The following is a 223,783-nucleotide window of genomic DNA, read 5'->3' on the forward strand; positions in this document are numbered from 1 at the left end:
CCGGCACCACGGCGGCCGCGCCGACCGCCGTCAACCCGACAGCCGACGGCGGCCCGGGCGGTCCGAGGACCAGGGCCGCGGTCGCCGCGAGGAGCAACCCGGCCGCGGCGACCCGGCTACCGGTCGCGCCCAACCGGTGCGGCAGGCCGCGCACCCCGGTGCGGGCGTCGTCGGCCAGGTCGGGCAGAACGTTGGCGAAATGCGCCCCGGCGCCCAGGCAGGCGGCCGCCGCCAGCAGCCAGGCCGGCGGGGTCGGCTCGCCGGGCAGCCCCAGCACCACGAACGCGGGGAGCGCGCCGAAGGAGACCGCGTACGGCAGGACCGAGAACGCGGTGGCCTTGAGCGGCCAGTCGTAGAGCAGTGCGGAGACCAGGGCGACGGTGAGCCAGAACGCCGCCCTGGGGTTCGTGGTGAGCGCCAGCAGCGGGCAGGCCACCGCGGCCGCCGCTGCGGCCCAGGCCGTGGTGCGACGGCCGACCGCGCCGGCGACGACAGGCTTGTCGGTACGCCCCACCGTGGCGTCCCGCTCGGCGTCCAGCGCGTCGTTGGTCCAGCCCACGGCGAGCTGGCTGGCCAGCACCGCGAGCACCACCGAGGCGACTCCGGCCGGCCGGTGCCCCACTCCCCAGGCCAGTAGACCCGCCACTGTGGTCACCGCCGCGGCCGGTTCCGGATGGCTCGCCCTGACCAGCCCTAACACCCTCGACGACATAAGGGAAGTCTGGTCGTTACCGAGCAGTCGTGCCACGCTCGGAGCCATGCGAGACGTGGCTGCGGCCGCGGCGTCCACCGGCCCCCGGGTGCTGCCGCGCAACGATCCGCGCCAGTACGACGATCTGGCCGGTGAGTGGTGGCGGCCGGATGGCGCGTTCGCGATGCTGCACTGGCTGGCCGAGGCCCGCGCGGCACTTGTGCCACCGGCTGCCCGCCCCGACGCGCTCCTGGTCGACCTGGGCTGCGGTGCCGGGCTGCTCGCGCCGCACCTGGCCGGCAAGGGATACCGGCACGTCGGGGTCGACCTGACCCGCTCGGCGCTGGTCCAGGCAGCCGGGCACGGGGTGCGTGTGATCCAGGCTGATGTCACCGCGGTCCCGCTCGCCGATGGCTGCGCCGACGTGGTCTCCGCCGGTGAGCTGCTCGAACACGTCCCGGCCTGGCCGCTCGCGGTGGCGGAGGCGTGCCGGCTGCTGCGCCCGGGCGGGCTGCTGGTGCTGGACACCCTGAACGACACCGCACTGGCCCGACTGGTCGCGGTGCGCATCGCCGAGCGACTGCCGACCGTGCCGCGCGGGATCCACGATCCACGGTTGTTCGTGGACGCACGGGCGCTGGTGGCCGAGTGCGCCCGGCACGGCGTCGAGTTGCGGCTGCGTGGCATCCGACCGCAGGTCGGTGGCCTGGTCACCTGGCTGTTGCGCCGGACACGCGCGGCCCGGGGGCTGGGCGCGGCACCCACCGGCCGTGCTCCGCGCATCGTGCCGACCCGGTCCACCGCTGTGCTGTACCAGGGCCGGGGGGTCCGCAACGGATAGTCGGGCCGTGGCGGGGGTAAGGGACGCCGAGAAGGGGGCAATATGACGGTGCACGCGCTGGAGGCGGCCCGCCGGTTGGCGCCGCGGTTCGCCGCGCGGGCGGCGGAGCACGACCGGGAGGGCTCCTTTCCGGTCGAGGACTTCCGTGACCTGCGGGAGGCCGGCCTGTTCGGGTTGATGGTGCCCCGGTCGTTGGGTGGCCTGGGCGCCAGCTTCGCCGAGTACGCCGAGGTGGCGACCGAACTTGCCCGAGGCAACGGTGCGACCGCCCTGGTGTTCAACATGCACGCCTCGGTGACCGGCGCGTTGGGCGCGGTCACCGAGGAGCTGGCCGAGGCGCTGGGCGTGCCGGACGCGGCGCTGGCCGCCCGGGATCGGCTGCTCACCGCCGCGGCGCAGGGCTCCTGGTACGCGGTGGCGATGAGCGAGCGCGGCGCCGGTGCCCGGCTCTCCCAGCTGAGCACGGTCTACGAGGCGACCGACGCGGGCTGGCACCTCAAGGGCAGCAAGACCTTCTGCTCCGGCGCCGGGCACGCCGACGGCTACCTGGTGGCCGCGCGCAGCACAGCGGACCAGTCGGTGGTCTCCCAGTTCCTGGTGCCGGCCGGTGACGGGTTGACCGTCGAGCCGACCTGGGACGCGCTCGGCATGCGCGCCACCTCGTCGCACGATCTGCACCTGGACGTCACGGTGCCGGCCGACCGGCTGCTCGGCGGAGTGGAGGGGCTTGCCCTGGTGGTCGCCCAGCTGATGCCGCACTGGTTGGTGGCCAGCTACGCGGCGGTCTACGTGGGGGTGGCCCGGGCGGCGATCGACGCGGCGGCCGAGCACCTCAACGCCCGCAACCTGGCCGGCCTGTCGGCGGTGCGCGCGCGGTTGGGGCGGGCGGACGCGGCGACGGCGGCGGCCCAGCTGGTGGTGGCCGAGGCGGCCCGCCGGGTGGACGAGACGCCGGGTGACGCGGAGACCAACCGCTGGGTGTGGCGCGCGAAGCTGCTCGCCGGCACCACGGCCGCCGAGGTGGCGGCGTCGATGCTGGAGGCGGCGGGCACCTCGGCGACGCGACGCGGCCACCCGTTGGAGCGGCTCTACCGGGACGCCCGCTGTGGCTCGTTGCATCCGGCCACGTCGGACGTCTGCGCCGACTGGCTCGGCATCGCCGCCTTGGGCGGGGACCCGGACCGTGACGGATCGGCCCCGCGTTGGTGAGCCGGTGCGGCTGGACCGGCGCGGGGGATCGGCCGGCCGTGGTGGCCGGGGGGAGGAACCGGGGGAGCGCAAGGTCGGACGAGAGGTGGGGATCGTGGCCGTACCAGTGATCGCGGGGCTCGGGACGGCACAGCCGCCGTCCGCTTTACAGGACGAGTTGTGGGAGGGCTTCTTCTCCCGGCACTTCTCCGGCACCACCCGGTCGTTGGCCCAGCGGATCTTCGCGAACTCGGGGGTGACGCGCCGGCAGGCCGCGGTCAATCCCCTGTTGGAGGACGTCTCGGACTGGCCGACCGAACGCCGGATGCGCCGCTACCAGGTGGAGGCGCTGCCACTGGGCAAGGAGGCGGTCGGCCGTGCGCTGACCGCGGCCGGGCTGGGCGCCGGCGACATCGGGCTGTTCATCGTCTGTTCCTGCACCGGGTACGCCACCCCGGGGCTCGACATCCTGCTCGCCCGGGATCTCGGCATGGCTCCGGACACCCAGCGGATGTTCGTCGGCCACATGGGCTGTTACGCGGCGCTGCCGGGGCTGGGCGCGGCGAGCGACTTCGTCACCGCCCGGGGCCGTCCGGCGCTGCTGCTCTGCGCGGAGCTGACCAGCCTGCACATCCAGCCGTCCAGCGCCCGGGTGGACACCCAGCAGATCGTCTCGCACGCGCTCTTCTCGGACGCCGCGGTCGCCGCCGTGGTGATGCCGGGTGGCCCGGGGTACGTCATGCGTGAGGTCACCTCGATCACCGACACGTCCACCGCCGACCACATGACGTGGGACGTCACCGACGCGGGCTTCCGGATGGGGTTGTCGCCGAAGGTGCCGCAGGTGCTCTCCCGGCACGTCCGTGGGCTGGTCGACGACCTGCTGGCCCGGCACGGCACGACCGTCTCCGAGGTGGACGGCTGGGCCGTGCACCCGGGCGGGCCGCGAATCCTCAACGTGGTCGAGCGGGAGCTGGCCCTTCCGCCGCAGGCGTTGGCGGCGTCCCGGGCGACGCTCGACGAGCACGGCAACTGCTCCTCGCCCACTGTGCTGCTGATCCTCGATCGGCTGAGTCGCGCGACGGCGGCGCCCCGGCGGATCGTCATGCTGGCGTTCGGTCCCGGCCTCACCCTGTACGCCGTGCTGCTCGATCGACAGGGCTGATCGCCCCGGGGTCCCGGCCGGTACGATCGCCGCATGGATGCTGCGGCGGACGACCGGCTGCGGTCGGCGGCGCTGGTCGGCGTGGCCCTGGCCGCCCTGGCCGTCGGCGGCTGGTGGTGGCGGGCCGCCGCGCCCGTCTCGACGGCCGGGTCGGCTGGCCCTTCGGCGGCGACGCCGACCGTCGGGCCGACCGTCAGCACAGCGTTGGAACGTGCCATGGTCGCCGCGCCGCCCGATGCCCGGGTGACGGTGCGGTTGGATTCCGAGACGGGCGAGGTCATCGAGAGACAGAGCAGCAGCGGAGTGTCGATCGATCCTGCGACGGGCATGGTCGGCACCGTGGACGGAGTGCCGGGCGAGCTGTTTTCTCAACCGGACCCGTCGGGTGGGCTGCCCCTGTTCAAGGAGACGATCTGGCGGGAGGAGAGGGAACTCACCCCGGGCCAGGGGGTGACCCGCCAGTCGACCGATGACGGCTCCCGCTACCTGCTCCAGTACCGGTGCACCCGGCCCGGCACGATGGTGGTGACGAGCACCGGGGCCGCGATCGCCGGCCGGCCGCGGATCGACTGCGACGGCACGATGGCCTCCGCCGAGGTGCTGACCGGTGGCGGGCGGTTCCGGGTCTCCCTGTCCGCCGTCGGCGACGGGCCGATCGACGTCCAGGTGCAGCTCGTCGCGCTGCCCCGTTAGGCCGCCGGCCGCCCCGGTCAGGCGGTGAGGGCGCTCAGGTCCTCCCGGTACGCGTCGACCGGCCCCAGCTCGGGCAGCACCCGGGTCACCACGCCAGCACGGTCGACCAGCAGCGCGGTCGCGGTGCCGTTTCGGGCGGGCTGGCCCAGGAACGAGCGCAGCCCGCCTGCTGGGTCGGCCAGGGCGCGGACGTTCCGCTCGACCGGCGGTGGGGCGGTGACCGCCCGCCCTCCGCTGACGGTGACCACGGCCACTCCGGCGGGCGCCGCCGCCACGGCCTCGGCCACCCGGTCCGCGCACAGGCAGCCGTCCACCAGGATGATCATGGCGGGCAGCAGGCCGCGCAGGGGTACCGGTGACTGCCCGGCGTCGACCAGGTCCAGGGCGGGCAGCGCCCGCCCGGCGAGGGCCGCGGGCGGCGCGTAGGGAGCCGGGGTCGGGCGGTCGGTGCCGCGGTTGGCGCGCGGCCAGGTGACCGCCAGCAGGCCGGCCAGCGTGGTGAGCACCGCCACGAGCACGATCAGCAGCGGCACGGCCAGGGCCCGGTGCGGACCCGGCCGGCCGGCGGCCCGGCGCAGCTCATGGCGGATCTGGGCGGCCTCGGTGGCGAGTGCGGAAGCGTCGTCGGGGACGACCACACGACCCCACTCGGGCGGCAGGTCGGGCAGCCCGTGGCCCTCTGCGTCCGGCTTGCCCATCGGACCCCCTGGCAGCGTCTCGAGAGCGGAGTGCGGTGCTGCCTCCAGCGTCCCGCACCAGGGGCACCTCCCGCTACACCTGGGCGCGGTCCCGCCCGGCGGGATACCATGAGGTGAGCGCATAGCCCTTGATCTCGACGTTCTGTTCACCCGTACCGGGAAGTCATCCGTGCGTTACGGAGCGTGTTCGAACCATCGGTTTGACCGCCTGTCAAGCTGAAGAAAGACCTCTCACAGGGCCCCTGAGCTGCGCCAACGGTCAGGACATCGGTGAGACATCGGTGCCTGACCGTGTTACCCTAGACACAGCGAAAGGGGTTTCGAACCTATGGTTTTCAGTGTCGGCGAGACCGTTGTTTACCCCCACCACGGGGCCGCACTCATCGAGGCAATCGAGACTCGGGTCATCAAGGGCGAGCCTAAGCAGTACCTCGTCCTGAGGGTCGCGCAGGGTGACCTGACGGTCCGGGTGCCGGCCGAGAACGCCGAGATCGTGGGCGTGCGTGAGGTGGTCGGCGAAGAGGGCCTCGGCAAGGTCTTCGACGTTCTTCGGGCTCCGCACACCGAGGAGCCGACCAACTGGTCGCGGCGTTACAAGGCCAACCTGGAAAAGCTGGCCTCCGGCAACCCGCTGAAGGTCGCCGAGGTCGTGCGTGACCTGTGGCGTCGGGAGCGGGAGCGGGGCCTTTCCGCGGGTGAGAAGCGCATGCTCGCCAAGGCCCGTGACATTCTCGTCGGCGAGGTCGCGCTGGCGGAGAAGAGCACCAAGGACGAGGCGGAGACGCTGCTCGACAAGGTGCTCACCGAGGCCTAGTCCGCACAGCATCGTCGTACCCACTTCGTAGCGAAGAAACCACCGAGGACCGCGACGTGACCGCGCAGCTGAATCCGCGCGGTGACGTCGCGGTCCTCGTGCCTGCGGCGGGTGCCGGTGTACGGCTCGGCCCGGGCCGACCCAAGGCGCTGCGCCTGCTCGCCGGGGAGCCGCTGCTGGTGCACGCCGTGCGCCGGTTGGCCGCCGCACCCTCTGTGCACACGATCGTGGTGGCCGCCCCGGCCGCCGAGGTGACGGCCGTCCGCGAGCTGCTCGCCCAGGTCGCCCCGGTGACCGTGGTGCCGGGCGGCGCGGAGCGGCAGGCGTCGGTGGCCGCCGCGCTGGCCGCGGTTCCCGCCGGTCCGGCGATCATCCTCGTGCACGACGCCGCCCGTGCGCTCACGCCGCCCGACCTGGTGGAGTCCGTCGCGGCGGCGGTCCGGGACGGGCGCGACGCGGTCATCCCGGTGCTGCCGGTCGTCGACACGATCAAGGAGGTCGGCGCCGGCGAGGTGGTGCTCGGCACCGTGGACCGATCCGCCCTGCGGGCGGTGCAGACGCCACAGGGCTTCCGCCGGTCCGTGCTCACCGCCGCGCACGCCGCGGCCGGCGACTCGCTCACCGACGACGCCGGGTTGGTCGAGAAGCAGGGCGTCACGGTGAGCTGTGTGCCCGGCTCGGAGTACGCGCTGAAGATCACCCGCCCGTTCGACCTCGCGCTGGCCGAGCACCTGCTCGCGACCGCCGGTTGACGCGTACCCTCGGGTCATGATCGTTCCCCGGGTGGCCGTCGGCACCGACGTGCACGCGTTCGAGCCCGGCCGGCCCTGCTGGGTGGCCGGCCTGCTCTGGCCCGACCAGGACGGCCTCGCCGGGCACTCGGACGCCGACGTGGCCGCGCACGCCGCCTGCAACGCGCTGCTCTCCGCCGCCGGTCTGGGTGATCTCGGATCCGCCTTCGGGGTGGGCGAGCCGGAGTGGGCGGGCGCGTCCGGGGTGGCCCTGCTGACCGAGACGGCACGCCGGGTACGGGCCGCCGGCCTGGAGATCGGCAACGTCTCCGTGCAGGTCGTCGGCAACCGGCCCAAGATCGGCCGGCGTCGCGCGGAGGCCCAGCAGGTTCTCTCCGCTGCCATCGGTGCCCCGGTCACCGTCTCCGCCGCCACCACCGACGGGCTCGGCTTCACCGGCCGCGAGGAAGGGCTCGCGGGCATCGCGGTGGCCCTGGTGTACGACGCGCCGGCCACCTAGGCTCGCCGCGATGTCCAGCGACCCCGCCTCCGACCGTTCCGCCGCCGACGGCTACCTCGAGCGCGCCCAACTCCTCGCCGAGCTCGGCCGCCACGACGAGGCGGCCGGGGAGCTGACCTATGGGCTCGCGCTGGCGCCCGATGACCGGGAAGCGCTCACCATGCTGGCCCGCGTACACCTGGCCGCCGGTCGGCCGGTCGATGCGCTCACCGCCGCCGACGCGGCCGTGGCCGCCGCACCGGAGGCACTCCCGCCGCTTGTCGTCCGGGGCATGGCGCTGGCCGACCTGGAGCACTACGCCGAGTCGGCCGCCACCGCCGACCAACTCCTCGCACTCGGCCCGGCGGACGCGTACGCCCAGCGCAGCGCGGCGGCCCTCCTGGCCGATTCGCGCAACGGCCAGCCGGCGCTGAACGCGGCCTGGCGCGGGGTCGAGCTGGCCCCCGACGAACCGCAGGCGCACCTGGTGCTCGGCCTGGTCGCGGCCCGACTGGAGCTGTTCGACCTGGCCGAGCGGGCCTACCGCGAGGCGCTGCGGCTCGACCCGCGCCTCGCCGACGCCCGGCACGACGTGGGTGTCATCCGGCTGGAGCAGCGCCGCTGGTCGGAGGCGTTGGAACACCTCGCCGAGGCGGCCACCATCAGCCCGCGTCGGATGGACTCCGGGCGCACCATCGCGTACGGCCTGCATCGTCTGGTGCTCTACGGCGCGGGCTGGTCGCTGGTGGCCGCGGTGGTGGTGGCGTTCGCCGCCTCGGCGAACGACGGGTTCTCCCGCGTCCTGGCGGTGCTCGCCGCGCTCACCGGCGCCATCGTGGTCTGGCAGCTGGCGGCACGGTTGCCGGGGCTGACCCGGACCGTTCTGCCCGGCCTACTGCACTCGGACCGGGTCCTGGCCCTGGCGATCTACGCGGTGGCCGCCGCGCCGGTCCTGCTCCTGGTGTACGCGGTGGTCGGCTCGCCGTGGCCGCTGGTGCTGGCCATCGCCGCCACCGCGGTCGCCGAATTCGCCATCTTCACCCGCACCGCCATCCGCTGACCCCGGGACCGCTAGACCCGACGCGCCCAGGTCCAGGCGTAGCCGTCGTCCTCGCAGGTGCGGGCCGCGTCGCAGAGGTCCAGCGGGCGGAAGGTGTCGACCATGACGGCCAGTTCGTCGAAGTAGTCCGCCCCGATGGAGCGCTCGGCGGCACCCGGCTGAGGGCCGTGGGTGAAGCCGGACGGGTGCAGTGAGATCGAGCCCTGCTCGATGCCGGAGCCGCGCCGGGCCTCGTAGTTGCCGCCGGTGTAGAAGAGCATTTCGTCGGAGTCGACGTTGTGGTGGTTGTACGGCACCGGGATCGACTCCGGGTGGTAGTCGACCTTGCGGGGCACGAACGAGCAGATGACGAAGTTGGGGCCCTGGAAGGTCTGGTGCACCGGCGGGGGCTGGTGGATCCGGCCGGTGATCGGCTCGAAGTCGTGGATCGAGAACGCCCACGGGTAGAGGTGCCCGTCCCAGCCGACCACGTCGAACGGGTGGTGGGCGTAGACGTAGCGGGTCCAGCCACGCCTGTGGCGGACCAGCACCTCCGCCTCCTCGCCGTCGACGAGCAGCGGGGCGTCCGGGCCGCGGACGTCGCGCTCGCAGTAGGGCGAGTGCTCCAGGAACTGGCCGCGTACCGACAGGTAGCGCTTGGGCGGGCCGATGTGCCCGGCCGCCTCGATGGTGAGCAGACGGACGGGTTCCGCACCGGTCGGCACCAGCCGGTGGATGGTCGAGGTGGGGATGATGACGTAATCGCCGGCCACGGCCTCCAGCACGCCGAACGGGGACTCGACCCGCAGCGTCCCGGACTCGACGTAGAGGCAGTGGTCGCCGGTGGCGTCGCGGAACAGCGGCGAGGGGCTGTCGGCGAGCACGTACCCGATCCGCACGTCGTCGTTGGCGAGCAGGTACTGCCGGCCGAGGACCGGGTCGGCACCGCCGGCGTCGAGCTTGTGGGTTTGCAGGTGGCGAGGCTTGAGCGGCAGGTTCGGCGTCCGGGTGAACCCCGGCGGGGTGAACTCGTCGGCGGCCAGGATCGCGGTGGGCGCGTGCCGGTGGTAGAGCAGGGACGAGTCGGAGGAGAAGCCCTCCTGGCCCATCAGCTCCTCGGCGTAGAGGCTGCCGTCGGGCTGACGGAACTGGGTGTGGCGCTTGCGCGGCACCTCGCCGACGCTGCGGTAGTACGGCATCTCGCCTCCCGATATGTCCCGTTCACCGGCCGGTGGCGTCCGATAATCGGACGCTGTTGTCCGTTCCTCGTAGCGTCCCGTACATTCTTGTTCCGTGTCAACGCAGGTGCCCGCACTCCTCGACGGCCTGGTGGATGACGCCGCCGTCTTCCCTCCGGGCAGCGCCACGCTGCCCGACGCCCTGGTCGCCCACCGTCGGCACCGCGCCGCCTGGTACGCCGGCCTGGTCGGCCCGCTGCTGGTCCCGGCCTCGACCGTCGCCGCAGGCGAGCTGAGTGGTCTCGTCGACCCCGCCGAGGGCCTGGTCATCGGCGTGATCGGTGACACCGGGATCGGGAACCTGCCCTTCGCGCTGTCGTTCCTGGCGCCGGACGGCGTCACCGCACGACAGGTCGAGGTGGCGGTCGCCCGGCGGGGCGAGGACCCGTTGCCCGGCATCGCCGACCTGCTGCGGGTGGCCGATTCCCTGCCCGACGTCGAGGCCGTCTACGCCGAGCTGCCGCTGACCTTCGGGCTGATGGGCGCGCTGGACGCGCTCGCCGCCGCCCGCGCCGACGGGGTGCCGGTCGCGGCCAAGTTCCGCACCGGTGGGCTCGCCGCCGAGCTCTTTCCCACGCCGGCCGAGCTGGCCGCGGTGATCTGCGCCTGCCGGGACCGGGACCTGCCGTTCAAACTGACCGCGGGGCTGCACCAGGCGGTGCGGCACCTCGACCCGGAAACCGGGTTCACCCACCACGGCTACGCCAACGTGCTGGCCGCGACGTTGGCGGCCGCCGAGGGCGACGGCGTAGGCCCCGTCGCCGAGCTGCTCACCGTCGCCGACCCGCGCCCGCTGCTGGAGCGCACGACCGGCCGGCAGGACGCGCACCGCCCGCTCTGGGTCGGCTTCGGCTCGTGCAGCATCCTGGAACCACTTACCGATCTGATCCGGCTGGGGCTGGTGAACGGGGGCTACGACGCATGACCTGGGTGACCGGTGTCGACGGTTCGCCGTACGGGGTGACGAACCTGCCGTACGGGGTGTTTCGGTCCGGCGGGGGTCAGCCGCGGATCGGCGTGCGGATCGGTTCGTGGGTGCTCGACCTGGCGGCGGCGGAGGCCGCTGAGCTGGTGCTGGCCGCCGGGACGCTGTGCCGGCCCACCCTCAACGACTTCATGGCCCTGGGCCGCCCGCAGTGGACGACGGTGCGGCAGCGGATCACCGAACTGCTGACCGACCCGGCACACCGGGCCGCTGTGGAACCGCTCCTGGTGCCGCTGGACGAGGTGGAGCTGCTGCTGCCGGTCGACGTGGCCGACTACGTCGACTTCTACTCGTCCGAGCACCACGCGTCGAACGTCGGGCAGATCTTCCGTCCGGGCCAGCCGCCGTTGCTGCCCAACTGGAAGCACCTGCCGATCGGCTACCACGGGCGGTCCGGCACGGTGGTGGTGTCCGGGACGCCGGTGATCCGCCCGACCGGCCAGCGCGCCTCCGCCGAGGGCCCGGTCACCGGCCCGTCCGTACGCCTCGACATCGAGGCCGAGGTCGGCTTCGTGGTCGGCGTGCCCAGCCCGCTGGGCGCCCGGGTGTCCGTCGACGACTTCGCCGACCACGTCTTCGGCGTGGTGCTGGTCAACGACTGGTCGGCGCGGGACATCCAGGCCTGGGAGTACCAGCCGCTCGGGCCGTTCCTGGGCAAGTCCTTCGCCACCTCGATCTCGGCCTGGGTGACGCCACTCGACGCGCTCGCCGACGCCTTCGTGCCGGCGCCGGATCAGGACCCGCCGGTCGTCGACTACCTGCGGGACGTGCCACACCTGGGGCTGGACCTCCGGCTGGCCGTCGAGTGGAACGGCGAGCGGGTCAGCGAGCCACCGTTCGCCACCATGTACTGGACGCCGGCCCAGCAGTTGGCGCACCTCACCGTCAACGGCGCGTCCCTGCGCACCGGCGACCTGTACGCCTCGGGCACCGTCTCCGGCCCGGACCGTGGGCAGGTCGGCTCGTTCCTGGAGCTGACCTGGGGCGGGGCCGAGCCGGTGAAGCTCGGCGACGAGAGCCGCACCTTCCTCGCCGACGGCGACACGGTGACCATCACCGCCACCGCTCCGGGCCCGGACGGCACCACCGTCGCCCTCGGCGAGGTCACCGGGACGGTCCGTCCGGCCCGCTGATCCGCGCCTTCCGCACAGGGCGACCGGACCGGGCCGGGCGGTCGTGTTGGGCCCGCTGTGGGCCCGTCCGGCGGACCGTCTCGTCGATGGGACTTGTGATCGCACCGGCTGTGCGATCACCGATCCGGGTTACCCCGTTGATCGTCGCGGATTCCATCGCCCCGCCGTCCGGTACGGGCCGGGCCGCGCCCGGCTGCCAGCGGTGGGGCACCCCATCGCACACGGAGGTAGGACGATGCACGATTTCGCGGGCGCGGTTTGGCGTACCAGCAGCCGCTCCAACGACCAGGGGCTCTGCGTGGAGGTGGCGGACAACCTGGTCGACGTCGTCGGTCTGGTAGCGGTCCGCGACTCCAAGGACCAGGCCGGTCCCACACTCGCCGTCAGCCCGCCGGGATGGACGGCGTTCATCGGCGCGATCCGGGCCGGTCGCTTCGATCACTGACCGTCGAGCCGGTCGCTGACCAGTGCCGAGTGGCCGGGCGAAACGGACAACGAGGCCTCCGGGCGGTGGAAATTCCGTCCCGGAGGCCCCGTCCGGCCCTCACCCCGCGTACCGTCGAGGACACGGGAGGGTGGCATGTCGACGGTGGCGGTTACCGGGTTCATCGAGGCGCACGCCGTCGACGTCTGGCGTCTACTGACCGACCTCCCCGGCCGCGCGGCCCGGTTGAGCGCCGCCGGCCCGGTCGAGTTGCTCACCCCGGGTCCGTTCGGGCCGGGCACCGCGTGGCGTGAGGCGCGCACCCAACCCGGCGGCGGCACCGTGACCGAGGAGTTCCTGGTGGTGGAGGCACGCGCGCCACACCTGCTGGTGCTCTGTTCCTCCGGTGCCGGAGTGGACTACCGGATCACCTGGAACCTGCGGTCGGTCCGGCGTCGGCGTCGTGGCTGCACGGCGGTCACAGTCACCCAGGAGGCGGTGCCGAACGGCCCGTACGGCCGGGTGGTGGCGCTGCTGCTCGGCGGGCTCGCCGCACGGGCGGTCGAGGTGGCGCTCCGGCGTGATCTCGCCGACCTGGCCCTCGCGGCCGGCGCCACCGGCTCCGTCGAAGCAGCCTGACCTTCACCCGTCCGGCTCCACCACCGACGTCCCGCCGGGCGGCGCGACCTGACCGGGATCTGACGGGTTCCGCTGGGTAGGGTGCCGGGCGGAGGTGCGGCATGGGGTTCCCGAAGGGTCGACGACGGCTCGTGACGGCGGTCGTGGCGCTGCTCGCCACCGCGGCGGTCGCCGTCATCGTCCACCGGGTGCTCGCGCCGGCCGAGGTGAGCACTGTGGCACGGGCGACGTACCCGGCCGCGGCTCAACCGGCCGTCGGCGTGGTCGGCCGGCTGCCGGTCGCCCCGTTGATCGTGGACGCGCGGCTGCGGGTGTACGCCGCGCACCGCCAGGTCTATGCCGACCGGCCGGTGGACGGGCGGCACCGGACCAGCCCGTACTGGTCGTACCGGCGCTGGCCGGCCGAACTGACAGGAGTGGTGGCCAGCGGCAGGACCGTGGTCAGCCGGTGGTCCGACGGGCGTCTGGTCGCGCTCGACGCGTCGACCGGGCGGGTGCGCTGGCGAGCCGACGGCCCGGTGCCCGTCCGGGGTGGGCCGGTGGTCCGGCGTACCGGGGCGGCCACGGTCTGGGATCCGCGCGGCCTCTACCTCGCCGACCTCACCGACGGCCGGACGGTGCTGGTGGTCACCGGAGACACCCAGGCACGCGGGGTGGAGCTGGCTGGCGGCCGGGAGCTGTGGCGGCTCGACCTGCCGGGTGGCTGCCGCAGCGACGTCGGCACCACCTCCTCCGGCCAGCTGATCGGCGTGGACAGCTGCGCCGGGCCGGCCACTGTCGAGTTCCGGGACGCGGCGACCGGCGTGGTGCGCGAGCGCTGGCGGCCGCCCAACGGCCCGGACGGGCTGGTGGCGACCCCGCTCGGTTGCCGTACCGGCCGGTCGGACTGCCCGGGGCTGCGGACCGCCGGACCGGGTGACGCGGGTGGCCGGGGTTGGCTGCTGGGTGCCGGCGAGCCGACCGCCGCCCCCGCGCTGGACTCTTCCGGCACCATCCTGGCCGGCGAGCAGGCGATCACCGTGCTCGACGGTGTGGCAGTTGGTCGGTCGGCCCGCTCCCGGGCGGAGCTGTGGCGGGTCGACGGGCTGGGACCGGCTCGGGTGCTCGCCGTCCAACCCGGCCGGGTGCACCTGCTGACCGACGCGAACGACCTGGTGACGCTCGATCCGGTGACCGGTCGGCAGCTCTCTCGCTTCTCGCTCAACGTCGGCAGGGACGGGACCGGCTGGGCGCCCGGGGCGGTGGCGGCGGCGGACGGCTACCTCGCTGTGGAACGGCTCCGCGAGCCGGTCGACCCGGCCGGGGACGACCAGCGGTACTACCTGACCGCCGAGGCGGTGATCCTGGCCGCCACCTGATCGGGTCGCATCAGCCGCCCATACTCCGAACCGTGGGCCTGCTGCTGATCGGTTGGCTGGTGGCCCGCCGCCGGCGACCGGAGTGAGCCGGTCGACCAGCGGCGTCCTCAGTCCCGGACCGGCACGGGTCAGACCAGTGCCGCCTCCGCGGCGGCCAGGAACGCGTCGTTCTCGGCCGGAGTGCCGATGGTGACGCGGACCCCGTCCCCGGCGAACGGGCGGACGATGACCCCGCGCGCCTCGCACGACTTGCCGAACGCCACCGCCCGGTCGCCCAGCGGCAGCCAGACGAAGTTGGCCTGGCTGGTCGGGACGTCGGGCACGAACTTGCGCACCGCCTCGGTGACCCGGTCCCGCTCGGCGACGACCAGGGCGCAACGGCGCTCCATCTCCGGAGCCTGGGCCAGTGCGGCAAGCGCCCCTGCCTGGGCGGCCGTGCTGGTGGAGAACGGGGTCACCACCTTGCGGATCGCCGCGGCCACCACCGGCTGGGCGACCAGCCAGCCCACCCGCAGGCCGGCCAGACCCCACGCCTTGGACAGCGTGCGCAGCACCGCCACGTTCGGCCGGTCCAGGTAGTCGAGCCCGTCCGGCACCTCCGGGTCGGTGACGAACTCCCGGTACGCCTCGTCGATGACCACCAGCACGTCGTCCGGCACCGCGTCGAGGAACCGGTCCAGCTCCGCCCGGCGTACCGCCGTGCCCGTGGGGTTGTTCGGGTTGCAGACCAGGATCATCCGGGTCCGGTCGGTCACCGCCGCCGCCAGCGCCGCCAGGTCGTGCCCGTGCCCGGCGTCATTGGGCACCCGCACGCTGGTCGCGCCGCTGGTCGCCGCGATGATCGGGTACGCCTCGAACGACCGCCACGAGTAGAGCAGCTCGTCGCCGGGCAGGCAGGTGGCCCGCACCAGGTGCTCGGCGAGCGCAACCGACCCGCAGCCGGTGGCGATCCGGTCGGCGTCCACCCCGTACCGCTGGGCCAGCGCGTCACGCAGCGCGACCACGCCCATGTCCGGGTAACGGTGCGAGCCGGCGAGCGCCTCGGTGACCGCCTCCACCACACCGGGCAGCGGCCCGTACGGCACCTCGTTGCTGGCCAGCTTGATCGCCTCCGGCAGACCCAGCTCGCGCGCCAGGTCGGCGGGGCTGCGCCCCGGTACGTAGTTGGGCAGCGAGTCAAGGTCGGCGCGGGTCAGCCGTAGCGCCGGCTGGTGGCGTCCGGAGTCGGTCATGGGGTTTCTCCCGAGGGCTGGTTGCTGTCGTTCTGGGTGGCGGCACCGGTGGTGCGGGGGACCTGGACGACCACCGTCTGCGCGCGTTTGTCGTGCAGCGCCTGACGGAGCTGGTGGTCGAAGAGCGGGGAGAGGGCGTCGACCAGCTGCAGCAACAGACCGAGCCCCGCGCAGTACCAGAGCAGGGTGGGCATGCCGAGCGTGGTCCACCGGCTCAGCGCCCGGCCGAAGCCCAGCGGCTGGTCGGCGGCGAGCGGCACGGCACGGATCCGCATCACCCGCTTGCCGACGGTCTGCCCGCCAGCGGCCATGGCGGGCACCTCGTACGCCAGCCAGAGCGCGGTGGCGATCACCAGAATCACCACCAGGAGCAGCCCGGCCTGTTCGCTGGGCACCGGCATGCCCTCGGTGGAGGTGTCGCCCCGCGCCGCACGCCGGAGGAGCTCCCGCCAGTACGGCGCCCACTCCTGGACCCACCGCCAGACGAACCAGCCGTTGACCAGTGCGTTCAGCGCGAAGACAAGGCCGAAGTCGATCAGCCGGGCCGCGAACCGCTGGCCGTAGCCGGCCAAGGCCTGGCCGTGCGGCCGGGGCTCGGGCGGCCGTCCGGGCCAGCCGGGAGGACCGCCGTGCGGTGCCCAGCCGGGCGGAACACCGTACGGTGGCCAGCCGGGGGGACCCGCCTGCGGTCCCCAGCCCGGGCCCGGCTGCGGGCCCTGCCCTGGTTGTGGGCCGTGCCCTGGCTGTGGACCCGGTGCGGGGTGTGGCGACCAGCCGGGCGCGGCGGGGCCGGGGGCGGCCGGCGCGGCCGGCGCGGCCGGGGTGACCGGGGTGACCGGGGTGACCGGGACGGGCGGCGGCTCCACCGGGGGTGGCCCGTCCGGCGGCGTCGCGTCGACGGGGATCGGCGCGCCGAGCCAGCCCTCGCCGTCCCAGTAGCGCCGGGTCTCGGGGTCGGCGGGGTCGACGTACCAGCCAGGTTGCACGCTCACGGAGCTACCTTAACGACGACCGTCTCGGCGAACTTGTCGTGGAGGCACTGCTGCCAGGGCTTGTCCCAGAGCTGCCAGAACCCGTCGAGGTAGCTGATGCCGGGAACCAGCGAGGCCGCCAGGTACTGCACCAGCCACCTCCGGCCGGCCATCCGCCGGTCCAGCGCGCGGGTCGGGTCGAGCGGCACCACGCGCAGCTTCATCACCTTCTTGCCGACCGTCTGACCGCCGCGCTTGAGGTACTCCACGTGGTAGAGCCAGTAGAGACCGAGCATCAGGACGAGCAGCGCGAGCTCGAGCAGCAGGATCGGAATGAAGAAGGTGACGAACAGGGTGCCCGGGTCGGGCTCGACGAGGGTTCCGTCCGGGTTGGTCCGGTTCATCTCGGTGATCATCCGCAGACAGAGGACGACGAAGACCGGCATGAACAGCACAAGCGAGACGGCGCTGGCCAACACCGTGTCGATCAGCCAGGCCAGTAGCCGGTCGCCGAAGCTGGCCAGCGGCTGACCGCCCGGGCTCAGCGTCGGGGGCAGCGGACGGGGTGGTCCGGCGTACCCCGGTGGGGCCCAGCCTGGTGGGGCGTACTGCGGCGGCACCGCGTACCCCTGGGGGTGTGGTCCGGGCGGCGGCGCGACGCCGCCGGTGGCGGGCGGAGGCCCACCTACCGGCGGCGTCGGGTACGACGGAGGCTGCGTCACGCTCGCAAGTGTTACAGGTTGCCGCGGGCTTCCTGCTCCCGCTCGATGGCCTGGAAGAGCGCCTTGAAGTTGCCCTTGCCGAAGCCGAGCGAGCCGTGCCGCTCGATCAACTCGAAGAAGACTGTCGGGCGGTCCTGCACGGGCTTGGTGAAGATCTGGAGCAGGTACCCGTCCTCGTCCCGGTCGACCAGGATCCTGCGGGCCTTCAGCTCCTCGATCGGCACCCGCACATTGCCGATCCGGGCGCGCAGCTCCGGGTCCTCGTAGTACGAGTCCGGGGTGTCCAGGAACTCCACGCCGGCGGCCCGCATCGCGTCGACGCTGGCCAGGATGTCGTTGGTGGCGACGGCGATGTGCTGGGCGCCCGGGCCCTGGTAGAACTCGAGGTACTCGTCGATCTGCGACTTCTTGCGGGCGATCGCCGGCTCGTTGAGCGGGAACTTCACCTTGCGGGTGCCGTTCGCCACGACCTTGCTCATCAGCGCCGAGTAGTCGGTGGCGATGTCGTCGCCGATGAACTCCGCCATGTTGGAGAAGCCCATCACCCGCTTGTAGAACTCGACCCACTCGTCCATCCGGCCCAGCTCCACGTTGCCGACCACGTGGTCGACGGCCTGGAAGAAGCGCTTCGGCTGGATGCCGGCGTCGATCATCGGCTGCCGGTCCACGATCGGGCCACGGGCCACGAAGCCGGGCAGGAACGGGCCGGTGTAGCGGGACCGGTCGACAAGCGTGTGCCGGGTGTCGCCGTACGCGGCGATGGCCGCCATCCGGACCGTGCCGTGCTCGTCGCTCACCTCGTGCGGCTCCACGACGCTGGTGGCGCCCTGCGCGATGGCGTGCGCGTACGCGGTGTCCACGTCCGGCACCTCGAGCGCGATGTCGCTCACCCCGTCGCTGTGCCGGGCCACGTGCTCGGCGCCGTCGGCGTCCGGGCGCACCGCGCCGGTCAGCACGAACCGGGCGGAGCCGCTGGTCAGCACGTACTGGGCGTGGTCCCGGTAGCCCTGCTCGGGGCCGCGGTACGCCACGCAGGTCATGCCGAACGCGGTGGAGTAGTAGTGCGCGGCCTGCTTGGCGTTGCCGACCAGGAAGTGCACGTGGTCGAGGCCCTTGACCGGGAAGGGGTCGTGGCTGATGTCGTGGTCGACGGCGCCGACGAGCCGGTCGACGTCGACGTCCTCGGTCGACTGGGGTCGGTCGATCGCCTGGGTCATGGTGGCCTCCCTCGCGTACCGGCCGGCCTCGTGGGCCGCCGTGGTCTGGTTCCTGTGGCGAGGATCGCTGGGCCGGCCCCGACTGGGCAACTGTCGGAGTAAATGCTGGTCAGGTTGCACATTCGGTATGGTCTGAACCCATGAATGGTGAGCAGGCTGTACAGCTCGACACGCTCGACGTGCGCTTGATCGAACTGCTCGCCGAGGAGCCGCGGATCGGCGTGCTGGAGTGCTCCCGGCGGCTCGGGGTGGCCCGGGGCACAGTGCAGGCCCGGCTGGACAAGCTGGTCGACCGGGGTGTCATCGGCGGGTTCGGCCCGGAGATCTCACCGGCCGCGATCGGGTTCGGGGTGACCAGCTTCGTCACCCTGGAGATCAGTCAGCGGCACGGCCACGACCCGGTCACCGCCCACCTGGCGGCCATTCCCGAGGTGCTGGAGGCGCACACCATCACCGGTTCCAGTGACCTGCTCTGCCGGATCGTGGCCCGCTCCAACACGGACCTGCAGCGGGTCATCGACCAGATCGTTTCCTCCGCCGGTATCACGCGGGCTTCGACGATCATCGCGCTGGCCGAGCAGATTCCCTACCGCACGCTGCCTCTGGTGCGCAGCGCCGTACGGACCGAAGGAAGGGCACCTTCTTAACGCCTCCGGTAGAGCAAGGGCCCCCTGTTAACACCTCCGGCCCCAGAAAGCGCGGCGACACGGCGGCGCGGGCGTACGGAAGATCCGTGATCGTGGCTACCGTGTGCGGTGTGGCGAAGGGGAGCGTGCGCGGCGGGTTGCTGCTCGGCCTCGCCGTGGTGGTCGCCCTCGCCGCGACCGGCGTGTGGAACCCTTTTCCGGGCCTGTGGGACTGGGTGGACCGCAGTGAACCCATCTCCGAGCCGGACGTGGTCTGGCAGGTACGGGTGGGCGGCACCCCGCGCAGCGTGACCATCGCCGGCGACACGGTGGTGGTCGAGCAGCGCACCCGGGTCGAAGCCCGCAGCCTCGCCACCGGTGCCCAGCTCTGGGAGCGCAAGGCGGACTGGTCCGCGGTGGCCGGTGGCGACCGGGACCCGGTGGTCGCCGTCGGAAAGCTCCTGGTCAAGGGGTACGAGCTGCTCGACCCCACCACGGGGGTGACCCGGCGACGTGACGACGACGCGGTGGCCGTCTGGACGTACCGCAACCTGCTGCTGGACGCCCACTGCACAGATGCCACCGACTGCACCCTGAGCGCCTGGGATCCGCGCGGCACCGCACCACTGTGGACGGCCTTCCTGCCCGGGGTGAGCAGTGGGCTGCTCGCCGACAACCCGGGTCTGCGCGGCACCCGCCGGCTCACCGCCACCCGGATCGACGACCGGGTGGCCGGACCGGAGTCGGTGCCACCACTGCTCGGGTTCCCGGTCGACGGTCGTGTGCACGTGGTCGACACCGCGACCGGCCGGGTGCTGCAGAACGTCGAGCCGGACCGGGACGAGCGGCTCTCCGTGGTGGGCGGTCGGATGCTGCGGATCGCCGCCCGCTCCCAGGACGGCAACTGCTACTTCGCCATCTCCGCCCGTGACCCGGCGACCGGGCAGGAGGCCTGGACGCGGGCCGGGGTCAACCTGCGGACCGCCGACAGCGCCGGCTGCGTGCAGCGGGAGGACCCGCAGGGCGCGCGGAACGTCCTGATCGGGGTTGGCCCGGACGGTCGCGAAGCGGTCATCGACGGGTACGACGGGCGGTTGCTCTGGGTCGGCGAACCGGGTACCCGGCTGATCGCGGTCGACGACCGGTACGCCCTGTTCCGGGCCGCCGACAAGCGCTCGGTGGTGGCCCGCGAACTCGGCACCGACCGGGTCCTGTGGACCCGGCCGGCCAGCGGCAAGGCCGGCGCCGCGCTCACTCCGTACGCGGCGGTGGTCGCCGACGAGAAGCCGTCCCGGTTGGTCGCCGTGGACCCGCGCAGCGGCCGGGAACTTGCCGTCCTGCGGACCCCCGCGAACGCCCTAGCGGTCGGGCCACAGGGCATGATCGTCGGCGAGGGGCGGGAGATCGGGTACGTCCGCTTCGGCGCGATCGGCGCCGCTCCCGGCGTACCGCCCGGCAGCGGCGGCATCCCCGGCCCCGGTGGCACCGGCCCCGCCCCCGAAGGCGACGACAACTGCGGGCCCAAGCGGGAACTCTGCGACGACCCGGCCGGCGGCAAGGACGGCTGAGCGGCGGTGCCGGCACGGCCAGCCTCGGTCGGGCGCGACGCTGACCAGGACGAGCCGGGAGCGCGGCGGGTCCGGCGAATGAGAGCGGCATCCCAGGACCAGCCCGGCGGGTGGGAATGATCGACCGGTCTGCCCTAGGCTTGCCGCTCATGAGCAGTGCCGCCGCATTCTCGTACGCCCCTTTGCTGCCGACCGGCCCCGACCAGACCGACTACCGCCTGGTCACCGACGAGGGCGTGGACGTCGTACACGGCCCGGGAGGCCGCCGGTTCCTCACCGTGGAGCCGGCCGCGCTCACCGCCCTGACCGCCGAGGCGATGCACGACATCGCGCACTTCCTGCGCCCTGCGCACCTGGCTCAGCTCCGGGCGATCATCGACGACCCGGCCGCCTCGCCGAACGACCGGTTCGTTGCGCTGGACCTGCTGCGCAACGCCAACATCGCCGCCGGTGGGGTGCTGCCGATGTGCCAGGACACCGGCACCGCCATCGTGATGGGCAAGCGGGGCCGGCACGTCCTGACCGACGGGGCCGACGCCGAGGCCATCTCCCGGGGTGTCTACCAGGCGTACACCAAGCTGAACCTGCGCTACTCCCAGCTGGCCCCGCTGACCATGTGGGACGAGCGGAACACCGGCAGCAACCTGCCGGCCCAGGTCGAGCTGTACGCCGAGGACCCGGACGGGCACCCCGACGCGTACAAGTTCCTGTTCATGGCCAAGGGCGGCGGCTCGGCCAACAAGTCGTACCTCTACCAGGAGACGAAGGCGCTGCTCAACCCGACGCGGATGATGCAGTTCCTGGAGGAGAAGCTGCGGCTGATCGGCACCGCCGCCTGCCCGCCGTACCACCTGGCCATCGTCATCGGCGGCACCTCCGCCGAGTACGCCCTGAAGACCGCGAAGTACGCCAGCGCCAAGTACCTGGACGCGCTGCCCACCGCCGGCTCGATGAGCGCCCACGGCTTCCGCGACCTGGAGCTGGAGGCGGAGGTGCTGGAGCTGACCCGCAACTTCGGCATCGGCGCGCAGTTCGGCGGCAGGTACTTCTGCCACGACGTGCGGGTGGTCCGGCTGCCGCGGCACGGCGCCTCCTGCCCGGTGGCGATCGCGGTCTCCTGCTCGGCGGACCGGCAGGCGGTCGCCAAGATCACCCCGTCGGGTGTCTGGCTGGAGCGGCTGGAGACCGACCCGGCGCGCTTCCTGCCCGACGTCACCGACGACTCACTCGACGCCGAGGTGGTCGTCCGGGTCGACCTGAACCGACCGATGGACGAGATCCGCGCCGAGCTGTCCAAGTACCCGGTGAAGACCCGGCTGTCGCTGTCCGGCCCCCTGGTGGTGGCCCGGGACATCGCGCACGCCAAGATCGCCGAGCGGCTGGACGCCGGCGAGCCGATGCCGCAGTACCTCCGCGACCACGCCGTCTACTACGCCGGCCCGGCCAAGACCCCCGAGGGGTACGCCTCCGGCTCGTTCGGGCCGACCACCGCCGGCCGGATGGACGCCTATGTGGAGAAGTTCCAGGCTGCCGGCGGATCGCAGGTGATGCTGGCCAAGGGCAACCGGTCGGGTCAGGTGACCCGCTCCTGCCAGCAGCACGGCGGTTTCTACCTCGGCTCGATCGGCGGCCCCGCCGCACGCCTCGCCCAGGACTGCATCAAGCACGTCGAGGTCCTGGAGTATCCGGAGCTTGGCATGGAGGCGGTCTGGAAGATCGAGGTGGAGGACTTCCCCGCCTTCATCGTGGTCGACGACAAGGGCAACGACTTCTTCGCCGAGGTCACCAAGCCGGTGCTCACCGTCGGCCGTCGCTGACCCGCGTACGCGAAGGGGGCACCGGGCGATCAGCCCGATGCCCCCTTCTGTCATCCGTGCTTCACCGACATCGGTGCGCCCGACCCTGCTGGGATGGGAACGGGCGCACCGCCCCCGTCGGATGCCGTCACCGACAACCCGGAGCGAGTCTCCGGCGCGTCGCTGTCGATCCGCTCTCAGATCACTATCGCCGGATCGAGGCGATCCGTGACCGTAGGGCTACCCTGCTGGAAGTTGCACAATCGACGCGGGGGGAGCAGATGCGGTTCGGGATCCTGGGGCCTCTGCGGGTCGGCGGTGGCGAGTCCACCGTCACCGCCGGTCGCGACCGGATCGTGCTTGCCATGCTGCTGCTTCGGTCCGGCCGGCTGGTGCCGGTCGAGGAGTTGGTCGACGCCGTGTGGGAGGAACGCCCGCCGGCCACCGCCCGCGCACAGTTGCAGACCTGCGTGTCGCGGTTGCGGCGTCGGTTCGCCGAGCTCGGGCTGGCGCCGGAGACCATCGTCACCGACCCGGCGGGGTACGGCGTGCGTACCGCGCCGGCTGACCTGGACGCCGAGGTCTTCGCCCGCAGTGTGGAGACTGCCCGGGCCGCTGTCTCGGCCGGCCGGTTGGTCGACGCGCGGGAATGGTTCCGCGCGGCCCTGGTGCTCTGGCGCGGGCCGGCCCTCGGAGGCATCACCAGCCGCAGCGTCCGCCGCCGCGCCCAGGCGCTCGACGAGCAGCGCCTCACCGCGCTGGAGGAGTGCGTCGACGTCGAGTTGCGCCTCGGCCAGGCCGCCGAGCTGCTGGAGGAGCTGACCGAGAGCGTCGACCAGCACCCGCTGCGGGAACGCCTGCGCGGCCAACTGATGCTCGCCCTCTCCTCGGTCGGCCGGCAGGCCGACGCGCTAGCGGTCTACCGGGAGGGCCGGCGGATCTACGCCGACGAGCTGGGCATCGAACCGGGCGCCGAGTTGCAGGAACTGCACCAGCGGGTGCTCGCCGGCGACCTGGCCCTGGCCGGCCGGGAGACCAGGCTGGTCACCCCGGTTCGGGCGCTACCCCGGGCGATCGGTGACTTCACCGGCCGGCAGGAGACGATGGCCCGCCTGGTCAAGGAGATCGAGGAGGACGGCAGCCGGATCCAGCTCATCGACGGGATGGCCGGCAGCGGCAAGACCACCCTCGCCGTGCACGTGGCCACCGCGCTCGCCGACCGCTACCCGGATGCCCAGCTCTTCGTCGACCTGCACGGGCACAGCGAGCGCAGCCCGCTGACGCCGGCCACGGCCATGGCCGCCCTGCTGCGCCAGCTTGGCGTGCCGGCGGAGCGGATGCCGGTGGACCCGGACGACCGGCTGGCGCTGTGGCGGACCGAACTGGCCGGCCGGCGGGCCGTGGTGGTGCTGGACAACGCGGCCAGCGTCGACCAGGTGGCACCGCTGCTGCCCAACGGCTCACACTGCCTGGTCCTGATCACCAGCCGCCGCCGGCTGCTCGGCGTGGACGAGGGACGACCGTCGTCACTGCCGGTGCTCGACGCCGACGAGGCCGTAGAGCTGCTCGGTCGGGTGGCCGGCGCGGAACGTGTCGCCGCCGAACCGGAGGCGGCCGCCGAGGTGGCGCGTCGCTGCGGCCACCTGCCACTCGCCATCCGGTTGGCCGGTGCCCGCCTGGCGCACCGACCGCACTGGCGCGTCGCCGACCTCGCCGAGCGCCTGGTCACCGGGGCGGGCCCGCTGACCGAGCTGGCCGCCGGGCAGCGCTCGGTCGGGCAGGCGTTCGCACTGTCGTACGCGCAGGTCTCTCCGCCGGCGCAACGGCTGTTCCGGCTGCTCGGTCTCCACCCCGGCGGACGGCTGGACAGCGAAGTGGCCGCCGCGCTGGCGGAGCTGCCCCGGACCGAAACGCAGAGGCTGCTGGACGAGTTGGTCGACGCGCACCTGGCGGAGGAGGTGCAGCCGGGCCGGTACCGGTTGCACGATCTGCTCCGGGAGTACGCCCGGTTGCTGCTCGACGCCGGGGAGCGGCGGAACGAACGTCGGGCCGCCCTGGAGCGGTTGCTGGACCATCACCTGTCCGTCGCGGTGGCGATCGCCCGGTCGATCGAGGCGGCGGGCAGTCGCCGCACCATTCCGGTCGGCACGCCCAGCCGGCCCGATCTGGTGGCCGCCCCGGCATCCCAGGGGCCGGTGTGGTTCGAGGAGAACCTGGCAGCGCTCACCGCCCTGGTCCGGGTGGCCGAGGAGGAGGACTTTCCGACCCAGTGCTGGCAGCTGGCCCGGGCCTGCTGGCGGTTCAACTTCGACGGCGGGCACCTCGGCGAGCTGATCGAGACCCACACGATCGGGCTCCGGGTCGCCGAGCGGCTCGGAGACGAGGCGGCAGTCGCCGTGATGCTCAACTACCTCTCCTCGGCGTACTTCCGGCTGGCCCGTTTCCCGGAGGCGATCACGTCGATGGAGGTGGCGCTCGACCTGCGCCGCCGGCTCGGGCTGCGGGGCGATGTGCTCAGCACGCTGTGGAACCTCGGAATCTCGTACGCCTCGAACGGTGACTTCCGGCAGGGCAAGGCGAGGTTCGACGAGGCTCTGAGCATGGTCACCGGGCTGGGTGACGCACACGAACTGACCAACCTGCAGAACAACCTGTGCTTCGCGCTGATCGGCTGGGGCCGGTACGACGAGGCGCTGCGCACTGCCCGGCAGCACCTGATGCTGGCTCGTCAGACGAAGGACATGCGGCAGACCGCGAACGCGCTCGGGCACCTCGGCATGATCCGGCACCGGCTGGGTGATCTGGGCCCGGCCCGTCGGATCCTGCGGGTGGCGTTGCACCTCAAGCGCCAATTGGGTAACCGATTCGGCGAGGGCGAGGTGCTCAACGAGATCGGTGTGATGGAGCGCGTCGCCGGGCGGCCGGAACGCGCCACCGCCCTGCACCGGGACGCGCTGGTGGCGATGATGGAGGTGGGCGATCGGGTGGGGCAGTGCGCCTCGCGCAACCTGATGGCCCGGGCGATCCAGGACCAGGGGGACGTCGCCAGCGCGCTCGACCTGCACCGTCGGGTCCTCGCCGACGCGACCCGGTTGGGCGTCCGGTACGAGCAGGCCCGCGCGTTGGAGGGCATCGCCCGCTGCCTGCGGGACACCGACCCGGCAGCGGCCCGCGCACATCTGATCCGGGCCCTGCCCCTGTTCCGACAGATTGAGTCACCGGACCAGCACCGGGTGGAGCGGCTGCTGGCCGAGTTGGGCTGAGGGTTCATCTGCGAGTCGGCGACGGGCGCGGCAGGATGGTACGCGTGACGACTCCAGAGGCGACGGGTTACCGGATCGAACGCGACTCGATGGGCGAGGTGGAGGTGCCCGCCGAAGCGTTGTGGCGGGCCCAGACGCAGCGTGCGGTGCAGAACTTCCCGATCTCCGGCCGGGGCATCGAGCCGGCCCAGATCAAGGCGCTGGCCCAGATCAAGGGTGCGGCCGCCGCGGTCAACGGTGAGCTGGGGGTGATCGACGCGAACGTGGCCGCGGCGATCGGCGCCGCCGCCGCGCACGTGGCCGCCGGCGGGTACGACGACCAGTTCCCGGTGGACGTGTTCCAGACCGGCTCCGGCACGTCGTCGAACATGAACACCAACGAGGTGATCGCCACCCTGGCCAGCCGGGAGCTGGGGTCGCCGGTGCACCCGAACGACCACGTCAACGCCTCCCAGTCGAGCAACGACGTATTCCCGTCCTCGATCCACCTGGCTGCCACCCAGTTCATCGTCGAGGATCTGCTGCCGTCGCTGGCCCACCTGGCCTCGGCGTTGGAGGCCAAGGCCGCCGAGTTCGAGACGGTGGTCAAGGCCGGGCGTACGCACCTGATGGACGCCACCCCGGTCACGCTGGGCCAGGAGTTCGGCGGGTACGCCGCGCAGGTCCGCTACGGCATCGAGCGATTGGAGGGCTCGCTGCCCCGACTGGCCGAGCTGCCGTTGGGTGGCACCGCCGTCGGCACCGGGATCAACACCCCGCTCGGCTTCGCCGCCGCGGTGATCGACAAGCTGCGCGAGTCGACCGGGTTGCCGTTGTCCGAGGCCCGCAACCACTTCGAGGCGCAGGGCGCGCGGGACGCGCTGGTGGAGACCTCGGGGCAGCTGCGTACCGTGGCCATCGGCCTCTACAAGATCGCCAACGACATCCGCTGGATGGGCTCTGGCCCCCGTGCCGGCCTCCGCGAGCTGCGCATCCCCGACCTCCAGCCCGGCTCGTCGATCATGCCGGGCAAGGTCAACCCGGTGGTGGCCGAGGCCATGCGGCAGGTCTGCGCCCAGGTCGTCGGCAACGACGCGACGGTCGGATTCGCCGGCTCGCAGGGCGACTTCGAGCTGAACGTGATGCTCCCGGTGATGGGCCGCAACCTGCTGGAGTCGATCCGGCTGCTGGCCGCGGCGAGCCGACTGTTCGCCGACCGCCTGGTGGCCGGCCTGGTCGCGGACGCCGAGGTCTGCCTGGCGTACGCCGAGGGCTCGCCGTCGATCGTCACCCCGCTCAACCGCTACCTCGGGTACGACGAGGCCGCGTCGATCGCCAAGGAGGCGCTGGCCAGGCAGACCTCGATCCGCGAGGTGGTGATCTCCCGGGGGCACGTGGACTCCGGCAAGCTCACTGAGACCCAGCTCGACGAGGTGCTCGACCTGCTCCGGATGACCCACCCCTGACATCCGGCCTTCCCGACTCAGCAAGCCGCGCGATCGGGCAGGGCCAGGGCGCGGCGCAGACCCGGCACAGCCAGAGCGGGCGCAACGGCAGATCGCGCTCGATCCTGGATGTAGTGGCTTCCGCACGTCAGGACCCCACTGTTTCCACGATCGAGCATGATCTTGCGCGGTCGGTCGAGGTGGCCGGCATGGACGGGGTCTGGGTCGTGGACGGGGAGCGGACGGTCCCGTGCGGCGCCGGACGCGGCGGGGCTGAAGTCAGGACGAGTTGGCCAAGGCCGTCAACTACTCGGCGTCGATGGTCAGCGCCGTCGAGCTGGGCCAGCAAGCGCCCACCGCAGCAGCCGCAGCAACCAGGACGCCAACTCGTGGTCGGGGTGCGAGACAGCAAGGACTTGGACGGGCCCGTGCTGGTTGTCGACGCGTACTCCTGGCGGCTCTTCGTGGTCGCTCGCCCGCGCTGACGCGACCGCCTTGCCCGCTGCGGTGGTCGCGGGCGTTGTCGCCCGCAACTTCGCGGAAGTTGCTGCCTCGTCGCGCCCTGACACAGCAACTTCCCCGAGGTTGCGCGGATCTTGCGTGCCGGCGGCGCCTGTAAACGGCTCGACGGTGGTGTGAAGCGGCGGGACGATCCCGTTATGAGTGACCTGCCCTACACCGAGCGGTTGCGGTTTCGGCGGTTGACCATGGCTGACGTGGACGCGCTGGTTGAGCTGGACAGCGATCCCGAGGTGATGCGGTTCCTCAGCGGTGGCGTGGCCACGCCGCTGGCCACGGCCCGCGACGAGCAGTTGCCGAGGCTGCTGGCCCAGTACGAGCGGCATCCCGGGTTGGGCCGTTGGGCGGCGCTCGACCGGGAGACCGGCGGGTTCCTGGGCTGGTTCGCGCTCGATCCGTCGGCGGACGGCACCGAGGCCGAGCTGGGCTACCGGTTGCGTCGCTCGGCATGGGGGCGCGGCCTGGCCACCGAGGGCTCCCGGGCGCTGGTCCGGTATGCCTTCGACACCGTCGGCGTGCGGCGGGTCTGGGCCGAGACGATGGCGGTCAACGACCGGTCCCGGCGGGTGATGGCGAAGGCCGGGTTGCGCTACCTACGCACCTTCCACCTGCGGTGGGACGACCCGATTCCCGGCGCCGAGCACGGCGAGGTGGAGTACGAGCTGCGGGCCGGGGAGTGGGCCGACACCGTTCAGGAGCGGCCGGCGGCGCGGCGGGCGCGGTAGGCGGTCACCGCGGCGCGGTTGCCGCAGCCGGCCTCACAGAACCGCCGCGACCGGTTGCGGGACAGGTCCACGACGACGTTGTCGCAGTCGGGGTACTCGCAGATCCGCAGCCGACCCAACTCACCGGCGCGGACCAGGTCGGCGATCGCCATCGCCGCCTCCACCGCGATCCGGGTGGCCAGCGGCGCGTCGCGGGGCACGGCGTGCAGGTGGTACGGCTCGTCGTCGTGCTCGATCAGCTGCGGCAGTGCCCGGTGCTCCAGCAGCAGGCCGTTGACCACGGCGACGATCTCGGCCGGTTCGGCGTGCCAGATGCGGCGCAGTTGGGGTCGCAACTGCCGGACGGCGCGTAGCTCCGCGTCGGTGTGCTCGTGCCGTCCGCTGTAGGAGTACCGGGCGAAGAAGGCGTCCAGCGCGGCGATGTCGGGCAGGAGCTCGCCGTCTCGGCCCGCCGTGTTGACCAGCGCGGCGGTGGCGATCAGGGAACACTCGGTGTCATGAGCGAACAGCAACTTGACTCCTGTCACAGGGGCCGCCTAGCGTCATGGGCACAAGGATAGTTTGCTCATGACAGCACCGCTGATCCGAGGAGCGCAGGATGCAGCCACGACCCGCCGTCGGCGCCGCGTTGGCGCTGCTCTCCGCGGTCACCTTCGCCACCTCGGGCACCTTCGCGCGGTCGCTCATCGAGGCCGGCTGGTCGGCCGAGGCAGCGGTGATCGCCCGGGTCGGCGTGGCCGCCCTGGTGCTGGCGATCCCGGCGCTGCTGTCGCTGCGGGGCAGGTGGGACGTGTTGCGCCGGAACGTCACAGCGATCGGGATGTTCGGGCTGCTCGGCGTGGCGTTGGCACAGGTCTGCTTCTTCAACGCCGTGCGCTACCTGCCGGTCGGCGTCGCGCTGCTGCTGGAGTACCTGGGCATCATCCTCGTCGTGGGCTGGATGTGGCTGCGGCACGGGCAGCAGCCGCGCCGGCTCACCGTGGCCGGGTCGGTGGCCGCCCTGGCCGGGCTGGCGTTCGTGCTGGACCTCGCCGGCACCGCCAACTTCCACCCGGTGGGCGTGCTCTGGGGGCTGGGCGCCGCGTTCGGCCTCGCCGGCTACTTCGTGCTCGCCGGTCGGGTCGATTCCCGGCTGCCCTCGGTCGCCATGGCCAGCGGTGGCATGGCGGTCGGCGCCGCCGCGCTGCTCCTTGTCGGGCTGACCGGTCTGCTACCGCTGCGTGCCACGTTCGGCGAGGTCACCTTCGCCGGGCAGCGCACCAGCTGGCTGCTGCCCATCGCGGGGCTCTCCCTGGTGGCCGCCGTGATCGCGTACCTGGCCGGGATCGCCGGCACCCGCATCCTCGGCCCCCGGCTCTCGTCGTTCGTCGGGCTGACCGAGGTGCTCTTCGCGGTGCTTATCGCCTGGCTCCTCCTGGACGAGCTGCCCACCGCCTGGCAGCTGTTCGGTGGCGGGCTGATCGTCGCCGGGGTGGCCCTGGTGCGGCTCGACGAGCTGCGCGGGCCGGCAGCGGAACCCGCGCCTGTCCCGCCCGAGCCCGTGCTTGCGGTCGACCGTCGGTAGACGGTGGGCCCGGCGCTGACCACAGTGGGGTTCGACGCCGACGAGACCCTGCTCGACCTGCGGTCGGCGGTGACGCCGGAGTGTCCACTATGGCCTACCTGCCCAGGGCGCGTCCCGACCTGGGTGGGTCACGCGTCGACCCGGGTGGATGAAGGAGAGATTCACCGCTATAAGGGGCGCTCGTCTGGCGCAAACCCGGTGTGTGTTGTGTGATGGCTGCCACGTCCCTCAACGAGAGGATCTGATGTGGTGAGCAAGCGCTTAACCGCTGGTGCCGTCGCGACCGCGGCGGTGCTGGCACTCACGGCTTCGGGGATGGCGGTGCCGGCCAGCGCCGCACCGACCAGCTCCCGAACCTTCACAGTCGTCGCCGAGGACGGTGTCGCCGCCGACACCGCGGTCGCCGCCATCCGAGCGGCCGGTGGCACTGTGGTGTCCCGGTCCGACGAGGTCGGCATGTTCCAGGTGACCAGCGACCGGGCCGACTTCGCGGCACGGGCGACCGCTGCCCCGACGCTGATCGGTGCCGCCGAGCAGAAGGCCATCGGCCGCAAGCCGAAGCTGGACCGGGTCGAGCAGGAGAACCGCCTGGCGGCCGCCTCCGCCGCCGGTGCCGCTGCCAAGAAGGGCGCCAAGCTGGACCCGCTCGACGAGAAGCTCTGGGGCCTGGAGATGATCCGGGCCGACAAGGCGCGCAAGATCGAGCCAGGTGACCGTCGGGTGACCGTCGGCGTGCTGGACACCGGCGTCGACGCCAGCAACCCGGACATCGCGCCGAACTTCAACTGGGCACTGTCGCGCAACTTCGCGCCGGACATGACCGACGTGGACGGCGCCTGCGAGGTGCCGAGCTGCCTCGACCCGGTCGGCACCGACGACGGCGGGCACGGCACCCACGTCGCCGGCACCATCGGCGCCGCGGCGAACGGCTTCGGCGTCTCCGGCGTCGCCCCGAACGTCTCGCTGGTCGAGTTGAAGGGTGGCCAGGACTCCGGCTACTTCTTCCTCAACCCGGTGGTCAACGCCCTGGTCTACGCCGGCCGGTCGGGGATCGACGTGGTCAACATGTCGTTCTACGTCGACCCGTGGCTCTACAACTGCACCGCCAACCCCGCCGACTCGCCAGAAGACCAGGCTGAGCAGCGGGCCATCATCAAGGCGATGAAGCGGGCGCTGGTGTTCGCGCACAACAAGGGCGTCACCCTCGTCGGCGCGCTCGGGAACAACAACGAGGACCTCGGCGCCCCGCGCACCGACGTCACCAGCCCGGACTACGGCGCCGACCCGTACCCGCGCCCGATCGACAACGAGAGCTGCTGGGATCTGCCCACCGAGGGCCCGCACGTGATCGGCGTGTCGTCGGTCGGTCCGTCCGGCAAGAAGTCGGACTTCTCCAACTACGGCACCGAGCAGATCTCGGTCGCCGCGCCCGGTGGCTGGGCCCGGGACGGCTTCGGAACCCCGACGTACAACAGCCCGGGTAACCGGATCCTCTCCACCTACCCGCTGAAGGTGCTCCAGGAGGAGCCGATCTCCGCCACCATCCCGGACCCGATGGTGGACGCCAACGGCAACATCGACCCGCGCGTGGCCACGCTCGTCTTCAAGCAGTGCAAGGCCAACGGTGAGTGCGGCTACTACACCTACCTCCAGGGCACCTCGATGGCGTCCCCGCACGCCGCCGGCGTCGCCGCGCTGATCGTCAGCCGGTACGGCAAGCCGGAGCGCCGGGGTGGCTTCGGCATGTCGCCGGACCTGGTCGAGCAGCACCTCTACCGGACGGCGGCCGAGCACGCCTGCCCGGAGCCGCGGCTGCAGCAGTACCGCAACGAGGGCCGTGACGAGACCTACGACGCCTACTGCGCCGGTGGGGTCAACTTCAACGGCTTCTACGGGTACGGGATCGTCGACGCCTACGCGGCGGTGAAGACCCCGCTCAAGCCGAACGCCCGACCGTAGGGCAACACGTCGGGGCCCGGTCGACCCTGGTCGGCCGGGCCCCGACGTCATTCCCAGGACTTGATCGACTTCAGGTCGCCGAAATGGCGGTATCGGGCTCGCCTGATGCCCCCATGTCGGCGATCTGAGATCGATCAGCTCCGAGATGATCCGCGGCGCCAGCCGCGGGAAATCAAAGCCGCCCGAACCTCGTTGAGCACGGCCGGGAAATCGTTCTGCAGCCGTCGGCTGGTCACGTGCAGCACCAGCCAGCCCGCACCGACGAGCAGATTGAGCCGTTGGCGGTCGCGGTGCAGTTGTTCGGGGTCCGCGTGCCACCGGCCGTCGTACTCCACGGCCACCCGGAACTCAGGCCAGGCCAGATCGCTGTGGAGCACGAGCCCGCCGGGCAGTGGGATCGGGTGCTGAGCCACCGGCCGGGGCAACCCGCCCAGCACCAGACGTACCCGTAGCTGCGACTCGGGCGGTGACTGCGCGCCCGGATCGGCCAGACCGAACACCCAGGTCGCACGCCGACCACCCGGTCGCTCTGCGTTGGCGTTGGCGACGGCGGCCAGCGCGGTCCGGCTGGTCATGCCACTCGCGAGCAGTGAATCGACGATGGCGACCGCTCGCAGCGGCTCCAACCAGGCAGCCGCCTCCCAGGCGGCGGAGGCGGGGCCTGTCCGGCGGAGTGTGGAGTCCCTCCTTCTGGGGGAAGGGTCACTTGTCGGGGTGGTGGGCGGAGGAGGACCAGCCAGCAACCGAGGCTCAGTCAGGCCCGGGGACGCGGGTGCGCTGGCGCCAACCAGGTGCACGCGGATGCCACGTTGCGAGTCGACCCGGGCGCTCCTCGGCACAAGGACGTGCACGTCATCGTCAAAGCCGGCGGCGTGTTCGATGCCGTGCAGGTAGGCCGAGGACGGACCGGCGATCATCGCCTCCGGTGGCAGCCGCAACGCCGCGGCTCGGCAGGCCAACCTGTGATCCCGATCGAGCCGGGCGTCCGCGTACACGTCGTGCCGGAGCCGGACCCAGGATGCGCCGCGTAGCTGATGTCTGGTCACCAGGCCCTGCCGGATCACGTCGGAGCCGCGGAAGACCTGCCAGGCGAGGGCGGGGGGCCGGTGGGGGTGAGGTGGCATGCCCTCAGCTTCGGATCCCAGGCTGGGCACCCGACACCCCTGTGGACAGCGGTCGGTGCTCTCGTGCTACGCCCCTGTGGACGAACATCCGGCACCAGTTTGACGTGGTATAACACGAGATCATCACCGTGCCGGCGATGTGGGGGTGTCGGCCGAAGGGGATACCGCAATATCGCCGATCCCGAGTTGGTCAGGCCGTGCGGGGCGGGGTAATCAGCGGAGGGCGGTGGCGACGGCCTGGGCGGCGGCGAGGACCTGGGTGCCGACCGTGTCGACGTCCAGCGGGGCGAGCGCCACCACGCCGACACTCGCCTCCAGTCCGGGTACGCCGAGCACCGGCGCGGCCACCCCGTACGCCCCGGACTGCAACTCGCCGCTGCTGCTCACCGGTCCCGCCGCCCCGGCCCGCCCGGCCAGGATGGCCCGGCCCGCCGCCCCCAGGTCCAGCGGATGTCGCGCCCCGGTCCGGTACGCGACGTGGAACGACGTCCAGCTCGGCTCGACCACGGCCAGGGCGACGCCCTCGCCACCCTCGACCACTGTCAGGTGCGCCGTGGCGCCGGCCTGCTCGGCGAGCCGGCGCAGGGCGGGCAGCGCTCCCTCGGCCAGCAACGGTTGGGCGCGCCGGGCCAGGTGCAGCACTCCCGCGCCGAGGCGGAGGCGGCCGTCGCCGGCGCGGCGCAGCATCCCGTGCCCGGTCAACGGGCCGAGCAGCCGGTAGACGGCCGCTCGCCCGATGCCGAGCTGGTTCGCCACCTCGGTGACTGTCAGCCCGCCCGGCGCCTCGGCGACCAGGTGCAGCAGCCGTAACCCCCGGTCCAGGGTCTGTGCCGTCTCCCCGGTCCGGCCGACGACCGCGTCGGCGCGGCCGGCGGGGGCGCTGGGGCTGGCCGGCGGCTCACCGGGGCGTGCGGTCGCATCCACGCCTGGCAGCGTACGACCCGGCACCGCCGGACCCGGACAGGCGGGGACGGCTACCCTTGTACGGTGACGCTACGCCTGTATGACACCGCCACCCGATCGGTGCGGGACTTCGTCCCGCGGGAAGCCGGCAAGGTGGGGGTCTACCTGTGTGGTCTCACCCTTCAGTCACCCCCGCACATCGGTCACCTTCGCTCCGGCGTCAACTACGACGTGCTGCGCCGCTGGCTGCTGGCCGCCGGTTACCAGGTCACCTTCATCCGCAACCTGACCGACATCGACGACAAGATCCTGGTCAAGGCGGGGGAGCAGGGCCGGCCGTTCTGGTCCATCGCGTACGCCAACGAGCTGATCCTCGCCGAGTCGTACCGGGCGTTGAACGTGTTGGCGCCCACCTATGAGCCGCGCGCCACCGGGCACATCCCCGAGATGCACGAGCTGATCACCAAGTTGATCGCCGACGGGCACGCCTACCCGGCCACGGACGGCTCCGGCGACGTCTACTTCGATGTGGCCTCCTGGCCGGCGTACGGGTCGCTGTCGGGTCAGTCCCCGGACGCGATGCAGTCGGCCGGTGACGCGCCCGACCGGGGCAAGCGCGACCCGCGCGACTTCGCGCTCTGGAAGGGCGCCAAGCCCGACGAGCCGGCGGACGCCTACTGGCCGTCGCCGTGGGGGCTGGGTCGCCCGGGCTGGCACATCGAGTGCTCGGCGATGTGCTGGCGTTACCTGGGCCCGGAGTTCGACATCCACGGCGGCGGGCTCGACCTCACCTTCCCGCACCACGAGAACGAGCTCGCCCAGTCCCAGGCGGCCGGGCTGCCGTTCGCCCGCCACTGGGTGCACCACGGGCTGCTCAGCATCGGCGGCGCCAAGATGGGCAAGTCCGCCGGCAACGCGCTCGGCTTGGCGTACGTGGAGTCGCTCGGGGTGCGCCCGGTCGAGCTGCGCTACTACTACGCCGCCGCGCACTACCGCTCGGTGATCGACTACTCGGAGGACGCGCTGCGCGACGCGGCCACCGCGTACCGCCGGATCGAGGGTTTCGTGCAGCGGGCCGCCGAGCGGGTCGGCGCCGGGCAGTTCGGCGAGCTGCCGAGCGGCTTCGTCGCGGCGATGGACGACGACCTCAACACCTCCGCCGCGCTGGCCGTGCTGCAACAGCAGATCCGGGACGGAAACACCGCGCTGAGCACCGGCGACGATGTGACCGTCCGCACCACCCTGGCCGCGGTGCGGGCAATGCTGGATATCCTCGGGATCGACCCCCTCGACCCGGCCTGGACCGGTGACGGCCGCTCGGATGACCTGCGTGCCGTGGTGGACTCCCTGATCGCGTTGGCCCTGGAGCAGCGCGCACAGGCCCGGGGCCGCAAGGACTGGACTGCCGCCGACGCGGTACGCGACCAGCTCAAGCTGGCCGGCGTGGTGGTCGAGGACACCCCCCAGGGCCCCCGTTGGACTATTGGAGAGCAGGACTGATGGCCGGCAACTCGCAGCGCCGTGGCCGGCGACTGACGCCGAAGGCGGGCGCCCCCAAGGGCACCGGCGGCAAGAACAAGGACTCCCTGGCCGGGCGGGGGCGCACCCTCCCCGCCGACGAGCGGCCGTGGCACAAGGGCTACTCGGGCACCGAGAAGCTGCCCCAGCGCACGGCCTGGAAGCAGGACAAGGAGCGCCGCACGGCGGCCGAGGAGGGGCGTGCCCCCAAGATCGGTCAGCCTGGCACCAAGGACACCACCTGGGGCAAGGGTGGCGGCCGGGGCGTTCCGGTCAACCGGGGCGGCACCGGCGGCCGGGGCGGCAAGCCCGGCGGTCGATCCGGCCCCCGGGTCACGCCGGGTCGCAAGTCCAACCCGGCCAAGGACAGCCCGGAGCTGCTGGTCGGGCGCAACCCGGTGCTGGAGGCGCTGCGCGCCCAGGTGCCGGCGACGGCGCTCTACACCGCGCAGGGCATCGACATGGACGACCGGATCAACGAGATCATCCGGACCGCCGCCGACCGGGGCATCGCCAACCTGGAGATCAGCCGGGCCGAGCTGGACCGGATGACCGGCGGGGTGCTGCACCAGGGCGTCGGCTTGCAGGTGCCGCCGTTCGCGTACCAGCCGTTCGAGGACATGGTCGCCGCGGCGCTGGAGCAACAGGCCCCGCTGCTTGTCGCGCTGGACGGTGTCACCGACCCGCGCAACCTGGGCGCGGTGATCCGCTCGGCCGCCGCGTTCGGCGCACAGGGTGTCTTCGTACCCGAGCGGCGTGCCGCCGGGATCACGGCGACCGCCTGGCGGACCAGTGCCGGCGCGGCCGCGCGGGTGCCGGTGGCACAGGTCACCAACCTGACCCGATCGTTGAAGGCGTGCCGCGACGCCGGCTTCATGGTCATCGGCCTGGACGCCGACGGTGACACCGAGCTCTACGACCTGGAGGCCGCCGTCGGCCCGCTGGTGGTCGTGGTCGGCTCCGAGGGGCGCGGGCTGTCCCGGCTGGTCGGGGAGACCTGCGACCTGACCGTCAGCATCCCGATGATCTCCGAGGTCGAGTCGCTCAACGCCAGCGTGGCCGCCGCGGTCACCCTGGCCGAGGTCGCCCGCCGGCGCGCCGCCGAGCAGTAGACGAGCGTCATCGAGGCCCCGTTCCCCGCATCTGCCGGGGACGGGGCCTCGTCGTGTCCGGCCTCGGGATCGGCTGGGTCCGGACATGCGACAGGGGCGGCCCGCCGAAGCGGACCGCCCCTGTCGGTACGGCGTTACGTCAGATCCGGGTGCCGGTGGCGGCGTGGAAGACGTGGCTGCGGCCGGTGCGCGGCTTGACGAACACGGTGTCACCCATGTTCGGCATGGTGCGCCGGTCGGTGCGGACGACGAAGCGCTCCGAGTTGCCACCCAGCGCGGCGTGGCCGTAGACGTTGGCGTCCGAGCCGAGGTCCTCGACGAGCTCGACGACGACCGGCATGCCGCCTTCGGTCGGGCTGACCAGGTCGCAGTCCTCCGGGCGGAAGCCCACGGTGACCTTGCCGTCGCCGCCCTCGGCGCGGGCCGCCTCGACCTGCTCGCGGGTCAGCGGGATCTGCAGCTCGGCGAACTCGGCACCGTTCTCGTTCAGCGGCACGGTCTTGATGTTCATGGCGGGGGAGCCCATGAAGCCGGCGACGAAGACGTTGGACGGGGTGTCGTAGAGCGCCCGCGGGGTGTCCACCTGCTGGAGTACGCCATCGAGCAGCACCGCGACCCGGTGACCCATGGTCATGGCCTCGACCTGGTCGTGCGTGACGTAGACCGTGGTGACGCCCAGCTTGGCCTGCAGCGACGCGATCTGGGTACGGGTCTGCACGCGCAGCTTGGCGTCGAGGTTCGACAGCGGCTCGTCCATCAGGAAGACCTGCGGCTCGCGGACGATCGCCCGGCCCATCGCGACGCGCTGACGCTGACCACCGGAGAGCGCCTTCGGCTTGCGGCTGAGGTACTCCTCCAGCTGGAGCAGCCCGGCCGCCTCCTTCACCCGCCGGTCGATCTCCGACTTGGAGGTCTTGCGCAGCTTGAGGGCGAACGCCATGTTCTCGTACACCGTCATGTGCGGGTAGAGGGCGTAGTTCTGGAAGACCATCGCGATGTCGCGGGCCTTGGGGGGGAGGTGGGTGACGTCACGCTGGTCGATGTAGATCGAGCCGGCGTCGACGTCCTCCAGCCCGGCGAGCATCCGCAGGCTGGTGGACTTGCCACAACCGGAGGGGCCGACCAGGACGAGGAACTCGCCGTCGCCGATCTCGAGGTCCAGCTCGTTGACGGCGGGACGCTCGGTGCCCGGGTAGATCCGGGACGCCTTGGAATAGGTGACCGTAGCCATGGTGAAGCGTTTCCTTTCACCGGCAGGAACGTGCCGGACGATCCGAGTGAAGGAGCGACCGGCACGTGTCCGTGCCGGTCAACGGACGGCGGGCCGATCGCGGGGCGGCCGGCCTGTCGTCCGTGTCACTGCACCGTAAACGGGTTTCCCCGCGCTGCCAAGGCAGGGGTGCGCCGGAAGTGGCACACGGCCTACGCATTCCGGTCAGTCGGGCACGGCCATGCATCAATCGACGCACCGCGCGTCCCGGGGAGGCCGTGGTGGCGTCGGGTTGTTGACGTTTCCCGTGCTCGGGAGCCCTCGCGAGCGGGATATGCAGATGTCAGTCGGTATGCTGACTCCGACGCACGCGCCCCTGTAGCTCAGCTGGCCAGAGCACTCGCCTTGTAAGCGAGATGTCGCCGGTTCGATCCCGGCCGGGGGCTCCAATTCCACCAGGCTTCTCCAACGGGCACCGCTGTGAGTCGACGGCACTCACGAGAGCCTCCCGTCGAGCTTGTCGAGCGCCCGCCGCATCGCGCGAGGTTGGCGTGCGCGTGGTGACGGCAAGTGACGGTCCGTGGATGGTTGCGGAGGGAGCATCCCACTGGGCATCGACCCGGGGCGGGCCAAAGCAGACCGCCGCCGGGCGGCGGCGGCCCGTTTCCCAGGAGGGCGGGTCGATGGCATATGGGGGTGGCCAGGTGGCTCCGTCATGGAATGCGCCGGCCGATTAGCGGGACCTTGGCCACCGCATGGTGTCGGTAGGCTATCGGGATGGGTAAAGTCACTGAGCTCGCCGAGTACTCCGATGACCGGGGCAACAGCATCGCCTTCGATGGGACACTCGGCGGGAAGATTTCCATCACTTTCAAGGGCCGAAACAACCGGATTATCGCCCCTAAAGGCGCGCGCATTGAGTACCTGAACGTGAACTTCGACTGCGACAACGGGACGCTGATCCTGGGCGCCAACACGGAGGTCGGCGGGATCAAGGCGGCCATCCGCATCGGACAGGACGCCACCGTGAAGTTCGGTGACAACGTAAACATGACCGGCCATTGCATGATCACAGCCGTGGAGGGGTGCACCGTCTCCTTCGGTGACGACGTGATGATGGCACAGGAAAATCAGTTCCGCACCGACGACGCCCACCCCATCTTCGACGTTACGACGGGGAAGCGGATCAACACGGCACGCGATGTGACGATCGGAAACCATGTCTGGTTCGCCAATGGAGCGGTCGCACTGGCCGGGGCGCGAGTCGGTGACGGCTCCGTGATCGGATTCCGCAGCCTGGTTACCGGGAAGATCTCCAACAACTGCATCGCGGTTGGCTCGCCGGCCAGGGTGACCCGGCGCAACATCGCGTGGGAGCGGCCGCACCTGTCACTTGTTCCGCCCTTCTACAAGCCCGACGTCTCGACCGTTGAGAAGTCCGCCTATTGGGCGCTCACCGAGGGCGATGAACCAGTTGTGAGAAGACGGACCCTGGTGCGACGACTGCGGGACGCATCCGTGGCGTTCACGCGCTAACTCCACATGAAGTCCTGGAGAGCATCCCATTCGGGGGGTGCCCTCAAGCCTCCACCAACCCCGCGCCCCAGGGGGGAACCACCATGCACGAGCTGCTCGTCGGACGAGGGTGATTTCGTGGAGGTCGTCGTCAAGCGAACAATGCTATGGCGCAACCGATGACAACGAGTGCTCCATAGAACGGAGCAACCGACCATGAGAGCCAGACCGTGGCGCCGGGAAACCAGCGGCCGAGCCGCAATCGGATTCTTTGCCCGCGGGTTGCCGCGAAAGGAATTGGATCGTCGGCGTCGGAGGGGTCGAGCGAGAACAACGGCACCTTTCGCGTCCCGCGCGCCACTGCGTCATAGAGTCGCCGGTAGGCCTTCTCCTGTCGCAGATAGTTCGCGTCGAGGAAACCGAACAGGAGTACGGCCGCGACCCCCAGCATGGCAACCAGGCGGGCGTCCTTCGTCAACGCATACCCGTACGTCGCGGTGGCCACTGGGAGCAGCCAACCCTTGGCCGCTGAGGAGGCTGAGGACATCCGTGTCACGACGGCCTGGATGTAGTCCAGGTGCTTCCGCCGGTCGTCGGGATCAACGACCAACACGTCGGCCGGCTGCATCACTTCCCACCAACTTTCCGACATTCGCTCCGGAGTCGCTGCCAGACGTCATCCTTCTGCGCCTCCGGGTAGCTGGTTTTTGAAGGCCAAATGGGTCCCATCCCATCGCCGGACCAGCGTGGGACAAGGTGAACATGCAAGTGTGGAACGGTCTGGGTGGCAACCACGCCGTTTGACTGGATGATGTTCAGTCCTTCCGGCTCGGTCGCAGATTTGACAGCGTGCGAGAGCCTCAGGGTGATGTGCGCCAGCCGGGTGGCGGCTTCCTCATCCAGCGACCAGACATCTGGGATGTGATCACGCGGCACCACGAGCGTGTGACCCAGAGTCGCCGGCTCCACGGGAAAGAACGCGACCACGTGTTCGTCGCGGTAGACCTCTCGGGTGTCCGGGGTCTCGCGCCGAACGATTTCGCAGAATGGGCAGTCGGCTTCGACGGTCATCGGGATCGGATCCCGCCCTGCCACTCCCAATGGGCTGAACTGGCCAAGGTAGCTCCTTCTCTCCTCGACGAGCGTGATCCGGACGCTCCGCCACAGGGTAGGACAGTTGACGACCGATCGATATCGTCCGCGACGTGAACCGCGCCGGCTGCCAGCCGACGGCGCGCGAACGGTGGCCGCCGGCACCGGTCGTATGCTGGGCGTCAGCACGAGCGCGGGCGGCAGACCCGCGACGATGTCGTCCAACCAGGGGGTGCACGCCAGCCGATGAGTCGCGCGGTGGAGGAGTCGAACCGGGCGATGCTGCGTGCCCGGGACGCGATGGACCGGGCGTACGCCCAGCCGCTGGACATCCCCGCGCTGGCCCGGATCGCGCACGTCTCCGAGGCGCACTTCATCCGGACCTTCCGGGCCACCTTCGGTGAGACCCCGCACCGCTACCTGCAACGCCGGCGGGTCGAGCGGGCGATGGCGCTGCTGGTGGAGACCGGCCGCGACGTCACCGACATCTGCTACGCCGTCGGCTTCGGCAGCCTGGGCACGTTCAGCCGGACGTTCCGGCAGATCGTCGGGGAGTCGCCCTCGGAGTTCCGCCGTCGTCGCTCGGCGCCGAGCAACGTGCCGTCGTGCTTCGCCAAGGCCTGGACCCGACCCAGCAGTTTTGGATAAGCACCAGGTCAGGCACTGCGTCTAGCGTGATTCCCATGACGATGAACGCGATCAGCCGCTCCCAGATCTACGTCCTCGACCAGGACGAGGCGCTCGACTTCTACGTGAACAAGCTCGGCATGGAGCTCAACACCGACCAGGACCTCGGCTTCATGCGCTGGCTGACGGTCAACCTGCCCGGGGACCCGGAGCGCGAGATCCTGCTGGAGAAGCCGGGTCCGCCGGCGATGGACCCGGCCACCGCCGCGCAGGTCCGGGAACTGCTCACCAAGGGGGCGCTGGGTGGCGCGCTCTTCATGACCACCGACGACGCCCACAAGACGCACGAGGAGCTGGTGGCCAAGGGGGTCGAGATCACCGACGAGCCGACCGAGCGCCCGTACGGGATCGACTTCGGCATCCGCGACCCGTTCGGCAACAAGATCCGCGTCGGCCAGATGTTCCCCCGGGCCTGAGGGCGGACCGATGAGCCAGGCAGTTCCGCTTTCCGGGGTCCGATCGGCCGTCGCCGGCCGGGACCGTGCGCTGCTGGTCGGCGGCGTCGTCGCCGGCCCGATCTTCGCCGGCTCGGCGCTGCTCCAGGCGCTCACCCGGGACGGCTTCGACCTCCGGCGGCACCCGGTCAGCGTCTTGAGCACCGGCGAGCTGGGCTGGATCCAGATCGCCACGTTCCTGGCCACCGGAGTGCTCTGCGTGGCGGCCGCCGGGGCGCTGCGGCGTACCACCGGCGGCGGGTCGGTCTGGCCACCCCAGCTGCTCGCCCTGTACGGGTTGGGCCTGGTCGGCGCGGCGATCTTCAGCGCCGACCCGGCCGACGGGTTTCCCGCCGGCACGCCCCGGGGCGCCGGTCAGATCAGTTGGCACGGCGGCCTGCACTTCCTGGTGGCGGCGGTCGCCTTCGTGTCGCTGATCGCGGCGACGGTGGTGGTCGGCCGGCGGGCCGCGCGGCGCGGGGCGCGGGGCCGGGCCGGTTCCAGCCTGGCGACCGGCGCCTTCTTCGCGGTGGCCTGGGTGGCGCTGATCGTCCGGCCGGGCCCGGCCGTGATGGTGGCCTTCGGCCTGGCGGTGACGGCCGGCTGGCTCTGGGTGTCGGTCACGTTCGCGCGGGCGGCGTCCGGCCGGGTGGACTGAGCCGGCTGTTGTCAGACCGGGGGGCGCGGGGTGGCACCCGTGCCCCCCGGTGTGCTGAGGTGTGGGCCATGATCACCCGGCTGCTGTACCTCGCCCGGCACGGCGAGCAGGAGGACGCGGCGACCGAGTCGCCGGAGGCCGGCCTGTCCGAGCGGGGCCGGCGGCAGGCCAGTCTGCTCGGCGAGCGGCTGCGGGGCCGCCCGTTCGCCGCCGTGCACCACGGGCCGCTACGCCGGGCCGCGGAGACCGCCGAGCTGGTCACCGCGTCGCTGCCCGGGGTCCCGGTGTACGCGAGCGAGCTGGCCGGCGACCACCTCCCGCACGACACGGACTCCACCGACCTGCCGCCCGCGTACGCCAAGTTCCTGGGCCAGTTCTCGGCCGCCGAACGGGTCGACGGACCGCGGGTGACGGCGGCGGCGGTACGGCGGTTCACCGGCCCCGTCGACAGCGCCGAGGGAGCCGGCCGCACCGAGGGGCCGGGTGGCGCTGAGCCGGTCCGTGAGCTGGTCGTGACGCACAGCTTTCTGATCGGCTGGCTGGTCCGGCACGCCCTGGACGCGCCGGAGCGGCGGTGGCTGGGTTTGAATCCCCACAACGCGGGACTGACCGTCATCCGGTACGGCCCGGCCGGACCGCCGAACCTGATCACCTTCAACGATGTGGCGCACCTGCCGCCGGAGTTGCGCGGCACGGGCCTGCCGCCGGACTACCAGGTCTGAGCGCCGGAGTCCGGCCGGGCGTTCAGCCGGTGGCCCGCAGGAGCAGTTCGACCAGGGCCCGGGTGGCCGGGGGAGGGGCGGGGTCGGCGGGGCAGTCGACGTACCCGGTCTCGATCGTGCCGACGGTCAGCCGGTAGCTGAACGCGTCCGCGCAGCTGGTAGGGGTGGTCGGGCGGCGGGCCTCGGCGGCGATTCGGGGGTCGGCGGCGAGCCCGCGCAGCCGGCCGAGGTCGGCGGGGTCGAGTCGGCCGGCACGCCGTCCGCCGGAACGGTCCACCAGTGTCCATCGGCCGTCGGATTCGACGGTCACGGCGTCGCCGCGCCCAGCGAAGCCGCCGGAGCGGAACAGCATCACCCGGGTGGCCGCGCTGTCGGGGGCCTCGGGGCCTGTCGGTACGCCCGGAGTGGTGAGGACAGCGGTCGACGGCGGGATGGCGGTGGCCGGACCGGTCGGGCCCGGGCCGATGGTGGCGGGGGGCTGGTCCGGGGCGGTGCCGGCTCGGTCAGCGCTTGTGCATCCGGCCAGGAGAGCGACCAGTAGCGCGACGGTGACACCGGTCGTCGAGGCGGGTCTCATGCCGCTCGGACGTACGGCCGCGGTCGACGGTTCCCTCGTCGCCCCACTCATCCGAACGGTCACTGTCGATGTCTGGGAGCGGTCCAGCCCTTCTCTTTTCCTCAACACATCGTTATATCTACATGCGTGACTACCCCCGTCACAATCTTCCCCCCTTCAGGAGGGCACGTGAAACGACCCCTCGCCGCCGTCAGCGCAGTGCTGCTCACCAGCGGCCTGTTGACCTGCGTCGCCACCGCGGCGCACGCGGCTCCGCCCACCGCCCCCGCTCCGGACGCCTCGGCTCCGGCAGCGACAGTCCTTCGGACGAACCCCGGTGCAGTCCAGGGTTCGAGCGCCGAGTCCTACCAGGTGCACAGCACCAAGGTGGACGCCACCGGTGCTACGCACACCCGCTACACCCGGAACTATCAGGGGCTGCGCGTCTACGGCGGTGACTTCGTCATCCACGCCGCGCCGAACGGCAGCTACGCCGGCAGCTCGGTCGGTCTGGCCGCGCCGCTGACCATCGGCACCACCGCCAAGGTCACCGCTGCGGCGGCGAAGAAGGCGGCCCGTGCCGGGTTCACCGGCAAGGCCGAAGCCGTCGGCACCCCTGAGCTGTTCGTCGACGCCAGCTCCGGTCGGGGCAGGCTGGCGTGGGAGACCGTGGTGAGCGGCTGGCAGCCGGACGGGCAGACCCCCTCCCGGCTGCACGTCATCACCGACGCCACCACCGGCGGGGCCATCGGGGCGTACGACGAGATCGAGGCGGTGGCCGGCACCGGCAACAGCCTCTACTCGGGCACGGTCAGCATCGACACGACGCTCTCCGGCAGCACGTACCGAATGACCGACCCGTCGCACGGCAACGGCTCGACCTGCGACATGAACAACGGCACGTCGAGCTGCACCACCTTCACCGACGCGGACAACACCTGGGGCACCGGGGCGAACTCCAACCGGCAGTCCGCCGCGGTGGACGCGCACTTCGGCGCCGCCAAGACGTTCGACTACTACAAGAACGTGCACGCCCGCAACGGCATCTTCGGCAACGGCACAGGCGTGCCGAGCCGGGTGCACTACGGCAGCAGCTACGTCAACGCCTTCTGGGACGGCTCCCGGATGACCTACGGCGACGGCTCGGGCAACTCCCGCCCGCTGGTCTCACTCGACGTTGCCGCGCACGAGATGAGCCACGGCGTGACCGAGAACGTGGTCCCCGGTGGGCTGACCTACTCCGGTGAGTCCGGCGGCCTCAACGAGGCCACCAGCGACATCTTCGGCAACATGGTCGAGTTCTTCGCCAACACCTCGGCCGACCCCGGCGACTACCAGGTCGGGGAGAAGATCAACATCAACGGCAACGGCACGCCGCTGCGCTACATGTACAACCCGTCGCTGGACGGCTCGTCCGACAGTTGCTGGTCCACCAGCACCAAGAACAAGGACGTGCACTACTCCTCCGGGGTCGCCAACCACTTCTACTTCAACCTCGCCGAGGGCACCGGCGCCACCGCGTACGGCACCTCGCCGGTGTGCGGCTCCGCTCCCGCGGTGACCGGCATCGGCCGGGCGAAGGCCGAGAAGATCTGGTTCCGGGCGTTGGACGTCTACTTCACCTCCAACACGGCGTACGTCAGCACCAGCAACCCGGCGAACACCGCCCGGGCCTACAGCCTGCGGGCGGCCACCGACCTGTACGGCAGCTGCTCGGCCGAGTACAAGGCCGTGCAGGCCGCCTGGACCGCGGTGAACGTGGCCGGCAACGACGCGCCCTGCTCGACCGGCAACGACTTCTCCGTGTCGCTCTCGCCGACCGCCGGCTCGGTGAACCCGGGCGGCTCGGCCTCCACCACGGTGGCCACCGCGACCACCAGCGGCTCGGCGCAGACCGTGACGTTCTCCGCGTCCGGCCTGCCGAGCGGGGCGAGCGCCGCGTTCAGCCCCTCCTCGGTGACCTCGGGCGGCTCGTCCACCCTCACCATCAGCACCTCGGCGGGCACCCCGCCCGGCACCTACTCGGTCACCGTGAACGGCGCGGGCTCGGTCACCCGGAGCGCGACGTACACGCTGACCGTGAACGGCACCGGCGGCGGCTGCACGGCGCCGGGCCAGAAGCTGGCCAACCCGGGCTTCGAGTCCGGCGGGACCGGCTGGACGGCCACCTCCGGCGTGATCACCAACTCCAGCGGCCAGCCTGCCCGCACCGGGTCGTACAAGGCGTGGCTGGACGGGTACGGCAGCAGCCACACCGACACGCTCGCCCAGTCGGTGAGCCTGCCCTCGGGCTGCTCGTCGTACACGCTCAGCTTCTGGCTGCACATCGACTCGGCCGAGACCACCAGCAGCGTCGCGTACGACACGCTGCGCGTGCAGGTGCTGAACTCGGGTGGGACCGTGCTGGCCACGCTGGCGACCTACTCCAACCTGAACAAGGCCGCCGGCTACACCCAGCGCTCCTTCTCGCTGGCCTCGTACGCCGGCCAGACCGTCAGCCTGAAGTTCACCGGCACCGAGGACGCCTCGCTGCAGACGTCCTTCGTGGTCGACGACAGCGCGGTCACCGTCTCCTGACCTGACCGACGCGAGGGCCCGGCGGCCACCCCTCAACGGTGGTCGCCGGGTCCGCGCCGTTATGGTCGCCGCACGGCGCCCGTCGCCGGAGTGCTGGATCGGCGGCGTCGTACGACGGTGCGGGAAGGGGCGAACGTGTCGGACGCGGAGTTGACAGTCGAGGTGACCGGACCGGTCGCGACCGTGGTGATCCACAATCCGGCCCGCCGCAACGCGATGACCGCCGCCATGTGGCGACAACTCCCCGAACTGCTGGACCGGCTGGAACCCGACCCCGGCGTACGGGCGCTCGTGCTCACCGGCGCGGGCGACGCCTTCTGCGCCGGCGCCGACCTCGGCGACCTCGCCGAGCTGCTGGACGCCGGTGACGCCAGCATCGCGGTGGCCGCCGAGGAGCGGCTGGCCAGCTTCGCCAAGCCCACAGTGGCGGCTGTCCGCGGCGCCTGCGTGGGGGGTGGCTGCCAACTCGCGGTCGCCTGCGACCTGCGGATCGCCGCCGACGACGCCCGGTTCGGCGTACCGCCGGCCCGGCTGGGACTTGTCTACCCGGCGCCGACCACCCGCCGGCTTACCCGGCTGGTGGGCCCGTCCGCCGCCAAGCACCTGCTGTTCACCGCCGAGCTGATCGACGCCGAGCGCGCCCTGCGGGTCGGCCTGGCCGACGAGGTGCTGCCAGCTGGTCGGCTCGCCGCGCGGGTGGACGACCTCACCGCGGCGATCGCCCAGCGCTCGGCGTTGAGCGTCGCCGCCGCGAAGGAGATCGTGGACGAGCGGGCCGGGCCGGCGCGGATCGCCTGGTGGCACCGGAAGGTGGCGACCAGCGGAGAGGCCCGGGAGGGGGTGGCGGCGGTCGCCGAGCGCCGGGCGTCCCGCTTCGCCTGGCGTCCACCGGACGGGGACTGACCTGTCGTCCCGGTCGGCGTAAGCCCCGGCTCCGCCACGACGCGGTGCAGGCTGGCCGGCTCCCGCCATTCGACGATCTCGATCCCGGCTGGCGCGCCTGAGGGGCGGTACGGCAGGCTGTCCGTCGTGCAGCGTGATCAGTTGCTTGCGGGCCGCTACCGGCTCCTGGAGCGCCTCGGCAGTGGCGGCATGTCCGCGGTGCACCGGGCGTACGACGAGGTGCTCGAACGGGACGTGGCGGTGAAGGTGCTCGTCGCCTCGGACGTCAACGCCCGGCGGCGGATCCGGGCGGAGGCCAAGGCGGCTGCCAGGCTGTCGCACCCGCACGTCACCAGCGTCTACGACTACGGCGAGTCGAGGCTCGACGGTGCCCACGTCCCGTTCGTGGTGATGGAGTTGCTCGGCGGCCACACCCTCGAACAGCGGTTGGACGCCGGGCCGCTGCCACCCCGCGCCGGCCTGCGGGTCTGCGCGGAGGTGGCCGCCGCGCTCGCGGCCGCGCACGCCCAGGAGTTGGTGCACCGCGACATCAAGCCGGGCAACGTGATGCTCACGCCCACCGGCGCGAAGGTGCTCGACTTCGGCATCGCGGCGGCCGTCGGTGATCCGGAATTCGACTTCGAGGGCCGGCTGCTGGGCACACCGGCCTACCTCGCACCGGAACGGCTGGAGGGCGGCGAGGTTCTGCCGGCCTGCGACGTGTACGCCCTCGGCCTGCTCGTGCACCGCGTGCTGACCGGCCGGCCGCCCGACGCACCACGCGTGCCGGCGCATGTCGAGCCCGACCCGTTGCCCGAGATCGTCGGAGTGCCGGCCGAGATCCACCGGCTGTACCGCTGGTGCCTGGCCCGCGATCCCGCCGACCGGCCGCCGGCCGCCGAGGCGGCCCGCATCCTGTACGCGGCCGGCGAGCGGACCGCCGTCCGGTCCGAATCTGCCGCCGGCTCGGAGGCGGGCGGCGAACCTGCGGCCAACGAAAGGACGGCCACCGCCGTCGCGGGCCGGCCGGATTCGGACGCGCGACCTCCCGCGGTGGCCGCGCTGTCCACCAGGCCGGCCGAGCCGGTTCCCGGTGCGGCAGCCGGGACGACCGGTGCCGCTCGGCGCCGGTCCTGGCGGTGGCGGCGGGCGGTGCTGGCTGTCGGCGGCGCGGTGGTCGCCACCTTGGCGATGGGCGGGTCACTCGGCGATCCCGGCACGCGGCGACAGGAGGCGGACGCGCCGCGGACCGGCATCGGGCCGGGAGGCGCCACCACCGTGGCGATGCCCAGGACCGCCGAGCCACCCGGCCCGGCAGATCCCCGCCCACCCGCCGCCCCGCCGGCCAGCGCCACCTCATCCGGCGCCCCGACCAGCACCCCGACCGGTCCGGGCGGCACCCGCATCCCGAGCCCAACCGCACCGCCCGCCGGCCCGACTCCGACCACCGCCGCACCCACGCCCGCTCCCCCACCGGGGATGCCGGTGGACGCCCAGGGCGGGACGGTCACCGTCCGCTGCCTGGGGGCGTCGGCCGAGGTGCTCGCGGTGGCGCCCGCGCCCGGCTACCGGGCGGAGGCGTACGACCCGGGCCCGGCGAAGCGGATCGAGGTCGAGCTGACCTCCGGCGAGCACCGCAGCGAGATCCGTGTGCACTGCGCCAACGGCCGCCCGAAGCCGAACGTCAAGGAGCGTGCGGAGGACCGGGGGCCGCGCCCGCGGCAGGATGTGGTCGATGGCCACCGGCGTCAGGTAGCCGCGCCTCTGCCGGACAACAGGCCCCGGGGCCGTACCGAGCACACCGGCTCGGCCGCGCCGCCCTCCGCCCGCAGGATGTGGTTCGCGGCGATGATCCCGGTCGACGCTGAGCGTTCCATCAGCGCACTCGGGAAGTCCGTGACGATCCCGTCTCCGGCCAGGTAGAGGCCTGTCGCGTCGGTGCGTACCCCCGGTCGCCAGGCGTGGCTGCCCGGACTGAACGCCGGTGCCTGCGCCTCCACCCGGGCGCGCAGCTCGCGGACCCGCAGGCCGGCGGCCTCCGGCCAGAGCGCCACCAGCTCACGGCGCATCCGCTCGGCCAGCTCCTCGGCCGGTACGCCCGGCTCGCAGGCGTACGCGTGCAGCTCGATGACCGACCCGCCGGTCCGCCGCGCCCAGCGCCGCGACTCGTTCTCCAGCCGGTGGTAGAGCGTCACCGAGTCCAACGTGGGCTGCCGGGACACCCCGCTGAACACCGCCCGACCGGCGGCCACGTCCCCGTCGCACCAGTACCGGGCCACCGCGTACGGCGGGCCGGGCGTGCCGAACGCGGGCATCCGCTCCACCAGCTCCGGCGCCTGTTCGGCCAGGTCGGGTGAGGCCGTGACCAGCGCGGCCAGCGCCGGCGGGTCGAGGGCGAGCACCACGTGGCCCGCCCGGTGGCCGCCGCCTTCGGCGGTCGTCACCCGCCAACCGTCGGCGTCGCGGTGCACCCCGGTCGCCGCGGACCGGGTGCGCACCCGGCCGCCGTGCTTCTCCACGTGCCGGGTCAGCGGCTGCCAGATCGCGGTGGCGTAGTCCTCGTCCGGGCAGTCGAAGGCCAGCCCTTCGGGGTTGCCGAGCAGGTAGAAGTGGAACTGGGCGACCATCTCGGCGGCGGACATCTCCGCCTCGTGGTTGAAGAAGGAATGTGAGAAGACCTCGAACAGCATCGCCCGAGCCCGGTCCGGCAGCCGCAGCGAGGCCAGCAGCTGATCGGCGGTGGTGTCGTCCAGCTCGGCGTAGGTGCGTACCGGGTCGTAGCTGAGCAGCGGCAGCGCGGCGTCCCGGTCCATCAGCCGCAGGTCGGCCAGGCGCAGGCTGGGGCTGCGCAGCAGTAGTGCGAGGAGGTTCGCCGGCGGTGCGGGCGGCAGCTTGCCGAACTCCTCCGTCGGCCACCGGGCACTCAGGATCGGATAGCCCGGGATCGGCTTCAGGAAACCCAGGTGAGGGTCGACGCGGCGCAGGATGGACCGCCAGTTGTAGTACTGCCGGAAGAACGCGTGGAAGCCGTGCTCGTTCTGCTGGCTGCCGTCGGCGAGCGCCTCCGGCCAGGCGCCCAGCCGTCCGCCGAGGGTGGGTGCCGCCTCCAGCACCGTCACCGCCACGCCACGCTCGGCCAGCACCACGGCCGCCGACATGCCGGCGATGCCGCCACCAACCACCACCGCCGCGACCGCTCCCGGTACGCGGTCGGCGCCACCGCCTCCCGGGTCCACCTGGTGCTGGCGTACGCCGATGAGCCGACCCACCACTTGCGACAGCGCCATGCCCGCCTCCCCGCCCCAGTCTGCCCGTTCCTACGGCAGGCAGCGACGGCTGCGGTCGGAGGCGGGCCACACGTACTCCAGATCCTCCGGGACGTCGTCCCCGAAGATCGGGCGGTAGTGCGTGGGATCCTTGCGCAGCAGGGACGAACGGTGGCTCAGGTGCAGGTCGTCGCGGCCCAGCCAGGGCGGCAGCTCACCGGCCCGCGCCAGTTCGTCCTGGGTACGCACGACGCCGGCGCCGCAGGCGGCGGTGAGGTCGACGGTCAGCGTGGTGGCGCAGGTGTCGGCTCTCCCCGGCTCGGACCAGACCGCGCACATGTCCAGCCCGTAGCGGGTGAGCGCCTCCTCGTACCCGGCCCACATCTTCACGGCGGGGTGGTTCCGCCAGCCGTACCCGGGCCAGGTCAGCCCGCGCAGCACCTGGATGGCCTCCACCCGCTGTTTGCCCAGCCGCTTCTGGTCCAGCGTTCGGGCGCTGGCCAGGAAGTCGGGGTACGGGAGGAAGGTCTGCATGCCGCTGCTCTACCCGCCGCCCGGGTCGGCATGCCTGATCGGGATGATCCGGATGGGGTCGCCCACCGTGGTCGTGCTGGCTACGATCCGGGCATGGCGGAGCCGTGGCGGGACCGGGCGCGACGGGCGGTCGAGTGGAACTGGCGGCTGCGGTCCGTCGGTGATCCACGACCGCACTACGTGATCTGCGGGCGGGACGCGCTCGCCTACTACGTGGCCCGGGCGATGCTCGAATCGGAGCTGCCGGCCGGCGGTGCCCGGGTGACAGTGGTGGTGCCGGAGCGCTACCGCAGCAACGGGCCGGACGTGGCCGGGCTGCGCGGGGTCCGGGTGGTTCGCTCGGAACGGCTGGATGTGGCGACCTTCGAGGCCGCCGGTCTGGCCGGGGCGACCGGTCTGGCCCTGCTGCATCAGGACGACGTGGGCAACCTGCACGCCGCGCTCTGCGCCCAGGCCGTCGACCAGCGGGTCCGTCAGGTGCTGCGGATGTTCAACGGCACCCTCGCCGACGGCGTACGCAAACTGCTCAAGGCGCCGGTCGAGGTGCTGTCCGACGCCGAGATGGCCGCGCCGGCGTTCGTGGCGGCCGCGCTCGGCGAGGTCGACCCGAGCTCCTTCCAGCACCGGGACAAGACGCTGCGGGTGGCTCGGCGGGCCGACGTCCGACCGCAGGACGTGGTCTGCGCGCTGGCGGACATCAGTGACGAGCAGGGGGTGGAGCTGCTGCCGGCCGAGCAGGCCGGCGCCGACCTGGTGCTCGCCGAGGCGACCGGGCAGCCACCGGGCACCGAGGTGGCCGCGCGCCGGCTGGTCCGGGCCCGCCGTCGACGACGCCCGATGGCGGTGCTGCTGCGGGCCGTACGCGGTTTCGCCACTCGCAAGATCGGCATCGCCGTGATGTTGGTGCTCGGGGTGATCGCGCTGCTCGGCGCGTTGATCTCCCGAGCGGAGGATGTCTCCCCGGTGGAGGCGCTGTACCTGACGCTGGTCACCACGCTCAGCGGGGCGGACCCGGACACCGACAAGGCGGCCGACGCGCAGATCATGCAGGTGGTGCTCAACCTCGCCGGGTTGGCACTGATCCCGTTGATCACCGCGGTGGTGGTGGACGGCATCGTCAACGCGCGGCTGGCCATGCACACCGGCCGGCTGCAACCGGCCCGTGCCGGGCACGTCGTGGTGATCGGCCTCGGCAACGTCGGCACCCGGGTGATGGCGCAGCTCCGCGAGTACGACGTCGAGGTGGTGGCGATCGACAAGGACCCGGAGCCGCGCGGCGCCACCCTGGCCCGGCAGTTGGAGGTTCCGGTGATCGTGGGGGACGCCGCACGGCCGGAGACCCTCGTCGCCGCGTCGGTCGCCGACTGTCAGGCGCTGGTGGTGGCGTCCACCGACGACGTGGCCAACCTGGAGGCGGCGTTGGCCGCCCGGGACCTGCGCGACAACCTGCGGGTGGTGCTGCGGCTCTTCGACGGTGACTTCGCCGAACGGGTGGAGGAGACCTTCGCCCTGGGGGTGTCCAGGTCGGTGTCGTACCTGGCGGCCCCGGCCTTCATCGGGGCTCTCACCGAACGGGCGGTGATCACCACGATCCCGGTCGACCGGCACGCGCTGCCGGTCGCCGAGGTGCCGGTCGCCGCCGGCTCCGAGTTGGACGGCCGACCACTGGACGTGGTGAACCGGGACGGGCAGGTCCGGGTGATCGCAAGGACCCCGGCGGGTGGTGCCAAGACGATCTGGTGGAAGGATCTCGACCCCCGGCAGGTGATCTTCGCGGGCGACCGGCTCACCGTGGTCGCGCGCCGACGCGGGTTGGACTGGCTGACCAGGCAGTGCGCCCCGCCCGCCCGCACCGGTGCGGTTCCCCGGCCGACCGGTCCCCTCGGCGGAGAGTCGACCTCGCCGGCGGCCTCCCGCTCGACGCCCGGATCGGTGGACTGGGAGGTCGCCGCCGCGGCCCCCGGTGCGGCTCATCCGGTGCCTGACCGGTCAGCGGCTCCGCTGCCGCACGAGGTGCCACGCGGCGCCGACGGCGAGCACGCCGAAGCCGGCCAGCACGCTGCCCAGCGGCAGGTTGACCGCGAGCAGCAGGCAGCCGACCAGCCCTAGGCCGGCGAGCACCTGAACCGGTATCCGCCGGCCCGGGTCCCGGCCCAGGGTCAGCGCGGCGGCGTTGGTGATCGCGTAGTAGACCAGCACGGTGCAGCTGGAGAACCCGATCGCGTCCCGCACGTCGCCGAGCAGCACGACCACGATCACCACGGCGGCCACCGCCAGCTCGGCGCGGTGCGGCACCTGGTGCACGGGGTGCACGGCGGCCAGCGCGCCGGGCAGATCGTGGCGGCGGGCCATCGCGAGGGTGGTCCGGCCGACCCCGGCGACAAGGGACAGCAGCACCCCGGTGACCGCGACCGTGGCCCCGGCGCGGACCACCCAGGCCAGGCCGGGCAGACCGGCGGCGGTCACCACGTCGACCAGGGGCGCGGCGGAACCGGCCAGCCGGTCGGCGCCGAGTACGCCGAGCGTGATGACGGCCAGCACCAGATAGATCGCCAGCACCGCGCCGAGCGCCAGCGGCACCGCGCGGGGGATGGTCCGTCGCGGGTCGCGTACCTCCTCACCGAGGGTGGCGATCCGGGCGTACCCGGCGAAGGCGAAGAAGAGCAGCCCGGCGGCGGTGAGCACACCCCGGCCGGAGCCGCCGGGGTCGGCCAGCCGGTCCAGGTGCACCGGCCCGCCCACCACGCCGACGACCGTGACCAGGGTCAGCACCGCGAGCACCAGCGTGACCAGCCCTCTGGTCACGGTGGCCGTCTTGCCGATGCCGCGCAGGTTCACCGCGGTCACCGTGAGCACCGCACCGACCGCGACGAGCCTGGCCTGGCCGGGCCACAGGTACGCGCCGATGGTCAGCGCCATCGCCGCGCAGCTCGCCGTCTTGCCCACCACGAAACCCCAGCCGGCCAGGAACCCGGCGAACGGCCCGAGGCGTTCCCGGCCGTAGACGTAGGTGCCGCCGGACTCCGGGTAGCGGGCCGCCAGCCGCGCCGAGCTGGTCGCGTTGCAGAAAGCGATCACCCCGGCGAGCACCAGCGCGGGCAGCAGCCCGGCGCCACCGGCCGCCGCCGTGGCCGGGGCGAACACCACGAAGACGCCCGCGCCGAGCATCGAACCCAATCCGATGACCACCGCATCGGGTACGCCCAGCCTGCGCGCCAGTTGGTCCACCGGCCAAACCCTAGGGGTACGAGGTGAACGGCCGGTCCCATTCGCGTAGCCGGCCGGGTAGCGGCACATCGTCCCAGGGCACCCGGTGCAGCAGCCGGTCCAGGAACAGGCCGAGCAGCAGCGCCGCCACTCCGTCGGTGAGCCAGTGGAAGTTCAGGTAGGTGGTGGTGACCAGCAGGATCGCCGGCGGGGCGAATCGAACCAGCCGGTGCACGGTCGGGTGCAGTCGCCCGGCCGTCAGCGCGGTCAGCAGTACGGCGATCACCCCGTACCAGACGATCGCGTTGGCGACGTGCCCCGACGGGTAGGAGAGGTCGTACTCGGTGGGCGGCAGGTCGTTGAAGATCCGGACGGACTGGGCCGGCGGCAGATCCGAGCTGGGCGCGGCCCGGTCGGTCAGGACCTTCAGCGGCCCGACCGTCAGGTACAGGAGCACGAACGCCCCCACCACCAGCAGCAGCGGTCGGACTGTGCGGGACCGCCAGGCCACTGCCAGGGCGAGTGCGGCGGCGAGCGGCATCAGCAGCCAGCCGCCCTGCCCGAGGAAGTTGAGCACCCGCGCCGTCCAGTAGATCGGCGCGGGGTGATGGGCGTAGGCCCATTCCCGGACCGCGAGGTCCCATCCGAGCAACGCCCCTCCGGCGAGGGCCAGGGTCAACGCGCCGAACCCGACCAGCAGCAGCGCGTCGAACCACCAGCCGGCCGGGCGGACGGGCCGTAGCCGCAGGTCACGTCGTACCGCCGTGGGTTTGAGCACGGGACCACGCTACCGGCCCCGGGCGAGGCCGGCGTATCCCGCGTTGTGGGCCCAGCCACGCTGGGAGGCGAACGTGGGGGGCGACGCGTCATGCTTGTGCCGTGCGGATCACCTCTGCCCTCGTGGACCCGGCGCTGCTCGACCTTCCGTGGTCGACACCGCTGGAGGAGTGGCCTGCCCAGCACCTGGTGGCTCTGCCGCAGGGCATTTCCCGGCACATTGTCAGGTTCGTCCGGCTCGGTGACTACGTCTACGCGTTCAAGGAGACTCGCGAGCGGATCGCGGAGCGGGAGTACGACCTGCTCCGGGCGCTGGAGCGGATCGACTTCCCGTCGGTCGAGGCGGTGGCGGTCGTCGCCGATCGGCAGACCGAGGACGGGGAGCCCCTCGAGTCGGTGCTGATCACCCGGCACCTGCAGTTCTCCCTGCCGTACCGGGCGCTCTTCTCGCACACGTTGCGGCCGGAGACGATGAGCCGGCTGCTCGACGCGCTCGCCGCGTTGATCGTGCGGATGCACCTGACCGGCTTCTTCTGGGGCGACTGCTCGCTCTCCAACACGCTGTTCCGGCGGGACGCCGGAGCGTTCGCCGCATACCTGGTGGACGCGGAGACGGGTGCGTTGCACACCTCGCTCTCCAACGGCCAGCGCGGTGAGGACCTGGAGATCGCCCGGGTGAACATCTTCGGCGAGGCGCTGGACCTCCAGGCTGCTGGCCTGCTGCACGAGTCCATCGACCCGGAGGTGGTCTGCGAGGAGGTCGTGCAGCGGTACGAGCGGCTCTGGCACGAGATCACCTACGAGCAGGCGGTCGAGCGGGAGGCCCGACACGACATCGAGGGCCGGATCCGCCGCCTCAACGAGCTGGGCTTCGACGTGGCCGAGGTGGCCATGTCGACAATCGAGGACGGGCGCTACCTGGTCCGGCCGAAGGTGGTCGACGCCGGCTACCACACCCGGCGGCTGCTGCGGCTGACCGGCCTGGACGCCGAGGAGAACCAGGCCCGCAAGCTGCTCAACGACCTGGACGCCTACCGGGCGGAGAGCGACCTGACCGACGAGCAGCAGGCGGCGCACCGCTGGGTCACCGAGGTCTTCGAGCCGGTGGTCCGGGCCGTGCCCGCACACCTGCGCCGCAAGCTGGAGCCGCAGGAGCTGTTCGCGCAGATCATCGAGCACAAGTGGCTGCTCTCCGAGCGGGCCGGCCGGGATGTGGGAATGCGCCACGCGGTCCAGTCGTACCTGGCCGACGTGCTGGTGCACCGCCCCGACGAGCAGGCCGTGCTCGGCGTCGAGGTCTCCGCCATCGGCTGACGACGCCGTTATGACCGCCCTTCCGGGCGGTCGGTGTTGTGAGCGATATACCTGTGAGGCATAAATATGCCTCTGAGGTATACCGCTCGGGTGACCACCTCGCCGGGGGCGCGCCTCGTTCACGGTGATCGACTCGATGTCGGCGATGTCGGGGTGTCCCGGCCTGCGGATGGCCCGATATCGGCGATACGGAGTCGATCAACACCCAATCGGCCGGGTCGGCGACCCGACGACCCGCAATTTCTGCGTCGAATGTCCGGTATCGGGGGTCTCTGGGCTGTGACCGGGCGCATCCGTGGGCCGGAATCGTGGGCCGCCGGGGGTCGTTACACACCCTGACGATCGCAGCACCACCGGCCCGCCCCCCGCCCCCCGCAGGATGGGGATGGCAGTCAGGCCAGGTGCTGAGCCCCCGGAATGGGCCCGGTCCGGCGGTCGTTACACACAGACCCGGCGCCACGAGCCCCCGCCCGTAGGCCGCCGACCTTGAAGACTTTTCCCACGTGTAGTTGAAAGCGCCCGACGAGGTGCTCGCACCCTGCGCCGTCCCCCCCCGGATCGCCGCGCGGGTGTCTACCCCCGTGAAGGAGCTGACCCCTCATGAACACGATCATTCGTAAGAGCATGCTCTCCGTTGCTGGTCTCGCGTTCGCCGGCGGTGTGTTCGCCGGTCCGATCGCCGCACACGCCGCGACCCCCGCCGTGGACGGCAAGCCGGCCGCCGTGGCGGTGGCCAAGGTGCAGGGCGCGCAGTCGCACATCGACCTGAACGACGAGCAGACCGCGAACGTCAAGGCGATCATCGCCGCGACGAAGAAGGCCGGCCTGCCCGAGCGGGCCGCGGTCATCTCCATCGCCACCAGCCTGCAGGAGTCGAAGCTGGAGAACCTGGGCCACCTCGGCGACATGAACGACCATGACTCGCTGGGCCTGTTCCAGCAGCGCCCCTCCAGCGGTTGGGGCACCCCGGAGCAGATCACCAACCCCGAGTACTCGACCACCGCGTTCCTCAAGGGCCTCAAGCAGGTCGACGGGTGGCAGGACATGGCGCTGACCGACGCCGCGCAGACCGTGCAGGTCTCGGCCTACCCCGATGCCTACGCCCAGTGGGAGCAGCAGGCCACCGACCTGGTCGCCCAGCACTGGAACAGCTGACCCAACCACACACTGACCGCTGGCCGGCACCCCACCCGGGGTGCCGGCCAGCGGCATATCGAGCCTCCCTGTGTTACTCCATCCAGGAGCCGCCGCGCAGCACCCGGACCACGTTGAGGTCCTCGTCCAGCACCACCAGGTCGGCGCGAAGGCCGACCTGGAGGGCGCCGACGCGGTCGCCCAGGCCGATGGCGCGGGCCGGGGTGGTGGCCACCATCCGGGCCGCGTCCGCGATCGGGATGCCGGCGTCCACGGCGTGCCGCAGTGCGGCGTCCATGGTCAGGGTGCTGCCGGCGATCGCGCCGTCACGGGCCAGCCGGGCCACCCCGTCGGCCACCGTGACGGCCTGGCCGCCCAGCTCGTACTCACCGTCGGCCATCCCGGCGGCGGCCATCGCGTCGGTGATCAGGGCGGCGCGGTCCGGGCCGGCGGTCGAGGTGGCGAAGGTCAGCGTGCCGTCGTGCAGGTGCACCCCGTCGGCGACCAGCTCACAGACCACGGTGGGCGCGTCGAGCAGGGCCACCACCGGGCCCGGCTCGCGGTGGTGCACCGGCCGCATGCCGTTGAACAGGTGGGTGCCGACGCTCGCTCCCGCCGCGACCGCGGCGCGGGTCTGGTCGTACGTGGCGTCGGTGTGACCGACCGCGGCCACCACCCGTTGGGCGGTGAGCAGCTTGATCGCCTCGAGCGCGCCGTCGCGTTCCGGTGCGAGGGTGACCATCCGGATCGCGCCCCCGCCCAGCTCGATCAGCTCGGCCAGCTCATCGGTGGACGGGTCGCGCAGGTACTCCGGGTTCTGCGCGCCGCAGCGGGCGGCGGAGAGGTAGGGCCCCTCGAAGTGGATGCCCGCCAGCACGCCCTCGCCGACCAGCGGGGCGAACGCCTCGGTGGCGGCACGCATCAGCGGGAAGGGCGCGCTGACCAGGCTGGCCAGCAGGGTGGTGGTGCCGTGCGCCAGGTGGAAGCCGGCCGCCGCCCGGGCCTGGTCGGCGTCCCCGGTGGTGAAGGTGTGCCCACCGCCGCCGTGCGTGTGCATGTCGACGAAGCCGGGCAGGATCCAGTGCCCGTCGCGGACCGACGGATACTCCGCCACGGCGGTGATGCGATCGCCGTCCCACTCGACGCAGCCCTGCCGGACGACACCGTTCGGGGTCACCACTCGGCCATTCACCCGTTGGGTCATCGCTTCTCCTGATGGTCACGGACGCGCGCGGCGTCCAGGGCGAGCAGAGCGGCGCCGAGGCAGCCGGCCTCGTCGCCGAGGGCTGCCGCGACCAGCCGCGGCTCGCGGTGGAAGGTCATCCGCTCGTGCAGCGCCGCCCGCAGGGGGACGAGCAGCCCGTCCCCGGCCTGGGCCAGGCCACCGCCAAGGACGATCGTCGCCACGTCGAACAGCGCCTGCCCGGAGGCCAGGCCGTCGGCGAGCGCCTCGACCGCCTCCTGCCAGACCCGGCCGGCCAGTGGTTCGCCGGTCGCGGCCCGTTCGGCCACCTCGGCCGCTGTCACCGGCCCGTCGGGCGTCTCGCCGGCCAGCTCGGCATAGCGGCGGCCGATCGCGGCGGCGGAGGCGACCGCCTCCAGGCAGCCGGGCCGGCCGCAGCCGCAGCGCGGCCCGTCGGGACGGACCAGGATGTGGCCGATCTCCCCGGCGGCGCCGTGTGCGCCGACGGCGGCAGTGCCGTCGACCACGTGTGCGGCGGCGATGCCGGTGCCGATCGCCACGAAGAGGACGTGCCCGGTGCCGCGCCCGGCACCGAGTCGGGCCTCGGCGAGACCGCCGACCCGCACGTCGTGGCCGAGCGCCGTGGGCAGGCCGAGCCGTGCCACCGCCAGGTCCCGCAGCGGTACGTCCCGGAAGCCCACGTTCGCCGACCAGACCGCGACGCCGCGCGACTCGTCCACCACGCCGGGCACGGCGATGCCGAGTGCGACCGGGGCGAGCCCGTCCGCGCGGGCCTTGTCGGCCAGCCCTTCGGCGACGTCCAGGATGGTGCCGACCACGGCGGCCGGGCCGCGTGCGGCGTTGGTGGGGTGCCGCTCGGTGCGTACCGCCACGCCGTCCGGCCGGACCAGGGCGCACTTCATGCCGGTGCCGCCGACGTCCAGCGCGACGACCACCGGGTCGGCGGGCACGGCGTCGCCGTCTCTCACGTCAGCACCACCGACCGGGTCAGGTGCCGGGGTGCGTCCGGGTCGAGGCCCCGGCTGGTGGCGAGCGCGACCGCGAAGCGCTGGGCCAGGATCAGGTCGGCCATCGGGTCGACCGGGGTACGACCGGCGGCCCAGCTGCCCAGCACCGTGCGGCAGCCGTGGGTGCGGCTGTGCACGAAGGCCGCGCCGGTGGCGGCGACATCCTCGGGCAGCCCGTCGGGCAGCTCGCCGAACGCCCAGACCAGCCGGCCGGGCGCGGCGATCGAGATGGGTCCGTGCCGGTAGTCCATCGCCGGGTACGCCTCTGCCCAGAAGGTGGCCGCCTCGCGGCACTTCAGCGCGGCCTCCTGGGCCAGCCCGACCGTCCACCCTCGACCGAGGAAGGTGACCTGCTCGATGGCGGCCGGGTCGATCGGCAGCGGGGCGCGCACCGCCACCTCGGCGTCGGCGGCGAGCGCGGTCACCGGGTCGCCGAGGTGGGCCCGGAGCAGGGCCAGCGCGGTGGTCGCGAAGCGGGTCTGCACCACCGACCGCTCGTCGGCGAAGGGCATGGTCACCGCTGCGGTGGCCAGGTTGACCGCCGGGGACGCCGGGTCGCCGACGATGACGGTGCTGGGCACCCGGCCGCGTAGCGCGACGAGCAGGTCCAGCACCTCGGTGGTGGTGCCGGAACGGGTGACGGCGATCAGCCGGTCGTAGTGGCGGCCGGTGGGGAACTCGGACGCCTGGAACGCGTCGGTCTCGCCCTGGCCGGCCTGCTCGCGGCGGGCCGCGTACGCCATCGCCATGAACCACGACGTGCCGCAACCGACGACGGCGACCCGCTCGCCGGGGCGCGGCAGGTCACCGCGCACGACGTCGGCAAGGTCGGCCGCCTCCCGCCAGCAGTCGGGTTGACTCGCGATCTCCGCGTCCACGTACGCCATGGGAACTCCTCGCAGGGCCGGCCGATGCGCAATACGGCTCGTTACACCCGTATTTCGCGCGTCATTCTGCTCGAAGTCGGGTGGTCGTGGCAACCGACCGACCGATCGCGCAGGCCGGTCTTTTGCGCCACCGTAGTTTCGCGCACTAGTGTGCACGCAATCAATCACCGTTCGTGCAGTCACTGGGAGGGGCCCCGCGGTGGACCGGTACGCCAGATGGAACGCCCTGCTCGAGATGCTGACCGACAACGGCCGGGTCAGCGTCGAGGCGGCCGCCGAACGGCTGGACGTCTCCCAGGCCACCATCCGGCGCGACTTCGACCAGCTCGCCCAGCAGCAGATGATCACCAGGACCCGGGGCGGCGCGGTAGCCAACGGGGTCTCCTACGACCTGCCGCTGCGCTACAAGACGGCCAAGCACTCGGCGGAGAAGCAGCGGATCGGCGCCGCCGCTGCGGCGCTCGTCACGCCCGGCACGGTGGTCGGCCTGAACGGCGGCACCACCAGCACCGAGGTGGCCCGCGCGCTGGCCGTCCGGCCGGACCTGAACACCAGTGCCGAGGGTGCCCAGCTCACAGTGGTGACCAACGCGCTGAACATCGCCAACGAGCTGCTGGTCCGATCCCGGATGAAGGTCGTGGTGGCCGGCGGGGTGGTGCGCCCGAAGTCGTTCGAGCTGGTCGGCCCCCTGGGTGGGGCGCTGCTGCGTGAGGTCACCCTGGACGTCGCGTTGCTCGGCGTGGACGCGATCGACCCGCAGCTCGGCGCCGCCGCCCATCACGAGGGGGAGGCGGCGATGAACAACCTGATGGTGGCCCGGGCAAAGCGGGTGGTGATCATCGCGGACTCGTCCAAGTTGGGGGGTCACGCCTTCGCCCGGATCTGCCCGGTCGACCGGGTGGAGACGCTGGTGACCGACTCGGGCGCCGCTCCGGAGGTCGTGGAGGCCTTCCGCGCTGCCGGCGTGCAGGTCGTCTGCGCCTGATCGGTCACTCTCCGTCGATGAAACGCGTCTTCCGGCGCGTCGATGCATACCGCGTATTGCGCGCGCCTGCATACCGCGTATGGTGTCGGCTGTCACGCCCACCATCGGGGGAGGTGCAGCTTGCCAGCTGTCCTGGAGATCGAAGGTCTACGTAAGACGTACAAGAGTCGTCGACGCGGCACCCGCAACGCGCTCGACGGCTTCGACATGCGGGTCGACGCCGGGCAGGTGCACGGCTTCCTGGGACCCAACGGGTCCGGCAAGACCACCACGCTGCGCACGCTGCTCGGGCTGATCCGGGCCGACGGCGGCCGGATGGCACTGCTCGGGCACGAGGTGCCTGGTGCGCTGGCCAGCGTCGCCGGTCAGGTCGGCGCGATCGTGGAGAGCCCGCAGTTCTTCCCGCACTTCTCCGCCCGGGACACGCTGTCCCTGCTGGCCGGAGCGGGCGAGGTGCCGGCCATCCGGGTCGACGAGGTGCTGGAGCTCGTCGGGCTGCGCGACCGGGCCGGCGAACGGGTCAAGACGTACTCGCTGGGCATGAAGCAGCGGCTGGCCGTCGCCTCCGCCCTGCTGAAGAACCCGAGGCTGCTCATCCTCGACGAGCCGGCCAACGGCCTCGACCCGGGCGGCATCCGGGAGATGCGCACGCTGATGCGGACGCTCGCCGAATCCGGGATGACCGTGGTGCTGTCCAGCCACATCCTCGGCGAGATCCAGCTGATCTGCGACTCGGTCACGATCATCTCGCTGGGCCGGCGGGTCGCCTTCGGCCCGGTCGACGAGGTGCTCGCCCAGCACTCGTCCGGCGCGGTCCGGGTCCGGCTGGAGGCGGTCACCGACCTGCCCGCGGCCACCGACGCGCTCACCCGGGCCGGGATTCGGGTCACCGGCCACCCGGACCACCTGATGCTGGCCGGCGTCGACAAGCCGGCCACCGTGACCCGGCTGCTCGCCGAGCACAACCTCTACGTCAGCGAGCTGGCCCCGGTCGCCGTCGACCTGGAGAGCGTCTTCCTCGAACTGACCGCCACCGCGCCGGTACCCGGCCAGAACCGGCAGGTCGACGAGTCCATGAAGGTCGGTGGAGCGGGGCAGCCCGGCGCCACCGGGGGAGGGTGGGGCGCGTGAGCCTCTATCGTACGGAGCTGCGCCGGCTGGCCAAGCGGCGCTTCACCCGCTACATGTCGCTGCTCGGCCTGCTCGTGCTGGCCGCGGTGGTGGTCGGAGTCTTCTTCACCAACCAGAAGATCGACGCCGGCCAGCTGGCCCGGGCCGAGCGCCAGGCCGACCAGCAGTACCAGGAGCAGGTGCGCTGGAGCGAGCAGGAGCGCGTCAACTGCGAGCAGGCCAAGGCCGCCGGTACGCCGAACGACGGCCGCTACCCCGACGACTGCTCGGTGATCGCGCCGCCGCCCCGCGACCAGATCCAGGCGGAGTGGTTCCTGCCGTCGACGTTCAACTTCCGGCAGACGTTCGACGAGACGCTGATCCCGTTCGCGGCGATCCTCGCGCTTGTCGGGTTCGTGGTCGGCGCGTCCTTCGTCGGTGCCGAGTGGAGCACCGGCGGCATGATGAACCTGCTGCTCTGGCGGCCGAAGCGGCTCACCGTCCTGCTCACCAAGCTGGCCGCGCTGCTCACCGGCATTCTGGCGGTGACGCTGCCCGCGGCGGTGCTCTGGTTCGCCGGGTTCTGGGCGGTCGCCACCTTCCGCGGCAGTACCGAGAAGATGACGTCCGGCGCCTGGCAGTCGTTCACCCTCACCGGGCTGCGCGGCGTGGTGCTGGTGCTGGTGGTCACCACCATCGGCTTCGCGCTGGCGTCGCTCGGACGGCACACCGCGATGGCCCTCGGCGGCGTGGTGGCGGTGATGGTGGTCGGCCAGTTCGGCCTCGGCATCCTGCTGGCGATGGCGAGCGTGCGGTTCGCCGAGGCGTGGCTGCTGCCCACGTACGTGGCGGCCTGGATGCAGAAGAAGATCACCCTGCAGGACTGGGACTCCTGCAACGCCACCTACTACGGGGAGTGCAAGCCGGACACGCTGGACATCACCTGGCAGCAGTCCTCTGTGCTGCTCTCGGTCGGACTGGTGGTGATCGTCGGCGCGGCGCTCTGGGCGATGCGTCGGCGGGACATCTCCTGACCAACGTGGCATGGCGCGGCCGGCCCGGCCGTCGGGTATCCCGGCGGTGCGGGGCCGGCCGCGCCGGCTGCTGCGACCCGGGCCGGCCCTGGCTAGGCTGAGCGCCATGCCCGCCGACGCCACCCCGATCTCCCCCGAGCCGTCCACCGACGCGCACCCGGAGGTCGCGGCCGGTGGTGGGCCGACCGTCCCGGCACCCCGACCGGCGCCGCCCGTCGAGAGCGCGGCTGATCCCGCGCAGGCCACCGGGGACGATGCCGAACCGACCGGGCCGGTGGCCGGGCTGACCGAGCGGGAACAGGCCATCCTCGCCTTCGAGCAGCAGTGGTGGCGGCACGCCGGTGCCAAGGAGCAGGCCGTCCGGGACACCTTCGGTGTCTCCTCGACGCGGTACTACCAACTGCTCAACGGGCTGCTCGACAACCCGGCGGCGCTGGCCGCCGACCCCGTGCTGATCGGCCGGCTCCGTCGGCTCCGCTCATCGCGCGCCCGCAATCGCCGCCGCTGACGCGACCGCCCACCCAACCTGCCCCAACTCCCGATTGTCCGGGTGCCGACCGCCGGCTCGTCGACCGCCGGGAACGGCGTCCCCGATGCCCGGTGCGCCGGGACCGGCGGAAAGCATGGCACCAGATTCGGCGGGTAGGCGGGGAGCGTCCCGGGCCGCTGCCACGCGGCTCCGGGCCGACGGAGGGAGCGGGCTATGACGGGTACCAACCCGAGCCGGCCACCACAGGGTGCGACCGGCACCGCACAGCAGGCTCGGCAGGAGGCGTCCCGGGTCGGACAGCAGGCCGCGCAGGCCGGTGGGCAGGTCGCCCACGCCGCCGCCGAGCAGGGCGGACAGGTGGCCGCGGAAGCACGCCAGCAGGCCCGGAACCTGACCGGGGAGGCCACCGGCCAGTTGCGTGAGCAGGCACGGTCACAGCAGCAGCGGGCTGTCGACGGGCTGCGTGACCTGGGTCAGGGGCTCAACTCGATGGCCGAACACGACGGTGACTCCGGGCTGGCCGGCCAGGCGGTCCGCCGGGCGGCGGACGCCGCGCAACGGGCGGCCGGCTGGCTGGACGGACGGGAGCCCGGCGACGTACTGGACGAGGTACGCACGTACGCCCGCCGCAACCCGGGGATGTTCCTGGCCGGCGCGGCGGTTGCCGGACTGCTGGTCGGTCGACTCACCCGTGGTCTGACCAGCGCTGGCGGCGCAGGGACGTCCGGCGGCCCGGCGGCAGAGTACGGGCACCCGGACGGGGGCGGACAGCGGCCCTACGACCGCACGCTCGACTCGCCCTACCAGCCGTACACGGGTACGGCTCGGGCGCAGAACGTCTCGCCGGCCGGTCGGTCGGAGCCGGACGTGCCGGGCGGGGTGGCCCCATGAGTGCGCCGGAGAAGGAGCGGACCCAGGCCTCGGTCGGCGACCTGCTGGGTGACGTCACCCGGGACCTCTCCACGCTGATGCGGAAGGAGGTCGAGCTGGCCAAGGCCGAGCTCCGCGAGGAGGCGAGCCAGGCCGGCAAGGCCGGCGGCATGTTCGGCGGGGCGGGGCTGGCCGGGTTCCTGGCTGTGCTGTTCGTGTCGTACGCGGTGTGGTGGGGGCTGTCCAACACGATGGACCAGGGCTGGGCGGCGCTGATCGTCGCGGTGATCTGGGCGGTCGTGGCCGGTGGCCTCTTCATCAACGCCCGGACCCAGTTGCAGCGGGCGCGTGCGGTGCTGCCCCGGACGAAGCAGACAGCCCGGGACGTGCCGAACGCCCTGCGAGGTCGGTGAACGAGTCGGGAGGCAACAGATCATGTCCAGTGATCCGGATCGGATCCGGCGGGAGATCGAGACCACCCGCGCCGAGTTGAGCAATGACATCGACGCGCTGGCCGACAGGGTCAACCCGCGTCGGATCGCGGGTGACAGTTTCGGGCAGGCCCGCGGAGCGGTCACGCGAGCGAAGGAGAAGGTGATGGGCAGCTCGAGCCACATGGGCCAGGAGGCCAGCCAGCGGATGTCACACGTCGCCGGCTCGGTACGCGACGAGACCCGGTCGCTCGGACAGCAGTCCCGGGGAGCCATGGGCTCCGTACGGGACGAGGCGCGCTCGCTGGGGCGGCAGTCGCGCGAGCAGACGCAGGGCAATCCGCTGGCCGCCGGCGTGGTCGCCTTCGGTGTCGGGTTGCTGGCGGCCTCGCTGCTTCCGCCGACCGGTCGTGAGCGGCAACTCGCCGGACGCGCCCGCGGCATGGTGAGCGAGCACTCCGACCAGCTGCGCGGGCAGGCGAGCCAGATCGGCCACCAGATGCAGGACAACCTCCGGGAGCCCGCGCAACAGGCGGCGCAGTCGGTGCGGTCGACCGCCGAGCAGGGGATGTCCGCCGTACGCGACCAGGGTCGCTCGGCCGCCGGTCAGGTGCAGGGGCAGACGCGTGCGGCCGCCGACGACCTCCGGCACCGTTGATCCGGCCGGGGTGGGGTCGGTGCCGACGATGCGGGTGAGTTCCGCGTCCGCGCCGGCCCCGGGCCGGCCGGTCAACGAGGATCTGGTTTTCCGGTTCGGCCCGCTGGTCGGCGTCCTGGATGGCGCAACTGTGCCGGAGGGTTTCGACACCGGCTGCGTGCACGGGCCGGAGTGGTACGTCCGGCACCTGGCCGCGCGGATCGGCGTGGCCGAGGCCGCCCGCCCGTCGGCCCGGCTGACGAGCAACCTGGCCGCGGCCATCCTCGCCGTCCGCGCCGACCACGGCGGCCAGTGCGACCTCGACCATCCGGGTACGCCGTCCAGCACCGTCTGCCTGTTGCGGCAGTGCGGCGACAGGGTGGACTACCTGGTTCTCTGCGACAGCCCGCTGATCCTGGACACCGGCCAGGTCACTGTGGTGACCGACGACCGGCTGGAGGCGGCGATGGCCGAGCTGCGCCAGACGGTCGCCACCGTGCCGACTGGCGCGACTGACCCGGTCACCCGTTTCCGGCACGCTGTGGGCGTCCAGCGGGAACGGATGAACCGCACACACGGTTACTGGGTGGCGGCGGCCGACCCGGACGCGGCCTTCCACGCGGTGAACGGGACGGTGCCGCTGCGGGGGCCGTCGGCGCTACGCCGGGCGGCGCTGCTCAGCGACGGCGCATCCAGCGCTGTGGAACAGTTCGGGCTGACCGACTGGGCGGGGCTGCTGGACATGTTGAGCGCCGACGGACCGGGCGCGTTGCTCGACCGGGTTCGGGAGGCCGAGAGGGCCCATCCCGATCGGCTGCGCCGGCACAAGCCCACCGACGACGCCTCGGTGGTGTTCTGCGAGTTCGGGCCGGCGGCCTGAGGGCTTCGCACCGGCCGGTGGCAACAGAGCGTGAGGCAGGACACTCGTGCGGTCCGACCGGTCGATACCGGTAGCCGGACCGCCAGTGGATGCCCAATGGGGTGGACTTCGGCCGATGAGGGCGGCAGACTCCGGCACGTGGCGGGTGCGGTCCGGTTGGAGCCGGTGGATGAGCAGAACCTGGAGCCATTGCTCTCCGTAGCGGCTGCCGAGGCCGAGCCGGGTGATGTGATGCCTCCGGTCGACGCTCCCGCCGGCTGGTCGCTCGCCCGCCGGGAGGCTTTCCGGGACTTCCACCGGGCGAGCTTCGGCGGCCTGGACGGTCCGACGCGTTCCCAGATGTACGCGATCCTCGTCGGTGGTGAGGTGGCCGGCATGGTCCGGATGACGCGCTGTGACGAGCCCGGCACCGTCGAGACCGGAATGTGGCTGGGTCGGTCGGCTCGCGGGCAGGGGATCGGCGCGACCGCCCTGCGCGAGTTGCTGAACGCCGCCGCCCGGGCGGGCATGCGGGCCGTGGTGGCCGAGACGACCGCGGACAACGTGGGCGCGGTCGGCGTACTGAAAAAGTGCGGCGCCAAATTGCGCGAAGATGGCGGCAAGGTGCGCGCCGAAATCTGTCTGGATTCGACGCCCCCAGCACTCTGAGGCGATTCTGAGGGTTTCGTCTTCTCTGTCGTTCTCCCTGGTGGTTGCCACCTCGACGTCCGTTCTGGGGCGTCCATTCCCGCGTTCCCTGATGGTGCTCGTCGACGCGTAAGGAAATCGCCGGAACGGTTTCGGTGGAATGCGGTCGGGTACTGCCCGCCGGGTCCGCAGATACGGGACGCCTGATTGAAGGCACGGTTCGCGCTATTCCCCGGTAGCCCTTCTCCGGCCCCCACCGGGCAGGCGTCCGCACCCCTTCGGGGAGCGAAGGAGAACTGATGAAGACCGGAACACGCATCGGACTGGCGGTGGGCTTCGGCTACCTGCTGGGCCGCCGCCGCAAGCTGCGTACCGCACTCACGCTGGCCGCCGCGGTCGCCGCCGGCCGAGCCAGCCGGGACGCCGGCGGGCTGTTGAAACGGGGCACCGACGTGCTGCACTCGTCCCCCCAACTGAGCAACCTGAGCCGGCTCGGCGGGCCACTGGTCAACGCCGGCCGGGCTGCCGCCACCGCGGCGGCCGGCAGCGGCGTCGACGCGCTCACCGGTCGGCTGCGCGACTCGGCCGACGCGCTGCGCCGCCGTTCCGGAGACCAGAGCGGCACCGCCGACAACGACACGGATCGCGACAACGACCGCGACACGGCAGGCCGGACCGACCGGGACGACGCGGCGGCCGGGCAGCGGCGGGGGCGGTGACCATGGCGGGGAACACCAACCCGGGCGGACTCGGCGACATGCTCCGCGGCCAGTTGGCCGACGAGGTGCGCAACCTGGCCGAGGCGATCGGCGAGCGGGCGATGACGGTGGTGACCGAGCGGATCACCGGCGCGACCGGCCGGCTCAGCGAGTACGCGCGCCAGGGCGGCGGACCCGGCCTGATCGCCGCCGCCACCGGTGCGCAGAAGCTCGCCGAGGGTCACTCACCGATGAAGGCGATGGTGCATGCCGGGATGGCCGGCGGTAAGGAGAAGGTGATGTCGGCTCTCAACCGCGCGGGCGGTAAGGGCGGCGGCAAGGGCGGCAAGGGCGGCAAGAAGAAGGTCACAAACATCGTCGAGACGATCGAGGTCGGCGTGCCGGTGCGGGCCGCGTACAACCAGTGGACGCAGTTCGGCGACTTCCCGAGCTTCATGAAGAAGGTCGAGAATGTCGACACCGACTCGGACGAGAAGCTGACCTGGAAGGCGCAGGTCTTCTGGTCGCACCGGACCTGGGAGTCGACAATCGTCCGGCAGGTGCCGGACAAGCTCATCCACTGGCGGTCCAAGGGTGAGAAGGGCTCGGTCGACGGCACCGTCAGCTTCCACGAGATCACCCCGGACCTGACCCGCATCCTCGTGGTGCTGGAGTACCGCCCGCAGGGCCTCTTCGAGCACACCGGCAACCTCTGGCGCGCCCAGGGCCGACGGGTCCGGCTGGAGCTGAAGCACTTCGTCCGGCACGTGATGACCGATGTCGCGCTGGACCCGGACCGGGTCGAGGGCTGGCGCGGCGAGATCCGCGACTCCCAGGTGGTCAAGGACCACGAGACCGCGCTCCGCGAGGAGCAGGAGGCCCGCGAGGAGCAGGGCCGGGCCGAGGCCGAGGAGGAGTGGGAGGAACAGCCGGAGGAGGAGCGGCGCCGGCCCGCCGAGCGCGGCCGCCGTCGGCCGCCGGAGCGTCGCCGTCCCCCTGAGGAGGAGGAGTACGAGGCGTACGACGAGGGCGAGGACTACGACGAGGGGTACGAGGAGGAAGAGCCCGAGGAGGAGCAGCAGCCTCCGCCCCGCCGGCGCCAGCCGGAGCGGGCGCGCCGCCCCCAACCGCGCCAGGAGCGGGAGTCCCGCGAGGAGCCGGAGCCGCGCGAGGAACGGCAGCGGCCCCGCCCCGCCGCCCGTCGGGCCCCGGAGGCACCACGACGGCCGGTGGTCCGCCGCCGACGTGAGGAGCGTGACCAGTGAGCATCGCGACGACCAGCAGCCAGGGCGGCGTGTTGGAGCGCGGCGGCGGCGGAGGAACGCTGGCGGACGTCGTGGAGACAGTGCTGGACAAGGGCGTGGTGATCGACGCGCAGGTGTCGGTCGCCGTGGTCGGCATCCAGTTGTTGGAGATCAACGCCCGGATCGTGATCGCCAGCGTCGACACGTACCTGCGGTTCGCAGAGACGGTCGACCGGCTGAGCATCGTGCCCAAGGACACGAAGGGGCTGCCCGACCTGGCGGGGGACGCGGCCGGAGCGGCGACCAGGGGCAAGGCGATCTCCGGCCTCGGCAAGGCGGCCCAGGAGATCAGCGGCGCGGTGGCGGACTCGCTGAGCGACCGCGGCTCCGACCGGCAGCGGCAGCGGCCACGCCGACGCCGGGACGAGGAGCGGTGAGGATGACCGACGACCAGGCCCAGCCGGCCGGCGAGGCCGGGCTGTTCATCTACGGCATCGTGCCGTCCGACGTGGAGCCGACCCCGGACGCGGAAGGGGTCGGCAACCCGCCGGGCGAGGTGACCGCGGTCCGGCACGGCGACCTGGCCGCGCTGGTCAGCGAGGTCGGGTTGGAGGAGCCGATGGGCCGCCCGGCCGACCTGACCGCGTACCAGACGCTGCTGGACGGGACGGCGGCCGTCGCGCCCGTGCTGCCGGTCCGGTTCGGCACTGTGGTGACCGGGCCGGACGCGGTCCAGGACCTGCTGGAGGCCCACCACGACCGGTTCGCCGCCGCCCTCGACGAGTTCGAGGACCGGCTGCAGTACATCGTGCACGGCCGCTTCCACGAGGAGGAAATGATCAGCGACTTCCTCGCCGAGAACCGCTCCGCCGCCGCGCTCGCCGACCAGGTGCGCGGCCGGTCGGAGGCGGAGAGCCGGGAACAGCGGATCCGGCTCGGCGAGATGATCAGCCAGGGGGTGGAGCTGCGCCGCGAGGCGGAGAACCGGGCGCTGATCGACGTGCTCACCCCGTACGCGGTGGCGCACGTGCCGCGCCCACCGAGTAGTGAACTGGACGCGATGAACGTCGCCTTCCTGGTCGCCGCCGACGACGAGGAGGAGTTCGTGCGGGTGCTGGAGGAGTTCGCCGAGCAGCGACGGGACCTGATCCGGATGCGGCTGCTCGGGCCTCTCGCCCCGTACGACTTCGTCAGCGCCCATCAGCTGGTGGAGTGAGGCATGGACATCCTCTGGGGTCTGCTGACCCTGCCGTACGCCCCGATGCGAGGGCTGACCGCCGTGGTGAAGGTGATCGCGCGGGAGGCGGAGTCACAGCGGTACGACCCGGCCAACATCCGGCGTGAACTGGAGGAGTTGGACGCGGCGGCGGCCGCTGGCGAGATCACCTCGCAGGAGCGTGACCTGAGACAGCAGCAGGTCCTGGACCGGCTGATGGGCACGGGCGGCGGCGCCCGTAGCGCTGCCCCGGGCGCGGGCCGGGCGGGTGACCGCCCGACCCGCTCCGAAGGGCCACGGGGGACCGGCCAGCGACGGCGTGCCGACCGGCCGGGTGACCCGGGCCGGCGGCGGGGGAGGTGAGCGAGGTGGCAATCCGCAGCGACGGCGAACGTACCCGCCGGCGGGAGCCGGCGGGCGGCGACGCCGATCAGTACGACGAGGAGGAGTACGTCGAGCCGGTGTCGGCCGCCGAGGCGGTCCGGGAAGGACTGCGCCAGGTTGTCGAGCTGTCCGGCCGGGACCCGGTCGGAGCCACCTCCGTCCAGGCCACCGACGACGGCTGGCTGATCGGGGTCGAGGTGGTCGAGGATCACCGGATTCCCGCGTCGACCGATCTTCTCGGCCTCTACGAGGTGGAGCTGGACATCGAGGGCGGCCTGCTGGGCTACCGACGGGTGCGGCGCTACCAGCGCGGGAAGGGTGAGGTGGGCTGAAATGACCGCTGCGCAGCAGCCATCGGTGGTGCAGAACTCCGGCCAGGTCCTGCCCGCCGGTCACGAGCCGGCCAACCTGGGCGACATCCTGGAACGGGTCCTCGACCGGGGCATCGTGATCGCCGGTGACATCCGGGTCAGCCTGCTCGACATCGAGCTGTTGACGCTGAAGCTGCGGCTGGTCATCGCGTCGGTCGACACCGCGCGGCAGATCGGCATCGACTGGTGGGAGCACGACCCGTGGCTCAGCTCGCGGGCTCGGCCGCCGGTGGAGCCGGGGCCGCGTGACCCGGAGCAGGTCGAGGCGGAGCGCCGGCCCCGGGTGGCGGCCCGGGCGCGGCGCCGAGACGCCGAACGGGAGGAGTGGGATGAGTTCGACGGATGAGGTGGCCGCCTCCGCGCCCGCCCCGGTCGCCGGGGCCTGGCTGCACGGCGTGGTCCGGGACGCCGATCCGGCGGCGCTGGCGGCGATAGCCGGGATGGACGGCGCTCCGGTCCGGGCGGTGTCCGCCTCCGGCCTGGTCGCCGTGGTCAGCACGGCGCCGCTGGACGAGTACGGCGAGCAGCCACTGCGCCGGAACCTGGAGGACCTGGCGTGGCTGGAGCGGGCTGCCCGGGCGCACCACTGCGTGGTCGAGGCGCTGGCTCGACGGGGACCGGTGGTGCCGGCCCGGCTCGCCACCGTGCACACCGACGACACCCGGGTGGCCGGGTCACTCGCCGCGTGCCGGGCGGAGCTGGAGGCCACCCTGAACCGCCTCACCGGACGCGACGAGTGGGGTGTGAAGGGTTATCTGGTGCCGGGAGTGGCTCCGGCGAGCACCGAACCCGTCGCGGCCGGCGGTGTGGGGGCGGCCTACCTGCGGCGGCGTCGGGCGCAGTTGACCGCGCGGGAGGAGGGCCAGCAGGCGGCGAGTGCGGCGGCGGAAGCGGTGCACGTCGCGCTGTGCGAGCTGGCCGTGGCGGGCCGGCGGCACGCGCCGCAGGACCGGCGGCTCTCCGGTGCGTCCACCCCGATGGTGCTCAACGGGGCGTACCTGGTGGACCTCGTGGCGCAGCCCCGCTTCACCGACCTCGTGGGCGCGCTGGGCAGCCGGCATCCGGAGATCCGGCTGGAGCTCACCGGGCCGTGGCCGGCGTACTCCTTCGTCGCGGAGCGGCCGGAGCCGGCGCTCACCGTGCGGGAGCCGTGGTGACCAGCGCGCTCGCGCCGAGCAGCGCGGACGATCCGCTGGCCTACCGGCCGGTCGCCCTGGTGGACCTGCTCGACAGGGTGCTCGCCACCGGGGTCGTGATCAGCGGCGACCTCACCCTGGCCATCGCCGACGTGGACCTGGTCCGGATCTCGTTGCGCGCGCTGGTCGCCTCGGTCGGCGCGTTGGCCCCGCCGGAGGACGCCGGATGACCGGGCGGGACGAGGCGGCGGAGCTGGCCGCCGCACTGGGCGCGGAGTCGTGGCAGCCGCCCCGCGTCACCCCGCTGGACCGTCGGGTCGCGGTGGACCGTGACTCGGTCGAGCGGGGGCTGGCCAGCCTGGTGCTGACGATCGTGGAGTTGCTGCGGCAGCTGATGGAGCGGCAGGCGCTGCGCCGGGTCGACCTCGGTGACCTGACCGAGGAGCAGATCGAGCGGATCGGGGTGACGCTGATGGCGCTGGAGGAGCAGATGGCCGGGCTGCGCGAACACTTCGGTCTGGCCCCGGAGGACCTCAACCTGGATCTGGGCCCGCTCGGCCCGCTACTCCCCACCGAGTGACCCGGGCCGGCCGGCGACAACCCCCGACAGGGGTCGCCGCCGACCGGTGGATCAGGCCGGCACCCGGACGATGTCGTAGTCGGTGTCCGGCGTGGACTCCACGTCGAACCGGCCGTTCACCACGTACAACGCCGAGCCGAGCAGGTCTCCGGTCGCCGGCGACCGCAGCTCCGGGCCGGTGATCTCCCGCTGCACCACCCCGGCGGTGTAACCGTGGTTCAGTCGGACCACAGCGATGACGTTTGTCAGGTTACGGATCACGTACAGGGTGTGACCGCGCAGCACCAGCCCGTCGGCCCGCTCCACCGAATAACCACCGAGGTCGACGAGTCGGCTGCGGCCGGTGCGCGGGTCGATGCGTACCAGCCGGCCGGGCAGCATCTGTGCGACCAGCAGATCGCCGTCCGGCAGTGCCACGATCCCGTTGTGGTAGGCGTCCGGTGTGGCAGCCGGTCCGCTGAGCGGCAGCACCCGGTGGGCCGTGGCGGCGGGCAACCGGCCACCGTGGCCCAGCGGCACCACGTACAGCACCTGCCGGCCCGAGTCGGTGAAGTAGACCGCCCGCTTGGTGATCACGAGGTCGTTGACGTAGCTGCCCGGCTCGTCGGTGAACTGGTAGTGGGCCAGTAGCTTGCCGCTCCCCGCGTCGTACACGCTGGCACCGCCACCGGAGAAGTCGGCGGTCCACAGCCGGCCCTGCTGGTCGAGCTTGAGGCCGGCCTTGTCCTTGCCCGGCACCGCCGGGATCAGCACCGAGCCACGGCCGGTACGTAAGTCACCGCGCCACACCGCCCCGTCCAAAATGGAGCTCACGTACACGGTGGTGCCCCGACCGATCGTCAACCCCTCGGGAGTGAACCCGTTGGGCAGGGCGATCCGGGCCGGGAACGGCTTTGCCGGATGGGCGGTCGCCGGCGAACCGACAGTGGTGAGGGTGGCCGCCACCACCAGGGGAACGAGGAGAAGCGAGAGCAGCTTGCGCAAGAAACACCGCCTGACGTCGTCGTGGATCTCTCCACTGAGGAATGTGACGTCCTAGGAACACCCTGGGTACGACGAAAGGTTGACTACCGGGTCAGCTGGGACGGGTCACCCTCGCTCGGCGGCGTACCTGGCCAGCCAGGCGACCTGGGCCGGGTCCAGCGACGGACGTACCCGGCGCCGGGCCGTGGCGACATGCGCGGCGGTGACCGTGGCCGCGGCCAACGACTCGCGCATCGCGGCCAGCGCCGCCTCCCGGACCAGCGCCGCGCAGTCGGCCGCGGAGAACCTGTCCAGTTCTCCGCCGAGGGCGGCCAGGTCGACGTCCGACGCCAGCGGCACGTGCCGGGACGCGGCGCGCAGGATCTCCGCGCGGGCCGCTCCGTCCGGCGGCGGCACGTAGACCAGCCGCTCCAGCCGGCCCGGCCGCAGCAGCGCCGGGTCGACCAGGTCGGGCCGGTTCGTCGCGCCGACCACCACCACGTTGCGCAGCGTCTCCACCCCGTCCAGCTCGGTGAGCAGCGCCGCGACCACCCGATCGGTGGTTCCCCCGTCGGTGGCCTGGCCACGTACCGGCGCCAGCGCGTCGACCTCGTCGAGGAAGATCAGCGTCGGGGCCGCCTCCCGGGCCCGGCGGAACAGCTCACGGACCGCGCGTTCGCTCTCGCCCACCCACTTGGAGAGCAGCTCCGCGCCCTTCACCGAGAGCACGTTCGCCCGGCCCGAGCCGGCCAGCGCGGTGACCAGGTACGTCTTGCCGCAGCCCGGCGGCCCGTAGAGCAGCACACCGCGCGGCGGCTGCACGCCGAGCCGGGCGAAGGTGTCCGGGTAGGTCAGCGGCCAGAGCACCGACTCGCTCAGCGTCTGCTTGACCTCGACCAGGTCACCCACGTCGTCCAGGGTCACCGAGGCCAGCTCCAGCGTGGACGCGGCCATCGTGGTCGGCCGGACCACCTCCAGCGCGGCGGTGAAGTCGGCCATCGACACGGTCGGCGTCTCGGCCGACTTCTGCCGCAGCGCCGCGCGTACCCCAGCCTCCCGGACCAGCGCGGCCAGGTCCGCGGCGACGAATCCAGGGGTACGTCCGGCCACCTCGTCGAGCCGGACGTCATCGGCCAGCGGCACCTGCCGGGTCAGCACGGTGAGCTGCTCGCGGCGCAGCGCCGGGTCGGGTAGCGGGATGCTGATCCGCAGCGACAGCAGGTCCGGCGCGCGCAGCGCCGGGTCGACCGCCTCCGGCCGGCCGGTGGTGCACACCACGGCGGCACCCGACCGGACGGTCTCCGCGAGCACCTGCCGGAACACCGTCGCCACCGGGCCGGGCTCGTCCGCCGGGGCGAGCGCCTCCACATCGGTGACCAGCAGCACCGACGGCCCGCCGGCGCGGACCGCCGCCGCCACGGCCCGCAGCCGGTCGGCGGCGGCCTGGTTGGCCAGCGCGGCCACCTCGGGTGCCCAGAGCGGGTGGACGCGGGCACCGACCCGGGCCGCGACCGCGCGGACCAGCGCCGACTTCCCGGAGCCGGCCGGCCCGCCGAGCAGCACTCCCAACGAGATTGTGGTGCCCAGCCGACCCAGCACCTCCCGGTGGTGGAAGCCGAGGTCGAGCAGCTCGGTCAGCTCCTCGGCCTGGGCCCGCAGCCCCGGCAGCTCGTCGACGTCGGGAGCGTCGTCCTCCTCCGTCGGGCCGACGGCCGCACCGGCCGGAGCCTCAGCCGGCCGGCGCCCGCCGGGCCCTCCGGACGGCCGCTCCGCCGGGGGGAGTCGCCCGGGGATGGCGCCGTGGGTGGCCGGGCCGTGCTCCCAGCCGACCAGCGTGTCCATGGTGACCAGCGCGCCAGCGGTGGGCTCGACCGCGACCACGGTGAGCAGGGTGCTGGTCCAGGCGAACCCGACCGTGTTGGCGAGGCTGCGTCGGGCCGCCTCGATCAGGCTGCGTACTGAGGCGTCCGGCAGCACGTCCTGCGGCAACAGCGAGACGTCGTCGCCGGCGGTGACCACCTTGCCCAGCAGGGCGAGCCGGAGCATCTCCGGGCTGACCGCCGCGACCACCTCCACCGGCCCGGTCAGGGTGACCCGGCTCGCCGGGGTCAGCGGCACCGGAGTCACCCGCACCTGACCACCGTCGTGGAGGCCGAGGTTGCCCAGCGTCAGGTCGTCGGCGTACAGCAGGACGGGGCTCGCGCCCGGCTTGGCCGCCGCCACGATTCCGGCGGTCTCCCGTCGGCCGGCCAGCCGGACCGGGTCGCCGGGGCGCAGACCCAGCGCGGTCAGCACCTCCGGGTGCAGCCGGACGACGCCCCGCCGGGCGTCCAGCGCCGCCGGCCGCAGGCTGGCCGTGAGAGTCAGGTCGGGTTGCGCCACCGCCCGACCGTAGCCGCCGCCAGCCAGTCCCGCGGTCAGCGCCGGGGATCCAACTCGTCCAGCAGCGACGGGTCCCGCCGGATCAGCTCCGCCAGCCGGGCGGCCGGGTCCGGGGTCAGCCCATTCGGGCCGGGTGCCCAGGCCGGCACCGTCCGGCCGGACAGCGGCCAGGCCGGCGGCGGCTCCACCGGGGCCGCCGAGGGCTCCGGACCGACGGTGACGTGCGCGCCGTCCCAGGAGATCAGCAATGGGTACGTCCGCCCGGCGTGCTCGACGCGGACGGTCACCGCCAGCCCCGGGTGGGCGCCGACGACCTGGCGTACCGCCTCGGCCACCTCCTCGACCGGGCCCCAGCCGGCCACCTCGCCGGGAGTGTCCCGCCCCGCGTGCCGACCCGGCCCGGCGTTGCGGGCGTCGGTGCGGCCGTTCCCGAGGTCGGCCGGTGCGCCGGCCGGACCCGGCGGTGTTGCGTTCTCGGCACGGTCGTTGGCCCGCCGGCGCAGCGCCTCCTCGCGCCGGGCCAGCCGGGCCAGCGTCTCGTCCAGGTCGCCCCTCACCAGATCACACCCCTTCCCGCCACGGCCGGAGCCGGTCGGCTCAGGCCCTCCTGTCCCGGGTGGCCCGGTCCAGCGCACGATCCAGGACGACCAGCAGGGCGTCCCGCACAGAGAGCCGGTCCCGGGCGTCGAACTGCACCAGAGGTACATGATCTCCGATGGCCAGCGCCCAGCGGATCTCACCCAGCTCCAGGGCCAGCCGCCCGTCGAAGGCGTTGACCCCGACCACGAACGGCAGGCCGGCCCGCTCGAAGAAGTCGATGGCCGGGAAGCAGTCGTCCAGCCGGGCACTGTCGACCACCACCAGCGCGCCGAGCGCGCCCCGGGCGAGGTCGTCCCACATGAAGCCGAACCGGGCCTGCCCCGGAGTGCCGAACAGGTACAGCTTCAGGCTTCGGTCGATGGTCACGCAACCGAAGTCCATCGCCACGGTGGTGGTGGTCTTGGCCGACCGGCCGCCGGGGTCGTCCACACCGATTCCGGCGCTGGTCATCTCGGCCTCGGTGGTCAGCGGCGCGATCTCGGAGATCGCCCAGACCGTGGTGGTCTTGCCCACCCCGAACCCGCCGGCAATCAGGATCTTGACCGGGACGGGCGGCGCGGCCGGCGGCCGGTGGGCCGGTGGTGGCGTCGACCCGGTGCTGGTCGGCAGCCGGTACGGCGGAGGTGGCGCGGCCGGTGGCTGCCCGGTGCGCCCGAGTGCGGGGCCGATGCCCGGCGAGGTGCCGTAGCGGGCGGCGGCGCTGTTGCCGACGAGTCCCCCGAGCGGGGCGACCGGCCATTCAGGAGATCGCACGGAGTCCATCAATCACTCGCAGGATGAGGTCGGGGTCGAAGGCGTTGTCGGCGTCGGTGACGTGCACATCCAGGTGCCCGGCGGCGCGCAGGTCGCCGACCAGGACCCGGGTTACGCCGAAGTGCAGCCGCGTCCGGGCCGAGAGCTCGGCCACCGAGATCGGCTCGGCGCAGAGCGCGATGATCGCCTGGAGCTCTGGTGCGAGTGGGACGGCCGGCGGGGCGATCCACGGACCGGTGTCCGGACGGATGGTCACCTGCGTCTCCAGCCCGATCGCCGGGTCCGCGCCCGCCACCCGTCCGGAGGTCAGCACGAACGGCCGGGGACCGGCCGGCCAGCCGTCACCCGCCTCCGGCGCTGGTTCCGCGGACCCGCCGCCGTCGGTGGAGGGCGCCGTGCGCAGGTAGGGACGGATCCGGGCCCCGGGCCCCGGATCCGGATCCTCACCTGCGACGTCGCGGGTCATTGCTGGACGGCGTTCTTCAGCTCGACGATCAGCCGCGGCGTGAGGGCGCCGCCGGCCCGTCCGGCGAAGAGCGTCATCTCGTACGCGACGGTGCCCAGGTTCGCCGACCGGTCCGCGACCACGCCGAGCACGGAACCACTGCTGATCGCGCTGATCAGCAGGTAGCCGTCGGCCATGTCGACGATGACCCGGTTGAGGCCGCCGAGGGCGTACCAGCTGGCCGCCCCGCCGGCGAGGCTGGTCATGCCGGAGACCACGGCGGCCAGCCGTTCCGCGTTGGACCGGTCCTTGATGGCCGACATGGCCATCAGCAACCCGTCCGAGGAGACCGCTATCGCCTCCAGCACCCCGGCCGTGCTGGAGGTGAAGGAGTCCAGCAGCCAGTTGAACGTGCGGGCCTCCGGGCTGAGGTCCCCGGCGCTGCCGGACTGGCTCTGGTGGTCGACGTTGTCGTGCAGGAAGGGGCTGGTCACTGGGCTGATCCTTCTTCGTTCCGGCGGTCTGGGCTGACTTCGCGGAGAGCGCGGGCGACGCCCGCCTCGAAATCGGTGATGAGATCGCGAACCTCGGCCGGGTCGCCGAGGTGCGGTCTGGTCGGCGGGGAGGGCGGGGTGGCGGTGACGTTCGCCCCGGGCACCCGCCGGCTCAGCCGGGGCCGGCCCGGCGTCGCCCCGGTCGGGCCGGCGCTGTCGGCCACCGTGGGGGCGAGACTCCCCGGAGTGGCGGGCAGGTCGACCGTCACGCTCGGGTGGCCGTTGCCGGCGGCGGCGCCGAGCTCCGCCCGTCGTACGCCGGATTGGAACGCCTCGACGAGCGCGCGGGCGGCTGCCGGGTCGGCGCCTGTGGCGTCCACCGGGCCGACCGGCGCGGAAGCGGCGGGCAGGTTGGCCCCGGGCACCCGCTGCCGGACCCGTGGGCCGGTCGGGGTGTCCGAAGGTCCCGGGCCCTCCGGTGCCGGCGCCGGTACGGTGCGGCCCGGGTGGCGGATGCCGGCGGCGGCAATGCCCGGGCCGCCACCGGTCGCCCCACGCCCCGGTCGTCGGGGCAGGCCCGAGTCGGTGGTGGGGAGGTCGACCGGTGCGGATGGCTTCGTGTTGGCGCCCGGTTCCCCGGTGCCGAACGCGTCCCAGGACGCACCGGACTCCAGGCTGCGGGTGGCCCGGCTGAGCACGTCCGAGTCGAAGCCGGCCGGTGCCGCGGTGGCCGTGAGGGACCGTGCGCCCCGGCTGTGGCCGAGCGCGGCCGGCGAGCGCCGATCCCGGTCCGGCACGGTGGCCCGGGCGACGGTGGCCCCGGCCCGGTCGGCGCGGCGCAACACCAGCGACGCCGGTGGGATCTCCAGTTGGGCGGTCACCCCGCCGCCGTCGGTGGCGGTCAGGCTCACCGCCCAGCCATGGCGGCGGGCCAACCGGCCCACCACGAAGAGGCCGAGCACCTCGGTCGGCGCCAGGTCGAGCCGTTCCCGCCGGGTGAGCCGTGCGTTCTCCTCGGCCAGCCGTTGCTCCGTCATCCCGATGCCGCGGTCCACCACAGTGATTCGGGCACCGAGCCCAGACGTCTCACCGGCCACCAGCACCCGGGTGTGCGGCGGGGAGAAGATGGTGGCGTTCTCCATCAGCTCGGCCAGCGCCAGAACGAGGTCGCCGACGACGGCCGGCGCGGCCGAGATGCCCGCCGGCACCCGCACCTCCACCCGGGTGTAGTCCTCGATCTCGCCGAGCGCCAGCCGGACCACGTCGGCCAGCGGCACCGGCGCGGTGTGCGCGTCCGCCCCGGCCGAGCCGGAGAGCACCACCAGGCTGCCGGCGTTGCGCCGCAGCCGGCTGGAGATGTGGTCGAGCCGGTACAGGTGCTCCAGCCGGCCCGGGTCCACCTCCTGCTGCTCCAGCCGGTCGATCAGGGCGAGCTGCCGGCCCACCAGGTTCTGGGTACGCCGGCCGACGTGGCCGAACATCTGCGCCACGTTGCGCCGGCCGGCGACCTGCCGTTCGACCAGCCGGGCCGCGGTGCTCTGCACCCGGTCGAAGGCCCGGGCCAGGTCGCCGATCTCGTCGTTGGCGCGGATGTCCACCGGATCCAGACGGACCGGCTGGGCGCTCTCCGCCTCGTCGTCGGTGACCCGGACCAGCTCCGCCTCGGCGACCCGGGCGACCCGGTCGGCGGAGCGGGTGAGCCGGGTCAACGGCCGGGCCACCGTACGGGCGACGGCCGTGCTGAGCAGCACCACGATCGCCAGGATCAGCGCCGCGGCGCCTCCGACGAGGTACGCGGCGATCAGCGCCCGCCGCTGCTCGGCGGTCACCTCGGCGAGTACGTCGGCGACCAGCTTCTTCTCGACGAACTGGCCGAGCCCGATCATCGAGCGGACGGACGGGAAGAGCACGTCCAGTGGAACGTCGCGGATCGCACCGGCCGGGTCCCGGGCGCTGGTGACCAGGAAGTCGGGGCTGGTACGGGCTGCCACGGCCACGTCGTTGAGCCGGGCCACCGTCAACTGTTCGGGCGTGATCAGACTGCGGAAGCGCTGGTTGTCCACCTGGAGGGCGGCCATGCACGCCACGTACCCGGCGCTGGCCTGCGCGCTGCCGGTCGCCTTGACCAGCACGATCAGGGTGGCGCAGGCGCCCAGCCCCTCGTCGGCGCGCAGCAGCCCGTCCAGGGCCAGCACCTGGCGGCCCGGCCGGGTGTCGGTGTCCACGCTGAACGCCAGCCGCAGCGACTCGATCATCCCTCGGTTGACCGGGCCGAACGCGTCCATCACCTGGGTGGGGCTCGCAGCGCGGGCAAGGACGGCGGTCCGCAGGTCGATGAGGCTGGACACCCCGTACAGGGCGTGGTCGACCTGGTCGGTCAGCGCGTCGCTTCCCCCGGCCCGCAGGTCGGCGACACGGTCGTCCACGTCGGCGGTCTTGCGGACCAGTTCGGCGCGTTCCACCCGGCCGAGCAGGAAGCCGACCGAGAGGATGCGTTCCTGTTGGAGGTCCTGCACCAGGCTGCCGACCCGGCTGGCGAGCCGCACCCGCTCGGCGATGTCGCTGGCGCGCTGCGCCGCGTCCACCCGGTCGAGCACCGCGGGCACGGCGAGGCCGACCATGCTGAGCAGGGGGATCACCACGAGCAGCGCGAGCTTGCCGCGGATCCGGAGCCTACCGAGCAGCATCTGACGGCCCCCACTGGGCGGATTCCGGGTCGCGGGTCGCGCCCACCGGTTGCAGTGGCCGCGGGTCAGCGGACCGTCCGGTGCGGATCGCCGGTTGCCAGGCGTCGCCCGATGGCGGGATGTCGCGGCTCTCCATGGGCGGTACGGGCATCGCGGCCCGGCGACGGGCCCGACGGCCGACGGCGACCAGCAGCGCGGCGAGCCAACCCAGCAGCAGCACGGCGGCGACCCCGGCGCCGGTTGCCAGCCAGCGGTCCCGGTCCAGCCGGTCGATCCGTTCGACCAGCAGGGCGTCCAGTTCGCTGAGGATGACCGGCTGGAGCCGGAGGGCGGCCGTGTGCGTGTCGAGCCGGGCGGCGGCCAGCCGGCCCGGGTCAACCGTTCCGGTGCCGGGGACCGGGGCGGAGTACGCGGCCAGCGCCTCCACCGAGCGCTGGTAGGTGTCCAGCGGGGTCAGCACGTTCGCGCCCAGGTCGGTGCTCTCCGAGCTGTCCACCGCGGAGCGCAGGTTGTCGACCAGGTCGGTGGCGGGCGCCAGGGCGGCCACCCGCAGGCCGGTCAGCTCGATCAGGCTGCGGGTCTGCTCGGCGGCCGGCCGGCGAGGGGCGAGCGTGCCCAGGTCGGCGAGCCGGCCGGCGAACACCACCGCCTCGGGCAGCTCCTGGCCGGCGCTGTCCTGCAGGAAGAAGGAGTCGGCACCCGGGTCGCGTACCAGCCCCGAGCTTTCCCGGACCTTGCGATGCAGGGCCAGCAGCAGATCGGTGACCTCGCCGTACGCGGTGTAGGCGGACTCCGGGTCGGTGGGGCTGCGTTCGCGCAGCGCCTCCAGTTTGGCCCGCAGACCGGCCCAGCGTTCCTGGCTGCGCAGCTCGGTGCCGATCCGGGCGTCCACCGCCGCGGCGTCCTCGACCGCGCGGGTCAGCGCCTCGCCGGTGGCGGGGCGGCCGTTGACCGCGGCGGACTGGGCCTCGACCAGGGCGTCGGTGACCGGGGCGAGGGCGCTGAGGTACTGCACGCCGAGCCGCTCCCGGGCGGCCAGGTCGCGGTTGTCACCGGTCTGCCGCCAGGTCTGCGTGAGGAGCAGACCCACCGGCGCCAGCAGCGCCGCGACGAGTAGCAGCGGCAGCACTCGGCCCCACATGGACGGCCGTCGACGGGCCCGTGGCGCGGGGACTGTCATGTGTGTGTCTCCTCCGGCGTCGGGCGGGGGCTCGGCGCGGTGTCGGGTTCGCCGACGAGTCCCGTGCACCGGACCGGAAAACTAGCCGAATCGTCCGTTGCCGAACGGTTGCCGGTGAGTCAGGTTTGCGTCAGTTCGAGCGATGTCACCGTTCGTCCGTGTTGCCGGCACGTTGCGTCCCATCGGCGGGTGTGACATGAAGGGATCGAGGTGGATATCCGCCGAAGATCGGAATTCACGTGATCCGAACTCAACTCACTGTGCCGCGTCTGACGGTGCGCGGTCGCACCTGGCCGAACCGCCGATCGGGGCAACCGGACGGACGTACGGCGGATCTCAGCCAACGCTCAGCCGGCGGCCCGTACCGTGTGCCGCATGAGATCGCCGTCGCCGGCCGCGTGGTTCCGGCGTGCCCTGCCCACCCGCCGCCGAGCGATCGCCGCAGCGGCTGTCGTCGTGCTCCTGGTGGCCGCCGTGACCTGGGCGGTGTGGCCGCGGGGATCGGGTGTACGCACCGAGAGCGGGATGCTCACGGTCCGCTCCGGACCGGCCGGCGACCAGCCGGTGGACCTGGACACCACCTTCTACCTGCCGACCGACGCCTCGTCCGATCACCAGGTGCCGGCGGTGCTGCTGGCGCACGGGTTCGGCGGCACCAAGGAGTCGGTGCGCTCCGACGCGGAGGAGTTCGCCGGGCGCGGCTACGCGGTGCTCACCTGGACCGCGCGGGGCTTCGGCCGCAGCGGCGGCGAGATCCACCTGGACAACCCGGACTACGAGGTACGCGACGCGCAACGGCTGCTGGACTGGCTGGCCGCCCGGCCGGAGGTGCGCGCCGACGGTGCTGGCGACCCGAAGGTCGGCGTGGTCGGCGGCTCGTACGGCGGCGGGTTGGCGCTGCTGCTGGCCGCCCAGGACCGCCGGGTGGACGCGATCGTCCCCATGATCACTTGGAACGACCTGTCCCGGGCGTTCCTGCCGGAGAGCACCGGCGGGGCGCCGACCGAGGGCGTCTTCAAGAAGGGCTGGGCCGGTCTCTTCTTCGGCGGAGGCGGCAACGTGGGCTCCGGCCCGGCCGGGTTCTCCGGCGGGACCGCCGCCCAGCCGCAGGGCGCGCCGGCGTCCGCCGGCCCACCCAGCCCGGGGCCGGGCGCCGGCCCGGGTACCGGTCCCGGTGGCGCTCCGGCGGGTGCCGCCGACCCGTCCTGCGGCCGGTTCGCCGCCGACGTGTGTGCCGCGTACCTGCGGATCGCCACCACCGGTCGGGCCGACCAGGCCGCCGTGGACCTGCTGCGCCGGTCCAGCCCGGCGGGCGTGCTGGACCGCATCAAGGCGCCCACCCTGCTTGTGCAGGGCGAGGCGGACACCCTCTTCCCCCTCGGTGAGGCGGACGCGAACGCCCGGGGCATCGCCGCCAGCGGCACCCCGGTACGCGTCGCCTGGTTCACCGGCGGGCACGACGGCGGCAGTGGACCCCGCTCGGACGAGGACCGGGTGAAGTTCCTGACCGTCCAGTGGCTCGACCACTACGTCAAGGGCGAGGGCGACCCGCCCGGTGACGACTTCACCTGGTCGCGGATCGCCGGCTTCGACGCGCTCGACCGGGGTCTGGTCGCCACCGGTTTCCGCCGCGCCGACTACCCGGGCCTGACCGGCAACGCCCGCCGGGAGGTGGCGGTCACCGGCCCGGCGCAGCCGATCGCGAACCCGCCGAACGGCAATCCGGCCGCCATCTCCTCGGTGCCGTTCGCCGGCGGGCTCGCCTCGCTGCTGGACGGGGTGGCCGGCGACGTGCCGGGCCAGCACGCCCGGTTCGAGTCGAAGCCGCTGGCCGACGCGGTCGACGTGGCGGGCACGCCCACTGTCACCCTGCGGGCCGCCTCACCGACCGGCGAGGCGGTGCTCTTCGTCAAGCTCTACGACGTCGACAAGGACGGCGCGGCCACCCTGCCGAACGGGCTGGTCGCCCCGGTCCGGCTCACCGGCCTGCCGCAGCGGGTGCAGGACGCCCGCCCGGTCACCGTGACGCTGCCCGGGATCGTCCGCCGGGTCGAGGCCGGGCACCGGCTGCGCGTCGTCGTGGCGACCTCCGACCAGGCGTACACCACGCCGGCCCAGCCCACCGTCTACACGGTGGCGGCGGACGGCGCGGTCAGCCTGCCCACGGTCAGCGGGGAACCGATCCCCACCACGGCGACGATCTGGCGCTGGGTGCTCGCCGGCCTGCTCGCCGCCATCGTGATCGGGCTCGTCGTGGTCGTGGCCGTGGTCCGCCGCCGGCACCGCCGGCAGGACCGCTCCGTGCACCCGGAGTACGCGGGCACGCCGCTGGCCGTGCGCCGGCTGCGCAAGGAGTACGCGGACGGCTTCGTCGCGGTGTCGAACGTGGACTTCGAGGTGCACCCGGGCCAGGTGGTGGGTCTGCTCGGGCCGAACGGCGCCGGCAAGACCACCACCCTGCGGGTGCTTATGGGGTTGACCCAGCCGACCGCCGGGGAGATCTACGTCTTCGGTCGCCGGCTGGTGCCCGGCTCGCCGGTACTGTCCCGGATCGGCGCGCTGGTGGAGGGCCCCGGTTTCCTGCCGCACCTGTCGGGTCTGGACAACCTGAAGGCGTACTGGCGGGCCACCGGGCGGCCGTGGGAGGACGCGCAGTTCGACGCGGCGCTGGAGATCGCCGGGCTGGGCGACTCGGTGCACCGGAAGATCAGGAACTACAGCCACGGGATGCGCCAACGGCTCGCCATCGCCCAGGCCATGCTTGGTCTTCCCGAGCTGCTGGTGCTGGACGAGCCCACCGACGGGCTCGATCCGCCGCAGATCGCCGAGATGCGCCGGGTGCTCCAGCGGTACGCCACGGACGGCCGGGCGGTGCTGGTCTCCAGCCACCTGCTGGCCGAGGTGGAGCAGACCTGCACGCACGCGGTGGTGGTGAACAAGGGCCGGATCGTGGCGTCCGGGCCGGTGGAGGAGATCGTGGGCGAGTCGCCGAGCGTCCTCTTCGACGTCACCGACCCGGTGGCGGCGCGGGCGGTGCTGGACCGGCTGCACGGGGTCCGGGTCCTGCCGGAGAGCGACGGTCAGCTGGTGGTCGACACCAACGGCACGGCCCGCAGCGACGTGGTGGCCGAGTTGGTGCGCGCCGGTATCGGGGTGGACCGGGTGGTGCCTCGGCGGCGCCTGGAGGACGCGTTCCTCGCCCTGGTGGGCGAGAACTCTCGGGGAAGCGGTGACCGGTGATGGCTGTTACTGACGCGGGTGAGGCCCGCGGTTATCGGCCGTCGGCCACCATGCCGTTCGGCGCGGAGTTCCGCCGGCAGGCGTCGCGGCGGAGGACCCAGCTGGCGCTCGGGTTCATGGTGCTGCTGCCGCTGATCATCCTGGTCGCCTTCCAGTTCAACTCGGGCGGCGACGACGACAACGGCAACAACGAGTTCGCCAGCCTGGTCGACCTGGCCACGTCCGGCGGGCTCAACTTCACCCTGTTCTCGATCTTCGTGTCGGCGTCGTTCCTGCTCGTGGTCGTCGTCGCGCTGTTCTGCGGCGACACGGTGGCCAGCGAGGCGAGCTGGGGCAGTCTGCGCTACCTGCTGGCGATCCCGGTGCCCCGGGCCCGGCTGCTCGCCGTGAAGCTGGTGGTCGCGCTCGCGTACTCCGGGCTGGCCCTGCTGTTGCTGGCCGGCACCGCACTGGCCGCGGGCACCCTGCGATACGGCTGGTCGCCGCTGCGCAGCACGGTCGCCGCCGAGCTGGAGCCGACCGAGGGGCTGCTCCGCCTGCTGGCCGTGCTCGGCTACCTGGCGGTCGTGCTGCTGGCGGTGGCCGGCCTGGCGTTCCTGCTGTCGGTGACCACGGACGCCGCGCTGGGCGCGGTGGGCGGCGCGGTGCTGCTCTGGATCCTGTCCAGCATCCTGGACCAGATCACCGCCCTCGGCGCGCTGCGTGACTTCCTGCCCACCCACTTCAGCACCGCCTGGCTGGGGCTGCTCTCCACCCCGGTGCAGACCGACGACGTGGTGCGCGGCTGCATCTCGGCGATCAGCTACGCGACGCTGTTCTGGGGACTGGCGTTCTGGCGCTTCACCCGCAAGGACATCACCTCATAGCCGGCTGTCCGGTGTTGGCGGCGGCGGCGGCGGCGGGGCCGGCCGGGTCGGTACCGGCGTGTACGGGTCGGCCTTCTTCCAGGCGCTGACGCCGATCCGGCCGGTGTTGCCCACGTCGATCGGGCCGTCCGGGTCGACGTCCTCGGCGGGCTGCCCGGCGGCGGGGGCGACCCGCAGGTATTCCCCGTTGGTGGCCACCACCGTCGAATCGGTGACCAGGTTGCGCCAGAGCACCACGGCGGTGGCCCGTTCCCCGGCTTGCAGGGTGACCTCCCGGGGCGGCTGGTCGAAGCCCGGCGTGATCCCCTTCGCCCCGGGCAGCACGCGCAGGATGATCAGCTTGCGGTCCTCGTCCAGCACCCGCGGCGCCGGGTATCCCTTGACCCGGTAGGGGCGGTCACCGCAGTTGACCAGCTCCAGGCCGAGGGCGCGCAGCCCCATGGCGGCGTCCGATCCGGTCGACCGGATCCGGACGCCCGATTCGGGGCACCAGAACGGCGGGCTGACGTACGCCGACGGTGTCGGACTCGCCGCGGTGGTGAGCCCGGGCCGCGCGTTCGGGCCGTCCCCGGCCTGGCCCCGATGGTCGGCGGGAGCGCATGCGCCGACCAGGAGAACGGTCAACGCCGCCGCGCTGGGGATGGTGCGCCGTGCTGCCGTGCCGCGGGAAGCCATTCGATCATCCTCACCCATCCGAGCGTCCCGTCGCCGCCCGGCCCGGCCCGGCTCCTGGTGTGCCTTTGGAGCTGAATCGTTTGGGACATCGCCGCCGGGGTCAGGTGACACCGGCCTGGTGAGCCACTTCGTTCCGCCGACATCTCGGTAACCACAGGACCTGGACGCCGCAACGTCGGCGATACGGAGTGGATCATGCAGGGAGTCGCCCAGGCCCGCGAAGCCGCCGCTCTGGCGATGTCGTAAACGACTCAGCTCCAAAGCGCTCGGATGGTGCGTGCCCATCCGGCGCGCAGCGCGCGGGCGTCGTCGCAGCGCGCGAGGCTGACGTGGCGTCAGGCCGGTGGGCGGGGGGCGAGGACCGCGTCCAGCAGGCCGGGGTAGAGGCGGTCCAACTCCTCGCGGCGGAGGCGGACGTAGCGGCTGGTGCCGGCGGCCCGGGTGCGGGTCAGGCCGGCCTCGCGCAGCACCTTCAGGTGGTGACTGCGGGTCGCCTTGGAGACGCCGATCTCGAAGGTGTTGCAGGCGTACTCGCCGCCCTCGGCGAGCGCCCGCACGATCTGTAGTCGTACGTCGTCGGCGAGCGCGGCCAGCACGGCGGTGACCGGCACGGCGGCCAGGTCGGGTTCGTGCAGCTCCATGTGACCAGTGTAACCGTTGTTCGACAATTGTCGAACAACGTCCTAGGGTCGGTGCCGTTGGTTCGACGATACTCGAACATAGGAGCTGACGATGCGATCCCGCGCCGCCGCCTACCCGCTGCTCGCCGTGCTCAGTTGGGGAGCGATGTTTCCGATCCTGGCCAGCGCGCTGACCTGGGTCGACCCGCTCAACCTGACCACCGCCCGCTACCTGCTGGCCGCAGTCATCCTGGTCGGCGTCCTGCTGCTCCGCGAGGGCGCCGGCGCGCTGCGGCTCGGCGGGCGGGCGGTCGAGGTGGCGGTGCTCGGCGTGGTCGGCTTCGCCGGCTTCAACGTGCTCACCAACCTGGCGCTCGGGCACGCCGCACCGCAGCTGGTCGCCCTCTTCGTGGCGACCACCCCGGTCATCACCCAGTTGGTCCGCTGGGTCCGCGACGGCGTACGCCCGAAGCCGCTCCTGCTGGCCCTCTCCCTGGTGGCGCTTCTCGGCGTCGGCCTGGTGATCACGCGCGGGAGCCTGGCCGGGCTCGGTCAGTTCGGCCTCGGCGGTCTGATGATGGTCGGCGCGGTGCTCGGCTGGGCGATCTACACCCACGGCGCCAGCCGGTTCGACGGCTGGTCGCCGCTGCGTTACACCACCCTCACCGCGCTCACCGGCACGGCCGCCATGCTCGCCGCGAGCGTGTTCGCCGACGGCGTCGGCTGGCAGCACGCGCCGGCCCCCGCCGACCTGGTGGCGGTCGCGCCGCAGTTGGCGTACGCCGTGATCCTGGGCGCCGTGGTCGCGGTGCTGGCCTGGAACACCGGCGTGCAGCGGCTCGGTACCGCCAACGCCGCGCTGTTCATGAACCTGGTCCCGGTGACCACCTTCGCGGTGCAGATCGCCCGTGGCTACCGGCCGGTCGGGATTGAGCTGGCCGGGGTGGCGCTCACCATCGCCGCCCTGGTCGCCGCCAACGTGGCGACCCGCGCCCGCACCGCCCCCGCATACCAGGCGACCGCCGTCGCCGACCGGGTGGCGGTCGTCGACCCGGTCGCGGTGGTGAACCGCTAGCTAGGCCGGCCGGGTCAGTTCGACGGCGACCAGACCGGGGACGCGGTTCAGCACGATCAGGTAGTCGCCGACCTGACCCTCCTCCCGCTCGGGCTGGGCACCCCCGCTGGTGGTGATCCGGCGGTCCAGCCAGGCGTCGAGGCTGTCGCGGTCCGTGCCGGCGGCGAGGGCCCCGAGGGCACAGTCGTCGATGAACCGCCGCCCCTCGCTGGTGAGCGGCCGACCGCCCGGTCCACTGGCCCCGCAGTACACGCGGCGTAGCCGCTTCTCCTGGTCGAGAAACAGCGTCACCTGGCGGGTTCCGCCGGCCGGGTCGCCGGCCGTGCCACTCTGGCGGGTCGCCGAGCCGAAGTACGGATTGGTGTAGACCCGCAGCTTCCACCGCTGTGTCAGCCGTCTCATCAGCGCCTGCGGATCGACGCCGGGCAAGACCGTGTCGCCGTTGTCGAAGGGTGAGCGGGTCGGCGCCGGCTTGTCCCCGTCCACAGCGGCGCCAGGCGCCGCGGGGGCCTCCGCGGTCGGCGCACCGGTGCCCGGCCCGACCGCGCCCGGGGTGCCGGGGGCGGCAGCGCCGCCGCTCGGCGTGTTCCGCTCGGCACCGCGCCGTACCGGCGGGTCGGAGGTCTGCCGGGCGACGACGACCGCCGTGGTGACCAGGGCCGCGATGGCGAGCACGAGAGCCAGCCACCACAACGGTCGCCGACGCCGGTGCTGTTCTGGAGGGTCGGCCGCAGGGTGCGCGGTGGCGTGCTCAATGGTCATGCGGTTGCCACCATGCCCCACCATGCCCGATCCCCGTTTCATCCGCCCCGCCGAGCCGTCGGGGTGCGCTCGATGTCTATCACGAGACATCGACAGACTCAAGTCTGTCGCGGCCACCGACGGTGAGGCTAGCGTGACCCAAGGTTTCGTCCTTTCGCTCACGGGGGTGTACAGGTGCGACTACGTCTGCATGCGGTTTTTGCCGCGCTCGTCCTGATGGCGAGCGCGGGCACGGTGGTCCAGGCCACCCCGGCCCAAGCGGCCGTCAACTGCAACGGTTGGAAGTGCGACGGCCGATGGCCCGGCGAGGAGGGTTGTCGAGCCGATCAGGTCGCGGTCAAACAGGTCGCGATGGACCACCTCGGCGGAGGGCAGGCGACCATCTACCGGTCACGGGCCTGCGGGGCCGCCTGGGCCGACTTCGACTTCACCACGGCGCCGGACTACTCGTGGCTCTTCCTGCACCTCTGGGCGCAGCCCGCCTATGGCGGGAAGGGCAGGATCATCCGTAACGGGTCCGGCCAGCACAACACCCTCGTCGCCGGCACCACCAAGACGTACCGGACGGTCCTGGTCAGCTGGGACAACTCGGTGAAGCTGTGCTTCGGTGACGGCTACCAGATTCCCGGCAACGAGTACGACCCGGACCCGGACACGACAGGCGACGGTCCGTCGGGAGCGTGTTCCACATGGCAGTGAACGTGTCGATCCTCCGAACTCGCCGCCGCCCGAAGGGGTCCCCCATGCTCGCCTCGCGCCTGCGGGCCGTCCTGGCAACCATCGCGCTCACCGCGAGTGTGACCGTCGCGCCCCAGACCGCCTCCGCCGCCCCCACCCCGTCCACACCCGACGCCGGCCGGCAGGCCGCCGTCACCGACCCCGCCCGCGTTCTCGGTGACGACTGGAAGTCGTCCTCCGACGTCCTGGTCACCGGATCGGGCGACACCGACGGTTTCCACCTCTACATTGCCCGGGAGAAGGACGCCTTCGCCTGGTCGCGGTTGGCGACCCTGAACGGCGGGCGGACCGAGGCCGGCGCCTGGACCGGCTACGTCTGCCTGACCGGTTCCGGCCGGTACGCCGCAGTGGTCTACGCGCCGGTCATCGCCACCAACAAGCCGGACCAGGTCAGCGCGGGGGCGCACGCGGCCGTGGTCGACGTCCGCACCGGCGTCGCCCGGCAGGTCGCCCACGACGTGCAGCTCAGCTATTTCAACCCGGGCTGTGGGCCGGACGACCGCGTCCTGCTCACCCGGGCCATCGGCCGGGACCAGCAGCAGACGGATCTGCTGACGGTGGACGCGGTCGCCGGCAAGGTCCTGACCACCCGGCGGGTGCAGGCGCAGCTCACCAATCCGGCGCCCGGGCCGGGCGGCGACTACGGCGTCATCCGCGGCGAGGTCGTCCGGGTCGCCAAGAACGGCCGGCCGACCGTGGTCGCGCGGCCGGGCGGCCAGCCCTACGGGCTGCGGGCCACGGCCGACGCCGCCCTCGACCTGGTGACGCTCAAGTCGGAGGGCGGCGTCGAGCGATCGGCCGCCTACCGGCATCGGGCTGGCGGACTGACCCATCTCGGCACCTCGCCCGGCAAGCAGCTCGAACTGTTCGGCCTGGCAGAGGGACGCAACGCGCTGGTCGGGGACGTGACCGGGATAGCCGTTGGCGCCGCCCGCGACCTGCAGCTGCTGAGCAGCAGCCGACCCGCCCAGGGCGTGTCGCGGCAGGGGCACCTCGTCGTGCAGGGGATGTCGGTCGAGCAGACGCGGGAGCGCATGGCGGGCCGGCGGGCGGCAGCTGGCGTTCTGCGGGTCACGGTCGAGTCGCCCGTCAGCGGCGAGACACGGTCGGGCACTGTGCGATCCGAGCGCCGGGCTCCCGCCGACGTGGCTCGGCCGACCTTCACCGGTCCCACGGCGGCCGCCCTGCTGGACGACCTGCCGCCGATCACCGATCCGGGCGACCCGAAGTGCGCGATCGGCCGCAACGACCTGTTCACCCAGGTTCTGCAGCCCAGTGCCAATCAGGTCGAATGGGCCGTCGATCGGGCGGCCAACGGTGTGCTGACGATCGATCGGTCCATTCCGGGCACCGGCGGAACCTACAAGCCGCAGGTGATGTTCAAGAAGCCGACGAACGCCCCGAACGTGCCGGCACAGCTGATGCTGGCGATCCTCGCGCAGGAAACCAACCTGGCCCAGGCGTCGTGGCACGCCGTGCCCGGGGACGCGGGTAACCCGCTGATCTCGGACTACTACGGTCACCGGGCCCACGAGGAGGACATTCGTATCATCGACTACTCGTCGGCCGACTGCGGCTACGGCATCTCCCAGGTGACCGACGGCATGGCCAGGGGCCAGACCACGTACAACTCGTTCCAACAGCAGGCCATCGCGATGGACTACCAGGCCAACATCGCCGCCGGCATGGCGATCCTGCAGGCGAAGTGGCTGGAGGTGGCGCAGACCCAATCCATGGTCAACAACGGCAACCCGGCCTTCATCGAGAACTGGTACCTGGCCGTGTGGGGCTACAACTCCGGCGTGTACCAGAACACCGGCGGCCCGTACGGCGTCGGCTGGTTCAACAATCCGGCCAACCCGCAGTACAAGGCGAACAGGGACCCGTTCCTCCGGGTTGACAAGGACGACGCGAGCCACCCGGCCGACTGGTCCTACCCGGAAAAGATTATGGGGTGGGCGGAGGTGCCGCAGTGGCAGTGGATCGACCCGCTGACGAAGTACCTGACGCCGGCCTTCGGCGCCGGTTCCAACAACCAGCTTCAGTTGCCCGGTCGCTACCAGTTCTGCGGGACGGTCAACTACTGCACTCCCAACGTCGCCAGCCCGTGCCCGTCCGACAACTCGAACTGCTGGTGGCACGGCACGACGAGCTGGAGCGACGGGTGTGCCGCCAAGTGCGCCAGGGAGCGGTTGGCGTACTCGCTGAGCTCGTCCGAGCCACCGCTGTTGCGGGTCTACCCGACCGCCTGCACGCCGTTCAAGGCCGACATCGGCACGGTCGCCGCAGTCATCGACGACACCAACGGGGACTCCAGCTTGAACCGGTTGGGGTGCGCACCGCAGCCCCGGGGCGGCAAGTTCACGCTGCGTACCGGCAGCCCCTTCGGGTCGTACGCGGCCCTGCACGGGCAGGTGGACCTGCACCAGGTCGGTGCCGGCTACCTGGGGCACACCTGGTTCACCCACTCGTACGACGGTGACTCCGGCGGCAGCGAGGAGTTCAAGCGTCACCGGGTGCTCGGCACCTGGACGACGGATCTGCCGTCGGACGACTACGAGATCGTCGTTCACCTGCCGTCGCACGGCGCCAACGAGCAGGTCGACTACATCATCTCGCAGGGCGACGGAGGTGCCGGGGGTTCCGATCACCAGATCGTCTGCTCGATCGACCAGAACTCCGCGAACTGGGAGGACAAGTGGGTGTCGCTGGGGTGGACCTGGCTCTACCCGGGAGCCAAGGTCCAACTCGACAACATCGTCGCGGGCGCGGAAGGCACGGTTGACGTGGCGTACGACGCCATCGCCTTCGTCAACGTTCCCGGTTACGCCAACGGCCGCGATTGCGGAGACCCCTACCCGGGGAACTGACGCACGGCACGGTGGCCGGGGTGCGGCGGCTCGCCCGGGCCACTGTTCACCACGCGGGACGCGCGTGAGCGCCCTGCGTGGTGATGCGTAAACTCGGCGGCACAACTGAATACCTCATCCAGAGGGGCTGAGGGATACGGCCCGACGACGCCCCGGCAACCACCCCGCGCGCTCACCGCTGAGCGCCCCGCGGGGCAGGTGCCAATTCCGTCCCCGCCGCACCGTGCGATGCGGGGAAAGATGAGAGGACCCTCGACATGACGTCGACGCTCGCCGCCTCCGGCATCGACACCTCCGCCAGCCCCGCCCGCGCTCTGGTCTGCCGTGCCTGTTCGGCCCGCTACCCGCTCGCCGCCCAGCACGCCTGCTACGAGTGTTTCGGCCCGCTGGAGGTCGACTACGACGCCGCAGCCCTGGCTACTGTCACCCGTGAGCAGATCGAGGCCGGCCCGGACAACATCTGGCGGTACGCGGCGCTGCTGCCCGCCGGTCAGGACCCGTCCACCCGCGTCACACTGAACCCGGGGCTCACCCCGCTGGTGGCGGCCCCGCACCTCGCCGCCGAGCTGGGCATCACCGCGCCGCTCTGGGTAAAGGACGACAGCGCCAACCCGACCCACTCGTTCAAGGACCGGGTCGTCTCGGTGGCGCTCACCGCCGCCCGGGCACTCGGCTTCACCCGGTTCGCCTGCGCCTCCACCGGCAACCTGGCCAACTCGGTGGCCGCGCACGCCGCCCGCGCCGGGGTGCCCTCGGTGGTCTTCATCCCCAGCGACCTGGAGCAGGGCAAGGTCATCACCACCGCGGTCTACGGCGGCGACCTGGTCGCCATCGACGGCTCGTACGACGATGTGAACCGGCTCTGCGGTGAGCTGGTGGAGACCGACGAGTTCGAGGACACGGCCTTCGTCAACGTCAACGTCCGGCCGTTCTACGCCGAGGGCTCCAAGACACTCGGCTACGAGGTGGCCGAGCAGCTCGGCTGGCGGATCCCGGCCCAGGTGGTCATCCCGATGGCCAGCGGCGAGCTGCTCACCAAGATTGACAAGGCGTTTTCCGAGCTGGTCGAGGTCGGTCTGGTCGAGGCGCCGGCCGGCGGCTGGAAGGTTTTCGGTGCACAGTCCGCCGGTTGCAACCCGATCGCCACCGCCCTGCACGCCGACACCGACACGATCACCCCGGTCAAGCCCACCGGCATCGCCAAGTCGCTCAACATCGGTGACCCGGCCGCCGGCCTCTACGCCCTGGAGGCGGTCCGCCGCACGGACGGCTGGATGGAGTACGCCGACGACGACGAGATCCGCGCCGGCATCCGACAGTTGGCACGTACCACCGGAGTCTTCGCCGAGACCGCGGGTGGGGTCACCGTGGCGGTGCTGCGCAAGCTGGTGGAGTCCGGCCGGCTCGACCCCACTGCGGAAACCGTCGTGTTCAACACCGGCGAGGGCCTAAAGACAATCGACGCGGTAGCCAACCAGGTCGGCCCGACCCACCACATCAAGCCCTCCCTCCGCGCCGCCCGGGACGCCGGCCTCCTCGGCTGAGCCCGGCGGGCGGGTGGGGGATGGGGGATCGCCCGGACGGGGGATCGGGCCGATCCGCCGGGTAACTGGCTTTTAGCTGTGAGTGTGGAAAACCCGCCGCTCTGGACTTGACGGCAGGAACCGGACGGCGCAAGATGCTCCGTGCGGGAGGGCATTTCGCCGGAGACTTTTGAAGTTCTTGCGACCCAACGCCGGAGGCGTTGTGCGAGTGTCCCTCCCGACCACGTCCGATCGGGCCAGCGATTAATTCGCTGGCCCGATCGCGTTTCCGGGGTGCACGCTCGGCGGCATGAGCATCACCATCGCGTCGTTCGACGGCGCCGACCGGGCCGCGGTCGACGAGGCGTACCGGATCGGCGCGGAGGCCAACGACGCCGATCTGCCGGACTTCCCGCCCTTCTGCCGGCGGCGCTTCGACGCGTTCTTCCACACGCCGATGCCGGGCACCGACACCCTCTGGGCGCTGGCCCGGCTGGACGGCGTGCCGGCCGGCTACCTCCAGCTCGAGCTTCCGCAACTGGACAACACCGACAACGCCACAGTTGAGCTGGTGGTGCGTCCCGAGCTGCGGCGGCGGGGCGTCGGCCGGGCACTGCACGAGTACGCGGTGCGCCTGCTCCGCGAGCACGGGCGCAAGCGGGTGGTCGCGATGACTGTCTCCGCGCTGCCCGACGGGCCGGCCCGATCGGTGGCGGGCGACGCGTTCGCCGCCTCGACCGGTGCCCAGGCCGCGTTGGCCGAGGTACGTCGCCGGCTCGACATCAGTGAAATCGACCGGATGGCGCTGCGAGCGGCGCTGGCCGAGGCCCGCCCGCGAGCCGAGGGCTACCGGTCGGTCTGCTGGCAGGGGGCGACCCCGCAGGAGTACGTCGCGGACATCGCCTACCTGGATGGCCGGCTGCTCATGGATGCGCCCATGGGAGACGTCCAGTGGGAGCCGGAGCAGGTGGACGCCGAGCGCATCCGTGGCAACGAACGGTCGCTGGACGCCCGGGGCCGACGGCGTTACCACCTCGGGGTGCGGCACGAGGCGTCCGGCCGGCTGGTCGCCTGGACCCTGCTGGACGTGGGCGCCTCCGCCGACTGGCACGCGTTCCAGCAGATCACCATCGTCGACCCGGACCACCGCGGCCACCGCCTCGGTCTGCTCGCCAAGGTCGAGAACCTGCACCACCTGCTCACCCACGAGCCGGCGGTACGCGTGATCGACACGTTCAACGCGGCCAGCAACAGCTACATGGTGGCGATCAACGAGCGGCTCGGCTTCCGCCCGGTGGACTCGTGGACCGACTGGCAGCTCACCCTCTGATCCGGGCGGTCAGCCGTCCGGCCGGTCCACCTGTCCGGCCAGGTCGCGGATCGCGGCGTGGAAGTCCCCGTCGGGGATGAACCGGTGCCCGTGCACCGGGGGCGGCACGGTGTCGGTCGGCGGGATGAGCAACCCCTTGGGATCGAGTACCCGGCGGTCGACCCGGGCCGCCGGATCATTCGTCATGGCGGGCCTCGGAGCGAACACCGGCCCGCCCACCGGGTCGGTGTACCGCCAGAGGTTGATCCACCGCCAGGACAACTGGTCGCCCACCTTCCGCAACACCTCGCCGTTGACGTACGCCGGGAAGACCCGGCAGTACCGGCTCCCCAGGGGTGAGGCGTAGGTGAGCAGCGCGACCCGACGTCGGCAGTCGTCCGGGAGTTGAAGCGCCGTCACCGCGACCAGCACGCTGCCGTGGCTCTGGCCGGACAGCACCACGCACTCCCCGTCAGCGATGAGCTGACTGATACGGCGGGTCAGCTCGGGGACCGCCCGCTCGACGTAGCAGGGCGGGGCGAGCGGGTGCGCGGCGCGCGGCCAGAACGTGGCCAGGTCCCAGAGGACCCCGACGAGCCGGATCGCGCCGGACTGGTAGGCGAACAGTCCCATCCCGGCGAGGGTCAGGGCGAACAGGCCGATCAGCAGGGCGCCGAGGTCGGTCACGAAGACCACCGGACGGGCCAGCGATTCGCCGCCGAGCGAGAGTGCGAGCCTGCCCGGCCCGAGGCCGATCACCGACAGCCCGGCCGCGGCCAGGGTGAGCACCGCCAGCACCACGTACGCGAAGGACAACAGCGGCCCGAGCCGATCCGCCAGCCGGGCCCACACGAGCGCGTCCCGGACGGCCCGAGCGCGTTCCGGTGGCACCCGCGACGCTTCCGGGTAGTCCCGCTGGACCAGCTCCTCGGCCGCCCGGCGGCGGCGGTCCCGGCCGATCCGGGGGGCGAGCAGCGCCACCGCGATCACCACGAGCACCGCCAGGGAGAAACCCAGGGTGACCCAGCGGTAGGCGATCGGTGGCGCCAGCGGTGGCGCGTCGGGCGGCAGCGGCCGGGCGGGCGTCGGGCTGGAACCACGGTCCAGGTACTCCGCGAGGCCGTAGGTCAGGCCCGAGGAGTACGCGACGCCCAGCCCGATCGCGACGGATATCAGCACCGGCGCGCCCAACCCGGTGGACAGGGCGCGTGGCCGCGGTAGGTGACGGCGCTGCACCAGGACCACCAGGCCCAACACCGCGAGCAGCACCATCTGCCCGGCGAAGAGCCCGGCGACCAACACGTCGTACCCGGGCAGCGTCCCCTCAGCCGACCACGGAGGCCGGGGCGTCAGCGCGTACCCCAGGGTCAGCGCGGTGAGCGCGACCGCCACCCACCGGATCGTCGACGCGCCGCGCTGGTCCTGCTCGCCGCGCCGCTCGATCGCCGGCCGGCAGAGCAGCACCACCGCGCCGGCGAGCAGCACCACGTCCGCGGCCAGCAGCAGCCAACCGGGCGGCGCGGCGTCGTGCGGGGCCAGGGTCAGCAGCAGCGTCGCGTTGAGCGTGCCCAGTGCCAGCGCGACGTGGATCGAGCGCAGACGGCGCAGCAAGGAGCGGGTGTCCCAGAAGCCGGGCGTGTCGAGCCTGTCGGCGCCCACCCCCGGCGTCCGGGCGCTGTCCTCGGGGAGCTGCCAGGTCCGGGCGCCGAGCCGCCAGACCACGGCGATCGCGATGATCGGCAGCACGGCCAGCAACGCGAGCCGCTGGCCCGGCGGCACGTCACCCAGCCAGGAGACCTCCCGGCGCCCCTCCAGGCACCTCGGGTACGCCGCACACTGCCAGGCGATCAGGTCGAGCGACACCCCGACGGTGGAGAGCACGTACATCGCGGTCATCGTCGCGGCCAGCAGGCGGCACACCGACCGGGCCGCGGCGCCGCCCCGACCGGGAACCGGCAGCATCCAGACCGCGATGTTGCTGAGCATGAACGGCAGCAGCAGGACCAGCGAGAACGTCCGGGTCGCTGTGCCGCCGGTCAGCCGGCTCCAGCGGTACGCCTCGACCGTCGCCCCGCCCGGGTCCGCCGGGTCGCCGAAGCCCGGCCGGGGTCGGTAGAAGCCCGCGTCGTCGTCTCCCGCGATTCGCACGACGATGGGTCGGTCGAGGATCGTCTCCGGACCCTTGTCGGCCACCCCGTGCACCCGGATCTCGGTGATCCCCACGCGTCGCCCTTTCCTGGCCCGAGCCCGGCGGTTACCCGCTGCCGTCGGGGCCAATCGCGGCGCCGCGCCCCTCGGGCACCGGAACCGGCCCGGGTGGCGCCGGCCGTCAGCCCATCCGCCGGCGGGGAATGCCGCCTGCCGCGCTGTCGGGCATTGGCGCTTCTGCTCCCGGATACGGCTGCGGCATGATGGCGGGCATGACGGAGACCCCGCATCCCCTGTACGACAGGCACGCCGACACCCTCAACCGTGCGCTGACCGCGATCACGGAGCGGGGCTACTGGTCCGCCTATCCCGAATCCCCCAGCCCTCGCGTCTACGGTGAGACCGCCGCCGCGGACGGTAAGGCCGCCTTCGAGGCGTACCTGGGTGGCGACTTCCCGCTCGACCAGCCGGGCGCCGGCGACCGGGTCGCCACCGAGGCGAGCCCGTTCGGAGTGGAGCTGGCGGTGCGCTACCCGCACGCCGGCACCGACGAGTTGATCGCCGCCGCCACGGCCGCGCTGCCGGCCTGGCGCGACGCCGGCCCGCAGGCTCGGGTGGGCGTCTGCCTGGAGATCCTCGACCGGCTGCACAAGCACATCTTCGAGCTGGCCAACGCTGTGCAGTTCACCAGCGGGCAGGCGTTCGTGATGGCCTTCCAGGCCGGCGGCGCGCACGCGCTGGACCGGGCGCTGGAGGCACTGGCGTACGCGTACGCCGAGATGACCCGCCACCCGGGGACGGCCGGCTGGGAGAAGGCCGCCGGCAAGGGCGATCCGCTGCGGATGACCAAGACCTTCCACGTGGTGCCGCGCGGGGTGGCGCTGGTGATCGGCTGCAACACCTTCCCGACCTGGAACTCGTACCCGGGGCTGTTCGCCTCGCTGGTCACCGGCAACCCGGTGATCGTCAAGCCGCACCCGCGCGCGGTGCTGCCGCTGGCCATCACCGTGAAGTACGCCAGGGAGGTGCTCGCCGAGGCGGGCTTCGACCCGAACCTGATCATGCTGGCCGCCGAGGCGCCCGGCGAGAAGCTCGCCAGCGACCTGGCCCTGCACCGGTCCGTGAAGATCGTCGACTTCACCGGCTCCACCGAGTACGGCGACTGGCTGGAGACGCACGCCCGGCAGGCGGCGGTCTACACCGAGAAGGCCGGGCTGAACACGGTGGTGATCGACTCCACCGACGACTTCGCCGGGATGTGCCGCAACCTCGGTTTCACGCTGACTCTGTACAGCGGCCAGATGTGCACCACCTCACAGAACATCCTCATCCCTGCCGGCGGCATCGAGACCGACCAGGGGCACAAGAGCTTCGACGAGGTGGCCGGCGGGATCGCCGCTGCGGTCGGCAAGCTGACCGCCGACCCGGCCCGCGGTGTGGAGCTGACCGGCGCCATCGTCAACGACGGTGTGCTGGAGCGGCTGGCCGAGGTGACCAAGGTCGGCGAGCCGGTGCTGGAGTCCCGGGCCGTGGCGCACCCGGCGTACGCCGACGCGGTGGTGCGTACCCCGACCATCGTGAAGCTGGCCGCGGACGACGCGGAGACCTACGGCCGCGAGTGGTTCGGGCCGATCTCGTTCGCCATCGCCACCGAGTCCACCGCGCACAGCCTGGAGCTGCTGCGTCGGACGGTCGGCGAGAAGGGCGCGCTGACCGCGGGTGTCTACTCCACCGACGAAGCGGTGCTGGACGCGACCGAGGCGGTGGCGGTCGACGTCGGGGTGCACCTGTCCTGCAACCTGACCGGCGGGGTCTTCGTGAACCAGTCCGCGGCCTTCTCCGACTTCCACGGCAGCGGCGCCAACCCGGCGGCCAACTCCGCGCTGACCGACGGGGCGTACGTGGCGAATCGGTTCCGGATCGTGCAGTCTCGTCGTCCCGTCTGATCTTGCTTTTGGTTGCGGTTGGGGTTTCCGGGGCAGCCCGCCCCGCTCCGGGCGGTCAGGCTTGATCCCTGCGCGGGGCGGGCTGCCCCGGAAACCCTCTCGGGGCACGCTGGTCGGGAGGCTGCCCGGCCGTGGGTGTGCATCAGCGGGGCGCTGCCTCTTTGGTGGTCTTCTTGGGTGGGGTTAGGCGGGGCGGCGCATCTGGAGTTCGGTGAGCGCGGGGATGGTGGGGTGCGGGACGCGCACGCCGGTGTCGACGAAGCCGAGTCGTTGGTACGCCCGGTAGGCCCGGTCGTTGCCGACCACCACCTCCAGCATCAGCTCGGGCCGCCCGCACGCCCGTGACCAGGCCGCCACCGCGTCGACCAGCTCCGCGAGCAGCCCACCGCCCCGCCAGGCGGGGGTCACGTAGACCGCGTAGATGACGGTGAGGCCGGCTTCGGTCGGGGTGACGGTGCCTCCGGCGTGCCCGACCAGCCGGCCGCCCGGGTCGGCGACGAACTGCGCGGTGTCGGACCCGATCGAGGTGTACGCGACCCGGGCGGCGTAGTCGGCGTGCGGTCGGGCCGCCGCGTCGGCCAGGGTCTCCAGGAAAGCCAGCGGCGCGTCGGCGAGCATCTCCAGGCGCAGCGCCCGCATCCGTGCGGCGTCCGCCGGCAGGACCCGGCGAATCTCCGCCAGCCGTGGGGCGGCCCCGCGCGGATAGGTGGTCATGCCGCATGCCTATCACAGCGGCGGACGGCGACTCCGGCCGCGCCCGGCCACCATCGGCCGGCTTCGACAGCCCGGTCGCCGGGGTGCCGTGCGCCTCCCGCCACGGACCGCTGTTCCGACAACCCCGCTCCGGGGTCTGCGCGCCCGGCGTCGCCCGTCCACGCCACTCCGAGGCAATCATCGGCGTGAATCTGGATGATCGGGAACCCGGGTCGACGGAACGGGGTCGGAGCGATCGAAATATGCCCGATTTGTGGTCGTGCGCGGCCGTCACTCCTCGTGTAGCGTGCGATTTCGGTCACCCGTTTCAACGGCCGTCATCGATCGTCGGAGCGGTGGCCCGGAGGCGCCCGGCCATGCCGCGCGCCGGGGCAGGCAACGCCGCGCAGAGTGAGGAAGTGCACCGTGGCACAGGGCACCGTTAAGTGGTTCAACTCCGAAAAGGGCTACGGCTTCATCGCCGTCGATGGCGGTCAGGACGTGTTCGTCCACTTCTCCGCGATCGAGATGGACGGCTACAAGGCGCTGGACGACGGTCAGCGGGTGGAGTTCGACATCGCGCAGGGCCAGAAGGGCCCGCAGGCGGAGCGGGTGCGCGTCATCGCCTGAGAGCCGACGCAAGCTACCCGGAGGGGCCGGGGCTGCGTTACGCGGCCGGACCCTGGAAGATCCTGAACCATTCCAGCCGTCGCTGAGGAGGGTTCATGTCCGACCAGCCGCCCCCGGCCGTCCCACCCCCAGGTCAGCCCGACCCGTCCGGTCCGCATGCCGGTGGCGTCGACCCGTCCGGCCCGCACCCGAACCAGCCCGGTCCGCCTCCCGCTGGTGACCCGACCGCGCCGTCCCCCTGGGGCCCGCCGCCGGGCACCCCTCCCGGCTGGAACCCGAACGTGCCGCCCGGCTGGGGGCCGCCACCGGGCGCGCCGCCCCAGGGCTGGGTGTTCCCGCCCACCGGCGGCTACCCGGTCGGCGTCGGGCCGTACGGCGGTCAGCCCTGGTACCCGGGACCGCCGGCCGCCGGGTGGTATCCGCCGGGCCTTGACCCGGCGGACCGGCTGGTCACCCCACCCGGTGCAGGACTGAGCGCCTGGTTCGACAGGTGCCTGGGCGCGGTCCGGCGCGGCTGGAGGTTGCTGCTGCCCATCCTGCTGCTCACGCAGGTGCTGCCGGCGGCGGTGCTGTCGGTGCTCTCGCTCGGGCTGGACCCGACCGCGAAGTGGGACACGACCGCCGTCGAGCAGTCGACCGCTCTACCGGACTCCTTCCTGACCGACCTGGCGACAGTGTTCCTGGTGCTCATCGGCGGCAGTCTGCTGATCGGGCTGGTGCAGGCCGTGGGCTGGGCGGCCGGCACCTGGGTGATCACCCGTCAGGCGGTCGGTGAGCCGGTCAGCCTGGGTGAGGCGCTGCGCTACGGCCTGCGCCGCGCGCTCGGGCTCTGGGGCTGGACGCTGCTGATCGGCGTGATCGTCGGCCTGGGCCTCTGCTTCTGCGTCCTCCCCGGCATCTACCTCGCCTTCGCGCTCAGCATGGCCGGGCCGGTCTATCTCTTCGAGCGGGAGAATCCCATCGGCCGGTCGTTCCGGATGTTCCACGACCGGTTGGGGCTGTTCCTGGGGCGGGTGGCGCTGGTGGCGGCGGCGGTGATCGTCGGCACTCTGGTCGCCAGCGTGCTGGAGGGGGTCGGCAGCGCCCCGTTCGGGGCCGACCCGCTCGCCACCCCGGGTTCGGCGGTCGGCGTGGTCCTGGTGATCGCCGTCGGCGCGGTGCTGGCCCTCCCCGCCCATCTCGCGCAACTGGTGGGGCTGCTGGTGACGTACGCCGAGCAGCGGGCCCATGAGAGGCCGGTGAACGCCGCCGGAATGGCCGCGGAACTCGGCTGACCCAGGCGTTCGTGCTTGCACTCGGCAGGGGAGAGTGCTAAACAAGTCATTGGCACTCGCATACCGTGAGTGCCAATGGTCGGGACGGTGGGGCCACGGTCGCGCCGGTGTGGAGACGCCGGGGTGACACATGGCCGGTCGTCGCGGGCTATCCGGCCCGGCCGAAGGACGTCGTCGTCGCCAGGTGGCGACGTCCCAAGGTGCGTACACCAGGCGGCCCATCCGGGGACACATCCGGGTGGCCCGTGAGTGTCCAGGAGGACAACGCCGTATGGCCAAGATGATCGCGTTCGACGAAGAGGCGCGCCGCGGCCTCGAGCGGGGCATGAACCAGCTCGCCGACGCCGTAAAGGTGACCCTCGGCCCCAAGGGCCGCAACGTCGTGCTCGAGAAGAAGTGGGGTGCCCCCACCATCACCAACGATGGTGTGAGCATCGCCAAGGAGATCGAGCTCGAGGACCCGTACGAGAAGATCGGCGCTGAGCTGGTCAAGGAGGTCGCCAAGAAGACCGACGACGTTGCCGGTGACGGCACGACGACGGCGACCGTCCTGGCCCAGGCCCTGGTTCGCGAGGGCCTGCGCAACGTGGCCGCTGGCGCCAACCCGATGGCCCTGAAGCGGGGCATCGAGGCCGCGGTCGCGAGCGTCTCGGAGGAGCTGTCCAAGCTCGCCAAGGACGTCGAGACCAAGGAGCAGATCGCCTCCACCGCCTCCATCTCCGCTGGCGACAGCACCGTCGGCGAGATCATCGCCGAGGCGATGGACAAGGTCGGCAAGGAAGGCGTCATCACCGTCGAGGAGAGCAACACCTTCGGGCTGGAGCTGGAGCTCACCGAGGGTATGCGCTTCGACAAGGGCTACATCTCGGCCTACTTCATGACCGACCCGGAGCGCATGGAGGCCGTCTTCGACGACCCCTACCTCCTGATCGTCAACAGCAAGATCTCGTCGGTCAAGGACCTGCTCCCGATCCTGGAGAAGGTCATGCAGTCGGGCAAGCCGCTGCTGATCATCTCCGAGGACATCGAGGGCGAGGCTCTGGCCACCCTGGTCGTCAATAAGGTCCGGGGCACCTTCAAGTCGGTCGCCGTCAAGGCGCCGGGCTTCGGTGACCGCCGCAAGGCCATGCTCGCCGACATCGCCATCCTCACCGGTGGCCAGGTCATCAGCGAGGAGGTCGGCCTCAAGCTGGACGCCGTCGGCCTCGACATGCTGGGCCGCGCCCGCAAGGTCGTGGTGACCAAGGACGAGACCACCATCGTCGACGGTGCCGGCGACGCCGAGCAGATCCAGGGCCGGGTCAACCAGATCCGGGCCGAGATCGACAAGAGCGACTCCGACTACGACCGGGAGAAGCTGCAGGAGCGGCTGGCCAAGCTGGCCGGCGGCGTTGCGGTCATCAAGGTCGGCGCGGCCACCGAGGTCGAGCTCAAGGAGCGCAAGCACCGCATCGAGGACGCCGTTCGCAACGCGAAGGCCGCCGTCGAGGAGGGCATCGTCCCGGGTGGTGGCGTCGCGCTGGTGCAGGCCGGCAAGACCGCCTTCGACAAGCTGGACCTGGTCGGCGACGAGGCGACCGGTGCCAACATCGTCAAGGTCGCGCTGGACGCCCCGCTGCGGCAGATCGCCGTCAACGCCGGCCTCGAGGGCGGCGTCGTGGTGGAGAAGGTTCGTAACCTCGAAGCGGGTCACGGCCTCAACGCCGCCAACGGCGAGTACGTCGACCTGCTGGCCGCGGGCATCATCGACCCGGCCAAGGTGACCCGGTCGGCGCTGCAGAACGCCGCTTCCATCGCGGCGCTCTTCCTCACCACCGAGGCCGTCGTCGCGGACAAGCCGGAGAAGACCCCGGCTGCCCCGGCTGGCCCGGGTGGCGGGGACATGGACTTCTGAGTCCAGTTCCGACACGGAACGGGGCGGGCCGCTGACGCGGTCCGCCCCGTTCGTCGTCAGGTGGGTAGCGGGCGCTGGTTGCGCCGCTTCTGCGCCCGGTCGTACGGCGGGCGCAGTTGGATCGGCGCGTCCACCATCTCCTGCGGCTCGTCGGCCACCGGCTCGCCGTTGGTGGTCATCTCGGCCAACTGCTCGGCGTCGCCGTAGTCGAGGCGGTCGAGCGGCAGTTGGCCGGGGAGTTCGCCGACCGGTTTCCAGGTGACCTGCGGGCCGTCCTCGGTCTGGTCGTCATCCGTGGTCATGGCTGCCTCCTCTACCGAAAACGGTAGGGGGCGTCGATGCCCGACGCGGGCGAATGGCACTATCTGGGTCTATATCCTATTCGCCCTTATTTGGTGTTCAGTGTCCGGCGATACAAGAAAAAGACCCGCTCGATTCGGGCGCCGGCGCTGCCGGAGTAGAACGGCACCGGCCCCACCCAGCCGATCTGCGCCCGGTCCAGCCCCGCTTCCCGCTGATCGCGCAGACAGCGACGCAGCAGCACCCCGCCGATGCCCGAACCCTCGGCGGCCGGCGCGGTGCCCATCGGCCCGAACCAACTCGGCCGGGACGACCCGTAGGCGGCGAAGCCGAGCAACTCGCCCGCCCGCTCCGCCAGGTGGCAACCCGCGCCGTCGCGACCCACCGACCCGGCCAACTCGCCGTCCCACGCGCCACCGAAGGTGGACCGGGCGAACGCCGTCAGCGCCGGAAGGTCCGCCGGGTCCGCCCGGCGTACCGTGATTCCCTGCCCGGCCAGCCGCCGCTGGGCCGCCTCGGTGGACCGCAACGCCGGCGACCCGTCGTACGACAGGTCGGCCGTCATGTTCCAGGCGGTCCGGTCCTGCTGGTAGCCGAGTGCCAGGGCGGCGCAGACGGCCGGCGTGTAGCGCACGTCGATGCCCGGCCAGGCGTAATACGGCGGGTTCCCGGCCAGCAGCACATCGGTCACCCCGTGCTCGGCGAGCACCCGTTCGGCCCGCTCGATCAGCGCCCGCCCGACGCCCCGACGACGCTGGTCCGGGAGCACCGCGACCAGGTCCACGTGCCCGAGAGCCGGGTCGGCCGACGACACCGAACAGAGCAGCACCCCGACCAGATCCGCGTCCCGGTACGCACCCAGCCCCACCACCGTCCGGTCGGCGGCGGCCCGGGGCCAGAGCGCGTCCACGATGGCGGCCGCCTCGACGGCGTCCTCGGGCAGGTCGAGCGCCTGCTCGCAGAGCCGCACCGCGGCGGGGGCCAGGTCGGCGGTCAGCTCGGTGACGGTGATCTCGGCGTCCATGGTCGCCGACCCTAGATGCTCCCGCCCGTCGTGTTAATAAGGGGCCCCTCTACCACCGCAGGCGTTAACAAGGTGCCCTTCCTTACCGCTGGGCGGCTTGGACGGCGGCGTACGCGTCGACCTGGCCGGCCCCCGTGACGTTCGCCGGTCCGCCGCACGCGTCGGCCGGGTTGCTGGAACGGTAGGTCGGCACGGCCGGCGTCGCGGTGTCCCGCAGGATCTGCCGGGTCCGGGCCAGGTCGCCGACCAGCGCCGGGTTGGCCGACCACATCAGCGCGACCACCCCGGCCACCTGCGGGGTCGCCATCGAGGTGCCGTCCAGCTTGGCGTACCCGCCGCCCGGCATGGCCGACAGCACGCCCACGCCCGGCGCCAGCACGTCCGGCTTGGCCGGACCGCCCCGCACCGGCCCACGCGAGGAGAACTCGGCCACCCGCCTCTGTGCGTCCACGGCACCCACGGTCAGCACGTCCGGATACGGTGCCGGCGGGTCGTCGATCGACGCGCACCACGGACCGGTGTTGCCGGCCGCGGCGACCACGAAGATTCCCGCGGCGTCCAACGCCGCGGTGGCCGGCCGCAGCACGTTCCGGTCGCAGCCCTCGATGGGCGGGCAGCCCCACGAGTTGGTCAGCACCTGCGGGGCGCGCTCCGGCCGGCCGTCGGTGAACGGATCGCCGCCGGCCGGGAAGGGCGCCAGCATGAACTGGAGGCAGTCCAGGTAGTGCCCGGGACTGCCCAGGTTGCGGTCCAGGTTGACGCAGCCCACCCACTGCGCGTCCGGCGCCACCCCGATGCCACCCCGCCCGACCGCGCTGCCCACCGTGTGGGTGCCGTGCCCGCCCTGGTCGGTCGGGGTCCGGGTGCCGTCCCACGGGTCGTACCAGGAGTCGTCCCCGCCGCGGAACCCGGCCCGCAGCGCCGGGTGGGCGCCGTCCACACCCGAGTCCGAGCTGCCCACCACCATGCCCGCGCCGGTCACGCCGAGCTGCGACCAGACCCGGTCGGCACCGAGTTGGCGGATGTTCCACTCCGGGCCGGTCGGCGCGGCCGCGGTACCGCGATTTTGCCCGGCCGGGGCCGGCAGGGGCCGCAGTCGCTGGCTGACCAGCACCCGGGCCACCTCCGGACGGCGTGCGAGCCAGGCCCGCACCGCCGGACCGCCGTCCACCTCGACGGCGTTCACCAGGTAGTACGGCACCGGATCGAGCCGCAGCCGGCTCAGCTCCCGGCGCAGGTCGGCCTGGCTCCGGTCGGCGGTCGTCACGAGCCGCCGGTAGACCTCCGCCGCCCGGGCGTCCCGTCCGGCGCGGCCCGGTGCGCCCGCCGGCAGGCCGGTCAGGTCGGCCTGCTCGCGCAGCACCACGAGCAGCCGCTCGCCGTGCAGGCCGGGCTGACCGGGTCCGAGGTCGACCACGCCCACCGCGATCAGCAGCACCACCGCGGTGAGCGCGGCCACCCGCCGATTCGGGGTGCGGGCCGTGCGCCGGGCCAGCAGCACCGCGTACCCGATGGCGACCACGGCCGCGACGGCCAGGCCGGCACCGGCGGTGGCCGCGACCCAGAACGGCACGTCGCGGGTGCCGACCAGCAGCAGGGTGATCTCTTCCGGGTCGGTGAAGGCCAGCGGGCCGAGCATGGCCAGGCCCACCAGCCAGCCGGTGGCGGCCCGGCCGGCGTGTACGGCGTCGGTCGCCCGGTCGGGCGTGTGCGCCGCGCCGTCGGCGGCCGGACGCCAGGCCGCGGCCCACAGGGCGGCCAGCGCGAAGCCCACCGGCGGCAGGGTCAGCAGCGCGGGGAGCTGTGCACCGGACTGGCCGGCGCCGGCGGCGAGCAGCAGCAGCGCCACCCCGGCCACCAGGCCACCGACCAGCACCAACCGGGCCGGCCGGGGCGGCTGGCCGACCGCGAACCGGGACCAGAAGGGAGCGTCCAGCAGCGTCGCGGCGAGCACCCCGAGCGCGGCGGCAGCCAGCACGGCGAGCGCGGTCTCCAGCAGCCCGCCGAGCGCGCCAAGCCAGGCCCAGGGCAGCAGCAGCGCGAGCCCGGCGGCGACCGCGAGCAGGGGAACCGGACGGGTCGCCGCGCGGGCCCCCGAGCCGGCCGGCCCGGCGGAAGCCGACCGGCGTGCCGACCAGCGCAGGACGACCGCGGTGAGCGCCGCCGTGCCGGCCAGGGCGGCCAGGTACGCCTCGTGGTGCACCGGCGGTACGACCCGCGCCAGCGTGAGCACCCCGAGCGCGAGCGCCGCAGCCAGCCAGGCCCGCCCGGTGGCCCGGACCGCGGCCGACCGGGGCAGCAGGGCCAGCAGCAGCGCCGGCGTGCCCACCAGTACGACGGTGGCCAGGCCCAGCACCGGCCAGAGCCAGCCCACCCGGTCCCGTCCGAAGCCGAGCAGCACCTGGTCGGTGAGCCAGCCACCCGCCTGGGTGGCTACTGTCACCGCCACCGTCCAGCCGCCGGCGAGCACGGCCGCAACCACCGGCCACGGGTTGGACCGGCCCGGTGGCGACGGCTGGTGGGGTGGTGGTTGACCAGCGGGTGACGGAGAGCCGACCTGCATGACTCGCACAGTACGGGGCGGGCGGCGCATGCCGACACGCTGGCGCGGCGGTTACGGTGGACAGGTGCGTGACCCCAACATCTCCCGCTCCGTCGCCGGGCAGCTCTCGCCGTTGCGCCGCGCCTCCGACCTGCGCCGACTCCGCGCGGAGCGCTTCGACGTGCTGGTCATCGGGGGTGGGGTGACCGGTGCCGGCGCCGCCCTGGACGCGGCGTCCCGGGGTCTGAAGGTGGCCCTGGTCGAGGCGCGCGACCTCGCCGCGGGCACCTCCAGCCGGTCCAGCAAGCTCATCCACGGCGGCCTGCGCTACCTGGAGCAGTTGGAGTTCCACCTGGTCCACGAGGCGCTCACCGAGCGGGGCCTGCTGGCCACCCGGCTCGCGCCGCACCTGGTCCGCCCGGTGCCGTTCCTGGTGCCGCTGCCGGCCGGTAACGGCCTGCGGGACCTGCCCGCCCGCATCTTCCGCCGTTCCTACTACGGCGCCGGCGTGGCCACCTACGACGCCTTCGCCGGAGTCTTCGGCGGCGGCCGGGGTATGCCGCTGCACCGGCACCTGACCCGGGAGGGGGCCCGGCGGATCTTCCCGAGCCTGCGGGCCGACGCGCTGGCCGGAGCGATCCGCTACTACGACGGGCAGGTCGACGACGCCCGGCTCGTGGTCACCCTGGCCCGCACCGCGGCCAGCCTCGGCGCCACGGTGGTGAGCAGCGCCCGCGCGGTCGGGCTGATCCGGCAGGCCCGTGAGGTGACCGGCGTCCGGGTCCGCGACCTGGAGGCGCCAGCCGGTTCCCCGGACGCCGAGTTCGAGGTGCAGGCCCGCACCGTCATCGCCGCCACCGGCGTGTGGAGCGACGACATGTCCCGGATGCTCAACGACGTGGGCCTGCGGCCCGGCATCCGGGTGCGCGCCTCCAAGGGCGTGCACCTGGTGGTGCCCCGCTCGGCGATCACTGGCGAGACCGGGCTCATCCTGCGTACGGCGAGTTCGGTGCTCTTCGTCATACCGTGGGGCGGGCACTGGATCATCGGCACCACGGACACCGACTGGCGGCTGGACCGGTCCCACCCGGCGGCGTCGGCCCGCGACATCGACTACCTCCTGGAGCAGGTCAACGCCGTGCTGGACCGGCCTCTGACCACTGCCGACATCGAGGGCGTCTACGCCGGGCTGCGGCCGCTGCTGGCCGGTGAGGCCGACTCCACCTCGAAGCTCTCCCGCGAGCACGCGGTCTTCGAGCCGATGCTCGGGCTGCTGCTCGTCGCCGGTGGCAAGTACACGACGTACCGGGTCATGGCCTCCGACGTGGTGGACCGGGCCGCCCGCCGGCTGGGCGGCACCCGCCCGTCGCGCACCGCCGACCTGCCGCTGCTCGGCGCGGACGGTTACCCCGCCATGTGGCGGGACCGGGCCGACCTGGCCCGGCGGCACGGCGTGCCGGTGGGTGTGGTGGAGCACCTGCTGGAGCGGTACGGCACTCTCACCCTGGATCTGCTCGCGCTGATCGACGCCGACCCGCTGCTCGCCTCCCCGCTGGCCGGCGCACCGGAGTACCTGGCCGCGGAGGTCGCCTACGCGGCGCGGGCCGAGGGTGCGCTGCACCTGGAGGACGTGCTGACCCGGCGGACGCGGATCTCCTTCGAGACCAGCCACCGGGGGCTGGAGTCGGCGGAGCACACCGCCGAGCTGATGGGCGCGGTGCTCGGGTGGGACGCGGCCACCCGGTCCCGCGAGGTCGAGCACTACCGCGCCCGGGTGGAGGCGGAACGGCAGTCTCAGCTGATGCCGGACGACGCCGCGGCGGACGCGGTCCGGCTGGGCGCCCCGGATGTACGGGGTTTCGCGGCTGACCGGGGTGGCGACGACGATCAGGCCGAGTTGCGCCCGTCCGCTCGGTGACGAAAAATAACGTTACCGAAGGGTAACCATCGATACCGGCCCGGATGGTGGTTTCGGCTGCTATCTAGGGTGGGGTAGGTTTCCGCGCGTGCTTTCACGCGCGCGCTCCCGTCTGCTCATTCCGCTTCTCGCCACGGCGCTCGCCGGCGCCCTCACCGGGTGCTCGCTGCTCGACCGGGACACCGGGAGCCGACCGGCGGCGCAACCGCCGGTCGGCGCGGCAGCCGGCGGGCCGGTGCCGGAGATCCCGACGACAGTCGACATGGGTCAGGTCAGCCTCCTGCAGCGGCTCGGCGCGGACGGCCCGATACGCACGCTGAGCGTCGAGCGGGACGGCACCTGGCAGTGCCTCGACTGCGCCGGTGACGGCGTCACCTCCCGGGGCAGGCTCGCCCCGGAGCAGACCGAACGGCTCCAGGTGCTGCTGGCCGACCCGAAGCTGGCGAACGAGACCGATCAGGTCCGGAAGTACCGGGTCACCTGCATCGACGCGCTGACCTCCAGCCTGCTCACCTCCGCCGGGCTGATCACCTCGCAGGACTGCCCGGGCGAGGAGCGCCCGCCGGTCGCCGGGGAGATCCTGCTGCTGCTCACCCAGGCGACCCCGGCCGAGGTCAAGGGCTGACCCGCGCCGCCGGCCCGGTCAGAGCACCTTGCCGGGGTTGAGGAGGCCGGCCGGGTCCAGCGCCGACTTGATCGCGTGGTGCACCCGGACCCCGACCGGGCCGATCTCCTGCGCCAGCCAGTCCCGCTTGAGCAGCCCCACCCCGTGCTCGCCGGTGCAGGTGCCACCCAGGGCCAGGCCGAGCCGCATGATCTCGTCGAACGCCCGCCGGCCCCGCTCCACGCTCGCCGGGTCCGCGCGGTCGACCACGATGTTCGGGTGCATGTTGCCGTCCCCGGCGTGCCCCACCACGCCGATCGGCACCTCGCACTCCGCCGCGATCCGGGCCACCCCGTCCAGCAGCGCGGCGAGCGAACCGCGCGGCACCGCCACGTCGTCGATCACCAGACCGCCGTTGCCACCCGGGTACGCGTCGGCGGCGAACTTCTCCATCGCCGGGTGGGCGAGTCGCCGGGCCTGCAGCAGCGCCGCCGCCTCCACCGCGTCGGTGGCCGCGTAGACCTCGTCGGCCCCGGCCGCCTCGCACACCTCGGCCAGGCCGGCCAGGTCGTCGGCGGCCCGGCTGCCGGTGTCCGTGGCTGCCAGCAGCAGGGCCTGCGCGTCCGTCCGCAGCCCCATCGGCTGGTACGCCTCGATGGCCCGCAGGTGGGTCTGGTCGAGCAGTTCCAGCAGGCTCGGAGTGAGCCCTCGGGCGGCGATCGCGGCCACCGCCGCGCCGGCCGCCGCGGTGGACGGGAAGACCGCCACCAGGGTCAGCGAGTCGGCCGGTGCGGGCCGCAGCGCCACGGTCACCTCGGTGATCACCCCGAGGGTGCCCTCCGAGCCGACGAAGAGCCGGGTCAGGTCGTAGCCGGCCACTCCCTTGGCGGTACGCCGGCCGGTGCGCAGCACCTCGCCGGAGGCGAGCACCACCTCCAGGCCGAGCACGTACTCGGTGGTCACGCCGTACTTGACGCAGCACATGCCGCCGGCGTTGGTGGCCACGTTGCCGCCGATGGTGGACGACTCCCAGGAACCGGGGTCGGGCGGGTACCAGAGCCCCTGCTTGCCGACCGCCGCGGCCAGCGTCGCGTTGACCACCCCGGGCTGGACCACGGCGATCCGGCTCACCGGGTCGATCTCCCGGATCTCGTCCATCGCGACGGTGCTCAGCACCACCGCGCCGTCCACCGCGTTCGCCGCGCCGGCCAGCCCGGTCCGCGCGCCCTGCGGCACCACCGGTACGCCGTGCCGCGCCGCCGCCCGGATCACCGCGACCACCTGCTCGGTGTCGCGGGGGCGGGTCACCACGAGCGGGGTGCCGGCCGCGCAGAGGTCGGCCTCGTCCCGCTCGTGCATGCGCAGCAGGTCCGGGTCGGTGAGCACGGCGTTCTCGCCCAGCGCGGCGCGCAGCTCGTCGAGGAGTGGAGTGGGGGCCATGCAGCTGAGGCTAGGTCGCCCGCCGCCGATCATCAACATGATCGACTGCGCGGGCTAGCTTGGGCACCATGCTCTACCTGGACCGGCCTGCCTGGCCGTGGCGCGGTCGGCTCTGGTCACACCTGATCAGCGACCTCTCGTACGCCGAGTTGCACGCCTTCGCCGAGACGCTGGGCGCGCCCCTGCGCGGTTTCGACCGTGATCACTACGACATCCCGGCCGACCGGTTCGCGGCGGCGGTGTGGCTCGGGGCCCGGGTGGTGCCGAGCCGGGAGCTGGTGCGGTTGCTCCGCGACGCCGGCCTGCGTCGCCCGAAGCATCTGGTCAGCCCGCGCCCACCGGCGGCCCGGTGAGCGTGGCCAGCTCACGGCGCAGGTTGGCCCGGGCCGGCTGCTCCCACCGGCTCGCCAGCGGTGGCAGCCGGAACAGCGCGGGCAGCGCCAGCAGTCCGCCGAGCACTGCGGCCCGCCCGGCCCGGAAAGCCGGCTCCGGCACGTGTGCGTACTCCTGCCGGACGGCAGCGGCGTAGCTGTCGTACACGGTTGGCGGCGCGGCCAGCACGCCGAGGTCCGCGTCGCAGAGCAGAGCGCCGTCCCGGTCGCCCGGCGGCACCGCGTGCCCGGCGGTGAGCAGCACCAGCCTGCGCACCTGAGCCACCGCGGGCGCCGGCACGCCGAGCCCGGTGAGCACGTTCCCGGCCAACGCGGCGCTGTCCCGTTCGTTGGCGTCGCCGGCGGCCCGCGGGTCGTAGACCGCGTCGTGGCACCAGGCCGCCAGCCGGACCAGGTCGGCCCGCTCGGCGAGCCCGGCGTGCCGGTCCACCACGTCGAGCACGGCGGTCAGGTGTGCCACCGTGTGGTAGCGCCGGTGCGGCTCCCGCCAACGGGCGAGCAGCCGTTCCCCGGCCCGCGTCGAGCCGGCGCCGGGTTTCGCCCCGGCGCCCCGGGCCGCCGCCCGCCACCGGTCCAGCAGATCGGCCACCGCCCGAGTCTGCCGCATCCGCCCGCCATGTGCCGAGCGGGAGGATTCAGCGGGCGCGCCCTGGGTAGTCGCGCCCATGGCCGTGGCCCGGGACAAACGACCTCCGATGGTGCGGCGCACCGCGCTGCGTGAAGGGCTGGTGGACATCGACGGCGCGCGGATCGCCGAGGCCACCGAGGAGCTGCGGCACCGCGGCCGGGCCACCCTGCACGACCGGCTGCACCGGGTGCGGATGGCCGGTGGTCTGGCGGTGCAGGCCGGGCTCGCAGCCGCGCTGGCGTACTTCGTCTCGCACCGGCTGCTCGGCAACCCGCAGCCGGTCTTCGCGCCGATCTCCGCTGTCGGCACCCTGGCCGCGTCGGTCGGCCAGCGGTTCCGCCGGACCGTGGAGCTGATCGTCGGGGTGGGGATCGGGGTGGCGATCGGCGACCTCCTGATCTACCTGCTCGGCACCGGCGCGTGGCAGCTCGGCCTGGTGGTCACGGTGGCGATCCTGCTCACCATCTTCGCCGGGGCCAGCGTGGCCATCGTCATCCAGGCGGCGGCCACGGCGGTGCTGATCGTCACGCTGAGCCCGTCGACCCAGAACCTGGAGATTCCGCGCTTCGTCGACGCGTTCCTCGGCGGTGGGATCGCGCTGCTGGTGACGGCGGTGCTGCTGCCGCTGAACCCGCTCCGGGTGATCAATCGCGCGGCCCGACCGGCGCTGGACCTGCTCGCCGCCCAGCTCGACGCCACCGCCGACGGGCTGCGCAAACGGGACCGCGCCACAATCCAGCAGGCACTGGAGCGGCTGCGGAACAACAAGGAGGAGCTGGCCACGTTGGCCGAGGCGATCGAGGGGGCGAAGGAGACCGCCACCCTCTCCCCGGCCCGCTGGCACCGGCGGGACGAGCTGACCCACTACGCGGAGGCGGCCGACCCGATCGACCGGGCGATGCGCAACGCCGGCACGTTGATCCGCCGGTCCGTCACGCTGATCGAGGACGAGGAGCCCGCGCCGGATCCGATGCCCGACGCGATCAACCACCTCGCCGAGTCGGTCCGGTTGCTCAAGCACGAGTTCGCCGTGGGCGAGGAACCACAGAAGGCCCGGGAGCGGTCGCTGCGCGCGGTCAGTGAAGCCGGCCGGGCGTACGGCGCCGGGGTCGGTTTCTCGGGCAGCGTGGTGGTCGCCCAGATCCGTACCGCGGCGAGTGACCTGCTGGTGGCCTCCGGGATCGAACAGGAGGAGGCGAACCGGTGCATCCGCACCGCGTTCGGGGAGCAGGAGCGGCCGATCGGTGAACCGGCCGAGCCGGGCGAGACGCCGAAACCCCCCACCGCCCCACCGGTCGGCTGACCGGTCCACCGCGCCGCCCGCCGGCCGGGCTCACCCCAGCGTGGCGAGAGCGGCGAGCAGCCGGTCCACCTGGGCGGGCGTGCTGCCCAGGCCGATGCTGGCGCGCAGTGCGGTGGGCGGCAGATCCCGTCGGCCGGTGCGCCCGGCCGCCTCGGTGAGCAGCCGCCGAGCCAGCGGGTGGGCACAGAACAGCCCGTCCCGTACGCCGATCCGGTGGTCGGCCGCCAACCGCGCGGCCACCTCGGCCGAGTCCCACCCGGCGACCACGAACGAGACGATGCCGACGCGGGGCGCGTCCGGGCCGAAGGTGCGCAGCTCCACCACGTGCGAAAGGGCGGCGATGCCGGTCCGCAGCCGAGTCAGCAACGCCTGCTCGCTGGCGGCCAGCGCCGCCCGGTCCACCCGGGCCAGCGCCGCGCACACCGCGGCCAGTGCCACCGCGCCGAGCAGGTTCGGCGTGCCGCCCTCGTGCCGTGCCGGGCCGGTCGCCCAGGTCACATCGTGCGTGGCCGGCCCGACGTGGGTGGTGGCGCCGCCGCCGGCCAGGTATGGCGGAGCGGCGTCCAGCCAGTCCGCCCGGCCGACCAGCACGCCCGCGCCGAATGGCGCGTACAGCTTGTGGCCGGAGACGGCCAGGTAGTCCACGTCGAGCGCGAGCAGGTCGACCGGTGCGTGCGGGGCGAGCTGCGCGGCGTCGAGGACGATCCGTGCCCCGTGCCGGTGGGCGACCCGGGCCAGCTCGGCGACCGGCCAGCGCTCGCCTGTCACGTTGCTCGCCCCGGTCACCGCGACCAGCACCGGCAGCGCCGGGTTGCTGTCCCGGCGCAGCTCGGTGAGGGCGGCGGCGAGGGCGCGTACCGCCTCGGCGGGACCGGCGGGCACCGGCAGCCGTACCGAGCCGCGCGGCCAGGGCAGCAGGTTGGCGTGGTGCTCACCGGCGAAGGTGACCACCGTCGTGCCTGCGGGCACCGCCCGCGCCAGCAGGTTGAGCGCGTCCGTGGTGTTGCGGGTGAAGATCACGTGGTCGTCGGCGCGGGCGCCGAAGAAGTCTCCCACCGTCTGCCGGGCCCGCTCGTAGGCCAGCGTGCAGCGCCGGGACAGCGCTCCCGCGCCCCGGTGCACGCTCGCGTACCAGGGCAGCAGCTCGGCCACCGCGTCGGCGGCGGCCCGGGCGCACGGCGCGCTGGCCGCGTAGTCCAGGTTGATCTCGCCCGGTACGCCGAGCACGTCGAGCGGCCGTGACGGGGCCGGCGCGGGCGTGGTGCCGGACCGGGCGGGCAGCGAGGGTACGAGGGTGACGGACACGCCGGAACCTCCGGGGTCAGGGACCCCGGGTGCGACGTCGGGACGGGGTCCGCGCTTGCCCAGCACACCGATCGGGCTGGGCCCGGTCATCACCCGGGGCACCCCACCGCGAACTCGACGAGGGTTGCCGGCCAGCAAGCCGGGGCTTGACGCTGGCGCTCGTGACCTGCCGGCAGCATAGCGGCTGCCGATGGGCCCGGACCAGCCGGCGGCGGATGGCTACGCTGACCGCATGGCCGACACCCCGCCCGGTGCACCCCTGCCGTCGCCGCCCGCGTCCGCAGCCCCGTCCGCCGGCGCGACGCCCCGGATGCCGCTGCGCCGACTGGGCTGGCGGCGATTCCTGGTGCTGGCGGGGGTGGTGCTGTTCATCGCGGGGTGCGCGGTGTTCATGGTCTTCACGCTCGGCCAGTCGCTCGGCGTGCGGGCACTGCTGATCGGGGTGGTCGCCGCCATCCTGCCGGTGCCGGTGCTGGTCGCCTGCTTCCTCTGGCTCGACCGGTACGAACCGGAGCCGCTGAAGTATCTGATCTTCTGTTTCGCCTGGGGCGCGTTCGTCTCCACCGCCGCCGCGCTCACCGTGAACGAGTTCGCCGCCGCCCGGTTCGCCGACTGGGGGCTGCCGGCCGCGCTCACCGGGGTGCTGGTGGCGCCGTTCATCGAGGAGCTGACCAAGGCCCTCGGCCCGATCCTGCTGCTGGTGTTCCGCCGCCGCGAGTGGTCGGGGATCACCGACGGGCTGGTCTACTGCGGGCTCTCCGCGGTCGGCTTCGCCATGGTGGAGAACATCCTCTACCTGGGCGGGTACGGCTACGCGGCCGGCGCCGACCGGTACGGACCGGCGACCGGCACCCAGCAGGTCATCGCCATCTTCATCGTCCGGATCCTGCTGTTCGGGTTCGCCCATCCGCTGTTCACCTCGATGACCGGTGTGGGGCTCGGTGTCGCGGCCCGGACCGCCGACCGGCGGGTGCGGGTGCTCGCCCCGGTCGCCGGGCTGCTGCTGGCGATGATGCTGCACGGCACCTGGAACCTGCTGCCGACGCTCACCCAGGCCACCGGGGAGGCGCTGATCATGCTGTACGGCTTCCTGGGCCTGATGGTGCCGATCTTCTTCGGCATGGTGGGGCTGGCGGTGTGGCTGCGCGCGTGGGAGGGACGGCTCACCGAGCGCACGTTGCCGGACTACGTGCGCGCCGGCTGGCTGAGCCCACCCGAGGTGGCCGCGCTGAGCAGCCTCGGTCGCCGGCACGCGGCACGCAGTTGGGCGCGTCGGGTGGCCGGGGACGCCGGGGTGCGGGCGATGCGCGGGTACCAGTTCGCCGCCACCCGGCTGGCCCTGCTGCGCGACGGGTCGCTGCGCGGCCTCGATCGCAAGCCCGCCGACCGGGAACGGACGGCCGCCGAGGAGCGGGAGCTGCTGGAGGCGATCACCGCGTACCGGTCGTTCTTCGTGGGGCGGGACCCGCAGGCCCCGGCCGGGGTCTGGGACGGGAGCCGCTACCACCTGCGCTTCCCGGACGGCTCGCAGCGTCCGGTGGCCGCGCCGGAGGAGCCGGTGGTGCCGATCCCGGTGGTGCTGGCCCCGCCGCCGCCTCCGCTGGGATATGCCCAGCCCGGCTGGTACGGCCCTCCGCCGGCGGGGTCCTGGCCGTCCGGTCACCGGTGACGGTTGGCGGACGGCTCAGGTCATCAGGGTGGTGAGGAAGTCACCGAGGCCCTGGGCCATCGCCACCAGCATGGCCCCGATCGCCTTGAACATCTGCGCGGCGCCGTCCGGCCGGAACGCCATGAAGTAGATCAGGAACGCGACGCTGCCCCAGGCCAGCAGCTTCTTCACGAATACCGGCATCGTCCCTCCCCAGGGCCACTGTCGCCGGATGGCTTCCCGCCGTGCGGCCCGGCAAACGGCGCACGGTGCGTGGTGGCCGGGGGAGACGCGTCAGAGGTAGAGGCCGGTGGAGTCGTTCTCGATCCGCTCGGCGGCCACGGCGTGCACGTCCCGCTCCCGCAGCAGCACGTACCCGCGACCGTGCAGCTCGACCTCGGAGCGGTCGTCCGGGTCGAAGAGCACCCGGTCGCCGGAGACGATGGCGCGGACGTTCGGCCCCACCCCGACGGCGGTGGCCCAGGCGAGGCGCTTGCCGACCGCGGCGGTGGCCGGGATGACGATGCCGGCGGTGGAGCGGCGCTCGCCCTCGCTGCCCTCCATCCGCACCAGCACGCGGTCGTGCAGGAGGCGGATCGGCAGGCCGGCGTCGAGATCCTGGTCTGCGGTCACGCCGCAGACGCTACCGTGTCGCCGACGGCCGGCCCGACGGTGGTTACGCCCGAGGCGGGCGGGGCAATGTGTCGCGGAACTGCCCTATGGTGTCGGGAGCGGACGTAAGCTGTCCGACCTGTCGCTGTGGGCGGACCAGTTCTCTGCCAGGAGGTGCGCTTGAGCCGCTTCGAGCGGGTACGCGGGCGGCTCCGCCGCGCCTACCAGTCGGGACGGGAGTCGGTACGCGCCGATCGGAGCGCGCCCAGCGACGGCTCGGAGACCCGGGTGGCCACACCCGCCGTGCCGGGGCCGGCCGCGCCGCCGTCGGCCACGGTCGTCGGCGCGGCACCTCCGGCGGACGTGCACAGCTCGACGGCGAGCCGCGACGACGCGGACGTCCCGCACGGGCTGCGGATCGCCGCCGCCTGGTGCTGGCGGCTGATCGTGATCGGCGTGGTGGCCTGGGCGCTGCTCCGGATCGTCGGCACCATCAAGATCGTGATCATCCCGCTGGCCATCGCCCTGCTGCTCTCGGCGTTGCTCGCACCGGCGGTGGGCTGGCTGCTGCGGGCCCGGCTTCCCCGGTCGCTGGCGACGGCGGTGGTGCTGGTCGGCGGCCTGGTGGGAGTGATCGGCACGCTGACCCTGGTGGTCAACGAGTTCATCCAGGGGGCGCCGGAGCTGAGCGAGAAGTCCTCGCAGGGCGTCCGGCAGATCCAGAACTGGCTGAAGACGGGTCCCCTGCACCTCTCCGACACCCAGCTCGACCGCTACATCGACGAGGCGCAGGACTGGATCAACTCCAACACCTCGGATCTCACCAGCGGTGCGCTGAGCACCGCGGCGACGCTGGCTGAGGTGCTGACCGGCACGCTGCTGGTGCTCTTCGCGACGTTCTTCTTCCTGCGCGACGGCAACCGGATCTGGCGCTTCCTGGTCCGGCTGCTGCCGGTGGCCGCCCGCTGGAAGGTCGACGACGCCGGCCGCGCCTCCTGGCACACGCTCGGCGCCTACGTCCGGGCAACCGTGCTGGTGGCCTTCATCGACGCGGTGGGCATCGGCATCTTCCTGGTCATCTTCGACGTCCCGTTCGCCTTCCCGCTGGCCGCGCTGGTATTCCTCGGCGCGTTCATCCCGATCGTCGGTGCGGCGCTCTCCGGTGTCGTGGCGGTGCTGGTGGCGCTGGTGGACAGCGGCCCGGTCACCGCGTTGATCATCCTCGGTGCGGTGATCGGGGTGCAGCAGGTGGAGGGGCACGTGCTCCAGCCGCTGATCATGGGCCGGGCGGTGGCCATCCACCCGCTCGCGGTGATCATCGGCATCGCCGCCGGCGTGGTGCTCGCCGGGATCACCGGTGCCCTGGTGTCCGTGCCGCTGATCGCGGTGCTGAACACCGCGGTCCGCCGGCTGGCCGCCCGGACGGTCCCCGACACCCCGCCCGACGCCGTCGTCGTCGCCGCGCAGGCTCCCTGACCGGCGCCCCGGCGGAGCGTGGGGCCGGCGCGGGCGGTCAGGAGCCGGCGAGGCGTTGCAGCGCGCCGCGGGCCACCTCAGGACGGGTGGTGTACCAGAACGGCGGCAGCGAGCGACGCAGGAACGGCCCGTAGCCGCGGGCGGTCTCCAGCCGGGAGTCGAGCACGGCGACCACCCCCCGGTCACCGGTCGCCCTGATCAACCGGCCCACGCCCTGGGCCAGCCGGACCGCCGCGATCGGCACGCTGACCGCCGCGAAACCCGAACCGCCGCCCGCGTCCACGGCCGCCGCGCGCGCCGCCGCCAGCGGCTCGTCCGGCCGCGGAAAGGGCAGCCGGTCGATGACCACGAGCTGACAGGCGTCGCCCGGCACGTCCACCCCCTGCCAGAGCGACATCACGCCGAACAGGCAGCTGGAACGCTCCTCGCGGAACCGGCGGACCAGCAGCGGCAGCGCCTCCTCACCCTGCAGCAGCACCGGCAGGTCGGTCCGCGCGCGCAGCAGCTCCGCCGCCTGCTGCGCGGCCCGCCGCGAGGAGAAGAGCCCGAGAGTACGACCACCGAGCGCCTCGACCAGCGCGAGCAGCTCCTCTCCGGCCGCCTCGGGAAGCCCGGAGACGCTGGGCCGGGGCAGGTGCGCCGCGACGTACAGGATGCCCTGCCGGGCGTAGTCGAACGGCGACCCCACATCCAGCGACCGCCAACCCGGCCCTTCGGTCGCCGGAACGGTGGCGGCGTCGGCCAGCCGGCGCCCCGGCGTCTCGGCGGCCGGGCGGCCCGGGCCGGTGCGGGCGGCCAGCGAGGCGGCGGCCGGGGACGCCGGGACCGGTGGCGCGTCCAGCCCGAGGGCGCGGGCCACCGTGTCGAACCGGCCGCCCAGCGCCAGGGTGGCGGAGGTGGCGACCACTGTGCGCTCGTCGTACAGGTGGGTGGCGAGGGTGCCGGCCACCGACAGCGGCGCGACCACCAGCGCCCGCCGGCTGCCGCTGTCGTTCTTCTCCACCCAGGCCACGTCGTGATCGGCCTCCTCCAGCAGCCGCTGCGCGGTAGTGGAGAGCTCGTCCAGCACCGCCTTGGCCTGCTGCTTGCGAACCGGGTCCGGATCGTCGGACTTGACGTCGCCGATCGCGTCCAGCGCGGCGCGGGTGGCCGCGTCGAGCAGCGTGCACGCCTCCCGCAACGGCGCCGGCAGCCCGGCGGTGAGGCGCCCGGCGGGCGCCTCGGCCAAGCCGACCGCGAGGGCGTCGCCGGCCGCGGTGAGCGCCTCGGCGGTCTCCGGCCGCAGCAGCGGACGGGCCCGCCGGGTGGACCGGTCGATCAACTCCGGCACCAGCTCCGCCTGGGCCGCCGAGGAGACCCGGTCGGCCAGCTCGTGTGCCTCGTCCACGATCAGCAGCTTGTGCGGCGGCACGATGTGCCGGTCGGCCAGCATGTCGACGGCGAGCAGGCTGTGGTTGGTCACCACGATGTCGGCCTCCCGGGCCCGGGCCCGGGACGCCTCGGCGAAGCACTCCGCCCCGAACGGGCACCGGGTCGCCCCGACGCACTCCCGGGCCGGCATCGACACCAACCGCCAGGCCTGGTCGTCGACGCCCGGGTCCAGTTCGTCCCGGTCGCCGGTGGCGGTCTTCTCCGCCCAGTCGCGCAGCCGCTCGACCTGTTTGCCCAGCCGACCCGCCTCGCCGAGCCACTTCGTCCCGCCGCCCGGGCGGGTGGCCGGAGCGTCGAAGAGAGTGTCCTCCGGCTCGTCGGCTGTGGAGTTGTCCAGCCGGGCCAGGCAGAGGTAGTGGTGGCGGCCCTTGAGCACCGCGAAGGTTGGTCGGCGGCCGAGAAGCGGCTCGACCGCGTCGGCCATTCGCGGCAGGTCGTGGTCGACCAGCTGGGACTGCAATGCCAGGGTGGCGGTGGAGACCACCACCGGGCCGTCCACGGTGAGCGCCGGCGCGAGGTAGGCCAGCGACTTGCCGGTGCCGGTGCCCGCCTGGACCAGCAGGTGCTCGCCGCTGGTCACGCACTCCTCGATCGCGGTGGTCATCTCCTGCTGGCCGGGGCGCGCCGCGCCGCCGGGCACCGCGCCGACCGCCGCCGCGAGCAGCTCCGCCCCGCTGGGTCGCGCGCCCCGTCGCCGGCTCCCGGCACGGGCCGAGGGGGTGGCGGAACCGGTGGCGGTGCGGGGCGGAGTCACCGTGCGACGGTACCCGCCGCGGCCGACACGGGCTGCGCCCATCCGTCCGCGTGGCGCGGAGCCGTCGGTCCGCCGATGCGTCCGTCGGCGTCCGGTTACGGCCGCGCTACGACGCGTGGGCAGTATCGGTTAGGGTGCGAATCATGCCGAGCGACGTGGTCCGAGTGATCTACCGCAAGTACGACGGCAGCGCCCACCGTGACTACCCGGCCCGCCGGCTCGCCGAGGACGACCTCGGCATCTGGCTCGGCGTGCCGGTCGGCACCGAGTCGGTCTACCACGGCCGCCCGTCGGTGGAGAGGATCCCGTTCGTCCTGCTGGTGCCGCACCACGCCTGGTGGACGGGGATGTTCAACCCGCCACCGCGGACCAGCGAGGTCTACTGCGACATCGCGACCCCGGCCCACTGGGAGTCCGAGGACGTCGTCCACCTGATCGACCTGGACCTGGACGTGGTCCGGCGCCGCGCCACCGGTCTGGTGGAGCTGCTCGACGAGGACGAGTTCGCTGAGCACCGGGCCCGTTACGGCTACCCGGAGGACGTGGTGGTCGAGGCCGAGGCGGCGGCCCGCTGGCTGTTCGGCGCGCTCGGCGACGGCAGCGAGCCGTTCGCCACCTCCTACCGCAAGTGGCTGGCCCTGGTGGTCTGAGCCCGCGCGGGCGCCCGGCGGCCGGCTCACCAGCGCGGTGGCCACCGGTCGTCGTCGCCCAACGGCGGCAGGTCGGTCAGCTTCTCCGGGTTGAGCTGGTTGAACACGCCGGTGATCCGGCCCTCGTGCACGGCGAGCGCGGTGACCATGCGGATCGGCCGGCCGTCGGTGTGCGTCGTCTCTATCTGGAGGCCGAGCACACCGTCGACCAGCACCGGCCGGGCCAGCACCCGGTGGGTGTACCGGCCGGCCCGGCCGAACAGGCCGAGCGCGAAGCGACCCACCGCGTCGGCCCCCACCACCGGCCGACGGGCGGCCGGGAAGTGCCCACCCGAGTCGCCGACGAAGACGACGTCCGGCGCGAGTAGGCGGAGCAGCGGGTCCAGTTCGCCGGACTCGGTGGCGGCGACGAACGCCTGGAGCACCCGCCGCTGCTCGGCCGGGTCGGCGGTGTGCCGGGGCACGTCCGGTGCGGTGACCGCCCGGCGGGCCCGGGAGGCGAGCTGCCGGGCGGCCACCTCGGTGGTGCCGAGCACGTCGGCGACCCGGGCGAACGGCACCGCGAACACGTCGTGCAGCACGAGGGCGACCCGCTGCTCCGGCGCGAGCCGTTCCAGCACCACCAGCAGCGCGGTGCCGACCTGGTCGGTGCGTACCGCCCGCTCGGCGGGGTCGGGGGCGTACCCGTCGGTCGGCGCCGCGGCGCCCACCTGACCCACCACCGGCTCCGGCAGCCACTGCCCGGGGTACGCCTCCCGCCGGACCCGCGCCGAGCGGAGCACGTCCAGGCAGATCCGGGCGCAGGTGGTGGTCAGCCACGCGGACAGCTCGCGGATCTCGGCGCGGGCCGCCGGGTCTGCGAGCGCCCCGGCGTAGCGCAACCACGTCTCCTGCACCGCGTCCTCGGCCTCGCTGCGGCTGCCCAGCATCCGGTGGGCCACCGCGAGCAGCCGGCCCCGCTCGGCCTCGAACTCCGTCGCCAGGTCCCGCACGACCCACCACCCTCCCCGTTCGGCGCCTTCCCGGCATACATCCTCCCGCCAACAGGACGCGCCGGAAGCCCCGAACGTGACAGCCCGACCGGGGCCGGGCGGCGCTCGGCGGGCGGTTGGTCGGCGGGTGGGCGATGATCCGAGGATGAGCGCACCCCAGGAAGCGCAGATCGTGGCGCCCGCCGGCGGCCCGGTGCGGGAGTTGCTGCGGGTCGCCGCGCCGGTGGATCTCCCGGGAATCGACCCCCGGTCCACGCCCGGCCTGCCCGGGGCGGAGGTGACCGGAGAGCACCGCAAGGCCTGGGCCCGGGCGCAGGTGGAGCTGGTCGGCAGTGAGCTGGGCCAACAGCAGGAGATGCTCTTCGCGATGGCCAAGGCGGACTCGTACCGGCCGGCGCACCGGGTGCTGCTGGTGCTCCAGGCGATGGACTGCGGCGGCAAGGACGGCACGATCAAGCGGGTGGCCGGCGCGATGAACCCGCTGGGCCTGCACATCCGCTCGTTCGGACCGCCCACCGCGCAGGAGTTGCGGCACGACTTCCTGTGGCGCATCCGCCGGGCACTGCCGCCGCCGGGGTACGTCGGGATGTTCAACCGGTCGCACTACGAGGACGTGCTGATCGCCCGGGTCGGCTCGCTGGTGCCGGAGGCCACCTGGCGGGCCCGCTATGACGAGATCAACTCCTTCGAACGGGAACTGGTCGAGGGCGGCGTGACCCTGGTCAAGGTCATGCTGCACATCTCGTACGCCGAGCAGGGCGAGCGGCTGCTGGAGCGGCTCACCGACCCCCGCAAGCACTGGAAGTACAACCCCTCGGACGTCGACTCCCGGGCCCGTTGGGACGACTACCAGGCCGCGTACGCCGAGGCGCTGAGCCGGTGCGGCACGGACGCCGCGCCGTGGTTCGTGGTGCCGGCGGACCGCAAGTGGTACCGGGACTGGGCGGTGGCCCACCTGCTGCGGGAGACGTTCGACACCCTCGATCTGGGGTATCCGCCTGCCGATTTCGACGTGGCCCGCGAGCGCGAACGGTTGCGTGCTGGGGGAGCGGTGACGGATGAGACGGCGGAGATGAACGGCAGGTGAACGACCGGTGAACCAGGCCTGACCAGGGGTGGGCCGACGAATTCGCGGTTCTGGCGTTTCCTAGCATTCACCGAGCGGGCACCCGTAGGGTGCCCACCCCTTCCACCGACGCGACGAGGTCTGTGCTGTGAAGTTTTCCTTCCGCCCCACCGAGGGCGCCTTCTACGAGCTCTTCACCAGGGCCGCGCAGAACCTGGTCCGGGGCACCGAGCTGCTGAACGAGCTGGCCCTGCCCGGCGTCGACGTGCAGTCGGTCAGCGAGCGGCTGACCGAGGTCGAGCACGACAGCGACCAGATCACCCACGAGCTGTACAAGAAGATCAACTCGACGTTCATCACGCCGTTCGACCGGGAGGACATCTACCGGCTCGGCTCGCTGCTCGACGACGTGATGGACCACCTCGAGGCGGTCGGCGACCTGCTCTACCTGTACGGGCTGACCGAGCTTCCGGCGCTGCCGCGCGAGCTGCACGAGATGGTGAACGTGCTCGACCAGCAGGCCAAGTTGACCGCCGAGGCGATGCCCCGGCTGAAGTCGATGAAGGACCTCGAGGACTACTGGATCGAGTGCAACCGGCTGGAGAACGAGGGCGACCGGATCAACCGGCAGCTGCTCGTCCGCCTCTTCTCCGGCGAGTACGACGCGTTGACGGTGCTGAAGATGAAGGAGGTGGCCGACGAGCTGGAGGCCGCCTGCGACGCCTTCGAGCACGTGGCCAACACCGTCGAGACCATCGCGGTCAAGGAGTCCTGAACCAGTGACTCTGACACCCGAACTCATCGCCGTGCTGGCGGTGATCGGGGTAGCCCTGGCGTTCGACTACACCAACGGCTTCCACGACGCCGCCAACGCGATCGCGACAAGCGTCTCCACCCGGGCGCTGACCCCTCGGATCGCCCTCGGCCTCGCCGCGGTCGGCAACTTCGTCGGCGCCCACTTCGGCGCCGGTGTGGCCAAGACCGTCGGCGACGGCCTGGTCATCCTGCCCACCGGGGTGAGCAGCCTCGGGGTGGTCTTCGCCGGGGTGCTCGGCGCGATCGCCTGGAACCTGATCACCTGGTACTTCGGTCTCCCGTCGTCGTCCTCGCACGCGCTCTTCGGCGGCCTGGTCGGCGCCACCCTGCTGTCCAGCGGCGGTGTGGTGCAGTGGGTCACCATCGGTGAGAAGGTCCTCCTGCCGATGGTGCTGTCGCCGATCGTCGGCCTCACCCTCGGCTACCTGCTGATGCTGGCCATCCTCTGGCTGTTCCGGAAGGGGCAGCCGGGCAAGCTCAACCGGGGCTTCCGCTGGGCGCAGACCGTCTCGGCGGCGGCCATGTCGGTAGGCCACGGCATGCAGGACGCCGCGAAGACCATGGGAATCGTGGTGCTGGCGCTCTACACCGGTGGCTTCCAGGACGACAAGACGCACATCCCCGGCTGGGTGTTCTGGACCTCGGCGACCATGCTGGCCCTGGGCACGTACGCCGGGGGTTGGCGGATCATCCGCACTCTCGGCCGCAAGATCATCGACCTCGGTCCGCCGGAGGGCTTCGCCGCCGAGACGGTGGCCAGCGCGGTGCTCTACTTCAACGCCCTGGTGCTGAAGGCACCGATCTCCACCACCCACACGATCACCTCGGCGATCATGGGCGTGGGCGCGACCAAGCGGCTCTCCGCGGTCCGCTGGAACGTCGCCGGCAACATCGTGATCGCCTGGATCATCACGTTCCCGGCCGCCGCGCTCTTCGCCTGCATCTCGTACCTGCTGGTCCGCCCGCTCTTCGGCTGACCCGCGCACCGCGCACCGCGCACCCAAGTGAAAGGAAGGGCCCCTTATTAACGCCAGGCGTTAATAAGGGGCCCTTCCTTTCACTCACAGGTAGCGCACGCCGATCTGCTCGCGTACGGCGTCCAGCAGGGCCATCACCTCGAGGGTGGTGGTGTGCGGCACCAGCGGGCTCTCGGTCAGCCCGGCCGCGAGGCAGCGCTGCACCTCGATCGCTTCGTACTGGTAGCCGTTGCCGGCCGTGTCGGCGGTGATCGTCTCCGGCTCGGCGCCGTCCCGCCACAGGGTCAGCGAGCCCGGCCGGAAGAACGGCTCCGGCAGGTCGATCCGGCCGGTGCTGCCGGTGATCGAGGCGGACAGGCCACTCGAGCCGACCATGCCGCAGCTCAGGGTGGCCAGCGCGCCGGTGTCGTAGCCGAACAGTATGCCGGTGTTCTCGTCCACCCCCTCCGGGCCGAGCTTCGCCCAGGACCGGATGTGCTGCGGCACGCCGAGCAGCAGGTGGGCCAGGCTGATCGGGTAGACCCCAAGGTCGAGCAGGGCGCCTCCGCCCAGCGCCAGGGCCCGCATCCGGTGCTCCGGCGGGAAGGGCCCGGACACCCCGAAGTCGGCCCGGACGCTGCTCACCGTGCCGATCGCGCCCTCCGCGATCAGCTCGGCCGCCCGGAGGATGAGCGGGTTGGTCCGCATCCACATGGCCTCCATCAGGAAGACCCCGGCGGCGCGGGCGGTGTCCACCAGGTCGTTGCTGCTGGCCAGGTCGAGGGTGAACGGCTTCTCCAGGAGCACGGCCCGCCCGGCCGTCAGGCAGGTCATCGCCGCCTCGTGGTGCGCGGCGTGCGGGGTGGCCACGTAGATCACGTCGACCTCCGGGTCGGCGGCCAGCTCCACCCAGGAGCCGTAGGCGCGCTTCGCGCCGTGCTTGTCGGCGAAGCGCTGCGCGCTGTCCGCGGCGCGGGAGCCGACCGCGACCAGTTCGGCGTCCGGCACCAGCCGGAGGTCTTCGGCGAAACGGCTGGCGATGTGGCCGGTGGCCAGGATGCCCCAACGAGTCATGTCGGCACGCTAGCCGAGCCGGGTGAACGACCGAACGCCCGGCGGCCGCCGGCTCATCCGTCGGGACCGCGGTGCACGTACTGGTCGCCGCGCCGCGCCGCGCCGCTCCGGCTGGCCACCCCTGCACGTCCCCCTTTGCTCTGCTTACACGGGCGCAACAGTTACCGGCCGTCTCTGTTGCGTGGGCTGAAGCAGAGCAAAGGGCGGTCCGAGGGGCGCCGACCGGCACACCGGCCGGGCCGGGGTGGTCGGTCGGGGAACTAGGCTCGCGACATGACGATCGACAGTGACGGCTTCGCCGCCCCGGCCGCCCTGGTCGAGCACGCGCGGCGGTTCCGGGCCGAGGGCGGCACCCCGGCGGTGCCCCGGGTCGCGGCCACCGTGTTGCTGCTGCGTCCGTCCGGCGCCGACTTCGAGGTGTACGTCATCCGCCGGGTCGCCGCGATGACCTTCGGCGGGATGTACGCCTTCCCCGGCGGTGGCGTGGACCGCTCCGACTCCGCCGCACACCTGGACTGGGCCGGCCCGGCACCGAGCGCGTGGGCGGGGCGGCTCGGGGTGGCCCCGGACGCCGCCCAGGCGGTCGTCTGCGCCGCCGCCCGGGAGGTCTTCGAGGAGGCCGGCGTGCTGCTCGCGGGCCCGGACCCGGCGACCGTGGTGGGTGACGTCAGCGGCGACGACTGGGAGGCGGCCCGGCAGGACCTGGAGGGACGCCGGTTGGGCTTCGCCGCGCTGCTCGCCGACCGGCGCCTGACGCTGCGCTCGGACCTGCTGCTGCCCTGGAGCCGGTGGATCACACCGGAGTTCGAGCCGCGACGCTTCGACACGTACTTCTTCGTCGCCCTGCTGCCGGCCGGGCAGCGGACCCGGGACGTCTCCGGCGAGGCCGACCACACGCTGTGGATCCGACCGGCGGACGCGCTGGCCCGGGCCGAGGCCGGCGAGCTGACAATGCTGCCGCCGACTCTCGTCACGCTGGCCCAGGTTGCGGCCGCCGGCGACCTGGCCGGGGTTGCGCAGGCGGCGGCCGACCGGGATGCCGCCACCCCGGTCACCCCACGACTGGACTTCCCGGCCGACGGCGAGCCCCGCTTCGTGCTCGGCTGACCCGCCCGGGATACGCCAAGGGGCGCCGGTCAGGTCGACCGACGCCCCGCGCGGAGCAGGAACCAGCGGCTCAGCCGAAGCGGCCGGTGATGTAGTCCTCGGTCTTCTTCACGCTCGGGTTGCTGAAGATCTTCTGCGTGTTGTCGTACTCGATCAGCCGGCCCGGGTCGCCGGTCTTCTCGATCGAGAAGAAGGCGGTCCGGTCCGACACCCGAGCGGCCTGCTGCATGTTGTGCGTCACGATGATGATCGTGAACTTGTCCTTGAGCTGGAACATCAGGTCCTCGATGGCCAGCGTGGAGATCGGGTCCAGGGCCGAGCAGGGCTCGTCCATCAGCACGACCTGCGGCTCGACCGCGATGGTCCGGGCGATGCAGAGCCGCTGCTGCTGACCGCCGGAGAGGCCCGCGCCGGGCTTGCCCAGCCGGTCCTTGACCTCGTCCCACAGGTTCGCCGAGCGCAGCGCCTTCTCGGCCGCGTCCTCCAGGATCGACTTGCGGCGGACGCCGTTGAGCTTCAACCCGGCCACCACGTTCTCGAAGATGCTCATCGTGGGGAACGGGTTCGGCCGCTGGAAGACCATGCCGATCGTGCGCCGGACCGCCGTGACGTCCACGTCCCGGTCGTAGATGTCCTGGTCGTCGATGGTCAGGCTGCCCTCGACCCGAGCCCCCGGCAGCACCTCGTGCATCCGGTTGATCGACCGTAGGAAGGTGGACTTGCCGCAGCCGGACGGGCCGATGAGGGCGGTGACAGTCTTCGGCTCGACGGTCAGGTTGATGTTCTCGATGGCCTTGAAGGCACCGTAGTAGGCGGTGACGTTCGAGGCTTCGATGCGCTTGGCCATGGTGGTACCTCCGGGGTTCATCGGCTGAGCCGGTTACGGCGGGCCAGCAGCTTCGCCGCGATCGTCAGGATCAGCACGAGGGCGACCAGGGTGAGTGCGGCGGTCCACGCCCGTGCCGGCGCGTACCTCGACGCGTCACCGGCCTGCTGGTAGACGAAGAGGGACAGCGACGACTGGTTGTTCTCGAAGGGGTTGGTGTTGATCGCGGCGCCGCCGCCGGCGACCAGCAGCACCGGTGCGGTCTCGCCGGCCGCGCGGGCGATGGCGAGCATGACGCCGGTGACGATGCCGGGCAGCGCGGTCGGCAGCACCACCCGCAGGATGGTCTTCCACTTGGGTACGCCGAGCGCGTACGCGCCCTCGCGCAGTGGCGCCGGGACGAGGCGGAGCATCTCCTCGGTGGACCGGACGATGGTGGGCAGCATCAGCACGCTCAGCGCGAGCGCGGCCGCGAAGCCGGAGAAGCTCGGCCGGCCGTCGTTGAACCACGGCGACACGACCAGCACCCAGAACGCCAGCACGAAGAGGCCGGAGACGATCGACGGGATGCCGGTCATCACGTCCACGAAGAACCGGATCGCGAAGGCGAACTTGCCCCGGCCGTACTCGACGATGTAGATGGCGCAGAGGATGCCGAGCGGCACGGTGATCAGGGTGGCGATGCCGACCTGCTCCAGCGTGCCGACGATCGCGTGGTACGCGCCGCCCTCGGGGTCGCGGGCCCCGATGTTGTTCATCGAGGTCTGGAAGAAGTTGATGTCCAGCCGCTCGGCGCCCTTGCTGACCAGCGTCCAGACCACCGATACGAGCGGCAGCACCGCCAGCACGAACGCGGAGTGGATCAGCGCGCTCCAGGTGCGGTTGCGGGCCGACCGGCGCCCCTCGACCGCGTTGGCCGCGGCGAAGAGCCCGATCAGGTACAGGGCCGCGCCGAGGGCGACCACGAGGACCGGGCCGCCGATGCCGGCGCCGTAGACGACCACGGCGGAGAGCGCCAGGGCCGCCACGGCGATGGCGGGTGCGGCGTACCGGGGCAGCCGCCGGGCCCGCAGCGAGGCGGGCTGGGCCGGCGGACGGGTGCGGTGGGAGGTGACGGTGGTGGTCATGCGGCCGACTCCGTGAACTCCCGGCGGCGGTAGATGATCGCCCGGGCGGTGATGTTGACGAGCAGCGTGATGGTGAAGAGCACCAGACCGGAGGCGATCAACGCGCCGCGGCCGGTCTCGTTCGCCTCGCCGAACGCGTTGGCGATGTTGGCGGCGATGGTGTTGCCGCCGTTCTGGATCAGGTTGAACGAGATGCCGAAGGTGATGCCGAGGGTCAGCGCGAGGGCGATGGTCTCACCGAGAGCGCGGCCCAGCCCGAGCATCACCGCGGCGATGATGCCGGGGCGGCCGTAGGGCAGCACCGCGGTGCGGAGCATCTCCCAGCGGGTGGCGCCCAGGGCGAGGGCGGCCTCCTCGTTCGCGGTCGGCGTCTGGAGGAACACCTCGCGGGAGAGCGAGGTGATGATCGGCAACACCATGATCGCGAGCACCAGGGCGCCCAGCATGATCGACTTACCGAACGGGCCGTCGCCGCCGAAGATCGGGATCCAGCCGAAGTACTCGTTGAGCCAGACCGAGAAGTCCCGGACCGGGTTGATGAAGATGTCCCGACCCCAGAGGCCGAAGACCACACTCGGCACGGCGGCGAGCAGGTCGATCAGGAAACCGAGCGCGGTGCCCAGCCGGCGCGGCGCGTAGTGCGACAGGTAGAGCGCGATGCCCAGCGCCACCGGCACCGCCATGAGCAGTGCCAGCGCCGAGCTGAGCACTGTGCCGAAGGCGAGCGTGCCGATACCGAACTTGGGCTGTGTCTCGTTGGGGGACCAGCCCTCGTAGGACCAGAAGTTCTCGGTGTTGGCGCGCAGCGCCGGCACCGCCTTGGCGAGCAGGAAGATCGCGATGGCGGCGATGATGACCAGGACGGCGGTCCCGGCGGCCAGGGTGAGACCGTGGAAGGCGCGCTCGGCGTCGAACTTCCGGCTACGTGGCAGCGCGCCGCCGCCGCCCAGCCCGGCATCGCCCGGGAAACGGGTGCTGACTGGTGCCTCGGCCACACGCGCCGAGGCACCGACGGGCCACTCGTGACTCTGGGTCACGCGCGTCCCGCCGGTGCCGGCGTCGGCCGAGCGGTGGGGGGTTTCACCCATCTGCTCGCTCGATTCGATTGCGGAGTGGTGTCGGTCAGGAGATGTTCTTGACCGCGGCCTCGACCTTGGTGCGGACGCTCTCCGGCAGCGGGGCGTAGCCCAGCTCGGTCATGGCAGCCTGGCCCTCGGTGCTGGCCGCGTAGCCCAGCAGGCCCTTGACCAGCGGCAGCTTGTCGGCGGCGAGGCCCTTGCTGCAGACGATCTCGTACGTCGCCAGGACGATCGGGTAGGCCCCGGCCTCCTTGGTGTTGTAGTCGATCGACAGCTTGAGGTCGTCGCCCTGGCCGTCGACCTTGGCACCGGCGATGGTCTTGCCGGCCGCCTCGGCGGTCAGCGCGGCGAACTCGCCGTTGCCGTTGCCGATCTTGGTCATCTTCAGGGCGGCGTTCTCGGCGAACGACCACTCCATGTAGCCGATGGAGCCGTCGGCGCCCTTGACCGAGCTGGCCACGCCGTCCGAGCCCTTGGCGCCGGTGCCGCCCGAGGCCTTCCAGGCCTTGGCGTTGCCCAGGGTCCAGTCCGCCTCAGCGGTCTTCGAGAGGTACTTGGTGAAGTTGTCGGTGGTGCCCGACTCGTCCGAACGGTGGACGGTCTGGATGGTGGTCGCCGGGAGCTTGGCGTCCGGGTTGTCGGCCTTGATCGCCGCGTCGTCCCACTTGGTGACCTTGCCGGCGAAGATCTTCGCCAGGGTGGCCGGCTTGAGCTGGAGGTTGTCCACCCCGCTGACGTTGTAGGCGACGGCCACCGGGCCGATCACCATCGGCAGGTGGATGGCCTTGCCACCGACGCACTTGGCGTCGGCCTGCGGCTGCTCCTCCGGCTTGAGCGCGGAGTCGGAGCCGGCGAAGTCGGCGGTCCCGGCGATGAACGCCTGGATGCCGGCGCCTGAGCCGGTCGGCTCGTAGTTGATCGTCGTGCCCTGGCACTTCTGCTGGTACGCCTTGATCCACTCGGCCATGGCGTTCTTCTGCGCCGACGAGCCCTGCGCGTTCAGCGTGCCGGTAGCGCAGTCGACCGCGGCGGCCGAGCCCGAAGCGCTGGCGCCGGGAGTGGGCTCGTTGTTGTCCGAGCCGCATGCACTGAGGCCGAGCGTCGCGGCAAGAGCGAGGCCGGCAATAGCGCCGTACCGCTGGAGCTTCACCTGAGGGGTTTCCCTTCGCGTCTGACTTGGCGCCCCGATCCCGGGGGCCGAAGAACCGGCACTGACCGGCTGATACGAAAGTTAGAAGTGCCAGGTAGCCGGTTCGCCGGTCGCAAGTGAACGCAGGGTGAACACGTACGGCCCCCGAGGTGACCGCTCGCTGAGGGTGAGTTGTCCGTTAAGTGAACCCGGGTACGCCTGTCGGAACTATGGGCATATTCCGGTACGGTGTCATCTCGCCGAGGCGCGGCCGTTACCCGCCGGTGACCCGGCCGCGGCGGCGACCCCCGGTCAGCCGAGGTGGTAGTTGATGTGCGCGGACCAGCGGGCGAAGCCGAGCCGCTCGTAGAGCGCGACCGCCCCGGCGTTCGACTCGTCCACGTAGAGCATCACCCGGTCCAGTCCACGCCGGTCCCGCAGGTACGCCAGCCCGGCGGTGGTCAACGCGCGGCCGAGCCCACCGCCGTGCGCGGTCGGCTCCACGCCGAGTACGTACACCTCGCCGATCCGGGCCGACCCCGGGCGCTCGTGCACCTTCGTCCAGTGGAAGCCGAGCAGCCGGCCGCTGGCTGTCTCCTCGGCGAGCAGGAAGCCGGCCGGGTCGAACCACGGCTCGGCGAGGCGGACCCGCAGGTCTTCCGAGGTCCAGCGGCCCTGCTCGGGGTGCTCGGCGAAGGCCCGCGCGTTGAGGGCCAGCCACGCGGCGTCGTCGGCTCCCGGCCGGAATGCGCGCAGCACCACTCCGTCGGGCAGTCGTGGCTCGGCCAGCGGGGCGGCCAGTGGCCGGCGCAGTTGCCAGAGCACCCGTGCGCGGGTGAACCCGAGGTCGACCGCGAGTGCGGCGGCCGAGGGGTGGTCGCCGTGCGCCCAGGCCCGCAGTGGCCCGGTGGCCGAGGCGAGTACGCCCCGCGCCAGCGCCCGCCCGGTGCCCCGCCGCCGGTACGTGGGGTGGACCACCAGCTCCACCCCGATCCCGCCCACCGGGTCGGTCGTGTCCAGGTGCGCGTACCCGGTGAGAACGCCGTCGTCGCCGCGAGCGATCAGGTGCACGGCCGGGGCGTCCGGGTCGCGCATCCGGAGCAGGACGTGCTCGTCGAGCGGGTCCGCGCCGTCTGTGTCGCCGGCGGAACCGGCCAGAGCCAACACGTCGGCGATCTCCGCCGGAGTCAGTCGGTCGGTCCGGGTCACCTGGTCGCTGGTCGGCTCGGCGCTGCTCATCCCGTCACCGTAGCCGCAGGGAAGCGCGGTCCGCCGGGATCCCTGCCCGCGGTGCGGGGCCGGCTCACGTCGGATCGGCGGGCAGCGCCTCCAGCTCGAACCGCTGGGTCAGATCGGGCAGGATCCGGCGCAGTGCGTCCACCGTGCCCTGCCGGTCCCCACCGGCGTCGTGCAGCAGGACCACCGAGCCCGGTTCGACCTGGGTGACCACCGATGCGGCGATCTTGCCCGCGCCGGGCGCCTCCCAGTCCGACGGGTCCACCGACCAGTGCAGCGGAGTCATGCCGAGCTGCTGCGCGACCGAGACGACGGGGTAGGTCCAGGCGCCGCCGGGTTGGCGGTACCAGACGATCGGCGCGTCCGGCACCGCTGCCCGGATCGCCTCGTTGGTCCGCGACAGGTCGGCGCGGATCATGTCCGTCGACCGGTTGCCCAGCGTGACGTCGTGGTGCCAGGAGTGGTTGCACAGGGTGTGCCCATCGGCCACGATCGCCTGAATCAGATCGGGGTGGTCCTGCGCGTTCTCGCCCACCACGCAGAACGTGGCCTTCACGTCGAACTCGCGCAGCGTGGCGAGCACCTGCGGGGTGTAGCGCGGATCCGGCCCGTCGTCGAAGGTCAGCGCGAGCCGCGCGGTGCCGGTGGTGGAGTGCGCGCCGAACAGCTGGTCACCCTGGGCATCCCGCCCCGACCCGTCCTGACCCGTCTCGGTGGGGCCGCCGCTGGGGCCGGGGGTCGGAGTTCCGCTTGGTTCGTCGCCGGTGGGTTGGTCGGCGTAGTGCGGCTCGTCGGCGTTCGCGGTGACCCCGGTGGCCTGCCGTTGGGGCTGGTCGGGGACGAGGCTGCGGCCCAGCACGTACGCCGAGCCGAGCAGAGCTGCCGCCACCAACGTCACGATTCCCGCTGCCCGGACCGTCGGGTTGCCCGGCGTCACGGCTTCCGCCCGGCTGACCGGTCACGCCGGCCCGTCGCCCCCGTGGTCATTGCGCGCACCGTCGCCCCTTTCTCCGACAAACCCGGCAGTCAGAATAGAGCTGACGAGCTGCGCAAAAAGGGCATATGGGGAATCGTCCCCCGGCTGACTCGAGGTCAGACGTGCAGCGGCGCGTGCTCCGCCTCGGGCAGCGACCGCGACGGCGGAACGACGAACTTGTAACCCACCTGGCGGACGGTGCCGATCATCGACTCGTACTCCGAGCCGAGCTTCGCGCGCAGCCGCCGGACGTGCACGTCCACCGTCCGCGTGCCGCCGAAGTAGTCGTACCCCCAGACCTCGCGCAGTAGCTGGTCCCGGGTGAACACCCGGCCCGGGTGCTGCGCCAGGAACTTCAGCAGCTCGAACTCCTTGTAGGTGAGGTCGAGCGGGCGCCCCTTCAGCTTCGCGGCGTAGGTGTCCGGGTCGATGGTCAGCTCGCCGGCCCGGATCGAGCCGCCGGCGCCGGCGGTCGCGTTGCTCAGCCGGCCCACCGCGAGCCGCAGCCGCGCCTCCACCTCGGCGGGCCCCGCCGACGCGAGGATGACGTCGTCGACACCCCAGTCGGCGTTCAACGCGATCAGACCTGCCTCGGTCACCACGGCGACCAGTGGCACGCCGAGCCCGGTGGCGTGCAGCATCCGACAGGTCGCGCGGGCCTCGCTCAGCTCCGACCGCGCGTCCACCATCACCGCGTCCGGGCTGGGGCCGGCGACCAGGGTGCGGACGTCGCGCGGCGCGGTACGGACCGAGTGCGGCAGCAGGTCGAGTGCCGGCAGCACAGCGGACGGTTCCCCTGCACGTGCGGTCACCAGCAGCAGGATCTCCACGATCACCTCCGTCCCGGCGGCGCGCGGCCGCACGCGACCAGACGCACTTCGGAAAGTGCGCTGAGAAATTGCGTGGTCCCGGCGTCGCTGACGGGCGGGTAACGGCTTGAGCGTAACTGATCGCCTCGGTTGCGCCGTCGGGTCGTTTCCCGTTTGTCCTCCCTTGCCCCTGATCGTGGCGCAGGTTTTAACGCTGCCGAAACCGTGACCACCCCGTCGGGCGGTCGGTCTGGCACGATCGGGGCGTGTTTCCCTCCACCTCGCCCGACGCCGGCCGCGAGTCGTGGCCCGACGGGCCCCGCCCGGGCCCGGCCGCGCCGACCCGTGGCAACCCGCCCGCGCCGCGCACCGGGCCACCGGTCATCGACGGCGAACGCCGTGAACGGGGTGGGCCTCGCCGTGCCCGCCGTGCCGGAGAGCCGGCCCGCCGTTCCGAGGACGAGATCGACGAGCCGGAGGAGGAGGTCGTACCCCCGGTCGAGGTGCGCCGCCCGCTGGCGCTGACGATCGCCGGCTTCGCGGCGCTGCTCGGTGTCGGCCTGGTGCTCGGCGCGCAGACCTCCGGCCCCGGCCACCGGCTGCCGTTCGCCTTCATCATCTTCGGCGTCCAGTTGCTGTTCGTGCTCGCCTGGACGATGGCCATGCGCCCACCCGCGCTGCTGCTGGTCGCCGGGATCAGCGCCGCGGTCGCCGCGGTGGCCGACATCGCCGCGGTGCAGACCGACATCGCCGGCCTGGCGCCGCTGGGCTACCTGGCAGCCGGCGGGTTCCTCGCCGCGGTGCTCGGTCAACTGGTCCGCCGGGTCGACCGGGTCCGGGTCACCGACTCGCTCGGCGCCACGCTGCTCATCGTGGTCGGGGTGGTCGCCTTCGGCACCCTGATCGTGCTCAGCCGGATCCCGGCCGGCACCCAGGCGATCACGGTCTGCCTGACCGCGAGCGGAGTCGCGCTGACCGTCGCCCGGCTCACGGACGCGGTGCTGCCCTGGCCCCGGCTGGCCCCGCAGGTGCCCCGGGGCGCCGCCGGCGTGGTCGTCGGCGCGATGGTCGGCACGCTGGTCTCAGCGGTTCTCGGCAGCTACCTGGTGGCCCCCTTCACGCCCACGCGGGCCGCGGTGATCGGCCTGGTCGCGGCGGTCACCGCAGTGCTCTCCGACCTTGCCGTCGGGTACGCCGAGGCGGGCCGGCTGATGGCCGGCGAACCACCCACCATGTGGGTCGCCCGGCACATGCAGGGTCCGCTCGGCGGCTTCGCCCTGGCCGCCCCGGCCGCGTACGCCATGTGCATGCTCTTCCTGTGAGCCACGGTTGAGCCGGGAGCCGGTCGGGTAGTACGGGTACGCCGCCCTGCGGCGCCGGTACGGACGGCCCTTCGCGACGCGGCGGGCGGAGACAGGAGGCGGCGGCGTGGCCCAGGAGTATCCGGCGGACGAAGCCCGTCCCCGACGGCGCGGTCGCAAGCTGCTCGTCGGCCTGATCGTCCTGCTCGTGCTGGTGGCAGTGCTGCTGGTGATCGCCGACCGGGTGGCGGTCGGGGTGGCCGAGCGGGCCATCGCCGACCGGGTGAGCCAGGAGGTCACCAAGCAGGGCGCGCAGTCCGCCGAACCCGACGTCGAGGTCGGCGGGACTCCGTTCCTCACCCAGGTGCTCGACGGTCGGTACCAGCGGATCTCCATCAAGTTGCGGGACGTGCAGGCCTCGGTGGAGGGCGACGCCCTGCGGCTGCCGGTGTTGGATGTGGACGCCCGTAACGTGCGGGCGTCGCTGGACACCCTGCGCACCGGTCAGGGCGACGTCGTGGCGGACACCGTCGACGGCACCGGCACGATCAGCTACGACAGTCTCGCCGCGTTGCTGGACCGGCCCGGGCTCACCCTCGGCGAGCAGGGCGGCAAGCTCGCGGTCACCGCCCCGGTCGACATCCTCGGCCAGAAGCTCACCGTCAGCGGCACCGCCGACGTCACAGTCGCCGAGAGTGGCGCCGTCGCCCTGCGTTTCAATGACCTGGACGCCGCGGGCCTGCCGAACCTGCCGCTGGCCCGCACCCTGCTGAACAACTACGCCAAGGGCATCTCCGTCGACGTGCCCCTGCCCGATCTGCCGTTCCAGCTTGCCGTCCGGGAGGTCCGGCCGCTGCCCGAGGGCCTGGCGGTCACCGCCGACGCGAAGAACGTGCCGATCAACTCCGCAGGTTGAGCGGGCCGCCGGCGATCAGATGCCGAGCCTGCCGGGCGCCCGGGCGATTCCCGGATGCTGGTCGGTCAGGTGGCAGGCCCCGCACTGGCTGGTAGGCTCCCTGGCCATGGGGACCCACCTCACCAAACGGCGCGCGGTCGACCTGTGCCGCGTGGCCACCTGCCTGTGTCGCCCCGTCATCTGACGGCGGGGCTGTTTCCGGCCGCCTGACGGCGGCCACCGGCACGCAGGGTCCTTCCACCCTCCGGTGATCCCACCGAAAGCCCGGCAGCGGCGCCGTCGCACGAACCCGTGATCCCGTCCTTCCGCTGGGTCCCGCGCGTGGTGCGACAGTTACATCCATCGATCTCGCGCGTTGGCTCACCATCCATCCTCACCAGGGAGTGATTCGATGAGTCGCGACACCGCACTCGTTTCGGCCGAGTGGGCCGAGAAGAACCTCGACGCCCCGGGCGTCGTCTTCGTCGAGGTCGACGAGGACACCTCGGCCTACGACACCGGCCACATCGCCGGTGCGATCAAGATCGACTGGAAGACCGACCTGCAGGATCCGGTCCGCCGGGACTTCGTCAACAAGACCCAGTTCGAGGCGCTGCTCTCCGGGCGGGGCATCAGCAACGACGACACCGTCATCCTGTACGGCGGCAACAACAACTGGTTCGCCGCGTACGCCTACTGGTACTTCAAGCTCTACGGCCACCGCGACGTGAAGCTGCTCGACGGCGGTCGCAAGAAGTGGGAGCTGGACGCCCGCCCGCTCGTCACCGAAACGGTGACCCGCCCGGCGACGCAGTACGTCGCGCAGGAGCCGGACACCTCCATCCGGGCCTTCCGCGATGAGGTCGTCGACGCCATCGGCACCAAGAACCTGGTCGACGTGCGCAGCCCCGACGAGTTCGCCGGTCGGCTGCTCGCCCCCGCCCACCTGCCGCAGGAGCAGGCGCAGCGGGCCGGTCACATCCCCACCGCGATCAGCGTCCCGTGGTCCAAGGCGGCCAACGAGGACGGCACCTTCCGGTCCGACGACGAGCTCCGCAAGATCTACGGCGACGCCGGCCTCGACGACAGCAAGGAGACCATCGCCTACTGCCGGATCGGCGAGCGCTCCTCGCACACCTGGTTCGTCCTGCAGGAGCTGCTGGGCCACCGCAACGTCAAGAACTACGACGGATCCTGGACCGAGTACGGCTCGCTGGTCGGCGTGCCGGTCGCGCTCGGCGACGAGCCAGGGGAGGCCTGATCATGACCGCTCCCACTGCTGCGGGTTGCGCCGCGCCCGACCAGGCCGCGCCCCTGCCGGCCAGCCTGGACCTGGAGAAGGAAACGGTGATCACCGGCATCGTGCGCTCGGCGGCGGACGAGGCGGTGCCCGGCGCGTACGTCCGGCTGCTCGACTCGACCGGTGAGTTCACGGCTGAGGTCGTCACCTCGGCGGCCGGGCAGTTCCGGTTCTTCGCCGCGCCGGGTGCCTGGACGCTGCGGGCGCTCTCCCGGCACGGCAACGGCGACACCGCCGTCACCGCCGGTCGGGGCATCAACGAGGTCAGCGTCACCGTCGCCTGACAGCCCAACCTCTGCCCGGCCCGGAGCCGGTCACCCTCATGGGTGACCGGCCCCGGCCGCTCCTGAAGGGTTCAGTAGGCCGCCGCCTGTCGATAACGTCGTTCAGTAGCTGGCCGGTGACGTGGCGCAATTCTGATCGTGGACAGCCCCCCGGAATCCATCGGCATGCGTCACTATCGTCGGGTGGAAGTCACGCTCAATACGGTTGGTGCGGGTGGAGGCGGCGTGTCCGGTGAAGAGGTCCCGATCGTCGTCTGCGTGAGCGCGGACGTGTCGATGCGCGAGCGCGTGGTGCGCCAGCTCGACGGGGTCGGTCCGGTGGTGAGCTGCGCCGACCTGAGCGAGCTGCGGGCGATGTTGCTCCCGTCACCGCCACGGGATGCAGCCCTGACCGTCGCGCCGGTCAGCCCACCCGCGGCCCAGCATGGGCCGGTCAGCTGGGGTGAGCTGGTCGTCGACCGCGCCGGGCATCTGGTCACCTGGTGCGGCGATCCGCTCCCGCTCACCCGCACCGAGCGGGAGTTGCTCGCCCGGCTGATCGGCCCGCCGCTGGTGGTGTGGAGCTACGAACAGCTCTTCGCCGCGGTCTGGGACAGCGCGTACCTGGGGGACACCGCGATCCTGCACTCCGCAGTCAAGCGACTCCGGCAGAAGCTGCGCGGCCTGCCGGGCGGGCCGCGGGTGCACACCGTGCGGGGGGTCGGGTACCGCATCGATCCGCCGCCCCGGCACGCCTGACGGCCAGCTCGCCCGACGCCGTCGATCGCCGCCGGACCGCCCGTGACACCATGGCCGGGTGAGCGGAGCTGTCCGGACGGGGTGGGCCCCGTCGACCGGTCCCGCCGCCCCGGCACCTGCCCGGCGGCGGCGCTGGCTGCTGGTCGCGACCGCGGTCTGGGCCGTACTGCTGGCCGTGCTCGCCTGGACGTCGGTCCGCGACGACGCACCGACCGTGCGGGAGCAGCGCTCCCTCGACCAGGCCGGTCCGGTGGTCGACCGGGCGGTCGGCGAGCTGGCCCGGGCGTCCGGCGTGGCCGGGCTGCTGGAGCTGGGGCCGGCCCGGGTCGAGTCGGGCTGCCGCGTCACCCCGTTCGCCGACGGCGCCACGCTGCGGCGTGAGGTCGGCGTGCTCGCGGCCGCCGGCACCGAGCGGGCCGTGCTGTCCGGGATCGCCGACCGACTTCCCGCGAGCTGGCGGGCCGGCGTCGGGCCCGGGCTGGACGGCCCGGAGTTGCGCGCCGACGCCGGGGAGTTCGTCGCCGTCGAGGGCCGGCCGACCGGGGACGGTCGGATCCGTTTGACCGTCGACACCGGCTGCCGGCCGGTCGGCTCCGGCTACGCGCCGTCACCGGCCACCGACGCCGGCCCGGAGACCGCCGCCCTGACGGCCGCGCTGCGAGCGCTCGGCCAGCCCGCCGGCGCCGCCCCGGAGTTGGTCACCGCGCCCTGTCCGGGCGGCATGCTGGCCCGTACCGCACGGTTCGCCGCCAGCCCCGGCGCGGCCGGGTCTGCGGGCGGGCTCACCCCGCTGGCCGGCAACGCCCCACTGCTGGACAACCCCCCGGTGTACGCGTACCGCGCGGGCCCGGTCACGGTGCTGGCCGAACTCAGGCCGGACGCCGCCCGGCTGGCCGCCACCGTCGGCTGCCCGGGCTGATCCCGCCAGGTCGGCCCGTCCGGCGGCTACTCCGGGTCGCGACTGCGGCCCAGCGCGTCGACCCGACCCCATCGACCGGGAATGTCCAGCAATTCGATCCGGCCCATGCCGGGTGGCACGGACGGATCGATGATCAGGTGCTCGCCCTGCGGCTCCAGCCCCAGCATCACCCGCAGCAGCAGCAGTGGGGTGCCGGTCGACCAGGCCTGCGGGCTGCACGCGGTCGGGTACTCCACCGGGTAGTCGGTGAGGTCACGGGCGTAGCCGGCGAACGCTTCCGGCAGCCGCCCGTCGAAGTAGCGCGAGGCGGCCAGCATGGCGTCGCAGATCTGCCCGGCCTCGTCCCGGAAGCCGTACCGCCACAGCCCCCAGGCGATGATCGAGTTGTCGAACGGCCAGACGGTGCCCACGTGGTAGCCGATCGGGTTGTACCGGCTCTGGTCCTCGGCGAGGGTCCGCACCCCCCAGCCGGAGAACAGTCGCGGCCCGAGCAGGTGCTCGACCACCTTGCCGGCCCGGGACTCGTCGACGATGCCGCTCCAGAACAGGTGTCCGATGTTCGACGACAGTGCGTCGACCTGCCGGCCGTCGGCGTCCAGGGCGAGCGCGTAGTAGCCGCGGTCGGCGATCCAGAAGTCGTGGTTGAACCGCTGCTTGAGGCTGGCCGCCTCCCGCTCCAGCCGGTCGGCGTAGGCCGGGTCCCCCCAGAACGTCCGGGCCAGCCGGGCGGCCCGGATCTTCGCGTCGTACGCGTAGCCCTGTAGCTCGCAGGTGGCTCGGGGGAAGCCGGGCATCCGACCGTCGGCGTACGAGATCGAGTCCGAGGAGTCCTTCCAGCACTGGTTCCCCAGGCCGGTCTCCGGGTTGCGGGTCTGGTACCAGAGGTAGCCGGTGCCGAGCAGGTCGCCGTAGGTGTCGATCCAGTTCAGCGCCGCGCGGACATGCGGCTCCAACCGCCGGATCAGCTGGGCGTCGCCGGTCCAGCGCTCGTACTCGTCGAGCAGGATGATGAACAGTGGTGTCGAGTCGGCCGATCCGTAGTACGGCGAGTGTGGCTGCTCCTCGAAACCGGCCGTCTCCCCGTATCGCAGTTCGTGCAGGATCTTGCCCGGCTCCTCGTCGCGGAAGTCGTCCACCCGGTGCCCCTGCAACCCGGCCAGCATCAGGATGGTCGGCGGGATCAGCTCCGGCAGGAACGGCAGCACCTGCAACGAGGTGATGATGCTGTCCCGGCCGAACAGGGTCATGAACCACGGCAACCCGGCGGCGAGCAGCCGCACGCCCAGGGCGATCGACTCGTAGCGCAGCGCGGCCAGGTCGTTGAGGCTGCGCCGGTACGCCCCGGCCAACGGCTCACAGTCGCAGCCGAGCTTCGGCGCGCGGTCGATCAGCTCCTGCTGCTCGGCGCGGATGGCGTCCGCGCTGCGGCTGCCGCCGTACGGCAGGGTGGCCCGGATGTCCTCCCCCCGCGCCCCGTAGACGATTGTGGACACGTGCAGGGTGGTGGTCCATTCGCTGTTCCGCGGCACCCGGATCCGGAAGGTCATTCCGGCGGCGTCGACAATTGCCGGCGTGCTCGAGCTGATCACCGTCTCGCGGTGGAACGCCTCCCGCCGGTAGGTCAGCCGCAGCTCCCTGTCGGTTACCGAGGTGGTCGTCCGACCGACCTTCTGCCGGGCGTTCTTGATTTCGAAGAGGTCGGCGAAGTCGGCCGCCATCTCGATCCGGACGGTGAACTCGACCTCCTCGCCGGCGTGGTTCAGGATGGTCAGCTCCTCCTCGAAGCCGCCCACGATCGCCCGGTTGCGAATCACCGACGTCCTGGCGTCCAGGTAGTGCGTCGGTTCACCGGGGGCCAGGAAGAACCGGGTCCGGTACGACTCGGCGTCGTCCATCGAGAGGACGTGTAGCCGCTCGCCGTTCACGGTCAGCACCCAGTTGGAGAGGAAGCGGGTGTCGAAGGAGAACAGCCCGGTCGGGAAGTCGTAGGACGGCTCGATGTCTCCCGTCCGGTCGCTGACCAGGAAGGTGTTGCCGTCCAGGATGCTGACCAGATCCTTCACGCCTGCCGCCCGGCCTGTTCCCGGGCCACCTCGCGCGGGTCGCGGGTGCCCGGTGGGTCCGGGAAGAAACGCCGAAAGGCCAGGAAGAGCACCACGTTCCCGCTGAACGTGCTTTCGTTGCGCAGCACCGCCGCGACCCCCTGGGCCTCGCCGGTCACCAGACGATCGAACAGCGCCATGCTGCTGTACCAGATGGCGTCGGCCGGCCCGCGATGACGGCTGACGTGGACCGCCCCCGGCCGCATGCGGACCAGCCAGTGCTCGGTCACGTTGTCGGTGCCGAGGTCGATCTGAAGGGTGCCGTCGGCCAGGCCGACGAGGATTTCCGGGGCGCGCGCCGGCAGTGATTCGAAGAACCTCTCCGTCACCTCGGTCACAACCGAATCGTAGGCAGCCGTCCGAGATGTCGGGTCGGTATCCGCACTCCGCCCCCACCGGCCGCCCAGCCGCGCAACCGGTCAGTAGACCAGTGCCTGCGCTCCCTCGGCCAGGGACTCCTCAACGAAGACCGCGGCGCCGGCGATCCGGACGCCGGGCAGCACGTCGTCCGGCCCGATCTGCCGGCGCGCCGCGCACTGGGTGCAGGCGGTCACCCTGCCGCTCGTGAGGATGACGTGCAGCAGCTCGGCCAGCGGCGCCGAATGCGGCAGCTCGAACTCCTGGGCGCGGCCGGGCAGCGCGAACCAGGTCGACTCGCCGGTCAGCCAGAGCGACACGTCCACCCCGGCCGCGACCGCGGTCGCGGCGACCGTGAACGCCTGTGCGCACCGCTCCGGGGCGTCCGCCCCAGCGGTGGCCTTGACGACGAGAGAACGGGCCATGGGGCCCAGCATAGGATGGTCGGGATGGTTACCGAGATCGGGTTCGTCAGCCTGCTGGTCGCCGGCCTGGGCGGGCTCGCCGGTGGCCTGGTCTACCTCGCCGTACGCATATCGAGAGGACGTTGGTGACGCTGGTGAGCGACGAGAACCCGCTGCAGCCCCCGTGGCTGAACGCGCCGCCGGTCGACCCGTACCCGTTCGAGGAGAGTCACGACCTGCGGGTCGGGCCGAAGCTGCATCCCGCCTTGGACGGCCTGCTGCCCTACATCGGGCTGTGGCGCGGCCGGGGCAAGGGCGGTTTCCCCACCATCGAGGACTTCGACTACGCGCAGGAGATCCGGATCAGCCACGACGGTCGGCCGTTCCTGCACTACGAGTCGCGGGCCTGGATCCTCGACGAGCAGAGCCAGCCGGTCCGCCCGGCCGGACGCGAGGTCGGCTGGTGGCGGCCGGTGCTGGTGGACGGCCGGGCCACCGACGAGCTGGAGGCCCTGCTGACCACCCCGACCGGGGTGATGGAGCTGCACCTGGGCAAGCGCACCGGCACCCAGGTCGAGTTCGCCACCGACGCGGTGGTCCGGACGGCGACCGCCAAGGAGGTGACCGGCGGGCACCGGCTCTTCGGCATCGTCGAGGGTGCGCTGCTCTACGCCCAGGAGATGGCCGCGATGGGGCACCCGCTCAGCGCCCACCTCTCCGCCCGGCTCGTTCGGGTCGGCGGCTGACCCTCAGGCGACGGCGAAACCCAGCAGAGCGTGCAGGGCGGGGGTGTGCGGGGACCGGTCGCGGCGCATCCCGTCCAGGGTGTGCACCTCGGTGATCCCGCGCACCGACGAGCTGAACCAGATGCCGTCTGCCCCGTGCAGTTCGGCCGGGGTGACCATCCGTTCGGCGGCGGCCAGGCCCAGCTCGCCGGCGTGCCCGAGCAGCCAGGCGGCTGTCGTACCGGGCAGGATGCCGGTGGTGGCGGCGGGCACGGTGCAGAGCGTGTCGCCGGTGAGCCACACCACGTTGGCGGTCGGGCCCTCCAGCGCGTACCCGTCCGACGAGATCCAGAGCACGTCGTCCACCCCGGCCCGGTGGGCCCAACGGCGGGCGGCGCTGTTGACCGCGTACGAGGTCGACTTGATCCCGGCCGGCAGCCATTCCAGCCCCGTGCGCGCGTCGGCGGGCACCCCCAGCGGCAGGGTCGCCACACTGATCCCGTCCCGGCGGGCCGCGCGGGACGACGCCGGCACCTCGGCCAGGGTGGCGTAGACGGTCGGTGGGCCGCCGACCTCCCGGCCCCGGGTGCAGACCAGCCGCAGAGCCCCCTCCACCTGCACCGGCCACCCCGCGCGCACCGTGTCGAGCAGCTCGATCAGCGCGGCGACGGGTGGCAGGGGCAGCTCGACGGCGGCAGCCGCAGCGGCCAGCCGGGCCAGGTGCTCGTCGCGCAGCCACGGCTGGCCCCGGCGCAGATGCATGGTCTCGAAGAGGCCGTCGCCGCGGAGCACGCCGAGGTCGTCGCCGCGCAGCACGGGCTCACTGGTCGGGACCGGGGCGCGCCCGAGCATGGCGATCCGCGCGGTCGTATCGGCCGCGACCTTTCCGACGGACGACAGCACCATGACCGTCGAGCGTAGCGGCGGTCCGTCGGCGTGCGGAGGTTGGCATGGTTGCCGAACTATGATCGGACGGTGTCCGAATCCTCCCTCGCGGAAATGCTCCGGGCCCGTGGGCTGCGGCTGACGGCCCAGCGGCAGCTCGTGCTCCAGGCGGTGCTCGATCTGGGCCACGCCACCCCGGAGCAGGTGCACACCGCGGTCCGGGAGGTCGCCGCCGGCGTCAACATCACCACCATCTATCGCACGCTGGAGCTGCTGGAACGGCTCGGCCTGGTGACCCACACCCATCTCTCGCACGGCTCGCCGACCTACCACGCGGCCGGTGAGCACCAACACGTCCACCTGGTCTGCCGGGAGTGCGGCGCGATCGACGAGATCGATCCGGAGCTGCTCCGTCCGCTCGCCGACCAGTTGGCCGCGCAACGGGGGTTCCGGGTGGACATCGGGCACGTGTCGCTCTTCGGCGTCTGCGAACGCTGCGAGAACGGGGACCAGAAATGATCGACATCGCGGGAGCGGTGGCCGTCGAGAGCATCGACGAGGCCAGCCGCGACCAGCCGGAGCCGGCGCACGCCGCGGCCGGCGTGCGGGGGGTGGCCGCGCACTACGGCGACCCGCTGCGCGAGCAGCGCATCCTGGACACCGAGGTCGGCCTGGTCGACCGGTCGCACCGGGGAATCATCGCGGTGCCCGGGGAGGAACGGGCCGGTTGGCTGCACACGATCACCTCGCAGCACCTGGCGACTCTGGCCGCCGGCGAGGGCACCGAGCTGCTGGTGCTCTCCCCGCACGGGCACGTCGAGCAGCACGCCCTGGTCGCCGAGGACGGCGAGACCACCTGGCTGGACACCGAGCCGGGCGCGACCGCCGACCTGCTGGCGTACCTGGAGAAGATGCGGTTCTTCAGCAAGGTCGAGCCCCGCGACGCCACCGGTGAGCGGGCTCTGCTGTCGCTGGTCGGACCGGCGGCGCCGGACGCGCTGGGCACGCTCGGCGTGACCGGGCTGGCGGCACCGGACCTGGTCGCGGTACCGGGCCCGAAGTTCGCCGCCGGCGCCGTGCCGCCCCGCGCGACCGTCCGCTACGACGTACGACCGCTGCCCGTCGGCGGCTGGGCCCGGCGCGGCCCGCTCGGGGTGGATCTGCTGGTCCCGCGATCCGCGATGGACCAGGTGGTGGCGGAACTGCGCGGCGCGGGTGTGCCGGTCGCGGGGCTCTGGGCGTACGAGGCGATCCGGGTGGCCGCCCGGCGGCCCCGGGTCGGGGTGGACACCGACCACCGGACCATCCCGGCGGAGGTGGACCTGATCGGCCCGGCGGTGCACCTGGACAAGGGCTGCTACCGGGGGCAGGAGACGGTGGCCCGGGTGCACAACATGGGCCGACCGCCGCGCCGCCTGGTGCTGCTGCACCTGGACGGGGTGACCACCGACCAGCCGCCGACCGCCGGCACGCCGGTGACCCTCGACGGCCGGACCGTCGGCTTCGTCGGCACCGCCGTGCTGCACCACGAGCTCGGCCAGATCGCGCTCGCGGTGCTGAAGCGGAACGTCCCGGAGGACGCCGTGCTGCTGATCGGTGAGACGGCGGCGGCGATCGACCCCCTGTAAGGAAGGGCCCCTTGTTAACGCCTGGTGTATAGGAAGGGACCCTTCCTAACGCTGGCGATCGACAGGGGCCGTCTAGGATCGCCGGCATGACGACAGGGACGTTGATCACGGTGGCCCCGACCGGCGCGGAGTCGGCCAAGGCGGAGGTGCCAGCGCTGCCGGTGACGCTCGACGAGCTGCTGCGCACCGCCAAGGAGTGTGAGGCGCTCGGCGCCGCCGTGATCCACGTCCACATCCGCGACGACGCGGCGCGGCCGACCCTCGACCCGGCGCGCCTGCGGGAGACGGTGGCGGCGCTGCGGGAGGGCACCGACCTGATCGTGCAGCTCTCCTCCGGCGGTGCGGTGACCGACCCGGAAGCTTCCCGGCTCGCCGTGCTCGACGCCGGGCCGGACATGGCCTCGTGCACCATGGGCACTGTCAACTTCGGCGACGACGTCTTCCTCAACCGCTGGGAGTTCATCGTCGACCTGCACACGCGGATGCAGGAGCGGGGGATCGTGCCGGAGTACGAGATCTTCGACCTCGGCCACCTGTCCGCGTTGCAGCGGCTGCTCGGCAAGTACGGACCGCCGGCCGGTGGGCACGTGCACGTCGACTTCGTGATGGGTGTGCCGGGCGGCATGCCGGGCACCACCGAGACATTGGTGGCGGCGCACCGGATGCTGCGTGACCTGCCCGAGGGCACCACCTTCTCGGCCACCGGCATCGGCCGCAGCACGATTCCGGTCATGCTGGCCTCGCTGTCGACAGGTGGGCACCTGCGGGTCGGAATGGAGGACACCGTGACGTACGCCAAGGGCCGCCCGGTGGAGTCCAACATGCAACTGGTCGCCCGCGCGGTCGGCTTCGCCCAGCTCGCCCAGCGTCCCCCGCTGACCACCGCCGAGGCTCGCGAGCTGCTGGGGCTGTAAGGCCGAGCCCGTCCGGCGCCCCTGTCACCCGGGCGGTGGACGACCAGGTCACCCCGCCGACGGGCACCCGCGGACCGTCGGTACCGTCCAGCACGTGGGAAAGACGTACGAGGGCGGCGCGCCGCTCGCCGAGGTGGTCCGGTCCGGGTTCGTCGAGGGTATGCATCGCGGCTCGGTGGTGGTGCTGGACGCCGTCGGTGTTCCGGTGGCCGCCGCCGGGGACGTGACCGCACCGATCTTTCCCCGCTCGGCCAGCAAGCCGATGCAGGCGATCGGGATGCTTCGCGCCGGCCTGCCGCTGACCGACCCGGCCGACCTGGCGCTGGTGTCGGCGAGCCACGCGGGTGAGGAGTTCCACCTGGCTCGGGTCGGCGCGTTGCTGGACCGGGCCGGGCTGGACGCTTCGGCCCTGCACTGCCCGCCCGACCTGCCGGTGGGGGCGGCGGCCCGCGAGGCGGTGCTGCGCGCCGGCGGTGGCCCGACCCGGGTGCAGATGAACTGCTCCGGCAAGCACAGCGGCATGCTGCTGACCTGTCAGGCGGCCGGGTGGCCGCTGGACGGCTACTGGCGGCCGGAGCACCCGTTGCAGCAGCGGCTGCGGGCGGCCATCGAGGAGTTCACAGCTGAGCAGGCGGCGGCGGTGGGAGTGGACGGCTGTGGAGCTCCGGTGCTCGCGGTGTCGCTGACCGGCCTGGCCGGGGCGTACCTCCGGCTCGTCGACGCCGAACCCGGCTCGGTGCCGCGCACGGTGGCCGATGCCATGCGCGCCCACCCGGAGATCGTCGGCGGCACCCGGGCCGACGACACCCGGCTGATGCGCGGCGTACCGGGACTGCTGGCCAAGGTCGGTGCCGAGGGCGTGATCGCGGTGGGGCTGCCGGGCGTCGGCGCCGTCGCGTTGAAGATCGACGACGGCGCCGACCGGGCCAGGATGCCGGTGCTGGTCTCCGCGCTGCGCCGGCTCGGCGTGGACGCCCCGGTGCTGGCCGAGTACGCCGAGCTGCCGCTCTTCGGCGGCGGGGTACCGGTCGGCACGGTCCGTCCGCTCTGGTGACCGCCGACCCGCCGGTCCTGTCTGCCGGGCCGGCGGGCGGAGCCGGGTGGGTCAGTTCAGGAAGTCGAGCAGGGCGGCGTTGACCGGCTCGGGGCGCTCCAGCGGCAGCAGGTGCGCCGCGTCCGGCACGTCGGGCAGGCGTACCGCGCCGGGTACCTCGGCCGCGATCCGGTCGGCGAGGCGGCTGATGTCGGGCACGTCGGCGGCTCCCGCGGTGACCAGGACGGGCATCCGCAGCTCGCCGAGGCGGCCGATCGCCGGCGGCGTCAGCTCGCCCACCTCCACCGCGCCGAGCGCCAACTCGGCGGCGAGCGCGCGCTGGTCCATCTCCTGGGCGAACGCGATGAGCGCGGGGTCGACGTCGGCCGGCTGGCGACCGGGGCCGACCACCCAGAACCGAACCTCGCCGGCCGCCCCGGCGACGAAGTCGTCGGGGTCGACCTCGCCGACCAGGCCGTCCCAGAGGTCATTGGCCTCCTCGGACCACTCGTTCCCGGAGACTGCCGTGTCGAACAGCGCGAGCGCGCTCACCCGGTCCGGGTGGGCCAGCGCGGTGTCGATGGCGACCGACCCGCCGAAGGAGCAGCCGACCAGGGCGGCCCGGGGCAGGTCGAGTGCGTCCAGCAGGCCGGCCACGTCGTCGTGGTGGGCGAACGGCGCCGGAGGCAGCTCGGAGTCGCCGTAGCCGCGCAGGTCCGGGACGATCACCCGGTGCCGGGCGGCGAGCGCGGGCAGTTGGCTCCGCCACATCCGCCGGTCGGCGATGCCGGCGTGCAGCAGCACGACGGGCGAACCGGTGCCGGCCTCGTCGTACGCGATGACTGCTCCGTTGACTGTGATCTTGTGCACGGACGGACGGTACGGATCGCGCGCGCGGCACGCAAGCAGGATGTTGAGACCTTGCTAACTCTGGCTAGCGTTTTGCTTGCAAGAGTTAGCAAGGGCGGTTAGCGTCGCTGTCATGGCCACACCGAAGGACCTCCCCGACGTCGGCGGGTTCATCCGCGATCTGCGGCGCAATGCCAAGATCTCGCTGCGGCAGCTCGCCGAGCAGGCGGGGGTCAGCAACCCGTACCTCAGCCAGATCGAGCGCGGCCTGCGCAAACCCAGCGCCGAGGTGCTCCAGCAGTTGGCCAGCGCGCTGCGGGTCTCCACTCCCGCGATGTACCTGCGCGCCGGGCTGCTCGACGACAAGGAGGGCCACGGTGTGCTCGCCGCCATCGCGGTGGACCCCGACCTGACGATGGCCCAGAAGCAGTCGCTCAGCCAGATCTACGAGACGTTCCGCCGGGAGAATACCCGGTTGGCCGAGGCCCGGGCCGCCGCCGAGGGCGCCGGCACGGACACCACCGGCGGCGCGGGCGAGGTGACCACCCCGACGGACGTCGCCGACGAGCCGGCCGATGTGGCCAACCTGGCGGCCACCGGCCCCACCACCGCGGGCGGCACCCCGACCGAGGCCGTGATCGAGTCGGTCGCCGTCACCGAGGCGGGCAGCACACCCGCCCCGACCAGCACCAGCACCCCCGAGAAGAAGGCCGCCGGTCCGGCGGTCCGGAAGGCCGCCGACGCGGCCGAAGAGGAGACCTCATGACCGAGCCGAAGACCAACCGCATCCCCGCCCCGATCTACGCCGCCGCCGGCGCCGGTGAGCTGGCTCTCCAGCAGCTGCGCAAGCTTCCGGCCGTGGTCGGCGTGCTCGGCACCCGGGTCGTCGCCGACCTGGGCGGCCGGGCCGTGCTGACCGGCTTCGAGCTGCGCCAGAAGGCCACCGAGACCCTGCGTACCGCCAATGAGACCGCCGAGAGCCTGCGCGGCCGGGCCCAGGCCGAGCTGGACCTGGCGAAGCTGCGCGAGTCGGCCGACCTGGGCAAGCTGCGCGAGGTCGCCGACCTGGACCGGCTGCGCGCCGCGGCGACCCGCAACGCCGCGGTGGTCGTCGCCGGTGCCCAGGCCGCACAGGAGCGGGCGTTCGCCGCGTACGGCGCACTTGTCGCCCGTGGCGAGCGGGTCGTCGGCGCCGGCGTGCTGGAGGCCGCCGAGACGGTCAACGCCGACATCGAGGCGACCGAGGCCGTGCCGGCGGCCGCCACGCCGGTCGAGGCCACCGCCTCGGCCGCCACCGCCCTGGTCGAGGTGCCGACCCCGGCCGACGTGGCTGAGATCGCCGAGGCCAAGCCGGCCGCCGTCAGGAAGGCCGCCCGGGCGCCGAAGGCCGCCAAGTCCGCCAAGCCCGCCGCTACCCCGTCGGCGAAGCTGCCCCGGGCCACCAAGCGGACCCGTCCGGCTTCCGAGTAGTTCGTGCTGTCGACGACCCCGACGGCGTCCTTGTCGGACGTAGTCGGGGTCGTCGACATAAGCTTGCCGGCATGGCCAACGCCGCGCCGATCTTCGCGTTCGAAGTCCGCTACGTGATCGAGCTGATCCTGCTCGTCTTCGCGCTGATCATCCAGGGTGTCGCGCTGGTGCACGCCGTCACGCAGCGCTCCGACGCCTTCCCCGCCATCGGGACGCTGCCCAAGGGTGGCTGGATCGCCATCCTGGCGGTGTGCCTGGTGCTCACCCTGCTCGGCTTCGGTCCGATCAGCCTCTTCGGACTGATCGGCATCGCCGCCGCACTCATCTATCTGCTCGACGTCCGGGTCGGCCTGCGCGACCTGAGCGACGGCAAAGGGTTCTGGTGAGAGGCTTCCGCTGGCCACCCCCGCCGGACGGCGGGCCCCGCACCTGGGGCCCCGGCCCGGGCGGGCCGCGTACCGGCCGGCCGGCGTTGCCGGAGCCGGAGACCGAGCTGGTCACCACCCCGCACGGCGTACGGCTGGAGCGGCTGGTCACCGGCACCGGTGATCCGGTCACCGTGTTCGCGCACGGGTTGGGCAACGGCATCGCCGTCACCCGCCCGTTCGGCAGTGGAGTGACCGGCCGCAAGGTCTTCTTCCAGTTCCGTGGGCACGGCCGCTCCGACGCGCCGGACGGGCCGTGGAACTACCTGGACCTGGCCCGGGACCTGCGCGCCATCGCGGATCTCGGCGGAGCCAGCCGGGCGTTCGGCGCGAGCCTCGGCGCGGGCGCGCTCTGCCGGCTGCTGGCCGAGAGCCCGGAGCGCTTCGAGAAACTGGTCTTCTTCCTGCCGGCGGTGCTCGCCCAGCCGCGCGGCCCGGTCGCCCGGGAACGCGTCACGGACCTGCTGGAGGCGGTCGAGACCGGCGACGCCTCGGCGGTCGCCGACGTGGTCTCGCTGGAGCTGCCGACGGCGGTCCGTAACACTCCGGCCGGTTGGTCGTACCTGCGGCAGCGGCTCGACCAGCTGCTCCGCGACGGTCTGGCCGACGGTCTGGCCACCCTGCCGGATCAGGCGCCGCTGCGCGACGCCACGGCCCTGTCGGCGGTCACCGCGCCGGCGCTGGTGATCGGCTGCGCGGGCGACGACCTGCACCCGGTCGAGGTCGCCGAAGAGCTTGCCGCCGCGCTGCCCCAGGCCACCCTGCACGTGTACGACCGGCCCGGCGTGCTCTGGACGGAACGCGCCGATCTGCGGGAGCGCATCTCCAGCTTCCTCAACGAGTAACGTCCCCTGCCATGGGCGTCACACAACATGGCCGGACTCACCGACTGGACCTCGCCGACCCGACAGTGCGCGAGTGGACCTGCACGGTCCTGCACGCCGACCCGGAGCAGGGCATCGTGCTCGACCGCTCGGCGTTCTACCCGGGCGGTGGCGGTCAGCCGCCGGACCACGGCGTACTGCTCTGGCAGGGCGTACAGACCCGGATCGTCGGCACCCGCAAGGGCGACGACCCGTACCTGATCCCCGCCGAGGGTGACCCGCTGCCGCCGGCCGGCACCGAGGTCGTCGGTGCGGTGGAGGACGAGCGCCGCACCCGGCTGATGCGCACCCACTCCGGGCTGCACGTGCTCTGTGGCGTGGTGTTCCGCGACTTCGGCGCGCTCGTCACCGGTGGGAACATGGAGCCGGGCGAGGCCCGGATGGACTTCAACCTCCCCGAGGTGCCCCCGGACTTCAAGAGCCGCATCGAGGAGCTGGTCAACGCGGAGGTGGCCGCCGACCGCTCGGTCGCCACGCGAGTGCTGCCGCGCACCGAGGCGCTGGCCCTGCCGGACATCATCCGTACCCAGTCCAACCTCATCCCGCCGGGCGAGCAGGAGGTCCGGATCGTCGACATCGTCGGGCTGGACGTGCAGGCCGACGGCGGCACCCACGTCGCGTCCACCGCCCAGATCGGCAAGGTCCAGGTGGTCAAGGTGGAGAGCAAGGGCCGGGCCAACCGCCGGGTCCGGGTCCGACTGGTGGATTAGGTCGCGTGCCGAATTCGGACGTCGGTTGTCAGGTATTCCTGACAACGTCGCAGGCATGACACAACCGCTCACAGGAAAGATCGCGCTCGTCGCCGGTGCCACCCGTGGTGCCGGGCGGCAGATCGCCGTTCAGCTCGGCGCGGCCGGTGCCACGGTCTACGCCACCGGTCGCAGCACCCGGGCCGGCCGCTCCGAGATGGACCGACCGGAGACCATCGAGGAGACCGCCGAGCTGGTCAGCGCGGCCGGCGGCACCGGCATCGCCGTTCAGGTCGACCACCTGGTGGCCGAGCAGGTCCGCGACCTGGTCGCCCGGATCGACGCCGAGCAGGGCCAACTCGACGTGCTGGTGAACGACATCTGGGGCGGAGACCCGCTGGTCACCTGGGAGAAACCGGTCTGGGAGCAGCCGCTCGACGCCGGCTTCCGTACCCTGCGACTGGCCGTCGACACGCACATCATCACCAGCCACTTCGCCCTGCCGCTGCTGATCCGCAGGCCCGGAGGCCTGGTGGTGGAGATGGGCGACGGCACCAAGGCGTACAACGACGAGAACTACCGGCTGTCGGTCTTCTACGACCTGGCCAAGGTCTCGGTCAACCGGCTCGCCTTCAGCCAGGCGCACGAGCTGAAGCCGTATGGCTGCACGGCCCTGGCGCTCACCCCCGGCTGGATCCGCTCCGAGGCGATGCTTGAGCACTTCGGCGTGACCGAGGAGAACTGGCGCGACGGCGCGGCCACCGACCCGAACTTCCTCATCTCGGAGACCCCGGCCTTCGTCGGCCGGGCGGTGGCCGCGCTCGCCGCCGACGAGGACAAGGCCCGCTGGAGCGGCAAATCCGTCGACGCCGGCACGCTGTCCAAGGTGTACGGCTTCACCGACCTCGACGGCAGCCAACCCGAGGGTTTCCGCTACATCACCGAGGTGGTCGACGCGGGCAAGCCGGCGGACGTGACCGGCTACCGGTAGAGCGCGCGGAACCGGTCGGCCGCCTCGGCGAACAGCTCCCGCAGTTCGGGTGGGTCGAGGACCTCGACCTCGGGGCCGAGCCCCAGCAGTTGGTGGTACGCCACCTGGACCGACTCGACGGGCAGCCGTGCCACCACCCAGCCCTGCCCGTCGGGCGGGCTGGCGGCGGCGACCATCTCGTCGTACACGAAGGGGGCGTCGACCAGGTGCCGGAGCTGGCGCAGGCCGGCGGGGCTCAGCCGGATGGCGACCTCGGCCCGCAGCATGGTCCGCAGAAATGACCCGGCCTGCTCGCGCCAGTGCCCGGCCAGGTCGAAGCCCTCGTCGCGGTCGAAGTGCTCGTCGCCCACCTCGACCCCGGTGACCCGGTCCACCCGGTAGGTGCGCACATCGTCGCCGACCCGGCCGACCAGATACCAGACCCCGCTCTTGAGCACCAGGCCGTACGGCTGGACCCGGCGGGTCACCTCCCGGTCGCCGCGCCGGTAGCGCAGCTCCACCACCCGGTCGCCCCAGACCGCCCGGGCCAGCTCGGGCAACCAGAGCGGTGCCGCGGTCTCCCGGAACCAGCCCGGCACGTCCAGGTGGAACCGCTGCCCGGCGCGGGCCGGCGCGTCGCGCAGGGCGGGTGGCAGCGCGGCGAGCACTTTCAGCTCGGCGGACGCGACCGCGTCGGCGAGCCCCATCTCGCCGGCCGGCCCGGGCAGGCCGGCGAGGAACAGCGCCTCCGCCTCGTCCCGGGTCAGCCCGGTCAGCCGGGTCCGGTAGCCGCCGAGCAGCCGGTACCCGCCCGCTCGGCCCCGGTCGGCGTAGACCGGCACCCCGGCGGCGGAGAGCGCCAGCACGTCCCGGTAGACGGTCCGCTCGGAGACCTCCAGCTCCCGCGCCAGCTCGCCCGCGGTCATCGACCCGCGTGCCTGCAAGAGCAACAGCAACGAGATCAGTCGGGAGGCGCGCACCCGCCCATCCTGCCCGGTCCCGCTCACCGTCCGCCGGGGGTGAGCAGGCCGCGGTCGTACGCGGTGGCCACCGCCGCGGCCCGGTCGTTGACCCCGAGCTTGGCGTACACGTGCAGCAGGTGCGTCTTGACGGTGGCCTCGCTGATGAACAGCCGAGCGGCGGCCTCCCGGTTGGAAGCGCCCCGAGCCACCAGGGTGAGCACCTCCAGCTCACGCTGGCTGAGCGGTTCCTCGGCCGGGGCGCGCAGCCGGCCCATCAGCCGGCCGGCCACGCTCGGCGACAGTACGGACTCGCCCCGGGCGGCGGCCCGTACGGCCCGCACCAGATCCTCGCGCGGCGCGTCCTTGAGCAGGTAGCCGGTGGCGCCGGCCTCGATCGCCGGCAGCACGTCCGCGTCCGTGTCGTACGTGGTGAGCACCAGCACCCGGGCGGTGCTGCCGGAGCGGGTCAGTCGGCCGATGGCCGTCACCCCGTCCATCCCGGGCATCCGCAGGTCCATCAGCACCACGTCGGGACCCAGCGTCGCGACCAGGGCCAACGCCTCGGCCCCGTCCGCAGCCTCGCCCACCACGTCGAACCCCGGGTCACCGGTGAACATGCCGCGCAGCCCGTCCCGCACCACCGGATGGTCGTCGACGATCAGCACCCGGACCGGCCCGGTCATCCGGCACCCCCGGCGAGAGCGGGCACGGAGGCCGAGACGGCGGTGCCGACGCCCGGCTCAGACTCGACGGCCAACTCGCCGCCGACCCGGGCCATCCGCTGCCGCATGACGGTCAGCCCGTACCCGCCGTCGGGTCGCTCCTGGGCGGTCAGGTCGTCGACCTCGAAGCCCACCCCGTCGTCCCGGACGTCGAGGGTGACCACGTCCCCCATGTACGACAGGGTGAGCCCGACCCGGGTCGCCTTGGCGTGCTTGCCCACGTTGGCCAGCGCCTCCTGGCCGGTCCGCAGCAGGGTCACCTCGACCTCCGGGTGCAGCGGGCGAGGCGTGCCGGTGGTGGCGACCTCGGCGCGTACCCCGTTGAGGGCCGACCAGCGCCCGCCCAGCTCGGCGAGGGCGTCCGGCAGGCGGGCTGTCTCCAGCGGCTCCGGGCGGACCGCCCGTACCGAGCGACGGGCCTCGGTGAGGCTCTCCCGGGCCAGGGAGAGGGCGTTGTCCACGTGCCGACGCCAGTCGGCGGAGCGGTCGCGGGTCTGCTCGGCCGCCTCCAGTTGGGTGATGATGCCGGTCAACCCCTGGGCCAGGGTGTCGTGGATCTCCCGGGCCATCCGCTGGCGCTCGTCCAGCACGCCGGCCTCCCTGGCCTGGATGAGCAGTTGGGCGTGTAGTCCCACGTTCTCCCGGGCCGCGTCGGCGAGCTTCCGGTTCGCCCCGGCCAGCTCCTCCACCAGGAGTTTGCGGTTGGCGTTCTGCCGTTCGGTGACGGTGCCGAACCAGCTCAGCGCGCCGGCCGCCCCGGCGTTGAACAGCACCAGCACCGACCAGAGCAGCCAGTGCTCCGCGGAGGTGGGTGGGCCCGCGCTCTGCGCCGTGGCGACCAGCACGCCGGTCACGGCCACCCCGCCGAACCGCCACCGGCCGGGAAGCACGAGGAACGCGTGCACGAAACCGACCCAGGCGAAGAAGCCATACCACGGGCTGGCCACCACCAGCACGGCGCTGAAGGCGAGGAGCCCGACGTAGTAGGCCGCCATCAGCGCACGACGGGTGGTCCACTGCGGGTGCAGAGTGATGAACCAGGTGACCCAGCAGCCGGCCCCCACGGCAACGGCCAGGGTCGGTGGGAACGACAGGCTGCCCGGGGCCGGAGCGAAGCGTGCCAGCACGGTCCCGACGAGGAGCCCGAGGAAGGGCGCAACCCGGTAGACGTTCGCCTCGCGCGCCTCCCACACGGCGAGCCGGTCGACCTGTTCCGCGGTGCTGGTCATCAGTTGTCTCTCACTCCCAGCGGAAGAGTTTCGCGGCGATCGCACCGGCGGCCACCGCGACCGCCGCCATTATCCCCAGGTGCAGCGGGTGCGGCGCCATCCCGGTCCAGGCGTCAAGCAGCGCCTGCACCCCGGGTGGCGTGTAGTCGCCGATCCGGACCAGGAAATCCGGCAGGATGAACCGGGGCACGTAGACGCCGCCGAAGAACATGACCGCCATGAACAACGGCACGGCCAGCCCCTGCGCCGACTTGGTCGTCCGCGCCACCGCTCCCACCAGCAGGCCCAGCGCCAGCAGGGCGGCCGTACCGAGGATGAGGGCCAGCGTGAAGCCCAGCGGACGTCGGGGTAGCGGCACGTCGAACGCCAACCGACCGACCGCGATGAGCAGCACGGCGCTGACCAGGATGGTGGCGAGAGAGATGACCAGTTGGGCGGCCAACAGCGCGAAGGGGCTGGCCGGGGTGGTGGCAAGCCTGCGCAGCACCCCACGTTCCCGGTAGGTGGCCAGCACCGTGGGCAGGATGTTCACCGCCGACATGGCGAGCGTGATCACCAGCAACGAGGGGGCGAAGTACTGGATGAAGGAGAGGTCGCCGAACTGCGGATCCGGCTCGCGCATTGCCGGGATCAGCCCGAGCACCAGCAACAGCGCGAGTGGCAACACGACAGTCGTCAGCGGCGAGCCGAAGTCCCGCAGGAAGAGCCGCGTCTCGATCTTGAGGATCTGCCCGAAGGCATGCATGTCGCTCTCCCTTACTCGGCGGGCCGGTGCCCGGTCAGCTCGACGAACGCATCGTCGAGGGTGGACTGCTCCAGCCGCAGGTCGGCGGCGATGATCTGGTTGCGGGCGAGCACCGAGGTGACCGCGTGCAGCACATCACCGGTGCCGGTCACCACCACCTGGCTGCCGGTGCGCTGCACGGCGGTCACCTCGAGCAGATCGGTGAGGAGCCGGTCGTCGACCGGGGCGGACGGCCGGAACCGGATCCGCTGCTCCGGAGCCACCGTCGACACCAGACCAGCAGGGCTGTCCAGTGCGACGACCCGTCCCCGGTCGATCACGGCGACCCGGTCGCAGAGCCGCTCGGCCTCCTCCATGAAGTGGGTGACCAGCACGATCGTCACGCCGCTGTCCCGGATCTGCTCGATGAGCGTCCAGGTGTCCCGCCGTGCCTGCGGGTCCAGGCCGGTGGTCAGCTCGTCGAGGATCGCGATCTTCGGGTTGCCGACCAGGGCGAGCGCGATCGACAGCCGCTGCTTCTGACCGCCGGAGAGCTTCTTGTACGCGGTGTTCCGCTTGTCGCCCAGACCCAACCTGTCGATCAGGTCCGCCGGGTCGGCCGGGTCGCGGTAGAACGAGGCGTACAGCTCCAGCGCCTCGCCAACCCGCAGCTGGTCCGGCAGTTGGCTCTCCTGGAGCTGCACGCCGACCCGCTGGCGAAGCTGGGCCGCGTCCGCGCGGGGGTCGAGCCCGAGGACCGACACCCCGCCCCCGTTCGGGACGCGGAGCCCGGCGACACACTCGACGGTGGTGGTCTTGCCGGCGCCGTTCGGGCCCAGTACGCCGAAGATCTCCCCGGCCTCGACCGTGAACGACACGTCGGCCACGGCTACCAGGTCGCCGTACCGCTTGTGCAGGTTGGTCACCTCAATGACCGGCATCGTGCCGCCCTCCGCCGTCGTAGCTGTACCTCTTCAGCCTGGCGGCGGCGGCTCGGCGGCGAATCGACCAGCCGTTGATGATCGTTCGCGGCGGCGGCTGACCCCGACGATCCACCAACCGGTTGATGTGTACGCACTATCGCTAGGCTGCTGGATCGTGGACGCCAGCAGAATCGCCAACCCGGTGACCGGGGTCGTCGGACGCTTCTTCGCCGGGGCCGGGCTGCTCCTGCGTGGGCTCGGCCTCTACGTCCGCAGCCCGAAGCTGATGCTGTTCGGCATCGTGCCGGCGTTGATCTCCGGTGTGCTCTTCGTGGCCGCGTTCGCCGCCCTGGTGTACTTCGTGGACGACATCGCCGCCCTGGTCACCCCGTTCGCCGACGACTGGTCGGCAACCGCCCGCAACCTGGTCCGGGTGATCGCCGGGCTGGCCTTCCTGGGCCTCGGCGGCCTGCTCGCCGTGGTCAGCTTCACCGCCGTCACCCTGGTCATCGGCGACCCGTTCTACGAGAAGATCTCCGAGCGGGTGGAGGAACGGTACGGCGGCACGCCGGGTGCGGTGGACGTGGCCTTCTGGTCGTCGCTGCGCCGCAGCCTCGCCGACTCCGTACGGCTGGTGGCCCTCACGGCGCTGGTCGGCATCCCGCTCTTCCTCGCCGGCTTCATCCCGGTGGTCGGCCAGACGGTCGTCCCGGTCATCGGGGCGGCGGTGGGTGGCTGGTTCCTCGCCGTGGAGCTGGTCGGCGCCCCGTTCTACCGGCGTGGCATGCGGCTGCCGCAGCGCCGGTCGATCCTCAAGGCCGACCGACCCGCCGCGCTCGGTTTCGGGGTGGCGGTGTTCCTCTGCTTCCTGATCCCGCTCGGCGCGGTGCTGGTCATGCCGGCGGCGGTGGCCGGCGCCACCCTGCTGGCCCGCCGCTCGCTCGGCCAGCCGATCGAGGAGCGCTGACATGGAGATCACCCTGGTCGAGGGGGACATCACGACCCAGCGGGTGGACGCCATCGTGAACGCCGCGAACTCGTCACTGCTCGGCGGCGGCGGCGTCGACGGGGCCATCCACCGGCGGGGTGGTCCGGCCATCCTGGCCGAGTGCCGGGCGCTGCGGGCGTCCCGGTACGGCCAGGGCCTGCCCGCCGGACAGGCGGTGGCGACGACCGCCGGGGAGCTGCCGGCCCGGTGGGTGATCCACACCGTCGGACCGGTCTGGTCGGCCACCGAGGACCGCTCGGCGCTGCTGCGCGACTGCTACGCCAACAGCCTGCGGGTGGCGGACGAGCTGGGCGCGGGCACCGTGGCGATCCCGCTGATCTCGGCGGGCATCTACGGCTGGCCGGTGGACGACGCGGTTCGTCAGGCCCTGTCGGTGCTGCGCGCGGCCACGCCGGTGAATGTCACCGAGGCCCGTCTGGTGCTCTTCGGCGCAGACATCCACGCCGTTGCGCGCCAGGTCCTCGACGCCGGCTGACCGGTATGGCGAAAGCCCCCGGAGACACCATGCTCCCGGCTATGCCGCGCGTGCGTCAGCCCATATTGACTCGAAGTGCTCCACGTAACGATCAAACGGGCCGCCGGCCTCCCGGCGTCGGAGGTGCATCGTCACCGAATCCTGCCCCAGCCCCGCGCCGATGTGCGTCGCCACAATCGCCTCGTCATCGAAGACCCAGACCGACATGGCGATGTGCCGATCTGACAGCCGGACGGCGAGAGGTTCGGGCGACTTCGCGATCTCCGCCTGACTCATTGCTATACGGGTCGCTAGCGTGAGGGGCGTCGCCTCGATACGCTCCCGCGCCGTGGTGACGGCGCTGCCCGGGTCACCGAGCAGGAAACGCACATCGGCACCGGCCTGGGCCTTCGCGCCGAGCGTGGCGGCGGCATTGGGCACCTCAAGCCATACGAAGTAACTCGTGTACCCGCCGAACCACAACCGCGTGCCGGCCTGGTCAATCAACTCACGGAACAGCGAACGGGGAAGGTCGGAGCGGCGTGCGTACACGCCGACCAGTTCACGGTCTGAACCGACCTTGACAGCGCGGCGGACGACTTCCGGCCATAGCACTTCTACATCCTGCCCCAGCACCCCGGCTGCCCGCATCCGAGAGCGGGGGTGAGGAACGCGGCCCCGGCTGAGCCACCGCTCAACCGTCTTCGCGTCCACATCGCATCTCTCGGCAAGTTCGGCAACGGTCAGCCCTGCCGATCGGAGGGCGTGTCTGAGGGCGTCGTTCCGCGACATCGTAGGGGACCTTTCCTGGACGTCCCTTGATGGTCGCATGCGGACGGTGCAGACGTCCGCTACTCCCTGCGACCGTCCGATGAGGTGCCGCTGGTGGAGGAAGCCGGTGGTGGTGCCAGCAGCGGGGTCGCACCGGTAAATGGGGACGGGCGGCCCCTCCTAGCTGACAGGAGGGGGAGAGATGCCCGAGGAGCGACCGAAACCAATGCCACCGGAGCCGAAGCCCACGCGACGGGCACCGACACACATTCCCGCCCACCGCTGGGTGTCGCGATGATCGGGGTGTTGAGGGCCGGCGACGTGATCAGGCTGACCCGCGCCGCCAGCCCGCAGTTCGTGCGCCCGTTGACGATCCGGGTCATCCGCGAGCTGGCCGACCGGCACACGTACCACGGTTGGGTCTGGGTCGAAGGCTACGAGCTGGGCCGAAACGGTGTGGCGCTGGCGAAGCGGGAGCTGTTCGTGCTGCGTGAGGGAGTGCGGGTACTGACCGCGGCCCCGACGATCGTGGCGCAGCCCGCCACCCGCGGTTCCGTCCGACGCACATCGGTGAGGGCGGGGGCGTGAGTCACGGCGTAACCCCACACCACCCCGGGGCGCCGCACTGGCGCTGTACCCGGTGCGGTGCCCCGTGGCCGTGCTCCCCTGCCCGGTTGTCGCTGCTCTCCCGTTGGAGAGGCGACCGGGTCGGCATGGTCCTGATGCTGACGACGCTCCTCGACGAGGCGTTCGCCGACGCGGCGCAGCTCGGCCTCACACCCGACCCGGCGGCGTACGTCGAACGGTTCCTCGTCTGGGTGCGTCCCCGCGTCGACTGACGCCGCTCAGGTCAGCTCGGCCAGGCAGGACCACTGAGCCGCGACCGGCCGGTAGCCCAGCTTGACGTTGATCGCCAGCATCGGCGCGTTGGCCTCGTCGTTCGAGGTGTACGCCACGCGGACGCCGCGAGCGGCGGCGCGGTGCAGCGCGACCGTCTTGACCAACCGGGCCAGCCCCCGACCCCGGTACGCCGGGACGGTGCCGGTGTAGTCCGACCACATCCGATCCCCGTCCCGCTTCACCAGGCTGAACGCGGCCACCTCCCCGTTGACCTCGGCGGCGGTGCTGGCCGCCTTGTCCAGGCCGAGGTTGTCCCAGACGTCGTACTGCCAGCTCTCGTAGCTGACCGAGTCGACCGGCACGTCGCCGGGCTCGTCGACCGACGAGGCGGCGTTCGCCTCGTACAGCAGGTGCGGGTCCAGCTCGGCGATCGAACGCAGTCGTACGCCCGGCGGCGGCTCGGGTAGCGCGGGCGCCGGATTCAGGTCGAGCGCCGAGTAGCGCAGCTCGCGGCTGGCTTCGAAGCCGTGCCGGAGGGCGAACGGCAATGAGTCCGGCTGGGCCCAGGCGCGCAGCCGGCGGACTCCCAGCGGGGCGAGGTGGTCGGTCGCGGCGGCCAGCAGCGCGGTGCCGATTCCGCGACGCCGGTGCTCCGGGTGCACGTGCAGCAGGGCGATGTCGCCGACGTCCGCCGTCGAGGTCGAGCCGACGCGCTGGGCGGACACCCAGCCGACCACCCGGGTGTCGACCTCGGCCACGAAGGCGGTCCACCCCTCCTTCGGTGGCGGTTCCGCGAGCATCTTCCGGGTCGACTCCACCCCACGCACCAGGTACGGGTAGACCATCGCCCGCAAGGCCACCACGGCCGGGGCGTCGTCGGGCCGCGCCACACGAATCCGCATGTCAGGCCCCCATCCGTATGGCGGCGACGGCTTCGACCTCGACGAGTTGGTCGGTGTAGCCGAGCACGGCAACGCCGAGCAGGGTGCTGGGTGGGTCGTGGTCGCCGAAGGAGTCCCGGACCACCTCCCAGACCTTCACGAGATCGGCCTGCTCGGACGACGCCACGTACACCGTCGTCTTGACCACGTCGGTCAGCCGGGCGCCGGCGGCCCCGAGTGCGGTCTCCAGATTCGCCATCACCTGCCGGGCCTGCGCGGCGTGGTCGCCCGGCGCGACGGTGCGCCCCTCCGCGTCGAGCGGGCACGCGCCGGCGGTGAACACCAGCCGGGCGGGCGGCTCGACGTTGGCCGCGTACGCGTACTCGGCGACGTCGGAGAGGGCGGGGACGTGCAGAAGGGCGACGGAATCCGGCATGCCGGTGACGCTAGCGACGACCGGCGAGCGGAGCCACGGATTTACGGGCGCCGCCCGGCGGGCCGAGTGCCTGGACGACGTGCCGGTCGCCTGCCGGTATGGAGGTGCCCTCCCACTTCAGCGACCCTCGTATTGGCATTGCCCGTCACTCTGGGTCAGATCATCAACGCTCCGTCGGCCCTCCCCCAGGTGTTAGACAGTCCGAAACCATACGAAATGCCCTACCGACCTCTACTTTCGTATCGATTGGGCGGCGACGAACGCCGTCGAGAGTAGGGGGAATCGTGAGAGAAGGACTCGTCAAGCTTGTCGCAACCGGTGCCTTAGCCGGTGCGTTCCTGATCGGGGTGGGAGGCGCGGCGCTCGCCCAGCCGACCGATCCGACCCAGCCGCCGCCTCAAGTCAGCAACATCGACATCAACCCGGGCAACGTCCCCACGACCGCGGCCGCGTTCACCCAGAACTGCGACCCGAACCTCGGCGGTGGGCCGTTCCCGGACCAGGACGTGTGGGTGTTCAACCTGCCAGGCAACCCGGAGACCTCCGGTCAGTTCGTCACGGTCACCGGCACCTGGAGCATCCCGAATGACGGCACCGTGACCCGGACGATCCCCACCGACGGTGGGGCGATCGTCAACGACATGGGCACCAGCAAGGCGTGGATCCGGCTGCCCGCGGGTTGGACGCTGACCGACGCCACCGCGGTGATCACCGGTACCGCGGAGTTCTTCGTGCTGACCCACACCTGTGCCGCCAGCGGTCAGCCGACCACGCCGCCGCCCACCACGCCGCCGCCCACCACCCAGCCGCCCACCAGTGCGCCGCCCACGGCGACCCCGACGAAGAGCCATCTGCCGATCACCGGCACGTCGGCGGGCGATCTGCTGCCCATGGCCATCCTCGGCCTGGGTGCGGTGGCGCTCGGTGCCACGTTCATCGCCGTACGCCGTCGGCGGGACACGGAGGGCTGATCGACCAGCACGGGCATCGGACCCGAGACTGCCAGCGGGTCCCGGGGGCTCTCCTCCTCAAGGAGGGCCCCCGGCTACGCCGAGTCGCGCAGGATCAGCTCGGTGGGGAGCATGACAGCCGGCTCGATGGTCTCTCCGGCGGCCATCCGGAGCAGCTGCCGGGTCATCCGCCGGCCGATCTCCACGATCGGCTGCCGGACGGTGGTCAGCGGCGGCTCGGTGTACGCGGCGGTCTCGATGTCGTCGAAGCCGACCACCGCGACGTCCTCCGGCACCCGCCGGCCAGCCTCGCGCAGCGTCCGCAGGGCGGCGTGCGCCATCAGGTCGGAGGCGGCGAAGACGCCGTCCAGGTCGGGGTGCTCGGTGAGCAGCCGGTGCATCGCCGCCGCGCCGGACTCCCGGGTGAAGTCCCCGACGGCGATCAGCTCGGGCAGCCCGGCGGCGGCGACGGTGGTGCGGTAGCCGGTGAGCCGTTCGATCCCGGCGACCATGTCCTGGGGCCCGGCGATGGTGGCGATCCGTCGGCGACCGCTGTCGATCATGTGCCGGACGGCCGCGGTCACCCCGCCGACGTGGTCGACGTCGACGTACGGCACGGGCACGTCGCCGAGTGGGCGGCCGCTGCACACCACCGGGATGCCGAGCCGGGCGAGCGTGCCGGGCAGCGGGTCGGCACCGTGCAGCGAGGCGAAGAGCACCCCGTCGACGTGCCGTCCGGTGGTGAACCGCTCGACCCGGTGGTGCCCGGCCGGTGAGCCGGCCAGCATCAGCACCAGCTGCTTGTCGGCCGCCTCCAGCTCCTGGCTGACTCCGCGGATGATGCCGGGGAAGACCTGGTCGTCGGAGAAGACCCGGGTGGCCGCCTCCGGCATGACCAGGGCGATCGAGTCGGTGCGTTGGGTGACCAGGCTCCGGGCGGCCAGGTTGGGCACGTACCCCAGCTCGGCGACCGCCCGGTTGACCGCCTCCCGGATGGGCTGAGCGACGGTGGTGGAGCCGTTGACCACGCGCGAAACGGTGGCCCGGGACACCCCGGCCCGCGCCGCCACCGCCTCGAGCGTCGGCCGTTGCGCCGTAGTCATCGCGACTTCCCCCCGCTCGTCACAGCCCGTTCCGGGAGATCACCTCCTGGTACCACCGGGCGCTGGCCTTCGGTGTGCGCCGCTGGGTCAGGTAGTCGACGTGCACGATCCCGAACCGCTTGCGGTAGCCCTCCGCCCACTCGAAGTTGTCCAGGAACGACCATACGAGATAGCCGCGCAGGTCCACGCCCCGGGAGATCGCCTCATGCGCGGCCCGCAGGTGTCCGTCGAGGTAGGCGATCCGGTCGGTGTCGATCACCTGTCCAGGGCCGTCGGGCGAGTCGGCGCCCGGCTTGTCGGGGAACGCCGCGCCGTTCTCGGTGATCAGCAGCGGCACACCGGGATAGTCGGTGGCGATCCGCTCCAGCAGCCGGGTCAGCCCGGCCGGTTCGATCATCCAACCCATGTCGGTGAGCGGGCCGGCCGCTGGCAGGAACTGCACAGCGCCCTCGGTGCCCGGGTACGCACCGCCACCGCCGGCTCCGTCGGGCCGACCGGCGACGTAGCTCGGCTGGTAGTAGTTGATCCCGAGCAGGTCGATCGGGGCGGCGATCACCTTCTCGTCGCCGTCCCGGATGAACGTCGGCTCGACGATGCGCGCCACGTGCTCCCGCACGTCGTCCGGGTAGCCGCCGGCCAGCAACGGGTCGAGGAAGATCCGGTTGTGCAGGCCGTCGACCAGGCGGACCGCGGCGGCGTCGGCCGCGCTCTGTGGGTCGGCCGGCCGTACGTCGGCGGGGTTGAGGGTGATGCCCACGCTGCGTGCGCCGGCCGCGCGCAGCGCCCGCGTCGCCAGGCCGTGCCCGAGCAGCAGATGGTGTACGGCGGTGAAGGCGGCCGCCGGGTCCTGCTCGCCCGGGGCGTGCACACCGTTGCCGTAGCCGAGGTACGCCGAGCACCAGGGCTCGTTGAGCGTGGTCCAGACGTCCACCCGGTCGCCCAGCCGGGCGTACACGGCAGTGGCGTACGTGGCGAAGTGCTCGGCGGTGTCCCGGTTGGTCCAGCCGCCCCGGTCACCAAGCGTCTGCGGCAGGTCCCAGTGGTACAGGGTGACGATCGGGTCGATCCCGCGGGCGAGCAGCGTGTCGGTGAGCCGGTCGTAGAAGTCCAGCCCGCGCGGGTTGGCCGGGCCCGTGCCGTCCGGCTGGATCCGGGGCCAGGCGACCGAGAACCGGTACGCCCGCAGTCCCAGCTCTGCCATCAGCGCCACGTCGTCGGCGTACCGGTGGTAGTGGTCGCAGGCGACGTCGCCGGTGTGGCCCTGGTACACCTTGCCCGGTGTCCGGCTGAAGGTGTCCCAGATGGACGGACCGCGCCCGTCGTCGTGGGCCGCGCCCTCGATCTGGTACGCGGCGGTGGCCGCCCCCCAGAGGAAGTGCTCGGGAAACCGGAGTTCATTCACGCCTTGACCGCACCTTCCATGATCCCGCCTGCGACATGTCCTGGTAGTACCCGTCCGGCAGCGCCCGCAGGGAGAGCCGCACGGTCGGGTTCGCCGGGTCGTTCAACACAGCGTACGGCCACAGGAAATCGTCCCAGGTGGTCATGAACGTGAGCAGGCCGAGCACGGCGGCGGGCGGGCGCAGCGCGGGCAGCACCACGTGCCAGAAGGTCCGGCGGTGTCGCAGCCGTCCATCCGGGCGGTGGTGGTGGGTCGTCCGCCGGCTGTCAAGAGAGCGCTCTCTCATCAATGCCGATCGTAACCTGAGGCGCCCACACGACCGAGGGCGCCACCCCCGTCGGGGTGACGCCCTCCTTGGATCGTCCCGGCCGGCCCGGGCGGCGGTCAGCGGGTGCGCAGCCCGTTGAGCAGGTTGCGGTCGCCGCTGACGTCCAGCGTCTCGAAGTTGATCCGGCCCCACAGCGCCAGCAGCAGGTCGCTCGCGGTGCCGCTGACGTGCGCCCGGGCATGGTGGTCGTCGTGGTCGAAGATGGTCGCGGTGTCGAGCAGCGCCACCCCCTCCCCGCGCAGCCGCAGATACCATTCCTGCGCGGCGTCGGTCGCGGAGAGCTGCACCACGCCGAGCCACTCGCCCGGGTCCCGCCGCCGGCCCGCCGGCAGCCAGGTGTCCAGCACCTCGCTCACCCCGTCGGCGGCGAGCTTCGCCTCCACCGGCTCACCGGCGGCGATGGCGAGCTGAGCGTCCCAGCGGTGCACCGCCGTCTCGTGCGCCATCCGGCGCGGCCAGAAACCGGCCTTCTTCGGCTGCGGAGCCCAGTTCCACGCCGGGGCCTCCGCGTCGAGCCCGTCGAAGAGGGTCATCAGCTGGTCGTACCCCTGCTGCCAGAGTTGGAGGGGGCTCCGGCCCGGGTCCGCCTCGAGCGGCTCCCGACGGGGCGGCGCGGTGGTCAGGCCGGAGCCGACAAACGAGGAAACCCAGTGATAGATGCCGGCGAGGTGCAGAGTGAGATCGTTGACCGTCCAGCCCGGACAGGACAGCACAGGCGTCTCCGGCGGCGCTTCGGCCACCGCCGAGGCGAAGGCGGGGCCCTCCGCCCGGAGCGCTCCGATCCAGAAATCCTTGCTGCCCTGCAGTTTGCTCATCGCCATCCTCCCGGGGGTGCCGGGCCACCAGTGGGTGCCACGGCTGCCCCTCAGCCTAAGGTGAAAGACGTGTCCGACGCCTACGCCCAGCCGACAACCGAAGCCGATCGTGCCAGCACTGGTCCACTGGCCAGCTACACCACGCTGCGGATGGGTGGGCCGGCCCGGCGGATCATGGCTGCGGGCAGTGCCGACGAGATCGTCCGGGCCATCCGGGCCACGGAAGACCCGCTCCTGATCCTGGCCGGTGGCAGCAACGTGGTGATCGGCGACGACGGCTTCCCCGGCACAGTCGTCCTGGTGCGCTCCCGCGGCCTGCGGATCGTCGCCGAGGACGCGGATTCGGTCACGGTACGGGTCGAGGCCGGCGAGCCGTGGGACGACCTCGTCGCCGCGACGGTGGCCAACGGCTGGGCCGGGCTGGAGTGCCTCTCCGGCATCCCCGGCTCCACCGGTGCCACCCCGATCCAGAACGTCGGCGCGTACGGCCAGGAGGTCGCCGAGACCATCACCGGGGTCGAGGTGTACGACCGGGCCGAGGACAGCCGCCAGTTCGTCCCCGCCGCCGAGTGCGGGTTCGCCTACCGGGGCAGCATCTTCAAGTACCGGGACCGGATGGTGGTGCTCTCCGTCGACTTCCGGCTCGCCCGGTCCCCGCTCTCCGGCCCGGTGCGCTACGCCGAACTGGCCCGGGCGCTCGGTGTCGAGGTGGGCGAGCGGGTGCCGCTGCCCGATGCCCGCGCGGCGGTGCTGCGGCTGCGCGCCGGCAAGGGCATGGTGCTTGACGCCGCCGACCCGGACACTCGCTCGGTCGGCTCGTTCTTCACCAACCCGGTGCTCGACCGGGCGGCGTACGAGCTGCTCCGGGAGCGCGCCTCCGAGCTGGGTGAGCCGCCGGCCTGGCCCGGCCACGACGACACGGTCAAGGTGAGCGCGGCCTGGCTGATCGACAAGGCCGGCTTCACCAAGGGCCACCCCGGCCCGGACGGCGTGGCGATCTCCGGCAAGCACACGCTGGCCCTCACCAACCGCAGCGGCACGGCCAGCACGACTGACCTGCTCACCCTCGCCGGCGACATCCGAAACACCGTGCACACCCGCTTCGGCGTGACACTGCACCCCGAACCCGTCCTGATCAACTGCACCCTCTGACCACAGGCCGGCCCGACCGGGTCAGGCGCGGGGGGCGACGCTGGGCCAGGGGAGGGTCAGCTCGCCGTGGCGCCAGCGGTGGGGGCGGTTCAGGACGGGCCAGCCGGTCTCCTTCAGATGGGTCACGGCGCGTAGCCAGCGTTGGCGAGGGCCGAAGGTGGCGTACGGGGCCGCGGCCTGCCAGGCGTCCTCCAGTGCCCGGATCAGGTCGTGTACCGGCTCGCCGGGAACGTTGCGGTGGATCAGCGCCTTGGGCAGCCGCTCGGCCAGCTCGGCGGGGCTGCCCAGGGTGGTGAGTTTCGCGGCCAGGGTCAGTGTCCGGGGGCCGTCGGCGTCGATCAGCAGCCAGCCGGCGAGCCGGCCCAACTCGTCGCAGGTGCCCTCGACGAGCACCCCTCCGGGGGCCAGGGCGGCGGTCATCGTCCGCCAGGCGTCCGGCACCTCCCGCTCGTCGTACTGGCGCAGCACGTTGAACGCGCGGACCAGCACCGGCCGGAGCCCGGCCAGCTCGAATCCGCCCCGGGCGAAGGTCAGCCCCGGTGGGTCGGCGGCCGGCGTCGCGGCCGCCACCCGGGCCGGGTCGATCTCCAGCCCGACCAGCCGTACGTCCCGACGGACCCCGGCGGCCAGCCGGGCCCGCAGCTCCACAGCGGTCACCGGGGTGGCGCCGTAGCCGAGGTCGACCACCAGCGGATCGGCCGCCGCCCGTAGCCGGTCGGCGCAGGTGGAGACGATCCAGTTGTCCACCCGGCGGAGTCGGTTCGGGTTGGTCGTGCCCCGGGTGACCACGCCGAGCGGCCGCCGCCGCGCCGCCCCGCTCACTCCTCGCGCTTCACTTTGCCTCCGGTTCGCGACTGCGGGGCTCGCAAACCCGGCTCACTCCTCGCGCCTCACTGCCCGACCCGGTGCACCTTGTGCTGTGCGGCCTGCGCGCGCGGTCGGACCACCAGCCGGTCCACGTTCACGTGCTCGGGGCGGGTGGCGCACCACGCGATGCAGTCCGCCACGTCCTCGGCGACCAGTGGCCCGGGCACGCCGGCGTAGACGGCGGCCGCACGATCCGCGTTGCCGTCGAAGCGGACCAGCCCGAACTCGTCGGTCTTCACCATGCCCGGGTCGATCTCGATCACCCGCAGCGGGCGCCCGCACAGCTCCAGCCGGAGCGTGCCGGCGATGGCCGTCTGCGCGTGCTTCGCGGCGGCGTAGCCGCCCCCGCCCTCGTACACGGTCAGGCCGGCGGTGGAGGACACCACCACGATCGTGCCCGCGCCGGACGCCTCCAGCGCCGGCAGCAGCGCCTGGGTCACCCGCAGCGTGCCGAGCACGTTGACGTCGTACATCCACTGCCAGTCGTCGATCGAACCGGACTCCACCGGATCCAGCCCGCGCGCGCCGCCGGCGTTGTTGACCAGCAGAGTGACCGGCCCCGGTGCCCGCGCGGCGGCCTCGACCAGCCCGGCCACCGACTCGTCCGAGGTGACGTCGCAGGTCACCGCGGTGGCCTGCCCGCCGGCGGCGGCGATCTCGGCGACCAGATCGGCGAGCCGATCGGTCCGGCGGGCGGCGGCGAGCACGTGGAAACCCTCGGCGGCGAGCCGGCGGGCGGTGGCCGCGCCGATCCCGCTGGAGGCTCCGGTCACGATGGCGACAGAGGTCATCCCGTCATTGTCACCCCGGCCCTCTGAACCCATCCGGGCGGGCGTGACGGCCGCCGGCAGCGGGCATGGAGGGTGAGCGGTGATGAGGTCCGTCACGCCGGAGGGCCGCGCTGGCGAATTTCCGTAGGCCGATGGGGAAGATGACATCCGGCGTACAGGTTGACCGAGAAGCGCCGGTCGTGCGAGACGGCATCAACCGTTACAGAAGGAGCGGACGTGGCGGAACTGCACACCGGCGTCGGTCGTCAGCGGGGTGCCCAACCGTGGCCCCGGCCCCGTCGCATCGCGACCCTGTCGGTGCACACCTCCCCGCTGCACCAGCCCGGCACGGGCGACGCCGGGGGAATGAACGTCTACATCCTGGAGGTCGCCCGGCGGCTCGCCGAGGCCAACGTCGAGGTGGAGATCTTCACCCGCGCCACCTCCGGCGACCTGCCCCCGGTGGTCGAGATGGCCCCCGGCGTGCAGGTCCGGCACATCACCTCCGGCCCGCTGGAGGGGCTGACCAAGGAGGAGCTGCCCGGCCAGCTCTGCGCCTTCACCGCCGGGGTGCTGCGCGCCGAGGCGTCCCGCCCGCCCGGGCACTACGACCTGATCCACTCCCACTACTGGCTTTCCGGGCAGGTCGGTTGGCTGGCCAAGGAGCGCTGGGGGGTGCCGCTGGTGCACACCGCGCACACCCTGGCCAAGGTCAAGAACGCCCAGCTCGCGGCCGGTGACCGGCCGGAGCCCAAGGCCCGGGTGATCGGCGAGGAGCAGGTGGTCGCCGAGGCCGACCGGTTGGTCGCCAACACGCGGGTGGAGGCCCGGGACCTCGTCGAGCGGTACGACGCCGATCCCGACCAGGTCGCCGTCGTGCAGCCGGGCGTCGACCTGGACCGGTTTCGGCCCGCGCCGGGCGACCGGACCGCGGCCGCCCGCGCCGCCCGCCAGCGGCTCGGGCTCCCGGTCAACGGGTACGTGGTGGCCTTCGTCGGTCGGATCCAGCCGCTCAAGGCACCCGACGTGCTGATCCGCGCGGTAGCCGCGTTGCGGGAGCGCGATCCGGCGCTGGCCGACCAGGTGACCGTGGCGATCTGCGGCGGGCCCAGCGGCAGCGGGCTGGACCGGCCGACCGCGCTGATCGAGCTGGCCGCCACGCTCGGGGTCACCGACCGGGTGCGCTTCCTGCCACCGCGGACCGGGGACGACCTGCCGGCCCTGTACCGGGCCGCCGACCTGGTCGCGGTGCCGTCGCACAACGAATCCTTCGGGCTGGTCGCCCTGGAGGCACAGGCCTGCGGTACGCCGGTGCTGGCCGCCGCTGTCGGCGGGCTGGTCACCGCAGTTCGGGACCAGGTGAGCGGTGTGCTGATCGACGGGCACGACCCGGTGGACTGGGCCCTCGCGCTGGCTCGCCTGCTGCCGGACCAGGCCCGGCGCGCGGCACTGGCCCGGGGCGCCGAGCAGCACGCCCGGAACTTCTCCTGGGACCGCACGGTCGCCGGCCTGCTCGCCGTCTACGGCGAAGCCACCGCCGCGCACCGCGCCCGCCTCGTCGCCGACCTCGCCGGCAACCCCGCGCTCTCCTGCTCCTGGTGACCGGAGGCGCTGGTCGCCACCCGGTGCTCCGGCCCGGCCGGTCGTAGAGTGGGTCCGGTGAGCCCAAAGAGCGATCTTGCGACCCTGATCGAGTCGGTCTGTGCCGAGCGCGAGCTGGCCTGCGAGTCGACCGGGCCGGGCTCGTACGCGGTGACCCTGCCGGGCACCCACAAGCTCAAGACGGTCTGCAACCTGATCGTCGGTGAGCACGCGCTGCGGATCGAGGCGTTCGTGATGCGCCAGCCGGACGAGCGGCGTGAGGAGCTGTGGGCCTGGCTGTTGCAGCGCAACGCCCGGATGTACGGGGTGTCCTTCTCCACCGACGCGGTCGGCGACGTGTACCTGACCGGGCGGGTCAACCCGGCCGGAGTCGACGCCGACGAGTTGGACCGGCTCCTCGGTGCGGTGCTCACGTACGTGGACGAGTCCTTCGACACCATGCTGGAGATCGGCTTCGGCAGCTCCATCCGCCGGGAGTACGAGTGGCGGGTCAAGCGCGGCGAGTCGACCGCCAATCTGGCCGCCTTCGCGCACCTCTTCGAGCCCTCCGGCTCCGACCCGGCCTGACCGCCCGTCGCACCTCGACCGCAAGCCGCCGAAGCGGGTTGCCGGCTGGTGGTTCGGAGCGATCCTGACGGGTATGCCGCACCGCGCGGTGCGGCAAGGGACCCCCGCGCGCCGAGGACGGAGTGTCGAGGAGCGTGAGCGTCCCATGGCTCAGCGGAACAGCTCAGGTCGCGGCGGGACTGCGACCAGGACGAAACGACAGACCGGCAACCAGACGCCGAACACTCCCGGAATCTCCGAGTCGGAGATCTCCGGGATGCGGGTGGACGACATCCGCGGGCAGTTGCGCAAACGCGGGGTCTCCGGGATCTCCGCACTGCGTAAGCCCGACCTGGTGAAACAGTTGGTGCGCTCGCTGCGCGCCGAGAGCGGTGGCGCGGCCCGGCGCAGCACCGGTCCGGCCGGCCGGGCCACCGGCACTCGGGCGTCGGCGGGTCGCGCCGCCGCGACGAAGAAGGCGGCGACCCGGGCGGCGCCGAGCCGCGCGAAGGCCGCACCGGCGAACAAGAGCGCCCCCGCGAAGCGGGCCGCGGCCAAGAAGACGACGGCCGCGAAGAGGACGACGGCCGCGGCCAAGAAGACGACGGCCGCGAAGAGGACGACGGCCGCGGCCAAGAAGACGACAGCTGCGAAGTCGACGGCCGCCCGCAAGACGGCGGCCGCGCGTAAGTCGACGACGGCCCGGACCGCTCCCGCGCGAAAGGCGCCGGCCAAGAAGGCCGCGGCGCGGCCGTCGGCGGCGAAGCGGGCGGCACCGGCCAAGCGTGCCGCGGCGGCCCGGCCGGCCGGCGGCGGTACGGCGGCTGGCGGGATCCGGACCGGCCGGGGCACCGGACGGTCGGTTCGCAGCTCGCAGGTGATCTCGTCGATCGCGGACCGCCCGGAGCGCCCGGGACGGAGCTTGATCACCGCGAACCACGAGGTGATCCAGCGCTGGGCACGCGAGCGCGGGGCGAAGCCGGCGACCATCGCCGGTACCGAGCGGGAGGGCCGTGCGGGGGTTTTGACCTTCAACATCCCCGGTTACCGGGAGAGCAGCCGGATCCGTGAGATCACCTGGGATGAGTGGTTCCACACCTTCGATCTGCGCAGGCTGAACCTGATCTATCAGGAACAGATGCGCGACGGCCGGCAGAGCAACTTCTTCCGGACCGAATCACCCGATCGGGAAGACGGTTGAGGTGTTTGCGGGAATGCGCGAGGGGTATGCGGCTGTTGCCACAGACCGAGGCCCGAACTGCGGATACCCGCCAGTTGTGACCGGCGAGACAGTGGTCTGGGTTGAATCCAGAATCCGGGCGAACTAACTTTATTGCACCGCGCCACGCTTGGAAACGTTCGGGGGAGCGGCGGATCGATCAGATCCGCGCACCAGGCGAGGCGCGAGGGGACGGGTGGATCAACCGTTGGGGGACGGTGCCCACCTGTTTGGACCGGCGGCGCGAGCGGGCGACGCTTACGGGGGTGAGTGTTGCCCGCCGCCGCCGGCCCCGCCGGCGGGCGCCCACCACGACCTTTGGCCGTGGTGGGCGCTTTGCGTGTGTCGTACCCCGTGGTGGGTTCGGCCGGTCAGGCGGCCGGCACAGGGTCCCCGGAGGGTGCCGGCTCCCGGTCGGCGGCCCGGCGCAGCGCGGCGACGTGGCGCTCCCGGGACGGCCCGGCCAGTAGGTGCCCGAACGCGGCCAGCAGGCCGAGCCCGCCCACTATCAGCCAGTGCCGGTCGCCGAGGTACTGGAGGCTCACCCCGCCGAGCGTGGGTGCGACGAACGCCGCGGCGGGGAACGTCAGGTAGAAGACCGACTGGTACCGCGCGCGCAGCTGCGGCGGCGCCAGGTCCGCGTTGATCTGCGCGTTGGGCGGGGCGGCGAGCATCGAGCCGAACGTCCAGACCACAGCGGCGCCCAGGTAGACGGCCAGTTCGTCGGCGGCCGCGAGCACGCCGAAGCCGACCGCGAGCAGGGCGGTCGAGGCCGCCAGCACGACGTCCTTGCGGTGTCGGTCGATCAGCCGGGGCACGAACAGCTGCCCGAGCACGATCAGTGCGCCGCCGAGCGCCACGACCAGCCCGTACGCCGAGGGGCCCAGGCCGTCCGCGCGCATGGCCAGCGGCATGATCGTCTGGGTCTGCAGGGTGAGCACGGCCAGCACGAACGTGAGCCCGACGAAGACCAGGAAGGTCCGGTCGGTGAGCGCGGTGTGCAGCCCCGGGCCCCGGGTCCGGACGCGGCTCTTCGCCGGCCGCTCGGCCTGTGGCGTGCTCCGCCGCAGGGTTTCCGGCACCTTCCAGGCGATCACGGCGGCGGCGGTGAGGGTGGCGGCCGCGTCGACAAGGAACAGCGCGGTGAAGCTCGCTTCGGCCAGCACCCCGGCGAGCACCGAGGCGACCGCCATGCCCAGGTTGAACGCCCAGAACTGGAGGTTGAACGCGCGTGAGCGGCGCTGGGCGGGCACCACGTCCACGATCGCCGCGACGAAGGCCGGGCTCGGCATCGAGTGCACCACGCCGACCAGTGCCGAGAGCACCGCGATCAGCAGCAGTGGCCGACTGAAGGCCAGCGCCACCATCAGGACGGCGGTGACCAGGTGCGCGGCGAGCAGGGTGGCCCGACGGCCCCAGCGGTCGGCCAGTACCCCGCCGAGCAGCACGCCGGCCGCCCCGCCGGCCCCGTACGCGCCGACCACCGTGCCGGCCAGCGCCTCGCTGGCTCCTCGCGCGACGGTGAGGTACAGCGACAGGAAGAGCATGGCGAACGCGCCGGCTCGGTTGATGAGCAGCCCGGCCCAGAGGTACCAGAAAGTGGCGGGGAGCCCGCCGGCAGTGTCGTGCCACCAGCGCCGCAGGGCGTGCACCCGACCTCCCGACAGTTCGGATTCCTAACTGTTTCCTCTGAACGCTAGGAAACCGGCGCGGAACCCGCCACCGATTACCTGATCATGGGCGCTTCGTCACAACGGCGAGGCCGCGGTCAGGCCGTCGCCGGCTCGGGCTGTGCAGTTGACGGCGGGGTGGCGCTGACCGGTGCCAGCGCCTCGCCGGTACGGCGCAGGGTGGCGGCGCGCCGCTCCCGCGCCGGGCCGGACACCAGGTGCGCCACCGCGGTCACGACGCCGATCGCGGCACAGGCGAGCCAGAGCGTGGCGTTGCCGGCGTGCTCGCGCACCAGGCCGCCGAGGATCGGCGCACAGGCCCCGGCGATCTGCCACGACAGGGAGAACACGCCCTGGTAGCGTCCGCGCAACTCGGCGGGGGAGAGCTCGGCGATCAGGGTGGAGTTGGACGGCGAGTTCAGCATCTCGCCGACCGTCCAGATCAGGACGGTAAGCCCGTAGAGCCAGACGGTGCCGGCGAACGCGGTCAGCCCGAACCCGGCACCCATCACCACGGCGGCCAGCGCGAGCACGTGCGAGCGGCTCCGTCCACGGATCAGCCGGGGCACGAAGAGCTGGCCGATCACGATCAGGACGCCGTTGAGCGCGATCACCGAGCCGTAGGTGGCGGGGCTGAGGCCGTCGTCGCTCATGGCGATCGGCAGCATCGAGATGTGCTGGAGGAACACCAGGGCGGCCAACAGGTTCAGTGCCACGAAGCCGAGGTAGACCCGGTCGGCGAGGATCGTCCGCAGGGCGCCGCGCGGGGCGCTCGCCGCGGCGGCCGCCCGGCCGCTCTGCCGGGTCTCCGGCACGCGGGTGAAGATGATCAGCGCGGTGATCAGCATGGTGCCCGCGTCGACCACGAACAGCAGCAGGTAGTCGGCCTGCGCCGCGAGGCCGGCGAGGACGGCGGCGCAGGCGAAGCCCAGGTTGATCGCCCAGTAGTTGAGCGAGAAGGCGCGCAACCGGTCCTTCGCCGGCACCACGTCGATCATCATGGCCCCGAACGCGGGCCGGGCCGCCTCGGCGAACAGGCCGAGCAGCAGCGCGCCCAACGCCACGGCCCAGAGGTCCTTGGCCAGCCCGAGGGCGAGCATCATCGCGGCCGCGCCGACGTGCGCGGTGAGCAACGTCGGTCGCCGGCCCCACCGGTCGGCCAGTGTGCCGCCGGCGGTGGTGCCGACCGCGCCGCCGACGCCCCACAACCCGAGCACCAGGCCGGCCTGGGAGGCGGAGAAACCGCGCTCCTGGGTCAGGTAGATGGCGAGGAAGACGAGGACGAACGAGCCGAGCCGATTGATCAGCGTGCCGGTCCACAGGTACCAGAATGTGGTTGGCAGGCCGCCGGTGGTGTCCCGGAACCAGCTCCGCATCGTCCGCACGTGGCGCCCCCGCTTGCAAGTAATGACCGATGTGACTTGAGCGCCTTACAACCTAGTCGGGCGCGGAGTCGCTGGTCACCAGCTTTTTCACGTGGTGGTCGTCACGACGGGTGCCCGCGTGTCCCGGAAGCGGTTGAGGCAGGATGATCCGCATGACTGCGAGCGAGGGGCCCACCGTCGGGACGCTGGTCCTGCTGCGGCACGGCGAGAGCGACTGGAACGCCAAGAACCTCTTCACCGGCTGGGTGGACGTCGACCTGACCGAGAAGGGCGAGGACGAGGCGCGGCGCGGCGGCGAACTGATGCGCGAGCACAGCCTGCTGCCGGACGTCGTGCACACCAGCGTGATGCGCCGCGCGATCCGCACCGCCGAGCTGGCGCTGAACGCCGCCGACCGGCACTGGATCGCGGTGCGCCGGTCGTGGCGGCTCAACGAGCGGCACTACGGCGCCCTGCAGGGCAAGAACAAGAAGCAGACCCTCGACGAGTACGGCGAGGAGCAGTTCATGCTCTGGCGCCGGTCGTACGACACCCCGCCGCCGCCGATCGCCGACGACGACGAGTGGTCGCAGGTGGGCGATCCGCGGTACGCGCTGCTGCCGACCGAGCTGATGCCGCGTACCGAGTGCCTCAAGGACGTCGTCGAGCGGATGCTGCCCTACTGGTACGACTCGATCGTGCCGGACATCCTGGCTGGTCGGACCGTGCTGGTGGCCGCGCACGGCAACTCGCTGCGGGCCCTGGTCAAGCACCTCGACCAGATCTCCGACGAGGCGATCGCCAAGCTGAACATCCCGACCGGCATCCCGCTGCGCTACGACCTCGACCCGCAGCTGCGCCCGCTCACCCTGGGCGGCACCTACCTCGACCCGACCGCCGCGAAGGCGGCCGCCGCCGCGGTGGCCAACCAGGGTCGCTAGACGTCGAGATGTAAGGAAGGGCCCCTTGTTATCGCGGAGCGATAACAAGGGGCCCTTCCTTACAGGTCAGGTGGCGGTGGGGGCGCTCTCCCCGGTGATCAGGTAGACCACGTGCTCACCGGCGTTGACCGCATGGTCGGCGAAGCGCTCGTAGAAGCGGCCGAGCAACGTGGCGTCGATGGCGGTCTCCACCCCGTACGGCCAGTCGTCGCCGAGCAGCATGGCGAACAGGTTCTTGTGCAGCTCGTCCATCGCGTCGTCGTCGCGGTCCAGCTCGCCGGCGAGGTCGGCGTCGGGCTTCGCGAGCACCGAGCCGATCTTGACCGCCATCCGGTCGGCGATGTCCGACATCTCGGTGAAGATCGTCCGTAGCTCCGCCGGCACGGCGGGCGAGGGGTGCCGGCGCAGCGCGGTCTTCGCCACGTGGTCGGCGAGGTCGCCCATCCGCTCCAGGTCGGCGGCCACGTGCAGTGCGGTGATCATGGCTCGCAGGTCGGAGGCGACCGGCGCCTGCCGGGCGAGCAGGTCACAGACCCTCTCCTCGACGTGCCGGTAGAGGTCGTCGATTTCGGCGTCCCGCTCAATGACCGTCTCGGCGGCCTGCCGGTCGGCGGTGAGCAGGGCCCGGGTGGCCTGGCGCATGGCGGCGCGGACGCCCTCCGCCATGTCCACCAGTAGTTGGCTGACGATCTGGAGATCGGCCCGGAACTCGTCGCGCATCATCACGTCCTGTGGTCGGTCGCCGCCGACGGGTGCCGGCGCAGGGTTGAGCAGGTGCGCCGCCAACGGTAGGTGGCGCGGGCGGACCCTTGATGAACCCCGGTGAACGACGCCGGACGCGGGGATGAACATTTGCGAAAGTGAGGGTGGTTCGTCCCGGTCTGTGTGGTAGCCAGGTTAACAATGACCCTACGATCGCCGGGTGGAGTGGGCGGTGGCGGTCGTGGTGGCCGTGGCGTTGGTGGCCGGGTTGGCCGCCGGTTTCCTGCTGTCCCGGTACCTGCCGGCGCGCGAGCGGCTCTCCACGTCGACGGGGAGCGCAGGCTCCCGCCGGAGCAGGGGGAGGCCCGCGATAGCCGACGAGCAGCAGACCGGGCTCGGCCGCCGGACGATCGACTCGCTCCGGGCCGGGGTCGTGGTGCTGGACAACGACGACGTGCCCGTGCTGATCAACCCGGCCGCCCGCGCGATGGGTCTGCTGCGCACCGGCAGCACCCCGGGCTCGATAGCCGCGCACCCACTGATCCGTACCCTCGCCGGCCAGGTGCGGCGCACCGGGGTGCGGCGCGAGATCGAGCTGGACCTGCCCCGGGGTCGCGACAGCGCGGGGGAGAACCCGCTCGGCGTGCACCTGCGGGCGATGGGTCTCGGCAACGGCTTCACCGCCGTGGAGGCGGTCGACGTGACCGAGTCGCACCGGCTGACGCGGGTGCGACGTGACTTCGTGGCCAACGTGAGCCACGAGCTCAAGACACCGATCGGGGCGCTTCAGCTGCTCGCCGAGGCGTTGCTCGACGCCACCGAGCCGGCCGAGGCCGCGGCACCCGATCTCTCCGAGGACCTGGTCGCCGCCCGCCGGTTCGCCGAACGGATCCAGCACGAGTCGACCCGGCTGGGTCGGCTGGTGCAGGAGTTGCTGGAGCTGACCCGGTTGCAGGGCGCCGAACCGCAGCCGCCAGCGGAACCGGTCGCGCTGGACTGGGTGATCGCCGAGGTGGTCGACCGGACCCGCACCACGGCCTCCGCCCGGGGCGTCGAGGTGTCGGTGACCGGGGAGCGCGGCCTCACCGCGTACGGCAGCGACACCCAACTCGCCACCGCGGTGGCGAACCTGGTCGAGAACGCCATCAACTACTCGGGTGCGGACACCACGGTCCGGGTCACCCTCCACGGCGACGACGAGCACATCGAGATCGCCGTTGCCGACCAGGGCATCGGTATCGCCCCGACGGACGTGGACCGGATCTTCGAACGGTTCTACCGGGCCGACCAGGCCCGCTCGCGTGCCACCGGTGGCACAGGGCTCGGCCTGGCCATCGTCAAACACATCGCGAGCAACCATGGCGGACGGGTGGAGGTGTCGAGCACTCTTGGTGGTGGATCGACGTTCACCCTCCGGCTGCCGGCCCGTCCACCGGACGACCTGCTGGCGACACTGCCGCCGGCTGGGATCGAGGCCGGTCCGGCCGAGCTACGGCAGGTCTGACAGCAATGGAAAGGAAATCCCCGTTGAGCCGTGTTCTGGTGGTCGAGGACGAGGAATCGTTCTCCGACGCCCTGTCGTACATGCTCCGTAAGGAGGGCTATGAGGTTTCGGTCGCCGCGACCGGCACCGACGCCCTCACCGAGTTCGACCGAACCGGCGCCGACATCGTGCTGCTCGACCTGATGTTGCCGGAGATGTCGGGGACCGAGGTCTGCCGCCAGCTCCGGCAGCGGTCGGCCGTCCCCATCATCATGGTCACCGCCCGCGACAGCGAGATCGACAAGGTGGTCGGCCTGGAGATCGGCGCCGACGACTACGTCACCAAGCCGTACTCGCCCCGCGAGCTGGTGGCCCGGATCCGGGCCGTGCTGCGCCGGCAGAGCCCGGAGGTGACCGACCCGGGTGCCCCCACCCTGGCCGCCGGGCCGGTGCGGATGGACATCGAGCGGCACGTGGTGACCGTCGACGGTGGCGCCGTGCAGCTGCCGCTCAAGGAGTTCGAGCTGCTGGAGCTGCTGCTGCGCAACGCCGGCCGGGTGCTGACCCGGGGTCAGCTCATCGACCGGGTCTGGGGCGCCGACTACGTCGGTGACACCAAGACGCTGGACGTGCACGTCAAGCGGCTGCGCTCCAAGATCGAGCCGGAGCCGTCCGCGCCGCGTTTCATCGTCACCGTCCGCGGCCTGGGCTACAAGTTCGAGCCGTGATCGACGCACCGACGGGGGCCGGGCGTCCGCGTCGTCGCCGGAGACAGTGTGCGCGGACAGGTCTGTCTACTGCTGCCCTCAGCCCAACGGCCGGGCCGAGGCGAGGTTGCCGGTCGGCGTGATACCTCACAGGCATATTAATGCCTCAGAGGTATCGCGCCGATGACGACGACCGCCAGCCGAGGCGCTCGGCCGCCTCCGTGCGGCCGCGTCCTGGTCGGTCCCGGCAAGCTGGTCCACGGTGACGGCTCGGTTCTGGAGCAGGAAGGCGACCGCCACGAACCAGCCGATCCGCTTGCGTCGGCGAGGAAGCGGAAGTGGTCAGACCTCGTCGGCGGGGTGCGGGGCGACCAGGCCCTGCTTCGTCCGGGCCGCGCACAGCTCGGCCAGCCGCTCGTACGCGGGCGCGCCGATCAGCGCGGTCAACTCCGGCCCGTACGAGAGGTACATCGGCTCGGCGCCGACGTGCGCGTCCGTCGAGGAGGTGCACCACCAGTCGAGGTCGTGCCCACCGGCACCCCAGCCTCGGCGGTCGAACTCGGACAGGGTGGAGACCAGCACCTTGCTGTTGTCCGGACGCTTGACCCAGTCCTGGTCCCGTCGGATCGGCAGCTGCCAGCAGACGTCCGGCTTGTATTCCAGCGGGTGCACGCCGTCGCGCAGCGCCTGGGCGTGCAGCGCGCAGCCACCCCCGCCGGCGAAGTCGGCGTCGTTGAGGAAGACGCACGGACCGTCGGGGCCCTGGGTGGCGGTCCGGCGGGCCGGGTTCTTGCCGTCGATGGTGTCGTTGTCGGTCCAGTTCTTGAACCCGCGCCGGAAGTGCTGCCAGGTCGACGGGGTGAGCAGCTTGACCGCGTTGCGGACCCGCTTCTCGTCGTCGGAGTCGGTGAAGAACGCTCCGTGCGAGCAGCAGCCGTCGGCGGACCGGCCAGCGATGATGCCGTGGCAGCCCCGGCCGAAGATGCAGGTCCAGCGGGAGAGCAACCAGGTCAGGTCGGCCCGGATCAGGTGGGTCTCGTCCGCGGGGTCCGCGAACTCGATCCACTCCCGGGGAAAGTCCAGCGGCACCTCGCGGCTGCGCGGGTCACCCGGATCGTCCACCAGCACGCGGAGCTCCATCGTCACCCGGACCAGCGTACGCGCGGTCCCCTCCGCGGGCCGGCGAGCCGCGCAAACGTCTTGCACCTAGTGTCTTCACCATGCGACTGGGTGTCCTCGACGTCGGATCCAACACGGTGCACCTGCTGGTGGTGGACGCGCACCACGGCGCGCACCCGTGGCCGGCGCACTCGGAGAAGGTGGTCCTCCGGCTGGCCGAGCAGATCGGCCCCGACGGAGCGCTGACCGACGCGGGCGCGGACGGTCTGGTCAAGGCGGTCGGCATGGCGAAGGCGGCGTCCGCCGGGCTGGAGGCCGACGACCTGATCGCGTTCGCCACCTCCGCGGTGCGGGACGCCACCAACGCCGCCGAGGTGCTGGCCCGGGTCCGCGACGAGACCGGCGTACGGCTGGCGGTGCTCTCCGGCGCGGACGAGGCGCGGATGACCTTCCTGGCGGTGCGGCGCTGGTTCGGCTGGTCGGCGGGGCGGCTGCTGGTGCTGGACATCGGCGGCGGCTCGCTGGAGATCGCCGCCGGGATCGACGAGGACCCGGACGTCGCGGTCTCGCTGCCACTCGGCGCCGGCCGGCTGACCCGTGAGCGGCTTCAGGTCGACCCGGCGAGCGCGGCGCCGCCGTCCGCGGAGGCCGTCGACAAGCTGCGGGAGTACGTGGACGGCCGGCTGGACAAGGTCGTCGACCAGATGACCGAGATCGGCTGGGGCCGGGCGGTGGGCACCTCGAAGACGTTCCGCACCCTGGCCCGGCTGGCCGGGGCGGCGCCGTCCGGGGCCGGGCTCTGGGCGCGGCGCAGCCTGACCCGCGCCGGGTTGCGGCAGGTCATCGGCTTCATCCGGCACATCCCGCCGGCCCAACTGATGGAGCTGGAAGGAGTCAGCGCGGGCCGGGCCCACCAGTTGCTGGCCGGCGCGGTGGTCGCCGAGGCGGTGATGCGCCGTCTGGATCTGGAGTCGCTGGACATCTGCCCGTGGGCGCTGCGGGAGGGGGTCATCCTCCGCCGGCTCGATCAACTTGAACCGATGTGACCGAGGCGGGCGGTAACGGGTGGTTTGCCGGCGCTCGTCACGATGGTGTCGGCGCCGCCGGGCTACCCTGGCTGATGTGACTTCCCGCGTTCCAGTGCTCCTGTCCAGCTCGTCGGTCTTTCCCGAGCCGACCGCGGCGGCGTTCCAGCTGGCCGCGGCGCTCGGCTACGACGGCGTCGAGGTGATGGTCTGGACCGACGTGGTCAGCCAGGACGCGGGCGCGCTGCGCGGCCTCTCGACGCACTACGACGTGCCGGTGCTCTCGGTGCACGCGCCCTGCCTGCTCGTCACCCAGCGGGTGTGGAGCCCGGACCCGTGGGAGCGGCTGCGCAAGGCCGCCGAGCTGGCCGAGACGCTGGAGGCGCCGACAGTCGTGGTGCACCCACCGTTCACCTGGCAGCGTGACTACGCGCGCCGGTTCACCGAGGGGCTCGCCGCGGTGGAGGAACGGTTCACCGGGCTGCGCTTCGCGGTGGAGAACATGTACCCGGTGCGAATGGCGGGGCGGCGGTTCGTCCCGTACGTGCCGGGCTGGGACCCGACCGACACCGGGTACCCCTCGTACACCCTGGATCTGTCGCACTGCGCGGCCTCGCACAGCGACCCCCTGGAGATGGCCGACCGGATGGGCGCCGGGCTGGCCCACGTGCACCTCGGCGACGGCACCGGCGAGGGCCGCGACGAGCACCTGGTGCCCGGGCGCGGCACCCAACCCTGCGGGGAACTGCTCTCCTCGCTGGCCGGGCGGGGCTTCACCGGAGCGGTGGCGGTGGAGGTGGCGACCCGGGGCGCGAAGAGCCGCGCGGTGCGCGAGGCGGACCTGCGCGCCGCGTTGGAGTTCGCCCGCCAGCACCTGACCGCGCCGTCCCCGGTCGACGCCTGACCCCCGCACGGGGCGTCAGGGCGTCGACCGGTACGACGTCAGCTGACCGGGGAGAGCGAGTCGGCGACCGCCGTCGGCTGCGCGGCGACAGTCACCTGCTCGCCGACCGCGGCCCGCTTACGGGCCCGGTGCGCCGCCACGTGCGAGCGGGTGGCGCAGCGCTCGGAGCAGAACCGCCGGCAGCAGTTGGACGACGTGTCCAGGTAGACGTTGCCGCACCGCTCGTCGGCGCAGACGCCGAACCGGGCGCTGCCGTACTCGCAGAGCCAGACCGACAGCCCCCAGACCGCGCCGGCCAGGTATTCGGCGCTGACCGAAGCTCCCCGGCTGGTCACGTGCATGTGCCAGTCACTGGAGTCGTGCCCGGAGATGCGCGGCTGGACCGGGAACGCCTCGAGCAGCGCGTTCAGCTCCGTCACCGCCTGGGCGTCCCGCCCCGAAGTGCCGTACTCGAAGACATCGCGCAACCGCTTCTGTGCCCGCCGGAAAATCACTACATCCCGTTCCGCGACCTCGTCGCGCATCCAGGCGTTTTCGTCGGGGAAGAGGGCCCGCAGGTCGTCGAGGTCGTCCAGGCGGGCGTTGACCAGGTCAACGCCGGTCCGGGCGTACGCGTCGAAGTTCACAGCCCCAACGGTAGACGACTCACGGGGTGCGCGGCGCGTCGATGTAGTGCGGCAGAAACCGCGCGTAGCCGTCGGTGATCAGACTCGCACTCTCCCGCACCCCCACCCCCGCCGATTCGCCGTCGACGATCCAACTGCCCAACACCATCCGGTTGCCGTCGAACTGCGGCAACGCCCGGAACTCCTGGTAGCACCAGCCCTCGTCGCCGTAGATCCCCGGGTTGGTGATCTCCTGCTCGGCGGTGACGATGCGTACCGAGCCGCCCTCCCGGCCCAGTAACGGCTTGGCTACGTACTCCGGCATGTCACGCGGCGAGTCGAGGTACGCCGGCAGCAGGTACTCGTGGCCGGGGTACAGCTCCCACAGGACCGCGAGCAGCGCCTTGTTGGACAGCAGCAGCTTCCAGGCCGGCTCGATCCAGGTGGTCGGGGTGCCCGGGGCCAGCGCGGGCGGCCCGTACGGCTCGGCCAGCATCCACTCCCAGGGGTAGAGCTTGAAGCAGGTGGTCACCGGGCGGTCGGCGGAGTCGACGAAGCGGCGGCCGTCCCAGCCGATCTCCTGGATCGGCAGCAGTTCGACGGTCAGGCCGGCCTGCCGGGCGGTCTCGGCCAGGTAGCCGGCCGTCATGTGGTCCTCGCCCGACTCCTCCTCGTTCGACCAGAGCACGTGTACCCGGGGGTCGTGCAGCCCGGCGCCGATCTTCGCCCAGGCGCCGACCAGGCGCTCGTGCAGGCTGTTCCACTGATCCAGCTCCGGGCGGGTCTGCTCCAGCCAGTACCACTGGATGATGCTCGCCTCGACCAGCGCGGTCGGGGTGTCCGCGTTGTACTCCAGCAGCTTCGGTGGCCAGACGCCGTCATAGGCAAGGTCGAAGCGCCCGTAGAGGGTGGGCGGCGCCTCGCGCAGCGACCGGGCCACCGCGTCGGCCGCCCACGCCGGGATGCCGAACTCGGCGTACCGGCGGTGGGCCACCACGTGCTCGGCGGCGGCCACCGACATCCGGTGCAGTTCCTCGGTGGCCTCCTCCAGCCGCAGCACCTCGTCCAGCTCGACGGCGTACGCGGCGGTCTCGTCCCAGTACGACATGACGCCGCCGTCGGGCAGTTCGGTGTCGACGTAGACCAACCCCTGAGCCCGGATGGTGGCGTCCCAGTCGGGTCGTGGCGTGACCTGCTCGCGGCGCACCTCAGCCGCCGCACGCGGCGAGGTGGGTGCCGAACCCGCCGCGTTCGGGTAGGGCCGCGGCCGTCGGCTCCGGGGCGGCGCGGCCGGCGCCCGGGTCGGCGACCCGCATCGCGAGCGCGACCGTGTCGCCTCCGCCGACCGGCCCGAGGGCGCAGTCGTCGTCATCATCGTCGTCCGAGGTCATGTTGCAGCCGGAGAGGGCGAGCGCGAGAGCGGTGAGCGCGCCGAGCTGCACGGAGGCCGACCGGAGCCGGCGGCGGGGGCGTTGGTCCACGGCATCGTTGTAGCCGATCGACGCCACCGGCGCAGCCCCGGCGGCAAGGTAAGGAAGGGCCCCTTCTTATCGGATTTTGTTGTACAAGGGGCCCTTCCTAACGTCCGGCTGGGCGGCACCGCTGCCCCTCGGCGGGGGCCCTGGCAGGGGCGATACGCTCGGCTCATGCTCCGTTCCGTCATCCTCGCCGCCTCCCGGTCATCCCAGGTCGAGCGGCTCGTCGCGACAGCCCCGTTCACCCGGGACGTCGTCCGCCGGTTCGTCGCCGGCGCCGCCACCGACGACGCGTTGCGCGCGACCCGCGGGCTCGTCGACGACGGCCTGGCGGTCACCCTCGACCACCTCGGCGAGGACACCGTCCGTCCCGAGCAGGCCACTGCCACCCGGGACGAGTACCTGCGGCTGCTGAAGATGCTCGGCGCCGCCGGGCTGACCCCGGCCGCCGAGGTGAGCGTGAAGCTCTCCGCCCTCGGCCAGATGATCGACGAGCAGTTGGCGTACGACAACGCGCGGGCGATCTGCGCGGCCGCCGACGCGGCGGGCACCACTGTCACCCTGGACATGGAGGACCACACCACCACCGACTCGACGTTGGAGGTGCTGGAGAAGCTGCGCAAGGACTTCCCGTCGACGGGCGCGGTGCTCCAGGCGTACCTGCGCCGCACCGAGTCGGACTGCCGGGAGCTGTCCTCGGCCGGGTCGCGGGTGCGGCTGTGCAAGGGCGCCTACAAGGAGCCGGAGTCGGTGGCGTACCAGTCGGCCCGCGAGGTCGACAAGTCCTACGTCCGTTGCATGAACATTCTGATGTCCGGCGACGGCTACCCGATGCTGGCCACCCACGACCCCCGCATGATCGCCATCGGCGAGGACCGGGCCCGCTGGTTCGACCGAGGGCCGGAGCGCTTCGAGTTCCAGATGCTCTACGGCATCCGCCCCGAGGAGCAGGCCCGGCTGGCCGGTGAGGGCTACACCGTGCGCACCTACGTCCCGTACGGCGACGAGTGGTACGGCTACCTGATGCGCCGGCTCGCCGAGCGCCCGGCCAACCTGGTCTTCTTCGGCCGGTCCCTGATCTCGAAGAAGTAACCCGCACGTACCGGCCGACGGGCCGGCGGTGACCCCTGTGGTTTCCGCCGGCCCGTTCGTGTATCCAGGTTGACGGTCACGGCTAATGAGGCTAGCCTTTTGGCTATGACAACTAGCCGGGTGCGGCGGGACGGCGGACACATCGCGTACGAGGTGCACGGGGAGGGCCCCTTGGTCGTCCTCTCGCACGGCATGGGCGAGAACCGGGCGAGCTTCCGGCACCTGGTGCCGCTGCTGGTCGCGGCCGGCCACCGGGTCGCCTCGGTCGACGTTCGGGGGCACGGGGAGTCCAGCGTCGGCTGGCCCACGTACGCCCCGGCCGAGGTCGGCGCCGACCTGCTGGCCGTGGTCCGCGACCTCGACGCCGGGCCGGCGGTGCTGGTCGGCAGCTCGTCCAGCGCGGCGGCGGTGGTCTTCGCCGCGACCGACGCGCCCGAGCTGGTCTCCGGCATCGTGCAGATCGGCGCGTTCGTCGGTCAGCGGAAACTCAACCCGGCGCTGCGGGTGGCGCTGGCGGCGGTGCTGCGCAGCCCCCGACTGTTCGGGATGTTCCACAAGACGCTCTTCCCGGTGCACCGGCCCGCCGACGACGCGGCGTACCGCCGGTCGATGGTGACCAACCTGCGCGAGCCCGGCCGGATGGCCGCGGTGCGCGGGGTGGTCGTGCCGGTCGAGCCGCACTGGACCGCGCGCGCCCCGCAGGTCCGGCAACCGGTGCTGGTGTTGATGGGCGCCAAGGACCCGGACTTCCCCGACCCCGGTGCCGAGGCGCGGGCGGCCCGCCGGCTGTTCCGCACCGCCGAGGCCCGGATGATCGAGGAGTCCGGGCACTACCCGCACGCCGACCGGCCGCAGCGCACGGCCGACGAGCTGCTCGGGTTCCTGGCGGTGTGCGCCGGTGCCTAGGGCCGGCCTCAACCAGCAGATCGTGGTGCGGGAGGCGGCCCGGCTGGCCGACGAGGTCGGCTACCAGCGGCTCACCCTCGCCGCGCTGGCCGGTCGGCTCGGCGTCGCACTGCCCAGTCTCTACAAGCACGTCCGGGGGGCGGACGCGCTGGCCAGGAAACTCTCCGCCCTGGCCACCGCCGAGTTGGCCACCGAGCTGACCACCGCCGCCGCCGGCAGGGCCGGCGGCGACGCGCTCCGGGCGATGGCCGACGCCTACCGCGACTACGCCCGCCGGCACCCCGGCCGCTACCCGGCCACCCAGCAGGTGCCCGACCCGGCCGACCCGGAGCACGTCGCGGCGGGCGAGCGGGCGGTCGGTGCCATCTACGCGGTGCTGCGCGGGTACGGGCTCACCGGCGACGACGCGGTGGACGCCACCAGGGCGCTGCGCAGTGCCCTGCACGGGTTCGTGTCGCTGGAGGCGGCGGGCGGCTTCGGCCTGCCCCGCGAAGTGGACCGCTCGTACCACCAACTCATCGCCGGGATGGATCTCGCGTTCCAGTCCTGGCCCCGCGCTCGCGGCACCGTCAATCAGGCGGACCAGTCGTGATCCGGGCGTTCGGGCTGCTCCTGGTCTTCCTGCTGGAGTTGGCCGTCCTGGCCGTCGGCGTCCGGTGGGGCTGGTCCCTGGACGCACCCACAGCCGTCCGACTGCTCGCCGCCGTCGGCGTGCCGCTGCTGCTCGCCGGGCTCTGGGGCGTCCTCGGCTCGCCTCGTGCCCGGGTCCCGCTGCGCCCACCGGCCAAGTACGCCTTCCAGGCCGGGTGGTTCGTTCTGGGCGGCGGGATGCTCGCCCTGCTCGGGCGGCCGTGGCTCGGCCTCGCCCTGGTCGTCGTCTGGGTGGTCGTCACCATAGTGCTCCGCCGCGCCGGCCGCCCGGCCTGAGTGGCGTTCCCGGCCGGGCCCGGACGGGGCCCGGCGGCGTCCCTGCCCGTGGCCCGCCGGGTGGGTCGGGGGTCGTGCCGGCTTCGCCCGATCGGCCGAGAGGTCGTACCCTTCGCCGGGTGACCGACGGGGTGCATCAGCCATCACTGCGACGGCTCTGGCCACTGTGGACAGGGCTCGTGGTGTTCGTCCTCCTGCTGGGCTGCGGCCTGCCGACGGTGCTGCTGGTCGGCGTGGTGCGCGAATCGGGGGACCGGGCCGTCGTCGGCCGGGTCGGCACGTCGGCTACCGACGACCCCGCCACCGCCGTCGCCCGAGGGCTGGCCGACCGGATGACCGCCCAGCTCAAACGGCAGGCCACCGCACTGCTCGGCGGGGACCGGGCCGGCTTCCTCGCCGTCGCCGAGCCCGCCGCGCACACCGATCTGCGCCGCCGCTTCGCCGCGCTGCGCGCCCTCAAGGTCACCGTCTGGCGGGCCGAGCCGAGCGGCCTGCCGGCGCCGGTGGTCGGCAAACCGGGCGAGTGGCGGCTGCTGGTGCGCTTCCAGTACTGCTTCGTGGCCCCCGGCTGCCGCCCCAGCCCGGTGCTGATCGGCACCCGCTGGCGGGAGAACGCCGCCCAGCCCCTGCTGGTCGCCATGGAGGAGTCCAAGTCGGCGGAGACCGGCACCCGACCCTGGGAGATCAGTGACCTGGCCGTGGCGATCGGCGCGCGGACCATCGTGGCCACCACCCCGGCGCTGCGCGGCAAGTTGCCCGGTCTGCTCGCGCAGGCCGAGGCGGCGGCCACGGTCGCCGACGGGTACGTGGTGACCGGTTCGCCGCCGGACCGGTACCGGATCTTCTATGCCGGGCGCAGCGAGTGGCAGCGCTGGTACGGCGGCGACCGGCCACAGTGGACCGGTGGCTACGCGGTGACGGTGGGCGGCGGCCACCACGAGGTGGTGCTCAACGCCGACGGGCTGCCGAGCAGCGGCGCCGACGACCTGCTCCGGCACGAGCTGACCCACGCCGCGTCGCTGCCGGAGCGCGGCTATCCGGGCAAGACGACCTGGTGGCTGGTGGAGGGGCTGGCCGAGTACGCGGGCGCCGGTGGCCAGCCGGTCGACCGGTACGAGGGGCTCGCCCAGGTGCGCAAGCTGGTCCGGAGCAGTTGGGACGGCCGGCTGGAGGGCATCACCCCCGCCGCCGACGCCCCCGCGGACCGTGTCGGTGGCAGCTACGGCGTCGGCTACCTGGCCGTCCGGCATCTCGTCGACCGGTACGGGCCGCAGCGGCTGCTCGCCTTCTTCGAGGCCGTGGTGCACGGGCGCAAGGCGCTCGGGGACGCCGCCGAGCAGGCGTTCGGCGAGCAGTGGTCGACGTTGCACGACGAGTGCGTGGCGTACGTCCGCGCCGCCGCCGCCTGACGGCCCGTGGGGGTCGTGGCGGTGAGCCGTACGATCGATGGGTGCGCCGCACCCAGTCGCCGCGGCCTACCCACGTCACGCGGCCCCGCCTGCTCACCGCCCTGACCGCCGTCGCCGTCCTCACCGCCACCACCGCCGCCTCGTGCGGCGACGACCAGCCGCCCGTCACGCTCGCCTCGGCCGCTCGCAGCCCGGTCACCGAGGTGATCGACGCGCCGGCGACGGTGACCGCCCGCGCCGCCGCCACCCTGACCGCCCCCGCCGACGGCACCCTGGCCAGTCTGCGTGTCGAGCCTGGACAGCGGGTGAAGCGGGGCCAGGTGCTCGCCGTGGTCGACTCGCCCACCGCGCGGCAGCGGCTCCGTCAGGCGAAGGAGGCGCTCACCGCCGCGAAGCGAGCCGGCCGGGGCGTCTCCGCCGGCGACCTGACCGGCAGCCGGCGCGGCACCGACAAGGCCGCCGACGAGGCGTTCGACGCGGCGCGCAAGGCCGCCGAGAAGATCGCCGACCCGCAGTTGCGGGACGCCCTGCTGACCCAGGTGACCTCCGCCCAGCGGCAGTACACCGCGGCCGCGCGCACCGCCGACCAGGCCGTCCGCGCGGTACAGCGGGGGATCAGCGGGCTGAACTCGGCCGTCGGCGCGCTCTCCGCGGCGCAACGGCTGCAGGCCCAGCAGGCGTACGACCTGGCGAAGGCGACAGTCGACGCGCTGACCCTGCGCGCCCCGATCGCCGGGGTGGTGCAGCCGGGCGGCACCCCGGCCGGCGGTGGCCCGACCGGTGGCCTCGCCGGGCTGCTCGAGCAGGCCGGTGGCGCCCAGGCGGCCGGGATCGACCCCTCGGCGCTGGCCCCCGGCCGGGGCGGGCCGCCCGCGGGCGTGGATGACGCGGTCGCGGTGGGCGGTCAGGTCACCGCCGGCACCCCGGTGCTCACCGTGGTGGACACCGGGCAGTTGGGGCTGCTGGCCGAGGTGGACGAGACCGACGTGCTGCTGGTCAGGGCCGGGGTGACTGCGACGGTCGAGCTGGACGCCGTCACCGGCGCCAGCTACGACGCCACGGTCCGGTCGGTCGACGTGCTCCCCACCAGCTCCGCCCAGGGCGGTGTCACCTACCGGGTACGCCTGGCGCTGGGCGCCGGGAAGCTGGCTGAGGACGAGCGGGCCCCGACGCCGCGCCCGGGCATGAACGCGATCGTCCACCTGCGGGTGCGCGAGGCCGCCGACGCGGTGACCGTCCCCGCCTCGGCGGTCTTCTCCGCCGACGGCCGGGACGCCGTCTGGGTCGTCCGCGACGGGAAAGCGGACCGGGCACCGGTGACCGTCGGCGTCCAGGGATCGGACCTGGTGCAGATCCTCGACGGTGTGCAGGCCGGCGACCGGGTCGTGGTCCGCGGCGCCGACAAGGTCCGCGACGGCCAGGAGGTGCGGTGACCGGCTTCCCGCCGGCGATCGAGGCGGTGGACGTGTCCCGGACGTACCAGCTGGACGGGGTGTCGGTCGAGGCGCTGCGCGGGGTGTCGCTGATCGTGCGGCCGGGTGACCACGTGGCGTTGGTCGGGCCGTCCGGGTCGGGCAAGTCCACCCTCATGCACCTCCTCGGCGGGCTCGACCGACCCACCGGCGGCCGGCTGGTCATCGGCGGTCGGGATGTCAGCGCCCTGTCTCCGCCGGAGATGGCGACCCTGCGCAACGAGACGATCGGCTTCGTCTTCCAGGCGTTCCACCTGCTGCCGCGTACGTCGGCGGTGGAGAACGTGGCGTTGCCGCTGGTCTACCGGGGCGTGCCGGCCCGGCAGCGTCGGGAGCGGGCCGCGGCGATGCTCGGCCGGGTCGGCCTCGGGCATCGGCTGGACCACCGGCCCAACCAGATGTCGGGCGGTGAGCAGCAGCGGGTGGCGATCGCCCGCGCGCTGGTCACCGAGCCGACGGTGCTGTTGGCCGACGAACCCACCGGCAACCTGGACAGCGTCACGGGCGCCGCGGTGCTGGAGCTGCTGGAGCGGTTGAACGTCGAGTCCGGTGTGGCGCTGGTGATGGTCACGCACGACCAGGAGGTCGCGGCCCGGGCCCGCCGCCGGATCACCATGCGCGACGGCGTGGTGGTGGCGGACAGCGCGGCCGACGACGGCCCCACCCACCTGCATGATCGACCGCTGTCCGTTGATCATGGTCGACCTGCGACACTGGTCCCCGCTCCCAGCGCGGAGCCCCGGTCCGTGTCCGGAAGCGGCCCGGGGCACCCGTCCGGTGGCTCTGGTGGCGCCGCCGGAGCCACCGGGCGCCTTCCGCACCCGCCGGCCAACGGCCGCGGGACCGGTGACGCCGGCGCGGCGACCGGCGACGGGAGCGAGTCGTGAGGGTCGCCGAGGCGTGGCGGGTGGCGCTGGACGCCTTACGGGCCAACCGGCTGCGCAGCGCGCTGACCATGCTCGGGGTGATCATCGGGGTGGCCTCGGTGGTGCTGCTGGTGGCCATCGGCACCGGCACCAAACAGAAGGTGGAGCAGCAGGTCGAGGGGCTCGGCTCCAACCTGCTGCTGGTCGTCCCCGGCCGGATCGAGGTGGGGAACGCGCCGGTGGTCTCGCCGCTGACGCTCAAGGACGTGGACGCGGTGACCCGGGTGGTCGGCGATCCCGATCGGGTGGCGGTCACCATCGCCTCCGGGGCGACCGCGCGGGCCGGTGCCCGCTCCGACTTCACCACGGTGCAGGGCGTACTGGAGACCACTCCGGAGGTGTTCACCCGGTCGCTGGCCCGGGGCCGCTACCTCACCGGCACGGACGTGGACACCAGCCGGCGGGTGGCGGTGCTCGGCGACTCGGTGGCCCGCGCCCTCTTCCCCGACCGGGACCCGCTCGGGCAGCAGGTGACGCTGGCCGGCGTGCGGTTCCGGGTCATCGGCGTCTTCGCGCCGCTCGGGCAGAGCCTCGGCGTCGACCGGGACGACGAGGTGCACGTGCCGGTGACCGCCGCGCAGCGGCTCTGGGGCACCCAGCGGGTGGACGGCATCGCGGTGAAGGCGCCGGACCGGGAGCGCATCGACGAGCTGGGCGAGCGGATCGTCGCCGAGCTCAACCACCGGCACCCGGACACCGAGTTCAGCGCTGTCACCCAGCAGCAGATCCTCGGCGTGCTCGGCGACATCCTCGGCGTCCTCACCGGCGTGCTCGCCGCCATCGCCGGCATCTCGCTGCTCGTCGGCGGGGTCGGCGTCTCCAACATCATGCTGGTAAGCGTCCGGGAGCGGACGCGGGAGATCGGGCTGCGCAAGGCCGTCGGTGCCCGCCCCCGTGACATCGGCGTGCAGTTCCTGTTGGAGGCGGTGCTGCTCACCACGATCGGTGGGGTGACCGGGATGGCCCTGGGCGTGGGTACCGCCCTGCTGGTGGACGCGCTGTCACCGATTCCGGCGGCGATCACCTGGTGGTCGTTGGCGCTCGCGTTCGGCGTGTCGGCGGCGGTGGGCATCGTCTTCGGGGTGGTTCCCGCGCAGCGGGCCGGCCGGCTGGACCCGGTGGTCGCGCTGCGCGCGGAGTGAGCCCCGACCACACCGGGCTCCCGCAACCGGACGCCGGACGCAGGCGGGGAGATACCGGGAGCGTGGAGCGGGTGAACCGGCAACCAGAACATGATCAGTTGTACGAAGGGATCGCGCCGGTCACAGCCGCCCCGCTACCGTACTGGTAACACGCGCGTCGCCGGCCCGGCCCGGAGCATCCGTCGGGTTGGCACGCGCCGGGCATGGGATGGGTCGGTGAGCCATGGCCGGGTCGCAGTCCGACGGACGGCTGTCGGAGGTCAAGTTCCTCACCGTTGCCGAGGTGGCGACGGTGATGCGGGTGTCGAAGATGACGGTCTATCGCCTGGTGCACAGCGGTGAGCTCACCGCGGTCCGGGTGGGCCGTTCGTTCCGGGTGCCTGAGCACGCGGTGCACGAATATCTCCGGGGTGCCTTTCAGGAGACCGCCTGAGCCACCGTCGCGCTCACCGAGCGCGACGTAGCGGGTCCTGGCGGGCCCCGAGGTCACTCCCGGAAAGCGGCATCGACGGGGGCGCGTTGGTCCTGCTGACGCTCTCCGGCTACCCTGGAGCCCGACCGAGACCCCACCGGTGCGCCCCGCCGCCCAGACTGGTCCGGTCCGTTGTCCGCAAGCGGTCGCCGTCGCCACCTGCGTGGTGTCATCCGGTCCGCCCCGCACGTTGTATCGAAAGGCTGTCGTATGGGCTCGGTGGTCAAGAAGCGCCGCAAGCGCATGGCTAAGAAGAAGCACCGCAAGCTGCTGCGCAAGACCCGCGTCCAGCGTCGCCGTCTCGGCAAGTGATCGCCGCCGGGCTCGCGGCCCGGCATCCGGCATCACTTGCCACCTGTCGACCTCCGGAGGCTCAGGTGATCAGGCCGTGGTCGTCCCGGCTCGATCACTCCTGCCGGGGTAGGTGTGTCAGATGACCCCCGGTAGCACCTCAGGTGCTCCGGGGGTCGTCGTCGTCACCGGGGTCGGCCGCTACCTGGGCGCCCACGTGGCGGCCCGGCTGGCCGCCGACCCGCGCATCGAGCGGGTCATCGGGGTGGACGCGCCCGAACCCGGCGCCGAGTTCACCGATCTGCTGGACCGCGTCGAACGGATCCGCGTCGACGCCGGCTCGCTCGGCGGGCTCCTCGCCGACCTGGACGTCGACGCGGTGGTGCACCTCGCGCTGGTCAGCGCCGCCGACCCGCAGCACGGCGGCCGGTCGGCCATGAAGGACCAGAACGTCATCGGCACCATGCAACTGCTCGCCGCCTGCCAACGGGCACCCCGGCTGCGCAAGCTGGTGGTCCGCTCGTCGACCGCCGCGTACGGCGTGTCGTTCCGGGACCCGGCGGTGTTCACCGAGGAGACCGAGCCGCGCGAGGTGCCGCGCGGCGGGTTCGGCCGCGACATCCTCGACGTCGAGGGGTACGTCCGCGGCTTCCGGCGTCGCCGGTCCGACGTCACCGCGACGGTGCTGCGCTTCGCGCCGTTCATCGGCTCGACCGCCGACACGACGTTGACCCGCTACTTCGCCCAGCCGCTGGTGCCCACTGTCTTCGGCCGCGATCCCCGCCTGCAGTTCCTGCACTTCGACGACGCGTTGGAGGTGCTGCACCGGTCGATCGTGGAGGATCACCCCGGCACCTACAACGTCGCCGGGCCGGGGGTGCTCTCCCTGTCCCAGGCGATCCGGCGGGCCGGTCGTGTGGCCGTCCCGGTGCTGGAGCCGGGCCTCTCCGGTGCGGCCGCGCTGGCCCGCAGCATGGGCTTCGGCCGCTACGGCCTGGACCAGGTCGACCTCTTCGTGCACGGCCGGGTGGTCGACACCACCCGGCTGGAGCGCGAGTACGGCTTCACGCCGCGCTCCACCGCCGCGGCCTTCGACGACTTCATCCGCGCCCACCACGGAGGCGTCGTGGTCACCCGGGATCACCTGGCCGCCGCCGAGCAGCTCGTCCTGGACGGCATCCGGCAGGTCCGCTCGGCGATTCGGGAGCGGTCGTGACCGGGGCGGGGGAGGGGCGTGACCCGGCGGGCATCGGGCGGTTCGACGTACCGCAGGGGCCGGTCGCGCCAGCCGTGGAGCCGGCGCGGCGCAACGGACACCGACCGACGGCCCCGTTTGCGCCGACCCCGGCGGCGGCTGACGAGGTCGACACCGCGGCCACCGACGAGCCGGCCGGCGGCCCGGCCACCGACGAACCGGCGGGTCCGGCCACCGACGGCGCGCCGGGTGGCACCGAGCCGGCCGTTCCGGATCGGCCGGGTGACCACTGGGACCGGAAGGTCGCGAACGGCCTCTCGTTCCTGCGCCGACGGCTCTCCGGCGACTACGAGGTCGACGAGTTCGGCTTCGATCCGGAGCTGACCGACGCGGTCTTCCACCCGCTGCTGCGGCTGCTCTACCGGGACTGGTTCCGCACCGAGGTCAGCGGGGTGGAGCACGTGCCCGTCGACGGGCCCGCCCTGGTGGTCGGCAACCACTCGGGCACTGTGGCGCTGGACGCGTTGATCCTCTCGGCGGCGCTGCACGACAAGCACCCGGCTCGTCGCTACCTGCGCCTGCTCGGCGCGGACCTGGTCTTCCGAATGCCGGTGGTGTCGGAGATCGCCCGCAAGACCGGTGGCACGGTGGCCTGCAACCCGGACGCCGAGCGGCTGCTCCGCGGCGGCGACCTGGTCGGTGTCTTCCCCGAGGGCTTCAAGGGCGTCGGCAAGCTCTACGCCGACCGGTACAAGCTGCAACGGTTCGGCCGGGGCGGCTTCGTCTCGGCGGCGCTGCGCACCGGCACCCCGATCGTGCCGGTCGCCATCGTCGGCGGCGAGGAGATCTATCCGATGCTCGCCGACATCAAGCCTCTCGCGCGGCTTCTCAAGCTGCCGTACTTCCCGGTCACGCCGACCTTCCCGTGGCTCGGGCCGCTGGGCATGGTGCCGCTGCCCAGCAAGTGGCTGATCCAGTTCTGCCCACCGATCCCGACCGCGCACCTGACCGACTCGGCGGACGATCCGCTTGTGGTCTTCAACCTCGCCGACCAGGTGCGGGAGACCATCCAGCAGACCCTGCACACGCTGCTGGAGCGGCGACCGGACCCGTTCGGCCCCTGAGCGGGTCGGGTCAGCCGCTGCGGCGGCGGCGCTGCAACGCCAGGCCGCCGGCGACCACGCCGGCGACCAGACCGGCCGCCGCGGTCGACGGTACGGCGATCTTGACGGCACGGCGGCCGGTGCGGAAGTCCCGCACCTCCCAGCCGCGCTGCCGCGCCTGCCGCAGCAGGGTGCCGTCCGGATTGACCGCTACCGCCCGCCCCACGGCGGAGAGCAGCGGCAGGTCGTTGGCCGAGTCGCTGTAGGCCGCGCAGCGGGTCAGGTCCAGTCGCTCCACTGCGGCGAGCTGGGTGACCGCCTCGGCCTTCGCCGGCCCGTGCATGAGGTCGCCCACCAGCCGCCCGGTGTACGCCCCGTCCACCACCTCGGCCACCGTGCCGATGGCGCCGGTCAGGCCGAGCCGGGTGGCGATCACCCGTCCGATCTCCACCGGGGCGGCGCTGACCAGCCAGACACGCTGGCCAGCGTCCAGGTGGCGCTGGGCGAGTTGGTGGGTGCCGGCCCAGATCCGGGGAGCCATCAGCTCGTCGAAGATCTCCTCCGTGAGGCGTTCCACGTCGTCCACCCGCCAGCCCTCGACGAAGGCGAGCGCGGCCTCCTTGGCCTGGGACATGTCACCGGCGTGCTCCCGGGCCAGCAACCGGAACCGGAGCTGCTGCCAGGCGAACCGGGCAAGGTCGGCGCTTGTGAAGTAGTTCCGGGCGGCGAGGCCGCGGGCGAACCAGTAGATCGACGCGCCCTGCATCATCGTGTTGTCCACGTCGAAGAACGCCGCTGCGGTCGGGTCTGGCGCGGTCGCCGGAGCCAGCTCGGTCTCCGCCCAACCGGCGGTGTGACCATGGACGTCGGTGCTGACCGTCACCTTGCGGCTGCGGGCCACGCGTCTCCCTTCCTCGCCAGCTGCGATGGATGCCTTCAGCGAGGGTAGCCGGCCAGCATGGTCGGTCGGCCGGGCAGACAGCGAACTGTGGCACGACCGGCCGGACCTGCGGTATGGGAGTGGCCGGGGCGGCTGACCGCCCCGGGTGGGTCAGCGGGTGCCGGGGCAGGCGGACGGCGCGGGGCCCAGGGCGTCGCTGGCCGCCGGCGCCGGCAGGCCGCAGGCGATCGCCGCGCGCAGCGCGTCCGAGCGCTCCCGGATGCTGTCCAGCAGCACCAGCGAACGCCGGGTGCGCTCCCGGTCGGCCCGGGTGGCCCCGTCGAGCAGGTTGCCCACCGCTCGGCGCTGGCCAGCGACGAAGGTGTTTACGGTGTCCAGGCTGGCCGGCTCGGCCCGCTGCACGGCGGCGGCGGTGAGCAGGCGCACACCCTGCCGGGTGTCGGCGTCCATGTCGTCGAGGACCGCGCTGTAGCCGATCCGGTCACCGCGCAGCTCGGCGGCCTCGCCGAGTCGGGTGCGGGCGAAGTCCAGGAAGAGCTGACCGCGGCTGATGTCGGAGCTGGCCAGGGCCAACTGGGCCCGCTCGGTCGAGCGCTTCATCCCGTACAGCGCGTCGCCGGGGACGGCGTTCTCGCTGGCCGCGGAGATGCCGGAGACGGCGATGGCGCCGGCCGCGATGCCGATCAGGATCGCGCCCCGGGCGCGGGCCCGGCGGGCGGTGACCGCCGGAAGCAGCGAGGCGCGGGTGGTGCTGGCGGGACGCGTGGTGGCCGGTTCCCCGGCCGGTGGGGTAGCGCCCAGCCCTTCCCGCACGGCGGTGGCGAGCAGCATCGCCCGCAGGCCGGTGCGGAAGTCGGGGTCCACCTCGACCGCCGGTGGATCGACGCTGAGTCGCTGGCCCACTGCGACGAGTGGGGCGAGCTGGCCATCCGCCCGGGACCGGACGTGGTGCCGCCGGCCGCCGTTGGCCTCGTCGAGAAGCTGCGCGAAGCGCTCGGCGCGCCGGCGGGAGAAGAGGATGTCGTCCACCGCAGGCACCTCCTCTCGCTGGTCACGGCCGGTCGGCCGCCGTCGTTGCCAGCGACCGGGCGGCAGTGTGACACCACGGAGGTGAGGCCCCGTCCGGCATGCCGGTCGGACCTCGGTGACCCGGGCCTGCCGGGGCAACCACCGGTCGCACCCGGAGAAACGCCGTGGACCGGGCACGGGTTACGGGCCTGGCGGGGCGGAAATCACAGAAAGTGATCGTCGTCACCAGGCGGGACCGACTGAGCTGCCCGGACGTCGATCGACGCCCATCGGTCCCGCCGAAAGAAACTACGGCTGGAAGCCGTCGGGCAGGAGTCGGGCCAGCGCGCGGACCGCCCGGTACTGGAGGGCCTTGATGGCGCCCTCGTTCTTGCCCATCGCCCGGGCCGTCTCGGCGACCGAGAAGCCCTGGAGGAATCGGAGCACGATGCACTCCTGCTGCTCCGGATTGAGCTGCTTCACGGCGGTGAGCAGGGCGACGTTGGTGATGTGCTCGACCACCGCCGCCTCCGGGCTGCCCTCCGGGCCCCGGTCCTCCCGGTCGGCGTCGAGGACGTCGCCGGTGGTGACCTCCAGCCGGTACCGGCCGGACTTGAAGTGGTCCGCGACCAGGTTGCGGGCGATGGTCACCAGCCAGGCGCCGAGGTCGCGGCCCTGCCAGGTGAAGCTGCTGATCCGCTTGAGCGCGCGGAGGAAGGTGTCCGAGGTGAGATCCTCGGCGAGCTGCCGGTTGCCGACCCGGAAGTAGACGAACCGGAACACGGTGTCCACGTACCGGTCGTAGATCAGGCCGAACGCCTCGGACTCGCCGGCCTGGGCCCGCTCGATCAGCGTCCAGACCTCGGTGGCCGGGTCGGACGGATCCGGTCGGCTCGGAAAGCCGGTCGGGGTGGTGGTGGCCGGCACCGCCGGGATCACCGCCGTCTCGCCCGCGGACGGGTCGGTGGTCGTCGCCGGCGTGTCGCTGACCCGTCGTCCCTGGACCGGCATGGTCGGCCGGGCCGGCACGGCGACCCGGCCCCCGGCCGGCTTCGCGTTCCCGCCGGGCACCCCCGGTCGTGGTGGCGGCTCATTGTGGTGTGGCCTGTTGCGAATCCGCTTGGCTGTCCCGTCGCCCCGCACGGCGGTGCTGTGCGGCTCGTCCATCGGGGCGCGGGCCGCCGGCCGCTCGTTGACCTGGGCACGGGTCGTCTGACCGGTCAGGCCGACCGGGCGCTCCGCGTAACCGAAGGTGGTCACCGCGTCGCCCCCGTCCCGTCGGTCGCCGGGCGGGCCGGTCTGCGGGTCGTCGGTGCGGACCGACCGGGCTTCCGGTCGGGCAGGACGGTTCCGGGGTGTGCCGACGGGCGGCAGTTCCCCTTGAGGTGCTGGTCCAATGCGCTCACAGGCACGGGGGCCTCCTCGGGCTGAGGGGTGTCGACTCACGGCAAATGGGGTGAGCCGACCCGAGTGATGATAGGGCCAACGTCACCCGCGCGTGGCAAGTCCGTTACACAGGGCGGAAGTATTTCCCGCTCAATCGCGCCGTCGGCGGACCCGTTGTCCGTCGTGTGCGTTTGACTTTCGAGCGGCGCGGCGATCCAGGATGGATTCCCTGGTCGAGGGCGCATTGGCCGTTCGGCTGGCCCGCCCCGTCGGGTGGTCGGTGTGGGCCCGTCCGAACGCCGGTGAATGGCGTCACCCGTCCCATCGACAGGACCTGATCGGATCGTCGGTGGCACAAAGGTCGGTCCCGTGGGCGGGACTGACACCGCCCCCCGGTCCGGGCGCCGGGGCGTGGCCTGGCGCCGCCCGCTGTGCCAGACTCGATCACCGTGCAGGACGCATCGGCAAACCCCGCGCCGAACCTCGCCGACCGGGTCCACCGGGCGGCTCTTGACCACGGCGACCGTGCCGCGCTGCACTGGCGTGACCGGACGCTCAGCTGGTCCGAACTGGACGCCGCGGTGGACTCCACAGCGCACGCGCTGACCGCCACCGCACCGCCCACCGACCCGGGCGGTACGCCACCACGCGTCGCGATCGCGCTGCCCAACACCCTGGACTTCGTCGTCAGCTGGCTCGGCGCGCTGCGCGCCGGGCTGGTCGCGGTGCCGGTCAACCCCGGCTTCACCGCCCCGGAGCTGCGGCACGTGCTGGCCGACTCCGGCGCGTCGGTGCTGATCGGCACCGAGCGGGTCCGGGGCCTGGTCGCCGAGGTGGCCGCCGAGCTGCCCGCGCTCACCGCCGTGCACGGCACGCCGCCCCACTCGGTCGACGACGTACCGGAGCCGCCGGCACGCCCACGCCGGGGCGGTGCCGACCTGGCCGTACTGCTCTACACCTCCGGCACCGAGGGCCGGCCCAAGGGCGCGATGCTCTCGCACCGCGCGCTGCTGGCCAACCACGAGCAGGTGGGCCGGATCGAGCCGCAGGTGGTCGGTCCGGAGGACACCGTGCTCCTGGCCCTGCCGCTGTTCCACGCGTACGGGCTCAACTCGGGGCTCGGCGCGGTCGTCCACCATGGCGCCACCGGCGTGCTGCTCGACGAGCCGGGGCCCGCGGCGGGGCTCGACGAGATCGCCCGGCACCGGGTCAGCGTGCTGGTCGGCGTACCGTCGATGTTCCTGGCCTGGGCCGGCGCGGCGGAGGTCCGCGCGGCGACCGCCTCCGTCCGGGTGGCGGTCTGCGGCGCGGCGCCGCTCGAGCCGGCGGTCGCGGCGCGCTTCACCGAGGCCACCGGTCATCCGGTGCACATCGGGTACGGCCTCACCGAGACCGCGCCGGTGCTCACCTCCACCCTGGTCGGCGGGGTGGCCAAGGCCGGCTCGATCGGTCGGCCGCTGCCCGGTGTCCGGTTGCGCCTGGTCGGCGCGGACGGCACGGACCTCTGGCGCGACGGCCTGCCCACCCCCGACGAGGATCCGGACGAGCTGGACATCTCCGACGCGGCGCCGGGCACCGACCCGGGGCAGATCGTGGTGCGCGGCCCCAACCTCTTCACCGGCTACTGGCCGGACGGCCGGGACGGCCCGGACGCCGACGGGTGGTGGGGGACCGGCGACGTCGCGTACGCCGACGAGGACGGCGACCTCTTCCTGGTCGACCGGCTCGGCGAGCTGATCCTGGTCAACGGGTTCAACGTCTATCCGCACGAGGTCGAGCTGGTGCTCGCCGGGCACCCCGGGGTGGCCGAGTCCGCCGTACTGGGTGTGCCGCATCCCCGGACCGGCGAGACTGTCCGGGCGTACGTGGTGCCGGCGCCGGGGCGGCAGGTGACCGGCGAGGAACTGCTCGCCCACTGCGCGCGGAACCTGGCCCGGTTCAAGTGCCCGACCGCTGTCGAGTTCGTCGACGCCCTGCCGCACTCGGCGATCGGCAAGGTACGCAAGGCCCAGCTCCGGTCGGCGACGCCGGCCGACCCGCCGGCGAACGCTGACACCCGCACGGAGGTAACCGATGTCCACTGACGCCCGGCTCGCCCTCATCACCCGTCCCGGCTGCCATCTGTGCGACGACGCCAAGGCGGCGCTCGACCGGGTGGTGGCGGTCACCGGGGACAAGTGGGTCGAGTGGGACGTCACCGGGGACGAGGAGCTGGAGCGGGAGTACGGGGACCGGCTGCCGGTGGTGATGCTCGACGGCAAGGAGCACGGCTACTGGCGGGTGGAGGAGGAACGGCTGCTGCGGGACCTGACCACGCCGCAGCTCTGAGCGGTGCCTATGGTGCTCTGATGACCCCTGCACGCCCCCACCTGGTGTGGGACTGGAACGGCACCCTGCTCAACGACCTCAGCCTGGTGGTCGCGGCCACCAACGTGGCGTTCGCCAGCGTGGGCGGGCCGGTGGTCACCTCCGACGAGCACCGGGTGCGGTTCCGTCGGCCGATCGCCGAGTACTACGCCGAGGTGCTCGGCCAGGCCGTGGACGACGACGAGTTCGGCCGGCTGGACCGGATCTTCCACGACGCGTACCGCAGCGGGTTGACCACCTGCGAGCTGGCCGCCGACGCGCGGACCGCGATGGCCGCCTGGCCGGGCAGCCAGAGCCTGCTCTCCATGTGGTTCCACGAGGAGCTGGTGCCCACCGTGCACACCTACGGGTTGACCGGTCACTTCACCCGGGTGGACGGGCTGCGGGCCACTGTCGGCGGCGACCGCAAGGCCGAGTCGCTCGAGCGGCACCTGGCCGAGCTGGGCGTGGACGGCGCGTCGGTGATGCTGATCGGCGACTCCATCGACGACGCGGACGCGGCGCTCGCGGTGGGTGGTCGGGCGGTGCTCTACACCGGCGGGTTCACCGACCCGGCCCGGCTGCGGGCCTCCGGTCACCCGGTCGCCGACACCCTCACCGACGCCGTGGCCCTGGCCCAGGAGGTCAGTTCCGCAGGTAGGTGAGGACGGCCAGCACCCGCCGGTGCTGCTCGGTGTCCGGCGGCAGGGTGAGCTTGGTGAAGATGTTGCGCACGTGCTTCTCCACCGCGCCGTCGCTGACCACCAGCGCGCGGGCGATGGCGGTGTTGGAGCGCCCCTCGGCCATCAGGGCGAGCACCTCGCGCTCGCGCGGGGTCAGCTCGCGCAGCGGGTCGTCCCGACGGCGTCGGGCGAAGAGCTGACCGACCACCTCCGGGTCGAGCACTGTGCCGCCGGCCGCCACCCGGCGCAGCGCGTCCAGGAACTCGTCGATCGCGGCCACCCGGTCCTTGAGCAGATAGCCGATCCCGCCGCCCGCGCCGCCGGTGGTGGCCAGCAGGTCGTCGGCGTACGAGACCTCGACGTACTGGGACAACACCAGGATCGGGGTACGCGGCACCAGCCGGCGGGCCTCCACCGCCGCGCGCAGCCCCTCGTCGGTGTGCGACGGGGGCATCCGGACGTCGACGATCGACACGTCCGGCCGGTGCTCCACCACCGCCTCGACCAGCGCGTCGCCGTCCCCGACGGCGGCCACCACCTGGTGACCGCTCTCGGTCAGCAGCCGCACCAGCCCCTCGCGGAGCAGGACGGCGTCGTCGGCGATCACGATGCGCATGGCTGTGTTGTCTACCACGTCCGGCCCGCCAGGAGGGCTCGACGCGGTGCCCGCCGGCTCACAGCGGAAGCTCCGCACGGATCTCGGTGGGCCCGCCGGCCGGGCTGACGACGGCCAGTTCGCCGCCGGCGGCCCGCACCCGGTCGGCGATGCCGACCAGCCCGTGCCCCTTGGCCAGGTGCGCACCGCCCTGCCCGTCGTCGCCCACCCGCACCAGGAGATGGCTGCCCTGCCGGGTCAGCGCGACGGTGGCTTCGGTGGCCCGGCTGTGCTTGGCGACATTGGTCAACGCCTCGGCCACCATGAAGTACGCGGTGTTCTCCACCGCCGGGTCGAGCCGCCCGCCAGGTGTGCCGAGCTGCGGGTCCACCTGGAGCTCGATCGGGATCAGCCCCCGGCCGGCGAGCGCGGCGAGGGCGCTGGGCAGGCCCCGGTCGACCAGGATCGGTGGGGCGATGCCCCGGGACAGCGCCCGCAGCTCGGCCAACGTGTCCCGGGTCTGTGTGACGGCCTCGTCGATGGTCCGGCCGGCCGCCTCCGGGTCGGAGGCGAGCTGCTGCCGGGCCCGGCTGAGGTCCATCGCCAGCCGGACCAGGCGCTGCTGGGGGCCGTCGTGAATGTCGCGTTCCAGCCGGCGCAGCGCGGACGCCTCGGCGGAGACGGCGGCACGCTTCTGCTCCTCCAGCACGGTGATCCGGTCCCGCATCTCGGCCACCCCGGTCAGCAGCGCCCGGGCGAAGCTCGCCTGGAGCAGCGCGCAGCCCCGGACCACGATCGGCAGGGTGATCAGGAAGAACACACCGATCGCGGTGGTCAGCCCGATCCGCGCGGTGGTCGAGTCGCCCAGGCCGAGCAGTTGGGCGAGGTCGCTGTCGCCCTCGCGGCGCGGCAGCGTCCAGTCGTACGCCCAGTAGAGCGAGCCGGTGACCGCGGCGGCCCACCAGGCCAGCGTCACCACGAACGTGATGACCGACACGATCAGACGCAGCACGCCGTGTGCCACGTCGAGCCAGGACTGGGCGTCCCGCATCGGCACGAAGATCCGCCGCCAGGTGTTCGCCCCCGCCTCCGGCAGCCGGTAGTGCGGCCTGATCCGGGGCTGACGGAGTACCGCAGGCAGCCGCAGCCGCTCGATGTCGGCCAGCCCGCGGGCGGCGTACAGGGTGCCGCTGATGATCGGCAGGCCGATGACCGTGACCACCAGCCCGACGCCGACCGCGAGGCCCACGACGAGGACGACGAAGCTGGTCAGGGCCAGGGGTAGGCCGAGCAGCACGTACCCGGAGTCGACGAAGAGCTGGCGGGGGATGCTCGGTGCCAGTGTCGGCTGGTCGCTGGTGGCGGCAACGGCGGTCATGCCCCAAAGGCTAGGTAGCCCGGGTCCGCCACCCCATCCCGAAGCCCTGCCTCTCCCCCGTAGTGCTGTCCCTACCTGTCCCGGCGCGTCTGTCCGGCATGGGCGCGGGATTAGTCAGAGAAGTCGGGAATGAGCAATAATTGGCCTGGCGGTGCGGGGTGGACGCCGCTGAATCGATCTTGTGGGACGGAGGTGCTGGTGGGGTCGCGCCGCGCAGCGACAAGATCGCGATTTGTGCACGTCTTCACAAGCGCCTACTCTCTAGTTCCGACGCGCCCTGCTAGCACAGCCGGCAATCTCGGTCGCCAGCGGGAGTCCATAAGCGGCCCACCAGCGGAGTTGGCCGAGGATCGCACCGCACGGAGTCTCATGAGTCAGCATCGTCACCCAGGCGCGCCCGGCCGCGCCGGTGCCGTACCGGCGCTCCCGGACCTGCCCGAGGCGACCGTCGCGCGGCTCCCGGAATACCTGCGTGCGCTGCACAACCTCGCCGACGCCGGCCACGAGACGGTCTCCAGCGAGGGCCTGTCCGCCGCCGCTGGGGTCAACTCCGCCAAGCTCCGCAAGGACCTCTCCCACCTCGGCTCGTACGGCACCCGGGGCGTCGGCTACGACGTCGCGCTGCTGATCGAGCAGATCGAGTACGTGCTCGGGCTCACCCAGCGCAGGGCGGTCGCCCTGGTCGGCGTGGGTAATCTCGGTCACGCTCTCGCCGGTTACGACGGCTTCGCGAGCCGGGGCTTCCGGATCGCCGCACTGCTCGACGCCGACCCCTCCCGGGTCGGCGAAGAGATCAACGGCCTGGTGGTCCGGCATGTCGACGAGCTGCCGGCGATCGCTGCGGAGGAGTCCATCGCGATCGGCGTGATCGCCACCCCGGCCGCCGCCGCCCAGCAGGTCGCCGACCAGCTGGTCGCGGTCGGCGTGACGAGCATCCTCAACTTCGCGCCGTGCGTACTCTCGGTTCCGGAGGGGGTTGACGTGCGCAAGGTCGACCTCGCCATCGAGCTGCAGATTCTGTCCTTCCACGAGCACCGCAAGGCGTCACTGACCGCGCTTCCCGCCACCGGCGGGTCCGCTCTCACCGCCCTGCCGGGTGGCCTCGCGGCCACCGACACCCAGGAGGCGATCGGCACGTGAAACTGCTCGTCGTCGGCGCGTCCTACCGGACCGCCCCGGTCGCCACGCTGGAACAACTGGCCGTGCCCCCAGCCGACCTCACCCGCACCCTGGACCGCCTGGTCGCCCAGCCGTACGTGGCCGAGGCGGTGCTCGTCTCCACCTGCAACCGGGTGGAGGTCTACGCCGCCGTGTCCGGTTTCCACGGTGGGCTCGGCGACATCTGCGCCGTCCTGGCCGAGCAGGCCGGCAGCTCGCCGGCGGCGCTCGCCGGTCACCTGTACGTGCACTACGACGCCGCCGCCGTGGACCACGTCTTCCGGGTCGCCACCGGGCTCGACTCGATGGTGGTCGGCGAGGCGCAGATCCTCGGGCAGCTGCGTGACGCGTACCACTGGGCCACCGGCGCGGACTCGGCCGGCCGCCTCCTGCACGAGCTGATGCAGCAGACGCTGCGGGTCGGCAAGCGGGCCCACGCCGAGACCGGCATCGACCGGGCCGGCCAGAGCGTGATCACCGCCGCGCTGGAGCTGGCCGCCGGGCACCTCGACGGTGACCTCGCCGGCCACCCGGCCCTGGTTGTCGGAGCCGGCGCGATGGGCTCGCTCGGGGTGGCCACGCTGTCCCGGCTGGGTGCCGGGCCGCTCACCGTCACCAACCGGGGCGCCGACCGGGCCGTGCGGCTCGCCGAGTCGTACGGGGCGGGCGCCGTGCCGATGGCCGAGCTGGCCGACACGCTCTCCACAGTGGACATCGTAGTGGCAGCCACCGCCTCCACCGAACCGGTCCTCACCCGAACGGTGGTCGGCGCGGCGCTGGCCGAGCGGGACCCGGCCCGGGGGCCGCTGGTCCTGCTCGACCTGGCCGTCCCGCGCGACGTCGAGGAGGGCGTCGTCGACCTGCCCGGCGTCGAGGTGATCGACATCGATCGGATGGCGGCGCTGCTCGCCGACGGTCCGGCCGCCGCGGACGCCGCCGCCGTCGAGCGGATCGTGCTCGGCGAGGTGGAGAGCTTCCTCTCCTGGCTGCGCGGCGCCGACGTGGCGCCCACCGTGGCCGCGCTGCGCGGCCGGGCCGACGACGTGGTCACCGCCGAGCTGCGCCGGCTGGCCCAGCGCCGCCCCGACCTCGGTGACGACCTGCGGGCCGAGGTGGCCCGCACTGTGCACCGCGTGGTGCAGCGGCTGCTGCACCAGCCCACCGTCAAGGTCCGCCAGTTGGCCGCGGAGCCCGGCGGCGACCAGTACGCGGCCCTGCTGCGCGAATTGTTCGATCTCCAGGTGCCGCAGACCTCACCGGTGGACACCGTCCCCGACGTGGTGGCACCCGACCTCGGCGCGGCGTTCAGCGCCACCGACCCGGTGCTCGGCGCGGACGCCACCGACCCGACCCCGCCCACCGGAGGTGCGCGATGACCGCCCCCCTACGCCTCGGCACCCGGGGCAGCGCCCTGGCGATGGCCCAGTCCGGTCAGGTCGCCGAGGCGTTGACCGCCGCGACCGGCCGCCCGGTCGAGCTGGTCGAGGTGGTCACCGCTGGTGACCGCTCCAGCGCGCCGGTGCACCGGCTCGGCGTCGGGGTGTTCGTCTCCGCGCTGCGCGACGCGCTCGCCGCCCGGACCATCGACTTCGCGGTGCACTCCTACAAGGATCTGCCCACGGCCGCCGCCGGCGGACTGCACATCGCGGCGGTGCCGGCCCGGCAGGACCCACGCGACGCGTTGATCGCCCGGGACGCCCGGACGCTCACCGAGCTGCCGCCCGGGGCCACCGTGGGCACCGGCGCGCTGCGCCGGATCGCCCAGCTGCACGCGCTCGGCCTGCAGCTGGAGGTCACCCCGATCAGGGGCAACGTGGACACCCGCCTGGCACGGGTGCTCGGCCCCGAGGCCGACCTCGACGCCGTCGTGCTGGCCCGGGCCGGGCTGGCCCGACTCGGCCGGGCCGACGTGATCACCGAGACGCTGGACCCGATGCTGATGCTGCCCGCGCCCGCCCAGGGTGCGCTGGCCGTGGAGTGCCGGGTCGACGACCAGGACCTGGTCGAGCTGCTCGCGGTGCTCGACCACGCACCGTCGCACGCCGCCGTCACCGCGGAGCGCGCGTTGCTGGCCACCCTGGAGGCCGGGTGCAGCGCACCCGTCGCCGCCTATGCGGAACTCGCCGAAGGTGACGCCGGCGATGAGATCTACCTGCGCGGGGCGGTGATCAGTCCGGACGGCACTCGTGACCTCCGGCTGTCCCGCACCGGAACGCCCGCCGACGCGGCGGAGATCGGTAAGGCACTCGCCGCCGAACTCCTCGACCTCGGCGCCGACTCGATCCTCGGCCACGAAGGACACACCGGCTCGGGGACCCAGCAATTTGGGAGCACAGAATGACCCGCACCCGTAAGCCCGTCGGCCGTATCGCGTTCGTCGGGGCTGGCCCCGGTGACCCGGGCCTGCTGACCCGTCGGGCGCACGACGCCCTGGTCGACGCCGACCAGGTGATCTACGACCGGGGAGTCCCGGAGTCGTTGCTCGCCGTCGTACGCGCCGAGGCCAGGGACGACGCCGAGTTCACCCCGGCCGAAGGCGCGCCGGGGGACGTGGCGAAGGTGCTGATCTCCGCGGCCCGGTCCGGGCTGAACGCGGTGCACCTGGTCGCCGGCGACCCGTTCGGCCACGACTCGGTGGTCAAGGAGGTGCAGGCGGTGGCCCGCACCGCCGCGCACTTCGAGGTGGTCCCCGGGGTCGGTCAGGCCGAGGGCGTGGCCACCTACGCGGGGGTCCCGTTGCCGGGCGTGCGTACCGCCGCCGACGTCGAGGACGTCAGCGCGCTGGACTTCGAGGCGCTGGCCGCAGCCGTCGGCCGGGGTTCGCTCGCCGTCGCTGTGGACGCCGGTGACCTCGCAGCCGTCCGGGACGGGCTGTTGGCCGCCGGGGTCGACGGCACCACCGGCGTCGCGGTGACCGGCGACGGCACCGGCGAGACCCAGTACACGACCACGTCGACCGTCGACAGCTTCGTGGCCGCCGCGCTCGGCTTCACCGGCCGGGTGGTGCTCACCGTCGGCGCTGGCGTCGGTCAGCGGGACAAGCTGAGCTGGTGGGAGAACCGCCCGCTGTACGGCTGGAAGGTGCTGGTGCCGCGGACCAAGGAGCAGGCCGGCGTGATGAGCGCCCGGCTGCGCGCGTACGGGGCGATCCCGTGCGAGGTGCCGACCATCGCGGTCGAGCCGCCGCGTACCCCGGCGCAGATGGAGCGGGCGGTCAAGGGCCTGGTCGACGGTCGCTACGCCTGGGTCATCTTCACCTCGGTGAACGCGGTCCGCGCGGTCTGGGAGAAGTTCGCCGAGCACGGCTTGGACGCCCGGCACTTCGGTGGCGTCAAGATCGCCTGCATCGGTGAGGCGACGGCGGACGCGGTTCGCGCGTTCGGCATCCAGCCGGAGCTGATCCCCGCCGGGGAACAGTCCTCCGAGGGGCTGCTGGCCGAGTTCTCGCCGCACGACGAGGTCCTCGACCCGGTGGGCCGGGTGCTGCTGCCGCGCGCCGACATCGCCACCGAGACGCTCGCCGCCGGGCTCACCGAGCGCGGCTGGGAGGTCGACGACGTGACCGCGTACCGGACGGTCCGGGCCGCGCCGCCGCCCGCCGAGATCCGCGACGCGATCAAGTCGGGCGGGTTCGACGCGGTGCTCTTCACCTCGTCCTCCACCGTGCGGAACCTGGTCGGCATCGCGGGGAAGCCGCACGCGCGTACCGTTGTTGCCGTCATCGGGCCCAAGACGGCGGAGACCGCGACGGAGTTCGGCCTGCGGGTCGACGTCCAGCCGCCGCACGCCTCGGTGCCCGACCTGGTGGAGGCGCTCGCGGCCTACGCCGTCGAGCTGCGCGAGAAGCTCGCCGCCATGCCGGCGAAGCAGCGTCGCGGCTCGAAGGTGCAGGGGCCGACCGCGCTGCGCTTCCGGTAGTCGTCTTCAGGAGGGGCTCCCATGTCGTACCCCGAGATCCGGCCCCGCCGGCTGCGCCGCACCCCGGCGATCCGCCGGCTGGTCTCCGAGACGCGGGTCGACCCGGCCGAGCTGGTCGTGCCGATGTTCGTCAAGGAGGGGCTGACCGAGCCTCGGGCCATCGCGTCGCTCCCGGGGGTGCTCCAGCACTCCCGGGACTCGCTGCGCAAGGCGGCGGTCGAGGCGGTCCAGGCCGGCGTCGGCGGCATCATGCTCTTCGGTGTGCCGGAGCACCGGGACCCGACCGGGTCCGGTGGCATCGACCCGAACGGCATCCTGAACGTCGCCATCCGCGACGTGGTGGCCGAGGTGGGCGACGCCACGGTGGTGATGAGCGACCTGTGCCTGGACGAGTTCACCTCGCACGGGCACTGCGGCCTGCTCACCCCGGGTGGCGAGGTGGACAACGACGCGACCCTGGAGGCGTACGCCGAGATGGCGGTGGCCCAGGCCGCCGCCGGGGTCCACATGGTCGGGCCGTCCGGGATGATGGACGGCCAGGTCGGTGTCGTGCGCCGGGCGCTCGACGCCGCCGGGCACCAGGACGTGACCGTGCTGGCGTACGCCGTGAAGTACGCCTCGGCCTTCTACGGCCCGTTCCGCGAGGCGGTGGAGTCGACGCTGGAGGGCGATCGGCGCACCTACCAGCAGGACCCGGCCAACCTGCGCGAGTCGCTGCGCGAGGTGGCGCTGGACGTCGCCGAGGGCGCTGACCTGGTGATGGTCAAGCCGGCGCTGCCCTACCTCGACGTGGTGTCGGCGGTGCGGGCCGCGGTGGACGTTCCGGTCGCCGCATACCAGGTCTCCGGTGAGTACGCGATGGTCGAGGCGGCCGCCGCGAACGGCTGGATCGACCGGGAGCGGGTGATGCTGGAGACGCTCACCTCGATCAAGCGGGCCGGCGCCCAGATCATCCTCACCTACTGGGCCGTCGAGGCCGCCGGGCTGCTCCGCGAGCGCTACTGAGTCCAGGCTCGACTCCGGCCGCGCCGTCCCCCAGCCTGCCGGGGCGCGCGGCATCGGTTCACGCGCGTCCAAGCGCGGTCCTGACGCCGTTGTCCCCCGCACGCGAACGGGCGACGCGGTAGCGGCTGCCCGCACGTCCGCACCTCCGGACGTGCGGATCCAGCGGTCCCGGAGCGTAACCATTCGACGACCCCTCACGACCATGCTCCCCGCCTTTGCTCTGCACCCACGACGGCGACGATTACCCTCCGCTATCGGTGCATATCGAACTGCAGAGCAAAGGGTGTGAAGGTGAGGTTCTAGGTCCGCCCGCCGGGATCGTGATTCCCCTGGTCGAGCCGGGGCTGTGCCTGATGTGATGTTCCGGCTTGAGGTGGCAGCGGGAAGACCTGCTACGCGGTGTGGCGGCGGCACCGTCGGATGCCGCGAGCACGGAAAGTGATCTGCCGGCCATGGACGTTGTCCACAGGCCAGCTCGTTGTCCACAGGCGCGGTATCCGGGATTGCGGTCAGGTCCACCGGGCGGGACGGTGGCCGCATGAGCGATTCGTCAGCCTCATCCGAGCCGGTGCTGATCACCGAGCCTTCCGACGCGCCCTGGCCGGCCGCCGGCATCGTCCGTGCGGTCCGCCGTCGGGCCGACCTGAGCCAGCGCGAGCTGGCGCGGTGGGCGGGTGTGCACCACGCCACCATCGGCCGGATCGAGGCCGACCGCATGGTGCCGAGCATTGTCCTGCTCCGGCGCATCATCAGCGTGGTCGGCTACCGCCTGGCCGTGGTGGACGAGTTCGGCCGGGTGCTGAAACCGATGCTGGACTGGCAGGACACGCTCAACGGCGCGGAGCGTCGCTACCCGTCGCACCTGGACACCATCCTCGACCCCGAGCCGGGCGAGTGGTGGGCGGACATCTACGGGTTGGCCCGCCCGCCGGAGACGTTCTATCGCGACAGGGCAGTTCGAGACGCGATGCGGCGGCGCAGCCAGTGGGAGGTGCGGGTGGCCCGACACCGGCACCTGCCCCGACCGCCCTGGCCACCGCGCGGCGTGCTCTGACCTTGGACTGAGCGAGGCCCGTCGATCCGGAACGGATCGACGGGCCTCGCCGGGAGCGCGTGCCGTCAGTCGTCGTTGGTGATCGTCCCGACGGCGAGCGGGTCGGCCAGCCGCAGGCCGGGCACGCCGGCCACCACCAGGTTCAGCTTTTCGTCCGACTCGCGCTTGCGGTCACCGCGCACCGTCACCGGGAACGCCACCGACGTCTGCCCGGCCGCCAACACCTTGCATCCGGCGTACGCGTCGAAGTCCGAGCCCGCCTGCGCCGTGAGGCCGACGGTGGCGGCGCAGAGCAGCACCGGCTGGGACAGCGGCCGGGACACGGTGGCGGTGAAGGTGAGCTGCCGGCTTCCCTTGTCGCCCTCGACCAGCGTCGTGTCGGCGACGGTCAGCGACGCCCTGGACCGGAACCGGGCCACCTGCGGGTCGTGGTCGCTGGAGCCCCGCGACCCGTCGCCGCTGAACTCCGCCGGCCAGTCCGCGTTGACGTGCGCCGCCCGCACCTGCACCAGGTCGCCGTAGAGCGCGTCGTTGACGAACAGGTGGTCGAGAGTCTGCGCCTGGCCCTCGAAGCTGTACGAGTACGCGGCCGACGGGGTGTCCGCGACCAGGTTGTCCCACAGGTTGTGCAGGCCCGCGTCGTAGAGCGGGGCAAGCTGGTCCGACGGGGTGGGCTGGCTGCCCGTCGCGATGGGATCGTCCGGGCGGGGGAAGACGTTCAGGTCCCCGCCGTAGACCACCCGGGCGTTCTGGTCGGCGGCTTCGATCGCGGTCACGATCGCCGCGCCGTACGCCGCCTGCTCCCGACGCTGCCCGATCCGGCTGTCCGGGCCGGAGGAGTAGTGGTTGCTGAGCGCGTACAGGGTGAACCGCTCTGCCGAACCCGGCGTCGCGGCCACGCTGAACCTGCCCAGCTGGGGAGCCCGGGTGAAGACGTTGTTCCCATCCCGGCCCGTCGAGGTGTCCACGTCGGCCGGCAGCACCGCGTTGAGCGCCTTCGGGTTCTGCACGTCGGCGTTTGTCGGCAGCCCCGGGGCGCGGTACTGGACGGTCGGCGCCGAACCCAGCAGCGGGTCGGTCGCCGTCGCGGGAGCCAGCGACAACCGGTCGGTGCGGTACAGGAAGGCGGCGGTGATGCCGCGGGCGTCCGCGCCGGTCCGGTCGTAGGCAGCGGCGTACGCCGGACCGCCGGCCGCCGCCACTGCGAGCGCCAGCTCCTGGATGGTGTCCGGGGCGCCGTCCGCGTTGTTTGTGTCGCCGCAGGTCAGCGCCGCACCGGAGACCGTGCAGATGTCCTGGTCCTCGGCCTCCTGCACCAGGATCAGGTCCGGCGCGTGCAGGTCCTTGACGATCTGGTCGGCGAGCGCGGCCAGCTGCTCGCGGTATTCCGCCTCGCTCCCAGGGACGTAGTCGAACGGCGGGTCGACGCCCGGGCAGCCCGCGTTACCTGTGAAGTCGCAGCCGTCGAAGGGGTCGTCCCGGTAGTCGTACAGGTTCTCCACGTTGTACGTGGCGACCGCCACCTCCTGCGACCTGTCGGCCGGCTTCGGCGGGTTGTTCTTCGACGGGTCGGCCCCGGCGTCGAACTCCGCCCGCTCGACCTGGACGCCGTACTTCTCGAACGAGTAGTAGACCCCGCCCACCGCGTCGGCGCGCAGCGTGTCGAAGGTGTGCGCCGGCGGGAGCAGCGCCGTGCTGTCCCCGGCGGTGGCCTTGACGCCCATGCTGCCGAGCAGCACCCGCTGGCCGTTGCCGTCGTCGAAGCGGCGGGTCGGGTCGTTGTCCAGCGGGTGGGAGTCCCGGAACACCCGCCGGGCGTACGGGTCGGTGCGGTCCAACAGCGGGTCGTCCCGGTCGACCACCCACAGCTCCGCGTCGGCGGTGGACGAGAAGAGGTCCCGGCCGCTCACCGCGCCGCTGCCCGCGCGCACCCGCAGCCGGGCGCCCTCGTGCCGCTCCCAGAAACGCTGCGCGTCGGTCAGCTCGGCCGGCGGGGCCGCGTCCGTCACCGCGACCGCGGTGGCCACGTCCAGGCCGGTGGCGATCCGGCGGACCAGCGAGGCGCCGGAGAGCTGGGTGAAGTTGAAGTACTCCGACACCCGGGCCCGGAGCACCACCTCGTCGCCGACCGTCGGCACGTAGCCACCGATCAACGAGGTGAACGTGCCCATGAACACGAAGATGCCGTCGGAGCTGGTCGGGTCGCCGTCGGTGTCGCCGGTGCGGCTCTGCAGGAAGAACCCGTGCTGTTCCGCCCCGGCCGAGGTGCGGGCCAGGGTCAACTGGGTGATCACCCCGCGGACGTCGTACAGGATGCTGCTCGTGCCGTTGCCGCTCGCCGGTGCGAGCGGCGACCGGTCGGTCGGGCCGGACTCGGCGTCGGTGGTCGGACCCTGCACCTCGCCGACTGTGAGCTCCCGGGTCACCTGCACGACCAGCGCGCAGCTGGCGGTGCCGCCGCCCGCGTCGGTCGCGGTCACCGTGACGGTGTACGGCCCGGCGGCGAGGTCGGCGCTCGCACCGACCGTGGCGCGGGCGGTGCCACCCACCCCTTCGGCCGGGGTCAGCGCGGTGCGGGTGATCGAGCCGGTGGCCGGGGTCGGGCTGACCGCGGTCACCGCCAGGTCGACGACCGTGTCGTCGGGGTCGGTGGCGGTGACCTCGCGGGTCGCCGCCGTGCCCGCGGCGGTGACCAGCGGCCCGCCGCAGGTCAGCGTCGCCGGCGCGTCGACCGGGCCACCACCGTCCACGGTGTGCGTGCCGAGCCCGTCGAAGGTGTCGACCGGGAAGCCGGCCCACTGTGCGGCCGGATCGAACGCGTCCGACGGGTCGGTGTCACCGGCGGTCACGGCGGGCAGTCGGCGCAGCGTGTTGTCGGCCGTGCTGGTGGCGCCGGCGCCCCACTCCGTGCCCGGATCGACGCCCACCTGGCCGATCGAGTCGAGCACTGTGGTGCCCCGGCGCAGCACGATCGCGTCGTCACCGTTGAACAGGCTCGCCCCGGTCGTCTGGTCGGCCTGGGCGAGGACGGCGGACCCGGCCGAGGCGCTGGCGAACACGAACGCGTCGCCAGCGGCCACCGTCCCGGTCAACGCGATGGTGGTGGCCGTGGCGGAGCCGTTGAAGAAGAGCTGGAGCTGATAGCCGCCGCCGGCGAGGTCGACGGCGCCACCGGTACCGTTGAACAGCTCGATCGCCTTGTTGTTCGACGAACCTTCGACGTACTCCGAGATGAACAGGTCGGTGGGCGCGGCGCTGGCCGCGGTGGGTGCGACGCCGAGGGCCGTGACAGTCACGGCGACGGTGGCTGTCGCGAGCGCGGCGATTGTGCGGCGCGGGCGCATAGGGCCTCCACGATGGGTGGATGGGAGTCAACGCACGTTAAGGTGCGCAGCCGTCCAGCGTCCATCCCCCATCGGACAGTTTCGTGAATTCCCTCAGCGTGGTGGATCGATGCGGTGCACCAGCTCGGCGATGTCGACGCTGTATTCGCACCAGTCCCGGTCGGGCCGGTAACCCAGCTCCGCGTTGACCTTGAGCATCGCCTCGTTGGCCTGGGCGTTCCAGGTCTGCACCTCGGCCAGCTCCGGCTCGGCGGAGCGCAGCTCCAGCAGCATCCGGGCCTTGATCGCCCGATCGATGCCGTAGCCCCGATGGTCCTGCGCGACGATCGTGTCGTACTGGTCGGCGCGGGTCGGGTGCTGGGCCGGCACCACCACCTCGGTCAGGCCGGCCACCTCGCCGCTCTGCTCGTGCCGAGCCAGCACGATGTACGGCTTCATCCCCCGCCGATGGAGGGTGTCCAGGCTGTCCCGCAGCCGCTGGGGGTCGTACGAGCTGGGACGCAGCTCACCGTCGTCGACGTCGCGCACCTCCGCCTTGGCCCGCGCGTACGCCTCGATCAGGTCGTCCGGCGGCCCGCCGGGGAAGAACTCCAGGTGGTAGCCCGCCCCGATGCCGGTGGCCATCCCGGCCAGCTCGGGCCAGTCGACCGTGGCGAGATCGAGCACGCTGCGCGTCTCCACGTACTCCCGGGTGAAGCCGAGCGACTCGTAGAAACCCACCGCCGGCGTGTCGCCGACCACCTCGACCCCGATCGACCGGAAGCCCTCCTGGTAGACCCGGCGGGCGGCGCGCAGCACCAGGTCGCGGCCGAGCCCGGCGCGCCGCACGGACGGGTGCACCAGCACCTCGAGGACGCCGATGTCGCCCAGGAGCAGCACGTGGACCTGCCCGAGCACGGCGCCCGGAGCGGCGGGGTCGGTCGGCTCGGCCTGGGCGACCCAGGAGAGCCGCCGCTCACCGGGCATCACCTCGGCGAGGTATTCCCGCAGGGAGTCCTCCCGCCATGGCGGGTCGTGCGGAAGATCGACCGCCAGAACCGCGTTCAGCGTGTCCAGCAGCGACGCGATCTCGGCGGACGACGCGGTCCTGGGGTCCCACTCGCGCACCATCACCTGTCTAGCTTGCCGCTAACAGTTGCCCGGGGGAAGTGTCCAGTTCTCCAATGTATGCGGACGATCACTTCACGTACGGCTGGCCCGTCCGTACCGGTTCGCGGTGTCGTAGACGTCCTGGGCGTACCGGCGCACGTCGTTGTACGACAGGATCGCGTTCCACCAGTCGGCCGCGATGCTCAGGTTGCGGTTGTTCTTGCACAGGTAGTTTCCCGCTGCCAGGGCGGCGTCGTCCAGGTCGTGCGGGTCCTTGTCGCCGTCGTTGTCGGCGTCGGCGCCGATCTCCTGCCAGGTGGTCGGGATGAACTGCATCGGCCCGATCGCGCGGTCGAACGAGGTGTCCTGGTCGAGAATCCCGCGATCGGTGTCGATGATCCGCATCCGCCCGTCGCGTCCGTCCAGCGGCAGGCCGATGATCTGCGGCAGCGCCTTGCCGTCCTGCCCCAACCGGGCGCCGTTCGCCGTGCCGTGCCCGGATTCGACCTGGCCGATCGCGGCCAGCGTGGTCCAGCTCAGCGCACAGCTGCGGTTGGTCTGGGCGAGCACCAGCTCGGCGTAGCCGTACGCCTGCATCGCGGCCGGCGGGACACCGACCTTGGCGCTGACCTGCTGCGCCCAGTCGGCCAGGGCATCCGAGGGTCGCCCACCGATCACCGGCCCGGTCGGCAGCCCGCCGGTGGGGAGTGGCCCGGTCGGCAGCGGGCCGGTGGGAAGAGGCCCCGTCGGCAGCGGGCCGGTCGGCACTCCGGACGGCAGCAGCGGGGGCGGAACGGCCCCGGTCGGCGGGGCGGTGGCGTCGACCGCGACCGTCCGGGGCGCGCGGATGGCAGCCGGGACGAGCAGCGCGCCCGCCGCGGCCGTCGCGGCCACCAGGGCGAGCAGGAAGACCCCGGGCAGGGTGAGCCGACCGCTGGGGCGGCGGGCCCAGGCGCGGGTGGCCCGGGCCGCGGTCACCGCCGCCTGGCGCGGCGGCAGGCGCAGCGCGTGTGCGAACGGGACCCGCCGCCGCCGGCCGGGGTCGGACTTCGGGGTGCTGGCAGCGGCATCCACAGTGGCCGCAGCCTGGCCTGCCGCGGCGGCACCGGCCGAAGGCGTCGGCTCCGCATCGCCGGCCGGCGTCTCGGCACCCGGCCCGGCCGGCGCGGTCGGCGCGTCCGACTCGGTGGCCGGGCGTGCGGCGGTCAGGTCGCCAGCGGGCGCGTCGGCCTTCGGGGCCTCGGCGGGGTTGGCGGCAGCAGGATTCGGGGCGGTCGGGGTCGCGGGCGCCGGCTCCGTCGGTGGGTTGGGCGCGGCCGGGGCCTTGCCGCTCAGCCAGGGCCGGCGGGGCCGGGGCACGGCCCGTGGCACCGGATCCGGCGCGGCCCCCGATCCTTCGAGCGGCCCGTCCAGCGGCGCGGCCGGTCGCAACGGTTGCACACGCGTTTTGTCCTCGCCGTCCACCACCCGTCGAGTATCACCCATGCCCCGTTGGACGTCAGGTCCACGTACCCTGGTTGCCATGCCCAGGTACGAGTTCCGCTGCCGCGCCTGCGGCGACACGTTCGAGGTCAACCGTCCAATGGCGGCGGCTGGCGCGCCCGCCACCTGCCCGCAGGGCCACGCCGACACTGTCAAGCTGCTCTCCGCGATCGCGGTCACCGGCCGGGGTCCGGGCGGCGGCGCCGCGGCCGCCACCGGGGGCGGCTGCTGCGGCGGTGCCTGCGGCTGCTGATCCGGTCAAATCGCGGCCGTCTGGTCGGCCGCCCTTGCCGGGAACGGGTCCGAGTGGCACCTTGAGGCGGCACGTGCCCGGCCGTTCTCACGATGCGTGACCGCTCGGACTCAGGCAGCATGAACCCGACGTCACGGGCGGAGGTTCCACGCATGTCGCCACGGATCCAGCTCCCGAGCGGTTGGGTGACCTTCGTGTTCACCGACATCGAGGGCTCGACCCGGCTGGCCCAACTGCTCGGCCCGGACTACCGCCCGGTGCTCGCCGAGCACCGACGGCTGCTACGCCGGACGCTGGCCAGCACCGGTGGCGCCGAGCTGCTGACCGAGGGCGACTCGTTCTTTCTGGCCTTCGACGACGCCGCGGCGGCGTTGACCGCCTGCCTGACCGCCCAGCGCGCGTTGGCCAGCCACGACTGGCCCACGGAGGAGGCGGCGCCGCGGGTGCGGATGGGTCTGCACACCGGTTACGCCGAGCCGCGCGACGGGGAGTACGCCAGCCCCGAGGTGCACCGGGCGGCCCGGGTGGCCGCCGCCGCGCACGGCGGGCAGGTGCTCTGTTCGGCGTCCACCGCCCGCCGGGCGGAGCCGCTGCCCCCCGGTGCCACCCTGCTGGACCTGGGCCTGCACCGGCTGCGCGGCTTCGACGACCGGGAACGACTGTTCCAGCTGGTCGCGCCCGGGCTGGAACGGCAGTTCCCCCGGCCCCGTACCGCCGACACGGTGGCGCACAACCTGCCGACCCAGGTGACCTCGTTCGTCGGCCGGCAGGCCGAGCGGGCCGAGCTGGGCCGGCTGGTGGAGGAGCACCGGCTGGTGACCGTGCTGGGCGCGGGTGGCGCGGGTAAGACCCGGCTCGCCGTGGAGCTGGCCAGCGGGGTGGTCGAGGCGTACCCGGACGGGGTCTGGTTCGTCGACATCGCCGCCGTGACCGACCCGGGGTTGGTGGCGTTCGCCATCGCCGCGGTGCTCGGGCTGCGACCCGAGCCGGGCCGGCCGATGCTGGACACCCTGGTCGAGTACGCCGCCGGCCGTCGGATGCTGGTCGTGCTGGACACCTGCGACACGCAGCCGGCCGCCTGCGCGGAAGTCATCTCGCGCCTGCTCTCCGGCGGGGGCGGTGTGCGGGTGCTGGCCACCAGCCGTGAGTCGTTCAGCCTGCCCGGCGAAGTGGTGTGGCGGATCCCGCCGCTCTCGGTCGACCGGAGCGCGGACGGCGCGGAGAGCGACGCGGTGGCGCTGTTGCTGGACCGTTTGGCGGCCGCGCGCGGTGGCCGGCAACCGGATCCGGCCGAGTCGGCCGATCTGCGCCGCGTGGTGCAGCGGCTGGACGGTCTGCCGTTGGCCATCGAGCTGGCCGCCGCCCGGTTGCGGGTGCTCTCCGTCGGTCAGCTCGCCGAGCGGCTGGACGACGTGCTCGGCACGCTGGACGCCGGCCGGGAGGACCCGGAGCCGCCGCCGGTGGAGCGGGGCTGGTCGGGGAACCAGCAGGACACCGTCGACCTGGTGGCCGCGGCTGCCGGAGCATCGCCGCCGACCCCGGCGAGCAGGGCTGTGCAGCGCTCGGCCACCGAGCGGCACCTGACCATGCAGGCCACCGTCACCTGGTCGTACCGCACGTTGGGGCCCCGGGCCGCCCGGCTGCTGCGCTGGCTGGCGGTCTTCGCCGGGCCGGTGGACCTGGCGACGGTGGAGTGGCTGCTGGGCGACGACCCGTTGGATCCGCTCTCGGTGCTGGTGGACAAGTCGATGGTGCTTGCCGAGCCGCGCGCCGCCGGCAGCACGTACCGGATGCTCGATCCGATCCGGGCGTACGCCGCGCGGCGGCTGGTCGAGGCGGGCGAGGAGCAGGCCGCCCGGGACCGGCACGTGGACTGGTCGGCGCACGCGCTGGAGCGGGCCCACCTGGGCCCGGACGGCCGCCTGGTGACGCTGTCGCTCTACGCCCTCGACCCGCTGGCCGGGGAGATTCGGGCCGCGCTGCGCTGGTGTACCACCGGCGGCAGCGCGCGCGCCGGCCTCCGCCTGGCCGGCGGCCTGGACCAGTGGTGGCGTGAGCGTGGACTGGCCCGGGAGGGGCGGCTCTGGCTGTTCCGGCTGTACGGGCGGATCGCCGAGACCGGCGAGCGGATCCCGGAGGCCGAGCTGGCGGCGGCGTACCACATGCACTCGCTGCACGCCGGTGCCGACGGCGAGTTCGCGGAGGAGCTGCGCTTCTCCCAGCGGGCGGAGGCGGCCGCCCGGCAGGCCGGTGATGCCGGTCTGCTGGCCCGGGTGCTCGCCGGGCGGGCGGCGCCGCTTGTCGACATGGGCCAGTTCGTCGAGGCCGAACGGGTGTGCCGGGAGGTCATCGACTGGGCGCACGGGCAGGACGTGGTCGGCGAGGCGCTGTTCGCGGTCTTCAGCCTGGCTGAGCTGCTGTGGCGAAGGGGCGCGCTGGAGGAGGCGGCGGACCTGCTGGGTGCGGTCCGTCCGGTGGAGGCGGCCCGTCCGGTGGAGCGGGGCCGGCGCTCGGTGGACATGCTGCTCGGCATGGTCGCGCTGGCCCGGGGGGACGTGATCGCGGCGCACGAGCACCTGCTGGTGGCGCTGCGCTCCCGGATGGGCCACGGCTACCACGGCCGGGCGTGCGACACGCTGAACGCGATCGCGGTGCGCTGCGCGGCCGGTGGGGACCGGTTGACCGCCGCCCGGCTGTTCGGGGCGGCGCAGGCGACCCGGGCCAGCATGCGATCCACGCCGGGCATCTACGGCGGCTACTGGGACGATCAGCAGGCGGAGCTGCGCGGGGTACTGGGTGACGCGGCCTTCGACGACGCGTACGGAGAGGGCGCCGAGCTGGGGTTGGACGAGGCGGCGGCACTGGCGCTCGACGTGGAGCACCCGGACCTGGCGGCGGATTCGACCCGGTTCAGCACGGGTCTGTCCCAGCCCGCGCCGCGTCGTCCCGCCGAAGCCGACCGCCACCCGGCCACCCGCACCGAACGCGCCTGACCCCACCCCTCCACCCTTGTTGATCATGAAGTTATTGCTGCGACACGCCGTGTCGAGAGGCAACAACTTCATGATCAACGGGGCGAGGGGTGGGGTGGGGGTGGGGGTTTAGCGGGTGGCGGCCTTGGCTTCGGCGTTGGCCTTCATGCGGGCGGCGCGGTCGATGTCGGCCTGCTGGACGGCCGCCACCGAACCGAAGATGCTGACCGCCTGGTAGTAGGTCCAGGCCAGGCTGTAGCAGGCGGGCCGAACGACGGCGTTGTACGTGGCGCAGACCCGCTTCAGGTCCGAGTAGAAGGCGCTGTCCAGTCGGGACTTGTTGGCGGAGAACTGACCGACCGCCTTGTAGTTGCGGTAGCCGAAGTCGTGTCGGTAGCAGCCCAGGTTGAAGGTGAACCCGAGCGGGTTGTCGGGGCTCGACGAGCAGTAGTCGGTGGACCAGTTGAAGTTGTACTCGGCCCAGGGCGTCCGGTTCACGCGGGCGCTGTTCCAGGAGTTGTAGCTGCTCGCGCTGGTCTGGGTCCAGCTGGAGAGCACCGAGAGCCGCTGTGCGGGGGTGACGGCGGCGGCGGGGGAGGCGGTGGCGAGGGTGGCGAGCAGCGCGAGCGCGCCCGAGGCGAGCAGGGTGGCGAGACGTCGAGGCACGGGTTACCTCCGCGGGGGTGAGCGGTGGGGCGGTAAGTTACCGGCGGGTTACCGGATGTCGATCAGTGTCGATCAACTGATCAACTCGCCGGTATGCCTCTCGCCAACTATTGGTTACATACGTTGAAACAGACGAATGCCCCGGGTGCTCGTGGCACCCGGGGCATTCGGCGACTGCCGTACGGTCAGCGCAGAACGAAGGCCGGCGGGCTGGCCGGGCTCTCGTTGGCCGACCGGTCCAGCGCGGTCACCTGGTAGGTGTACCGCTGGCCGGGCTCGGCCGAGGTGTCCACCCAGGACTGCGCTCCGCCGGTCGTGGCGCGGACGGTGTCGACCAGGTGCGAGGCGTCCGCGGTGCCGCACCGACCGGGCAGTGTGGTGCCGTCGAACCGGTAGATCGCGTACGAGGTGGCAGTGCCGAACGGCCCCGCGCCGTCGGCCGGCTGACGCCAGGTCAGCCGTACTCCGTCGGCGTTCCGGGTGGCCTTGGTGACCACCGGGAAGAGCAGCGGCTTGGCCGGCAGGTGCGGCATCGCCGGCACCAGTGCCGGGCGGGAGTAGTGCTCGGCGGCGTAGATGTCGGTGGCGCCGAGCCGGTTGGCCCGAACCTGCACGGCGGAGAAGTGCACGTTGCCCTGCACCTCGGGGTACGCCTGGTTGAGCGTCAGGTGGTCGGACAGTTCCCGTGGGTTCTGCCAGAACGGCCCGTAGGCCGCGTCGCCGCTCTTGTAGTCGGCCTGGCCGATGTAGAGCTGGACGCGGGTCCCGCGCACCGTCTCGGCCCACCATGGCACCAGTCGGGCGTAGTCCGCCGCCGGGTACTGGCCGATGTACCAGTAGAGCTGCGGTACCACGTAGTCGATCCACTCCTGCTTGATCCACTTACGGGTGTCGGCGGAGATGATGTCGTACGACTGGCTGCCGGTGGTGTCCGAGCCGAGCGGGTCGGCAGCCTTGTTGCGCCAGATGCCGAACGGGCTGACCCCGAACTTCACCCACGGCTTCGCCGCCTTGATCTTGCCGTTCATCTCCTGGATCAGCAGGTTGATGTTGTCCCGCCGCCAGTCCGCCCGGTCGGTGAAGCCCCGGTTGTATGCCGCGAACGTCGCGTCGTCCGGCACCTGGTGGGTGCCGCTGGGGTAGGGGTAGAAGTAGTCGTCGAAGTGCACGCCGTCGATGTCGTACCGCTTGACCGCGTCCATCATCGCGGTCTGCACGAACTCGCGGACCTCCGGGATGCCGGGGTTGTAGTAGAGCCGGCTGCCGGCCACGCCGGCTGGCGGGTAGGCGAAGGTCAAGTCCGGGTGCTGCCGGGCCGGGTGGCCGGGGGCGAGCTGGGTGAGATCCGCGCCGGCGCCGCCGGGAGCCGGCATGGAGACGCGGTACGGGTTGAACCAGGCGTGGAACTCCAGGTTG

At 72.6% G+C, this 223,783-nt stretch carries 216 protein-coding genes, 1 tRNA gene, 5 pseudogenes and 2 riboswitches (2 of these 224 running past the window's edge); of the genes and pseudogenes, 133 read left to right on the forward strand and 89 right to left on the reverse strand.

From position 1 onward, the window contains the following. A protein-coding gene (locus GA0070607_RS14420) for a UbiA family prenyltransferase (protein ID WP_089018667.1) crosses the window boundary here: on the reverse strand, positions 1-712 show its 5' portion. 128 nt of this gene lie to the left of the window's left edge; the window shows 712 of its 840 coding nt (coding positions 1-712); it begins with the start codon at positions 710-712; its stop codon lies beyond the left edge, outside the window. A 46-nt stretch (positions 713-758) separates the two neighbouring features. Between GA0070607_RS14420 and GA0070607_RS14425 the strand changes: the two genes are divergently transcribed. The 4 genes from GA0070607_RS14425 to GA0070607_RS14440 all read left to right on the forward strand — a co-directional run bounded on the left by GA0070607_RS14425 (position 759) and on the right by GA0070607_RS14440 (position 4,578). Next, positions 759-1,532, forward strand: a complete 774-nt coding sequence (locus GA0070607_RS14425; protein WP_089018668.1) for a methyltransferase domain-containing protein — start codon at positions 759-761, stop codon at positions 1,530-1,532. Between the two features lie 42 nt (positions 1,533-1,574). Next, complete coding sequence (locus GA0070607_RS14430; RefSeq protein ID WP_089018669.1) at positions 1,575-2,741, forward strand: acyl-CoA dehydrogenase family protein; 1,167 nt, start codon at positions 1,575-1,577, stop codon at positions 2,739-2,741. Positions 2,742-2,826: 85 nt separating this feature from the next. After that, the gene (locus GA0070607_RS14435; RefSeq protein ID WP_089018670.1) at positions 2,827-3,885 is read left to right on the forward strand and encodes a type III polyketide synthase; all 1,059 of its coding nucleotides are present in this window, start codon (positions 2,827-2,829) and stop codon (positions 3,883-3,885) included. A 33-nt stretch (positions 3,886-3,918) separates the two neighbouring features. Continuing rightward, the gene (locus tag GA0070607_RS14440) at positions 3,919-4,578 is read left to right on the forward strand and encodes a hypothetical protein (protein ID WP_089018671.1); all 660 of its coding nucleotides are present in this window, start codon (positions 3,919-3,921) and stop codon (positions 4,576-4,578) included. 17 nt (positions 4,579-4,595) lie between these two features. Here the strand turns inward: GA0070607_RS14440 and GA0070607_RS14445 are convergent, their stop codons facing one another. After that, positions 4,596-5,276 carry a hypothetical protein gene (locus GA0070607_RS14445; RefSeq protein WP_089018672.1) on the reverse strand — a complete coding sequence of 227 codons (681 nt, stop codon included), beginning with the start codon at positions 5,274-5,276 and terminating at the stop codon, positions 4,596-4,598. Positions 5,277-5,604: 328 nt separating this feature from the next. On the opposite strand from GA0070607_RS14445, the gene GA0070607_RS14450 reads away from it, so the two are divergent. The 4 genes from GA0070607_RS14450 to GA0070607_RS14465 are packed head-to-tail and all read left to right on the forward strand — an operon-like array spanning position 5,605 to position 8,380. Further along, a complete protein-coding gene (locus tag GA0070607_RS14450) occupies positions 5,605-6,090 on the forward strand; it encodes a CarD family transcriptional regulator (RefSeq protein ID WP_007073334.1) in 486 nt (161 codons plus the stop codon). Positions 6,091-6,146: 56 nt separating this feature from the next. Further along, complete coding sequence (gene ispD / locus GA0070607_RS14455; protein ID WP_089018673.1) at positions 6,147-6,842, forward strand: 2-C-methyl-D-erythritol 4-phosphate cytidylyltransferase; 696 nt, start codon at positions 6,147-6,149, stop codon at positions 6,840-6,842. Positions 6,843-6,858: 16 nt separating this feature from the next. Further along, positions 6,859-7,341 (forward strand): 2-C-methyl-D-erythritol 2,4-cyclodiphosphate synthase, encoded by a 483-nt coding sequence (gene ispF / locus GA0070607_RS14460; RefSeq protein ID WP_089018674.1) that lies wholly within the window; start codon positions 6,859-6,861, stop codon positions 7,339-7,341. A gap of 10 nt (positions 7,342-7,351) precedes the next feature. Continuing rightward, positions 7,352-8,380 carry a tetratricopeptide repeat protein gene (locus GA0070607_RS14465; RefSeq protein WP_089018675.1) on the forward strand — a complete coding sequence of 343 codons (1,029 nt, stop codon included), beginning with the start codon at positions 7,352-7,354 and terminating at the stop codon, positions 8,378-8,380. An 11-nt stretch (positions 8,381-8,391) separates the two neighbouring features. On the opposite strand, the gene GA0070607_RS14470 is transcribed toward GA0070607_RS14465, so the two are convergent. Next, a complete protein-coding gene (locus GA0070607_RS14470; protein WP_089018676.1) occupies positions 8,392-9,558 on the reverse strand; it encodes a homogentisate 1,2-dioxygenase in 1,167 nt (388 codons plus the stop codon). Positions 9,559-9,652: 94 nt separating this feature from the next. Between GA0070607_RS14470 and GA0070607_RS14475 the strand changes: the two genes are divergently transcribed. From GA0070607_RS14475 to GA0070607_RS14495, 5 genes are all read left to right on the forward strand, one after another. Next, positions 9,653-10,522, forward strand: a complete 870-nt coding sequence (locus GA0070607_RS14475) for a hypothetical protein (protein ID WP_089018677.1) — start codon at positions 9,653-9,655, stop codon at positions 10,520-10,522. Next, positions 10,519-11,715 carry a fumarylacetoacetase gene (fahA, locus tag GA0070607_RS14480; protein WP_089018678.1) on the forward strand — a complete coding sequence of 399 codons (1,197 nt, stop codon included), beginning with the start codon at positions 10,519-10,521 and terminating at the stop codon, positions 11,713-11,715. The genes GA0070607_RS14475 and fahA overlap by 4 nt, the downstream gene beginning before the upstream one ends. A 235-nt stretch (positions 11,716-11,950) precedes the next feature. Further along, positions 11,951-12,160: a DUF397 domain-containing protein gene (locus tag GA0070607_RS14485; protein ID WP_089018679.1), complete on the forward strand. Its 210-nt coding sequence runs from the start codon at positions 11,951-11,953 to the stop codon at positions 12,158-12,160. 135 nt (positions 12,161-12,295) lie between these two features. Continuing rightward, positions 12,296-12,778, forward strand: coding sequence for an SRPBCC family protein (locus tag GA0070607_RS14490; protein ID WP_089018680.1), 483 nt, complete (start codon positions 12,296-12,298; stop codon positions 12,776-12,778). A 101-nt stretch (positions 12,779-12,879) separates the two neighbouring features. Then, complete coding sequence (locus GA0070607_RS14495) at positions 12,880-14,136, forward strand: outer membrane protein assembly factor BamB family protein (protein WP_089018681.1); 1,257 nt, start codon at positions 12,880-12,882, stop codon at positions 14,134-14,136. A 128-nt stretch (positions 14,137-14,264) separates the two neighbouring features. Here GA0070607_RS14495 and hisC read toward each other — a convergent pair whose 3' ends face one another. The 4 genes from hisC to hppD are packed head-to-tail and all read right to left on the reverse strand — an operon-like array spanning position 14,265 to position 18,278. Beyond that, entirely contained in the window at positions 14,265-15,368 is a 1,104-nt protein-coding gene (gene hisC / locus GA0070607_RS14500; protein ID WP_089018682.1) for a histidinol-phosphate transaminase, read from the reverse strand. Next, positions 15,365-16,360, reverse strand: a complete 996-nt coding sequence (locus GA0070607_RS14505; RefSeq protein WP_089018683.1) for an RDD family protein — start codon at positions 16,358-16,360, stop codon at positions 15,365-15,367. The genes hisC and GA0070607_RS14505 overlap by 4 nt, the downstream gene beginning before the upstream one ends. Continuing rightward, on the reverse strand, positions 16,357-17,061 hold the full coding sequence (locus tag GA0070607_RS14510; RefSeq protein WP_089018684.1) for an RDD family protein: 705 nt from the start codon (positions 17,059-17,061) through the stop codon (positions 16,357-16,359). The genes GA0070607_RS14505 and GA0070607_RS14510 overlap by 4 nt, the downstream gene beginning before the upstream one ends. An 11-nt stretch (positions 17,062-17,072) precedes the next feature. Then, positions 17,073-18,278, reverse strand: coding sequence for a 4-hydroxyphenylpyruvate dioxygenase (gene hppD, locus GA0070607_RS14515; protein WP_089018685.1), 1,206 nt, complete (start codon positions 18,276-18,278; stop codon positions 17,073-17,075). Positions 18,279-18,418: 140 nt separating this feature from the next. On the opposite strand from hppD, the gene GA0070607_RS14520 reads away from it, so the two are divergent. The 8 genes and pseudogenes from GA0070607_RS14520 (at position 18,419) to GA0070607_RS14550 (ending at position 28,199) form a co-directional block, all read left to right on the forward strand. Next, positions 18,419-18,925, forward strand: a complete 507-nt coding sequence (locus tag GA0070607_RS14520) for an Lrp/AsnC family transcriptional regulator (protein ID WP_089018686.1) — start codon at positions 18,419-18,421, stop codon at positions 18,923-18,925. Positions 18,926-19,026: 101 nt separating this feature from the next. Next, positions 19,027-20,472 carry an outer membrane protein assembly factor BamB family protein gene (locus tag GA0070607_RS14525; protein WP_408630906.1) on the forward strand — a complete coding sequence of 482 codons (1,446 nt, stop codon included), beginning with the start codon at positions 19,027-19,029 and terminating at the stop codon, positions 20,470-20,472. Between the two features lie 149 nt (positions 20,473-20,621). Then, a complete protein-coding gene (locus GA0070607_RS14530; RefSeq protein ID WP_089018687.1) occupies positions 20,622-22,289 on the forward strand; it encodes a fumarate hydratase in 1,668 nt (555 codons plus the stop codon). Positions 22,290-22,549: 260 nt separating this feature from the next. Then, positions 22,550-25,531, forward strand: coding sequence for an AfsR/SARP family transcriptional regulator (locus tag GA0070607_RS14535; RefSeq protein WP_089018688.1), 2,982 nt, complete (start codon positions 22,550-22,552; stop codon positions 25,529-25,531). Positions 25,532-25,566: 35 nt separating this feature from the next. Further along, complete coding sequence (locus GA0070607_RS14540; RefSeq protein ID WP_172899034.1) at positions 25,567-26,976, forward strand: class II fumarate hydratase; 1,410 nt, start codon at positions 25,567-25,569, stop codon at positions 26,974-26,976. A gap of 199 nt (positions 26,977-27,175) precedes the next feature. Continuing rightward, positions 27,176-27,316 (forward strand): annotated as a pseudogene (locus tag GA0070607_RS33385) (helix-turn-helix domain-containing protein); the annotation flags it as partial. Between the two features lie 28 nt (positions 27,317-27,344). Next, entirely contained in the window at positions 27,345-27,440 is a 96-nt protein-coding gene (locus GA0070607_RS14545) for a DUF397 domain-containing protein (protein ID WP_089018690.1), read from the forward strand. Between the two features lie 174 nt (positions 27,441-27,614). Continuing rightward, positions 27,615-28,199, forward strand: a complete 585-nt coding sequence (locus GA0070607_RS14550; protein WP_089018691.1) for a GNAT family N-acetyltransferase — start codon at positions 27,615-27,617, stop codon at positions 28,197-28,199. Here GA0070607_RS14550 and GA0070607_RS14555 read toward each other — a convergent pair. Continuing rightward, the gene (locus tag GA0070607_RS14555; protein WP_089018692.1) at positions 28,166-28,711 is read right to left on the reverse strand and encodes a CGNR zinc finger domain-containing protein; all 546 of its coding nucleotides are present in this window, start codon (positions 28,709-28,711) and stop codon (positions 28,166-28,168) included. The two genes, GA0070607_RS14550 and GA0070607_RS14555, sit on opposite strands and share 34 nt — an antisense overlap. A gap of 86 nt (positions 28,712-28,797) precedes the next feature. Between GA0070607_RS14555 and GA0070607_RS14560 the strand changes: the two genes are divergently transcribed. Together GA0070607_RS14560 and GA0070607_RS14565 are read left to right on the forward strand one after the other, a co-directional pair. After that, a complete protein-coding gene (locus GA0070607_RS14560; RefSeq protein ID WP_089018693.1) occupies positions 28,798-29,763 on the forward strand; it encodes an EamA family transporter in 966 nt (321 codons plus the stop codon). Between the two features lie 249 nt (positions 29,764-30,012). Continuing rightward, positions 30,013-31,722: a S8 family serine peptidase gene (locus tag GA0070607_RS14565; RefSeq protein ID WP_089021856.1), complete on the forward strand. Its 1,710-nt coding sequence runs from the start codon at positions 30,013-30,015 to the stop codon at positions 31,720-31,722. Between the two features lie 134 nt (positions 31,723-31,856). Here the strand turns inward: GA0070607_RS14565 and GA0070607_RS14570 are convergent, their stop codons facing one another. Then, positions 31,857-32,846 (reverse strand): DUF559 domain-containing protein, encoded by a 990-nt coding sequence (locus GA0070607_RS14570; protein WP_089018694.1) that lies wholly within the window; start codon positions 32,844-32,846, stop codon positions 31,857-31,859. A 213-nt stretch (positions 32,847-33,059) separates the two neighbouring features. Then, positions 33,060-33,770, reverse strand: a complete 711-nt coding sequence (locus GA0070607_RS14575; RefSeq protein WP_089018695.1) for an IclR family transcriptional regulator — start codon at positions 33,768-33,770, stop codon at positions 33,060-33,062. 63 nt (positions 33,771-33,833) lie between these two features. On the opposite strand from GA0070607_RS14575, the gene cysS reads away from it, so the two are divergent. Beyond that, positions 33,834-35,249: a cysteine--tRNA ligase gene (cysS, locus tag GA0070607_RS14580; RefSeq protein ID WP_089018696.1), complete on the forward strand. Its 1,416-nt coding sequence runs from the start codon at positions 33,834-33,836 to the stop codon at positions 35,247-35,249. Then, entirely contained in the window at positions 35,249-36,379 is a 1,131-nt protein-coding gene (gene rlmB / locus GA0070607_RS14585) for a 23S rRNA (guanosine(2251)-2'-O)-methyltransferase RlmB (protein ID WP_089018697.1), read from the forward strand. The genes cysS and rlmB overlap by 1 nt, the downstream gene beginning before the upstream one ends. Before the next feature lie 139 nt (positions 36,380-36,518). Here rlmB and GA0070607_RS14590 read toward each other — a convergent pair whose 3' ends face one another. Then, positions 36,519-37,610, reverse strand: a complete 1,092-nt coding sequence (locus tag GA0070607_RS14590; protein WP_089018698.1) for an ABC transporter ATP-binding protein — start codon at positions 37,608-37,610, stop codon at positions 36,519-36,521. A gap of 351 nt (positions 37,611-37,961) precedes the next feature. Between GA0070607_RS14590 and GA0070607_RS14595 the strand changes: the two genes are divergently transcribed. Then, positions 37,962-38,038: transfer RNA gene (locus tag GA0070607_RS14595), tRNA-Thr, on the forward strand. 328 nt (positions 38,039-38,366) lie between these two features. Next, a complete protein-coding gene (locus GA0070607_RS14600; RefSeq protein ID WP_089018699.1) occupies positions 38,367-39,125 on the forward strand; it encodes an acyltransferase in 759 nt (252 codons plus the stop codon). Between the two features lie 130 nt (positions 39,126-39,255). On the opposite strand, the gene GA0070607_RS14605 is transcribed toward GA0070607_RS14600, so the two are convergent. Then, positions 39,256-39,732 carry a hypothetical protein gene (locus tag GA0070607_RS14605; protein WP_157743157.1) on the reverse strand — a complete coding sequence of 159 codons (477 nt, stop codon included), beginning with the start codon at positions 39,730-39,732 and terminating at the stop codon, positions 39,256-39,258. Continuing rightward, a complete protein-coding gene (locus GA0070607_RS32995; protein ID WP_197701264.1) occupies positions 39,732-40,421 on the reverse strand; it encodes an HIT family protein in 690 nt (229 codons plus the stop codon). Before GA0070607_RS32995 ends, GA0070607_RS14605 begins: the two co-directional genes overlap by 1 nt. A 21-nt stretch (positions 40,422-40,442) precedes the next feature. On the opposite strand from GA0070607_RS32995, the gene GA0070607_RS14615 reads away from it, so the two are divergent. The 4 genes from GA0070607_RS14615 to GA0070607_RS14630 all read left to right on the forward strand — a co-directional run bounded on the left by GA0070607_RS14615 (position 40,443) and on the right by GA0070607_RS14630 (position 42,697). Beyond that, the gene (locus GA0070607_RS14615; protein WP_089018701.1) at positions 40,443-40,844 is read left to right on the forward strand and encodes a helix-turn-helix domain-containing protein; all 402 of its coding nucleotides are present in this window, start codon (positions 40,443-40,445) and stop codon (positions 40,842-40,844) included. Between the two features lie 35 nt (positions 40,845-40,879). Continuing rightward, the gene (locus GA0070607_RS14620) at positions 40,880-41,299 is read left to right on the forward strand and encodes a VOC family protein (RefSeq protein ID WP_089018702.1); all 420 of its coding nucleotides are present in this window, start codon (positions 40,880-40,882) and stop codon (positions 41,297-41,299) included. Positions 41,300-41,309: 10 nt separating this feature from the next. Then, complete coding sequence (locus GA0070607_RS14625; protein ID WP_089018703.1) at positions 41,310-41,975, forward strand: DUF998 domain-containing protein; 666 nt, start codon at positions 41,310-41,312, stop codon at positions 41,973-41,975. A 68-nt stretch (positions 41,976-42,043) separates the two neighbouring features. Then, entirely contained in the window at positions 42,044-42,697 is a 654-nt protein-coding gene (locus GA0070607_RS14630) for a histidine phosphatase family protein (protein WP_089018704.1), read from the forward strand. A 22-nt stretch (positions 42,698-42,719) separates the two neighbouring features. Here the strand turns inward: GA0070607_RS14630 and GA0070607_RS14635 are convergent, their stop codons facing one another. Further along, a complete protein-coding gene (locus GA0070607_RS14635) occupies positions 42,720-43,274 on the reverse strand; it encodes a protealysin inhibitor emfourin (RefSeq protein ID WP_089018705.1) in 555 nt (184 codons plus the stop codon). Positions 43,275-43,442: 168 nt separating this feature from the next. On the opposite strand from GA0070607_RS14635, the gene GA0070607_RS14640 reads away from it, so the two are divergent. The 3 genes and pseudogenes from GA0070607_RS14640 to GA0070607_RS14650 all read left to right on the forward strand — a co-directional run. Beyond that, a complete protein-coding gene (locus tag GA0070607_RS14640) occupies positions 43,443-45,830 on the forward strand; it encodes a M4 family metallopeptidase (RefSeq protein WP_089018706.1) in 2,388 nt (795 codons plus the stop codon). Between the two features lie 135 nt (positions 45,831-45,965). After that, complete coding sequence (locus GA0070607_RS14645) at positions 45,966-46,733, forward strand: enoyl-CoA hydratase/isomerase family protein (RefSeq protein ID WP_089018707.1); 768 nt, start codon at positions 45,966-45,968, stop codon at positions 46,731-46,733. A gap of 126 nt (positions 46,734-46,859) precedes the next feature. Continuing rightward, positions 46,860-47,609 (forward strand): annotated as a pseudogene (locus GA0070607_RS14650) (serine/threonine-protein kinase); the annotation flags it as partial. Between the two features lie 851 nt (positions 47,610-48,460). On the opposite strand, the gene GA0070607_RS14655 reads toward GA0070607_RS14650, so the two are convergent. Both GA0070607_RS14655 and GA0070607_RS14660 read right to left on the reverse strand, forming a co-directional pair. After that, complete coding sequence (locus GA0070607_RS14655; RefSeq protein WP_089018708.1) at positions 48,461-49,999, reverse strand: FAD-dependent oxidoreductase; 1,539 nt, start codon at positions 49,997-49,999, stop codon at positions 48,461-48,463. A 30-nt stretch (positions 50,000-50,029) separates the two neighbouring features. Next, the gene (locus GA0070607_RS14660; protein ID WP_089018709.1) at positions 50,030-50,512 is read right to left on the reverse strand and encodes an MSMEG_6728 family protein; all 483 of its coding nucleotides are present in this window, start codon (positions 50,510-50,512) and stop codon (positions 50,030-50,032) included. A 93-nt stretch (positions 50,513-50,605) separates the two neighbouring features. On the opposite strand from GA0070607_RS14660, the gene GA0070607_RS14665 reads away from it, so the two are divergent. Continuing rightward, positions 50,606-52,621: a potassium channel family protein gene (locus tag GA0070607_RS14665; protein ID WP_231931038.1), complete on the forward strand. Its 2,016-nt coding sequence runs from the start codon at positions 50,606-50,608 to the stop codon at positions 52,619-52,621. Here GA0070607_RS14665 and GA0070607_RS14670 read toward each other — a convergent pair. Continuing rightward, positions 52,502-53,740: an APC family permease gene (locus GA0070607_RS14670; RefSeq protein WP_089018710.1), complete on the reverse strand. Its 1,239-nt coding sequence runs from the start codon at positions 53,738-53,740 to the stop codon at positions 52,502-52,504. The genes GA0070607_RS14665 and GA0070607_RS14670 overlap by 120 nt on opposite strands. Before the next feature lie 10 nt (positions 53,741-53,750). Beyond that, positions 53,751-54,467, reverse strand: coding sequence for a phosphatase PAP2 family protein (locus GA0070607_RS14675; RefSeq protein ID WP_172899189.1), 717 nt, complete (start codon positions 54,465-54,467; stop codon positions 53,751-53,753). A gap of 131 nt (positions 54,468-54,598) precedes the next feature. Between GA0070607_RS14675 and GA0070607_RS14680 the strand changes: the two genes are divergently transcribed. Next, positions 54,599-55,810, forward strand: a complete 1,212-nt coding sequence (locus tag GA0070607_RS14680) for a DUF4032 domain-containing protein (protein ID WP_089018712.1) — start codon at positions 54,599-54,601, stop codon at positions 55,808-55,810. Positions 55,811-56,410: 600 nt separating this feature from the next. Next, a complete protein-coding gene (locus tag GA0070607_RS14685) occupies positions 56,411-56,965 on the forward strand; it encodes a hypothetical protein (RefSeq protein WP_089018713.1) in 555 nt (184 codons plus the stop codon). Between the two features lie 73 nt (positions 56,966-57,038). On the opposite strand, the gene nagA is transcribed toward GA0070607_RS14685, so the two are convergent. The 3 genes from nagA to GA0070607_RS14700 are packed head-to-tail and all read right to left on the reverse strand — an operon-like array spanning position 57,039 to position 60,042. Beyond that, on the reverse strand, positions 57,039-58,148 hold the full coding sequence (gene nagA, locus GA0070607_RS14690) for an N-acetylglucosamine-6-phosphate deacetylase (protein WP_089018714.1): 1,110 nt from the start codon (positions 58,146-58,148) through the stop codon (positions 57,039-57,041). Beyond that, positions 58,145-59,116 carry an ROK family protein gene (locus tag GA0070607_RS14695; protein WP_269458427.1) on the reverse strand — a complete coding sequence of 324 codons (972 nt, stop codon included), beginning with the start codon at positions 59,114-59,116 and terminating at the stop codon, positions 58,145-58,147. The genes nagA and GA0070607_RS14695 overlap by 4 nt, the downstream gene beginning before the upstream one ends. Then, positions 59,113-60,042: an SIS domain-containing protein gene (locus GA0070607_RS14700; RefSeq protein ID WP_089018715.1), complete on the reverse strand. Its 930-nt coding sequence runs from the start codon at positions 60,040-60,042 to the stop codon at positions 59,113-59,115. The genes GA0070607_RS14695 and GA0070607_RS14700 overlap by 4 nt, the downstream gene beginning before the upstream one ends. Positions 60,043-60,241: 199 nt before the next feature. Here GA0070607_RS14700 and GA0070607_RS14705 point away from each other — a divergent pair, with 199 nt between their 5' ends. The 19 genes from GA0070607_RS14705 (at position 60,242) to GA0070607_RS14795 (ending at position 72,735) form a co-directional block, all read left to right on the forward strand. Beyond that, positions 60,242-61,027, forward strand: a complete 786-nt coding sequence (locus GA0070607_RS14705; RefSeq protein WP_074314987.1) for a DeoR/GlpR family DNA-binding transcription regulator — start codon at positions 60,242-60,244, stop codon at positions 61,025-61,027. A 120-nt stretch (positions 61,028-61,147) separates the two neighbouring features. Next, the gene (locus GA0070607_RS14710) at positions 61,148-62,158 is read left to right on the forward strand and encodes an ATP-binding cassette domain-containing protein (RefSeq protein WP_089018716.1); all 1,011 of its coding nucleotides are present in this window, start codon (positions 61,148-61,150) and stop codon (positions 62,156-62,158) included. Then, entirely contained in the window at positions 62,155-63,171 is a 1,017-nt protein-coding gene (locus GA0070607_RS14715; RefSeq protein WP_089021859.1) for an ABC transporter permease subunit, read from the forward strand. Before GA0070607_RS14710 ends, GA0070607_RS14715 begins: the two co-directional genes overlap by 4 nt. 106 nt (positions 63,172-63,277) lie before the next feature. Then, on the forward strand, positions 63,278-63,679 hold the full coding sequence (locus GA0070607_RS14720; protein WP_089021860.1) for a DUF3263 domain-containing protein: 402 nt from the start codon (positions 63,278-63,280) through the stop codon (positions 63,677-63,679). A 195-nt stretch (positions 63,680-63,874) separates the two neighbouring features. After that, positions 63,875-64,552, forward strand: a complete 678-nt coding sequence (locus tag GA0070607_RS14725; protein ID WP_089018717.1) for a hypothetical protein — start codon at positions 63,875-63,877, stop codon at positions 64,550-64,552. Further along, the gene (locus tag GA0070607_RS14730; RefSeq protein ID WP_089018718.1) at positions 64,549-64,944 is read left to right on the forward strand and encodes a phage holin family protein; all 396 of its coding nucleotides are present in this window, start codon (positions 64,549-64,551) and stop codon (positions 64,942-64,944) included. Before GA0070607_RS14725 ends, GA0070607_RS14730 begins: the two co-directional genes overlap by 4 nt. Before the next feature lie 22 nt (positions 64,945-64,966). After that, a complete protein-coding gene (locus GA0070607_RS14735; protein ID WP_089018719.1) occupies positions 64,967-65,620 on the forward strand; it encodes a DUF3618 domain-containing protein in 654 nt (217 codons plus the stop codon). Between the two features lie 28 nt (positions 65,621-65,648). Next, the gene (locus GA0070607_RS14740; RefSeq protein WP_231931039.1) at positions 65,649-66,479 is read left to right on the forward strand and encodes a hypothetical protein; all 831 of its coding nucleotides are present in this window, start codon (positions 65,649-65,651) and stop codon (positions 66,477-66,479) included. A gap of 138 nt (positions 66,480-66,617) precedes the next feature. Continuing rightward, positions 66,618-67,127 carry a GNAT family N-acetyltransferase gene (locus GA0070607_RS14745; protein ID WP_089021861.1) on the forward strand — a complete coding sequence of 170 codons (510 nt, stop codon included), beginning with the start codon at positions 66,618-66,620 and terminating at the stop codon, positions 67,125-67,127. Positions 67,128-67,405: 278 nt separating this feature from the next. After that, on the forward strand, positions 67,406-67,825 hold the full coding sequence (locus GA0070607_RS14750; RefSeq protein ID WP_089018721.1) for a hypothetical protein: 420 nt from the start codon (positions 67,406-67,408) through the stop codon (positions 67,823-67,825). 2 nt (positions 67,826-67,827) lie between these two features. Next, on the forward strand, positions 67,828-69,069 hold the full coding sequence (locus GA0070607_RS14755) for an SRPBCC family protein (RefSeq protein ID WP_231931040.1): 1,242 nt from the start codon (positions 67,828-67,830) through the stop codon (positions 69,067-69,069). Next, on the forward strand, positions 69,066-69,485 hold the full coding sequence (gene gvpJ, locus GA0070607_RS34275; RefSeq protein WP_089018722.1) for a gas vesicle protein GvpJ: 420 nt from the start codon (positions 69,066-69,068) through the stop codon (positions 69,483-69,485). Before GA0070607_RS14755 ends, gvpJ (GA0070607_RS34275) begins: the two co-directional genes overlap by 4 nt. 2 nt (positions 69,486-69,487) lie before the next feature. Further along, positions 69,488-70,264 carry a GvpL/GvpF family gas vesicle protein gene (locus GA0070607_RS14765; RefSeq protein ID WP_089018723.1) on the forward strand — a complete coding sequence of 259 codons (777 nt, stop codon included), beginning with the start codon at positions 69,488-69,490 and terminating at the stop codon, positions 70,262-70,264. A gap of 3 nt (positions 70,265-70,267) precedes the next feature. Continuing rightward, positions 70,268-70,627, forward strand: coding sequence for a gas vesicle protein GvpG (locus GA0070607_RS14770; protein ID WP_089018724.1), 360 nt, complete (start codon positions 70,268-70,270; stop codon positions 70,625-70,627). 5 nt (positions 70,628-70,632) lie between these two features. Further along, positions 70,633-70,980 (forward strand): gas vesicle protein GvpO, encoded by a 348-nt coding sequence (locus GA0070607_RS14775; protein ID WP_197701265.1) that lies wholly within the window; start codon positions 70,633-70,635, stop codon positions 70,978-70,980. A 1-nt stretch (position 70,981) separates the two neighbouring features. After that, positions 70,982-71,365 carry a gas vesicle protein GvpJ gene (gvpJ, locus tag GA0070607_RS34280; RefSeq protein WP_089018725.1) on the forward strand — a complete coding sequence of 128 codons (384 nt, stop codon included), beginning with the start codon at positions 70,982-70,984 and terminating at the stop codon, positions 71,363-71,365. Further along, positions 71,349-72,176 carry a GvpL/GvpF family gas vesicle protein gene (locus GA0070607_RS14785; RefSeq protein ID WP_089018726.1) on the forward strand — a complete coding sequence of 276 codons (828 nt, stop codon included), beginning with the start codon at positions 71,349-71,351 and terminating at the stop codon, positions 72,174-72,176. The genes gvpJ (GA0070607_RS34280) and GA0070607_RS14785 overlap by 17 nt, the downstream gene beginning before the upstream one ends. Then, positions 72,173-72,385, forward strand: a complete 213-nt coding sequence (locus tag GA0070607_RS14790) for a gas vesicle protein (RefSeq protein WP_089021864.1) — start codon at positions 72,173-72,175, stop codon at positions 72,383-72,385. Before GA0070607_RS14785 ends, GA0070607_RS14790 begins: the two co-directional genes overlap by 4 nt. Further along, positions 72,382-72,735, forward strand: a complete 354-nt coding sequence (locus GA0070607_RS14795; protein WP_089018727.1) for a gas vesicle protein K — start codon at positions 72,382-72,384, stop codon at positions 72,733-72,735. Before GA0070607_RS14790 ends, GA0070607_RS14795 begins: the two co-directional genes overlap by 4 nt. Before the next feature lie 51 nt (positions 72,736-72,786). Here GA0070607_RS14795 and GA0070607_RS14800 read toward each other — a convergent pair whose 3' ends face one another. The 9 genes and pseudogenes from GA0070607_RS14800 to GA0070607_RS14835 all read right to left on the reverse strand — a co-directional run bounded on the left by GA0070607_RS14800 (position 72,787) and on the right by GA0070607_RS14835 (position 82,239). Then, positions 72,787-73,719: an SMP-30/gluconolactonase/LRE family protein gene (locus tag GA0070607_RS14800; RefSeq protein WP_089018728.1), complete on the reverse strand. Its 933-nt coding sequence runs from the start codon at positions 73,717-73,719 to the stop codon at positions 72,787-72,789. Between the two features lie 105 nt (positions 73,720-73,824). Then, positions 73,825-75,384, reverse strand: a pseudogene (locus GA0070607_RS14805) (AAA family ATPase); the annotation flags it as partial. A 104-nt stretch (positions 75,385-75,488) separates the two neighbouring features. Further along, positions 75,489-76,080, reverse strand: a pseudogene (locus tag GA0070607_RS34130) (AAA family ATPase); the annotation flags it as partial. A gap of 35 nt (positions 76,081-76,115) precedes the next feature. Beyond that, positions 76,116-76,637: a hypothetical protein gene (locus GA0070607_RS14810; protein ID WP_089018730.1), complete on the reverse strand. Its 522-nt coding sequence runs from the start codon at positions 76,635-76,637 to the stop codon at positions 76,116-76,118. A gap of 40 nt (positions 76,638-76,677) precedes the next feature. Continuing rightward, positions 76,678-77,442, reverse strand: a complete 765-nt coding sequence (locus GA0070607_RS14815) for a GTP-binding protein (RefSeq protein WP_089018731.1) — start codon at positions 77,440-77,442, stop codon at positions 76,678-76,680. Next, the gene (locus GA0070607_RS14820; protein ID WP_089018732.1) at positions 77,420-77,899 is read right to left on the reverse strand and encodes a DUF742 domain-containing protein; all 480 of its coding nucleotides are present in this window, start codon (positions 77,897-77,899) and stop codon (positions 77,420-77,422) included. The genes GA0070607_RS14815 and GA0070607_RS14820 overlap by 23 nt, the downstream gene beginning before the upstream one ends. Then, positions 77,896-78,372 (reverse strand): roadblock/LC7 domain-containing protein, encoded by a 477-nt coding sequence (locus tag GA0070607_RS14825; RefSeq protein ID WP_172899035.1) that lies wholly within the window; start codon positions 78,370-78,372, stop codon positions 77,896-77,898. Before GA0070607_RS14825 ends, GA0070607_RS14820 begins: the two co-directional genes overlap by 4 nt. Next, positions 78,369-81,059, reverse strand: coding sequence for a sensor histidine kinase (locus GA0070607_RS14830; RefSeq protein ID WP_089018733.1), 2,691 nt, complete (start codon positions 81,057-81,059; stop codon positions 78,369-78,371). Before GA0070607_RS14830 ends, GA0070607_RS14825 begins: the two co-directional genes overlap by 4 nt. Continuing rightward, positions 81,046-82,239 carry a hypothetical protein gene (locus GA0070607_RS14835; protein WP_089018734.1) on the reverse strand — a complete coding sequence of 398 codons (1,194 nt, stop codon included), beginning with the start codon at positions 82,237-82,239 and terminating at the stop codon, positions 81,046-81,048. Before GA0070607_RS14835 ends, GA0070607_RS14830 begins: the two co-directional genes overlap by 14 nt. Before the next feature lie 375 nt (positions 82,240-82,614). Between GA0070607_RS14835 and GA0070607_RS14840 the strand changes: the two genes are divergently transcribed. Both GA0070607_RS14840 and GA0070607_RS14845 read left to right on the forward strand, forming a co-directional pair. After that, positions 82,615-85,479 (forward strand): alpha/beta fold hydrolase, encoded by a 2,865-nt coding sequence (locus tag GA0070607_RS14840; RefSeq protein WP_089018735.1) that lies wholly within the window; start codon positions 82,615-82,617, stop codon positions 85,477-85,479. After that, complete coding sequence (locus GA0070607_RS14845; RefSeq protein ID WP_089018736.1) at positions 85,479-86,345, forward strand: ABC transporter permease; 867 nt, start codon at positions 85,479-85,481, stop codon at positions 86,343-86,345. Before GA0070607_RS14840 ends, GA0070607_RS14845 begins: the two co-directional genes overlap by 1 nt. On the opposite strand, the gene GA0070607_RS14850 is transcribed toward GA0070607_RS14845, so the two are convergent. Further along, on the reverse strand, positions 86,340-87,020 hold the full coding sequence (locus GA0070607_RS14850; protein WP_231931044.1) for a DUF4232 domain-containing protein: 681 nt from the start codon (positions 87,018-87,020) through the stop codon (positions 86,340-86,342). The two genes, GA0070607_RS14845 and GA0070607_RS14850, sit on opposite strands and share 6 nt — an antisense overlap. 335 nt (positions 87,021-87,355) lie before the next feature. Beyond that, positions 87,356-87,661 (reverse strand): ArsR/SmtB family transcription factor, encoded by a 306-nt coding sequence (locus GA0070607_RS14855; protein ID WP_089018738.1) that lies wholly within the window; start codon positions 87,659-87,661, stop codon positions 87,356-87,358. Between the two features lie 91 nt (positions 87,662-87,752). On the opposite strand from GA0070607_RS14855, the gene GA0070607_RS14860 reads away from it, so the two are divergent. Then, positions 87,753-88,715 (forward strand): DMT family transporter, encoded by a 963-nt coding sequence (locus GA0070607_RS14860; protein WP_089018739.1) that lies wholly within the window; start codon positions 87,753-87,755, stop codon positions 88,713-88,715. On the opposite strand, the gene GA0070607_RS14865 is transcribed toward GA0070607_RS14860, so the two are convergent. Beyond that, positions 88,716-89,477, reverse strand: coding sequence for a hypothetical protein (locus GA0070607_RS14865; protein WP_157743158.1), 762 nt, complete (start codon positions 89,475-89,477; stop codon positions 88,716-88,718). 174 nt (positions 89,478-89,651) lie between these two features. On the opposite strand from GA0070607_RS14865, the gene GA0070607_RS14870 reads away from it, so the two are divergent. The 4 genes from GA0070607_RS14870 (at position 89,652) to GA0070607_RS14885 (ending at position 95,938) form a co-directional block, all read left to right on the forward strand. Beyond that, on the forward strand, positions 89,652-90,176 hold the full coding sequence (locus GA0070607_RS14870; protein ID WP_157743159.1) for a DUF2690 domain-containing protein: 525 nt from the start codon (positions 89,652-89,654) through the stop codon (positions 90,174-90,176). A gap of 44 nt (positions 90,177-90,220) precedes the next feature. Continuing rightward, positions 90,221-93,085 (forward strand): hypothetical protein, encoded by a 2,865-nt coding sequence (locus tag GA0070607_RS14875; protein WP_089018742.1) that lies wholly within the window; start codon positions 90,221-90,223, stop codon positions 93,083-93,085. A 111-nt stretch (positions 93,086-93,196) separates the two neighbouring features. Further along, positions 93,197-93,332, forward strand: a riboswitch (SAM riboswitch). Positions 93,333-93,342: 10 nt separating this feature from the next. Next, positions 93,343-94,629: a threonine synthase gene (thrC, locus tag GA0070607_RS14880; protein ID WP_089018743.1), complete on the forward strand. Its 1,287-nt coding sequence runs from the start codon at positions 93,343-93,345 to the stop codon at positions 94,627-94,629. Positions 94,630-94,918: 289 nt separating this feature from the next. Beyond that, the gene (locus GA0070607_RS14885) at positions 94,919-95,938 is read left to right on the forward strand and encodes a GNAT family N-acetyltransferase (protein ID WP_089018744.1); all 1,020 of its coding nucleotides are present in this window, start codon (positions 94,919-94,921) and stop codon (positions 95,936-95,938) included. Positions 95,939-95,947: 9 nt separating this feature from the next. Here the strand turns inward: GA0070607_RS14885 and GA0070607_RS14890 are convergent, their stop codons facing one another. Continuing rightward, positions 95,948-98,140: a hypothetical protein gene (locus tag GA0070607_RS14890; RefSeq protein WP_089018745.1), complete on the reverse strand. Its 2,193-nt coding sequence runs from the start codon at positions 98,138-98,140 to the stop codon at positions 95,948-95,950. A 197-nt stretch (positions 98,141-98,337) separates the two neighbouring features. On the opposite strand from GA0070607_RS14890, the gene paaN reads away from it, so the two are divergent. Continuing rightward, positions 98,338-100,011, forward strand: coding sequence for a phenylacetic acid degradation protein PaaN (paaN, locus tag GA0070607_RS14895; RefSeq protein ID WP_172899036.1), 1,674 nt, complete (start codon positions 98,338-98,340; stop codon positions 100,009-100,011). Positions 100,012-100,194: 183 nt separating this feature from the next. Here the strand turns inward: paaN and GA0070607_RS14900 are convergent, their stop codons facing one another. Then, on the reverse strand, positions 100,195-100,725 hold the full coding sequence (locus tag GA0070607_RS14900) for a GNAT family N-acetyltransferase (protein ID WP_089018747.1): 531 nt from the start codon (positions 100,723-100,725) through the stop codon (positions 100,195-100,197). 405 nt (positions 100,726-101,130) lie between these two features. On the opposite strand from GA0070607_RS14900, the gene GA0070607_RS14905 reads away from it, so the two are divergent. From GA0070607_RS14905 to groL, 3 genes are all read left to right on the forward strand, one after another. Beyond that, on the forward strand, positions 101,131-101,334 hold the full coding sequence (locus tag GA0070607_RS14905) for a cold-shock protein (RefSeq protein ID WP_089018748.1): 204 nt from the start codon (positions 101,131-101,133) through the stop codon (positions 101,332-101,334). Between the two features lie 95 nt (positions 101,335-101,429). Continuing rightward, positions 101,430-102,608 (forward strand): hypothetical protein, encoded by a 1,179-nt coding sequence (locus GA0070607_RS14910; protein ID WP_157743160.1) that lies wholly within the window; start codon positions 101,430-101,432, stop codon positions 102,606-102,608. 271 nt (positions 102,609-102,879) lie between these two features. Beyond that, complete coding sequence (gene groL, locus GA0070607_RS14915) at positions 102,880-104,502, forward strand: chaperonin GroEL (RefSeq protein WP_089018750.1); 1,623 nt, start codon at positions 102,880-102,882, stop codon at positions 104,500-104,502. A gap of 56 nt (positions 104,503-104,558) precedes the next feature. On the opposite strand, the gene GA0070607_RS14920 is transcribed toward groL, so the two are convergent. The 3 genes from GA0070607_RS14920 to GA0070607_RS14930 all read right to left on the reverse strand — a co-directional run bounded on the left by GA0070607_RS14920 (position 104,559) and on the right by GA0070607_RS14930 (position 108,389). Further along, positions 104,559-104,804 carry a hypothetical protein gene (locus GA0070607_RS14920; RefSeq protein ID WP_089018751.1) on the reverse strand — a complete coding sequence of 82 codons (246 nt, stop codon included), beginning with the start codon at positions 104,802-104,804 and terminating at the stop codon, positions 104,559-104,561. 86 nt (positions 104,805-104,890) lie between these two features. Further along, entirely contained in the window at positions 104,891-105,826 is a 936-nt protein-coding gene (locus tag GA0070607_RS14925) for a GNAT family N-acetyltransferase (protein WP_089018752.1), read from the reverse strand. 82 nt (positions 105,827-105,908) lie between these two features. Continuing rightward, positions 105,909-108,389, reverse strand: coding sequence for a S8 family serine peptidase (locus GA0070607_RS14930; RefSeq protein ID WP_089018753.1), 2,481 nt, complete (start codon positions 108,387-108,389; stop codon positions 105,909-105,911). 79 nt (positions 108,390-108,468) lie between these two features. On the opposite strand from GA0070607_RS14930, the gene GA0070607_RS14935 reads away from it, so the two are divergent. Further along, the gene (locus tag GA0070607_RS14935) at positions 108,469-110,286 is read left to right on the forward strand and encodes a glycerol-3-phosphate dehydrogenase/oxidase (protein WP_089021866.1); all 1,818 of its coding nucleotides are present in this window, start codon (positions 108,469-108,471) and stop codon (positions 110,284-110,286) included. A gap of 88 nt (positions 110,287-110,374) precedes the next feature. After that, entirely contained in the window at positions 110,375-110,911 is a 537-nt protein-coding gene (locus GA0070607_RS14940; protein ID WP_089018754.1) for a hypothetical protein, read from the forward strand. Between the two features lie 18 nt (positions 110,912-110,929). Here the strand turns inward: GA0070607_RS14940 and GA0070607_RS14945 are convergent, their stop codons facing one another. After that, on the reverse strand, positions 110,930-112,330 hold the full coding sequence (locus GA0070607_RS14945; protein ID WP_089018755.1) for an FAD-binding oxidoreductase: 1,401 nt from the start codon (positions 112,328-112,330) through the stop codon (positions 110,930-110,932). Positions 112,331-112,398: 68 nt separating this feature from the next. On the opposite strand from GA0070607_RS14945, the gene GA0070607_RS14950 reads away from it, so the two are divergent. Beyond that, positions 112,399-112,683: a DUF4031 domain-containing protein gene (locus GA0070607_RS14950; protein WP_089018756.1), complete on the forward strand. Its 285-nt coding sequence runs from the start codon at positions 112,399-112,401 to the stop codon at positions 112,681-112,683. Here GA0070607_RS14950 and GA0070607_RS14955 read toward each other — a convergent pair. Then, positions 112,655-113,311, reverse strand: a complete 657-nt coding sequence (locus GA0070607_RS14955; protein ID WP_231931047.1) for an HD domain-containing protein — start codon at positions 113,309-113,311, stop codon at positions 112,655-112,657. The genes GA0070607_RS14950 and GA0070607_RS14955 overlap by 29 nt on opposite strands. A 106-nt stretch (positions 113,312-113,417) precedes the next feature. Here GA0070607_RS14955 and GA0070607_RS14960 point away from each other — a divergent pair, with 106 nt between their 5' ends. After that, positions 113,418-114,653: an FUSC family protein gene (locus GA0070607_RS14960; RefSeq protein WP_089021867.1), complete on the forward strand. Its 1,236-nt coding sequence runs from the start codon at positions 113,418-113,420 to the stop codon at positions 114,651-114,653. A gap of 30 nt (positions 114,654-114,683) precedes the next feature. Here the strand turns inward: GA0070607_RS14960 and GA0070607_RS14965 are convergent, their stop codons facing one another. Beyond that, positions 114,684-115,934 (reverse strand): aminotransferase class V-fold PLP-dependent enzyme, encoded by a 1,251-nt coding sequence (locus GA0070607_RS14965; protein ID WP_408630907.1) that lies wholly within the window; start codon positions 115,932-115,934, stop codon positions 114,684-114,686. A gap of 70 nt (positions 115,935-116,004) precedes the next feature. Next, a riboswitch (SAM riboswitch) is annotated at positions 116,005-116,125 on the reverse strand. Positions 116,126-116,148: 23 nt separating this feature from the next. On the opposite strand from GA0070607_RS14965, the gene GA0070607_RS14970 reads away from it, so the two are divergent. Then, a complete protein-coding gene (locus GA0070607_RS14970; RefSeq protein ID WP_089018759.1) occupies positions 116,149-117,627 on the forward strand; it encodes a PrsW family intramembrane metalloprotease in 1,479 nt (492 codons plus the stop codon). A 15-nt stretch (positions 117,628-117,642) separates the two neighbouring features. Here GA0070607_RS14970 and GA0070607_RS32765 read toward each other — a convergent pair whose 3' ends face one another. Together GA0070607_RS32765 and GA0070607_RS14975 are read right to left on the reverse strand one after the other, a co-directional pair. Further along, entirely contained in the window at positions 117,643-117,810 is a 168-nt protein-coding gene (locus GA0070607_RS32765) for a hypothetical protein (RefSeq protein WP_172899037.1), read from the reverse strand. 90 nt (positions 117,811-117,900) lie between these two features. Continuing rightward, on the reverse strand, positions 117,901-118,239 hold the full coding sequence (locus GA0070607_RS14975) for a GroES family chaperonin (RefSeq protein ID WP_089018760.1): 339 nt from the start codon (positions 118,237-118,239) through the stop codon (positions 117,901-117,903). A 159-nt stretch (positions 118,240-118,398) separates the two neighbouring features. Between GA0070607_RS14975 and GA0070607_RS14980 the strand changes: the two genes are divergently transcribed. Next, complete coding sequence (locus tag GA0070607_RS14980; protein ID WP_089018761.1) at positions 118,399-119,694, forward strand: AI-2E family transporter; 1,296 nt, start codon at positions 118,399-118,401, stop codon at positions 119,692-119,694. Between the two features lie 37 nt (positions 119,695-119,731). Here GA0070607_RS14980 and GA0070607_RS14985 read toward each other — a convergent pair whose 3' ends face one another. Then, positions 119,732-121,921: an ATP-dependent DNA helicase gene (locus GA0070607_RS14985; protein WP_172899038.1), complete on the reverse strand. Its 2,190-nt coding sequence runs from the start codon at positions 121,919-121,921 to the stop codon at positions 119,732-119,734. Between the two features lie 101 nt (positions 121,922-122,022). Between GA0070607_RS14985 and GA0070607_RS14990 the strand changes: the two genes are divergently transcribed. Next, the gene (locus GA0070607_RS14990) at positions 122,023-122,529 is read left to right on the forward strand and encodes a DUF402 domain-containing protein (protein ID WP_089018762.1); all 507 of its coding nucleotides are present in this window, start codon (positions 122,023-122,025) and stop codon (positions 122,527-122,529) included. 26 nt (positions 122,530-122,555) lie between these two features. On the opposite strand, the gene sigJ is transcribed toward GA0070607_RS14990, so the two are convergent. Next, positions 122,556-123,521 carry an RNA polymerase sigma factor SigJ gene (sigJ, locus tag GA0070607_RS14995; RefSeq protein WP_089018763.1) on the reverse strand — a complete coding sequence of 322 codons (966 nt, stop codon included), beginning with the start codon at positions 123,519-123,521 and terminating at the stop codon, positions 122,556-122,558. 145 nt (positions 123,522-123,666) lie between these two features. Between sigJ and GA0070607_RS15000 the strand changes: the two genes are divergently transcribed. The 3 genes from GA0070607_RS15000 (at position 123,667) to GA0070607_RS15010 (ending at position 126,380) form a co-directional block, all read left to right on the forward strand. After that, a complete protein-coding gene (locus GA0070607_RS15000) occupies positions 123,667-124,608 on the forward strand; it encodes a PPK2 family polyphosphate kinase (protein ID WP_089018764.1) in 942 nt (313 codons plus the stop codon). Positions 124,609-124,735: 127 nt separating this feature from the next. Further along, a complete protein-coding gene (locus tag GA0070607_RS15005) occupies positions 124,736-125,362 on the forward strand; it encodes a DUF47 domain-containing protein (RefSeq protein ID WP_074314917.1) in 627 nt (208 codons plus the stop codon). 10 nt (positions 125,363-125,372) lie between these two features. Beyond that, positions 125,373-126,380 (forward strand): inorganic phosphate transporter, encoded by a 1,008-nt coding sequence (locus GA0070607_RS15010; RefSeq protein ID WP_089021869.1) that lies wholly within the window; start codon positions 125,373-125,375, stop codon positions 126,378-126,380. Positions 126,381-126,464: 84 nt separating this feature from the next. On the opposite strand, the gene GA0070607_RS15015 is transcribed toward GA0070607_RS15010, so the two are convergent. Next, positions 126,465-127,433: a Gfo/Idh/MocA family protein gene (locus GA0070607_RS15015; RefSeq protein ID WP_089018765.1), complete on the reverse strand. Its 969-nt coding sequence runs from the start codon at positions 127,431-127,433 to the stop codon at positions 126,465-126,467. Positions 127,434-127,706: 273 nt separating this feature from the next. Here GA0070607_RS15015 and GA0070607_RS15020 point away from each other — a divergent pair, with 273 nt between their 5' ends. Continuing rightward, entirely contained in the window at positions 127,707-128,540 is an 834-nt protein-coding gene (locus tag GA0070607_RS15020; RefSeq protein WP_089018766.1) for an NUDIX hydrolase, read from the forward strand. A 70-nt stretch (positions 128,541-128,610) separates the two neighbouring features. Here the strand turns inward: GA0070607_RS15020 and pstB are convergent, their stop codons facing one another. The 7 genes from pstB to GA0070607_RS15055 form a co-directional block, all read right to left on the reverse strand. After that, positions 128,611-129,387, reverse strand: coding sequence for a phosphate ABC transporter ATP-binding protein PstB (gene pstB / locus GA0070607_RS15025; protein ID WP_089018767.1), 777 nt, complete (start codon positions 129,385-129,387; stop codon positions 128,611-128,613). Between the two features lie 17 nt (positions 129,388-129,404). Further along, a complete protein-coding gene (gene pstA / locus GA0070607_RS15030; RefSeq protein ID WP_089018768.1) occupies positions 129,405-130,493 on the reverse strand; it encodes a phosphate ABC transporter permease PstA in 1,089 nt (362 codons plus the stop codon). Beyond that, the gene (pstC, locus tag GA0070607_RS15035; protein WP_089018769.1) at positions 130,490-131,581 is read right to left on the reverse strand and encodes a phosphate ABC transporter permease subunit PstC; all 1,092 of its coding nucleotides are present in this window, start codon (positions 131,579-131,581) and stop codon (positions 130,490-130,492) included. Before pstC ends, pstA begins: the two co-directional genes overlap by 4 nt. Before the next feature lie 34 nt (positions 131,582-131,615). Further along, on the reverse strand, positions 131,616-132,722 hold the full coding sequence (pstS, locus tag GA0070607_RS15040) for a phosphate ABC transporter substrate-binding protein PstS (protein WP_089018770.1): 1,107 nt from the start codon (positions 132,720-132,722) through the stop codon (positions 131,616-131,618). 291 nt (positions 132,723-133,013) lie between these two features. Beyond that, positions 133,014-133,940 (reverse strand): mycothiol synthase, encoded by a 927-nt coding sequence (gene mshD, locus GA0070607_RS15045; RefSeq protein ID WP_089018771.1) that lies wholly within the window; start codon positions 133,938-133,940, stop codon positions 133,014-133,016. 64 nt (positions 133,941-134,004) lie between these two features. Beyond that, positions 134,005-134,835, reverse strand: a complete 831-nt coding sequence (locus GA0070607_RS15050) for a polysaccharide deacetylase family protein (protein WP_408630908.1) — start codon at positions 134,833-134,835, stop codon at positions 134,005-134,007. A gap of 194 nt (positions 134,836-135,029) precedes the next feature. Further along, entirely contained in the window at positions 135,030-135,749 is a 720-nt protein-coding gene (locus GA0070607_RS15055) for a winged helix-turn-helix transcriptional regulator (RefSeq protein ID WP_197701296.1), read from the reverse strand. A gap of 239 nt (positions 135,750-135,988) precedes the next feature. On the opposite strand from GA0070607_RS15055, the gene GA0070607_RS15060 reads away from it, so the two are divergent. The 7 genes from GA0070607_RS15060 (at position 135,989) to GA0070607_RS15085 (ending at position 141,159) form a co-directional block, all read left to right on the forward strand. Further along, positions 135,989-137,044, forward strand: a complete 1,056-nt coding sequence (locus tag GA0070607_RS15060) for a hypothetical protein (protein ID WP_089018774.1) — start codon at positions 135,989-135,991, stop codon at positions 137,042-137,044. Between the two features lie 106 nt (positions 137,045-137,150). Then, a complete protein-coding gene (locus GA0070607_RS15065; RefSeq protein WP_089018775.1) occupies positions 137,151-137,939 on the forward strand; it encodes an LmeA family phospholipid-binding protein in 789 nt (262 codons plus the stop codon). 106 nt (positions 137,940-138,045) lie between these two features. Then, positions 138,046-138,123: an Ms5788A family Cys-rich leader peptide gene (locus GA0070607_RS33970; protein ID WP_310503780.1), complete on the forward strand. Its 78-nt coding sequence runs from the start codon at positions 138,046-138,048 to the stop codon at positions 138,121-138,123. Positions 138,124-138,330: 207 nt separating this feature from the next. Then, positions 138,331-139,179, forward strand: coding sequence for a sulfurtransferase (locus tag GA0070607_RS15070; RefSeq protein WP_089018776.1), 849 nt, complete (start codon positions 138,331-138,333; stop codon positions 139,177-139,179). Positions 139,180-139,181: 2 nt separating this feature from the next. Then, on the forward strand, positions 139,182-139,502 hold the full coding sequence (locus GA0070607_RS15075; RefSeq protein ID WP_089018777.1) for a DUF1416 domain-containing protein: 321 nt from the start codon (positions 139,182-139,184) through the stop codon (positions 139,500-139,502). 270 nt (positions 139,503-139,772) lie between these two features. Next, positions 139,773-140,240, forward strand: coding sequence for a winged helix-turn-helix domain-containing protein (locus GA0070607_RS15080; RefSeq protein ID WP_408630909.1), 468 nt, complete (start codon positions 139,773-139,775; stop codon positions 140,238-140,240). Between the two features lie 58 nt (positions 140,241-140,298). Further along, on the forward strand, positions 140,299-141,159 hold the full coding sequence (locus GA0070607_RS15085) for a hypothetical protein (protein WP_089018779.1): 861 nt from the start codon (positions 140,299-140,301) through the stop codon (positions 141,157-141,159). A gap of 26 nt (positions 141,160-141,185) precedes the next feature. On the opposite strand, the gene GA0070607_RS15090 is transcribed toward GA0070607_RS15085, so the two are convergent. The 3 genes from GA0070607_RS15090 to GA0070607_RS15100 form a co-directional block, all read right to left on the reverse strand. Continuing rightward, positions 141,186-143,222, reverse strand: a complete 2,037-nt coding sequence (locus GA0070607_RS15090) for an amylo-alpha-1,6-glucosidase (RefSeq protein ID WP_089018780.1) — start codon at positions 143,220-143,222, stop codon at positions 141,186-141,188. Next, positions 143,219-143,599, reverse strand: coding sequence for an SCP2 sterol-binding domain-containing protein (locus GA0070607_RS15095; protein ID WP_089018781.1), 381 nt, complete (start codon positions 143,597-143,599; stop codon positions 143,219-143,221). The genes GA0070607_RS15090 and GA0070607_RS15095 overlap by 4 nt, the downstream gene beginning before the upstream one ends. An 81-nt stretch (positions 143,600-143,680) precedes the next feature. After that, positions 143,681-144,055 carry a DsrE family protein gene (locus GA0070607_RS15100; protein WP_089018782.1) on the reverse strand — a complete coding sequence of 125 codons (375 nt, stop codon included), beginning with the start codon at positions 144,053-144,055 and terminating at the stop codon, positions 143,681-143,683. Positions 144,056-144,067: 12 nt separating this feature from the next. Between GA0070607_RS15100 and mtfM the strand changes: the two genes are divergently transcribed. Together mtfM and GA0070607_RS15105 are read left to right on the forward strand one after the other, a co-directional pair. Beyond that, positions 144,068-144,172 (forward strand): small membrane protein MtfM, encoded by a 105-nt coding sequence (gene mtfM / locus GA0070607_RS33800; protein WP_030327764.1) that lies wholly within the window; start codon positions 144,068-144,070, stop codon positions 144,170-144,172. Between the two features lie 5 nt (positions 144,173-144,177). Then, positions 144,178-144,768 carry an FABP family protein gene (locus GA0070607_RS15105; protein WP_089021870.1) on the forward strand — a complete coding sequence of 197 codons (591 nt, stop codon included), beginning with the start codon at positions 144,178-144,180 and terminating at the stop codon, positions 144,766-144,768. A gap of 3 nt (positions 144,769-144,771) precedes the next feature. Here GA0070607_RS15105 and GA0070607_RS15110 read toward each other — a convergent pair whose 3' ends face one another. Then, complete coding sequence (locus GA0070607_RS15110; protein ID WP_089018783.1) at positions 144,772-145,653, reverse strand: aminotransferase class IV; 882 nt, start codon at positions 145,651-145,653, stop codon at positions 144,772-144,774. Between the two features lie 69 nt (positions 145,654-145,722). On the opposite strand from GA0070607_RS15110, the gene GA0070607_RS15115 reads away from it, so the two are divergent. The 4 genes from GA0070607_RS15115 to GA0070607_RS15130 all read left to right on the forward strand — a co-directional run bounded on the left by GA0070607_RS15115 (position 145,723) and on the right by GA0070607_RS15130 (position 149,228). Then, on the forward strand, positions 145,723-146,151 hold the full coding sequence (locus tag GA0070607_RS15115) for a Fur family transcriptional regulator (protein WP_089018784.1): 429 nt from the start codon (positions 145,723-145,725) through the stop codon (positions 146,149-146,151). Next, positions 146,148-147,260 carry a CAF17-like 4Fe-4S cluster assembly/insertion protein YgfZ gene (gene ygfZ, locus GA0070607_RS15120; RefSeq protein WP_089018785.1) on the forward strand — a complete coding sequence of 371 codons (1,113 nt, stop codon included), beginning with the start codon at positions 146,148-146,150 and terminating at the stop codon, positions 147,258-147,260. Before GA0070607_RS15115 ends, ygfZ begins: the two co-directional genes overlap by 4 nt. A gap of 86 nt (positions 147,261-147,346) precedes the next feature. Further along, positions 147,347-148,174: a BKACE family enzyme gene (locus GA0070607_RS15125; RefSeq protein WP_089018786.1), complete on the forward strand. Its 828-nt coding sequence runs from the start codon at positions 147,347-147,349 to the stop codon at positions 148,172-148,174. Between the two features lie 94 nt (positions 148,175-148,268). Then, positions 148,269-149,228 carry an asparaginase gene (locus GA0070607_RS15130; protein ID WP_089018787.1) on the forward strand — a complete coding sequence of 320 codons (960 nt, stop codon included), beginning with the start codon at positions 148,269-148,271 and terminating at the stop codon, positions 149,226-149,228. Between the two features lie 51 nt (positions 149,229-149,279). On the opposite strand, the gene GA0070607_RS15135 is transcribed toward GA0070607_RS15130, so the two are convergent. Continuing rightward, complete coding sequence (locus GA0070607_RS15135) at positions 149,280-150,077, reverse strand: alpha/beta fold hydrolase (protein WP_172899040.1); 798 nt, start codon at positions 150,075-150,077, stop codon at positions 149,280-149,282. A 112-nt stretch (positions 150,078-150,189) separates the two neighbouring features. Between GA0070607_RS15135 and GA0070607_RS15140 the strand changes: the two genes are divergently transcribed. The 6 genes from GA0070607_RS15140 to GA0070607_RS15165 all read left to right on the forward strand — a co-directional run bounded on the left by GA0070607_RS15140 (position 150,190) and on the right by GA0070607_RS15165 (position 154,515). Then, positions 150,190-150,822: a helix-turn-helix domain-containing protein gene (locus GA0070607_RS15140; RefSeq protein WP_089018789.1), complete on the forward strand. Its 633-nt coding sequence runs from the start codon at positions 150,190-150,192 to the stop codon at positions 150,820-150,822. Further along, positions 150,819-151,526: a hypothetical protein gene (locus tag GA0070607_RS15145; protein WP_089018790.1), complete on the forward strand. Its 708-nt coding sequence runs from the start codon at positions 150,819-150,821 to the stop codon at positions 151,524-151,526. Before GA0070607_RS15140 ends, GA0070607_RS15145 begins: the two co-directional genes overlap by 4 nt. 71 nt (positions 151,527-151,597) lie before the next feature. Next, positions 151,598-151,912: a DUF2516 family protein gene (locus GA0070607_RS15150; RefSeq protein WP_030327754.1), complete on the forward strand. Its 315-nt coding sequence runs from the start codon at positions 151,598-151,600 to the stop codon at positions 151,910-151,912. After that, a complete protein-coding gene (locus tag GA0070607_RS15155; protein ID WP_089018791.1) occupies positions 151,909-152,796 on the forward strand; it encodes an alpha/beta fold hydrolase in 888 nt (295 codons plus the stop codon). The genes GA0070607_RS15150 and GA0070607_RS15155 overlap by 4 nt, the downstream gene beginning before the upstream one ends. Positions 152,797-152,807: 11 nt before the next feature. Then, positions 152,808-153,545 (forward strand): alanyl-tRNA editing protein, encoded by a 738-nt coding sequence (locus GA0070607_RS15160; RefSeq protein ID WP_089018792.1) that lies wholly within the window; start codon positions 152,808-152,810, stop codon positions 153,543-153,545. A 55-nt stretch (positions 153,546-153,600) separates the two neighbouring features. After that, the gene (locus GA0070607_RS15165; RefSeq protein WP_089018793.1) at positions 153,601-154,515 is read left to right on the forward strand and encodes an SDR family oxidoreductase; all 915 of its coding nucleotides are present in this window, start codon (positions 153,601-153,603) and stop codon (positions 154,513-154,515) included. Here the strand turns inward: GA0070607_RS15165 and GA0070607_RS15170 are convergent. Genes GA0070607_RS15170 through GA0070607_RS15190 form a run of 5 tightly spaced genes read right to left on the reverse strand, consistent with a single transcriptional unit; the run spans position 154,506 to position 159,072 of the window. Continuing rightward, positions 154,506-155,474, reverse strand: coding sequence for a helix-turn-helix transcriptional regulator (locus tag GA0070607_RS15170; RefSeq protein ID WP_089018794.1), 969 nt, complete (start codon positions 155,472-155,474; stop codon positions 154,506-154,508). The two genes, GA0070607_RS15165 and GA0070607_RS15170, sit on opposite strands and share 10 nt — an antisense overlap. A gap of 23 nt (positions 155,475-155,497) precedes the next feature. Next, entirely contained in the window at positions 155,498-156,139 is a 642-nt protein-coding gene (locus tag GA0070607_RS15175) for a response regulator (RefSeq protein WP_089018795.1), read from the reverse strand. Further along, a complete protein-coding gene (locus GA0070607_RS15180; RefSeq protein ID WP_089018796.1) occupies positions 156,136-157,407 on the reverse strand; it encodes a sensor histidine kinase in 1,272 nt (423 codons plus the stop codon). The genes GA0070607_RS15175 and GA0070607_RS15180 overlap by 4 nt, the downstream gene beginning before the upstream one ends. A gap of 10 nt (positions 157,408-157,417) precedes the next feature. Beyond that, positions 157,418-158,152, reverse strand: coding sequence for an ABC transporter permease (locus GA0070607_RS15185; RefSeq protein WP_089018797.1), 735 nt, complete (start codon positions 158,150-158,152; stop codon positions 157,418-157,420). Between the two features lie 11 nt (positions 158,153-158,163). Further along, on the reverse strand, positions 158,164-159,072 hold the full coding sequence (locus GA0070607_RS15190) for an ABC transporter ATP-binding protein (protein ID WP_089018798.1): 909 nt from the start codon (positions 159,070-159,072) through the stop codon (positions 158,164-158,166). A 157-nt stretch (positions 159,073-159,229) separates the two neighbouring features. Here GA0070607_RS15190 and GA0070607_RS15195 point away from each other — a divergent pair, with 157 nt between their 5' ends. Together GA0070607_RS15195 and GA0070607_RS15200 are read left to right on the forward strand one after the other, a co-directional pair. Beyond that, positions 159,230-160,021, forward strand: a complete 792-nt coding sequence (locus tag GA0070607_RS15195) for an EI24 domain-containing protein (protein WP_089018799.1) — start codon at positions 159,230-159,232, stop codon at positions 160,019-160,021. 1 nt (position 160,022) lies between these two features. Beyond that, positions 160,023-160,538: an O-acetyl-ADP-ribose deacetylase gene (locus GA0070607_RS15200; RefSeq protein ID WP_089018800.1), complete on the forward strand. Its 516-nt coding sequence runs from the start codon at positions 160,023-160,025 to the stop codon at positions 160,536-160,538. 39 nt (positions 160,539-160,577) lie between these two features. Here the strand turns inward: GA0070607_RS15200 and GA0070607_RS15205 are convergent, their stop codons facing one another. Further along, positions 160,578-161,153 carry an XRE family transcriptional regulator gene (locus GA0070607_RS15205; protein ID WP_231931049.1) on the reverse strand — a complete coding sequence of 192 codons (576 nt, stop codon included), beginning with the start codon at positions 161,151-161,153 and terminating at the stop codon, positions 160,578-160,580. Positions 161,154-161,582: 429 nt separating this feature from the next. Here GA0070607_RS15205 and GA0070607_RS15210 point away from each other — a divergent pair, with 429 nt between their 5' ends. After that, entirely contained in the window at positions 161,583-161,876 is a 294-nt protein-coding gene (locus tag GA0070607_RS15210; RefSeq protein ID WP_089018802.1) for a hypothetical protein, read from the forward strand. Positions 161,877-162,133: 257 nt separating this feature from the next. Here GA0070607_RS15210 and GA0070607_RS15220 read toward each other — a convergent pair whose 3' ends face one another. After that, on the reverse strand, positions 162,134-163,030 hold the full coding sequence (locus GA0070607_RS15220; protein ID WP_089018803.1) for a GNAT family N-acetyltransferase: 897 nt from the start codon (positions 163,028-163,030) through the stop codon (positions 162,134-162,136). A gap of 1 nt (position 163,031) precedes the next feature. After that, complete coding sequence (locus GA0070607_RS15225) at positions 163,032-163,445, reverse strand: RidA family protein (RefSeq protein WP_089018804.1); 414 nt, start codon at positions 163,443-163,445, stop codon at positions 163,032-163,034. A 284-nt stretch (positions 163,446-163,729) separates the two neighbouring features. On the opposite strand from GA0070607_RS15225, the gene GA0070607_RS15230 reads away from it, so the two are divergent. After that, positions 163,730-164,416 (forward strand): hypothetical protein, encoded by a 687-nt coding sequence (locus GA0070607_RS15230; RefSeq protein WP_157743161.1) that lies wholly within the window; start codon positions 163,730-163,732, stop codon positions 164,414-164,416. Between the two features lie 74 nt (positions 164,417-164,490). On the opposite strand, the gene GA0070607_RS15235 is transcribed toward GA0070607_RS15230, so the two are convergent. From GA0070607_RS15235 to GA0070607_RS15250, 4 genes and pseudogenes are all read right to left on the reverse strand, one after another. Further along, positions 164,491-165,498 carry a LacI family DNA-binding transcriptional regulator gene (locus GA0070607_RS15235; RefSeq protein WP_089018806.1) on the reverse strand — a complete coding sequence of 336 codons (1,008 nt, stop codon included), beginning with the start codon at positions 165,496-165,498 and terminating at the stop codon, positions 164,491-164,493. Positions 165,499-165,517: 19 nt separating this feature from the next. Beyond that, positions 165,518-166,900: a GH1 family beta-glucosidase gene (locus GA0070607_RS15240; RefSeq protein WP_089018807.1), complete on the reverse strand. Its 1,383-nt coding sequence runs from the start codon at positions 166,898-166,900 to the stop codon at positions 165,518-165,520. A gap of 28 nt (positions 166,901-166,928) precedes the next feature. Beyond that, positions 166,929-167,140: pseudogene (locus GA0070607_RS15245) on the reverse strand (ABC transporter permease subunit); the annotation flags it as partial. Positions 167,141-167,284: 144 nt separating this feature from the next. After that, on the reverse strand, positions 167,285-168,043 hold the full coding sequence (locus GA0070607_RS15250) for a maleylpyruvate isomerase family mycothiol-dependent enzyme (protein ID WP_089018808.1): 759 nt from the start codon (positions 168,041-168,043) through the stop codon (positions 167,285-167,287). Between the two features lie 69 nt (positions 168,044-168,112). On the opposite strand from GA0070607_RS15250, the gene GA0070607_RS15255 reads away from it, so the two are divergent. After that, positions 168,113-169,195 carry a UDP-N-acetylmuramate dehydrogenase gene (locus GA0070607_RS15255; protein ID WP_089018809.1) on the forward strand — a complete coding sequence of 361 codons (1,083 nt, stop codon included), beginning with the start codon at positions 168,113-168,115 and terminating at the stop codon, positions 169,193-169,195. 21 nt (positions 169,196-169,216) lie between these two features. Here GA0070607_RS15255 and GA0070607_RS15260 read toward each other — a convergent pair whose 3' ends face one another. Next, a complete protein-coding gene (locus GA0070607_RS15260; protein WP_089018810.1) occupies positions 169,217-170,017 on the reverse strand; it encodes an SAM-dependent methyltransferase in 801 nt (266 codons plus the stop codon). A gap of 68 nt (positions 170,018-170,085) precedes the next feature. Then, on the reverse strand, positions 170,086-170,853 hold the full coding sequence (locus GA0070607_RS15265; RefSeq protein WP_089018811.1) for an SDR family oxidoreductase: 768 nt from the start codon (positions 170,851-170,853) through the stop codon (positions 170,086-170,088). A gap of 216 nt (positions 170,854-171,069) precedes the next feature. Between GA0070607_RS15265 and mshA the strand changes: the two genes are divergently transcribed. The 3 genes from mshA to GA0070607_RS33975 all read left to right on the forward strand — a co-directional run bounded on the left by mshA (position 171,070) and on the right by GA0070607_RS33975 (position 174,181). Next, entirely contained in the window at positions 171,070-172,434 is a 1,365-nt protein-coding gene (mshA, locus tag GA0070607_RS15270) for a D-inositol-3-phosphate glycosyltransferase (protein WP_089018812.1), read from the forward strand. A gap of 57 nt (positions 172,435-172,491) precedes the next feature. Continuing rightward, a complete protein-coding gene (locus GA0070607_RS15275) occupies positions 172,492-173,001 on the forward strand; it encodes a type III secretion system chaperone family protein (RefSeq protein ID WP_089021871.1) in 510 nt (169 codons plus the stop codon). Positions 173,002-173,356: 355 nt separating this feature from the next. Beyond that, positions 173,357-174,181: a hypothetical protein gene (locus GA0070607_RS33975; protein ID WP_408630910.1), complete on the forward strand. Its 825-nt coding sequence runs from the start codon at positions 173,357-173,359 to the stop codon at positions 174,179-174,181. A 389-nt stretch (positions 174,182-174,570) separates the two neighbouring features. Here the strand turns inward: GA0070607_RS33975 and GA0070607_RS15285 are convergent, their stop codons facing one another. Together GA0070607_RS15285 and GA0070607_RS15290 are read right to left on the reverse strand one after the other, a co-directional pair. Then, the gene (locus tag GA0070607_RS15285; RefSeq protein WP_089018814.1) at positions 174,571-175,851 is read right to left on the reverse strand and encodes an MFS transporter; all 1,281 of its coding nucleotides are present in this window, start codon (positions 175,849-175,851) and stop codon (positions 174,571-174,573) included. 116 nt (positions 175,852-175,967) lie between these two features. Next, complete coding sequence (locus tag GA0070607_RS15290) at positions 175,968-177,254, reverse strand: MDR family MFS transporter (protein ID WP_089018815.1); 1,287 nt, start codon at positions 177,252-177,254, stop codon at positions 175,968-175,970. A 152-nt stretch (positions 177,255-177,406) separates the two neighbouring features. On the opposite strand from GA0070607_RS15290, the gene GA0070607_RS15295 reads away from it, so the two are divergent. Beyond that, the gene (locus GA0070607_RS15295) at positions 177,407-178,174 is read left to right on the forward strand and encodes a phosphoglyceromutase (protein ID WP_089018816.1); all 768 of its coding nucleotides are present in this window, start codon (positions 177,407-177,409) and stop codon (positions 178,172-178,174) included. A gap of 66 nt (positions 178,175-178,240) precedes the next feature. Here the strand turns inward: GA0070607_RS15295 and phoU are convergent, their stop codons facing one another. Further along, positions 178,241-178,894 (reverse strand): phosphate signaling complex protein PhoU, encoded by a 654-nt coding sequence (phoU, locus tag GA0070607_RS15300; protein WP_089018817.1) that lies wholly within the window; start codon positions 178,892-178,894, stop codon positions 178,241-178,243. Between the two features lie 202 nt (positions 178,895-179,096). Here phoU and GA0070607_RS15305 point away from each other — a divergent pair, with 202 nt between their 5' ends. Together GA0070607_RS15305 and GA0070607_RS15310 are read left to right on the forward strand one after the other, a co-directional pair. Continuing rightward, a complete protein-coding gene (locus GA0070607_RS15305) occupies positions 179,097-180,380 on the forward strand; it encodes a sensor histidine kinase (protein ID WP_089018818.1) in 1,284 nt (427 codons plus the stop codon). Positions 180,381-180,403: 23 nt separating this feature from the next. After that, a complete protein-coding gene (locus tag GA0070607_RS15310) occupies positions 180,404-181,087 on the forward strand; it encodes a response regulator transcription factor (RefSeq protein ID WP_089018819.1) in 684 nt (227 codons plus the stop codon). Between the two features lie 321 nt (positions 181,088-181,408). Here GA0070607_RS15310 and GA0070607_RS15315 read toward each other — a convergent pair whose 3' ends face one another. After that, a complete protein-coding gene (locus GA0070607_RS15315) occupies positions 181,409-182,206 on the reverse strand; it encodes a hypothetical protein (protein WP_089018820.1) in 798 nt (265 codons plus the stop codon). Between the two features lie 80 nt (positions 182,207-182,286). Here GA0070607_RS15315 and GA0070607_RS15320 point away from each other — a divergent pair, with 80 nt between their 5' ends. Together GA0070607_RS15320 and GA0070607_RS15325 are read left to right on the forward strand one after the other, a co-directional pair. Next, on the forward strand, positions 182,287-183,231 hold the full coding sequence (locus GA0070607_RS15320) for a Ppx/GppA phosphatase family protein (protein ID WP_089018821.1): 945 nt from the start codon (positions 182,287-182,289) through the stop codon (positions 183,229-183,231). 76 nt (positions 183,232-183,307) lie between these two features. Next, positions 183,308-184,114 carry a sugar phosphate isomerase/epimerase family protein gene (locus GA0070607_RS15325; RefSeq protein ID WP_089018822.1) on the forward strand — a complete coding sequence of 269 codons (807 nt, stop codon included), beginning with the start codon at positions 183,308-183,310 and terminating at the stop codon, positions 184,112-184,114. Positions 184,115-184,152: 38 nt separating this feature from the next. Here GA0070607_RS15325 and GA0070607_RS15330 read toward each other — a convergent pair whose 3' ends face one another. The 3 genes from GA0070607_RS15330 to GA0070607_RS15340 are packed head-to-tail and all read right to left on the reverse strand — an operon-like array spanning position 184,153 to position 186,200. Further along, positions 184,153-184,740: a CGNR zinc finger domain-containing protein gene (locus GA0070607_RS15330; RefSeq protein WP_089018823.1), complete on the reverse strand. Its 588-nt coding sequence runs from the start codon at positions 184,738-184,740 to the stop codon at positions 184,153-184,155. A gap of 19 nt (positions 184,741-184,759) precedes the next feature. Then, entirely contained in the window at positions 184,760-185,926 is a 1,167-nt protein-coding gene (locus GA0070607_RS15335; RefSeq protein ID WP_089018824.1) for a glutathionylspermidine synthase family protein, read from the reverse strand. Position 185,927: 1 nt separating this feature from the next. Then, positions 185,928-186,200 (reverse strand): hypothetical protein, encoded by a 273-nt coding sequence (locus tag GA0070607_RS15340; RefSeq protein WP_231931055.1) that lies wholly within the window; start codon positions 186,198-186,200, stop codon positions 185,928-185,930. Positions 186,201-186,365: 165 nt separating this feature from the next. On the opposite strand from GA0070607_RS15340, the gene GA0070607_RS15345 reads away from it, so the two are divergent. The 12 genes from GA0070607_RS15345 (at position 186,366) to GA0070607_RS15400 (ending at position 197,150) form a co-directional block, all read left to right on the forward strand. Continuing rightward, positions 186,366-187,286, forward strand: a complete 921-nt coding sequence (locus tag GA0070607_RS15345; RefSeq protein ID WP_089018825.1) for a proline dehydrogenase family protein — start codon at positions 186,366-186,368, stop codon at positions 187,284-187,286. A 105-nt stretch (positions 187,287-187,391) separates the two neighbouring features. Further along, positions 187,392-188,192, forward strand: coding sequence for an alpha/beta fold hydrolase (locus tag GA0070607_RS15350; protein WP_089018826.1), 801 nt, complete (start codon positions 187,392-187,394; stop codon positions 188,190-188,192). After that, on the forward strand, positions 188,185-188,784 hold the full coding sequence (locus tag GA0070607_RS15355; RefSeq protein WP_089018827.1) for a TetR/AcrR family transcriptional regulator: 600 nt from the start codon (positions 188,185-188,187) through the stop codon (positions 188,782-188,784). Before GA0070607_RS15350 ends, GA0070607_RS15355 begins: the two co-directional genes overlap by 8 nt. Further along, on the forward strand, positions 188,781-189,119 hold the full coding sequence (locus tag GA0070607_RS15360) for a YrdB family protein (RefSeq protein ID WP_157743162.1): 339 nt from the start codon (positions 188,781-188,783) through the stop codon (positions 189,117-189,119). Before GA0070607_RS15355 ends, GA0070607_RS15360 begins: the two co-directional genes overlap by 4 nt. A 119-nt stretch (positions 189,120-189,238) precedes the next feature. Next, on the forward strand, positions 189,239-190,528 hold the full coding sequence (locus tag GA0070607_RS15365) for a hypothetical protein (protein ID WP_089018829.1): 1,290 nt from the start codon (positions 189,239-189,241) through the stop codon (positions 190,526-190,528). A 41-nt stretch (positions 190,529-190,569) separates the two neighbouring features. Continuing rightward, positions 190,570-191,961: an efflux RND transporter periplasmic adaptor subunit gene (locus GA0070607_RS15370; protein WP_089021873.1), complete on the forward strand. Its 1,392-nt coding sequence runs from the start codon at positions 190,570-190,572 to the stop codon at positions 191,959-191,961. Then, positions 191,958-192,887: an ABC transporter ATP-binding protein gene (locus GA0070607_RS15375; protein ID WP_089018830.1), complete on the forward strand. Its 930-nt coding sequence runs from the start codon at positions 191,958-191,960 to the stop codon at positions 192,885-192,887. Before GA0070607_RS15370 ends, GA0070607_RS15375 begins: the two co-directional genes overlap by 4 nt. Continuing rightward, positions 192,884-194,068, forward strand: a complete 1,185-nt coding sequence (locus tag GA0070607_RS15380) for an ABC transporter permease (protein WP_089018831.1) — start codon at positions 192,884-192,886, stop codon at positions 194,066-194,068. Before GA0070607_RS15375 ends, GA0070607_RS15380 begins: the two co-directional genes overlap by 4 nt. 223 nt (positions 194,069-194,291) lie before the next feature. Beyond that, positions 194,292-194,501, forward strand: a complete 210-nt coding sequence (locus GA0070607_RS15385; RefSeq protein WP_007465625.1) for a helix-turn-helix domain-containing protein — start codon at positions 194,292-194,294, stop codon at positions 194,499-194,501. Positions 194,502-194,750: 249 nt separating this feature from the next. After that, positions 194,751-194,852: a 30S ribosomal protein bS22 gene (locus GA0070607_RS15390; RefSeq protein ID WP_007465623.1), complete on the forward strand. Its 102-nt coding sequence runs from the start codon at positions 194,751-194,753 to the stop codon at positions 194,850-194,852. Positions 194,853-194,973: 121 nt separating this feature from the next. After that, a complete protein-coding gene (locus GA0070607_RS15395; RefSeq protein WP_089018832.1) occupies positions 194,974-196,047 on the forward strand; it encodes an NAD-dependent epimerase/dehydratase family protein in 1,074 nt (357 codons plus the stop codon). 32 nt (positions 196,048-196,079) lie between these two features. Then, complete coding sequence (locus GA0070607_RS15400) at positions 196,080-197,150, forward strand: lysophospholipid acyltransferase family protein (protein ID WP_089021874.1); 1,071 nt, start codon at positions 196,080-196,082, stop codon at positions 197,148-197,150. A gap of 10 nt (positions 197,151-197,160) precedes the next feature. Here the strand turns inward: GA0070607_RS15400 and GA0070607_RS15405 are convergent, their stop codons facing one another. From GA0070607_RS15405 to GA0070607_RS15415, 3 genes are all read right to left on the reverse strand, one after another. Further along, a complete protein-coding gene (locus tag GA0070607_RS15405) occupies positions 197,161-198,030 on the reverse strand; it encodes an HAD family hydrolase (protein ID WP_089018833.1) in 870 nt (289 codons plus the stop codon). Between the two features lie 150 nt (positions 198,031-198,180). Further along, positions 198,181-199,068: a DUF5667 domain-containing protein gene (locus GA0070607_RS15410; protein ID WP_172899042.1), complete on the reverse strand. Its 888-nt coding sequence runs from the start codon at positions 199,066-199,068 to the stop codon at positions 198,181-198,183. Positions 199,069-199,347: 279 nt separating this feature from the next. Beyond that, positions 199,348-200,298, reverse strand: a complete 951-nt coding sequence (locus GA0070607_RS15415; RefSeq protein WP_089018835.1) for an ECF subfamily RNA polymerase sigma factor, BldN family — start codon at positions 200,296-200,298, stop codon at positions 199,348-199,350. Positions 200,299-200,873: 575 nt separating this feature from the next. Between GA0070607_RS15415 and GA0070607_RS15420 the strand changes: the two genes are divergently transcribed. The 3 genes from GA0070607_RS15420 to GA0070607_RS15430 are packed head-to-tail and all read left to right on the forward strand — an operon-like array spanning position 200,874 to position 203,435. Next, complete coding sequence (locus GA0070607_RS15420; protein ID WP_089021875.1) at positions 200,874-202,508, forward strand: AMP-binding protein; 1,635 nt, start codon at positions 200,874-200,876, stop codon at positions 202,506-202,508. After that, positions 202,498-202,752, forward strand: a complete 255-nt coding sequence (locus tag GA0070607_RS15425; protein WP_089018836.1) for a glutaredoxin family protein — start codon at positions 202,498-202,500, stop codon at positions 202,750-202,752. The genes GA0070607_RS15420 and GA0070607_RS15425 overlap by 11 nt, the downstream gene beginning before the upstream one ends. A gap of 20 nt (positions 202,753-202,772) precedes the next feature. After that, entirely contained in the window at positions 202,773-203,435 is a 663-nt protein-coding gene (locus GA0070607_RS15430; protein WP_089018837.1) for an HAD family hydrolase, read from the forward strand. Here the strand turns inward: GA0070607_RS15430 and GA0070607_RS15435 are convergent. Together GA0070607_RS15435 and GA0070607_RS15440 are read right to left on the reverse strand one after the other, a co-directional pair. After that, positions 203,416-204,069 carry a response regulator transcription factor gene (locus GA0070607_RS15435; RefSeq protein ID WP_074314799.1) on the reverse strand — a complete coding sequence of 218 codons (654 nt, stop codon included), beginning with the start codon at positions 204,067-204,069 and terminating at the stop codon, positions 203,416-203,418. The two genes, GA0070607_RS15430 and GA0070607_RS15435, sit on opposite strands and share 20 nt — an antisense overlap. A 58-nt stretch (positions 204,070-204,127) precedes the next feature. Beyond that, positions 204,128-205,426, reverse strand: coding sequence for a sensor histidine kinase (locus tag GA0070607_RS15440; RefSeq protein WP_089018838.1), 1,299 nt, complete (start codon positions 205,424-205,426; stop codon positions 204,128-204,130). Positions 205,427-205,795: 369 nt separating this feature from the next. Here GA0070607_RS15440 and GA0070607_RS15445 point away from each other — a divergent pair, with 369 nt between their 5' ends. From GA0070607_RS15445 to GA0070607_RS15470, 6 genes are all read left to right on the forward strand, one after another. After that, on the forward strand, positions 205,796-206,566 hold the full coding sequence (locus GA0070607_RS15445; RefSeq protein ID WP_089018839.1) for a redox-sensing transcriptional repressor Rex: 771 nt from the start codon (positions 205,796-205,798) through the stop codon (positions 206,564-206,566). Further along, positions 206,563-207,960 carry a glutamyl-tRNA reductase gene (locus GA0070607_RS15450; protein ID WP_089018840.1) on the forward strand — a complete coding sequence of 466 codons (1,398 nt, stop codon included), beginning with the start codon at positions 206,563-206,565 and terminating at the stop codon, positions 207,958-207,960. The genes GA0070607_RS15445 and GA0070607_RS15450 overlap by 4 nt, the downstream gene beginning before the upstream one ends. Continuing rightward, positions 207,957-208,925, forward strand: a complete 969-nt coding sequence (gene hemC, locus GA0070607_RS15455) for a hydroxymethylbilane synthase (RefSeq protein WP_089018841.1) — start codon at positions 207,957-207,959, stop codon at positions 208,923-208,925. The genes GA0070607_RS15450 and hemC overlap by 4 nt, the downstream gene beginning before the upstream one ends. Next, positions 208,922-210,502, forward strand: coding sequence for a bifunctional uroporphyrinogen-III C-methyltransferase/uroporphyrinogen-III synthase (locus GA0070607_RS15460; RefSeq protein WP_089018842.1), 1,581 nt, complete (start codon positions 208,922-208,924; stop codon positions 210,500-210,502). Before hemC ends, GA0070607_RS15460 begins: the two co-directional genes overlap by 4 nt. 21 nt (positions 210,503-210,523) lie before the next feature. Beyond that, positions 210,524-211,507, forward strand: coding sequence for a porphobilinogen synthase (gene hemB / locus GA0070607_RS15465; protein ID WP_089018843.1), 984 nt, complete (start codon positions 210,524-210,526; stop codon positions 211,505-211,507). A 538-nt stretch (positions 211,508-212,045) separates the two neighbouring features. Then, positions 212,046-212,561 (forward strand): helix-turn-helix transcriptional regulator, encoded by a 516-nt coding sequence (locus GA0070607_RS15470; RefSeq protein WP_089018844.1) that lies wholly within the window; start codon positions 212,046-212,048, stop codon positions 212,559-212,561. Positions 212,562-212,626: 65 nt separating this feature from the next. Here GA0070607_RS15470 and GA0070607_RS15475 read toward each other — a convergent pair whose 3' ends face one another. From GA0070607_RS15475 to GA0070607_RS15485, 3 genes are all read right to left on the reverse strand, one after another. Beyond that, positions 212,627-215,905, reverse strand: coding sequence for a lamin tail domain-containing protein (locus GA0070607_RS15475; RefSeq protein WP_089018845.1), 3,279 nt, complete (start codon positions 215,903-215,905; stop codon positions 212,627-212,629). 93 nt (positions 215,906-215,998) lie between these two features. Further along, positions 215,999-217,015, reverse strand: coding sequence for a GNAT family N-acetyltransferase (locus GA0070607_RS15480; RefSeq protein WP_089018846.1), 1,017 nt, complete (start codon positions 217,013-217,015; stop codon positions 215,999-216,001). A gap of 72 nt (positions 217,016-217,087) precedes the next feature. Continuing rightward, the gene (locus tag GA0070607_RS15485) at positions 217,088-218,461 is read right to left on the reverse strand and encodes a lytic transglycosylase domain-containing protein (protein ID WP_089018847.1); all 1,374 of its coding nucleotides are present in this window, start codon (positions 218,459-218,461) and stop codon (positions 217,088-217,090) included. Positions 218,462-218,516: 55 nt separating this feature from the next. Between GA0070607_RS15485 and GA0070607_RS15490 the strand changes: the two genes are divergently transcribed. After that, entirely contained in the window at positions 218,517-218,729 is a 213-nt protein-coding gene (locus GA0070607_RS15490; protein WP_089018848.1) for an FmdB family zinc ribbon protein, read from the forward strand. Between the two features lie 152 nt (positions 218,730-218,881). Continuing rightward, entirely contained in the window at positions 218,882-221,722 is a 2,841-nt protein-coding gene (locus tag GA0070607_RS15495; RefSeq protein WP_089018849.1) for an ATP-binding protein, read from the forward strand. 108 nt (positions 221,723-221,830) lie between these two features. On the opposite strand, the gene GA0070607_RS15500 is transcribed toward GA0070607_RS15495, so the two are convergent. After that, positions 221,831-222,367 carry a phospholipase gene (locus tag GA0070607_RS15500; protein WP_089018850.1) on the reverse strand — a complete coding sequence of 179 codons (537 nt, stop codon included), beginning with the start codon at positions 222,365-222,367 and terminating at the stop codon, positions 221,831-221,833. Positions 222,368-222,552: 185 nt separating this feature from the next. Further along, positions 222,553-223,783 carry the 3' portion of a glycoside hydrolase family 10 protein gene (locus GA0070607_RS15505; protein WP_089018851.1) on the reverse strand. The gene runs 431 nt beyond the window's last position, so only the last 1,231 of its 1,662 coding nucleotides appear in the window; its start codon lies off the right edge, out of view — the gene reads right to left on this strand; the stop codon is at positions 222,553-222,555.

The organism is Micromonospora coriariae, assembly GCF_900091455.1.
GTDB lineage: Bacteria > Actinomycetota > Actinomycetes > Mycobacteriales > Micromonosporaceae > Micromonospora > Micromonospora coriariae.

What these genes read in the sequence shown, in the direction of transcription:
- GA0070607_RS14425 (WP_089018668.1), top strand. Translation starts at nt 759, where the DNA reads ATGCGAGACGTGGCTGCGGCCGCGGCGTCCACCGGCCCCCGGGTGCTG.
- GA0070607_RS14430 (WP_089018669.1), top strand. Translation starts at nt 1,575, where the DNA reads ATGACGGTGCACGCGCTGGAGGCGGCCCGCCGGTTGGCGCCGCGGTTC.
- GA0070607_RS14440 (WP_089018671.1), top strand. Translation starts at nt 3,919, where the DNA reads ATGGATGCTGCGGCGGACGACCGGCTGCGGTCGGCGGCGCTGGTCGGC.
- GA0070607_RS14445 (WP_089018672.1), bottom strand. Translation starts at nt 5,276, where the DNA reads ATGGGCAAGCCGGACGCAGAGGGCCACGGGCTGCCCGACCTGCCGCCC.
- GA0070607_RS14450 (WP_007073334.1), top strand. Translation starts at nt 5,605, where the DNA reads ATGGTTTTCAGTGTCGGCGAGACCGTTGTTTACCCCCACCACGGGGCC.
- ispF (WP_089018674.1), top strand. Translation starts at nt 6,859, where the DNA reads ATGATCGTTCCCCGGGTGGCCGTCGGCACCGACGTGCACGCGTTCGAG.
- GA0070607_RS14465 (WP_089018675.1), top strand. Translation starts at nt 7,352, where the DNA reads ATGTCCAGCGACCCCGCCTCCGACCGTTCCGCCGCCGACGGCTACCTC.
- GA0070607_RS14470 (WP_089018676.1), bottom strand. Translation starts at nt 9,558, where the DNA reads ATGCCGTACTACCGCAGCGTCGGCGAGGTGCCGCGCAAGCGCCACACC.
- fahA (WP_089018678.1), top strand. Translation starts at nt 10,519, where the DNA reads ATGACCTGGGTGACCGGTGTCGACGGTTCGCCGTACGGGGTGACGAAC.
- GA0070607_RS14485 (WP_089018679.1), top strand. Translation starts at nt 11,951, where the DNA reads ATGCACGATTTCGCGGGCGCGGTTTGGCGTACCAGCAGCCGCTCCAAC.
- GA0070607_RS14490 (WP_089018680.1), top strand. Translation starts at nt 12,296, where the DNA reads ATGTCGACGGTGGCGGTTACCGGGTTCATCGAGGCGCACGCCGTCGAC.
- GA0070607_RS14495 (WP_089018681.1), top strand. Translation starts at nt 12,880, where the DNA reads ATGGGGTTCCCGAAGGGTCGACGACGGCTCGTGACGGCGGTCGTGGCG.
- hisC (WP_089018682.1), bottom strand. Translation starts at nt 15,368, where the DNA reads ATGACCGACTCCGGACGCCACCAGCCGGCGCTACGGCTGACCCGCGCC.
- hppD (WP_089018685.1), bottom strand. Translation starts at nt 18,278, where the DNA reads ATGACCCAGGCGATCGACCGACCCCAGTCGACCGAGGACGTCGACGTC.
- GA0070607_RS14520 (WP_089018686.1), top strand. Translation starts at nt 18,419, where the DNA reads ATGAATGGTGAGCAGGCTGTACAGCTCGACACGCTCGACGTGCGCTTG.
- GA0070607_RS14530 (WP_089018687.1), top strand. Translation starts at nt 20,622, where the DNA reads ATGAGCAGTGCCGCCGCATTCTCGTACGCCCCTTTGCTGCCGACCGGC.
- GA0070607_RS14535 (WP_089018688.1), top strand. Translation starts at nt 22,550, where the DNA reads ATGCGGTTCGGGATCCTGGGGCCTCTGCGGGTCGGCGGTGGCGAGTCC.
- GA0070607_RS14540 (WP_172899034.1), top strand. Translation starts at nt 25,567, where the DNA reads ATGGTACGCGTGACGACTCCAGAGGCGACGGGTTACCGGATCGAACGC.
- GA0070607_RS14550 (WP_089018691.1), top strand. Translation starts at nt 27,615, where the DNA reads ATGAGTGACCTGCCCTACACCGAGCGGTTGCGGTTTCGGCGGTTGACC.
- GA0070607_RS14560 (WP_089018693.1), top strand. Translation starts at nt 28,798, where the DNA reads ATGCAGCCACGACCCGCCGTCGGCGCCGCGTTGGCGCTGCTCTCCGCG.
- GA0070607_RS14570 (WP_089018694.1), bottom strand. Translation starts at nt 32,846, where the DNA reads ATGCCACCTCACCCCCACCGGCCCCCCGCCCTCGCCTGGCAGGTCTTC.
- rlmB (WP_089018697.1), top strand. Translation starts at nt 35,249, where the DNA reads ATGGCCGGCAACTCGCAGCGCCGTGGCCGGCGACTGACGCCGAAGGCG.
- GA0070607_RS14590 (WP_089018698.1), bottom strand. Translation starts at nt 37,610, where the DNA reads ATGGCTACGGTCACCTATTCCAAGGCGTCCCGGATCTACCCGGGCACC.
- GA0070607_RS14600 (WP_089018699.1), top strand. Translation starts at nt 38,367, where the DNA reads ATGGGTAAAGTCACTGAGCTCGCCGAGTACTCCGATGACCGGGGCAAC.
- GA0070607_RS14605 (WP_157743157.1), bottom strand. Translation starts at nt 39,732, where the DNA reads ATGCAGCCGGCCGACGTGTTGGTCGTTGATCCCGACGACCGGCGGAAG.
- GA0070607_RS14615 (WP_089018701.1), top strand. Translation starts at nt 40,443, where the DNA reads ATGAGTCGCGCGGTGGAGGAGTCGAACCGGGCGATGCTGCGTGCCCGG.
- GA0070607_RS14620 (WP_089018702.1), top strand. Translation starts at nt 40,880, where the DNA reads ATGACGATGAACGCGATCAGCCGCTCCCAGATCTACGTCCTCGACCAG.
- GA0070607_RS14625 (WP_089018703.1), top strand. Translation starts at nt 41,310, where the DNA reads ATGAGCCAGGCAGTTCCGCTTTCCGGGGTCCGATCGGCCGTCGCCGGC.
- GA0070607_RS14630 (WP_089018704.1), top strand. Translation starts at nt 42,044, where the DNA reads ATGATCACCCGGCTGCTGTACCTCGCCCGGCACGGCGAGCAGGAGGAC.
- GA0070607_RS14635 (WP_089018705.1), bottom strand. Translation starts at nt 43,274, where the DNA reads ATGAGACCCGCCTCGACGACCGGTGTCACCGTCGCGCTACTGGTCGCT.
- GA0070607_RS14655 (WP_089018708.1), bottom strand. Translation starts at nt 49,999, where the DNA reads ATGGCGCTGTCGCAAGTGGTGGGTCGGCTCATCGGCGTACGCCAGCAC.
- GA0070607_RS14660 (WP_089018709.1), bottom strand. Translation starts at nt 50,512, where the DNA reads ATGCAGACCTTCCTCCCGTACCCCGACTTCCTGGCCAGCGCCCGAACG.
- GA0070607_RS14665 (WP_231931038.1), top strand. Translation starts at nt 50,606, where the DNA reads ATGGCGGAGCCGTGGCGGGACCGGGCGCGACGGGCGGTCGAGTGGAAC.
- GA0070607_RS14685 (WP_089018713.1), top strand. Translation starts at nt 56,411, where the DNA reads ATGAACACGATCATTCGTAAGAGCATGCTCTCCGTTGCTGGTCTCGCG.
- nagA (WP_089018714.1), bottom strand. Translation starts at nt 58,148, where the DNA reads ATGACCCAACGGGTGAATGGCCGAGTGGTGACCCCGAACGGTGTCGTC.
- GA0070607_RS14700 (WP_089018715.1), bottom strand. Translation starts at nt 60,042, where the DNA reads ATGGCGTACGTGGACGCGGAGATCGCGAGTCAACCCGACTGCTGGCGG.
- GA0070607_RS14720 (WP_089021860.1), top strand. Translation starts at nt 63,278, where the DNA reads ATGCCCGCCGACGCCACCCCGATCTCCCCCGAGCCGTCCACCGACGCG.
- GA0070607_RS14725 (WP_089018717.1), top strand. Translation starts at nt 63,875, where the DNA reads ATGACGGGTACCAACCCGAGCCGGCCACCACAGGGTGCGACCGGCACC.
- GA0070607_RS14730 (WP_089018718.1), top strand. Translation starts at nt 64,549, where the DNA reads ATGAGTGCGCCGGAGAAGGAGCGGACCCAGGCCTCGGTCGGCGACCTG.
- GA0070607_RS14735 (WP_089018719.1), top strand. Translation starts at nt 64,967, where the DNA reads ATGTCCAGTGATCCGGATCGGATCCGGCGGGAGATCGAGACCACCCGC.
- GA0070607_RS14740 (WP_231931039.1), top strand. Translation starts at nt 65,649, where the DNA reads ATGCGGGTGAGTTCCGCGTCCGCGCCGGCCCCGGGCCGGCCGGTCAAC.
- GA0070607_RS14750 (WP_089018721.1), top strand. Translation starts at nt 67,406, where the DNA reads ATGAAGACCGGAACACGCATCGGACTGGCGGTGGGCTTCGGCTACCTG.
- GA0070607_RS14755 (WP_231931040.1), top strand. Translation starts at nt 67,828, where the DNA reads ATGGCGGGGAACACCAACCCGGGCGGACTCGGCGACATGCTCCGCGGC.
- GA0070607_RS14765 (WP_089018723.1), top strand. Translation starts at nt 69,488, where the DNA reads ATGACCGACGACCAGGCCCAGCCGGCCGGCGAGGCCGGGCTGTTCATC.
- GA0070607_RS14770 (WP_089018724.1), top strand. Translation starts at nt 70,268, where the DNA reads ATGGACATCCTCTGGGGTCTGCTGACCCTGCCGTACGCCCCGATGCGA.
- gvpJ (WP_089018725.1), top strand. Translation starts at nt 70,982, where the DNA reads ATGACCGCTGCGCAGCAGCCATCGGTGGTGCAGAACTCCGGCCAGGTC.
- GA0070607_RS14785 (WP_089018726.1), top strand. Translation starts at nt 71,349, where the DNA reads ATGAGTTCGACGGATGAGGTGGCCGCCTCCGCGCCCGCCCCGGTCGCC.
- GA0070607_RS14795 (WP_089018727.1), top strand. Translation starts at nt 72,382, where the DNA reads ATGACCGGGCGGGACGAGGCGGCGGAGCTGGCCGCCGCACTGGGCGCG.
- GA0070607_RS14815 (WP_089018731.1), bottom strand. Translation starts at nt 77,442, where the DNA reads ATGGACTCCGTGCGATCTCCTGAATGGCCGGTCGCCCCGCTCGGGGGA.
- GA0070607_RS14820 (WP_089018732.1), bottom strand. Translation starts at nt 77,899, where the DNA reads ATGACCCGCGACGTCGCAGGTGAGGATCCGGATCCGGGGCCCGGGGCC.
- GA0070607_RS14830 (WP_089018733.1), bottom strand. Translation starts at nt 81,059, where the DNA reads ATGCTGCTCGGTAGGCTCCGGATCCGCGGCAAGCTCGCGCTGCTCGTG.
- GA0070607_RS14835 (WP_089018734.1), bottom strand. Translation starts at nt 82,239, where the DNA reads ATGACAGTCCCCGCGCCACGGGCCCGTCGACGGCCGTCCATGTGGGGC.
- GA0070607_RS14840 (WP_089018735.1), top strand. Translation starts at nt 82,615, where the DNA reads ATGAGATCGCCGTCGCCGGCCGCGTGGTTCCGGCGTGCCCTGCCCACC.
- GA0070607_RS14845 (WP_089018736.1), top strand. Translation starts at nt 85,479, where the DNA reads ATGGCTGTTACTGACGCGGGTGAGGCCCGCGGTTATCGGCCGTCGGCC.
- GA0070607_RS14850 (WP_231931044.1), bottom strand. Translation starts at nt 87,020, where the DNA reads ATGGCTTCCCGCGGCACGGCAGCACGGCGCACCATCCCCAGCGCGGCG.
- GA0070607_RS14855 (WP_089018738.1), bottom strand. Translation starts at nt 87,661, where the DNA reads ATGGAGCTGCACGAACCCGACCTGGCCGCCGTGCCGGTCACCGCCGTG.
- GA0070607_RS14860 (WP_089018739.1), top strand. Translation starts at nt 87,753, where the DNA reads ATGCGATCCCGCGCCGCCGCCTACCCGCTGCTCGCCGTGCTCAGTTGG.
- GA0070607_RS14865 (WP_157743158.1), bottom strand. Translation starts at nt 89,477, where the DNA reads ATGACCATTGAGCACGCCACCGCGCACCCTGCGGCCGACCCTCCAGAA.
- GA0070607_RS14875 (WP_089018742.1), top strand. Translation starts at nt 90,221, where the DNA reads ATGCTCGCCTCGCGCCTGCGGGCCGTCCTGGCAACCATCGCGCTCACC.
- thrC (WP_089018743.1), top strand. Translation starts at nt 93,343, where the DNA reads ATGACGTCGACGCTCGCCGCCTCCGGCATCGACACCTCCGCCAGCCCC.
- GA0070607_RS14885 (WP_089018744.1), top strand. Translation starts at nt 94,919, where the DNA reads ATGAGCATCACCATCGCGTCGTTCGACGGCGCCGACCGGGCCGCGGTC.
- paaN (WP_172899036.1), top strand. Translation starts at nt 98,338, where the DNA reads ATGACGGAGACCCCGCATCCCCTGTACGACAGGCACGCCGACACCCTC.
- GA0070607_RS14900 (WP_089018747.1), bottom strand. Translation starts at nt 100,725, where the DNA reads ATGACCACCTATCCGCGCGGGGCCGCCCCACGGCTGGCGGAGATTCGC.
- GA0070607_RS14910 (WP_157743160.1), top strand. Translation starts at nt 101,430, where the DNA reads ATGTCCGACCAGCCGCCCCCGGCCGTCCCACCCCCAGGTCAGCCCGAC.
- groL (WP_089018750.1), top strand. Translation starts at nt 102,880, where the DNA reads ATGGCCAAGATGATCGCGTTCGACGAAGAGGCGCGCCGCGGCCTCGAG.
- GA0070607_RS14920 (WP_089018751.1), bottom strand. Translation starts at nt 104,804, where the DNA reads ATGACCACGGATGACGACCAGACCGAGGACGGCCCGCAGGTCACCTGG.
- GA0070607_RS14925 (WP_089018752.1), bottom strand. Translation starts at nt 105,826, where the DNA reads ATGGACGCCGAGATCACCGTCACCGAGCTGACCGCCGACCTGGCCCCC.
- GA0070607_RS14930 (WP_089018753.1), bottom strand. Translation starts at nt 108,389, where the DNA reads ATGCAGGTCGGCTCTCCGTCACCCGCTGGTCAACCACCACCCCACCAG.
- GA0070607_RS14945 (WP_089018755.1), bottom strand. Translation starts at nt 112,330, where the DNA reads ATGGCCCCCACTCCACTCCTCGACGAGCTGCGCGCCGCGCTGGGCGAG.
- GA0070607_RS14950 (WP_089018756.1), top strand. Translation starts at nt 112,399, where the DNA reads ATGCTCTACCTGGACCGGCCTGCCTGGCCGTGGCGCGGTCGGCTCTGG.
- GA0070607_RS14960 (WP_089021867.1), top strand. Translation starts at nt 113,418, where the DNA reads ATGGTGCGGCGCACCGCGCTGCGTGAAGGGCTGGTGGACATCGACGGC.
- GA0070607_RS14970 (WP_089018759.1), top strand. Translation starts at nt 116,149, where the DNA reads ATGGGCCCGGACCAGCCGGCGGCGGATGGCTACGCTGACCGCATGGCC.
- GA0070607_RS32765 (WP_172899037.1), bottom strand. Translation starts at nt 117,810, where the DNA reads ATGCCGGTATTCGTGAAGAAGCTGCTGGCCTGGGGCAGCGTCGCGTTC.
- GA0070607_RS14985 (WP_172899038.1), bottom strand. Translation starts at nt 121,921, where the DNA reads ATGGGCGCAGCCCGTGTCGGCCGCGGCGGGTACCGTCGCACGGTGACT.
- GA0070607_RS14990 (WP_089018762.1), top strand. Translation starts at nt 122,023, where the DNA reads ATGCCGAGCGACGTGGTCCGAGTGATCTACCGCAAGTACGACGGCAGC.
- GA0070607_RS15000 (WP_089018764.1), top strand. Translation starts at nt 123,667, where the DNA reads ATGAGCGCACCCCAGGAAGCGCAGATCGTGGCGCCCGCCGGCGGCCCG.
- GA0070607_RS15015 (WP_089018765.1), bottom strand. Translation starts at nt 127,433, where the DNA reads ATGACTCGTTGGGGCATCCTGGCCACCGGCCACATCGCCAGCCGTTTC.
- GA0070607_RS15020 (WP_089018766.1), top strand. Translation starts at nt 127,707, where the DNA reads ATGACGATCGACAGTGACGGCTTCGCCGCCCCGGCCGCCCTGGTCGAG.
- pstB (WP_089018767.1), bottom strand. Translation starts at nt 129,387, where the DNA reads ATGGCCAAGCGCATCGAAGCCTCGAACGTCACCGCCTACTACGGTGCC.
- pstA (WP_089018768.1), bottom strand. Translation starts at nt 130,493, where the DNA reads ATGACCACCACCGTCACCTCCCACCGCACCCGTCCGCCGGCCCAGCCC.
- pstC (WP_089018769.1), bottom strand. Translation starts at nt 131,581, where the DNA reads ATGGGTGAAACCCCCCACCGCTCGGCCGACGCCGGCACCGGCGGGACG.
- mshD (WP_089018771.1), bottom strand. Translation starts at nt 133,940, where the DNA reads ATGAGCAGCGCCGAGCCGACCAGCGACCAGGTGACCCGGACCGACCGA.
- GA0070607_RS33970 (WP_310503780.1), top strand. Translation starts at nt 138,046, where the DNA reads ATGGGGACCCACCTCACCAAACGGCGCGCGGTCGACCTGTGCCGCGTG.
- GA0070607_RS15070 (WP_089018776.1), top strand. Translation starts at nt 138,331, where the DNA reads ATGAGTCGCGACACCGCACTCGTTTCGGCCGAGTGGGCCGAGAAGAAC.
- GA0070607_RS15075 (WP_089018777.1), top strand. Translation starts at nt 139,182, where the DNA reads ATGACCGCTCCCACTGCTGCGGGTTGCGCCGCGCCCGACCAGGCCGCG.
- GA0070607_RS15100 (WP_089018782.1), bottom strand. Translation starts at nt 144,055, where the DNA reads ATGCTGGGCCCCATGGCCCGTTCTCTCGTCGTCAAGGCCACCGCTGGG.
- mtfM (WP_030327764.1), top strand. Translation starts at nt 144,068, where the DNA reads ATGGTTACCGAGATCGGGTTCGTCAGCCTGCTGGTCGCCGGCCTGGGC.
- GA0070607_RS15110 (WP_089018783.1), bottom strand. Translation starts at nt 145,653, where the DNA reads ATGGTGCTGTCGTCCGTCGGAAAGGTCGCGGCCGATACGACCGCGCGG.
- ygfZ (WP_089018785.1), top strand. Translation starts at nt 146,148, where the DNA reads ATGATCGACATCGCGGGAGCGGTGGCCGTCGAGAGCATCGACGAGGCC.
- GA0070607_RS15125 (WP_089018786.1), top strand. Translation starts at nt 147,347, where the DNA reads ATGACGACAGGGACGTTGATCACGGTGGCCCCGACCGGCGCGGAGTCG.
- GA0070607_RS15140 (WP_089018789.1), top strand. Translation starts at nt 150,190, where the DNA reads ATGGCCACACCGAAGGACCTCCCCGACGTCGGCGGGTTCATCCGCGAT.
- GA0070607_RS15145 (WP_089018790.1), top strand. Translation starts at nt 150,819, where the DNA reads ATGACCGAGCCGAAGACCAACCGCATCCCCGCCCCGATCTACGCCGCC.
- GA0070607_RS15150 (WP_030327754.1), top strand. Translation starts at nt 151,598, where the DNA reads ATGGCCAACGCCGCGCCGATCTTCGCGTTCGAAGTCCGCTACGTGATC.
- GA0070607_RS15160 (WP_089018792.1), top strand. Translation starts at nt 152,808, where the DNA reads ATGGGCGTCACACAACATGGCCGGACTCACCGACTGGACCTCGCCGAC.
- GA0070607_RS15165 (WP_089018793.1), top strand. Translation starts at nt 153,601, where the DNA reads ATGACACAACCGCTCACAGGAAAGATCGCGCTCGTCGCCGGTGCCACC.
- GA0070607_RS15175 (WP_089018795.1), bottom strand. Translation starts at nt 156,139, where the DNA reads ATGACCGGGCCGGTCCGGGTGCTGATCGTCGACGACCATCCGGTGGTG.
- GA0070607_RS15180 (WP_089018796.1), bottom strand. Translation starts at nt 157,407, where the DNA reads ATGACCAGCACCGCGGAACAGGTCGACCGGCTCGCCGTGTGGGAGGCG.
- GA0070607_RS15185 (WP_089018797.1), bottom strand. Translation starts at nt 158,152, where the DNA reads ATGCATGCCTTCGGGCAGATCCTCAAGATCGAGACGCGGCTCTTCCTG.
- GA0070607_RS15190 (WP_089018798.1), bottom strand. Translation starts at nt 159,072, where the DNA reads ATGCCGGTCATTGAGGTGACCAACCTGCACAAGCGGTACGGCGACCTG.
- GA0070607_RS15200 (WP_089018800.1), top strand. Translation starts at nt 160,023, where the DNA reads ATGGAGATCACCCTGGTCGAGGGGGACATCACGACCCAGCGGGTGGAC.
- GA0070607_RS15210 (WP_089018802.1), top strand. Translation starts at nt 161,583, where the DNA reads ATGATCGGGGTGTTGAGGGCCGGCGACGTGATCAGGCTGACCCGCGCC.
- GA0070607_RS15220 (WP_089018803.1), bottom strand. Translation starts at nt 163,030, where the DNA reads ATGCGGATTCGTGTGGCGCGGCCCGACGACGCCCCGGCCGTGGTGGCC.
- GA0070607_RS15225 (WP_089018804.1), bottom strand. Translation starts at nt 163,445, where the DNA reads ATGCCGGATTCCGTCGCCCTTCTGCACGTCCCCGCCCTCTCCGACGTC.
- GA0070607_RS15235 (WP_089018806.1), bottom strand. Translation starts at nt 165,498, where the DNA reads ATGACTACGGCGCAACGGCCGACGCTCGAGGCGGTGGCGGCGCGGGCC.
- GA0070607_RS15250 (WP_089018808.1), bottom strand. Translation starts at nt 168,043, where the DNA reads ATGAGCAAACTGCAGGGCAGCAAGGATTTCTGGATCGGAGCGCTCCGG.
- GA0070607_RS15265 (WP_089018811.1), bottom strand. Translation starts at nt 170,853, where the DNA reads ATGACCTCTGTCGCCATCGTGACCGGAGCCTCCAGCGGGATCGGCGCG.
- GA0070607_RS15295 (WP_089018816.1), top strand. Translation starts at nt 177,407, where the DNA reads ATGACTGCGAGCGAGGGGCCCACCGTCGGGACGCTGGTCCTGCTGCGG.
- phoU (WP_089018817.1), bottom strand. Translation starts at nt 178,894, where the DNA reads ATGCGCGACGAGTTCCGGGCCGATCTCCAGATCGTCAGCCAACTACTG.
- GA0070607_RS15315 (WP_089018820.1), bottom strand. Translation starts at nt 182,206, where the DNA reads ATGGAGCTCCGCGTGCTGGTGGACGATCCGGGTGACCCGCGCAGCCGC.
- GA0070607_RS15320 (WP_089018821.1), top strand. Translation starts at nt 182,287, where the DNA reads ATGCGACTGGGTGTCCTCGACGTCGGATCCAACACGGTGCACCTGCTG.
- GA0070607_RS15345 (WP_089018825.1), top strand. Translation starts at nt 186,366, where the DNA reads ATGCTCCGTTCCGTCATCCTCGCCGCCTCCCGGTCATCCCAGGTCGAG.
- GA0070607_RS15350 (WP_089018826.1), top strand. Translation starts at nt 187,392, where the DNA reads ATGACAACTAGCCGGGTGCGGCGGGACGGCGGACACATCGCGTACGAG.
- GA0070607_RS15385 (WP_007465625.1), top strand. Translation starts at nt 194,292, where the DNA reads ATGGCCGGGTCGCAGTCCGACGGACGGCTGTCGGAGGTCAAGTTCCTC.
- GA0070607_RS15390 (WP_007465623.1), top strand. Translation starts at nt 194,751, where the DNA reads ATGGGCTCGGTGGTCAAGAAGCGCCGCAAGCGCATGGCTAAGAAGAAG.
- GA0070607_RS15395 (WP_089018832.1), top strand. Translation starts at nt 194,974, where the DNA reads ATGACCCCCGGTAGCACCTCAGGTGCTCCGGGGGTCGTCGTCGTCACC.
- GA0070607_RS15425 (WP_089018836.1), top strand. Translation starts at nt 202,498, where the DNA reads ATGTCCACTGACGCCCGGCTCGCCCTCATCACCCGTCCCGGCTGCCAT.
- GA0070607_RS15430 (WP_089018837.1), top strand. Translation starts at nt 202,773, where the DNA reads ATGACCCCTGCACGCCCCCACCTGGTGTGGGACTGGAACGGCACCCTG.
- GA0070607_RS15435 (WP_074314799.1), bottom strand. Translation starts at nt 204,069, where the DNA reads ATGCGCATCGTGATCGCCGACGACGCCGTCCTGCTCCGCGAGGGGCTG.
- GA0070607_RS15440 (WP_089018838.1), bottom strand. Translation starts at nt 205,426, where the DNA reads ATGACCGCCGTTGCCGCCACCAGCGACCAGCCGACACTGGCACCGAGC.
- GA0070607_RS15445 (WP_089018839.1), top strand. Translation starts at nt 205,796, where the DNA reads ATGAGTCAGCATCGTCACCCAGGCGCGCCCGGCCGCGCCGGTGCCGTA.
- hemC (WP_089018841.1), top strand. Translation starts at nt 207,957, where the DNA reads ATGACCGCCCCCCTACGCCTCGGCACCCGGGGCAGCGCCCTGGCGATG.
- GA0070607_RS15460 (WP_089018842.1), top strand. Translation starts at nt 208,922, where the DNA reads ATGACCCGCACCCGTAAGCCCGTCGGCCGTATCGCGTTCGTCGGGGCT.
- hemB (WP_089018843.1), top strand. Translation starts at nt 210,524, where the DNA reads ATGTCGTACCCCGAGATCCGGCCCCGCCGGCTGCGCCGCACCCCGGCG.
- GA0070607_RS15470 (WP_089018844.1), top strand. Translation starts at nt 212,046, where the DNA reads ATGAGCGATTCGTCAGCCTCATCCGAGCCGGTGCTGATCACCGAGCCT.
- GA0070607_RS15475 (WP_089018845.1), bottom strand. Translation starts at nt 215,905, where the DNA reads ATGCGCCCGCGCCGCACAATCGCCGCGCTCGCGACAGCCACCGTCGCC.
- GA0070607_RS15480 (WP_089018846.1), bottom strand. Translation starts at nt 217,015, where the DNA reads ATGGTGCGCGAGTGGGACCCCAGGACCGCGTCGTCCGCCGAGATCGCG.
- GA0070607_RS15490 (WP_089018848.1), top strand. Translation starts at nt 218,517, where the DNA reads ATGCCCAGGTACGAGTTCCGCTGCCGCGCCTGCGGCGACACGTTCGAG.
- GA0070607_RS15495 (WP_089018849.1), top strand. Translation starts at nt 218,882, where the DNA reads ATGTCGCCACGGATCCAGCTCCCGAGCGGTTGGGTGACCTTCGTGTTC.